Here is a 230,686-nt window from a genome sequence, read left to right as displayed (position 1 = left end):
CGGGGACACCTTCATCGGCATGCACCTGAAGCACGTAGCCGTCCCGATCCGCGTATCACAAAAAAGTCTCGGCGAAGCCCACGTCACCCTAGCCAAAACCAGACCAAAACTCATCGGCGGCACCAGAGCCGTATACGAATAAACCATTTGAATTGGGTCTGTGCCTTTTGTGAGGGACGGACCTTCATTTTGGTGTTGTCTCTAAACCGGTTGTCAAACCCGAACGATGAACGGGAACAAAGGGAAAGGTAATTCCCTTGACGGTGCGTCGGGTACGGGAAATAGAGAAAAGGGTTTGCCGGCTTCTTCTGGAGTCGATAAAAGCAGGGTGTAATGCTACTTCGTTGTGATTGGCGTAGGGTGGAAACTGTTTGTGAGGAGTGTCACATGAGGTCCGTCCCTCTCGACAGGTCAAAAACACGAACGTTACGATTTGACTATAGGTTTTTATTTCGCCTTTTGGTGAATCGTGTTAGAATGGGATTGAATGAATCAAAGAGGCTCTAAGAGCAGTATGGGCCTATGAATTAAAGGGGGATATGTATGAGTAAGATTGCCAAGCAAGATCCGGAAATTTATGCAGCGATTCAAGATGAATTAGAGCGTCAACGAACGAAAATCGAGTTAATTGCATCTGAAAACTTTGTCAGCGAAGCGGTCATGGAAGCACAAGGTTCCGTCCTGACAAACAAGTATGCAGAGGGGTACCCAGGTCGTCGCTATTATGGTGGCTGTGAGCATGTGGACGTAGCCGAGAATCTGGCCCGCGACCGTGCGAAAGAACTTTTTGGAGCAGAGCATGCAAACGTTCAGCCTCATTCAGGAGCACAAGCCAATATGGCAGTCTACTTCACCATCCTTGAACAGGGCGACACGGTTCTTGGAATGAACTTATCTCATGGGGGACATCTGACTCACGGAAGTGCGGTCAACTTCAGTGGAATACAATATAACTTCGTAGAGTACGGTGTGGATGAAGAAAAGCACCTCATCAACTACGAAGATGTTAGACAAAAAGCATTGGAGCACAAACCGAAGCTGATCGTAGCGGGAGCAAGTGCGTATCCAAGAGCGATCGATTTCGCGAAATTCCGTGAAATCGCAGACGAAGTGGGAGCCTACCTGATGGTGGATATGGCTCATATCGCCGGTCTCGTGGCGGCTGGTCTTCACCAGAATCCGGTTCCGTATGCAGATTTCGTAACGACAACGACGCACAAAACACTACGCGGACCTCGCGGAGGAATGATCCTTTGTAAAGAAGAGTTTGCGAAGAAGATAGACAAGTCTATTTTCCCTGGTCTTCAAGGTGGACCACTCATGCACGTTATTTCAGCGAAAGCTGTGTCATTCGGTGAAGCCCTGCAGGATTCCTTCAAGGAATATGCACAGAACATCATCGACAATGCGAAGCGTTTGGGAGAAGGTCTTGTGAAGGAAGGAATCGATCTTGTATCAGGCGGTTCTGATAACCACCTATTACTGATCGACACTCGTTCACTTGGCTTGACTGGTAAAGTGGCTGAGAAGGTCCTTGACGAAATCGGGATCACCGTTAATAAAAATACGATTCCATTCGATCCGGAAAGCCCATTCGTTACAAGCGGTGTCCGTATCGGAACAGCAGCAGTGACGTCCAGAGGATTCGGACTCGGGGACATGGATGAGATTGCTTCGATCATGGCCTTGACTCTTAAAAACCATGAAGATGAGGCAAAACTTGAAGAGGCACGAAAGCGCGTGTTAGATTTAACAAGCAACTTTGAGTTATATCCTGAAAGATAATAGATGAGGACCTCTTCATTAGGGACGGACGTTCCTGGTGGGGAGGTTTTTTTGATGGGTTTTTACCATAATATGTTAATCGACGCGATTATCTAGTAAAATGACGCAATAAATGGAAAAACGACGCAAATAAAATAATAATGACGCAATTCACACCTGAAATGACGCAATCACTGCCGCACCTCCTATTCCAAACTCAACAGACTAGTCATACATGCACTAATTACCCATCGTAGAAATCTATTCCATCTCCAATCTTCTCAATTCTAACGATTCCATTACACTTCCCATCTCATGTTGCTCTTAAATTGTCTTTTATGTACAATAGTCTGAGGTGTAAATGAAGTGGACAAACCATTTTTACATAAAACTGAATTTAAAGGAGAGAGTCGAATGGGCAAAGTATATGTATTTGATCACCCGTTGATCCAACACAAATTGACGTTTATCCGTGATAAAGAAACAGGAACAAAGGAATTTCGTGAGCTGGTAGACGAGGTTGCAACGCTAATGGCCTTTGAAATCACACGTGACCTGCCACTGGAGGATATCGACGTTGAAACGCCGGTAAGCAACGCGAAAGCGAAAACCCTTGCAGGGAAAAAATTAGGGATCGTCCCTATTTTACGTGCCGGTCTTGGAATGGTCGACGGAATCCTTAAATTGATCCCGGCTGCAAAAGTGGGACATGTCGGGTTATACCGTGACCCTGAGACTCTTAAACCGATCGAATATTACGTGAAACTTCCAAATGATGTGGAAGAGCGTGACTTCATCCTGGTCGACCCGATGCTTGCAACGGGCGGATCTGCCGTTGAAGCCATCAACTCATTGAAAAAGCGCGGTGCCGTAAGCATCAAGTTCATGTGCTTAGTGGCATGTCCTGAAGGCGTCGACGCCATCAAGGAAGCACACCCTGATGTTGATATCTTCATCGCCGCTCTTGATGAGAAGCTGAATGAAAAAGGCTACATCGTTCCTGGACTTGGGGACGCTGGAGATCGTTTGTACGGAACGAAATAATCAATGAATCCCAAAAGCCGGATTATCGTAAGCGATAATCCGGCTTTTTCTATATGGTTGGAAGTATTTACATTAAATTCAAGGGTTACTGAGTAAGGGAATATTCTATATAATGGAGGGGCATGTGAAGAGGGGGAACTATCATTTTATAAACCTCACTTTTTAGTAATTGTGTTGAAAATGTGAACAATCTGGAAACGCGTGGATAGGTTGTGAACTTTTTAACTTGAACGCATTGACATAGATTAAGCCCTATTGTATGCTTACAAAGGATGTAAAATGATAAGGTTTTCACAATGCAGAAACCCTTATGCAATCGGTTTTGCATCATGTCTGAAATGCTTGCCTCATGTTCAAATTTGGTTTGAATGGGAGAGGTTGAAATGGGTCAAAAAAACGAAAGCCCATATAAAGCGATGGCGATTTATTCTGCCATTTTAGCACAGCTTGTCGGGTCTATCTTAGTCGGGATTTTCCTGGGGAGATGGATTGATCAGCAGGCTGATTCAGCACCACTCTTTTTAATCATCGGATTACTCCTCGGTCTTGCCGCAGGGATTTATGCGATGCTTCGAACAGTACGACATTTCTTCTTAGGAGAATAATAAGATATGCCGGAACTCCATCAAATGTTTAATAGACAGCGGAAATACATAATTTACGTGCTTTCTATTTACGTCCTGGGTTGGGGATTCACCACCCACAAATCAGAATTCTTAGGGTTAATTTTAGGGACAGTTCTAAGTCTTTATATGCACTGGGGCATGACCAAGCGGGTCTCGAAGTTCGGGGACGCCGTGGTAGAGGGGAAAAAAGTGAGATCACTAGGAACCACTTCCCGTATGGCCGCAGCCGCCCTTGGAGTCATCATTGCCACACGATTTCCAGAAACATTTCATCTCCTAAGTCTTATTATTGGATTAATGACGACCTATATTGTCATTATGATAGATTATTTTTTCAGCAGCTTCAAAACTAATAAATAGCGGGGAAGAGAGGTGAAGTATTTTGAATCATGGAGCACCTACAACCGATTTTCTGGGTTTGACTTTTAACCTTGCGAACGTTTTGATGATCACGGTCGCAACGGCCATAGTGTTTATTATAGCCCTCTTATCTACACGTCGCTTAGCCCTGAAACCGACCGGAATGCAGAATTTTTTCGAGTGGATCATGGACTTTGTGAAAGGGATCATAAAGAGCAACATGGACTGGAAGACGGGTGGCCGTTTTCATATCTTAGGTCTCACGATTATCATGTATATTTTTGTATCAAATATGCTGGGTCTGCCATTCTCTGTCGTATATGACGGCGTATTATGGTGGAAATCACCTACAGCCGATCCTGCCATCACGATGACCCTGGCGGTTATGGTCGTGGTACTATCCCATTTCTATGGAATCAGGTTAAAGGGGTTTGGCGAATATGGGAAAGACTTTTTCAAACCTATGTGGTGGTTATTCCCGCTAAAAATCATTGAAGAGTTTGCAAACACTCTTACATTGGGTCTTCGACTTTACGGTAACATCTATGCCGGTGAAATCCTGCTTGCACTACTTGCGGGTCTTGCCGTTAACGGTGGGTTCGGCGGAACGATCGGAGCAATCGCACCAATGCTTGCTTGGCAAGGATTCTCGGTATTTGTCGGATCAATCCAAGCATTTATTTTCTGTATGTTAACAATGGTTTATATGGCTCACAAAGTTAGCCACGACCATTAATATATACCTGTTCATTACGGTGGACAAACATATATGTAAAAAATATTTTTCTTATACATTAAAGGAGGAACTTTAGAATGAGTCTTATCGCAGCAGCAATTGCAGTTGGTTTAGCAGCACTAGGAGCAGGTATTGGTAACGGTCTTATCGTAGGTCGTACAGTAGAAGGAATTGCACGTCAACCCGAATTACGTGGTACTTTACAAACAACAATGTTCATCGGTATCGCACTAGTTGAGGCACTTCCTATCATCGGCGTAGTTATCGCTTTCATCGCACTAGGAAGCTAATAAAACGGACAGGTTGAATGGCGAAGTTCGTCTTGACGATTATCTTCGCCATTCCTATGTACTAGAGAATAGATTCTTTGCAAGAACGGTTCATTTATAAAAAATACGATCCAATCGATTCTTGAAGGGAGTGAATCGAGTATGTTAACTAACGCATTCGTTATAGGTGAGGCAGCAGGTCACGGCGGCCTTAACACAGGGGATATTGTCTTTCAGCTGATCATGTTCCTGGTCCTTATGGCGCTACTTAAGAAATTCGCCTGGGGTCCATTAATGGGAATCATGCAGCAGCGTGAAGACCACATCGCCGGGGAAATCACGGCAGCCGAAAAGAGCCGCACTGAGGCAAACAATATTTTAGAAGAGCAAAAGAAACTTCTGAAAGAAGCTCGTCTTGAAGCTCAAACGATGATTGAAAACTCTAAGAAACAAGGTTCTGAACAACGTGAAGAGATTATCGCAACTGCTCGTCAAGAGGCAGAGAGATTGAAAGAATCTGCAAAGCGCGAAATCGAAACACAAAAAGAACAAGCTGTTGCGGCACTTCAGAAACAGGTTGCATCTTTATCAGTACTTATTGCTTCTAAGGTCATTGAGAAAGAACTTTCTGCTGATGATCAACAGAAGTTAATTAACGATTATATTCAAGAGGTAGGGGAAGAGCGATGAGCTACTCTACAGTTGCAAAACGCTATGCGTTAGCTCTTTTCGAGATTGCCCAGGATCATAATCAGCTTGAAGGAATCGAAGAAGAGCTGCGTACAGTGAGAGCGGTTTTCCTTGAGAACACCGAATTAACGGTTCTCTTTGAAAATCCTAAGCTTACGTTAGATAAGAAGAAGTCATTGATTCAGGAAGCATTCTCTACGGCTTCCCCGTATGTCCTGAACACATTGATGCTGATGACCGACCGTCACCGTACGGGCGAGATCACAGGGATGGTTGAGGCATTCGTCGAATTGACAAACGAAGCACGCGGGATTGCAGATGCGACAGTGTACTCTGTGCGTCCTTTAACAGAAGATGAGCAAACAGCATTGTCGTCTTCTTTTGCAAAAAAAGTCGGAAAACAATCATTAAGAATTACCAATGTGACAGACGAAAATTTACTGGGTGGCATCAAGGTCCAAATCGGGACCCGCATCTATGATGGAAGCCTGCAAGGTAAGTTGACTCGTCTTGAGCGTGAACTAATTCGTTAACTTTCGTATAAATGAGGGGTGAAATTCATGAGCATCAAGGCGGAAGAAATCAGCGCGCTGATAAAAAAGCAAATTGAAAACTATCAGTCTGAGATGAAAGTAAGCGATGTAGGTACAGTTATCCAAATCGGTGACGGTATCGCTCGTGCTCATGGCCTCGACAATGTCATGGCTGGAGAGCTTGTTGAATTTTCTAACGGTGTCATGGGTATGGCACAGAACTTAGAAGAAAACAACGTTGGTATCATCATTCTCGGACCATATACTGACATTCGTGAAGGCGATGAGGTTCGTCGTACTGGACGTATCATGGAAGTACCAGTAGGACAAGAACTAGTTGGTCGTGTAGTAAACTCACTTGGACAACCAGTCGATGGATTAGGTCCAATCGCAACAACAAAAACGCGTCCGATTGAAAGCGGGGCACCTGGTGTTATGGATCGTAAATCCGTACACGAGCCGCTTCAAACGGGTATCAAAGCGATCGATGCACTCGTTCCGATCGGTCGTGGACAACGTGAATTGATCATCGGTGACCGTCAAACAGGTAAAACATCTGTAGCGATCGATGCAATCCTGAACCAAAAAGACCAGGACATGGTATGTATCTACGTTGCCATCGGTCAAAAAGAATCAACAGTACGTAACGCGGTAGAAACATTGCGTAAGCACGGTGCATTGGATTACACAATCGTTGTAACGGCATCCGCTGCTTCACCTGCTCCGATGCTATTCTTAGCACCATACGCAGGTATCACAATGGCTGAAGAATTCATGCACAGCGGCAAGCACGTTCTTGTCGTGTACGATGATCTTTCCAAGCAGGCTTCTGCTTACCGTGAGCTTTCCCTATTATTACGTCGTCCTCCAGGCCGTGAAGCATTCCCTGGTGACGTATTCTACTTGCATTCTCGTCTACTCGAGCGTGCGGCGAAATTGAGTGATGCTAAAGGTGGCGGTTCAATCACGGCATTGCCATTCGTTGAAACACAAGCAGGAGATATCTCCGCTTATATCCCGACAAACGTTATCTCCATCACAGACGGACAGATTTTCTTACAATCTGACCTATTCTTCTCCGGTGTACGTCCGGCGATCAATGCGGGTCTTTCCGTATCACGTGTTGGTGGATCTGCACAAATTAAAGCGATGAAGAAGGTATCCGGTACGCTTCGTCTTGACTTAGCGGCTTACCGTGAGCTTGAAGCATTCGCCCAGTTCGGATCAGATCTTGATAAAGCGACTCAGGCGAAACTGAATCGTGGAGCTCGTACTGTAGAAGTACTGAAGCAGGATCTTAACAAACCACTTAAAGTTGAAAAACAAGTCATGATCTTCTATGCACTGATTAAAGGTCATTTAGATGATATTCCAGTTGTAGATATCCGTCGTTTCGAGTCTGAACTTCTAAGCTGGTTAGATCACAACCATACTGAACTGTTAGACCATATTCGTACGACGAAAGGTCTTCCTGAAGATGATGCAATGAAAACCGCGATCAATGAATTCAAGAAGACGTTCATCAAGTCTGAATAAGGGAATGTAGGGGGAAGGGCAACAAGCCCGGCTCCCTACGTCTGACAATATGTAAAGGGTGGTGAGAACCAGTGGCATCGTTACGCGATATACAAACTCGTATTACTTCTACCAAAAAGACAAGTCAAATCACCAAAGCAATGGAAATGGTATCGGCTTCTAAATTGAATCGTGCGGAGACGAATGCTAAGTCATTCGTGCCTTACATGAATAAAATTTCTGAAGTGGTGACATCCGTTGCAGCGGGCAGTCAAGGTGTGAGGAATCCGATGCTAGTCTCCCGCCCCGTTAAAAGAACCGGGTATCTGGTCATTACATCAGACCGTGGTTTGGCGGGGGCATATAACAGCAGTGTAATCCGTGCTGTTAGCAATCGAATTAAAGAGAGTCACAGCTCAAATGATGAATTTGCCATTATTGCTCTGGGCCGTGTCGGTGCTGATTTCTTCCGTAAAAAAGGCTTTAATGTCCTTGAGTCGGTAACGGGTCTTCCGGATCAACCGAATTTCGCAGACATTAAAGATATCGCAAACAAAGCGGTGGGTATGTTCTCTGCCGAGGCATACGATGAACTGTATATGTTCTACAACCACTACGTAAGTGCGATCCAGCAGGATGTTACGGAGAAAAAAGTGTTACCGTTAACGGATCTGACTCCTTCAGGAAAGCTTGCTTCATATGAATTCGAGCCTTCTGCAGAGGAAATCCTTGAGGTATTGCTTCCTCAATACGCTGAAAGCCTGATTTTCGGGGCTCTCCTTGACGGTAAAGCAAGTGAGCACGCCGCCCGTATGACAGCGATGAGAAATGCAACCGATAATGCAAAAGAAATCATCAGTGACCTTACACTGAAATTTAACCGTGCGCGTCAAGCAGCGATCACTCAGGAAATCACGGAGATCGTCGGCGGGGCTGCGGCACTCGAATAGAACTCTGACGGTTTATAGAACCGTTTATACTTTATAAAGTTTTTGTCAAAAGCTAGTTAGGAGGGAAAGAGATGAACAAAGGACACGTTCTTCAAGTAATGGGTCCAGTTGTTGATGTCAAGTTCGCCAGCGGCCAACTTCCTGATATCTACAACTCTTTAAAGATCCAAATTGCAGATAGAGCTGAACTTACATTAGAGGTTGCCCTTCACCTAGGTGATGATTCTGTACGTACGATCGCAATGGCTTCTACGGACGGTTTACAACGTGGAGCTGACGTACTTGATACAGGAGCACCAATCTCTGTACCAGTAGGCGATGTAACATTAGGTCGTGTATTCAACGTTCTTGGTGAATCAATCGATTTAGACGAGCCTCTTGAAGCAGGTATCCGTCGTGATCCGATTCACAGACAGGCACCTACATTCGATCAACTTTCTACAGAAGTTGAGATTCTTGAAACAGGTATCAAAGTAGTAGACTTACTTGCTCCATATATCAAAGGTGGTAAGATCGGTCTATTCGGTGGTGCCGGTGTAGGTAAAACCGTACTAATCCAGGAGCTTATCAACAACATCGCTCAAGAGCACGGCGGTATCTCTGTATTCGCCGGTGTTGGAGAGCGTACTCGTGAAGGGAATGACCTTTACCACGAGATGAGCGATTCTGGCGTTATCAAGAAAACAGCGATGGTATTCGGACAAATGAACGAGCCGCCTGGTGCACGTATGCGTGTTGCCTTGACGGGTCTTACAATGGCTGAATACTTCCGTGATGAGCAAGGTCAAGACGTACTTCTGTTCATCGATAATATCTTCCGTTTCACACAAGCAGGTTCAGAGGTTTCTGCCTTACTGGGTCGTATGCCATCTGCCGTTGGTTACCAGCCGACACTTGCGACTGAAATGGGTCAACTGCAAGAGCGTATCACGTCAACTAACGTAGGTTCTGTAACATCGATCCAAGCGATCTATGTACCTGCCGATGACTACACGGATCCGGCTCCTGCAACAACTTTCGCTCACCTTGATGCAACAACGAACCTTGAGCGTAAGCTTTCTGAAATGGGTATCTACCCTGCGGTGGATCCATTGGCATCGACTTCCCGTGCTCTTTCTCCTGAGATCGTTGGAGAAGAACACTACAATGTTGCTCGTAACGTTCAACAAACGCTACAGCGCTATAAAGAACTTCAAGATATCATCGCGATCCTTGGTATGGACGAGCTTTCTGATGATGATAAGTTGACGGTACAACGCGCACGTCGTGTACAATTCTTCTTATCTCAAAACTTCCACGTTGCAGAACAGTTCACAGGCCAAAAAGGTTCTTACGTTGAAGTGAAGGACACAGTTAAAGGCTTCGTTGATATTCTTGCCGGTAAATACGACCACATTCCAGAAGATGCATTCCGTCTAGTAGGTCCGATCGAGGACGTACTGGCTGCAGCTAAAGAAATGGGCGTAGAGGTATAATTAGGGACCAGGAGGGAAGAAAATGAAGACATTAAAAGTCAATATTGTCACTCCCGATGGCCCAGTGTACGATTCAGAAGTGGAAATGGTGAGCACGAAAGCTCAAAGCGGTGAGCTTGGAATCTTACCTGGACACATTCCGATGGTTGCTCCACTACAAATCGGTGCGGTTCGCCTGAAAAAAGGTGGCAACACTGAGCTTGTAGCTGTCAGTGGCGGATTCTTAGAAGTACGTCCTGAACAGGTGACAATTCTAGCACAGTCTGCTGAAACAGCAGAAGCTATCGATGTACAACGCGCGAAAGAAGCAAAAGGCCGTGCTGAAGACCGCATGCAGGCACAACAGGACGACGTAGACTTCCGTCGTGCCGAACTCGCTCTGAAGCGTGCCATGAACAGAATTAACGTTTCCGAACGTAACTTCTAATAATGAAGAAACCACCTTTCCTTTTGAAAGGTGGTTTTTTTATGGTAAATGAACAGTCTGGATATGCTGCATATTCAAGTAGATGGAGTCTCCCTTGGCCGTGATCAATTCCATGATGTTATCTGAAACTCTCTCGATCTTGCCTATTAATTCTTCCTGAACACCCAGGTTCAATACGACAAGGTGCCCGCTCAATTTTTCAATTTGAACCTCGATGCTTCTGGCCAGGGTGATGGAGTTTGACGGATTGACCGGAAGATTTTCCTTACTCAAACGGTAGGGTGACAGATTTGTAGAATAAGGGATTAGCCATTTTAAGTGCTGAAGGGAAATGTACATCGTCTTATACACGGGGGAATAGAAGGCGAAGTAGTTGTTCATGATCCCTGTTATATAACCGTGTATCGGCTGATTGCCCGTTGTGTAAATTTCAAGGAAGACCCCCTTGGCCGTGGTCAGGATCTTTCGCAGGGACAATTGATTTTCCTGTTCGAGCTGTGGACTCACCGACGGTTCATCGATCCCGATCGATTCTTTCGTCACAACGGACATGTTTTTAATATGTGAAGTAGAAATATAGATATAATCGTTTCCGTTAAAAACGATGATGATCTCGCTCCCCACCTCGATTAAATATCCATTGATGGTTTTTTTTCCGGTCAGTTCAATGACAACTGCTTCTCCGGTGAATCTAGAATAAACATTTTTCATTCGCTTGTGACTCCTTTCTGATTAGAATAGCCATTCAATCCATAGGTACAAACTGTATAATCCGACCATTAGACCGATCGGGACCACGATGATGGTCACCCGAAGATAGCGGCTCCAGGAAATGTGGATGCCGTGTGTCTTTAAGATGAACATCCAGATCAGGGTGGCGAGTGTTCCTACAGGGGTCAATAAGGCACCGATGTCACTGCCGAGTACATTGGCTAAATAGGCAACTTGCAGTACATGGGGGTCCAGTCCCATTTCCGTGATGGATAAAGTCCCGATCATCACGGCGGGCAGATTGTTAAAGAGATTGGAAATGACGGTAAGGAAGATCCCCATGATCAAACTGGCGTTCAGGGGTTGGCCCACAATGTGATCCCTGAATTGATCTACAATGAAATCACTCAGCCCGACATTCCTGAGTCCGTAAACCAGTACATACATATTAAAGGCGAAAAGCAGGACGTGCCACGGTGTTTTTTTGATAATGTCCACGACGCCTGTTTTCGTTCGGCTATAGCGGAGGAGGATCAAGACAGCAGCCCCGGCGAGTCCGATGATTTCAAGTGATATCCCAAACGGTGTAAGGGCAAAGAAGGCAGCCCTGGTCAGTACGACAATGAACAAACAGGATTTGATCAAAGGCCAGTCGATTTCTCTTTCTTGTTCCTTCGATGATAGGGGGTGGGAGTAGGAATAGGCTTGGGCACCCTTTTCCCATTTGATTGAGACATCCAGGATTTTTTTCGGGATTGATTTGCGGAAGTAGAGGTAGAGCATATAGGCGATGACGAGGATGGCGACCATGGAAGGCACAAACATCATTTGAACGTAGTCCTGGAGACTGAGCCCGACAATTTTCAGGGCAATAAGGTTAGAAATATTACTCACGGCGATCGGGGCACTGGCTGCCGTTGCAATAAGGGCACCTGATAGAAGGTAGGGGATCTTCTGGTGATTCTTGAGTTTGAGCAGGGCAGTCATATGAATGATGATCGGAGTGGTGATGAGGATGCTGCCGTCATTATTAAAAAACATCGTCATCATAAAACATAATGTAATCACATACACATACAGCCGGACACCCGACCCCCTGGATCTGTTGACGATATTCATGGCCACAATGCGAAAGAACCCGATGCTTTCAAGAACAATGGACATCATGATCGTCGATAGAATCGTAAGGGCCGCTCCGCTTACGATGTCGACGATTTTAAACACATCACTGAAGGGAACGATCCCAAGTAAAAGGACAAGGGCCGCCCCGATGGATGTGGGGATGGTTTCGTTGATCCCGAATGGCCGCCATAACATGACAATGATGGTGAGGGAGAAGGTGACCGTCATCAGCCAAAACATACTATCGGGCATGGGATTTCGCCTCATTTAGTACGGAGGAAGGCGGTGCATCCAACTGGTGAAAGAATGGTTGTTTGTCCACCTTTTTAGTGGTGGCGGGTCTCACAAACTGGAAATGAAAAACACTTCCCAATAGTGCAAAATAGATAATCATTAACAAGAAAATTCCTCCTTTCAAATCGCTACAGCATCATATATGAAATAATCCCAGCACCTTCTGTCAGTGAACAATGTCGATCATGGAGGATGCTGAGATTTTTTACGATTAATAAAAGCTCGTTCATTCATATTGACCAACTTCTACTCAAATTCTGCCGTTTTACTTAGCGGAAGAGGATTTTGCCCCTTCAAGTTCATCGTAATAGAAAGCAGGCTGCCGTTTTTTCTTCGTATTTTTTGTGGAGGATTTTGTAGAAGATTGGTTTTTAGAACTTTGCTGGGATGATTTTTGGCTCGAATCGCTCTTGTTGGATGATTCCTGGTTCTTTGAAGAGTCTTGTTTCTGTGAGGAATCGTCTTTACTGGATGAGCTGTCTTGATTATCCGAAGTCGTTTTCTTCGTCCCGTCATAAATGTTCAGAACGGAAGCATGCTTCAGGTACACACGATCTTTCCCCTGGGTCAACACGAGGTGGTCTTCTTCCACTGCTGAAAGGATCCCTGAGTAGGAAGCTTTTCCGGAACCATTGATCGTCACCCAGCTGAGTATGCTTTGGGACAGTACATCGGATATTTTTTCACCTTTCAAGTGATCGTCGATAATAGGCAACGTTTCTACATCCTTGGAATTCTTTGTTACTGCCTGAATTTGTGTAATCGGGTAATACAACGTCTCGTTTTCACTGGAGTAGACGGTCAGATAATCCGTACTGACCTCCGCTAATAGACCTGAGAGCTTCGTTCCGTCATTTAGAATAATATTGATCTGGTAACCTGTTAACCCTTTTAATGAATCGTTGAAATTACTCATTCATACTTTCTCCTTTCGTTATATAGAAGATTATTTCTCTTCTTCCGTTTTCTCTGCTTTTTTCGCCTTTACGCCGTAGCTGATGCTCTTGACATGGAATGCAGCCAGGCGGACAACCTCTTCATTCAATACAAGCGTGACGAATTCATCATTCGAATTCTCAAGAATTCCCTCAAGTTTCTCGGGACCTCCGCGATTGATGCTCACCCACTGATACTTCAAGCTCGTGAGTAAAGCGCTAAATGTGTCTTCCTTCATAAACTCCAAACCTTCTTCTGAAAGCTCCTCCACATTAAACGGTAAACCTGATTTGATGTTTTGGGAGATGCTCTTAACATGAGAAGTGTTGTAGTAAATCACACCATCCTTTTCCGTTAACAGGGCAAAGTGATCGTCCCCACCGTATAGAAGCTTTCCAGTACGAGATTCAGGGCCACCCCGGTTCACCTTGACAATCTTTCCGACTAATGAAGACATTAATTCTTTGTTCATACCTGTTCCCTCCTGTTGTATATAAACATTTTCACTATATGTATATGTGACATGCCATGACATCGTACTACTACAGACGCCCTTTTTGGTGGACTAGTTGGTGATAGGAGGGAAATGGGCAGGGGGGCTGAAATTTAGGCGGGGACAACCCAAACGCGAGAGGGAGCGGGAGCGTAGACTGTAGGAAAGGATAAAAGGAGGATGGGAAAGTGAGTTCAAATAAAGGACAGGGTAAAGGGCAGAAACAGTGCAAAAACTACGGCGAATATCAGTGGATGATGGGTAAAATGGGTCAGCAGGATGCAAAAGGCGGCAAAGAAAAACAAAAGGACAAGGGCAAACAAGCAGAGTGCGGCTGCCAGGGATACTACTACGAATGCATGGAACAAGGCCAAAAAGGTAAAAAGAAGAAGAAAAAGAAAAAATAAATCAATAACCCCCAATCAACACCTCCCCAGTACACATCACACCCAGTGATCAACACCTCAAAAAAACAAAACCACCCATTATAATCCTCTGTAATGGGTGGTTTTGTTGAGGGACGGACCTCTTAAAATAAGCGGAGAATCATGTAGAATGACAGTATTCATCACGTTCAGGGACAAAATCCATCCAGAATTGGGGTGATTTTGAGGGACGGACCTCAGAGGGCAATCCGCAATCAGGTCAGGCCCTCTCCAAATCTGCATGACACTAACAAAAAATCGTCGGGAACAAGGATGGAATTTTACATAGAAGAACTACCATTACGCCCGGAAAAAAGGTCTTGAAACCCCTGAAATCTCACAACGGAACCTAACTTAAATAATTTGTAAAATGCATATGTTATTACTGAATTATGTGGTAAAATGGTCTACGTGTGTCAAATTGATTATTTAAAGGAGTGAGGAGAGTGGTGGAAAGCTTTGGTCAACAAGCCCTTGTCAGCATGCTTGTGCATCTATTTGTATTCGGGATCACGTTTTGGGCATTGCAAGCCATTCAGCTGGACAAACTCCTGAAGAAGAATCGCGTCGCACAAGGGAGACTATTGTATATCCTACTAACGGTCGCAATCGGGTCAGCCGTCAGCCGTTTTTTACTGGATTATTACCTATGGTCTCAGAGCTTACCGGTTTTCTTTGAATAAGTAGAGGTTCTGACAAAAAATAGGTCTTCCTGCATGTTTTCAAGGGACATTGTTTTGAGTAAGATTAATTTTGTGTTCGTCCCTTTGTGAAAAAGTTTCAAAGTGAAACCCTTTTCACAGGACTCGCTTGAAAGCCTCAATAATTGTAAAAAGATGACGACAATTTTCAAGTATGTTCTCCCCCTATTCGGACAGACTTTTAAATAAGGGGAGGAATGAAAAATGGGTCGGTATTTTTACATTATTTTAATCTTTTTGGTTGGATTAGGTTTTCTTCCGGTCATTAATGGGAACAACACTATCGTAGCCAAACATTTATTAGACATTGAAAAGCTTGATCAAGCCATTGTTCATTCTCAAGGTCAGATAACTGAATGGTCTCTATATGCAAGAGAAAACAAAAAAAGCTTCACGAATAAAGGGTTTGCCAAATATAGTACTACTATGCAGGAAAGATTTTCTGATTTTGACTGGGAAACAGAAAAGTCTGCTGAAGGAGTAGTGGTTGTGGGACAACGTCAGACGTCTCACGGGGAAGAAACCATTAAACTGCAGCATACCCCCACAAACGGGCATTCGGTTTCGTACATTATGTATGAAATGCGCGGAAATCAGAAAGCGTTGGGAGAAAAGACGAAGCAGTATATCAAGTCTGAATTTATCCCAAATATGGAAATCATTTTTACTTCTAAACCTATGATTTTCTCTTGTATAAAAGGCGAATTCAATGATAAGCTTGAGAAAGTTTTGTCGAATCAGGCTGTCGAACTAATGTCGAAATTAGACGCAAAAGAACTGGAATCACTTAAAGAAGAAGACTTTTATTCCATTTCAGCTTACTCGGAACAAATGTCACGGACTATACCAACTAAAAATGATGATATGAATATACAACTAGGTCTACGGAAAAGCGGAATGGGCGCTAAGACAACCTTTGTGATTGGCACACCCATCCTAATTATTGAATATTAATATAGAGAAATTGGACGCGGAGGGGAATACTCTTGGAAAAAATTATCGTCCGCGGCGGTCAGCGTTTAAGCGGTACAGTGCAAGTTGAAGGAGCAAAGAATGCCGTTTTACCAGTCATCGCTGCTACATTATTAGCAAGTGAAGGAAAAAGTAAAATTACAAATGTACCACCACTCTCCGATGTATATACGATCAATGAAGTATTACGTCATTTAAATACAGATGTAGAGTTCAACAATGGTGAAGTCATCGTGAATGCATCAAGAGAGTTGTTTATTGAAGCACCATTTGAATATGTGCGTAAAATGCGTGCATCCGTTCTTGTCATGGGATCACTCTTAGGCCGTACGGGTAAAGCGCGTGTCGCTCTTCCTGGTGGCTGTGCGATTGGATCAAGACCAATCGACCAACACTTAAAAGGCTTTGAAGCAATGGGAGCTAAAGTGAAGGTAGGAAATGGTTTCATCGAAGCTGAAGTAGATGGAAGACTGAAAGGTGCCAAGGTGTATCTGGACTTCCCAAGCGTTGGGGCAACAGAAAACATCATGATGGCAGCCGTTCTTGCAGAAGGAACGACTATTCTTGAGAACGTAGCAAAAGAGCCTGAAATCGTCGACTTAGCCAACTTCCTGAACAAAATGGGAGGAAGCGTGGTAGGTGCAGGAACCGGCACGATCCGTATCGAGGGTGTAGACCGTCTTTACGGTGTAGAGCACAGCATCATCCCTGACCGTATCGAAGCAGGAACATTCATGGTGGCTGCTGCGATCACTCAAGGTGATGTCCTTGTAAAGGGTGCAATTCCTGAACATTTATCTTCATTAGTGGCGAAGATGGAAGAGATGGGCGTTACGATCATCGATGAAGAAGAAGGTCTTCGTGTCATCGGACCGGAGAAACTGAAATCCGTCGATATCAAAACGATGCCTCATCCAGGTTTCCCGACAGACATGCAATCTCAAATGATGGCATTGCTTCTGGCTGCTGACGGTACCAGCGTCATCACGGAAACCGTATTTGAAAATCGTTTCATGCATGCGGAAGAATTCCGTCGCATGGGAGCAGACATCAAGATCGAAGGACGCTCTGTCATCATGAACGGACCAACACCTCTTCAAGGAGCAGAAGTCGCTGCAACGGATCTTCGTGCTGCAGCAGCACTTTCCATCGCTGGTCTAGTGGCAGACGGTTATACTCGCGTAACAGAATTAAAGCATTTAGATCGTGGATATGTGAACTTCCATCAGAAGCTTGCAGGCCTTGGAGCCGATATCGAGCGTGTGAAAGAAGAGGAAGAAACTCCTGTTTCTGAGCAGCAAGACATGATTAAGGATGCGTAAATAGATAGTGAAAAAGGTGAGCTCTTTTAGGAGGGCTTGCCTTTTTTGTTTTCAAAAAACCCATCCCCCTGCACGCTCTCAATCCCTACCCTCAAACTCTCCCAATTCACAATCATAATTGCTTGTCCACTACCATACATATGAAAGAGAGTGGAGAAGTGTGCTAGGACATTCTCCTATTTAATCTTTCATTGGAGGCCGCGAACATGAAGCAGTTGAAACCCGTAGTGATCATCTTCTCAATCTTTATCAGCATCATCTTTATTGTACCCACTCTGCTGGTACTCCCATTTTCATCAGATAAGGAAACGGCAAACCTGGACGAAAAGCTGAAAAACACCCCATCCGTGGAAGAACTGGCAGACTCCGTCGAAGTGGCAGTGTATCGATCCAGTCAGGATCTCATCGAGAAGCTCCCCCTTGAGCAGTATGTAGTAGGAGTGGTGGCGGGTGAAATGCCGGCGGATTTTGAAAAAGAAGCGTTGAAAGCGCAGGCCCTTGCGGCAAGGACCTACATGGTGAATCAGCTTATGTCTGAGGATCCTTCTGTGCCGAAGGGGGCCGATGTGACAGATACGGTTTCCCATCAGGTGTATAAAAATCAAAAGGAACTGGCCACCCTATGGGGCTCCGACTATGACTGGAAAATCAAGAAGATTTCAGAAGCGGTTCTTGAAACAAAGGGGAAAGTGCTCACATATGATGATAAGCCGATTACGGCCGCCTTTTTCTCGACAAGCAATGGCTATACAGAAAACTCAGAGGCATATTGGACAGATGATATCCCGTATTTACGGAGTGTAGAGAGTCCTTGGGACAAAGCGTCACCAAAATTTGAAGATCAAAAGATCATCCCGATCAATGAATTCAAACAGAAGCTCGGTGTCACCCTGCCAAAGGACGGGTCGGTGGGAACCATCACATCAAGGACTGAAGGCAAGAGGGTGGCGAAAGTAGAAATCAATGGGAAAGAATTCACCGGACGGGAGATCAGGGATAAATTAGGCCTGAGATCGTCGGACTTCACCTGGTACCTGAAGGATGACCACATCGTCATTGCCACAAAAGGATTCGGCCATGGAGTCGGGATGAGCCAGTACGGGGCAAACGGGATGGCGAAGGAAGGCAAGAATTATAAAGATATCGTGACCCATTATTATAAAGATGTCAAAATAACGGAGTCCAGCAAACTCCTGCAAAAGGTGACAGCACAAAGATAAGAAAAAGGATTGAGTATGGTCATGGCGACCGGACTCAATCCTTTTTTACATAGTTTTCGAACTTCTGCATCGCCTTCGTCAACCTGTGATCGGGGTTTCGGAAATACGTGCGGTTCACGATCCAAAACAGGACAGTGACCCCGATCAAATCCTTGGCGGCATCAATCATCGTAGAAGACCGATACGGAACGAAGGACTGATGGATCTCATCAATAAATCCATAAAAAATGGCTATCAGTGCAACCATGAAATTCAGTGTGAACCGCAGCCTTCCGTGTGCGAGGAGCGCCACGACAAACAATCCATATAATATCCCGAACTCGACCAAGTGAAGGGACTCCTTGATGAACCGGTCCACCCCATCATCAGGGAACCGTATCACAGCATCATCCGGATTGCTCGACATGATCCAGATCAGAATCATATATAGGAAAGGTGCAGCCGTGAGTAAATACTTAAGTAACTTTTTCATGTCGGAACCGTCCTTTCAGTTTACAATATTGTACCACGGGGGACCGGGATTTCGTTATTATCACTCTATCTTTTCGAAGTTTGACACATTTTTTTTTGAGGGAATTCCACAAACTATGCATATTCCTCCCCACTTTGTCGAAACATAAGAAATTAAAATTTTTTTGCCAATGTGTATATATTTTCAGAATTCTGTTCAGAATGATTGCAGAGGTGATGAAAATGAGAGAGGAAGAAAAGAAACACCCTTCTCAAAACTTTTTGAAAAGACGTTGGGCATACCCAGCAATCTATTTAGCAAGTGCAGCAATCATTATCACGGGGATTCTGTGGTACCAGGCAGGAAATGATGTAAACGAGAAAGCCAAGGATTACAGCTATGATGGAGTTCCTACTGACAATGAGTTCAACCAGCCTGCAGAAGAAGTCAATCGTTTATTGGAAAACTTTGTAATGCCTGTTTCAAGCCCTGAAGATACAGTGATCGAAAAACAATTCTACGACACTGAAGCTTCAGCTGAAGAACAGGAAGCTGCCCTAGTCGTGTATGGAAACATGTATTATCCGAACCAAGGAGTCGACATCTCGAAAGATGGGAAAGAATTCGATGTTCTGGCTGCCATGAGCGGTACAGTCACAAAGGTTCAGGAAGATTCCTTACTTGGTAACACGATTGAAATCGAGCACAGCAAAGGCATCGTGACTCGTTATCAATCAGTGAAAGATTTTGAAGTCGCGGTTGGAGATGTAGTCGATCAAGGACAAGCCATTGCGAAAGCAGGAAAGAGCTTATTCAACGAAGAAGCCGGTGTTCACGTACACTTTGAAATCCGTAAAGCAGATGTAGCCGTGAATCCAATGGAATACTTCAATAAGTCTCTTGCCACTCTTCAAGAAGCACAGCTTGAAGACAAGAAAGTTTCAGGTGAAGAGCCGGATGCAGAAGCTGCTGAAGAAAATGCCGTAGAAGACCAAGCCAGCGAAAACAAAGCTACTGAGGACAAAGCTACGGAAGAAAAAGACGCAGCTGAAGAAAACAAGTCAACTGAAGAAAAGCAGGACCAGGCCAAGCCGAAACAAGAAAGCAAAGACAACGCTGACGTAAAAGACGAAGAGTAACACCTATAAATGAGGGCTGACCGGATTACCGGTCAGTCTTTTTGCTTGTCCAAAAAAATTTCCTTGGAAATTCGACAGCTGGGAAGTTTTACTGGAAAAGTATTTCCATAATTATTCTGTGACCGACCCAATGCATAATCTTTAATATTCTTATTTCAGTAAAATGAAGACTACCAGCGTGTCGCAGGGTTGTCGTTTTTTGTTTATTGACCAGGCTTTTTCCAGTAAAGATAATGATGTCATGAATAAAAATTTCAGAAAATTAAGAATTAAACGGAGGTGAAACGTTGACCTACTTCATGCTATTTTTACTCTTCACAGGAGGGTGCATCATCCTTGCCCTGAGGAAAAAGCGGGCATTTTTTCTGACCATACCATTCGTGTCTTTATTCATTTATTTTATCGTTCAGATCGCCATTGTCCCGGTGCCGTTTTTTGAAACAGTGAAATTTATTTTCAGTTTAAAATAATGAGCTTGAAAAGGGGTTACGTACATGAAGAAGATTGATAGAGCGAAAGCAGATCAGTATTTTAAAGAAAAAAATCGATACATGGCCTTGTACTTAGTCATCTGGCTTCTTTCCTCCTTTGGTGTGGTGCTGTTTGCCGAAAGCTTTTCCACCTTCACCATTAACGGATTTCCATTCCATTATTTCATGGGTGCTCAAGGGTCGATCGTCATTTTCATCGTTCTACTTTACGTGAATGCGAAGGTGAGTGACGGAATCGACAAGAAATATGGGCTGGATGAAAAGCGGAATGAGCAGATCAGCTACGGGAAAACGCTGGATCATTAAATCAAATAGAGAAGAACTAGGGGGAAAGAATGAATGGATACTCAGTTTATCGTATCGACGTCTATTATTCTGTTGACGTTTGCGCTTTATATCGGAATTGCTGTTTATAACAAAGCGAAGGCGACATCGGACTTCTATGTAGCCGGACGCGGGGTGCCGCCGATCTTCAACGGGATGGCGATCGGAGCAGACTGGATGAGTGCAGCATCATTCATTGGACTGGCCGGTACTGTCATGATTCTCGGTTATGACGGTCTTGCCTACATCATGGGCTGGACAGGGGGATATTTATTATTGACCTTCCTGCTCGCACCACAGCTCAGGAAGTACGGAAGGTATACGGTGCCGGAATTCATCGGGGACCGGTATAACAGTCATACTGCCCGGGTCATTGCCGCCCTCTGTACGATTATCATCAGTTTCACGTACTCGATCGGTCAGCTGTCGGGATCGGGGGTTGTCATCGGGCGTCTATTTGAAATCGATGCCAAGGTCGGTACGATGATAGGAGTCGTCCTCATTGCCTTTTATGCTGCATTCGGCGGCATGAAGGGGATTACATGGACCCAGGTGGCTCAGTATATCGTATTGATCATTGCCTATTTGATTCCGGTGATTTTCATGTCCCTGCAGATTACAGGGAACCCTGCCCCATGGATTTCCTATGGGGAGCTGGTCGGGAAAATCGGGGAGCTCGACCGGGAGCTCGGGGTGTCGGAATACTTCGCTCCTTTTACAAACGGGACGAAGTGGCAGTTCATGGCCCTCATGTTCACACTGATGGCCGGTACCGCCGGCCTTCCCCACGTCATCGTCCGGTTCTATACCGTTTCCACGATGAAGGCGGCACGCTGGTCAGGTGCGTGGGCCCTCCTTTTTATCGGACTTCTTTATCTATCAGCGCCAGCTTATGCGGCATTCTCCCGTTTTATTTTGATGACAAAAGTGGCGGGAAGCAAAATCAGCGATCTACCTGCCTGGACCACTTCATGGGTCGATACCGGGAAACTGCAGGTTGCCGATGCAAATAGAGACGGGATCCTTCAGTGGAAGGAAATCATCATTTCGAATGATATCGTCGTCATGGCGACACCGGAGATCGCGAACCTTGGCGTATTCGTCATCGGGCTCGTCGCGGCAGGAGCCATGGCAGCCGCGTTATCGACGGCCGGTGGATTGATGATCGCCATTTCGTCTTCTTTTGCACATGATATTTACTACCGGGTATTCAAACCACATGCGACAGAGCGGAACCGCCTGGCGGTAGCTCGCTTGTCGATCGTGGTGGCTACTATCCTCGCGGGTGTGGTGGCATTGAATCCTCCAGGGGTCATCACCCAGATCGTCGCCTGGGCCTTCGCGTTGGCGTCAGGCACGTTCTTCCCGGCTCTCTTACTCGGAGTCTGGTGGAAGCGCTCCAACGCCCAGGGGGTGATCGCAGGGATGCTTGTGGGGCTGGGTGTGACCCTGACTTACATCTTCTTGGCGCGATCAGGTGTGACCCTGTTCGGAATCATTGATACAGGAGCGGGTGTGTTCGGGGCGGTATCAGCGGCCATTGCCAATATCGTCGTGTCTCTCATGACGAAAGCACCTTCACAGAAGATCCAGGAAGAAGTAATGGATCTCCGATATCCGGAACAGATGACCTTCAAGGACGGGGAAGTCTGGGTGGATGATGAGGTTGATTTTAAAGCATGACGAATCTAAGCCGTAATCAGGGTATGCCCTGTGCGGCTTCTTATTTTGTGCAGAGAAAAAAAGACATTTTCGCAGATTCATCGACTCATTTCTCAGGAAATAGTGGAGGGAAGGGGGAATGATACAGATGATGTCGAAAGTTATCGATGGTTCGTCATTTCACGTAATTCCGTTCGTTTTTCCTGAGTGAAGGTCCGTCCCTCACACTTATTTTTCAGAAAATTCAAGCGAAACCTTGTCCTTATTGTGTTTTTTGTGCATATATGTGGGCACAAGCTAATAAAATGAAACAAACCTATCAAAACAGAGAGTGTTTGAGGTGAGGAATCGTCGTTATACCATTGTTCATTAGCTGAATAAGTTGTTTATTCGTTGTAACATCAGGAAGCTGCCGTCCTAAATAAGGCTTTCTGCCGCTTGCCCATGTGCAAGGGGTCTGTACTATTTCATTGATGCGAAAGCGAGTCTCATTTCACACTTCTCACATCCAATTTAGGGAGGTCGAGTGGTGTGCACGATTACATCAAAGAGAGAACAATCAAGATTGGTAAGTATATCGTGGAGACGAAAAAAACTGTTCGTGTAATTGCGAAGGAGTTTGGCGTGTCCAAAAGTACTGTCCATAAAGATTTAACAGAACGACTGCCAGAAATCAATCCGGATCTCGCAAATGAAGTCAAAACCATACTTGATTACCATAAATCAATCCGGCATCTACGAGGTGGAGAGGCAACCAAGCAAAAGTACAAAAAAGAAGAGCTCCACAGCTAACACAAATACGCCAAGCCCCAGAATGATGGGTTGTGCTTGGTGTGTTTTTGTGTTCTGGGATTCCTTCATTATTCAGCAGTTGAACCCTAAAATATCCCCCATCATCAACGCAACTTAACACTCCTGTAACATCCCCCTTCAAAACACCTATCTTTTTCCAAAATAATAACAATATCAATACATTTTTTTGACAAAGAATATCGCCATTCGACATATTTATGGTAAAATAGTTAATTAGGTGAAAGTTTCACCTTAACGTTTTTGCGTAATGACATAAAGATGAAACCATAGATGAAATGCAATGTTGAAATTGTAAAAGTAGAAGGGAGAAACACATGATGTTCGCGAAAGATATTGGGATTGACCTTGGTACGGCTAATGTATTGATTCACGTTAAAGGAAAAGGGATAGTCTTGAATGAGCCATCGGTCGTGGCGCTGGATAAAAATACAGGTAGGGTCCTTGCTGTTGGTGAGGAAGCTCGCCGCATGGTCGGACGTACTCCGGGGAATATTGTGGCAACTCGCCCGCTGAAAGACGGAGTCATCGCTGACTTTGATGTAACAGAAGCGATGTTGAAGCACTTCATTAATAAATTGAATGTAAAAGGATTCCTATCAAAGCCTCGTATCTTGATCTGCTGCCCTACAAACATCACGAGCGTCGAGCAGAAGGCGATCAGGGAAGCGGCTGAGAAGAGCGGCGGCAAGAAGATTTACCTGGAGGAAGAGCCTAAAGTGGCGGCAATCGGTGCTGGCATGGATATTTTCAATCCGACAGGGAATATGGTTGTGGACATCGGTGGAGGAACGACGGATGTAGCCGTACTTTCCATGGGTGACATCGTGACAAGTCAGTCGATCAAGATGGCCGGGGATAAATTTGACCACGAAATTCTGAATTATATTAAAAAAGAGTACAAGCTTCTGATCGGAGAGCGTACGGCTGAAGACATCAAGGTGAATATCGGGACGGTATTCTCTGAAACACTTGATGAAGATAGAAAAGAAATGAGCATCCGCGGACGCGACATGGTATCAGGCCTTCCACGTACGATCACTGTGACGTCCAAGGAAATCGAAGGGGCCCTTCGTGAGTCAGTGGCTGTCATCGTACAGGCTGCGAAGAATGTCCTTGAGAAGACGCCTCCTGAATTATCAGCGGACATCATTGATCGCGGAGTTATTTTAACAGGTGGTGGAGCCCTTCTTCACGGAATGGATACCCTTCTTTCAGAAGAATTGAAAGTACCGGTATTGATTGCGGAGAACCCGATGGATTGCGTAGCCATCGGAACGGGATTGATGCTTGAGAACATCGACAAGATTTCCAGAAGAAGAATTGGGTAAACCCTAGCTCCATTGATCCGATATAACCGTTAAGAGGTGAAAAGTACATGTTTCGAGGATTTTATACAGTAGCGTCCGGCATGCTCTCTCAACAACGGAAGACCGAGATGCTGACAAACAATATGTCGAATGCTAATACACCCGGCTATAAAGCGGACCAGGCTTCGATGCGGGCATTTCCGGAAATGCTCATGGACCGGATGGATTCCACATCGATTCCGACTGAAAAAAAGTTGTCCCTTCCTTTTAATGAAAGAGTGGGGAAACTGAATACAGGTGTGTATATGCAGGAGACGATCCCTTCCTTTGTTCAGGGTGACCTCCAGGAAACGGGACGTGGCTTGGATGTAGCGCTATTGGATGGTTCCATGCCTGTCGATGCAGAAACGGGGATCCGTGGATCGGTGTTTCTGACGGTGGAAGGACAGGGTGGAAACCAGCGCTATACGCGTAACGGGAATCTGACGGTGAACGGCAACGGTTTCGTTACCACGAACAGCGGTTTTTATGTGCTGGATGACAAGGGTGACCGGATTCAACTGGAAAGCGATCAGTTCACGGTCGGTGAAAACGGGCAGATTGTGGTGGATGGAAATGCCGTCGCAACACTCGGAGTGGGATACTCGGATAATCCGAACCTGTTAGTGAAGCAGGGAGATGGGCTGTTTGCTACAGAAGGAAATGCAGCTCTTCCGGACGCTTATGAAGAAGAAAATGTTTCTTTTGCCACCAAGCAGGGCTTTCTGGAAGGATCCAATGTCGACGCTTCCCGTACGATGACCGACATGATGTCTGCGTACCGGGCATTCGAAGCCAATCAGAAAGTACTTCAGGCGTATGACCGGAGTATGGAAAAGGCAGCCAATGAAATCGGCAGGGTCAACGGATAGCAAGTATTGTAAATGAATTTCGCCACTGAATACCTTATAATAGGGGAGACGTGTCATGAATCGGACGATGATTACAGCAACCAACACATTAGGCCAATTGCAGAAACAAATGGATATGATTGGACACAATCTTTCGAACGCAGATACAAATGGATACAAGCGCCGGGATGCAACGTTTTCCGAAATGCTTGTGCAGCAGGTGAAAAACCAGGGCGTGGACAAGTTCGAAACAGGCAGGCTCACCCCCCTTGGAGTCCGGGAAGGAAATGGTGCCAAGCTTTCGCAGGCGCAGCTGATCTTGAATCAGGGGTCGCTGAAAGCTACAGGCCGCTCTTTGGATTTTGCTTTGACCAATGATCGTCAGTTCTTCAAGGTACTTAGTCAAGATACGGACACGAGTGCCGTGCGCTATACGAGGGACGGAGCATTCTTTGCGAGTCCTACAGGGAACGGGGAAATGATGCTCGTGAACGGAAGCGGGCTGCCGGTACTGGATGAGAATGATAACTATATTACGTTTTCAGAGGACGCATCTTCCTTTCAGCTTGGCGATAACGGGGTTCTGACCGTTACTGGTGCCGGCGGTGGAGAAGAACGATTCAACCTTGGCGTTGTGACGGTTGAAAAATCTCAATTTCTTCAGCAGTATGGCGGGAACCTGTTAGGTTTTGCAGACAACCTCGATGAACTTGGCGTCACAGAAGATGAAGTGGTGACCAACGTCACAGGCGGAGCACGATCTGATATTTCCATGGTCCAGAATTCATTAGAAGGATCCAACGTGGATATCAGCAAAGAAATGACGGACATGCTGAGTGTCCAACGATCATATCAATTTCAGGCGCGATCGATCTCCCTTGCAGATCAGATGATGGGCCTTGTAAATGGGATACGCTAAAAGGAGTTAAGTGCTATGAGTGAAAAAGAGCTACTGCAAGAAAAAGTGACAAGAGAATCAGTAAAAGCAGAAAAAAAAGCAAAGCAAAAGGACGAAACCAAGCCATCACGCTGGGTGCGTGTTCGCATGCTTCCAATCTGGCTCAGAATCCTTCTGTTCATCCTTCTTCTTGCAGGAAGCCTCATCCTCGGTGCCATCATCGGCTTCGCAGGCATCGGAAACGGTGACGCAGCCGACGTCTTCAAAGCAGAAACCTGGCAGCATATTATCGATATCGTAGTGAAGAAATAATTTATTTAGAGGGACGGACCTCGAAATCGTTAGCTTTTGCGACAGTGAACCTTAATATAACAGGGTTTTGTTGCGGATGGAGCTTGTGATTCGAGGTCCGTCCCTCTTTTCGATCGTGGCCTGGGTGGAGATGAGGTTGTAGGGAGGGACGGACCTCGGATTTGCTCCCTTTTTGGATGGGAAACGTTGATATAAAAGGATTTCCTTGGAGAAAAGAGCCTGTTTTCGAGGTCCGTCCCTCCCGTCCTGTTGCTATTACAGCCCCGGTTTCTGTACAATAAGGTGTACATACATATTGGTAGGAGGAATCATATATGCTTGATATTAATGAGATTAAAGAGATTATTCCCCATCGTTATCCGTTTTTGCTGGTGGATCGGATTTTAGAGGTGGAGGAAGGCAAGAAGGCAATCGGAATTAAGAATGTGACGGCGAATGAGGAGTTCTTCAATGGTCACTTTCCTGATTATCCTGTGATGCCTGGTGTGCTGATCGTTGAGGCGCTCGCTCAGGTAGGGGCTGTGGCGATGCTGAAGGTGGAGGATAACCGAGGACGTCTGGCGTTCTTCACAGGCATCGACAAATGCCGTTTCAAGCGTCAGGTGAAGCCTGGTGATCAGCTCCGCCTTGAAGTCGAGATGATCCGTTTCAAAGGACCGATCGGTAAAGGAAAAGGTGTTGCGACCGTTGATGGTGAAGTTGCGTGTGAGTTAGAGATGATGTTCGCTCTAGGGGATAAGCAGGAGTAGTCCTTTTGGGAAAGCCGGATTTGATGTGATTCATTTCACATCAAATCCGGCTTTTTTATGCAAGTTAATTCATTTTCCGGGAAAGCTAACGAAAGACCAACATAACGGTCTTACATTAACCAACTTAGAAAGGAGTCATACATCATGAGCAAAAAATTACTATCGGTCCTTGGTGGATCTGCACTTGCCGCTTTCCTTCTTGTAGGATGTAACGCCAACCAGGAGCCTCCTCCGGAAGACGAAGCACCAGTGGAAGAAAACGACAATATGGATGAGAATAATGATATGAACGACAACGGGGACATGAATGAAGAGAACTACCCTGAGTCAGAAGACAAAAATGTAGATGGCGACAAAGATGCAGCGAAGGATAACAACACACCTGAAGAAGACGCTGTAGAAGATGATATTGATATGAAGGATAAAGATAATAAGGACGAGTAAGGTGGTAAGACAGAGGCGACTATGAGTTGTCTCTGTTTTTTTTTTGAAAAAATAATACATCAAGGGTTTCATTTTTTTGGAAATAGGATTATAGTAATCTTATGAAGTTCTTTATATAGAACAAATTTAAAATATTAATAAGAACAAATCTATCATAACTAAGAGAGGTGGATAAATGTATAAAAAAGTTTGCAATCGATGCACTCGCTCTTCATTCAGTAGCACTGAAATAGGTAATTGGATTTGTCCTTCATGTGGCCATGACTTAACTGAAGCACCTTTTTTTACCCCTACCTTAAGGCATGGTGATTTCATCCCATTGCGAAAAAAGTTAGAAGCTTATGAAAAGAATTTGAGCAAGAAATAACTTTAAAATCCGACAAATATTTCATTATTTTCTAATGATACAACAATTTATTTAGTAATAAACATGCTTATTGTCGAATAAAGTATTCACTTGTAGGAAAAAAGTGTAAAAATTTTCTTGGAAAAGACAAAAAATTTCGAAAAAAGATGGTACTATTGTTATAACGAAAAGCGAAGAAGAGTGAGGGCAGAAAAAGGCAAACTCATTGAAAAATGGGGACGCAAAGTCACAGGTCTAAAGTATTAATAGAAAATCACTTTCCTTTAAGACTACATAATGAAAGACTTCTAACGTGAAATGGAATGAATATTAATACGATGGCGGCTGGATTGCCTGGAATACGTTTAATGTATTTTAGGAGGGAAACAATTTGGGGAATAGAGAATTGGACCAAGAATGGGTTGAGCTAGTCAAAGAAGCCTTGGAAGCGGGAATTTCTAAGCAGCAAATCAGGGAGTATTTACAAAAGCAATCCCAAGAAGTAAAGGCCGGGTACAAAGTGATCTAATATAAATAAAGTCTTGCGAACTCTTCGCAAGACTTTATTTATTGTCTAATTTCCATTTATTAAACTCAATGAACTCACGGAACTGTTCTTTGGTGATCCCTGAATCCATGGCTTCCTCTGCAATCTTCATCCATTCGTGATCAATGTTTTGATCCTCAGGCTGGTCATATAAAAGAGCATCCATAGGAATTCCTAAAGCCGCTGACACTTTCTCCAGAAACTGAATGGAAGGGTTTTGTTGAAGATTACGCTCTATTGAACTCAAATATGACTTGGCTACGCCTGCTTTCTCAGCGAGCTCTGTCATGGACATTCTTTTTTCTTGTCTGTATTTCTTAACTCTTTCTCCAATCATCGGGGACACCTACCTCAAGACTTCGAGTTTGAAGTCACAATATTAATTCCAATTATATCATAAATATTTCGACAGGAAATTACATATTTTCGTATTATTAAACGCTCGGCTTCGCATTAGCAGGAATCCTCGGTTTCGATACCATCTTTTGACGGAACTCACGAACCAATTCTTCCCCTGAATATCCTCTTTGGACTAAATCATCAAGCAGGATTTCCGCATATTCATTCCGCTGTTTCTTCAATTTCCCCTCAAACATGATGCTGATATGTTCATCCATTTCTTTGATGCAACGGATGGATGTCATGAAGGCAGCGGGGTCATTGGCGGCATGGGAAATGACGACCTGGATTTCCAAGTCACCCTTACTCTGCTGCGCCCTTTGGAAAAATTCGATGTATTCATTCGACATATACGTTTCGACAAGCCATGTTTTCTGACCGTCTTCTTTATTGATGATCAGACCGTCCACTAGCTCAAAGTCATGCAGTTCCTCGTCCTCCACTACTTGAAGGGAAATCACTTTAAAGGTTTTCATGAACGAACAACTCCCATTTAAAGGTTTTATCAAATTATATCACAGGGGGAATTGTTTCCCTAATACATTTGCCGATGAAAAAAATGACGAAAGATGCAATTTTGTGTTTTTGACCGGGTTTTTGATGAAAAAGAGGAAAATCTCCCTAGGCGAATTTGCCAAATTCAAGCCGTTTTTGTCTCGAATTTCGGAAATTCACGATTTTACAAGAGTTGCAGATGGGAGGTAAGATGATTACACCTTAACAGAAAGGAGGAAATGAACCCAAGTGATCAACCAAGTGACCCTGGTGGGAAGGCTCACGAAAGATCCCGAAGCCAGAAAAACGATGGAAGGAAAATCAGTACTCAGCGTGACGATTGCCGTGAACCGGCCCTATAAGAATCAGCAAGGCCAAGTTGATGCCGACTTTGTACTCTGTACGATATGGAACCGTGCAGCGGATAATACGGAGAAATACTGCAGGAAGGGATCCGTCGTTGGGGTGACGGGGCGCATTCAAACCCGTTACTTTGAAAATGATCAAGGAAAGAGGACGTATATCACCGAAGTCGTCGCTGAAAACGTCCGGTTCCTGGACAGTAAGCAGGCGTCCCCGACTGCACCTGAACCGAGCAGGAAAGAACCAATCGAATTGCCGTTTTAATATTTTCAGGAGGGAGATGAAGTTGTGGCCACACTGCAAGAACTTGAACAAAGAGTCGATCGACTGGAAAAAATGACGGAAGACCTCATTAAAAAAGTAGCAAGAATCAATGTCGAACACTTCTACTTATCTCAACGGGTAACCGCCCTTGAACAAGGATATGAATATCCGAACCCGGTTTTGAAAACCTCATCTTGATTTTTTTATAACCCTCAACAAGATTTCTTTCCATAAGCGTCAATCCAACCAACCTATAAGCAATGTCTCAAAGTCCAATGGTCACCCGCAAGATGCCCCTGCTTTGCCTCATCAGATATAGACATGTGTAGCGGTAAGTGAAAGTGAAGTATTCCCCCTTTTATCTTCATATTGAGCCGGTTTCCTTGAGGGGAGGCTGGTGTTTTTTTTATGATGAAACATTTTACAATTATATTTGTAAAAAGGGAAATTGAAAGATGTGATATCGTTTTAGATTAATAGAGGATGTGGGTATGTACAACTTTTGGCGTGAATTGAGACAATTTTGAGAGAAACTAGGAAGCTGGGAGAGGGGATCCCTTGTTTGAACCGGTTTAAGGCATTTATTTTATGAGAAAATTGGGCTGTATGAGCGTTGAGTGGTTCGCTATGGAATTAATTGCGTCATTTTATTGAGTGATTGCGTCATTTTCAAAATAATTGCGTCATTTCCATTTTAATTGCGTCATTATTTCATTTATTGCGTATTTTTCCAAATTAAACCATTTATAAGTAGGGTGTAGATCCTCTAACCAACAAAAAACCCCTTTCCCACAAAAGGAAAGAGGCTCATCAACTTTACTCCAACACCAGCAATGATTCCAAATCCTGATCCGACAATTCTGTCACCCACTGGTCACTGCGGATGATTTCGTCGTTCAGTGCCTGCTTTTTCATGAGCATTGCATCGATTTTTTCTTCGAGGGTGCCTGATGAAACGAGTTTGTGCACGTGGACGAAACGTTTCTGTCCGATTCGGTAGGCACGGTCGGTGGCCTGGTTTTCGACGGCCGGGTTCCACCAGCGGTCGTAGTGGACGACGTGGTTGGCAGCGGTCAGATTCAGACCGGTACCGCCGGCTTTCAGTGACAGAAGGAAGACAGGGAAGTCGCCGTTCTGGAATTTCTCGACGAGTTCATCCCGTTTTCCTTTGGCTGTGCTTCCGTTCAGGAAAGGGACATCCACATCGAATTCTTCCTTCATCACTTCCTGGATCATTTCGCCCATGGAGATATACTGAGTGAAGATCAGGCAGGCTTCGCCGGATTCGAGGGCGGTTTCCACGATGTCCTTCAGCTTCTGCATTTTTTCAGAGCGGGACAGGATTGACTTGGGATCTGGTTCCTTTAAATAGAGAGCGGGATGGTTACAGAGCTGCTTCAGCTGATTCAGCATTTGCAGGATCAACCCTTTGCGCTCAAATCCGCTCAGTGTTTCAATTTTAGTAAGAGTGTCTTTCACGAGTTGCTCATATAGGGCCGCCTGTTCGGCAGTGAGATGACAATATTCTTTCTGCTCGAGTTTTTCAGGCAGGTTCAATTCGACTTCAGGGTCTTTTTTCGTCCGACGCAGTAAGAACGGCTTGATTTTCGCCTGAAGCTCTTTGACTTTTTCTTCGTTCTCATCTTTTTCGATAGGGGCGATATAACTTTTCTGATACTGGGTGAACCCACCGAGATAGCCGTGGTTCAGGAAATCAAAGATCGACCACAGTTCCGACAGACGATTCTCCATCGGGGTTCCCGTCAGTGCAATATGATGCTTCCCGCTCAGCTTACGGATCGCCCGCGATTGCTTCGTATTGGCGTTCTTGATATTCTGTGCTTCGTCAAGGGAGATCGATGTCCATTCGACGAGTGACAGCTCGTCAAAATCGATATGGGACAAGCCGTAAGAGGTGAGCACCACATCGACACCCTTGATCGCAGCAGCAAAACTCTCACCCTTCGCACGGGTCGGACCGTAATGAAGGTGAACCTTCAAGTCCGGGGCGAACTTCTCCAACTCACGCTGCCAGTTTCCGAGAACGGAGGTAGGGGCAACGATCAGGGAAGGGGTTTCCGGTTTTTCGGTTTCCTTCACATGCTGCAGGTACGTAATCAGCTGAACCGTTTTCCCGAGTCCCATGTCATCGGCAAGGCAGGCGCCAAAGCCAAACTTCCGTAAAAAGAGCATCCAGCTCATTCCCAGCTGCTGGTAGGGACGAAGCTCGCCTATAAATGATTGGGGCGTTTCTGTAAGCGGAATCGATGAGACATTCGTCAGCTGATGCACCATTTTTTTCATAGAGCGGTTGAGCTCGAGCTGAATCCGGGCGTATTGATAAGGATCATGCTCATCTTCATTGGGATCCATTTCCACCTCTTCCTCATCACGGGGGACAAGTTCCTGTTCGAGCATATCCTGGATCGAGATCCCTTCCTGCTTCGCTTTTGTCATCATCTGCTGAATCCGTCGAATCATGGCTGGGTCGAGCTTCATCCATTGACCGCGGATTTTGACCAAGCGGCGCTGGTCATCGACAAGCTGATTGAAGTCGTCCTCGGAAAGATTGACTCCGTTCATGGAGAGGCGCCAGTCGAAATCGAGCATGGCGTTGAGTCCCACGAAGGATTTACGGTAGCTCGTATCCGTGTTTTTCAGCTTGGCTTTTACGAGAACCTGTGCATCTTTCATTGCTTCCCACCAGGATGGGAGGAGGATCTCAATGTCGAGATCGATGAGTTTCTCGCTCAGTACGGATAGAAAATCCCATGCGTCATGCTCACCGAGTGACGTCCTGAGAGAGCCGTCCGTGTCACGGAGGATCGGCAGCATCTTCATCCAGCGTTCCTGTTCAGCGGATACGTCATTCAGATGTTTTTTCCAGGAAGGGGGAACCGTGTCTTCAGCAAGGGATATGATCCGGTTCTGTTTCTTTCGATCTCGTAAAATCGTTTCAAGCTCCCAGGACTCATCTTCATCAAGGGGCTCGGTGATCCGGAGTCCGATTGAAAACGGCAGTTCTTCATCAGCCCCCGCTATCCACTCACTCCAGCGTCTCTCATCGAAGTATGCATCCAACTCTTCAGACGTCAGCGTACTCTCCTTCAGCTTCTGGATCCGCTTCATCGCACTCGATCCACCAGACGCCATTGCCTCATTCAATGCACCCTGAAACCAAGTTTCCGTTAGATTTTTGAGGGACGGACCTCCACCGGGAAGCTCTTCCTCCCAGAATTCTTCGTTGAAGTTCGACCATACTTCATCGGGGATGTGAAACTGCAGTCCTTTTTCCTGCCATTCCTCAAAACGCGGCAGCCAGCGTCCGGCTTCAACGGCTTCATAGATCACCGGGGCAATCGCAATGCATGCCTGCCCGGTTTCATCCCAGTCCCACTGGATCATGCTGCTGAAATGCTCACCGGAAAGCAGGGTCAGGAACTGCCATTTGGTGACGGGAACGCCATCGTTCGACTCCTCGATAAGAGTTCCGTAATAGCTTTCTTCATGCCAAAGAAACAGCTGCCCCTTCCATTCTTTCGGGGGGAGGAGTTCACCTTCGACGTTTTCCGCAGTCATGAAGAAACGGTCTTCATATTCAGTTGTATGGACATTGATTTTCACGGAAGACAGTTTAAGCATCGATTAACTTACCCTTTCTGCACTCTTCTTGGAACGCGCGTAAACGCTTGTATTTCTCCAGAATATAGGTGAGATAGACATCCCACTTATCGGTTTTCTTCGTTTTTTTATAAATCGTCCGGATCTTCTTCATATAACGGACCGCGAGCTTGTAGCTGTCGCGGTTCTTCTGATCGATAGCTGTGATGACGCCGGCGTAATAAATCGGCAGGGCGAGCTCGGGTGCTTCCTTCGTCACGTCTCGGAGGCCCATGCCTTCCATTTCCGCAATGCTGTAGCTCATATATTTTTGCAGCTCGACCCATTCACGGTAAGCCTTCGCCGTGATGAGATACTCATTATAGGAGAAAAAGCTGTACGGAAGCATGGAAAGGAGAAGTTCGTTCACAAGGGCGCTGTCCTTTTCCATCAGCCAATCCATCGGCAAAATCCGCACGAACCAGCGGACGAACCGGGTTGCTTCATAATAATCAAGGGTTTCGAGATGATCCGGCATCCTCGATAAGACATTGCGGACGAGGAAGAATCCCACTTCGTACCGCTTCCCGACAAAAAATTTCCTCAGCCAGAATTCACTATAAGCGACAAGTTCTGTACCAAGCTCATCGACGACTTCACTTGCTTTATTCAAATCCTCAAGAAGGAGGTATTGATGGAGGAGGGCCACATTGTGAAAAGTGGGATCCTCGATTTCTTCCTCTTCCAGTCGCGTCACTTCATCCCGGCGCCACGATTTCTGTTTGAACAAGTAGTACCATAAGAAGCGGTACACCTCAGCCTTCATCATCGTACTGTTCTCCGTTGAATTGCTCATTGTGATCGTCTGTTTTTTCAAGAAAGCAATATACGGATCGAAGCTGAACGGCATGGCATGGATCGACAGCTTCTCCACGGCGTCTTCCATTTCGCCCAGGAGGAAATCGTACATGCTGTACTGCTCACGGCTCAGTTCGACATTCCGTTTTTGTAGAAAAAGGTCGATTTCAACTGAGAGATAAAAAGTCGCAAACAGTTGATAAAGGGGCTTCCATTCCCGTTCGAAGGGAGCTTCCTTCATGAACCGCTTCGTGATATTTTGCACGAGAACGTCCATTAAATAGGGCTGTCTTCCAAGTAACTCCAAGTCCTCTTTCTTAAGTAAGGAATCAAAGAACTGCCACCATTCCTCTGGGCTGTTGCCCCGTGTTTTCCGTTCGTTCAATAGATCGCTTGCTTTCTTTAAAGCACCGTGCTTTTTCATTAAATCATCCAGTGATTGTGCTTCCGGAGTGGCTGGCTTTGACTGACTCCGCCAATTCTGGATCCACTCACTGACCCGTCCAACTTTGTTATAGAGCATAAAGAAGGTCGCCATCTGATGCCGGCACCATTTATCCTGCGGACATGAGCACTTGCTTAAAAGAGGAAACAATAAGTTCAGCTCCAAGGTGACAGGCGTCACATCCTGCACCTCCGCCGACACTTCCTCATCCCGGACCTTTACGTTCGAAACCAGATTCTGACGGAACAAAAGAAGGCCCTTCGACACGACATTCTTGCTCTCGTCCTGATTCGGGTCCAGCTCACCCTGTATCGACTGACTCATGGGAAGCAACTTATCCTTCAACTCCTGAATACGAATCGACATCAACCAACCTCTCCAATCTATAAAATCGCATTCTTTTATTATAACGCAAAAGGAGGGGGAAAAGGAACATGGGGGCTGGGAAGTGGTGAGGAGGGGGTGTGGAGTTTGTCGAAATGTGGGTTTGGTGCGTGGCAAGATTGATAAATTAATCGGCGGCTGTGAAATAGATTCCCCGTGAGGTACCGGGGATTAGCCGCTGGAAGGGGTTTTGAAAATAAATCTCTGGATTTGAAAATAAAACCCAAGGATTTGATAATAAAACGTCAAGATTGAAAATAAACCCAACGTTCCCCCTTCAAAACCTGCCCAATCCCCACACTACTCTGCCACGTGCACATAAAACGTCTCCCCATCATACACATTCACGCTCTTCAACCTTACTTTTTCATCGTTTCTCCAATAAAAATCCTTGTTTTCCTGAAAACGAAGAACCAGATCCCCACGCTTCGCCACCATCACAGGGTTTATAGAGGTCCGTCCCTCAACCGACACCTCATAGCCCCTATCCCGATAATATTTAACCCCATCCGTATACCATGAGGCGAACGGACCGGTCCATAGTGAGAATCCCATATATGTAGAAATCACCCTTGGTATGTCGGTGTTTTCGATCAATCCAACCGGCTTATCTGGACCATAGGAGTATAAAAAGACGTCTTCGCCGGTATGACCGTGGGTGGTGAAGCCGAGATGTGCGCGCTTCGCCATCAGATTCACCATCTTACTTTCAAGCTCCTCAACACTGTCAGCGGATTCCATCGCATGATATTCCTTCCCGCTCAGATCCCCCAACCCATAGTTTGAAAGAACCTCTTTTAAGTTCGATCGATCCTTCTTCAGCTGGGAGGTGGCGCCCTTGACGGTAAGCTTGGCTTTCTTCAGTGGGTCAATGAACCTCTCGGCAGGTAGGGTTTTATAATTACCATTTGTATCTCTGTTACCAATTGTCAATCCGCTATTCCCATGATCCGTCACGGCAACCACCATGGTATTCCTGTCCTTCCTGGCAAAATCAAGAGCTTCACGGACAGCATCGTCAAAGCTCAATACCTCACTGATCATGCCGACCGGATCGTTCTTATGAGCGGCCCAGTCCACCTTGCTGCCTTCGACCATAAGGAAGAAGCCTTTTTCACCTTGAGAAAGCCGACCAATGGCCGTACGGGTCATCTCCGCAAGGGAAGGCTCATCGGGATGTAGCAGAGGTCGGTCCAACTCATAGGAGATATCTTCATCAGCGAACACTCCCCATAGTTTTGGGGATGCCGTCGCCCATAGAAGTCCGTCCCTCTTTAGAACTAAGTCATATCCTGAAGAATGGATCTCTTTAAAAAGGTTTTCTCCGTCTTCACGGCTGACCTGATTTGTTTTCAGCATGCCGTCGTCGTCTATGGATGGTTCCTTGGCTTGTGGCTTTAACCACGAAGCACCACCGCCCAACACGACATCGAGCCCTTGGTAGACCTGCTGTTCACCGATATCGCCAAACTCATCCCGGTTCAAGGCATGGGACGTGAACGCAGCAGGGGTGGCGTGCTGAACGGGGGAGGTGGAGACAATGCCGGTTTTGTAACCGGACAGCTTGGCGCCTTCGAGGACGGTCAAAACGGGACTTCCACTGTGGTTCATACCTATGTAATCCGCTTTCGTCTTCAAGCCTGTCGCCATGGCAGAACCTGCTGCAGCGGAATCGGTGATCGCAGACTGGGCGGAATAGGTTCGGACACCGCCTCTGAGAATCGTATCGAGCTTGAGGTCCGTCCCTCGATACCAGCGGGAGAGGGTGAGGATGTCGGAGTTGGTGCCGTCCATGATCATGAGGATGACGTTTTTGTGGGGTGGTTGGGCTGCGGTTGCGGAGGAGGGCAGGGTGAGGGTTAGGAGTGATAGGAGGATGGTGAGGCGTTTGAGTGTTTTCATGGTGGGTCAGGGCTCCTTTTCTTTTAGTGTAGGCATAGTATTTGTTGGTGGGGGAGGAGTATGTATATAGACACAAAAAAACCGGCTCCCTGATAAGAGCCGGTCTAACCTTTATTTCCGTTCCAAAATCCCCAACAATAAATTCTCCAATATCGTCGGTCGATCAAATTTCTTCAGGTCTCTTAGTTTCACTTTGTCCCAATCAAGTGCTGTGATGAATGCAGCGCCTTTTTGTAATGCCGGAATCTCGTCAGGGTAGACTATGTAGTATTCGCCAGCTTTTACTCCCGACCTGATTTGCTGCTGTCCGTCGACTGTAAGGCCGGTTTCAACTTTGCGTTTTTCGACACTGCCTTTTGAAGTTAAAATCCAAATATATTTTGATTCGCCATCTTTTTCAATGGCCGTGACAGGGACAACGAATGCTCCTTTGACTTCTTCCGTGATGATGGATAAGAAGACATGATGTCCTGGAAGCAGTTCGTTTTTTGTGTCCTGCAGTTTGATTTCTACAGGGTACATGCTGTCGGTTTGGATGTGTGGATCATTTTTAGGAAGGGTGGCCACCCGGGTAACGATCCCTTTTTGAATTTTTTCCTCAACATCCGATTGGACGGTTGCACTCATGATTTCATCGACTTTGACGATTTCTTTTTCCGTTAGATCGGTCGTGACGATGGTGGACTGTGATGCAATCGTGATCAACGGATTGTCGATCGCATGGGACAGGTCCTTGATGGTTCCGTCCACACTGCTTTGGACGGTCAGGGTCGTTTCGTATGATTCGATATCTGAAATTTGGCGCTCGAGATTGTCGACTTGACTTTCCAGGCGATCGATTTCAAGTTCCTTGGCGGCAATTTCTTTTTTTAGATCATATTCCGATTGAAGGGCGCTGGCCTCGATGGGGATTTCTTTGTCATCGGTTGCCCCTGATGGAAGGGATGATTCCAGTCGCTTCAGGTCGGAGATGTTCTCTTCGATGCTGTCAATTTCGTCTTCGAGTTGATCAGCTTCTGATTCCAAGACGCTCTTTTGCTGAGATTGATCGGTTACTTCATATTCATAGAGGGGGGTTCCGGATTTAATCTGATCCCCTTCTTTGACGAGGAATTTTTTAAAAGAACCGAATTCATCGTTAAAATAGATGTAATTTTCTTCTTCAGAAGCAACGACTCCCGCTTTCGGCAGTTCTTTTGCCAGGGCACCTTTGTTGACGGGTTCCCATTCGGCGACACGGAGTTCCCTGTCGACTTTACTGTCCGCTTTTTCAATGAGATATGTATTGGCACCTATAAAAAGGAGCGACAGAGTGAGGGTGGTGTAGAGAATGGTTCGTTTATGCATGATTGTTCACAGCCTTTAGATAGTTAGATTAGAGTGGATAGATCAAGGAATGCCAGGAATGCAGTAATAACCCAAAATAGTAGGTTTATTAACAAAATCATAAGCCAGATAACCCAATTTTTCTGCTGAGTGAGTCTCTTGACGCCTTTGTATTGAATATAGAAAACCCATATCTTAAATAGGGAGAAACAGCCCAGGAAATAGATGACCCATGGTTTAGCGGTTATGTATTGAGCAATGACTCCAAGTGATAGAGGCGATGAGAACCAATCAAGTGAAAGAAAAAGGGATAAAGGAATATAGGTCAGTCTTTCGATTAATAGAATGAGCAAGACCAGGCTTTGGATGATGACGAGCTTACGATACTCCCCTTCATCTGAAATGGTCCAGAAAATCAGGGCCGGTACGAACAGAATCACAGCCGCATATAATATACCTGAAATGATTCTTCCTAATAGAAATAAGAACTTTTCCATCTCGAATGTGAATGGTGAAAGTTTCGTCAATTCCTTGGATAGAGGATCCATTCCAATTCCGAATGAAGAGACGAGGCCAAAGACAAGGGCCGACGATAGAAAAACCAGGAAGACTTTTTGTTTGTATCCTATTAATACTTCCGTATCTTTCAATTGATAAAAGAAGTAGGATGGTTGTCTTAAACCCCGAATGAGTTTAACTTCTTTATGCATAAATGGTTGCCTCCAACTAGTTTAGATTACTTCTCTTATTCTATCGAAAAACCCCGAAACTTTCCATAAATTGTAGAATGAAAATTTATAAAATTAAAAAAGCGCCTCAAGACGCTTTTACATGTTGTACGTTAAAAATGTAGTGCCCGCAATAAGCGCGACAGTAAAGACAAATAAACCTATGTACATCCACATTTTACGAGCTTTCTTTTTTACTACTATTTCTTCGGGTGTCAAAAACGACAAAATAATCCCTCCTTGGTTTGGCAGCTGGCTGGCATGTAATAGCCCTGTAGCTTTGCGTCGTCACCTTTCGATGATATTGCCCTTAATCAGTCCATACCATTATTATATCGACACCCCAGAATCGGAATAAAATAGGTATAAAGTACCTTATTAAGTTAATTTTTTTAAAAAATTATCTTCCAACTAGTGGTTTTTTCTGGTAATATAGCATAAAATTGATGTTTGAAATGCCGTCTAATAGTGTAATAAAGTGATATAAACTGTTTTAACATGTAGGAGGTTGTCGTTTTGAAAGGGAAAGTGAACAACGATCAGCATATTTTGAACGTCATCCATAAAGCGTTCGACAAAGGTCAACAAGGAAACATGGACACCAATACAATGATCCACTGGCTCAAACAAGAACTCCAATCGGGATACACCATAGATACAAACCAAAAAGCGCTCTAGACCCAGTAATCCGGGAACCTAGGCGTTTTTTTTGAGGAGCTTTTATGAGGGACGGACCTCACTTTTATTAAAAGATGGGAGCGTAAATCCCGGTATAACAGTGTTTATACTGCAGATAGTGAGGTCCGTCCCTCTAAGAGTGTACTACCAACCCTTCATCGTCTGGTAGAAGTGGTTGACGTGGGCGAAGAATTTTTCTTTGCGCTTTTCTGTGAAGTAGGAGAGGGAGGACAGGGTTCGTTTGAATTTCGGGTGCTCCTGGAGGGTTTTCAGAATTTCTTTTGTTTCTTCGTCTTCGAAGGTTTCTCTCAAGATCATGGGGTCGTGGCTTTGCCCAAGGCTGTCGCTTTCCTCCCCGTACATGATCCGGTTCATTTCATGGGTCGGGATTTTATAGACTTCCTTAAAGGTAAGCAGCATTTTGTAAGGGATGTCCCTTGCACCAGTTTCATAGTTTGATAATGCGCCCTGGCTGATATTCAAGCGAAGGGCTGCTTCTCTCTGGGTAAGCTCTAATACATCATTGCGGTAATGCTGTAACTCTACATGCAGATCCATTGTTTTCACCGACTATCCCTTTTTTCTTCAAGATAAAGCTTTTGGGTTCATGGATTAGGAATTTACACGATTTGAAATCGTTATTTTGATTACGATTAAAGATAATTTGGAAAAGGTATACAAAATTACAGACAAACGTATTAAAATGTAAATATAATTGTAATTTTGTCGAATTGGGGGTAAAGGTGGAGATGGAATGGGTGAACAAAAGAATGGGAGAGGGGAAAACCTTTCAGCAGGTGTAGAAAAGAAAACCATCACATGGGTATGGCTGAAACCAGAATCAAAACTAGTATTCAGCACGAAGCAACACAGCAAACAGCGAGTCATCTACTACTCGCAAAAAAACATCACCAACCTTGACTACCACAGAAGAGATAGATAATAGGAGGGACGGACCTCTCTACCCTTTCATTTTCACGGTTTCGTGAAAGAATAGAGGTCCGTCCCTCAAGAAAAAAGAGGATTTTACGCATTTATGTCGAATAGGTTTAGTGTAAGATTATGAGTTTGTGAGAAGGAGTGATGTTATGGTTCGAACGCCTCGGAATTGGAGTCCGGGAACGACGTATCATGTGACAGCGAGGGGAAACCGTAAGCAGGATCTGTTTCATGATGATGAAGACCGCAAGAAGTATTTGATGTATTTACAGGAAACGAAAGACAAGTACCCTTTTACCATCCACGCCTACTGTTTGATGTCCAACCACATTCACCTGTTGATCGAAACCCACGATGTTCCACTGGAGAAAATCATCCGAACACTTCACACCCGCTACGCCGTCTATTTCAATAAAAAATATGATTATGTAGGACATGTGTTCCAAGGACGGTATGGTTCCACCAAGATCGATACGCCATCCTATTTTATTAAAGTCAGCAGGTATATCCACCACAACCCCGTTGAAGCGAAACTCACCCTACATCCCGAGACATACCCCTGGAGCAGTTATCCTTTCTACATCCATTCCATCGATAACCCCTTACTTTCCAAGGAACGTACGCTTAATTATTTTCCAACTCCACAAATCAGCCGGTATAAGGAATATGTAGAAAAAGAACCCCAAACCGAAGGACTGAACACCACTACAATTAAAAAGTGAAAAATATAAAATATTCTTGGAAAAATATAGAGGAATTTAGATATTAGTGTCGAAATTCATAATCAGTAGGACCAAATTCCTATCACAAGGAGGAGGAAAGTATGAGAAAAGAGTTTCTTTTAGTATTCGAGGATTTCCATGTATCCAAAAGAATCGTCAAGAAATCAAAAAAACATTTAGTCGTTTTTCAAGGGCAGCTTTATTACAATAAGTTAGTCGTGGTGAATCGTCCGCCGGGATTTTCCCATGCCCTCGAGAGCATCATGTACTCGGACAAGATTCTCGAAACGGTCGGGTTCACGACATTGTTTGCCGTGCCGGTCGACCGGAATCACTCGATCCCATTTAAGTTTGTCCGAATAGGAGACAACACACCAAAGGATTGCAAGATTGTACTCGATAAGCGTGAGGGAATGGAGCAATTGAATATCCTGCCCCTATACCCTGTAGACGGTCCACTGTCCCCTGAAGACAAACAGGACATTCTATCCTACTTAAGCCTGAAGTCCGATGACGGAACCGTCACCTACCTTATGAACAATCCCCAGATATTCAAAGGAAAAGGCAAAAAACAAGAAGAATAAAGGAGGAATGAGGCGAACCTGAACAGGTACGTCTTTTTTTGAGGGACGGACCTCCACATCCCGTACCACCGCAAAATCCCTTTACCACGCTACCAAACTACCTCTCTAAGTTTCTAAAATCACCACTTTTTTCGTTGACCTCTCCTGAATCAGACCATACAATAATAGTAGTTATTAGTATTTTTAGAATTTTCACGTAAGGTGCGAATGCCACTTGAATAAGACAGATCATACTCGTATCGGAAAGAATGCCATGCTTCTTCTCCTTGTTGACAGGGAAGAGGAAGAGTGGAATCGTCATTTCAATGAGCTGAATTGGAGTTACTGCACCGGGAAGATCGGGTCCATGGACAGCCAGAAAATCGTGGCCGCAATTGAAACAGCGGCGAAGCGGAGTGACCTGGTCCGGGAAGATCTGTACCGGGAGATGCATGCCTTGTATCACGCGATCATGGAAGCACTGACGGGGGTCACCCGCGGTCAGACCCAATTGGGTGAAATCCTGCGGACTGTGGGCTTGCGATTCTCCGTTGTGAGAGGGACTCCTTATGAAAGTGAAGAGGAAGGCGAATGGATCGCAGTCGCGTTATACGGAACGATTGGTGCGCCCATTAAGGGGTTGGAGCACGAAACGATCGGACTCGGAATCAATCATATTTAAATAAGAGAGCCTAGAGATATTAGTTGAAAGGAGGCTCGACCAAGGGCAGAAGTCTGTCTTTGGTCGAGCCTCCTTTTTGTGTGGTCAGGGGTCCGTCCCGCAGCAGGTTAAAGCGTTAAAGAGAAAAAACCAGCAATAACGGCACATAACAATGGGAGGGAACCGAATGCAGGTGGTTTTCGGAGGTCCGTCCCTAAATAGAAGGAGTGAACCGAAATGGTGGAGTTGACGGGTTGTAGTTTGAGTTTGGATGAGGCGAAGCGGGTGATTTATGGGAAGGAGCATGTGGAGCTTTCGCCGCTTAGTATGGAGCGGGTGCGGAAGAGTCGCGAGGCGGTTGAGAAGATTGTGAAGGAGAAGCGTGTGGTGTATGGGATCAACACGGGCTTCGGGAAGTTCAGTGATGTGCTGATCGATGCGGATGATGTGGAGGAGCTTCAGCTAAATTTGATCCACTCTCATGCTTGCGGAGTGGGTGATCCGTTCCCGGAGAACGTTTCGCGTGCCATGCTCTTACTCCGCTGTAACGCTTTGTTAAAAGGATATTCAGGTGTCAGACCGGTGATCGTTGAGCGCCTTGCTGAGTTTCTGAACAAAGGGATTCATCCGGTGATTCCGCAGCAGGGGTCCCTTGGAGCAAGCGGGGACTTAGCGCCGCTTTCCCATCTGGCCCTTGCTTTGATGGGGGAAGGAGAGGTCCAGTATCAGGGAGAAATTCATCAAACCCTTCCTATTCTTTCAAAAGAAAACATCTTCCCAATCCAGCTTCAGGCAAAAGAAGGATTGGCCCTCATCAATGGAACCCAGGCGATGACAGCAATGGGCGTGATCGGGTACCTGGAAGCGGAGGAACTTGCCTTCCAAAGTGAGATGATTGCCAGTCTGACCATGGAAGGGCTTAGAGGAATCGTGGACGCCTTCGACGAAGATATTCATGTAGTAAGGGGATATCCTCAACAGGTCGCAACGGCAAAAAGAATCCGGGATTACCTCGAAGACAGTAAACTCACAACGAAGCAAGGGGAGCTCCGAGTGCAGGATGCCTACTCACTAAGATGCATCCCACAAGTTCACGGAGCATCCTGGCAGACACTGGACTACGTGAAAGAAAAGCTCGAAATTGAAATGAACGCGGCAACGGATAACCCGCTCATTTTTGACGACGGGGAAAAGGTCATCTCAGGAGGGAACTTCCACGGGCAGCCGATCGCGTTTGCTATGGATTTCATGAAGATCGCCGTCGCAGAACTTGCCAACATCTCAGAACGACGGATCGAACGCCTTGTAAATCCGCAGCTGAATGACCTGCCACCATTCCTGAGCCCGCAGCCTGGACTGCAGTCAGGCGCTATGATCATGCAATACTGCGCCGCGTCACTCGTATCCGAAAACAAAACACTGGCCCATCCGGCGAGCGTCGATTCTATCCCGTCATCTGCCAACCAGGAAGACCACGTCAGCATGGGTACGATCGGATCCCGTCACGCCTACCAGATCCTGCAGAACACAAGAAGAGTCCTCGCAGTCGAGCTCATCTGCAACCTGCAGGCAGCAGAACATCGAGGGACGGACCTCATGGCAAGTAAGACCCGCCAATTTTACGAAGCAGCGAGAAAGGTCATTCCTTCCATCACGAAGGACCGGATCTTCTCGAAAGACATAGAAAAAGCCAACGAGTGGCTGCAGCAAACCACACTTAGCACACTAATCAAACCAACCAAAACAAAGGAGGAAACGACAAATGGTTAAAGCAGACAAACGAATCGTACAAGTAAAAAGAGGGACGGACCTCGAATGTAAAGGATGGGAGCAGGAAGCGGTCCTTCGCATGCTCTACAATAACCTCGATCCCGAAGTAGCGGAAATTCCCGAGGAGCTCGTCGTATACGGAGGAATCGGGAAAGCGGCCCGTAACTGGGAGTCCTTCGATGCCATCGTCCACACGCTCAGAAACTTGGAAAACGATGAAACCATGCTCGTTCAATCCGGTAAGCCGGTTGGTGTGTTCAAAACCCATAAAGCGGCGCCGAGGGTCCTGCTATCCAACTCAGTCCTCGTGCCGAAATGGGCCAACTGGGAGCACTTCCACGAGCTCGATCAAAAGGGCCTCATGATGTACGGCCAAATGACGGCGGGAAGCTGGATCTATATCGGGACTCAAGGGATCCTGCAAGGGACGTATGAAACGTTCGCGGCACTGGCGAAGAAACACTTCAACAATTCCCTTAAAGGGACGATCACCCTGACAGCCGGCTTAGGCGGAATGGGTGGGGCTCAGCCACTCGCCGTCACGATGAACGGAGGGGTCGTGATCGCAGTCGACGTGGACGCAGAGCGGATCCAGAAGCGCATTGACACAAAATACTGTGATGTGAAAACCGATTCCATCGAAGAAGCGCTGATGATGATGTATGAAGCACGTGACCAGGGCAGACCTCTTTCAATAGCCTTATTAGGGAACGCAGCAGAAGTTCATCATGAACTTCTCAAGCGGGACGTCAAAATTGATATCGTTACCGACCAAACATCGGCTCACGATCCGTTAAACGGCTACGTACCAGAAGGATATACACTCGAAGCGGCAACAGAATTGCGCAAACAGGACCCGAAAGCCTACACGGCCCTGTCACAAAAAAGCATGGCGAAACACGTGGAAGCGATGCTCGAATTCCAGCACAGGGGATCCATTGTATTCGATTACGGCAACAACATCCGTCAGGTCGCGAAAGACGAAGGGGTCAAAAATGCCTTCGATTTCCCTGGCTTCGTTCCGGCATACATCCGTCCACTATTCTGTGAAGGGAAGGGACCATTCCGCTGGGCAGCACTATCTGGAGATCCAGAGGACATCTACAGAACAGACCGCCTGATCAAAGAACTTTTCCCAGAAAACGAAGCCCTGAATCGCTGGATCGATATGGCCCAGGAACAGGTGGCATTCCAAGGGCTGCCTTCACGTATTTGCTGGCTTGGATACGGTGAGCGTGTGAAGATGGGTCTTGCCATCAATGAACTGGTCAAAAACGGCGAGCTGAAAGCACCGATCGTCATCGGTCGTGACCACCTGGACTGCGGATCCGTCGCTTCACCGAACCGTGAAACGGAAAGCATGAAGGATGGCAGTGACGCAGTGGGAGACTGGGCAATCCTGAATGCCCTCATCAACACAGCGGCAGGCGGCTCCTGGATTTCCTTCCATCATGGTGGCGGAGTAGGCATGGGTTACTCACTGCACGCCGGAATGGTCGTTGTGGCAGACGGGACGGACCTTGCGCAGGAACGCCTCGAGCGAGTCCTGACAACAGACCCTGGAATGGGCGTCATCCGCCACGTCGACGCAGGATACGACATCGCAGAAAAAACAGCCGAAAAACACAACATCCACATCCCAATGAACAAAGGAGGAGAATAAGATGACCACCACACAATTCGACACCATCATCGACAACATCGGCCAGCTCCTGACAATGGATCACGGGGACGGACCTCTGAAAGGGGAGGCGATGAGCAAGCTTCCTGTCCTAGAAAAAGCGGCCATTGCCATCAAAGACGGACTTGTCGCCTGGATTGGCACCCATGAAGAAGCACAATCCCTAAAAGCGACGGAAAGAATCGATGCAGAAGGAAAGCTCGTATCTCCAGGTCTCGTCGACCCGCACACGCACCTGGTCTTCGGCGGCTCACGTGAACACGAAATGGCCCTCAAGCAGCAGGGAGTCCCATATTTAGAGATCCTGAAGCGGGGAGGAGGCATCCTATCCACAGTAGGGGCCACCCGCGAAGCATCGGAAGAAGAGCTCCTTACAAAAGCACGCTTCCACTTAAACAGGATGATTTCGTACGGAGTAACCACAGTCGAAGCAAAAAGCGGCTACGGTCTCGATCGCGCAACTGAACTAAAACAGCTGAAAGTGGCAAAAAAGCTAAACGAAACGCATCCGGCAGAAATCGTCTCCACATTCCTGGGGGCTCACGCCATCCCACCGGAGTTCAAAGACCGCTCCGATGAATTCCTACAGGAAATGCTGGACCTATTAAACGACATCGAAAAAGACCAGCTCGCCGAATTCGTCGACATCTTCTGCGAAACAGGCGTATTCACCGTTGAACAGTCACGAAAATTTTTAACCAAAGCCAAAGAAAAAGGCTTCTCCGTCAAAATCCACGCCGACGAAATCGACCCTCTCGGCGGAACGGAAATGGCAACGGAAATCGGAGCCACCAGCGGAGACCACTTAGTAGGAGCATCCGACAAAGGTATCCAGGCACTGGGCGAAACCGACACGATCGCCGTCCTTCTGCCAGGCACATCCTTCTACCTGAACAAAGGCAAGTTCGCCAACGCAAGAGGCATGATGGAAGCGGGAGCGGCAGTCGCCCTTTCCACTGACTTCAACCCGGGCAGCTCGCCGACGGAGAATCTGCAGTTCATCATGAGCCTGGCATCACTTCAGCTGAAGATGACACCTGAAGAAATCTGGAACGCAGTCACCGTCAACTCGGCATACGCCATCAACAGGGGAGACTCGGCAGGAAAACTGATCACCGGGCGTAAAGCAGACATCGTCCTATGGGATGTCCCGAACTATCACTACGTTCCGTATCATTACGGAGTCAACCATACCAATACCGTCATAAAAGACGGCTGTATCATCTACCGCAAGGAGAAGCTTCATGAGCACATTTCAGCACATTAAGCCGGCAGGGAAGGCCCAGTTCAAAGACCGGTACACAACGAAAGCAGCCGAACTCCTGACACCTTGGGAAGAAGGGAAGAAAGGTGACATCGCCATCATCGGCGCCCCCCTCTCCAAACCCTCCATCTCCCACTCAGGAGCAAGCTTCGCACCCGACGCCATCAGACGGTGCCTGAACTCATTCACAACCTATAACATCGAAAGAGGGACGGACCTCGCCGACGACCAGAAAACAATCATCGACTTCGGCGACATCTCCATGCACCCGACGTCCATTGAAGAGTCGCATCAACGAATCTATGAATCAACGAAAGCGGCTACCGAAACGAACGCAGCCCCCTTTACCATTATCCTGGGCGGCGACCATTCCATCACCACGTCAACGGTCAAAGCCATCAAGGAAACGAAGGGGACGGTCGGCATCATTCAGTTTGACGCCCATCACGACCTCAGGAACACGGAAGACGGAGGGCCGACCAACGGCACGCCGTTTAGAAGGTTACTAGAGGAGGGGCACCTTAAGGGAGAGCATCTCATCCAGATCGGCATCAGAAACTATGCCAACGCCAAAGCCTATCATGACTATGCCATCGAGCAGGGGGTGACGGTGTATACGATGAAGGACGTCAGACAGCAACAGATGACAAAGCTTATCCAAAAATCTCTAACCCAACTGGACCCCCAAGTTGACACCATCTACCTCTCCGTCGACATGGACGTCCTAGACCAGGCATTCGCTCCAGGCTGCCCTGCGATCGGTCCCGGGGGGATGCACCCGGATACGCTCACCGAGGCGGTCCAGACTGCCCTGCAGCATCAGAAGGTCCACACCATGGACATCGTCGAGATCGATCCGACCCTCGACATCAGGGACATGACGAGCAGGGTGGCAAGTTTACTAATCTTAAATGCCTTAACCAAATAGTATTAGAAAGGTGCATTCCTATAAGCGGAATGCACCTTTTTTGAAATTTTTGAATATATCTGAGACATTCTACCGCTGACAATCGTCTAACATGAAATGGAAAAAGGAAATACGAAGGGGAGTTAAAGTCACAATAAACATGAAAGATTCAAGAACGGAACAAAAAGCAGATACCACTATGACAAAGTAATATGAAGCGTCCCAACTCGACAAACGTTTCAGTTAAGTTCAAAAAAACTGAATCGAACTAAACGCTGAAAAAAGAGGCTCGATTCTAAGCAAGTAAGTACTAGATAAAGATTTACAACAATTATTATGTGTAGTAAGCATTAGGAGGGAGGTTTTATGACAGAGGTATTACACCAGGTGAGAGGGGAGCTTAGGCGTTTGGAAGATATGAAGATTAATAGTGATCAATTGATTGAAACATTAATTGACCAGTACGAAAATCAGATTACAAAGCTTGCTTATATGTATGTTCAGGATTGGTCGACGGCACAGGACATATGCCAGGAGGTTTTCATTAAAACGTATCATTCATTGGGCAGCTTCAACCATAATTCCTCCTACAAAACATGGTTATATCGGATTGCTGTGAACCAATGCAAAGACTATAAAAAGTCTGCATATTTTCGAAAGAACACAGTGGTGGATAAATTTCACCGAATGTTCAATAAGGAAATGGCGGGAACACCAGAACAAGAGCTCCTTCAAAAAGAAGATAAGAACTGTGTTTCAGCACAAATCTTTGCATTATCCATGAAGTACAGAGAAATTATCCTATTATATTATTATGAAGAACTAACGACCGATGAAATTAGCGAACTATTAAACATTAAAGCTTCCACTGTACGAACCAGGCTGGACAGGGGAAGGAAAAAATTAAAAGCTCTGCTGCAAGGGGGGGACACAAATGAATGAGGATCCTTTACACAATCTAAAAGATGAATTGGAAAAAGAACTATTTCAACATAAAGAAATACCAAGTCAGAAGAAAACGATTATAACGAAAATCCAGCAACAAAAGTATAAGAAACGACGAAGCTGGCGTATGATTCTCAACCCAGCAATAGTAGCAGCAATCATTTTCATCGGTTCTGTCCTTGGAAGCAGTTATTTATCGAAAGATGAATTGGCTAAGAATGATCATCAAATTGAAAGCAAAGAGCGTAAGGATGAGAAGAGCCATTCGGCCTTTATACCCGAGGACGACCTTAAAGAAAAAATAGAAAAAGAAAAAAGAACCTTGCAAGATAAAAAACGCGAATCCTCTGTGAAGGAAGAATTACCTGATTCAGAAGATGTGGATACTCAGGTTCAAGAAATGGAAGAAGAGAAGAAGCCGGTGGGTGAATTTATTATAGATCCGCCAACATTTGATTTTTCAGTTATTATTCAAAATCCGGAAGAATTCAAAGAGCAAGCTTCCAAAGGAGTACTATATGGAACAGAAACTAAATTAGGAGACACATACGACAGTATTATAGAAAGATATGGTAAGTTGCCGGCAACCGGGGGATATGAAGGGGGCTACAGGTACTTCCTTGGGAGTGACTACGTTCTAAGTTTTACGGAACAACAAGGGGGAGCATTGGATAGGGCAGAAGTCAGAAATAAAGGGAATACACTTACTGTTAATCAAATCATTAATGCTTTAGGAGAACCATACTTTTTATATGATATGATGAATGACCGTGTTAACCTGGTATATTATGTTGGTGAAAACCAGCTGCTTATGAGAGTGGAAGGGCTGGTAGATATAGATGATGAATCTGAAAACAGTGATTTTAAAGTGGTAGGAGTGGATCCGGAAGCGGAAGTGACAGCGGTTACGCTTAGTGAAAAATGGATAGATGAAAAAACCCTCACGAAAAATGTGAAATTCATCACTTCGGCTGACTAAGAAAACCCTTTCCGTTTCAACCAAGATTGGATCACCGAAGCACAGGAGGAAATTCTGACCAAACCAAAAGACTAAAAATACTCTAGGGATAAAACACATCAAACCACAGGCCCTTACCCACCCGAAGGAGAATGAGTTCAATACTAAACCAAAGGTCCGACCCTTAAAACGAGGGACGGACCTTCTTGATCTAATTTATAACGATCACAATACTTGAATATTTTATTCGCCAAATCTACTCCTGAGTGTATATCCTGAATGGACATTTGAAATTCCAATGACTCCAAGGAAATGTTTTAGCTTCTTCATACAGTTCTTTTCTACTCCCCCAACCACTTCGAATTGGTCTATAACGGCGGTTTTGTCTGTTTTGGTAAAAGATCCGTGCTTACCTTTTCTAATCTGTACAGGGTGCCCGGCGGTAGAGTAGGTGGAGACGAACGCTTCTCCGATTTTATTTCCAAATTGTTCGAATTCGAACTGGAATACAATCGACAAATCTACATCGGAATATAGAGGATTTACTTTCATGTTTATACTTTTCATCATGAAGCCCCTTTCTTTTATTGTACTTTTATCCTATCATGTTCAAGGGAATTGTGTATTTTGGCTCATAAATGCGTAGGAGCTGAAAAACTTTAATTTAATGGGTAAAACGTTTTCTTTTCTTTTCTTTCATAATTCTAAGCATATTCCTATAAGAATATTATTTTTAAAGAAAAAAGCTTCCTGAATGAAGGAAGCTTTAACATGATGATTAATGTTGAGTTGGAAGTTCAACTGTTTGAATTTGTACATTTGCAGTTTCAGTATCGTTATTAGCAAGTCCTGCAATACCAAAAAGAAGAACCGATGCTGTTAACATTGTAAGAAAACGTCTTTTCATAGGACTTTCCTCCCTTTCTTGTTCGAATTAATGTTCGGTAAAATAAAAGAAATATCTGTTATAATAATTAAAACATATATTAACATTTTGTACATTCTGAATATGGTGTCAAATTACCTAATTTAAAAGCCGATTAATAGGCTTTTCATTTGATTTCTTCAAAAATATAACTCTAGGCATATTTAGGGGTGGGTTTTTATGGATTTTAAAGCAGTGGGAAACAAAATAAAAGAGTTGAGAAAAACCAGTGGCCTTTCACAAGAAGAGCTTTCACAAGGGATATGTACACAAGCACAGATCAGTAAGATCGAAAAAGGAGATGTCTATCCTTATGCTTCTACATTGTATCAAATTTCTCAGAAGTTGGGAGTAGATGTGAACTACTTTTTTGATATCGGGACAACTCCACGGCTAGATTACTTTCAGGAAGTATTCCAACAGCTCCAGATACTCCGCAGAAATGGGAAATATGAAGAAATGATGGATATTGTAAAAGCTGAATTAGATAATCCGTTATTTTCACAAAACAACAAAAACTTACAGTTGTTGCTATGGCATAAAGGAATCTATTTATATGAAGTTAAGAAAGATTTGAGTAAATCAGTTGATACTCTTAAAGAAGCCATCCATCTCACCCATACCAAAGGGAAGATTTTGCTTGAGCGAGAATTAGAAATTTTCCTGACATTGGGGGCAATTTACTTTAAAGAAGACATTAATAAGGCGTTAGAGGTTTTTGAGGAAGTCAAGGATCATCTTCAGCTTCTTCCCCACTTGAATGATTATACAATTAAAACACGACATTATTATCATATTACGAGGGTGTTAACGCGTCTTAACAGACAGGAAGAATCAAATAAATATTGTGAAGATGGAATAAAATGGTGCCTGCAGAAAGATAGTTTATTCCTATTAGGTGAGTTACATTATCAAATAGGATATAACATGGAGCTGATGAATAAACCTGAGGAAGCCGTCAGGTATATGAAGAAAGCAATCGTCGTCTTTGATCTTCAACAGGATTGCAAGCACATTCAATTCATCGAAAACAGAATAAAGGAACTAAGTGCGTTGATTTAATAAAAAGGCATCCAAAGGTCAGTAGGAATTGATTATTGGATGCTTTTTTGTGTGAACTTCAGAAAAATTACAGTATTATTCTGGATCTTATTCGTACCTGGTAATGGGTTGTTGAGGATTAAGGCCCGTTATGGGAAACTACTGTTGGACGTTACTTTTTACAAAGGAAACTTGAAAAAACCAGGGAATAGAAATTCCCTGGTGTACTTACACTGCCAAGTAGTACATTTCCATATAGCCGTTGGGAACATAGTACCAGGTAGTGGTTAATCATGTTTTTTTACAAATCATAAAACCTTTTAAAACCATCAAACTTGGATTTCCAATATGAATTATCTAAACTAGTAATTTCCACGCCATTGTCACCAGCATGGATAAACTTGTTGTCTCCAACGTAAATGCCTAAATGGGAAATTCCTTTTTTATACGTGTTTTCGAAAAAGACGAGGTCCCCTATAGCTGGTTTATTAACATAGTAAGAACGATTGTAATACCCCTCACTGGAAGTTCGACTTACATTAACACCGCTCTTATTAAAAGCATAATAAATGAAACCGCTGCAGTCGAAACCTGACGGGTTAGAACCGCCCCATGAGTATGGGATGCCCAGTTGTGCTTTTGCGTGAGAAATGAGTGTATTTGAATTGAAAGAAGTACCGCTTCCTTCGTTTGATTGAACAGTTTCAGTTGTGGCAGGTGATTGTGATACTTGAGATTTTCCTATTTTTAAAGTTTGGTTGATATAAATCAAATCACTGGATAAATTGTTCAAACGTTTAATGTCTTGAATTGAAACATCGTACATTCTACTGATGTACGATAATGTATCTCCAGCCTTGACTGAATATGTATTAGAGTTTTCCTGATTAGTTGGTGCAGCAGGAGGTTTGGGAGAAGTCACATTCCCATTGCTTTGATTACTGGATGAGGAGCCGCTGGCTATGTTAAGTACCTGTCCGGGAAAGATGAGATGTCCATTGATACTATTCCATTTTTGTAATTCTGATACAGTGATGGAATACTTGTAAGCAATGGCGCTGAGGGTGTCCCCTGACTTAACCGTATACTTTTGGGCTGTAGCTGACGTACTTGACGTCTGGTTTGAAGGTGGCTTAACGGCTTGATCAAGACTTACCGTATCTACTTTAAGCACTTGATTTGGGAAAATTAATTCTGATTGTAATTTGTTCAATTCTTTTATGGCACTAACTGATGTGTCGTACTTAACAGCGATTGACCAGAGAGAATCACCAGATTCAACTTTATGTGTGTTTGCGGAAGCGGATGCAGCAAACGCAGTCGACAGAACGGCGGTGGCAGCGACAGAAACTAGTGTTTTTTTCACTTATTTTTTCTCCTTTTTTGTCAGATGTTAGTTATATCGGTATATAATATTGACATTTTATCACATAAAGACAAAATAGAGACATTTTTATTGATAATATTACATATTTTTTAGTATTTACCATGGGTTTTGGAACGTTGGTATATAAACTGGAGTTGGTGTAAAATGATATATATTATTGAACATGATTTAAATATGGAGTAGTAACGTATTAAATGTTTTGAGGAGTCGCCTACAATGTAATTTTCCTTTAATTGCTGTGGGGGCTGGGTTTGTTTCAAATCAGGCAAATTAAACAATGTTAAAGGAGTTTTTTGGATGAGCTACTATCTCGTTACAGGTGGAGCCGGGTTCATCGGGTCACATCTTGTTGAAGAGTTATTAAAATTAAATAAAAAAGTGATCATTATCGATGATCTTTCGATGGGAAAAAAAGAAAATATACCTGAACATGAAAATGTAACGTTTATCAAGGGAGATATTTCAGATTCGGAATTCGTGACCGACATTTTTATGAGGTACCAATTTGAGAAGATATATCATTTAGGGGCAATTGCAAGTGTAGCGGCATCAGTTGAAACGCCTTTGGTCACTCATAAAACGAACTTGGATGCAACCTTGTATTTATTAGAGGGAGCCAAGAAGCAAGGCATCTTAAAAAGGTTTATTTTTGCCTCTTCTGCTGCAGTGTTTGGGGATGAGCCAACCTTACCTAAAACGGAGACTTCAGATATTAAGCCATTATCTCCATATGCAATTGACAAATATGCTTCTGAACAATATGTTTTGACCTATAATAGACTATACAATCTCCCAACGACAGCAGTGAGATTTTTTAATGTATTCGGATCCAGGCAGAATCCCTCTTCTCCATATTCTGGTGTAGTTTCTATTTTAACTGATAAATTTTTGGAATTGGAAAAGAATCATCAAGTCGAGTTCACTTTATACGGGGATGGGGAGCAAACCCGGGATTTTATCTATGTTAAAGACGTAGTGAGTGCGCTGGTGCTAGTTGGTGAGAGTGAAAAAGCAATCGGGGAAGTATTTAACGTCGGAACAGGTAACTCAATAAGTTTGAATGAATTAATTTCATTATATGAAAAGTTGACTGGTTTGAAGCTCCATATTAAAAGAGAGGACGAAAGGGCTGGAGATATAAAATATTCTTACTCTGATATAACTAAAATTAAGGGGATTGGCTTTCAATCACTCTATAATATGGAAAAAGGGTTAACTGAATATTGGAATGAAGAGACCAAACGAAAAGAATAAGATTCTATTTCCTTGATGCTCTGTTTTCACGGAATTGCTGGTTACTTGAACGTATAGCAGTTTCTTCCAGAAGAGAAAAATTCATAATATACCAAAGCTTCAGATCCAGGTGAATGCCTGCTGTCTGGGGCTTTTTGTGTACCCTTTTTCTACTTCTATGTCCATTATCTCAGTGTTTAACTTCAGTCGAATGTTTAAACTTGGATTAAAAGCACTCTTTTTCTATTAATTTCTATTTTCTATTTACAATATTTATGGGCTTATATAGTATTTAAACTGAAAAGCGTGTAACTAGAATGTAATGGAGTGGTAATGAATGAAAAAAAGTTTAGGGATTGCATTGTTGTCTGGTGCTCTATTGTTGAGCGGTTGTGGAACGAAAGAGGAAAACGTGGGAAAAAATAACACTTCAGAAAATGTTGAATCGGCCGATACAAATAATGTAAAAACAGAAACAGTCGTTTTCAATGGACTGGCCGACACTCATTCAATGGAAGTGAAAAGTGGCAATGAAGTTATGTCAATTCAATTTAATCCAGAGATGCTAGACGAAATTCAAGAGCTGGAGGAGGGCGGAGAAGTTCAATTGAAGTATAAAGAAAATGAAAAAGGTCAGCTTGAATTAGTGGAAATCACAGAAAAATAATTAATAATAGGAGGTCAAGTTGTTGGGTTATTTTAAAAAAACAATCGTATCTGTCGTAAGTGCCGGAATGATTCTTGCATATACACCTGTGGAAGCAGGTGCAGCTTCAATATCTGTAAAACTTAAAAACTATATCGGAAATAAAACAAGCCTGACCATTAATAGTGAAGGTGTTTATAAGTTAGAGAACAATAATAATAGATTCAGTGGAACGGACCGCTATCAGGTTGCTGAGAATGTTGCCAGTAATGGATGGAACACTGCCGGGACGGTCTTTGTAGTGAATTCAATGGCCTTTGCAGACGCATTATCCGCATCTCCTCTGGCTTATAAATACGATGCTCCTATCCTCTTAACAAGAAAAGATAGTATTCCCGACTCAACCCTGAATAAAATTAAATCGTTGAATCCGGATAAGATTGTCATCATAGGTGGAGCAGGAAGCGTAAATCAATCTGTAGAAACTAAATTAAAATCAATTACTACTGACGTTTCACGTATTGACGGGAAAGACCGTTTTGAAGTCGCAAAGAAAGTAGCACAGAACCTCGGTACTACAAATAAAGCGGTTGTCACAAATGGGTTAATCTTCTCAGATGCTCTTGCCATTGCTCCTTATGCTGCCAAAAATGGAATCCCTATTATTCTATCCAAGAAAGATGACCTTCCAACTGCCTCTCTGGAAGCAGTTCAAGGTAAGTCTGATGTGCTGGTAGTCGGAGGAACAGGAAGTGTAAGTAACGCCGTTTACAACCAAGCCAAGGCGACAGACAGGATTGCAGGTAGTGACCGATATGAAGTCTCATCCAATATCATCAAAGAACTTAACATTGAGTCAAGTATGGCATACATATCAAATGGGTTAACATTTGCAGATGCGTTGACAGGCTCGGTATTAGCAGCTAAGAACGGAGCTCCACTTCTCTTAACGAGAGCAGATAAGCTCCCTGACAGCATTCAATCTACTATTAATGAAGAAAGCTTCAATGTGTTTAATATATTAGGAGGTCCGGCATCGGTTAAAGAAAGTGTCGTGGAGCAGCTTCCTAATGAATTCAAGCTTAACGAAGGCACCGACTATGTAGTGAAAAATGAATCTGGAAGATTGGCTATCTACCAAGGGTCTTCTAAGATTGCGGATTTTGGAACGTCCAGTTTTGTCTTGAAGCCGGAAGTTTACTCTCAATCAAATATATTAACGATCATGGGAGATTCTGAAAGAGAATATTTAGGGAGAATGCAATTCAGCTCAGAATCTAATTCTTATGTTAGACCTACAAATTTAAATATTCCCTTTGAAGACTATTTGAAGAGCGTAGTGCCTAAAGAGTCCCCTGCCTATTACCATATGGAAGCATTGAAGGCTCAGGCAGTGGCTGCCCGTACTTATGCATATAATGAAGCGGGAAAAACAGTACTGGATGATCAGAGTTATCAGGTTTATGGCGGTTTTGATTGGAATGTAAAGACGTCTCAAGCCGTAACCGAAACGAGTGGAGAAGTATTACGTTATAACGGTAAATTAATCACCGCGTTATTTTCGTCAAGCAACGGTGGTTATACAGCGACTAATACAGATGAATGGGGTACGCCAAAGTTGGGCTACTTAACAAATAAGGCTGACCCGTATGACAATTACACATGGGAACTAAAAGTACCAAAAACGGTAATCAGTGACGAAACAATCACGAATACCTCAAATGAAGAAACACCATACAGTAATGTCACTCTGGAAGCGGCATTGAAAAACCCAGGCTGGTGGTGGGACGCTGTAAGTGAAGATAAAACGGTCTTCTTAGACGGCAACCAAAAAACATCCCCGTTGATTGATAACATTAAGAAACAACTGAATGAAAGCTATGTAAACAAAGAAATAAAAATCAAATCCATTTCAAGTTTTATCCTGGATCCTGAAAAAAATGCTGCGCAAAGAAGTCTTGAAGGATCTCTAAGAGTTAAGTTTTACCTGAAAGAAAAGGGAACAAAAAGTTATTCCATGGACTCTGACGGCAAGCTGAAAGAATTTGAGGAAACAATCGAAAAGTCTGCAACAGACTTAAGGTATATGTTCGGCACTCTTTACTATAGAAGCACGTTCACTCCTACTGTGGATAATGAAAACGACAGCTTCACGATACACGGTAAAGGCTTTGGACACGGAGTTGGCATGAGTCAGCAAGCTGCTAATAAAAGAGCGAATGATGGACAAACGTATAAACAGATTTTAGATTTCTACTATCCTAATACCACATTAGGAAAATAACAAACTAGAATATTGTACCAATAGGAGGAAATAATGAAGAAAGTATTAGTTTCGCTGGTTGTTTTTTTCGTCTTCTTAGGATTGGCACAGGTGGCCAGTGCGTCAGGTGAATATGAGAGGTTATCGGGTAAGGATCGATTTGAAGTTGCTGCAAATGTCGCGGAAGATGGATGGCCAAGTGGAGCCAATGTGGTTTTTCTATCTAACTATGATGCTTTCGCCGATGCGCTGGCTGCAACACCTCTGGCTTATAGAATGAACGCACCGATTTTATTGACACGTTCTACAAATTTAGGGGATACAACAAAGAACAAACTTCGTGAACTTTCGCCATCCAAAGTTGTTATTATAGGTGGAACGGCAAGTGTTTCGAATAACGTCGTAAATGAAGTGAAAAGTCTCGGGATTTCAACTGTTGAACGAATAAGCGGACAAAACCGTTTTGAAGTATCAGCTGCAATAGCCAAGAAGATGCCGAGTTCTTCTAAGGCTGTAGTGGCAAATGGATTGACCTTCGCGGATGCATTGGCAATAGCGCCATATGCTTCAAGGAATGGTATGCCAATCCTGTTGACTCGCGATGATGCACTCTCTGCCCCGACTATTTCAACTTTACAATCAAGAAATCCCAGTCAAGTAATTGTAATGGGTGGGACAGCCAGTGTGAGTAATGGGGTCTATGCAGATTTATTAATCTATAACCCCCTTAGAATTGGTGGAGATGACCGTTATGAGGTCGCTGCTAATATCATTGAGAAACTAAACTTACCGACCTCGACTGGATTCTTAGCGACTGGACAGACGTTTGCCGACGCGTTAACTGGTTCAGTATTAGCAGCTAAGAAAAATGCCCCGGTTTTATTAACAAGAAACTCTTCTTTGCCTGAAGCGACAAAGGAAATTTCAGGTCAAAAGGGAATGACAAACTTCATCGTATTGGGTGGTAAAGCATCAGTTTCAGATAGTGTAGTCAAGGCCGTAGCGGGACCTTTAGCTGGTAAATTAATCGTCGTTGATCCGGGTCATGGAGATGATGATCCAGGTGCATCAGATAATAGTGTGATTGAAAAAGAAGTGAATCTAGGTGTTTCTACAAAATTGAAAAGAAACCTTGATGCAAATGGTGCTTATACAATCATGACCCGTGAAGCTGATACGTATCCTACTTTGTCAGAGAGAGCGGCGCTTGCTAATAAGCAGGGGGCAGATGCATTTATCAGTGTCCATACAAATGCATTTCCATCGAATCCTGATGTAGACGGAACCGAAACCTATTGGGACGATACCTATGCAGCTGCCAAAAGCCAGGAACTGGCCACTTATATTAACAGAGAATTAGTCGACAAGTTGGATACAAATAATAGGGGAGTAAAGAATGTTAACTTTAAAGTGATCAGGGAATCCACTATGCCAAGTGTGTTAGTGGAACTGGCGTTTTTAACGAATGAAGAAGATGCAGCGAAGTTGAAAAGCGATTATTATAGAGAACAAGCTGCCATTGGAATCACAAATGGAGTTCTTACTTTTTTCAGATAATAAGGTAAGGAATGATATCGGAAAGGCACCTGGAATTTTTGCTTATTCCAGGTGCCTTTTATATTACGTTTGAGGAGATAGACATTAATGAAAAAGTTCATATTACTCTTTTTAGGCCTCTTTTTATGGTTGGGCTTAATTACGGGAACAGCTGAAGCTGAAACAGTACAGGAAAGAATTGACGGCCAAAACCGGTTCGAAGTAGCGGTGAATATCTCAAAAAAGTACTGGGGAAATGGTGCTGAGACTGTTATAGTAACAAATCACCTAGCTTTTGCAGATGCACTCTCGGCTTCACCATTGGCCTACTATAAAGACGCACCTATTTTACTAACAAGGAAAGATAAGTTAACCAGTGAGACACTTAAGGAATTAAATAGGTTAAATCCAAAGGAAGTAATAATCATTGGAGGAGAAGGCAGTATCGCCCCTAATGTTGTCACCCAAATCAAAGAATCTAAAATCTCGAACCTGCACACTATTTCTAGAATTTCGGGTAAAGATCGATTCGCTGTATCGGAAAACATAGCCATGAAACTTCCTCCTTCCTCTAGTATTATTTTGGCTAATGGTCTGATTTTTGCCGATGCATTATCAATTGCTCCCTACGCTTCAATCCATAATATTCCCATTTTATTGACAAGGTCAAATGACATTCCCTCTTCTACATTAAAGTTGATAAAGGAAAAAAAGGTAGCTGGAGTCACAATAGTTGGCGGTAATGCAAGTGTTAGCAAAGAAATCGAACAATTATTGCCTGTAAAAGAGAGGATTGGAGGAAAAGACCGGTATGAAGTATCAGCTAATATCGCTGAAAAACTTTTTCCCGAATCAAGACAATCCTTTATTGCAACCGGAATTACGTTCGCCGATGCTTTAAGTGGATCGGTAATAGCAGCCAAATCAAAAGGACCGGTATTACTAACAAGACCCAATCATGCACCGGATCTTATACATTCATATTTGGTTAGCAGACAGCCTGAGAAAATTACAATTTTTGGCGGTCAAGCGTCTGTTAATGAGAGTGTGGTCTATAAACCTGGAAAATGGGAAATTGATAAGAAATCTTCTTCAATCCAGGGTTATGCTGATAAGCCATCCTATCAGACTGGTGACGATGTATCTTTATATATATCCAGCGAATTTGGATATGGCGCAGAAATTTATAGAATGGGCTACTACAAGGGGGAAGGAGCAGCATTAAAGAAATCAGTGGGTTACTTTTCAGCGCTTAATCAATCTACGAAAAAGCCGAATCCTGAAAATTTGGATGCCAACTGGGTGAAAACCGGTCAATTCTCCATACCAGAAGATTGGGAAAGTGGAATGTATTTAATCAAACTAGTAGACAGTAGATTAAACGCATCGTATATTCCGATTGTTATAAATTCCAATACTCAAAATGAAATTGGAATTGTAATAGCAACAAATACGTACCAAGCCTATAATAATTGGGGGGGCAAAAGTTTTTACGGTTACAATAGTACAAATAAAGAACCTTCAATCAATCTATCATATCATCGCCCTTATCTGGAGGGAAATGGGGCAGGGCAATTCTTTAAATATGAATACAATTTCATCAGGTGGATGGAAAAAAAAGGATATAGACTTAATTATTATTCGAATGTTGATATAGCCAAAGGTAAATTAGAAGTGGACAATCCAAAACTACTTATCATACCAGGGCATGATGAATACTGGACGAAAGAAACCAGGGACAGCATCGAGGAATTAACCAAACAAAATCTGAACCTTGCAAACTTAAATGCGAATGTGGGGTACTGGCAAGTTCGTTTAGAAAAGGATGGTGCCAATATTGTCAGCTATAAAGCAAAAGCTGATCAGGATCCCTATCAGAAATTATCCCCAGCCAATGTAACCACTCAATTTAGAAACTCACCGGTTAACAGGCCTGAAAATCAATTATTTGGAAGCATGTATAGAGGGATTCCAGATAAAACATATCCGATGGTAATCACGAATTCATCTCATTGGATTTATGAAGGAACAGGACTTAAAGATGGTGATGAAATAACAGGCGTAATAGGTGGTGAAGTTGACCGGTATGATGGGGAGATTGCCGGAGTGGAGTTAATTTCCAGGTCCCCGGTGAACTTATACGGAAAAAAGAGTGTGTCGGATGTTGTCTGGTGGGAGAAGCCCTATGGTACTAAGGTCTTCTCTGTGGGGACGTTTAACTGGAACTGGTTCTTGGACCCGTATGGTCATACAGATGTTGCTGCCTATAACCGCAATATTGAATTAATGACAGAAAATGCTTTAGAAGAACTGTTAAAGTAAAAAGGGTAGACTCTTCTAACCAAATATTTTAGTCATTATTACCACTAATAAACTTATGGATAGGTTAGAAAATAATCTAAGCAGGGTAAAGGGTAATGAAATCTAATTGTAAAAAAAAATTCATTTCTTTGGATCGCTTTTATGTTAAACTGAGTGAGGACTAAATTTTAGAAATAAAAGACTTAATTTCAGGTATAAAAGGAGTAAATATAATGGACATCAAGTTGGTAATGTCGGTAATTTTATCTTTTGTCTCCGTCCTTATTGTCACTCCATGGGTTATTAAATTTGCAAAACTCATTGGCGTAGTTGACCAACCGAATCAACGCAAGGTTCATACAAAGGAGATGCCCCGCATGGGTGGCTTGGCCATTTTCATCGGCGTTCTTGTAGGCTACTTTGCATCAGGTTTATATAAAGAACCGATCGCTTCAATCACGGTGGGAGCTCTAATTATCATAGCAATCGGATTGTTAGATGATAAATTTGCTTTATCCGCCAAGGTCAAGCTACTAGGCCAAATTATTGCTGCTGTCGTAGTGGTATATTCTGGACTGACGATAGAATTTTTATACATTCCTTTCTTCGATAAAATTGATATTGGCATTTTGGCTATACCGGTAACCTTGTTATGGGTAATTGGGATAACCAATGCAATCAATTTAATTGATGGATTAGACGGCTTGGCGGCTGGGATTTCTTCAATTAGTTTGGCAACCATCGCGTTTATGGCATTTATTAATGGAAAAGCATTAATTTTGACATTGGCGTTAATTGTGCTGGCAAGTGCAATTGGTTTCCTGTTCTACAATTTTCATCCAGCCAAGATATTCATGGGGGACACAGGCTCTTTATTCCTGGGTTACATGATAGCCGTATTGTCATTATTAGGATTATATAAGAGTGTGACGCTATTTAGTTTTGTTGTACCTATCTTGATACTGGGGGTACCTCTATTCGATACAACCTTCGCAATTATCCGAAGGGTAGTGAATAAGAAACCAATATCTGCTCCAGACAAATCCCATTTACATCATCGGTTAATCAGTTTAGGGTTTTCACATAGGGAAACAGTTCTAATTATATATGCACTTGGATTGTGTTTCAGTATAAGTGCTATCATTTTTACAAAAGCTACCCTATGGGGATCTGTATTGTTACTGGCTACATTACTGATAGCCATTCAAACCATTGCAGAGGTAATCGGTCTCGTGAATGAAAAACACAAACCTTTCTTAAGGTTTTATAAGAAAATCTTAGGCCGTCTATAAGCTGTGGGAGCATTCCTGCAGCTTTATCTTATTTCTAAGGAGATTTAACAATGAAACAAGATCAAACACTTATTCTTCTCACAAGTAGATTCCCGTATTCGCCTGGAGAAGAGTTTGTTTATAACGAATTAATGATTCTCTCTCAGAAGTTTAAAGATATTCTCATTGTGCCAACCAATCAAGAGTGCTGGAACAGAGTTACACCGCACGGCAGGGAACTTCCTGAAAATGTAAGAGTTCATACCATTAAGAGTAATGAGAAACATCCTAAAACAAGGAAGATGAAAAGTCTTCTATTGGGTATTACGAATCCCACCATTAGGAAATGGTATAAAAGAGATATTCACAATGCGAAAACGTTTGGACCCAAGGGGAGATTAAAACTTTATAAATGGATTGTTGATGCATACCAAATAAGAAAGAATCTAGAAGTGATTGAAAACAGTCTTTCCAGACCATCTGTTTATTATTCCTATTGGTTGACACCTGCAGCTGCGGCATTAGCGATATTGAAAGAAGATAAACCAATGATCAAAGCTGTTTCAAGAGTGCACGGCGGTGATTTGTACTGGGAGCGCCATGCTATGCCTTATTTACCTGTTCAGAAACAAGTGATTCAATCCTTGGATAAAATTTACAGCATTTCAGATAATGGAAAAAAATACCTTGACGATAAATTTTCAGGATTGAGTGGCAAAGTTGAGGTCAGTCGCTTGGGGACAAAGAGAATAGATTTCACGCACATTCCACAAGACTCTTCCTCACAAATCCCATTAAAGTTAGTATCCGTTTCCTACCTCAAAGATGTTAAAAGAGTTCATCTTATAGCGGAAGCAATAAAAGGGACTCAGGTACCGGTTCACTGGATACACATAGGGGATGGACCAGAGAGGGAGAAAGTTCAGGGTATCATCGAACAATTTCCTGACATGAGCAAAGGAGAGTTAGTCGGCAGCCTTTCAAATGAAGAGGTTATTGGTGTGCTAAGCAATCAAAAATTTGACCTTTTCCTAAATGTAAGTGAAAGTGAAGGTATCCCGGTAACTATTATGGAAGCATTTAGTGCAAGAATTCCTGTTCTTGCCACCAATGTGGGAGGGACATCGGAGTTGGTGAATTCCTCTAACGGCTGGTTGCTGAATAAGGACTTTGAACCTGAAGAAATATCCCGGGTGTTAAACAAGATAGCCGCTTCACCCGAGCTGATTTCACAAAAAAGAGAGCATGCTTACCAAATGTGGGAAGAACACTACTCTTGCGAAAAAAATTATTCCGAGTTTGCAGAAAAAATGTTATCAATAGGAGATTTAACACAACATGGAAACTAATAACTCATTTTTTTCAAACAGTCTAATCACCCTTACCCGACAATTGGCCAGTATTGTCATTGGGATCACCCTCATTTCTGTCCTTGGGAGAACCCTTGGTAAAGACGGGTATGGAGAGTATACCTTGATTACGTATGTTCCATTGATGATCATGACATTCCTTAACTTAGGTTTGAATTCTTCAACCATTTATTTTGTCAGCAGGAGAAAATATTCACTTAAAGAAATATTCAACACCAATGTTCTGATGGCCCTCTTATTATCGCTTATAGGAATTATCATCGGAACAGTTGTCTTGTTTCTGTTCAAGGAATCTAAGTTTGATGAGTTGAATTTATCCCTTCTTTTTGCGAGTTTTTTTGCGTTGCCGTTTATGTTGGGGATGATTTTTTTACAGACCATTTTTCAAGGTCAACAAAAATTCAAGACATTTAACACTGCCCTCTTGATTCAACAATTGGGGACAGTGATTTCAGTTCTTATTTTTGTGCTATTGCTTGATTTAGGGCTGCAAGCGGCTGTTTTCTCTTTTGGTATTGGATATTTTTGCAGTGTGACCTATTGTTTAATCATCTTGTTTACAGTCGAGAAATTGCAGCTCAACTTTCGTTCCTTCTCCAAAACATATTTAAAGGAGTCGGTAACGTATGGAATTAAGGCTCATATTAGTAATGTCATGACATTTTTAAATTACAGGTTGGACATCTTCTTCTTAGGTTTTTTCCTGGGGAAAGGTTCGGTCGGTATTTATTCTGCGGCGGTGAATATCGGGGAAAGACTATCGATTTTTTCCCAATCAATTTCAAGTGTACTTCTTCCGAGAATATCATCCTCTAAGGAAACGGTGGATCGAAATAGAATAACGGCGCTTGTGACAAGAATTATGACCTTGTTTATGATCTTATTAGGCTTAGTTGTGTTTATATTGTCCGATTTTATTTTTGATGTAATCTTAAACAGTGAATATGAGAGCAGTTCGCTTATGTTACAACTTTTAATTCCAGGTATAGTCGTTCTAGCAGTAGAGAAACTATTATCAAATGATCTCGCTGGAAGAGGAAAGCCGGAATTGAACATGTATGTATCAATATTCAATGTTGTATTGAACGTCATCCTGAATCTTATTCTCATTCCTTCCATTGGGATCAAGGGAGCGGCGATTGCTTCATCTATTACTTATATTTTAAGTTTTATGATAAAAGTGATAATATATTCTCGAGAAACGAAAGTGAAGCCTTTTGAATTATTGATCCTCAAGAAGTCAGATGTTTTATTACTCAGCAGTACAGCTAAGAAGTTAGCTAAATCATTTATGTAACGAAATTGAAAAATATTTATAACCCAAATACCTATCATTTTGTGTATGATAGAGAGTGCGAACAAGAATGAGTATAAGTAGACAGGTGGTTAGTTATTAATGATTAAGTTTGGAATTGTTGGTTGTGGGCATATCGCTAAAAAACATATCAATGCCATTCAAGAAGCAGACGGTGCAAATCTTGAAGCGATTTGTGATACTCAACCCGAACGAGTGGATATGTTTTCTAATGAATATAAGGTAAAAGGATATACAAGTCTTGAGGAAATGTTAAAAACAGATGTGGACGTAGTAAATATCTGTACTCCAAGTGGTTTCCATGCTGATATTGCCGTGCAAATTGCCAATGCAAAGAAACACGTTATTGTAGAAAAACCGATCGCACTGACATTGGAAGATACTGATAAAATCATCCAAGCCTGTGAAGAGAATAATGTGAAACTGGCAGTAGTTCATCCAAACCGATTCAGACCGGCATTTGTTGAGCTGAAAGAACTAGTCAAAAGTGGAGTGTTCGGAAAAATAAGTCATTCTAATGCAACAGTGCGCTGGAATCGAAACCAGGAATATTATGACCAGGCACCGTGGAGAGGTACAAAGGCTCTGGATGGCGGGGTTCTAATGAATCAGGCTGTGCACAATCTTGATCTTCTTATATGGTTAATGGGGGATGTTAAAGAAGTGTATAGTATGGCAGCAACAAGAGTCCGGAATATTGAAGCTGAAGATGTTTCAACCGGACTAGCACGTTTTAAAGATGGTTCATTGGGTGTGATCGAAGCAGCCACTACCATCTACCCGAAAAACTATGAAGAGTCCATTAGCATTTTCGGGGAAAAAGGAACCGTTAAAATAAGCGGGGCGAACGCCATTCATATAGAGCATCTAACGATTGAAGGAATGGATGAAGCAGAAACGGAACACCTCATAGAAAAAATTAAAAATGATCCTTGGGGTAAGCCGGGGCATCAATGCATCATTGAAGATATGGTGCAGGCAATTAAAGAAGACCGCGAGCCCATTGTAACGGGAATGGACGGTAGGAAAGCATTGGAATTGGTCTTATCTCTTTATGATTCAGCAGAACAAAATAAACCAATCATTCTTAGCTAAGGAAGGGATTTAATGATGGATACAACTTTATCAGTACAAGCTCAGACCCTATTTAATAAAATTGCCAATAAAGAAGCGACAATCGGTGTAGTCGGATTAGGTTATGTCGGATTACCGCTTGCGGTAGAAAAAGCAAAAGCAGGATATAAAGTCATTGGATTTGATGTTCAGCAAAAACGTGTCGACATGGTTAACGATGGTATCAATTACATTGGAGATGTAGTGGATGAAGAACTGGCTGAAATCATTCAAGATAAGAAGTTATTGGCCACTACCGACTACTCATTGATCAAAGAAGTAGATGCTGTAGCGATTTGTGTTCCTACTCCACTTGATATGTATCAACAGCCTGATACATCTTATGTTGAGAGTTCGGGTAAAGAAATAGCTAGGTTTATGGAAGCGGGCATGCTGATTGTCCTGGAAAGTACAACGTATCCAGGAACAACAGAAGAAATCCTCAAACCTATCCTTGAAGAAACCGGTTTAAAAACAGGTGAAGATTTCTTCCTGGCTTATTCACCAGAACGTGTAGATCCTGGTAACAAAGATTTCAACACCAAAAACACGCCTAAAGTTGTAGGTGGGATCACTGCTAACTGTACAAAAGTAGCTGCAGAACTTTATAAAAATGTGCTTGAAGGGGATGTCCATGAAGTGTCATCACCAGCTGTAGCTGAAATGGAAAAGATCCTCGAAAACACTTTCCGTCACATTAATATCGCTCTTGCGAATGAAATGGCTGTATTGTGTAATCGTATGGGAATCGATGTATGGGAAGTCATTGATGCAGCAGCAACAAAGCCATATGGCTTCATGCCGTTTTATCCGGGTCCAGGGTTAGGTGGTCACTGTATCCCAATCGATCCATTCTACCTGACATGGAAAGCAAGAGAATATAAATACCATACAAAGCTGATTGAATTAGCTGGTGAAATTAACAATGCCATGCCGGAATATGTAGTCAGCCGCAGTATGCAAATTTTAAATAAAAGCCAAAAGTCCTTAAATGGAGCAAAGGTACTTGTATTAGGTGTCGCTTATAAGAAAGATATCGAGGATGTTCGTGAATCCCCGGCTCTTGATATCCTAAGTGAAATGAGCAAAGAGGGTGCTGACTTTACGGTGGTTGATCCTCACGTCAAACAATTCAGACTGAACAACCAAATCGTTGAGCCGGTCAACTTAACAGAAGAAGCCCTTGAAAATGCAGATCTTGTTCTTATTACAACCGACCACAGCAGTTTTGATTATAAGATGATTGCTGAAAAGGCTCCTGTCATTTTCGATACACGTAATGCTATGAAAAACTATCGTGACGAAATTAAAAACTATTATCGCCTATAAATTTACAGTAAAAAGAGTCCATTTTTCTTTTGGGCTCTTTTTACCAGTATTATGAAAGAGTGATTCACTTGAAAGTTTGTCATTTAACTTCTGTCCATCCAACCGAAGATATTAGAATCTTTGTGAAAGAATGCTCGTATTTAAGTGAGGCGGGTTTCGATGTTAGTCTGATTGTGGGTAACAGCGAATCATATGTGAAAAATGGGGTCAATATAGTCGGGGCGCCTGTGGAATCAACCAACCGTTATGTAAGGATGATCAACGGTCCAAGGAGTGTATATAAAAAGGCTCTTGAGCTGGACGCTGACGTATACCATTTTCATGATCCGGAGCTTCTGCCAATCGGGTTGCTCCTGAAGTCTAAAGGAAAGAAAGTAATCTATGATGTACATGAAGATGTTCCTCAACAGGTTTTATCCAAACAGTGGATACCTAAACCGTTAAGAAAGCTTGTTTCAAGAATGGTAGAAGGACTGGAACGTTTTGCTTCAAACAGATTTGATGCAGTAGTCACAGCGACTCCAACCATCAATGAAAGGTTTCTTACATATCAGCAGAACTCTGTCATCATTCATAATTTCCCCATTATGAATGAACTGATAGGGGAAGATTCCGCTGATGCAACAAAAGAAATGAACAGGAATAAAATTGTATATATTGGCGGAATTACGAGGCTTCGAGGTATTGAACAAATGGTTCGTTCCATGGATGAAATGAATCAGGAATCGGATCATCCCATTACTCTTCATTTAGCCGGAGCATTTGCACCAGCTTCCTTACAGGATGAAATGGAAAAGCTCGATGGGTGGAAGCACGTAAACTTCGAGGGGTATCTGAATAGGCAAGAGGTTGCATCATTACTTAATACATCTTATGCCGGTTTAGTGATCCTGCATCCGGAACCAAGATATATTGTGTCATATCCCATCAAACTGTTTGAATATATGTCTGCAGGGATGCCGGTCATTGCAAGCGACTTTCCGTTATGGAGAGGTATTGTAGAAGACGCGCAATGTGGAATTTGTGTCGATCCCCTTAATCCGACCGCCATTGCCGATGCTGTAAAATATCTAGTTGATCATCCTGTTGAAGCAAGGGCAATGGGTGAAAGCGGCCGCCGAGCCGTTATGAATAAATATAACTGGGAACAGGAAAGTATTCGTTTAGTTGAGCTTTATAACAACTTATAACGGCTTTAAAGGGTGAGTTTTTTTGAAAATATGGATGCTGAATGCCGTCGCATTAAAACCAAATGAAACAGGGATTACACGTCACTATGACTTATCAAAACACATGGTGGATAAAGGTCACGAGGTTACCATCTTCGCAAGCAGTTTTATCGTTTACCTCTTTAAATGGCGTGATCCCAAGAAAAAGAATTATTCTGAGAACGTTAATGGTGTCGATTTCGAGTGGGTTTGGACACTTCCCTACAAAGGAAATGGTCCTAAGCGATTACTCAATATGATGAGTTATATGCTTACAGCCGTTGCAAGAGGTTTAAAGAAAAAGGAGAAGCCGGATGTCATTGTGGGATCCTCTGTTCATCTCTTTGCCTGTTTAGCGGGATATGTATTAAGTAAGGTGAAAGGTGCTACCTTTATTGTTGAAATCCGGGATTTGTGGCCTAAAACGTTAATCGATTTCGGAGCTATTTCAAAGAATCATCCTTTAGCGTTATTATTCGGATGGATTGAAAAGTTCGTATATAAGAAATCCAAGAAGATCATTGTCACATTGCCCGGAGCTTATAAATATATAACGACTCTTGGTATTCCGGAAGATAAGATCGTTTACATCCCGAATGGAATCGACATGGAAAAAATCCACGAGTTAGAAAACCAAGCCTCTCTTGAACCTGTTTTGCAAACGATTCGGGAAGATTATCCTAAAATCGCGATGTATTTAGGGTCACATGGTGTAGCCAATTCCCTTGATACAATTGTTGATGCGGCAGGCAGATTATCCAGGGAGGATACAGCATTTGTATTTGTAGGTGAGGGACCTGAGAAAAAGAACTTGAAAGCCAAAACAGAAGAACTTGGTTTGAAAAACGTCTTTTTCCTGGATGGCATCCCCAAAAGGGAAGTGCTTTCTACATTGAATCTTGCGGATGTCTTAATGGTATCCATGCTGGATACAAACTTATATCAATATGGTATCAGTTTAAATAAGCTAAATGATTATCTGCTTTCTGGTAAGCCCATCATTTTCTCAGGAAGAGTATTCAACGACATAGTAGGCAATGCTCAGGCAGGGCTGACGGTCACTCCCGAATCCCCTGAAGAATTTGCAAATGGGTTGGAAAATTTATTAAACTTAACAAGTGAAGAGAAGGAAAAGATAAAACTCAATGGATATCGCTATTTGGACGAGCACCATAATATCGAGAAATTGTCGGATCAATTCCTCTCAGTCTGCATGAACAACCATTATGAAAACAAGGAGAATGCCCAATGAAGGTACCTATGTTAGATTTAACAGAACAATATCAAAATTTAAAAGAAGAAATCCATACAGCTATGGAAGATGTCATGTCTAAAGCCCATTTTATTCTGGGACAAAATGTGAAAGATCTAGAAGCTTCTGTGGCAGAATACAGCAATGCTGCACACGGTATTGGGGTAGCGAATGGATCAGATGCTTTAAATATTTCCATCTTAGGTCTGAATATCGGACCTGGCGATGAAGTGATTTGCCCTTCCTTTACGTTCTTTGCAACGGCAGGGGCAGTGGCAAGAGCAGGTGCAACACCGGTATTTGTGGATATCGATCCTAAAACATTCAATATCGATCCTGAGAAAATTGAAGCCGCCATTACATCAAAGACAAAAGCGATCATTCCTGTCCACCTTTATGGACAAATGGCCGATATGGATAAAATTAAGGAAATTGCGGATAAACATAACCTTGCCATCATTGAGGATGCGGCCCAATCAATCGGTTCCCTATATAAAGGGAAAAAAGTAGGAGAACTTGGAACGACAGCTTGTTACAGCTTCTTCCCTACTAAAAACCTCGGTGCATACGGAGATGCAGGTATGATTATTACAAGTGATGATGAAGTCGGTGAGCGTATGCGTGTCATTCGTGTACATGGAAGCAAACCTAAATACTATCATCATGTTTTAGGGTATAACAGCCGACTGGATGAATTACAGGCTGCCATCCTAAATGTGAAATTCAAGCATCTGGATGACTGGAGTAATCAACGTCGTGAAAACGCCTATTACTACAATGAATTACTTCATAAAGAACTAGGCGATATGATCGTAACCCCTTATGAAGAAGAATTTAATCACCATGTATACCATCAATATACAATCAGGGTACCTAAACGTGATGAACTTCAAGCATATCTTAAAGAGCAAGGTGTGGCGACGATGATTTACTATCCACAACCTTTACACCTACAGCCTGTATTTAAAGAACTTGGCTTTAATGAAGGGGATCTACCTGAAACAGAAAAGGCAGCTAAAGAAGCCATTTCCTTACCGATGTTCCCGGAATTGAAAAGAGAACAGCAGGAGTATGTTGTTTCTAAAATAAAAGAGTTCTACAACAAAGCTTAAAGGGGAATAATGATGAAACCTGTTAAAGTTGGACAAAATGTAGTTATTGAAGATGGTGTGGAATTTGGAGAGAATGTAACCATTGGACACAATGTCATCATTTACGCTGGTACCAAAATAGGGAAGAATGTCATGATCCAGGATAATGCCGTAATCGGGAAACAGCCGACCAGGGCAAAGAATTCTATTCTTCCTGAAGTGAAAAAACTCCCACCTGCAGTCATTGGGGATGGAACCACGCTGGGGACATCATCAATCATTTATGCCAACGCCGAGTTAGGGGAAGAGGTATTTGTGGCAGACTTAGCGACTATCAGAGAAAGAGTGACAATCGGTAATCAGACGATTGTCGGTCGTGGAGTTTCTGTCGAAAATGATTGTACTGTAGGCGAAAAATGCAAATTGGAAACGAACTGCTATATAACAGCGTACTCCAATTTAGCCAATTATGTATTCGTTGCTCCTTATGTTGTAACGACCAATGATAATTATATGGCTCGATCGAAAGAGAGATATGATAAATTCAAGGGTGTAACGGTCAAAGAAGGTGGAAGAATTGGTGCCAATGCGCTCATTCTTCCAGGTAAAGTCATACATGAAGATGGTACAGTAGCGGCAGGCAGTATTGTATCAAGAGATGTAGAACAAGAAACACTTGTTGTCGGGTCTCCTGCCAAGCCGCTTCGCAAGGTACCTGAGGATCAACTATTAAGAAATCAATAAACTTATTAGAGGCTGTTTCTGACAGCCTCTAATTATTAGGTGATGATCTTATGAATACATATGCCAAAACGAAATACCATGCTTCTTTTATAGGGCTCTCCATCATACTCCTACTGGCTTATCTAGTGGTCATGCTTAAGGGAGTTGATTTACAAAAGCTCATTCTGGTCTCATTTGTTGGAGTGACAGCACTGGGTGGATTGACATTTATCTGGCATAGGTGGTGGAAAAAAGCCCATCGTTTCCATATTGCAGTCAGTTTACTAGTCCTCTCGTCCTTTATAGGGGCGGCAGTACCTCTCTATAAGGTGGCAGGTTTTACTATTTATCCGTTCAGGATCTTATTAGCATGGTGCATTTTCATGTTAATAGGCTTTATTTATTATCAAAATAAGTATATCGTTACAGGTCTTAGCAGGATGAAGGAGAGTATTTTTACAAGCTTTGGCGGACTATGGCTCTTCTTTGGCTTTTTCGCCCTTTCCTGGTCGATCAATCCGATGAATACCATTCAGGATATCATATTCCTGGCAAGTGGAATTTTCCTTATCTACCTCATTTTATTAGTCTACCGAAATGAAGAAGACTATAAAGAGTTATATTTCTATTGGATCATCATGTCCCTCCTCCTTGTAGGAATAGGACTGATCAACCATTTCTTTCACATCCATCTTCCAATATCCAGGATCAACCATGTCGCTCAGTATCAAAAAGGGATCCCGACAGCCGTCTTTACAAACGAAAATGATTTTGCGAGCTTCTTGGCCATAGCGATTTTCTTCTTCCTTTCCTTATTGAAAAATGGAAAGTCTTTAGCATACAAGCTAATCGGTTTATCCGGTATGGTCTGTTCCATTTACTTAATAGTCCTCGCTTCATCCAGAGCAAACTACATTGCGATCCTTCTGGGCTTGATTGTATGGTTTCTATTCGTATTGAAGCCGTCTCAAAGGTTGAGGCTATCTCTGGCCGGTTTATTATTCTTTCTTCCGGTTGTCATCTTCTTATGGGACAAAGTATCAGGAGTATTGGGTTCTGTAGGTAAAGAGCTCGCCACACTCCTTCCAACCGAGGGTGGGGGAGATTCGGTCAGTATCAGAGAGAACCTTCTAAAGAATGTCATGGTATTCTTGGAGAATTCATTCGGATTCGGGGTGGCACCTGGAAATATCGAATTATACATGAAAAAGTTCCAAGTATATGACACTTCAGGTGATTATAATGTGCATAATTGGTGGGCTGAAGTATTGATACATTATGGTGTCATTATCTTTGTGGGCTACATTCTGTTATTGATTTACTTATTTATCCAATTGGTGAAGATAGTAAGGACAAACCACGATCAAGCCAGTCGGTACATGGGAGAAGCGTTAATTTGCGGCCTGGGTGCCTTCACAATGGCCAGCATCAGTCCCAATTCCTTTATGGCGCTTCACTACAACTGGTTGTTCATTGGAGTATGTATAGGCTTTGTTTATATGAAAAAGAAAGGTGAAGATCACATTGTTAAAACAAATGGCAGCATCAATCATCCGTAGATTCAAGAAACTCTTTATTCTTCTTTGTATCATTCCGATCGTTACGGCGGGAATTGCTTACTTTATGGAGATGGGGAAGGAGACCTCTTATACGGCGTCGACTAAGATTGTATTGGGTAATTTTGAGAATGAAGGTTTATCAGGGGCAAGCTCTGTAAAAGACTTCTTTACAACTACAGAACTGAAAAATGTTAATTCATTAAAGTACCCACCAGAAGAAGTAAATAAAGGCTTAAGAGTTGAAGAGGTAGGCAGGAATCTGGTTGAGTTTAAATTTACTTCAGAAAATAAAAAGAAATCTGAAGATATTGTTCAATCAATAACCAAATACTTCCTCCAAAAGTCTGATACTCTTTTTGGAAAAAAATATGATCATGTAAAAACAAGTATAGATAGAATGGAAGCTCTACTAAAAGTTTATGAAGATGAAGATAAACTCTCTACTGAATTTGTAAACGGAAAAGAAGATGCGATAGAATTTTTATATGAACAAAATCAAACATTAGTAAATTTAAGAAAGAATGAATTAGCAGAACCATTGTCCATATCGACTGAATACGACAACCCACTGAAAAAAGCCATCTTCGGCTTCCTAGTAGGTATCATGTTAAGCCTATTCATCCTCCTAATCCCAGAGCTATTCAAGGAATATAGAGACGATGAAAGGATATAAAGAGAAAAACAAGAGAAGGCATTCACCGTTAACGGTGAATGCCTTCTCTTGTTAATAAGTTAATAAGATGATTCCTCATCAGTTTCCTCCGTTTCTGGAGGTGTATATTGTAGGTGATGCTGTAATTCCTTGATGATTTCATCTGTTTTTTCTTCATCAGGGATAAAGTAGTATACCCCGCTATAATATTCATCAGTACCTGAAAACTCTATTTGCTCTAATGAAGATGATGAGAAATCTTTATACTTCTGAATGAACGCAAGTCCTTCTTTAATCTTCATATTTGTTTCTACATTACTTCCGACTTCTTCTGCAAGATCGTCAACTTTTAAGAATGTTTTAGGGGACAGTGCCTTATCAATAAGGCTAGTGACAATCTGTCTCTGTCTTTCATTCCGTCCGAAGTCTCCACGTGGATCTTTTTTACGCATTCTTGCATAAACCAGTGCTTCTTCACCGTTCAGCTTTTGCTTGCCCTCTTTGAAGTAAAATTTGTCCCAATCTTTATTGATATCATAGAAATCGAATGGCACATCTACTGTGACACCGCCAACTTCATCAATGATATTTTTAAATCCATTAAAATTAACCGTTACGTAATAATCTATAGGTATATTAAGAAAATTCTCTACGGTATCTATCACTAATTCTTTACCACCATAGGCAAAGGAGTGATTGATTTTATTTTCACCGTTATCGGGAATATCTACTAAAGTGTCTCTAGGGATACTTACCAATTTCATTGTTTGATCTTTTGGATTAAACGTAGCAACCATGATAGTATCGGATCTTCCTTTGTCATGTTCACTTGAGTAATCTTCTACACCCAGCAACAGCACTGAGAAAGGATCATTGGAAACATACACTTGTTCATCCCGGAGTTTCGATTTAGCTCCCCGTTCTATTTCTGAATAAGTATTGTCTAATGCTGAATAGGACTTATAAGCCATAAAGCTTAATCCTCCTATGGATATTAACAAAAAGATGCTTATGATTGTCAGTATAACTCTTTTTCTTCTTTTCTTTCTGATCTTTCTGGCGTGGCGAAGTCTATCTTCATTGAAATCCTTCATATTTATATCATCCTTTAAATTTGATCCATTAGACAATTATAAACGATTACAAGTCCGTTTGAAATGAAAACTAGTATTAAGATTCATTTACGGTTATGTTTTAGATTGATTAAAGGCGGGTATTAATATCATGTTCTAAATAGACTACATTACTCTCGTGAATTTCACCCTGCCCATTCGTGAGCTCCGTCATCCAATCAACAAACTGTTCCTTAGACGCTTCCTCCACATACACTTCAACCTCAACAGCATCCAGATAGTGAATGTCTTTCAATTGATAGTGAGATGACCGCACTTCATTTTCCACCTTGCCCAACCACGTATAATCGATTTTCGTCTTCATGACCCGCATCAGACGTCTTTCGACAATCCCAGTGGCGTTCAGTCCTTCCGAGGTAGCCCGTCCATATGCACGGATCAGACCGCCTGCCCCAAGCTTGATGCCCCCGAAATAACGTGTGACGACAACAACCGTATCTTTCAAATCCCGCTTCTTTAACACCTCAAGTATGGGAACACCGGCTGTCCCACTCGGTTCCCCGTCATCGTTCGCTTTCTGGATTAGATTCTGTTCGCCGATCATATACGCAGAGCAGTTATGATTGGCATCATGATGCTTCTTCTTGATCGATGCAATGAATTCCTGTGCTTCTTCCTCGGTCTCCACCCGGTTCACATAGGTGAGAAATCGTGAACGTTCGATATTGATTTCATTTTCTCCGTAACCCTTGACGGTATTATACTGATGTAGCAAACTCATTTCTCCTTTCACGATTGCCGCAGCTTGCGACAAAGTATGCGCTTTTATCCTAATTCTACTATATAGAAAAATGGTGAAGAATGCACAATTCCGGCGTCTTTTCGAGGTAAAAACTGGTTCTACATGAAATAATGGTAATACAATGTAATCAAACTTTAATCTCCGACAATATGTGACATGGTATAATGGACGCTGATAGTAATACTTCAGTTGTTCCAACGCTTCTTTAGGGAAGCCGAATGGTCTAGATAATTGCCATAGTTTCTCTATTATTCCTGGAGCGAATAATCCCTTGGTAGAAGTATTACATAGGAATATGCCTAGATGAATAAAGGAGTTTCATGACTTTCCATTGAATTGATAATAGGTACGATCTAGTATAGATGAACAGTAGGTCTATGGGCATGTTGCCCTGAACGAATAAAACCGATTATTACTATGCAAGGATAGTTTTCTTGAAGCTAGGCGGACGACTATTGTGGAACAAAAGAGGGGTGTACCGTGTCACTTAAAAAAATAGACACCAAAGTGTTGGATAGCATCCTGAAAAAGATGGTCGATACGGTTGACGAAAGTAAGGATGAGATCTTCCAGATTGGCGAGCAATGTCGAACTGATTATGAAGAGTTGATGAGAGAATTACTGGAAGTGAAAGAAATGGTCCTGAAGGTGATTGATGAAGGAGACGATCTCCAACAGAAATCGAAGTTTGCACGGCTCAGACTTTCTGAAGTCAGCAAGCATTTCCAAACCTATTCAGAAGACCAGGTAAGAGAAGCGTATGAGAAGGCTCATGATCTGCAGATGAAGCTATCCATGAACAGACAGCAGGAAAAGCAGCTTCGGAACCGCAGGGATGAACTGGAAAGACGCTTGCAGGCACTCGGGGACACGATTGAAAAGGCAGAGAATCTCTGCTCACAAATATCCGTCGTTCTCAATTATTTGAATAGTGACTTAAGGCAAGTGGGTGAGGCGTTAGAAGACGCAAAGCAGCGGCAGGATTTCGGTCTCAGGATCATCGAGGCCCAGGAGGACGAGCGGAAACGCTTATCCCGTGAAATTCATGACGGCCCTGCACAAATGATGGCAAATGTGATGATTCGCTCGGATCTGATTGAACGAGTGTTCCGGGAGAAGACGACTGATGATGCCATCACGGAAATCCGCGATCTTAAACGAATGGTCCGATCCGCACTGTATGAGGTCCGCCGCATCATCTATGACCTCAGACCGATGGCGCTTGATGACCTCGGATTGATACCGACCCTCAAAAAATACTTGAGTACAATCGAAGAGTATAACCAGGAGACCTCCATTCAGTTTGTGAATATGGGGCTCGATATCAGACTTCCTTCCAAATTCGAAGTCGCTCTGTTCAGGTTAGTACAAGAAAGTGTCCAGAACGCCCTTAAGCACGCAGAAGCCACGCATATCCAAGTTAAAGTAGAAGTAAAGAAAGACCAAATAACAGTTGTCATCAAAGACAACGGCAAAGGATTCGATAAAGACATACAGAAGACAGGATCCTTTGGAATCATGGGGATGAAAGAACGTGTCGACCTTCTCGAAGGAGACATCACGATTGACTCTAAAGTAGGGGCAGGGACGGTCATACTGATCCAGGTTCCGCTTAATACGTAAATTTTCGAAGGTTTAGGGAGGCGAAAGACATGGCAACAAATATTGTTATCATTGACGATCATCAGCTTTTCAGGGAAGGGGTTAAACGAATCCTCGAATTCGAACCTTCTTTCAACGTAGTAGCAGAAGGTGATGACGGTTCAGATGCAATGAACCTCGTCGAAACACATGAACCCGACGTAGTCCTCATGGATATCAACATGCCTGAGACAAACGGCGTGGAAGCAACTCGTGAATTAATGGCCAAGTATCCGGATACGAAAGTCATCATCCTGTCCATCCACGATGATGAGAACTATGTGAACCATGCGCTGAAGACAGGGGCTCTTGGCTACCTTCTAAAAGAGATGGACTCAGACGCGCTCGTTGACGCTGTGAAAATCGTCGCTGAAGGCGGTTCATACGTCCATCCGAAAGTGACGCATAATCTGGTTGCAGAATACAAGCGCCTGGCAAACGCCCAGAACTCAGGCGGGTTCCAGCAATCCGAAGTTCGCCGCCCGCTTCACCTGTTAACGCGCCGCGAATGTGAAGTCCTGCAGATGCTTGCAGACGGAAAGAGTAACCGTGGCATCGGTGAAGGATTATACATCAGTGAAAAAACTGTTAAAAATCATGTAAGTAATATACTACAAAAAATGAACGTGAACGACCGTACCCAGGCAGTGGTGACTGCGATTAAAAACGGCTGGGTGGAAGTGCGATAAGCACCGGTTGCTAAATAGAGGATTGTGAATTTGTTGTTGAGAGAGCGGCCCTTCATGGTGAAGGGCCGTTTTTCTTGTGGGTTATTGTGAAAGGAAGGAAGGATGAAAAGGGGAGTCGAGTGAGATAAAAAAACTCCCGAGCAAGGGGTTGAGAACCAACCCTTATTCAGGAGCTAATCTTTCATTCTATTATTCTACTTCGACAAAATGATCGAACCGACCGATTTGTCTTTTGCCTGATCGTTGACCAGTACCTTCAGTCCGTAATGGCTGATATTACGGCCGGCATCCGGCAGGTAGGAGTTGTTATAATCCTTCATATCGTTAAATAAAGGAACTCCGCGCTGACTTGGGAAAGTAAGAGTTTGATCTGGGTAAATCAAGTTTAATCCTGACGTCGGCATGAAGTTAAATGCTGCATCTGCTACATGGTAGCGACTTGAAGCCTTAACACCAGTATTCCAGACTAAATTCGTATCATCATGGGCATCGACGACTCCAAGGAACCCGTCACCAGGATGGATGCCTGTCCAGTTATCAGTATACGTGTCATCCACATACCAGACAACGAGACCTCCGTCGTAACTCATCAATGAGTTGCCGCGTTTGATGTGGGCAAGACCTTTGTCCACACCTTGATGGTTACGCCATTCCATTAAGTAGTAGTGGTCGACATATTTATTTCCGTCAGAGCGTTCGAATCCATTAAGTGTGAATGGTGTGTTTGTCGATTCTCCACCATCACTGAATACAGTAGCTCCATCTGCTACAACCTTAATGTTGTCAGCAAAGAATCCAGTCAGACTTGTACCCCAGTCAGTTGCATATCGCAATCTTAATTTGATTTTTTGCCCTGCATATTGATTTAAGTCGAACGTTTGGGATTTCCAGCCATTGGAATTACCTGTGAAGCCAGGCATTGAGTTCAAAATGGTTGGATATCCTTCTGCCACCACGTCGCTTCTCGTGTTTTCATTCCCTAAAGACTTCCATGTTGAACCATTATCCGTTGAAACTTGGACAAATCCAAAATCCCATTGTTCTTCAATATCATACCAAGCGTCGAACGTCAGCTTTGCAGAGGATTTTCCTGTTAAGTCAACATCCGTCACCATGTTACTATCTATTTCATCTTTCTGGCCGCCCCAATATTCGTAGCTTCCGGAAGCAGGGGTATTGATGGCTGTCTTCTTCTGAGGTAAATTCACTTGAATCGCCTGATGGTTTTGTCCATTAGGAGAATTCGCCTGATCCAGAAGGAAGGTCGTTCCTTTTTTCTTTAAATCTTCAAAGTCGACAACAGTCGGCTTTGTCCAATTTCCGCCAAGTGTCGATTGTAAGTAAGATTTAGCCCATGGGGAGAAACCAGTCGGTTCCGCACCTGGCACTTTACCTGCCCATGATCCCGCAGACATGATCGACCAATATTCGACCGCATCTCCTGCACCCGAATAGATTGTGTCATATTCATCCGGCAATCCCAGGTCATGACCATATTCATGAGCGAATACACCTGTTGCGCCATCTTCAGGCATCATTGTGTAATCATAGAATCCCGGTTTTCCTTTTCCAAGTCCGTCAAGGTCATAGAATACGGCAGATCTGTGAGACCAGATGGCGTTATCGAATAATGAGCCGCCTCCAGCTTCCTGTCCCATACCGGAGTGGATGATTTGAAGGTGATCGACTAATCCATCCGGCTCCCAGTAGTTTCCGTCACCGTCTAAATCATGCGGATCTTCTAAGTCATAGTCTTCAAGTGGAATTCCTGCCGCAAGTGCTGCAGCATAAGTATCTTTCACTAATTGTTTCGATCCACCAGGTGTCACATTATCATGACCTCCTGATGCTTTGTCAGCTCCATAATATTTCGCTGTACCAGGAACTTTGAGCCAACCATAGGCGTTCCCTTCGACTGTATACGTCCCACCTGATTGCTCTTCATAGTACTGCTTTTGCGACACGAAATTTTCTCCATTTGGACCCGTTACGCCATCTTCGCCAAAGATCATTTCTTCGAAGTGCTCCGTATTATAATCAGCATAGTAGTTATCCGTTTCGTTTGGTTTGATATTGTTATGGGCGAAATCCGAGTATTCTACCATTATGGTAAGAAGCTTCCCTTTTTTAGCTATTCCCGGTGAAGGTGATTCCTTTACGGGATCAGGATGTTTTGTATTTCCTTGTAGTTTGCCGCTGCCTTTTTTACTGGCATTTTTGAATTTCTGATGCTTTTCGGATTCAGCTGCCTTCGCCTGTGGTGCGATGGGATCCTTACCACTGGCATCTTCAACTTTCTTTCCTTTGAGTTCAATATACTTCTCCAACGCTTTTTGCTTGGAGGCATCAGAAGCCTTGGATGAAATCTTTCCTTGTTTGATCAATGAGGCGAGTAATCTTTCATCATTGATCAAGGAAGCATCCAGTGTTCCGATGAAATGTGAATCCTGTTTTTTTACATTGTTGTCCGTCACTACACTTGCCGACACAGACGAACTGACTGGAATCCCAGCCAACAATGTTCCTGCCATCACAACTGAAGTGATCCCTGTTTTGAATAGCTTGTTCATACGTAACCCCCTAAATGTTTTTTGGAACCCTTACTGCAGCTTATTTTTTCAAAAAAAAAAAGAAAATGTTACTATGAATTATTTGTCGCTTTTTAACGAACATTTTTGTTCGTTATAACGTTGACACTTTTATCTAAGTCTAGTAAATTTGTGAATACAGGCGATAACTACAATAGGAGGATGTGATGAATTGGGAAGAAAATTGTTGAAAATGTTCACTTATCTCCTGTCGATATCTGTTCTATGTTGTATCGTGTTTCTCTTATTTGTAACGTATCAGGCACAACAGAACCCTGGTAAGATTCCATCCTTATTTGGGTACAAGCCGTTAACAGTCCTGACAAACAGCATGGAACCCAAAATCAGCGCGGGGGACATGATATTCGTAAAGGAAAAGGATGCAGCGGATGTAAAGGAAAAGGATATCATCACGTTTCGAACTGCCGATCAAAAGGTGATCACTCACCGTGTGGTGGAGATTACCCCTGAAGGCATGATAACAAAAGGCGACAATAACAATGTAGAAGATAGCTGGAAGGTGACATCTGATAGTCTGCTAGGGAAAGTGGCCTTCATTCTGCCAAATGCGGGGTATGTGGCGAAGTTCATTTCCAGCAAACTTGGGTTTTCCCTGTTTGTTCTGCTGCCATTTCTACTCTTTATCCTAATTGAAGTATTTGAGCGCACGAACAGGCATTATAACCGTAAGGAAGGTACTGCATCATCAAAGGTTTAAACATATCCGGGTTCAATGAAAGAAAAATAGAGTATTCAAAATTCGAGGAGGAATTCATTTTATGAAATCAGTAAAAAAAGCATTATTGGCAACATCATTGGCAGGAGCTTTAGTAGTAAGTGCAGGATATGGTACATATTCTTGGTTCACGTCCAGTACATCGGCATCGGGAACCATCGATACGGGAACTTTATCAGTCAATAACGGGGAAGCCATCACTACACCGTTATTCAACGGTGCAAAACTTGCACCATCACAATATATATCTGGTGATTTCATTACCCTTGAAAATACCGGGAATTTAATTCAAAACTTAAAACTGACGTACACCGGCTCCGTGGATAAAGTTTCGGCCGATCCATTCAAAATTTACTATATGGCTTTTAAATATAAAGCAAAGCCTGATATGGACGAGTTAAATGATTGGAGAATGGCATGGGAAAAAGGGTTCTTCAATGGAAATCACAATCCACAAATGAGTATGGCAAAGTCGGCTGTAGCGGCATTGCCTAAAGGGGTAGAGGTAGTGACAGGAGAAGCGACTGTGGAAGAAGTGCAGGCGATGTCGGCTCTGGCAAAATCTTCTTCCGAGGGAGATAAGACCTTTAAATTCGGTAATGATGAGTTCTTTACCCTGGAAGAGGATCAATACATCACCATGGCGTTCGATGTGAAACTTGATCAAAGTGCAGGGAATGAATACCAAGGGGTGAAATATAGCGGGAACCTAATGGTACAGGCGAAGCAGACAGACCAAGGTGCGAAATTCGAAAACAAGAAATAATAGATGGAATGATGGGGCAGTCGCTATCAGGCTGCCTATCTTTATTGAAAGGAGAACCGAATGAATCCACTACATAATGGACTAAAAGGGAATCGTCCCCTTATTACGTTTTGTGCCTTCCTTATCCTTTCCTTCATTTATTTCATTTCAATTATCTTTACGAGTTTACCTGGAACATACGCGTGGTTTACCTCGGAAACGAGTGCATCGGGCACCATTCAAAATGCTACAACTGAAGACTTGCTGCAAATCGGTTCCTCGGAAATCACATACGGAGACGATTGCTACATAGAACATTCACTGTCTGTCAAAAATATATCGGATATGAGTACGAACGTAACGATTTTTCATCAAACCGGCAGCGGCGAGGAACAGATGATCAGTCAAAAACTGAAGCCTGGTGAATCCTTAAAAACCGCACCGGATGCCATCTCAGACCCAAGCGGTGGGTGTGAGGCAACGTCTGTGGACTACCACATCAAGGGATTTGTCAATTATGTGGATGAAACCTTTAGCGTAGCGGTGGATCCGGAGAAAATGATTCAACCGATCGTACCCCAACCAGAAGAAGCGAAAGTGGAAGAAAAGCCAGAGGAACAAGATGAAACAAAAGTAGAAGAAACGGAAAAGGCGGAACCTAAGGAGAAAGCGACTGATACCGAAGGAAAATCTCCTGTAATGGATGAAGAGGAAGAAGAAGCGAAGACGCCTGTTGTCAAAGAGCCCGAACAGGAGGAAAAGCCGGTATATACTCCTCAAGTAGAAGAAGATGCAAGCAGTAAGGCGCAGCCAGAAGAAAAGGTAATAGAAGAAGCCAATGAAGATAAGCAAGTTGAAGATGTGAAAGAAGAACAGTCGGAGCAAGCCAAAGCAATAGCTGGTGAATGAATGAAGATTAGTCCGGTCATATACTGACGGACTGATTTTTTGTTATATGGGTGAAAGTGTCACGTCTAAAGAAAAATCCACTCCCAAAACCAGGAAGTGGACCCATCTCAATGCTTTCTCCGTGCAAAGTCCACAAACCGGAACATGTCCAGCCGGTGGCGCGATTCTGTGTATTCAAACAGCGTTGCATCTTTTAAATGGACATAGTTCTTCACAACCACCACATGATCATATTCATTCAGGTCCAGGTACTCCCGGTCCTCATCCGTACACTCTTCCACAACGATTTCTTTTTTGGCAAAATCGATGGGTAATCGAAGTTCTCCTTCGAGATATTCATAGATGGAGTTCTCACATATTTCTTTTGTCAGCAGAGGGACTTGTTCTTTCAGGAAATAGGACTTGTCCAAGATGATCCTATCGCCGCCGATTTTGCGGGAGCGGACTACTTTCCAGATTTCAGCGTTCAGGGACGTCTCGAGTTGAGTAGCGATCCCATCATCGGCAGAGATCAATCCGAAGTCGTGGACGAATGTCTCAATCTGATCGCGTCCCATGGAGGTCTGCAGCTCCTTGAAGCTTACAAGGCCCGAAATCGGAAAGCTCATACGTGATACGTCTAGCACAAGAGAGCCTTTTCCACGCAGTTTTTGTATAAGTCCTTTTTGAGCCAGTAATGTAAGCGCTTTACGAATAGTCTCACGTGAAGTGGCATAGATCACCGTGAGCTCGTTTTCCGATGGCAGGATGGAATTGGCTGTATACGTGCCATTTTGTATTTTGTCAGAGAGATCCTCGAAGATTTGTTGGTATTTATTGCTTTTCGTCATAATATCACCTGCTATTATTTTACCATAATTAATAGGAAGAATGAGATTCAACTTGAGTGTTGCGAATATTTTCAATAGAATGGAGATAGTGCAAATTTTAGAAAAAGGGTGAAGAGCATTGTCGAAACAGCATTGGAAGAAAATCATGTTGGGAATTGGCATGAGCACATTATTATTGGGTGCTTGTGGGGCAGACGAAGAGAAGAAGGAAGACAAAGAAACGGCAAAGAAGACAGAAGAGGTCAGCCCGAAAGATGATCCTGCGACAGATGAGGCGGCATCCCTGACCCAAATGACGCAGATCGTGGAGGATGCAAGTGAACTGAAAGAAGCGGAAGGGATCCCGGAAGAAGAAAAAACGGCGATCGACGCTGCCTTTAATCAATATATCAATGCCTTTAACGAAGAAGATTTCGATTCATACATGAGTGTCATCTCGAAGACACCGGTGAACTTCAAGTACGAAGATGAAGAGCGCTATGTGAAGCAGATCTTTGATAGTGTCGATTCGAAGCGTACAGTGGATAATGTGAAGATCATCAACTATGCGGGCAAGAAAGCGGATGTCTATGCTGAGATCGAAGCAACAACGAAAGACCCGAACAGCGATAAGGAAGTGACCCGTTCAGGGAAGCAGGTAACCGTCTTCCATAAGAAAGAAGATGGATGGAAGGTTGCAGCGATTTTCTTCTTGGCCAGTGAGGGAGAAGAGGAAGCTTCGGAATAATGAAGAAAGGCTGTGCCCGGGCACAGCCTTTTATTTTTGATTCAATTGGTGGTAGAGGTTGAATAGTTCATCGAGTTCCTGGCTGAGTTTCACTGTTTTGGGATGTGAAAAGCCGTGGTATTGGGCAAGATATTTAAGTTCCAGTCGTTTTGATTCCATTTCATGAAGAAGATGTTGATCTTTTTCCGTGGCGTTCATTACAGGAACTCCTTTTTTCTTTATTATCCCATAAAAGTGTTTATATGTTAATCTGATTTTTTTTAGTTTACTTTTTGAAAAATCTAGAACGGACAACAAGTAAAAGGATGGCAAAACCATAGTTGACAACGGCAACGATAGTAAATGCAGGAAGCTGTTCTGGCATGGAAGTGCCGGTAAAGATGGCAGGGCTGATGATGGCCAATGGCATGGTTCCGCTGATGATTCCCATGATCGCAAATACAAGGAGTCCGGTCCGGATGATTTTTCTAAGGGATGAATTGTCTGAGAACATCGGTACACCTCCTAATAGGTATGTTCCTCACGGTCGGCTTCTTCACGGATTTTTTTATCTTCACCCGTCACATAACCGTTATGTAAAACTTCTTCGATCAGGTTCCTGTTAAAAAGGACATTGTAATCCGGCGAGATATTGCCTTCCGGGTAAGGAACCCCTATATAGTCGTATTGTTTATTCGTGCTTATTTGGATTTGATTGTAGCCATAGATCATGACCAATTTATCCACTTTAGACAGTTTGACCACCGTTCCAATAGGAAGAAGCTTAGTAGGATCCAGGCTTTCTACTTTTACTTTCTCTTCCTTTTTAGGTTCATCTGCAGTGGTCTGGCTACAGCCCAGTAAAGTGAGTGTGATACATGTTAGCATTAATAGAAATTTAATTTTCATCTTGGTTCCTTTCATTCTTCCTATTCTTCTTTATATCAGCTTCTTGGGGGGCTAGGGGAATCTTAAATCCCTTCTTTCTTAAAAAATTTAGAACGGACCACTAATGATGCTACACACGTTCCGTAAAAAAATAGTGCCATCATGGTCAAAGGAAGGCTTACATATGCCAGTTGATCTGTTGGAATTACCCATATGAGTAAAACGGAGAACATGACGGTTCCGCCTAGACCTATTAATATAGCATACAGTAATAATGCAAAGCGCACTGCTTTCTTAATGTTAAGTTTAGTTGTGTCCATGAAGTAAATATCACCTTTATACTATTTTTTACTTGCTCGTCCCCTGGCAGCCAGGATGTCTTCAAGATTCATTGATTTCTCCCATGCGCAGGATAATGTTTTGGTTCAAGGTCACCCTTCCTTTCTTTGTTCCTGCTCGATACGGGCACGTTCATAGGCGATACTCGTTTCGAGGGACTGGATCTCTGTCCGGAGTGAGGCGATTTTGTCTTCAATGGTACTGATGGCCGTATCCATTTGGTTATGAGATAGATCTTTATAGGAAAGCAACATATCTTCCCGGATTTCCGTGAAAGCGTTGGCTAATGTACCCTGCCAAGTAGTCGGGGTGAGGTCCGGTGCTGTAACGGATGATTGATGCTGAAGAAATTCACCTTGAAGGGCATTGAGGGTGGAGTGGGAATTCCTCAAGCGTACAATCTGCTCTCTTTTTTCATGGAGTTGGGAGGTTAAATATGATAAATAGGACAAGACTTTCATCCTCCTTTTAATAGTTAACGCACTCATTTATGGTATCAAATGGAAAAAGTGAGTGGGTATGGGCTATTTGTACTGAAATTGACTTCGTGACTTACATACCATATACCCATATTATGGGGATATAATCGTCTATACGAAAAAAGGCATTGCTCAAATGAACAATGCCTTATCTTCATTATTTTATTTCGTCAATCGGAACACAACAGATTCATATGGACGAAGAGAGATTTGAGAATACACATTCTTCGCATCCTCATAATTCGAAATCAGAACCTCACTCGACCAGCCTTTTACATCCACCTCATCAGGAAGTGTGAACTCCGTCTCGCGAGCATAGAAGTTATTCACTACAAGCAGCTTTTCACCGTCACCATTCCGCACATAGGCAAAAATATCAGGGTGATCTTCCAGGATCAGCTGGTAGTCACCGTCCACGATGATGTCGTATTCCTTGCGGAGTCGGTTCAACTTCTGGTAGTGATAGAAGACTGAGTTTTCGTCTTCCAGCGCCTGTTCCGCATTGATTTCCTGATAGTTCTTCGCCACAGGGATCCAAGGGGTGCCGCTCGTGAACCCGGCATTCTTGTCGCCGTTCCACTGCACCGGTGTCCGTGAATTGTCACGGGATTTATGTCGCAGGATCTCGAGGATCTCTTCTTCCGATTTTCCTTGTTCCTTCAATATATTGTACGTATTGAGGGACTCCACATCACGATACTCATCGATGCTTGTGAACTTCGGATTCGTCATTCCGAACTCTTCCCCCTGATAGATATAAGGGGTACCCTGCATCATATGGATCGTCGTCGCGAGCATCTTAGCCGATTCGTTACGGTACTCACTGTCATCACCGTAGCGGGACACAATCCGCGGCTGATCATGGTTGCACCAGAAGAGGGCGTTCCAACCGCCGCCTTTATGCATTTCACGCTGCCAGGTAGACAAGATTTCCTTCAACTTCAGGAAATCGAAGTCCGCGACCGACCATTTCTCCCCGTTCGGGTAATCCACTTTCAAGTGATGGAAATTGAACGTCATGCTGAGCTCATTGCGGTCCGGGTTTGAATACTTGATACAGTTGTCAATCGTAGTGGAAGACATTTCCCCGACGGTCATGATGTCGTATTGAGAGAAGACTTCCTTGTTCATTTCCTGCATATACTCATGGACCTTGGGACCGTCTGTGTAAAACTTCCGTCCGTCCCCGGGAGCGACCGAACCGTCATCATCAGGGAAGTCCTGATCTTTGGAGATGAGGTTGATGACGTCCAGACGGAAGCCGTCGACCTCTTTCTTCAGCCAGAAGTGCATCATGTCATACAATTTCTTTCGCACCTCATCGTTCTCCCAGTTCAAGTCTGCCTGAGTGACGTCAAAGAGGTGGAGGTAGTACTGACCCGTTTCCTCGTCATACTGCCACGCGTTACCGCCGAACTTCGACTGCCAGTTGGTCGGCTCGGATCCATCCTCCTTGCCGTCCTTCCAAATATAGAAATCACGGTACTCATTATCCTTCGACTTCCGGGACTCGATGAACCACTGATTCTCCGTCGACGTATGGTTGATCACGATGTCCATGATGATCTTGATTCCACGGGAGTGGGCTTCCTCAAGGAGCTCGTCGAAATCCTCCATCGTACCGTACTCTTCATGAATATTGAAATAGTCGCTAATATCATAGCCGTTGTCATTTTGAGGAGACTTATAAATCGGCGTGATCCACACCACATCAATCCCAAGCTCCTTCAAATAATCCAGCTTCGCCGTAATCCCCTTAATATCCCCAACGCCATTCCCAGACGTATCATAAAAACTCTTCGGATAAATCTGATACACAACCGACCTCTTCCACCAAGCCTGCTTCATACCACATGCACCATCCTTCTTATATTTTTGAGGGACGGACCTCAACTTTCTAGCTCATCCGCCTCATTTATTTGATGTCATCATTGTTCTAATGCGATTTGTTCTTTAAAGGTCTGCCTGTTTAGAGGGACGGACCTTCCATTCTTCGTCAGAAACCCTTATCTAATAGGAAAAGACGCTCCAAAACAAGCAGATTTGAAGGTCCGTCCCTCCCATGAAAAAGGGGACAAACATCCCCATCACTATCCCTTACAGGTAAGTGCTAAGAATTCATTTGTCCCCCTTAGTTTAACTTGTATATACAAGTTGTTGCAACTGTTTTCTCTCTATTGTTTATGCTGGTTCGTTTTTGCTGAATTTGGACCAGACGATTGTCAGTACGAACGGTACGACGATACAGATGGCCATTCCGATGAAGAATGGAATCCAGTATTCAGGAATGATCGATAGAAATCCAGGCAATCCACCTACACCGATGGAGAATGCTTTCGTTCCTGTCATCGCTAAGAGCACACCACCGATGGCAGAGCCGATCAAGGCACTGATGAACGGGTAGCGGTAGCGCAGGTTAACCCCGAACATCGCCGGTTCCGTAATTCCAAGATAAGCGGAGATGGCTGACGTACCAGCAAGGCCGCGAAGCTTTTCGTTTTCTTTTTTCGCTACCACCATCATGGCAAGCGCTGCTGAACCTTGTGCAATATTCGATAGTGCAAGAATTGGCCATAGGAATGTTCCACCTTCACTACCGACCAGCTGTAAGTCCACTGCAAGGAAAGTATGGTGCATCCCCGTGATAACCATGACGGCGTATAAACCACCATACAGGAGACCACCTAACCATGATACGTGATCGAACACCCACACGACGCTATCTGTCAGCATGTTACCAATAAAGAAGGTTACAGGGCCGATCAGGATGAAGGCGGCAAATCCGGTAATCAGAAGGGCCACCGGTGCCACGACTAAGAGCTTGATGGAGTCATGAACTCTCTTATCCAGGAACATTTCAATTTTCGCCAATAGATAGGAAGCGAATAGAATCGGGAGAACTTGTCCTTGATACCCGATCTTGTCGACTTCAAATCCGAACAAGTTCCATGTAGGAATCTTCTCTGCACTTGCATACGACCAAGCGTTCAGTAAGTCCGGATGAACGAGCATAAGACCTAATACGATACCGAGTAATGGACTTCCGCCGAAACGCTTGACCGCTGACCAACCAATCAACCCTGGCAGGAACACAAAGGCCGTGTTGGCAATCAAGTTAATGATTGAGGCAAAATCTGCCCACTGCTTATGAACATCGATGACCGATTTCTCATCATAGAAAATCCCCGGTCCGGTCAGAATATTATTCAGACCCATCAGCAAACCGGCCGTTACGATCGCCGGCAGGATAGGAATGAAGATATCCGCCAGTACCTTGATCGCGCGCTGCAGGGGATTCAGGTTCTGAGTCGCCGCATCCTTTACATCCTGCTTCGATGCATGCTCGATCCCTGTTTCCTCAGCCAAAATTTGATACGCTTTATTCACAAGACCTTGTCCAATGACAACCTGGAACTGACCGTTTGAAGAGAAGGAACCCTTCACCAGATCAATTGCCTCTAATCTTTCTTTATCAACCTTCTTCTCATCATTCAGCACCAGCCGTAGACGAGTCACACAGTGAGTGGCCGTACGGATATTATCCTTGCCGCCAATCGCTTCAATGATTTCGAGAACGTCTTCACGTTTCACGCTCATGAAATTCCCTCCCTTGGAATGGTGAAAGGTGGCAGGCACCCTTCATAAAAGCGTTGTACCCGCTTTCATTTCTATTAATGGATTCCCCTAAATAGTATGTGGAAAACGCTCTGAAAGATGCTTTTTGTCAAAACGCTTTCATTTTATTCGGGGTGTTGTATATACAAGATATACTCTTATTGTATTCATGTATATACAAGTTGTCAACGAAAAATTGTAGCCGTTTACATTTAAGTTGGTGATGATCATAAAAAAACCTTGAGGCAACTGAATGCCTCAAGGTTTAGTAGAGTCCTTAGAATGTTCTCCCGTTTGTAAGTATCCCAGTCCTCACACCAACAAAGAACTTGACCATTTCATTATTGTCCCACTTCACAACAAATTTGATCGCCTGTTCAGGGATATCATTTGGGATGTTTATTTTGTTGCCTGCTTCTTCTATTTCTTTGAAATCCTTCCCATCATGATAGTAAGCATAAATAGTGGGCTCACCCTCACTATTCTCAAATGAAAAATCGAGTGTAGCAGGTGAAGTCATCGTTATTTCCTTCACATTATTCACTTTTTCCTCAGGCAGGGGAAAGTGTTCTGTGCCATAGACACAACCTTCACCGTCTGAAGTCCAGCAATAGCTGCTCTTGATCGGAATCTCTTCTCCATCGAATGTCAGCGAAACCTCAGGTGAGCCTTTCTCATTGATCTGAGTTGAAGTTTGCCGGGTCAAGAAGCCTGTATAAAGAGAAGGGCCAATGTACAGTAAATAGACTGCTGCAGGGAGCAGGAAAATTCCTTTTATAAATCTGCCCCTTAGGTTTATTTTTTGATAAATAATTTCATCTACCACATAGAAAATAGTAGAAGCGAAGATCGGTACACCTGCATAGGGCATAGAAAAAAGAGGTGAGGCAAGACCAAACATATAGATGCTGACAAGCAGGGAAGGAAGAATGTGAATAATGAAGTTTACTATATGAGCATACTGCTTCATTTTCCTTGTGACCACTCCCGCAAGGAACGTCACGGGAATTCCGACCACAATCATTAATATCCCGCCTACTAAAGTATACGTTCCTACCGTCTGAAGATAAGATTCGAGAGGGAAAAGAATAGGTGTGAGCAATAGTACCAGAACAATTGAGAGAAAGATTACTTTTAATTTACTTTTTATCATGGAATCACCTTTAAGTTTGATACTAAAAGTATATCAACAGATAGAAGTAGATTCACTACTTCATTCAATATTTTTCCTATTTGTTCCTTGAGCAGTTTTCGACAGGTGTATCTACCAATTTCTAATATGACCAGGGATAAGTGTAAATTCAAGAATTGTCATTTGTTTAGTGGCAATTGGAATTAAACCCATAAAGTACCAAGTGCTATTATACTGGGGTTTCTTCCTGATATTTCTTCATATAAGAAAATAAGCCTATTAAAATATCAGTCTATTTCATAGATAATGGACAAGCACTAAAATTCGACACTATCTATGAAGAGGAGACATTTTTTTGAAGAAATCAATTATTGCCTTTACTGCTGCTGCACTAGTCTCGACAATGGCTGCCAATTCAACGGAAGCGGCTTCTTACCGCGTACAATCTGGTGATTCCCTTTCCGTGATTGCATATAAATATGATACATCCGTTTCAAACCTGAAAAACTGGAATAACCTGAACTCTGACTTGATCTATGTGAATCAAGTACTGGAAGTATCAGCTCCAAGCAGTTCTTCTGCCAAAACCTATACCGTCCAATCAGGTGACTATCTATCAAAAATCGGTGCCAAATACGATGTGTATGTTGCTGAACTGAAATCATGGAACAACCTGAGTAGTGATGTGATCTATCCCGGTCAAACGTTGATCGTTTCTTCTGGCGGAACAACAACGCCACCACCGTCTACGGGATCAAGTACCTATACAGTACAATCAGGGGACACCCTTTCCCATATCGCCATCCGTTATGACGTGAGCGTGTCATCCATCAAGTCATGGAACGGCTTAAGCTCAGATACTATTTACGTCGGCCAAAAGCTTTCCATTAATGGTTCATCTGACGGTGGAACTCAAACACCATCATCAAACGTCGTAGACATCGCGAAGAAATACGTAGGAACACCGTACGCATGGGGAGGCACATCACCATCCGGCTTCGACTGCAGCGGATTCATCTACTACGTCTTCAACCAGGCGGGACAATCAATTGCACGTACGAACACAGAAGGCTACTACAGCAAGTCATCCTTCGTATCCAGCCCGAAAGCAGGCGACCTTGTATTCTTCGAGAATACGTACAAAGCCGGCATCAGCCACATGGGAATCTACGTTGGAAACGGAGAATTCATCCACGCATCTGACAGCGGAGTGGTGGTTTCCAAGTTGAGCAATACGTATTGGAATCCTAAGTTTGTTGGGTATAAGAGATTTTAAGTTTGATTGGAGCGTCCTGCCTGTTTAGGGTAGGGCGTTTTTTATTAGATTGTGAAGATTATTCGACAGGGTGGCATGATTATTGGGAATACCGCATGAAAAATTCGTATCCCGCACGAAAGGCTCTTAGGCGGCACGATTATCTGCAATCCGGCATGATTCCCTTTAAAACTCGCATGATTCCTTCGCGACGAGGATCCAAATCGAGAGATCAGCCTCTCAAACGGCCCACAATCTCCATCCCGAACCCCAATCCCAGCTAAAACAGACAATCTAAAGAAGAAATTCGTTCAAAAAGAAGATCAAAAACCCAAAAATACACTGTTTTAAGAACCGGGCCTCTGCCTGTTCACGGAGAAGGGACTCTTGAGCCGGAAGGGCATAGGAGGAAGGACGCATAAAGAATATTCGACACGGCGGCATGATTATTTGAAATGTCGCATGAATAATCAGCATCGAGCATGAAAAACCCATAACCCGCACGGTTATCTCTAATCCGGCACGATCCCCCTCCAAACCCGCATGATTCTTCCACGACAAGGATCTACATAAAGAAACCAGCCTCCTAAACGGCCCACAATCTCCATCCCGAACCCCAATCCCAGCTAAAACAGACAATCTAAAGAAGAAATTCGTTCAAAAAGAAGATCAAAAACCCAAAAATACACTGTTTTAAGAACCGAGCCCCTGCCTGTTCACGGAGATGGGACTTGGTGCCGGAAGAGCTTAGTAGTAGGGACGGGTAAAGGAAATTCGACACCGCGACACGAATATTCCAAATCTCGCATAAATAATCAGCACCCCGCATGAAAAACCCTAATGCCGCACGATTATTCTAAATCCGGCATGATCCCTCTCAAATCCCGCATGATTCCTCTGCGACAAGGATCCACATAAAGAAACCAGCCTCTCAAACGGCCCACAAACCCCATCCCAAACCCCACTCCCAACTAAAACCAGACAATCCAAAACCAATTCCCCTCAAAAAGCAGGATTTTCCCAATAAAAGTAGAACTATTCTATAAACCAATCCCCAAAGGAGTGATCCCCCCTATGAATGTCAAAAAACGTACCCCGCCTCTCAAACTTCTTCAAACAGAAGCCTTACTGGATAGGCTGAAACCTCCAAACCATCCGAAGAGATCCCTCATTGAGAAGGATGTAAGGAAACGAAAAGCGGGTTACATAGGAGAGAAGTCGGTCGATTATCATTTGAGTTTTCTGACTGACAAAAAGTACATGATCTTCAATGATCTCAGGCTGCCCCTCGCACCAGACTATTTCCAGATTGATAGTCTCCTGGTCACGCCCTGTTACTCCCTGGCGATTGAAATCAAAAATATAGCCGGAACCGTGACCATTGATCCGGAATTCAATCAGCTTTCGCAAAACTTCAAGGGAATCGAAACAGGTTATCCCGACCCCATCGCACAGGCCAACCGCCAGAAACTATTCCTGCAGAAATGGTTCTTCAATAATAAACTCCCTTGTCCGCCGATTGAATTCCTCGTCGCTTTCAGTAACCCAGCTACGATCCTTAAAATGTCTCCAGGTCACAAAAGGATCCCTCCACACGACAAAATGATCCATGCCCAAAATCTCGTAAGTGAAATCAGTAAGATGAATACCCGGTTCACCCGTGAAATCATCGATGTTAAAAAAGTAAAAAGACTCCTCCTCAATCAGCACCAACCATCCTATTCGCCCATCCTGTTAACCTATCAACTGACAGAAGCCGATCTCATCAAAGGAGTCCAGTGTGAAAGGTGCTCCCACATCATGATAAGAAAAATGGGAACATGGCTTTGCCCAAACTGCGATTACGTATCCAGAACCGCGCATCTCAAAGCCATAGAAGACTACTTCCTCCTCATCAAACCTTTCATCACCAACCAAGAACTGAGAGATTTCCTTCAACTTTCATCTGCGAAAACCGCAGCAGAAATCCTGAAATCCCTTAACCTAAAACGGACCGGTTCTACCAAAGGAACTGTCTACACCAAAACCTTCGCATAAAAAAACCGCCCGGAATCCCATCCCGAACGGCCCATCATCATTTATAACTAAACACACCCTCAACCCCACGGTCATACTTCCAATACATCCATCCACCAAGCACCACACAAGGTGCCACAACCACGGCCATCCCCATGAAAGCCGTCCCGGGTGAGATGTCATACAAGAAGCCGCCGATAAACGTCAGAACAGCCGTGCTCAATCCCATTCCAAGGGAAGTGTACACACCCTGGGCTGCAGGAATATCCTTGCTCTCCAATTCTTCATAAATCAACCGCATAAATGCATAATGGGTCAGTCCGAAGGTTAGAGAATGAAAAAGTTGGGTAAAGATGAAGACAGGGGTGCTGGGGAAGAGGAACAACAAAGTCCAACGCGTCACAGCAGCCCCTGCTGCTATCATGAACATGACGGAAATGCTCTTTCCCTTCAGCAGCCGGTCTGAAAACGCAAAGAACAGGATTTCCGATAACACGGCAACATTTAAGATCACGCCGATATAAACAGCACTCACATCTAATTCCTTCAAATAAAGAACGCCATAATTATAATAAGAAGCATGTGCTCCCTGAATCAAGACGACGATCACCATCGCCCAGACAAACTTACGGGATTTCAGAAGTCTCCTATAAGAAAGCTTCTCCTGACCACGTGTCCCGCTCATGGACTGTGGCAATTTCGCGAGGGAAGAAAGCAAGATTACGACGATCCCGCCAAACAGAAGATAAATCACGGCCCCTTCGGTAAAGATCGATGTCAGAAATCCAACCGCAAGCAGTGCCGTCGTATACCCGATCGATCCCCAGGAACGGCTCCGGCCATAATCAATCCCATCTTCCTTCATCATCACAGCCGCCATGCTCTCCACCATCGGAAGCAGCATCGGATACACAAGGCTGAACAACACCATACACCCGATCACCATCCCGAATGAATCCATAGGCAGGAACAATAAGAGGGCAGCACCGGAAATCAATACTAACCATCTGGATAAACGTCCCAATGAAACTGTCTGGCTCAACTTCGGAAATACGAAGAAGCTCGAAAACGACCGTGCTATCATCCCCACAGCAATCACCGTACTCGCCGCCGAAATGGAGAAGTCCTTACTTTCCACCAACCACGCTGTCCAATAAGGAATGAAAATCCCCCATGTAAAAAATATCGCAAAGAACTGAAGTGACAACCACGACTGTTTCTTCAAATGTATCAGATCTCCCTTTATGTAATAATCGATAAACAATGGAATATTATACGGAATTCGGTTTCAAATGACAACCAACTTAGCGACCGTTTTTTCACCCTGGTAATAAAAGGATGGCTATTTTTGCGTTCTTGAAGGACTACGCAAGTGTAATCTAGAAGAAGTGTACATATAGAAATGGGTTCGAATACGAGGGGGAGATTGAATCGTGAGCAAGAAGACAGTCGGAATCATCATCGGAAGTGTATTATTGTTAACTGCTTTAGGCGTTTACATAGCTTTGGGTACTTTAAATATGGGGGGAGTGATTGGCGGATCAGACGAAGATGCAGATGTTGGTACCGTGGAACAAACGGCGGGGGTAGAAATGAGTGGCGATGGAGAGGATGGACAGAAAGTAAGTGAAGGTCGAAACCCTTTCGGTGAAGAAGTCAAAACCCCCTTAAGCGAAAAACTGATGCAGCAGTACATACATGCCATGAGCCACCAAAAGGTTGCGGCAAAAGAAAAGTGGTCATTCTTCCAAATTACGGATGAGCGGATTGAGTACCTGCTCAATCAATTAGAAATCAATCAGTATAAGCATGAAAGTACATACGAAGATATATTGAAGAGCTGGAAAGAGGGAGATTTCTCTGATGCCGTGAGTGATCATAACACGATTTGGCGGATTCAGGACGGGACCGTCGGAAAAGCGACCAGCCTGCTGTCACCTAAGGAAGAAGAAGCTTATATCAATAAGCAAAAGACGGAAAAAAGGTAAAAGAAGAGGCTAAGGATCAGCAGATCCCTAGCCTTTCTTTTTATAATTCAAGATGCTTTTTAAGAGTATCCTGAATCTCATTCAGTTCTTCATCAGGAATCACATAGTAATAGATTCCATCGATTTTTGTACCTGTACCGGTCTTGATTTGAATCTGTTCTATATCCTTTGATGCTGATTTGTAGTGCTTTTGGATTTCGACCATTTCTTCGAACGTAAGATTGGTTTTGACGTTACTTCCCAGAGCATCGAAGATATTATCGAAGTTCCAAAGACTTGATACGCTTGCCCCTTCACGAATGACGGCCTGGATGACCTCCCGTTGACGGAGCTGTCTTCCGAAGTCTCCTCGTGGATCTTCATATCTCATACGTGAGAAAGCCAGAGCTTCTTTTCCATTCAGGTCAAGCTTTCCTTCTCGGAATGTATATCCATCATAATTGAAGTCCAGATCATTATTGACCGTCACACCACCGACAGCATTCACGATATCCTTGAAACCGTCCATATTGATCTGTACATAGTAATCGATAGGGATATCAAGTAACTCTTCCACAGTATTCATAGACATTTCAACACCGCCGAATGCGTATGCGTGATTAATCTTATCCCTCGTCCCACGACCTACAATATCGGTCAGAGTATCACGGGGGATACTGATCATCTTCACGGATTTAGTTTCCGGATTGACGGTCAGGACGATCATGGAATCCGAGCGACCTTTATCATTCTTTCGTTCATCTACACCTAATAGAAGAACAGAGAATGGTTCTTTGTCTTTGAATTCAATTTCTTTCGTACGTTTCGACGATTTGTCACGGTCGATTGGGGAGTGCATGGTGTCCACTGCTTTATTCAATGAAGCATAGATACTATATCCATATACACCGCCGGCAACAATTAGTAACAGCACAATCATACCAAGGATCTTTGGCCATCTTCGTTTCTTTCGATTTGTATGTTTATCACTTCTCATTAACGTTACCTCACCTTTAGTTAGCCTACTCCATAAGATAGCAGATTCGGGACCAATTGCATAGATAGAATTTTTGAATTATTTATGAAGATTCTGATGATTCATTGATAAAATATTCTATTAAATAATCCGCCCAGATTTCATGCCCCTTTTCGTTAGGCGTGTCCTGAGAGTCGATTAAGTAATCGCTGAGGGTCTCATCATCCGGCCAAGAATCCCAATGGTCAAGGTATGAAATGGATTCTTCTCCGGCAAATTCCTTCAATGCCTCAATTTGCTGAGGGTAGTAAGTAGCCCCTTCTAATGGATGAGGAGGTTGAAGAAGTAAAACACTATCTTCGTTTGTTTCTTTCATTTCCCTTAAGAACATAAGAATGCTTTCATGGTTCTGAACGGTCCCTACCTGATTAGAGTTATCCTTAAGGGAGAAGGGTTCTAGTAGAACGAGATCGGGTTCGAAGGCGAGAACATTGTCTGATTCTTCACCATTGATAAATTCAATGGACGTGACGTCCGATTGAAAGATCTCCACTTCCACTTGAGAACCGAGTTCCGATAAGAGCTTTTCTTTTAATTGAGGAGCCCAACCATTTTCATCTTCCCCCATAGCCGGGGAACCGACTATAGCCAGCTTAAAGGATTCACCATTCTTCACAAGCTCTATAAAATGAGTGCGGGCTTCTTCCGGCCAGTTGGAAGTAAGGGAATCAAGATCTTTCTTTCCTTCTTCCTCGGTTGCTTCCTTTTGAGGAGCTGGTGTTTCCTCTGACGGAGAAGTTTCAATCGTCTTGGTGGTCTTTTCTTCAGAAGCGACCAGTGTCGTTTTTTCTTTCCAATACATGTTTCCAAGGTACAAGAACGCAACGCAGCCGATAGCCAATAGCGTGAGCAATAATTTTTTCATGGAAATCTCCTTTCCTACAGGTAAATTGTGACAAGAAATAAATACCAATTATGATAATTCCCTTTTCAAATAGAAAAATTTGTAGTTTAATAGATAAGTATGGAAATATTACAATTCAATTAAAATTATGACAATAAACGAGAAAAAAAACAACAAGATATGATATTATTTTACATATTTTTCTTTAGGAGGAAGTTATGGAAGAAACAATTAGTGTGAAGGAATTGATCGAGACCATAAAGAAGAGAATGCAGCTCATCCTGCTAATCACCCTTACAGCCATTTTTGTAAGCGGAGGGGTAAGCTTCTTTCTATTGACACCGGTGTATCAATCCTCAACCCAATTACTCGTCAATCAGTCCAAATCGGATCAACCGGCTTATAATATTGGAGAAATTCAAACGAATCTTCAATTGATTAATACGTACAATGTCATTATGAAAAGCCCGGCCATTCTTGAAAAGGTCATTGCAGATTTAAATCTGAACCTAACAGTTGAAGAATTAAATGAAAAACTTTCGGTTGCCAGCGAAAAGGACTCCCAAGTCATCAACCTATCTGTTGAAGACACCGATCCAAAACAGGCTGCTGCCATTGCCAATAAAATAGCAGGTGTCTTTCAAGGAGAAATCGGTAAGATCATGAATGTGGATAACGTAAGTATCCTGGCAAAAGCGGAAGTGGGGAAAGACCAATCTCCCATTAAACCGAAACCTTTACTGAATATCGCCATTGCTACAGTCGTAGGATTGATGGCGGGTGTCGGTTTAGCCTTCCTATTAGAATTCCTTGATAATACAATCAAGACGGAACAGGAAGTAGAAAAAATCCTAGGCCTTCCGGTACTTGGATCGATCACACGAATCCAGGACCAGGCAGAACAAGCCAAAAGCCGTTCCCAACGAAAATCAAGAGTGAGAGGTGAGACAGTTGGCTCTTAACAAGAATCTCAAGAAACAAATGATGAATACCAAGCGTAAATTGATTACGAAAACGGATCCGATGTCTCCGATCTCTGAACAATATAAAACGATTCGAACCAATATCAACTTTTCATTCATCGATCAGGAATTACGTTCCCTTATGGTCACGTCATCAGGACCCGGTGAAGGAAAGTCAACTACCTCTGCCAATCTTGGTGTCGTCTTTGCACAGGAAGGAAAGAGAGTTCTTCTGGTTGACGCTGATATGCGTAAACCAACGGCTCATTATACATTCGGATTGAATAATACGTTCGGGTTGACGAGTGTACTGACACGTCAGAAGAGTTTAACAGAAGTAACCCATTCATCCGATGTGAAAAACCTGGACCTGCTCACATGCGGTCCCATCCCGCCAAATCCGGCAGAACTTCTTAACTCAAAGCGTATGGAGCACTTCTTTAAAGAAGTGCATGAAGAATATGACATGGTGATCTTTGATACGCCTCCGGTACTTGCCGTGACAGATGGACAAATATTAGCGAATCAATGCCAAGGTACCATCCTTGTCATCAGCTCAGGAACAACAGAAGTGGACAGAGCAGTAAAATCCAAGGAATTATTAGAAGCAGCCAAGGCGAAACTAGTTGGCGTCGTATTGAATAATAGAGAAATGAAAGATAGTAATTACTACTATTATTATGGTGGAAATAAATAACATAAATAACAATTATATATTTACTTTACATTTTTAAACATTATAGTAAAATATGAATGGGTATGCTAATGGGTATAATTAACCATTTAACAAGGAGGGGTCGGCATGATAGACATTCACAGTCACATTTTGCCTGGGATAGATGACGGAGCCAAGACGATTGAGGACAGCATAGATATGGCGAAACAAGCGGTTTCTGAAGGCATTCACACAATCATCGCGACTCCTCACCACCGTAATGGAAAGTATGACAACCAGAAGTCTGATATCCTGCCTCTAGTCGACACTGTCAACGAAGCATTTAAAAGAGGAAACGTGAACCTGACAGTCCTGCCTGGGCAGGAATGCCGTATCTATGGTGAGATTCTAGAAGATTATAAGAGGGATGAGATTCTTCCCCTCAATCAATCATCACAGTACCTATTCATCGAATTTCCATCAAGTTCTGTACCAAGATACGCAGAACGACTGCTCTACGATATCCAAGTTGAAGGTCTTACACCGGTCATCGTTCATCCGGAGCGAAATGCCGAATTGATCGAACGACCAGATAAATTATACAAATTGGTCAAGAATGGTGCCATCACTCAACTGACAGCTTCCAGCCTGGTAGGTTACTTCGGAAAGAACATCCAAAAGTTTTCAGACCAGATGATCCAAGCCAACCTGACGCACTTCCTAGCATCGGACGCCCATAACATCCATAATCGCACCTTCAAAATGGAAGAGGCGATGGACTATATAGAGAAAAAATACGGAATCGACATGGTCTATTACTTTACCGAAAATGCAGAAATGCTCGTGGACGGAAAAACAATCTATAAAGAAATACCTGAATTGATCAAAAAGAAAAAATTCCTCGGAATCTTCTAACGCAGGTCAAGATACAGGTAATCCTAAGGTACTATTGTCGTTGGTAAATAAGAAACAAAAGCTCTACACAGACAACAGTAGAATTTTGGGAATGTCTCCTTGCCATTATCCATGGAGGCACTCGGTCACGCCGTGGGTGAAGAGAAACTTTGCCTTAGACGCACGTCGTCAATGGTTGGATGTGAGGAAGGGTTAGATGCCCACATTTACTATTTTAATAAACACATGTAAAGAAAAACAATGAAAACGCTTTATGTAATAGTTGGTACAGGTTTCAATTGGATACCTAATGAAAAAACATTTGGAAATGGTGTTTTTTCATTAGGTATTTATTATGTCGTAAATAGAATTCAAGAGAAAAAGGAGAAGGTCATGAATATAGCAGTAGTTGGTACAGGATATGTTGGGTTAGTAACTGGTACGTGTTTATCAGAGATTGGACATCACGTAACGTGCATAGATATAGATGTAGCAAAGGTCAATAGAATGAGAGAAGGAATTTCCCCAATCTATGAACCGGGTCTGGACGAATTGATGAAGAAGAATATCGAAAACAAACGTTTAGCCTTCACGACCAAGCATTCTGAAGCGTTTCAATCAGCTGATGTTATTTACATAGCCGTAGGAACTCCTGAGAAAGAGGATGGATCCGCGAATCTTGCATTCGTTGAGCAGGTAGCGATCGATATTGCTACTGGAGTCACACATGATGTGGTTGTCGTAACGAAGAGTACCGTACCTGTTGGAACGAATCATTGGATCAAGGAAACAATCCAAAAGCACTTAGTTCATCCAGTGAAAGTAGAAATCGTCTCCAATCCAGAATTTCTACGTGAAGGGGCAGCGATTTATGATTCCTTCCATGGTGACAGAATCGTTGTAGGTGCAGATAACCCGACAGTAGCAGACGTCATTGAAGAAATCAACAAACCTTATGGTATCCCAGTGTTCAAGACAGATATCCGAAGTGCCGAAATGATCAAATACGCTGCCAATGCCTTCCTAGCAACAAAGATCAGCTTCATTAATGAAATCTCAAACATCTGTGAAAGAGTAGAAGCAAACGTAGAAGATGTTGCAGTAGGAATGGGTATGGATAACCGTATCGGATCACAATTCCTGAACGCTGGGATTGGATACGGAGGTTCATGCTTCCCGAAAGATACAAAAGCCCTTGTTCAAATTGCCGGGAATGTGGAATACGAATTCGAACTATTAAAAGGGGTTATCGAAGTCAATAAAAAGCAGCAAAGCATTCTGTTATCTAAGCTTCAAGATCGTTTCGATAGTCTAAATGGCAAGAAAATTGCTGTACTGGGCTTAGCGTTCAAACCAAACACGGACGATATGCGAGAAGCAGCTTCCATTCCAATGACGAATCATCTTATCGAACAGGGAGCGAGCGTCATCGCTTATGATCCAGTGGCAATGGAACAAGCCAAGAAAATCATCAATCCAAACGTATCCTTTGCTGCATCAACGGAAGAGGCATTAAAGGATGCCGACGCCACACTTATCCTAACAGAATGGTCCGAATTCAAAGACCTAGATATAGACACTTTCAAATCAACCATGAAACAACCAATCATCTTCGACGGTCGTAACTGCTATGACATTGAAGTAATGAATAACAAAAGAATCGAGTATTACTCAATGGGGAGACCAGCTGTAAATACAAAAGAAAAGGCTGGCGTATAAACTTATAGGGGGACTAGAATATGAAAAAAGTAAGAAAAGCTATTATTCCAGCTGCAGGGTTAGGAACGCGTTTTCTACCAGCTACAAAAGCGATGCCGAAAGAAATGCTTCCAATTGTAGACAAACCAACGATTCAATACATAGTAGAAGAAGCCGTGGCATCCGGTATTGAAGATATCATTATCGTAACGGGAAAAGGCAAGCGTGCCATTGAAGATCACTTCGATCTTGCGCCAGAACTTGAAAGAAACTTAGCGGAAAAAGGCAAACATGAATTACTAGCAAAAGTTCAACACTCCAGCAACCTAGTAAACATCCATTATATCCGTCAAAAAGAACCAAAAGGATTAGGACATGCGGTATGGTGTGCTCGTAACTTCATTGGCGACGAGCCTTTCGCAGTATTACTTGGGGATGACATCGTAGTAAGTGAAACACCTTGTGTAAAACAACTCATTAATCAATATGAAGAAACTGGTTCATCAGTCATTGGAGTTCAAACAGTTGAACACAACCAAACAAACCGTTATGGAATTATTGATCCAGCCACACAAGAAGATAGAAGATATCAAGTTAATAACTTTGTCGAAAAACCGGCATTAGGCAAGGCTCCATCGAATTTGGCGATAATGGGACGTTACTTACTTACTCCAGAAATCTTCGGATTATTAGAAAACCAAGAAACTGGAGCAGGCGGGGAAATTCAACTAACAGATGCAATCCAAAAATTAAATAAAACACAAAGAGTATACGCATATGAATTTGAAGGCAATAGATATGATGTGGGAGAAAAGCTTGGATTTATTAAGACAACATTGGAGTTTTCCATGAGTCATGATGACTTAAGAGAACCTCTTATTGATTATTTATCAAAATTACTTGAGGAAAATAAAAAAGTTATAAGGTAACTCATCACTTTTATGGAATATTGTGTGAATATTAATATTGAAGTGGAGGAATAATGTGTGAAGGTTAACCTTAAGCAACAGGATTTTTTTATAGAATACAGTGATTTTTTGGAGTCTAAAAAAGGCTTTAATTTACAAAATCAAATAAGGTATTACAATTTAACAAAGCGTATGTTTGATATTATTATAGCTTTAATGGGACTTACATTAACATTTCCAATAATTTTATTTACAGCCTTGTTAATAAAAATTGAGACTCCAGGGAATGCTTTTTTCTTCCAGGAAAGAGTAGGCCTTAACGGTAAATATTTCAAGATAATAAAACTCAGGTCTATGGGAGTGGATGCTGAAATAAATGGTGCTAAGTGGGCGGAAAAAAATGATCCTAGAGTAACGAGGATAGGAGCATTTATTCGAAAGACTAGAATTGATGAACTTCCTCAATTATTTAATGTACTAATAGGAGAAATGAGTTTAATAGGGCCTAGACCGGAAAGGCCATTATTTACAGCGAAATTCAATGAAGAAGTCCCAGGTTTTATTAAACGTTTATCTGTAAAACCTGGACTTACTGGGTGGGCACAAGTTAACGGGGGTTATGATTTAACAATTAATGAAAAGTTAGATAAAGATCTTTTTTATATTGAAAATTGTAATCTCACTTTAGATATAATTATAATTTTAAAAACAATTAATGTTTGTATTACTGGTAGCGGTGCTAGATAATACGAACATTTTTCAAGAAACTGGTGTTGAAGTATGAAATTAATATTTAAAAACGCAACTTACCTATTTTTAAGTAATTTTATTGTAAGGCTTTTTACAGCAATTTCTTCAATATTAATAGCAAGATCACTAGGGGCAAGTGATTTTGGTATACTGAGCATCGGTTTAGCAATAGCCTCTATTGCTGGTTACTTTAGTGACATGGGATTATCCCATACATTTATCAGAGAAGTAAGTAAAAATAATAACAGTAAAAATTTAAGTGTTTTAGTAAGTAGCCATATAAGAATTAAACTTGTGTTTAGTTTAATTGTCGGTATTGTTGTCTACTTTCTGATTCATAACTTATATTCGGATGTCTATGTTAGAAATATATTATACCTAATGGTCTTTCCAACAATTGTTGGAGGTAGTCTTCAAGGAATTGGTGCTGTGTATTTTCAGGCAATTGAACAAATGCATTTCACTGCAATAATAAGGTCAGTGTCTGGAATAATTACAGCTGTATCATTGATCATTGGATTATTATTTGAGTGGGAGCTTAGCCTTGTTGCTCCAATATATGGATTCTCGAGCATCCTAGGGGGTATTTATAGCATTTATTTACTTTCAAAGCGCACAAGTTTGTTTGGTGGCTGGGATAGACGTTTACTAAAGGGATTAGCCGGGTTTACTATTAATGGTCTATTATTCATGCTACTTCCTCAAATACCTCCGATTGTGTTAGAGAAAGTATCTAGTTTAGAAGAGGTTGGTTATTTTTCAGCTGCATATAAAATTCCATCAGTACTATATCAAGTTCCAGGAGTAATTGCAGCTGCATTTTATCCAATTCTATTTAGTTTAGGAACAAAAAATCTATCTAAACATAGAGAGATGACTCTCCTACAATTAAAAGTTATGAGTTTTCTAGGTATTATTATGTTTCTTCCTTTATTTTTGTATTCTGAGTGGTGGAGCAATATTATTTTTGGAGAAGAATGGAAAAACGTTGGCTCCATTTTAAGAATTCTATCATTTGTTGTTCTATTTCAATCTATAAGCTTCCCATTAGCAGATTCATTAACTACGACAGATAAGCAATCTAAAAGAATTATAGTCATGACGATAGCGGTATGCACAGCAATAATATTATATTTTATATTAGGTTATTATTATGGTTCTGTTGGTGGAGCAATCTCAATGGTTTCAATAGAGGCATTTATCTTTATTGGGTATTCCATCTACATTAAGAAAAGTTCTGCATTATTATTGCAATCCTTAAGGTACAACATATTATCGGTATTAATTGTTATATTTACATTTAACATACTCTCAGAATTAATACATCCTTTTATAGGAAGTATAGGTAGTATTGTATTTTTTATAACAATAATAATCATTTTTGATAAAGAAGTAATTAGAGCAATGAGAAGGACTCTAAGAAAAAAAATTGAGGGCTGATTTTAATGGAAAACGTAAAAGCTATAGTATATTTATATGGGGCTTCTTCTACGCATGTAATAGGAAGATCTCAACAAATGGCATTACGATTGGCAAAATATTATAAGGTGTTCTATATAACTCTTAACTCATATAGGGAGAAAAAAAATCAAAATACCAATTTCTCCTGGAAGGATATGGAAGAAGAAGATAACTTGTATATGAAAACTTCTCCTTTTTTAATTCCATTTTCTATAAGATTAAAAATTATAAGGACGATCAATGGTTATAGAGTAGCTAGGCAAATCAGAAAAATTTTAAGTGAAAATAATATTAAGGAAGCAGAGTTACTTATATTTGCATATACACCTATCTCTGCTGAAGTAATTAAACATTTCCCTAATGTAAAGGTTCATTATGACTGTGCAGATGATTTTACAACTTGGCATGGTATAAATAGAAGCCACGCAGCAATTTATAAAGAATATGAAAAATTCATTTTAGAAAGAGCTTTATCTGTTAGTACAGCTTCTAATCATATGTATGAAAAGTTTGTCAACAGAAATAAGAATGTTTTTTATATACCAAATGGTGCAGATACAGAGTTATTCTCGCATACTAATATTAAAAATGAAAAGTTAAAGCAAATACAGAAACCCATAATTGGATTTGTTGGAGCAACCTCTGGTTTTTTAGATGTTGATTTAATTAAGAATATCGCTCTTAAAAGACCTAAGTATTCTTTTGTCTTTGTTGGTCCATTAGAAGGTTTAGAAGAAAGTTTAAGAAATATTAAAAACATTTATTTATTGGGTAGACGACCATATGAAGAGTTGGGGGAATACGTCAATAATTTTGATGTTTGCATGATCCCAGCTAATAAAAAACCGGCATCAGTAGCTGCAGACGCAGCAAAATTATATCAATTCTTGTCAAGCGGCAACCCTGTTGTATCAATAAACTTACCTGAAGTTTCGAAACACTCAGATTATGTTTACTTAGCTTCAAATATAGAGGAATTCGTATCGAAAATAGATGTATCTCTAAGTGAAGATTATTTTAATAGAGATAAGAGAATTGCATATAGTAGCAATTTTAATTGGGATAATACGACTGATAATTTATTGAAACACCTTAGAGGAGTTCATGGGGTTGAAGATGGAATTCATTAATAAATATAAGAATATAATTTTATTATCATTAGTTCTCTACTCATCATTGTTAGGGCTAAGTATTGCTGTAAATAATATAATATTAATTGGGATAACTTTATTACCATTAATTCTAATCCTTTCATTACAAATAAATTACAAATACATTTTAAGTTTGTATGTAATTTCCTTACCTTTAGACTTTATATTGTTACTACCTGGGATAGGCTCTATAAGTAAAATATTTTCTATACTATGTATTTTAAGTTTGTTATCTCATGGTTTATTAAAGAAAAAGCTTACTTTTCCTAGGTTCCAAATTATTCCTGTTATTATGTTGGTGATCATAGCAATATTTTCAATAGTGTGGTCTGTTGATGAACAGGAGACTAATACAAGACTTATAACATTAGTACCATTATTATTATTTTACATTGTTACAAGCATTTTTAAGTTCAATATTAAAGATTTGAAAGTAATTAATAATAGTATGATTTTTAGTTTAACTTGGGTAGTTCTTTTGTCCTTGGTTCAATTTTTGTTCGGAATTGGGTTTATGGACACAGGTAGACTAACTATTACACTATTTTCTGAACAAGCTGACCCCAATCACCTTCTGGTAAGTTTAATATTACCTTTTTCAATTCTATGGACATCTATTAATAGGAGTCAGAATTATAAGTTTTTAAATACTAGAATAATATTGATCATACTTTTCTTTTTAATTTTACTTTTATCAGGTTCAAGAGGTGCGCTGTTAGCTGTTGTTTGTTCATTAACATACTGGTTCTTAAAAGATGGATTAAACTTTAAAAAAATTATAACAATAATTATTAGTTTAAGTACATTGTTAACCTTGTTTTTTATAATACCTTCTTTCTTAATTGAGAGATATAATATCCAATTAATATTGGAACAGGGCGGTACAGGAAGAGTCGATATTTGGAGAGTAGGACTAAATGCATTTAAGGAGTCAATATCTAATGGGTACGGCTTTGGTACTTTTCCACAAGTATATGATTTATTTGTGAATAAGACGCGCATTGATGCTTTTTGGGGTTACTCTAAGGCTGCTCATAATACTTATTTAAGAATGGCTGTTGAATTAGGGCTGGTTGGCGTCTCATTGTTAATGTTTTCTATGCTAATTAGCTTAGCTTTTCTTAAGAAGAAAAAAAAGCTAAATAGTATGGTATTGAATAGTGGTTATGCATTAAATATGAGTTTGATTGGCATAATGATTGGGGGACTATCTTTAGATATTTTCTTATTTAAATATTTTTGGGTTGTACTTCAATATGGAGTTATATATAAGGGAGTTTTAGCGGAAAGTAGGAAAGAAATAAATGGTTAAAAATTATTTTATGTTGACATGCGACAATGTTAATAATATAGGTGGCAAATCCTCGCAAACAAAACACTTATTAGATGAAATGGGAAAATTAGGAGAAAAAATTAATCTTATACAAATTCCGAAGTATTTAGATTATATTTTAGTATTGGTTCCACTTTATTTTCTTAACAAATTTCACAAGGGCTTAGGTCATGTTTATGCATTGTATGTAAGAATGTTTATTATACTTATATTAGGAATAGGAAGAGTCCTATTTTCTAGAGGAGAAATAGTTTTAATATCCCAAGATGCTTATGCATTTCAATATCTTAATAAATTTTGCTTATTATTTAAAAGACGAACAAAAAGTTTAGTCATTATACATAGTTTAGGCTCACTAACTAATGAAGCAGTAAAAGATAAAAGGTTATTAGATAAGGACTGGACAACGTCAAGAAGTTTAAATATTGAAATTAAGGGATACAATTTAGCTTCAAAAATTGTTTTAGTTTCAAATGCAGCAAAAAAAGAGCTTCTTACTCATTTAAAGTCTACACATTACAGAATTGAAGAAAAGAAACTTTTAGTGATACATAACGGTATCCCTGATCAAGAACAAGAGGTCTTTTCTAATTCATTTTATTATGATTTTTGTAGTGTAGCAAACCTGAAACCAATAAAAGGACATGAAATTCTTGTAAAAGCGGTATCAATTATTAAGGATACTGTTCCAAATATTAGATTAGCCATTGTGGGTTCAGGTAAACAAGAAAGTCATTTAAAAAAGTTAGCAGAAGAGCTCGAAGTTAAAGATAACATTTCTTTCATAGGATCATTAGAAAATTATGAGGTGAAAAACATCCTAAGAAAAAGCAAGTATTTTGTTCTAGCGTCACATCAAGAAAATTTTAGTATTTCTTTACTAGAAGCCGCCTTTAATGGAATTCCAATTGTTGCGACTGATGTAGGTGGTAACTCAGAAATAATTTCTGATGAAATTGATAGTAAATTAGTTAAACCTAATAGTGCAAAAGACTTAGCCGAAGGTATGCTTTGGATAATGAACTTTAACTCTAGGGAAAAATTAAGTAATAGATTAGTAGAAAAATCTAGAAAACTATGGACGTCTAATAAGATGGCATTGAATTACTTAGAGATTATAAAAAAAATTTAATTGGAGTGACTAAAATGAAAATATGTTTTTTAGCACCTGCCTCAGTAATTCATACAGTAAGATGGGTTAATTCAATGGATCAAAGAGGAAATGAAGTTTACTTAATAACTATGCATCCGCCAAAATTAGATATGATAAATAAAGGTGTAAAAATAATAAACCTAAAACATTCAGCACCTCTTGGGTATTATTCGAATTTCATGGAAGTTAGAAAAATATTGAAGAGAATAAACCCTGATATTATTAATACTCATTATGCAAGCGGATATGGTACATTATCTAGATTAGTAAGGTTTTCTCCAACTCTCTTATCTGTTTGGGGGAGTGATGTCTATGACTTTCCAAATGAGAGTATATGGAAAAGAAAGATTCTACAAAAAAACTTAGCGGCATCTACACAAATCGCATCAACTAGTAACGTGATGAAGGATCAAACATTAAAATATATAAAACCAGAAAAATCCATTGCTGTTACACCATTTGGAGTTGACATTAATAAATTTGCTCCCAGAAATAACAAGGATGAAACCTTTATCACTATAGGATTAGTAAAAAAATTAGAAGAGAAATATGGTGTGAAATACCTAATAATGGCAGTGTCTAAACTAATCGAAATGCTTGAAAGAAATGATTTACTAGAAATATCTAATAGAATTAGATTACTAATTGTTGGTGAAGGCAGTCAATATAAAGAGCTAGTTGCACTTACTGAGTCATTAAACTTATATAGTATTTCAACCTTTACTGGTGCTGTTTCTCATGAAGAAGTGCCTGTGTATCTAAATAAACTAGACATATACTGTGCCCCTAGCACATTAGATAGCGAAAGCTTTGGAGTAGCAATAATAGAAGCAAGTTCATGTGAGCTTCCTGTTATAGTTACCGATGTTGGCGGATTACCTGAAGTGGTAGAGGTTAACGAAACGGGTTTTGTTGTGGAGAATAAAAATGTCGAGCAAATAGCAGAGAAACTTTATGAGCTTGTACTAAATGAAGAAAAAAGAAACTCGTTGGGTAAAAAAGGAAGAAGAAGAGTAGAGAGCTTATATAACTGGGATAAAAATGTTGAATTAATGGAAAATGTCTATTACACCCTAGTAGAGGATAAAAAACAATTGGAAAATTGAGGTAGAGATTAGAATGAGTGGGAATTTAAATCATGAACAAGATCTAATAAGTATAGTTACTCCTACATATAATGCTGAAGCATTTATTCTAGACACAGTGAAGTCGGTTCAAGCCCAGACTTTTAATAACTGGGAAATGATTATAGTAGATGATTGTTCAAAAGATAATACTGTAGGCGTTATTAAAGATTCATTAAAATCGGACTCTAGAATAAAATTAATAGAATTAAAGGTCAATAGTGGTGCAGCGGTGGCTAGAAATACTGCATTATTAAAAGCGAGAGGTCGGTATGTTGCATTTTTAGATAGTGATGATAAATGGTTTCCTGAAAAGTTAGAAAAACAAATTAACTTTATGAAACGTAGGAATATAGCATTTTCTTTTACCTCATATGAGTTTATGGATCAATATGGTAATAACACCGGTAAAATTGTTAGAGTACCTAGTCAAATAGATTATGCCGGTCTATTAAAGAACACTATTATAGGATGCCTAACAGTTATGTTAGATATAAATAAATTAGGTAAAGTCGAGATGCCTAATATCAGGACTAGACAAGATACAGCCTTGTGGCTTTCGATACTCAAGAAAGGAAATGTAGCATATGGAATTCAAGAACCACTAGCTATGTACAGAAAGGTCACTGGTTCTATTTCTAGTAATAAGTTTAAAATGGCAAAGAATAATTGGAATATGTATAGGAGGGTAGAAAAATTAAGTGTACTGCATTCAATTTGGTGTTTTGTAAATTATGCATTTAATGCATTTAAGAAAAATATCTAGTTTCTCAGCGCACTTATATAAAAAAAAGAATGAAAAATCTACTCTTGACTGGTTTTGCCTAACAATTAATTACTTATCCATTAGGATGAGAAAACAGACCGTTTTATGGTTATGCACAATTTATTAATAAATTAAAGCCTAACTGTTAAACAATCTTATATTTAGTAGTTAACTATAGGACAAATTATTTTAACTTATCCTATGAAGGGGTGTATATAGATGACTATATTAGTTACCGGAGGAGCAGGGTTTATCGGTAGCCATACATGTGTTGAATTACTTAATTCAAACCACGAGATAATTGTATTGGACAACTACTCCAACAGTAATGTTGAATCATTAAATCGAGTGAATAGATTAACGGGAAAAGACTTTAAGGTATATGAAGTTGACTTACTTAATAGAGAGAATGTAGAAGAAGTATTTAAAGAAAATTCGATTGAAGCAGTGATCCATTTTGCAGGCTTAAAAGCAGTTGGAGAATCAGTCGAAAAACCTATCTATTATTATCAAAATAATATTATGGGAACATTAATACTAACTGAATTGATGCAAAAATATAGTGTACACAATTTGGTCTTTAGCTCTTCTGCCACAGTCTATGGTGATCCTAAAGAAGTGCCAATTTCTGAAGAATCCCCTTTGTATGCAACCAATCCTTATGGCCGTACAAAGTTGATGATTGAAGAGATTCTGAGAGATTTATATGTTTCAAACAACAATTGGAGCATTGCTTCCCTACGCTATTTTAATCCTATTGGGGCACATGAAAGTGGTTTAATAGGGGAGGACCCAAAGGGTATTCCAAACAATCTAATGCCATATATTACACATGTAGCTACAGGTAAGTTAACTGAATTAAATGTTTTTGGTAATGATTACTCTACTCTGGATGGTACTGGGATTAGAGACTATATTCACGTAGTGGACCTGGCAAAAGGGCACCTTAAAGCATTGGAAAAAGTGTTATCGACAAGAGGAATAGAGGCTTATAATCTTGGTACTGGACAAGGGTACAGTGTGCTTGAGCTGATAGATGCATTTGAAAAAGCTTCCGGACAAAAAATTCCTTATAAGATAGCCCCTCGTCGTTCCGGTGATATTGCGGAATGTTATGCTGATCCAGCCAAGGCAGAGAGAGAATTGGGTTGGACGACAGTGAAGAGCTTAGAAGAGATGTGTTTAGACTCATGGAGATGGCAAAAGAACAATCCAGATGGCTATCTTACGAAGGATGGTTACATAAGTAGGCATTAGAAATAAACCCCTGACATTTGACGGTGTCAGGGGTTTTTATATTTTCAAATTCATTAAAGAGATATGTGTGCGGCTTCATGTGAGGTAAAAGATACAAGATTTAAAAAATGATACCTTGGTGTAACCGTCAAGTAAAATTGAACAGTTTTTGCTAATTAATTTTGAACACTTTTTGCTTGTTTATGATACATCTGCCTATCATATTGGCAGGCAGTATTGTGTTAAAAAGGCAAAGCCTCTGAATCATTTTTAAGTTAGAGGAAGTCTTCAATCTTTTCTTTAGTGATTCCTTGCTCTGCTTCTTTTATCTTGCCTGTAATAATCCACATCTGAACTTTATTCAGATCGCATTTAATACCATGTGAATGGAGGAGAGATGTCGCCTCTTCGAGCGTTAAACTTTTCATTTTTATGCTCCTTCTCCAAAAATGGTAGTCCTATTCTTCATGCGGTAGCTATCTTCATCTATGTTGATGACTTCCACTCTATGAAGAAGGCGATCTAATATAGCTGTTGTAATGCCCTGGTCCCCTAGAAGTTCACCCCATTGATCTGGTCCCTTGTTGGAAGTAAGCACTATAGAACTCTTATCATATAGTTCATTTATCAAATGAAAAAACAGGTTAGCTTCTTTTGTATCCATTGCCATGTACATCATGTCATCGATGATCAATAGGTCCGAATCTTTAATTCTTTTATACGTTGTCTGTGATTTGCGAGAGAACTCTTTTGTTTTCAAAATATGTACAAGTTCTCCCATTGGTAGGAAAGACACTTGATGGCCTTTTGAAATAGCCTCCATCCCTAAACCTATCGCTAGATGGGTCTTTCCAACACCAGGCGGACCTAAAAGAATGATGTTGTATAGCTGCTCCATCCATAAAAGTTCTCTCAACTGTTTGAGTTGCTTTGTACTAACTGATCTTTGCTCATTTAAGTTGAACTCATCCAACGTCTTGAGGTAAGGGAACCTAGCCCATTTCAACAGCTTGTTTATGAGCTTTTCTTCTCTACACTTTTGCTCGTAGGTAAATAATTCATGAAGGAGTTCATGGTGAGTCCACTGATGTGCTTCTGCTTTTCTAATGATGCTTGGCAATTCTTTGGCACTCTCAGCTAATCGCAATGAACGACATAAATCCTGAAGTTGGTCCATAAGGATAGTCATGCGGAATGACCCCCTTTCAAGATCTCAATATAGGATTCTATCTTCCTGGTAGAAGCATTTATATGTGAATAGGGAGACTCTTGTTGTTGAATTGGAGCTGGATTATTTCTATCCTCTATTTTAAGAGAGTATACGATGTCTCTAAAATCATTGGCACTGGTTAACTTATAGTCCAAGACCACATTTAAGGCTTGGTTTACTAAATCTCCTTCTTGCTGAATTAGGTTCCAAAGAATTGTCAGTTGATCCCCCATATGGCGAGGATAACGCTCTCTAAGGGCGCTTAAAAATTCATTAATTTGATCTTGGTTATTGAAGTTTTTCCTGATTTCCACTTCCCACTCAGCTAACTTTGTTGATCGCTTTCGCTTATGATTCTTATCCAGAAGCAGCTGTCCTTTGCCTTCTGCCAGGGTGTGGGTTGCGATGATTTCCCCGTCAGGGGTTAATCTAATATTCAATTTATTTTCGTCTGTAATGTCGAGATAGGCTATATTGCTTCTCTTCGAACGATAAGTCCCGGCAGGAACACTATAACGATTGGACAGATAGGATATGACATTGTCCTTCCGTATATTTCTTGTTATACTGAATTTATAGTTATTCTCGAAAGAGAACTCTGTAGAGACTTTTTGTAAGTGTTGCTTTTCCAGGGCGTGCACTTCAAAGGGTCTCTTTTTTGTTGTGTTATGTACATTGTAATTCCCCGTTCTAGAAAGCCATTTGAGGCTTTGTTCATTCCATATCTCCAGTGAGCTATAGACGCGGTTTTTACTAAAGTTATATTTTACATATTTCACTACGTTTTCAATCTTTCCTTTTGTTTCTGGATCGCTCTTTCTGCATAGGTAAATGCTGAACTTCCTCATTTGCTGATAAGCTTGAAATTCCTTGGTGAGAATAATATCTCCTGCGTTCTCACTTACAGAAATTAAGTGGTCTTGATCATATACAAGTTCTTCTGGTCTTCCGCCATAATAGTGGAAGGCTGCCTCATGGCACCGGATAACGTCTCTTGTGGTAAAAGGTCTGTCTAACCATTCAGTGTATTTGTATCGAGAGTGAGATAACACAAATGCAATAAACCAGAGCTTTTGTCTTCCTCCATCTTTCCTCTGAACGATAACTTCCCCAAAATCCACCTGAGCTTGTTTTCCCATAGGCATTTCTTCAACTACTTGGTACTCTCTAACGTTCAATGCTTTTGGTATCGAGTATCGTTCTCGTAACTCAGCTACATAGTTTCTAACGGTACTTTCTCCAATAGTAAAACCCTCGTAGTTCTCTTTTAACCAATCATGAACCTGAGCGCCAGTTAAATCTGGATGTTCTTTTAACCATTCGAGAATCAGATCATGGTATTGATCTAGTTTCTTTGCTCTATTAGATAGATTTAGTAACCACTCACTGAACTCTTTAGGACTTTTACTCAAATGTTGGTAAACCGTATTTCTACTTAATCCTACTTTTCTAGCTATAGCTGCAATAGTAAACCCTTTTTGTCTTAGTTCATGTATTTTTGAATATGCCATCCACTTTTTCACTCCGTTGGCCTCCCTAGATGCTCCAATAATAGTAGTATACCGAAGGTCTAGTGAAGGTGATATAATGTGTTCATTTCTAATGAGCAAAAAGTGTTAACTTTAGTTTAGCGTTCACACTTGGTACTTAATCAGCGGTGCAGTTGAAAAATGACACTAATAATATCAGAACCGGAGGTTTCAATTTTTGGGGGAATTGAAGCAGCTTTTATGAAAAAAAATGTGGTAAATGGTATATTCCAAGTTCATCAACAATGATCAAAGCAAATTGCCGGTTTAACAATCTTTGAAATGAAAGGATGAAAATAATCAGTAAAAGGGCGGTGCAAGGGATTTAGGGGATATTGCCCCTCGGGGCAATATCCCCTAAATCAATGTTGACACATATACTTAGAATGGTTACTGAAGTAATCGAATATTATTTTTCTCGATCCTTTCATAAATATCTTGCTCAGACCAACTATATGGAATATTTCCTTCGGAGTATTTATTTTGGGTAAATCATTACCGTATATGGGAGAGTTTATCCAGTATTTCTGGTAACAGAATATATTTATCGTTGAAAAACTGTCTCCAAGAAAATACTTTGAAGGCAGTAGCCATTATAAGAATAGAAAGAACGTCAATCTTACCTTAATCCTATTTTAGTACCCAATAGTATTCCTGAATTGACCCCTTATATTACATAGGCTGCTAAAAAGGGAACTTAAGAATTTTAATTTTTGGGAATGATTATCTAACTGTTGATAGTACAGGTGTATAGGATTATGTTCATTTATCAGATTTTATCTGAGGGTTCATATCTAAAATCTAGTAAATGGGAAATGTACAAGTGTTTTAGAACTTCTAAAGGCATTTGAGGAAGCCACTGGTAATGAAGGACCCTATGAAAATATTAGATTGTAGACCTAGGGATATAGCTTGTTGTTTTGCAGATGTATTAAAAGCTTAAGTGAAATTTTGAATGAAAATCTAAATGTGAATTTTTAATGTTATAATTATTGAAATAAAATTATACAAGCGGAGGATTAACTGTTGCGAAAGAGAATTAGTGAACTTGATTCATTAAGAGGTTTAGCTGCTTTAACCGTTTTATTCGGTCATATCTTAAATACTTTTCCACCCTTACCTAAAGTACTACTGTATTCACCTTTCAGGATTTTTTGGGCAGGTCATGAGGCGGTCATCTTATTTTTTATGTTGAGTGGGTTTGTGCTGACATTGCCTTTTCTGAAAACCGAAAAGGTTAACTACGGGTTATATTTAGTTAAAAGAATACTGCGGATTTATATTCCTTATGTGATAGCTATTTTTGTTTCATTGTCCATAATGAAAGTGTTTAAACGAGGAACACAGGCAGATATACGGTGGATACAAAATTTTTGGCAAAAAGAATTTAGTTTTTCAGATTTAATAAATCATCTATTACTAATTAGTGATTTTAATACTGATGCTGTCGACCCTGTTATTTGGTCATTAGTTCATGAGATGAGGATTTCAATTATCTTTCCTTTTGTAGTCTTGCTAGTTCTCAAATCGAGGTGGTATCAATCCCTTCTGCTGGCTATTCTCTTGTCTACAACTGGAGCCCTTATTTCTTTTTCGGGGCTTGATGTCTCACAAGGATATCTAACCTCGTATGCACACACAATCCATTACACAGCTTTCTTTATAGTTGGTTCCCTGTTAGCAATAAACAAAGAATTTATAGTAGAGATATTCAATAAATTCAGTTTAAAAATCCAATTACTAATCTTAGTATCGGGAATTTGTATTTATTCCTTACAAACTGGGTTAGGTTATTTTCTGAGAATAGAAACAGGGCTATTTTTCCGGGAGTGGTTTATTGTTGTTGGTGCAGGGTTACTTATAGTTGTTTCAATCTCAGCAAAGTGGGCTTCTGTATTTCTGTCAAAAAAACCGATAAAGTTCTTAGGTGAAATTTCTTATAGTTTATATCTTTATCATCTACCAATACTGATAGCAACTCTCTATGCTCTGCATGATTTCATACCTCAACCAATTATCTATATTATTTCGTTACCAGTGATATTTGGGGTTTCTACCTTATCTTTTAAAATTGTGGAAAAGAGTTCAATTCGATATGGACAGGCTTTATCAAAAAAGTGGAATAAGAAAAAAGCTAATACAACAAAAGGCATCAAAGGAACAGTAAATCATTGATTACAAAGTTAATTGGGGACGGTTTCGATTTGACTATCTGCATCAATATGGTAAAAAGGGTGTAGGTGGCTATACTGTTAGCGACCTTTGCCTTGCTTTGGTTTTCGGACATTTTCATGATAAGCCCTGAAGAACTGACGATAACTATATGGAATTTCCTCTTTTAATCGACAACTGAAAGATTACTCCTCGCTTAACAGCGTGAGATCAACCCCTGATTACGCTAATTCTTAATTCTTTTAATGTGGAGGAGAGGGACGAATTCACTTATGAGGAGGCTACTTTGAATCAACCACTATTTCTAAAGTAAAAGGTTTTGGGAGAGCACTTCTCCCAAAACCTTTTTCAGTTCGCAGATATGTTTTCTTTCAGCAGTTCTGTCACTTTGTTCTGATCACTTTCAAGAACGGTTATATTGATAATCTTACTACTTTATTTTAGATTTCTTATAAAGCAGAGTTTCAATCCCCAGTCCCTTTAAGTACCCCATACAACTCACTATAATCATCAAAGGAGTCAAACTAACCAAATACCTGGACCGTGTTTCCCATATAATAAAGAAAAGAAAGAAACCAATGACCGAAAGCATGGAAAAGGTAGTAAAGGAGTCCTTATTCTTTAATCTTAAGAATAAAAGCAATCCTATCAGCAGCATGAGATGCTGAACCCTTGCATGCCCTTGGATCAAATGACCTGGCGTGTCTGTAGTCAGATGAGTGAAATGCTCTGGGTGGTCTGGTATCCTTCTCAGTTTATTTAATGAGTAATAGGTTCCGTCTGTCCATGTATGACCGATCTTTTCAATGTTAAATGCGATGTTCCCCTTTATCCCCTTTTCTGAGATCCGGTTTTTAAGCTCTTGATAGTGGATTTGAGAAACGGTTTCTCTTGGATACTTCGTTAATAACTCCTTCGTCCATACGACATCATCCTCAGCGTACTTACCCAGCTTATTTTTGTTTTGTCCCATCACGATCCAGTGTGTGACTGGCATACTTTTTTCCTCGACCATGGCCTTATCAAGGATCCCGTAATGATAAATCGCACTGTTAAATAACGATTTGACAATCAATAGGACGAGGAGCGGAATAATAAAATAGAGCTTCCTCCATTTCTTTTGATAAAGAAAAAGTACGATGGCAATAGCAATGACAAAGATCACAAGTGACCCTTTTAGTAGCATCCCGAATGAGAATAGGATAGATGCCATTGAAACAATAAAAATATTTCCTCTAAAATCCCCGTTCTTATCTACTAAAATATGCAGTGGAAGAAGTAAAAAGATGAGTGAAATCGTATCTGTATAGACGATAGGTGCAAAAAAGATATAAGGAAAGAAAAGGACACTGACTAGTAAACTGACAATCCCAACGGGTGCTCCTGCCACCTTAGTAGCAATTCGATAGATTAAGTATTGGCTTAAGGTAATGACAATGACATTAAATACCTGAAACGTGAGGAGTTCAGGGGTGAAGATATTCCCGATCAGCGCCAATATGCAGGCAAGTAAAATATTATTTGGGTAAAGGGAGAAATACTCACTCATCTCACCGCTCTCCACAAACAACTTAGCACTGTTTACAACCGCCCCGAAGTCCCAGGATGGGGTAACAGATAATTCACGTATAACAACGGTTTGCAGTACCACACTTACTCCCAATAAGGTGAAAACAGTTGCGAATGTTGGCAGTTTCTCAATAAACCTGGTTATATGATTTCTGCATAGGAATAGAATTAACGAAATGATGATCGCTAGGAATAATGTGATGATATTAAAGTAATGGGGTGTTTCCTGACTTATAGTGCTGTACCCTCTGCTCATAAAGACGTTCAGGCCGACTAGAAATAGTATCAGTGAAAAGAATAGAATGTAAATGAATCTATGTAAAAATTGAACGAATTGCGCTCCCATGGTGTACCTCCTTGTAAATCATAGAAATCGAGTAGCTTTTGAAAAAAACTTCAGCATATAGTAGGTTACCATCTTATGTTAATTTGGTAAATATATCTCCCTGTAAAAGATGAATATATTTCTATTTTGCCTCTTGTTTTGTTTAGATAGAATACTTTTTTACTATTAAGAGCATTGAAATATATTGGAAATTTTGATACCTTTAATCAAGTGCTTTCTATAAATTCCATGACTGTACTAAAATGGATAAGTATTGTATTAGGGTGGAATTTTATTACCATGAGTGAGTTTACTAGTTTGCAGCAAGATGCGTAAAGAAAGGAAAAAACAACTATGAAAATGTTCCTCAAATTTGGGACAGTGGGGTTCTTTAACACCTTAATCACTTTAGGGAGTTACACCCTCTTTGTTTATATAGGAATAAACTACTTGGTGGCAAATGTACTGGGATACCTCTTAGGGGTCTTAAATAGCTACTATTGGAATAAGAATTGGGTTTTTCAGGATCGAACGGGAAAGGCTGGGGTATTCGTTAAGTTCTTCGCAGTGAATCTGCTGACTCTTGGATTTAACACGCTTGCTTTGTTCATTCTGGTACATCAACTGGGGGTACACCCCGTACTGGCTAATGTATTTGCCGTCGGTTGCGGCTTGGGATTGAATTATATCCTTAATTATAAATGGACATTCAACCAGGCGTCTTAAAAGGAACGAGAAATATTTTTATTGGAGGAAAAAATGAAAGAGTTAATATCGGTTGTCATCCCAATGTATTATGAAGAAGAAGTCGCGCAGGAGTGTTATGACAGGCTGAAACGTGTCATGCAGGAGAATAAAATACGATATGAATTCATTTTCGTGAATGACGGCAGTACGGACAGGACGTTAGATATTCTCACTGATATCGCGAATCGTGACAGCCAGGCAAAAATAGTGAATTTCGCCCGGAATTTCGGTCATCAAACCGCCGTTACAGCGGGTGTGGATTTTGCTGAAGGAGATGCCATCGTCATTATTGATGCAGATCTTCAGGACCCTCCTGAGGTGATTCCAGATTTGATCGCCAAGTGGAAGGAAGGGTATGAAATTGTATATGCGAAGCGGAAGAAGCGATCGGGCGAAACGAAATTTAAACTTCTCACCGCAAAGTATTTCTATAAATTCCTTAACTATATGTCAGATATAGATATCCCGAAAGATACAGGGGATTTCAGGATCATTGACCGTAAAGCAGCGGATGTGTTCAAAAGCATGACAGAGCGCAATCGGTTCGTCCGGGGGATGTTTTCCTGGGTGGGGTTCAATCAAACCTTCATAGAATATGAACGGGATGAACGGTTTGCTGGAGAGACGAAATACCCGCTGAAGAAAATGATTAAATTTGCTTCAGATGGGATCATTGCATTTTCAACCAAACCATTAAAAATCGTTATGACTCTGGGCTTCTTTTCGGTGTTAGTCTCCTTTTTAGTCCTAGTTTATGCCATTTCAATCAAGCTGTTCGGGCGGGAAGTGGAAACAGGATGGGCATCCATCATGGTGGCCATTACGTTCTTCAGTGGGGTTCAACTTCTCGGGATGGGGATCGTCGGTGAGTATATAGCGAGGATCTATGATGAAAGTAAAAATCGGCCGATTTATATAGTGAAAGAGACGGTTAATATGAAAGAGCGTTCTCACAATCAGAGAAGAGAGGTCATCTGATACGTACGACAGATGAGAGGATCCTTATCTAAATACAATTCTGTTATTAAGATGAAAGAGAGTGCAAGAACTGCACTCTCTTTCATCTTTTTACTTACTGAAGTGATTCAAAATATTTTTAACCATTTGAGAAATATCCTTATCTGATTCCAGGGTCCCGGTGAATGTCAGGGAGCCTACCGAGAAGACTCCTCCACCAGACGGCGTATCATAATAAATCATATCGGATCCGCCTAGATTTGGATTTAAGCCTTTAGCAAGTCGAACGAAGTTCTTTGGTGTGTAGGGGGTGATTTTATCTGTTTCCCCACCGGCTGCCCCCCGGCCGTTTACTCCAGATTCCCCAATCAGATCTCCGGTTTTCAAGCCCGTGTTTTTAAAAATCCAGTGATTGGGTTTTTCCACTTTGTAGGGTTTATAGGTTCCATAACCCAAGTAATTATAAGCTACACCTAAGTACTTTGATTCGGGTCTTCCCAGGTCTCTCCAGAGTCCGCCTTTTTCTTTCGTTAATGTGTGGTATCCTTTATCCTTTCTCACTTCAATTTGATTTCCCTCGACCGCCACTTTCCAGTAAATACTGTTAGCAGAAAGATTAAGTACATTTCCACCCTTTTTCACGAAAGATTCGAATCCATTATACATAGGGGTAGTCCAGTATTCACTGTGCGAGTTTAGGGCGAGAGTTTCATAGTCCTGAAGAATTCCAGGGTTATGATGCAGGTCATACTCAGAGATTACATCATATGTATAGGCGTTTTTCTCCAGCCAGGATAGCAGGAATTTTTCTGCGTATGGGAGATGGATGCTGTCTTCATAAGGATTAATCCTTGGGTTTGGTCGTTGGAAATTCAGGATTGGCGCATTGGTACGATCAGTCCCATCATTTACTTTATATCCATAAAAAGATGCCCCGCCCCACATATTGTATGCTTCCCACGTAAAGGTATTGGCAAGTACGGCAAGTTTGGGTTTTGTGCTGCTTGCATTCTTGATGGTGAACATAATGTAAAACTCTTTGCCGCTAGCATCATACACTCTTGCTGCATACATACCGCTCGTCCAGTTCCCAGGAACTTTAAGTGAATAACTGGTCGTCCAATCTGCTCCATTTTTGAAGGAGTATTTTCGATAGTTCTGTTTTGTTCCTTTGATTTCAGCATCTGTAAAGACGGCTGTATCTTTTGCTCCGAGTCTTTTGACATCTATGGAAAAGGTGGGTTGAAGAGTATGAACTTTAAACTCGATGGTCTCACCTGGAGAATAGCTTGGTTTAGTCGTATAACCTTCAATGGAATGCTGATTATCAATTACCAAAGCATCAGAATAGGGATTCAGAACTTCTTCCGAAACAGATGCTGGGCCACCTAAGATGAGGTAATTCCGTATGTTCTTTTCTTCTATTATATCCTTCGTATCTTCAGGTAGTCGGTCGGGTCTGGTCAAGAGGATGGGTGTGTTTTCTTTCGCTGCCAGAACGGAACCGGTAAGAGCGTCTGCAAAGGACAGGCCGGTTGCTATATATGCTTTTTCTGATGGGAGACTTTTTTCCCTGATTAAATTGGCTGCTACAGCATAACGGTCGGATCCTCCGAGACGTTCCGGATTTGGCAGCTTCGAAGCCACTTCTTTTCCTACACTTCCTTCACCTCCCATGATGATGGTGGAGCTGAAGTTTTTCTTGTTTAAATAACCTGTAACGGGTGCTGGGATGTCACTTTTTCTCGTAAGAAGAATGGGGTAACCATTTCTTGCAGCGAAGGGTGCCACGGACAGGGCATCGGCGAATGTCATTCCCGTTGCGATAACGGCTTTATCTGTGGAATGGACATAGTTTGCGACATTGGCGGATACATCATATCTGTCTTTTCCCCCGATTCTATGAATATCTCTAATACCCATATTTTGTAATTCTGTTACGATATTTTGAGAGATACTTCCGGTTCCCCCGATAATGACCACCTTAGTGGCATGCAGGCGGATGAGTTCGTCTTTTGTCACTCCAGTTAAAGAATTGGCATGCGTAAGTAATATCGGTGCATCTGACTGGTAAGCTAACGGAGTGGCAGACAAGGCATCGGCAAAGGCGAGGAAGTTCACTATGTATACCGTTTGAGAGTCTTTCCATCCTTTCTGTGAAACGTTTACCGCAACTTCGAATCTGTCCTTTCCTCCGAGACGCTCTACTTCATTCTCACCGGCGTGTACTTCTGCACTAAACCCGAACACAAATAGTAGTAGTGATACGATTATAATCTTTCTCATTTTTACCCCCTAATATATGTAAAACTGGTAATCTAGTATCTAATAATAGCATACTAATTACTTTATATTCCATATAAAGTAATAAATAGGAGTAATATTACTTGAGTTTTTTGAACTATTGGTGTTTGGAGAGATATAAAAAAACACGCTTAAGAAGGTGCATAATGCACCTTCTTAAGCGTGAGGTAACTCTTAGGCGTCTATTCTTTATTTAGATTGTTGAAGTGTTTTGATTTTCGGTACGGTCAAAATATATTGATTCCATGGTAATAGCTGTATGATTTTTACCATTAAGATGGTCCCCAGAAGAATGATTAAATAAATTGCAGGAAAATGAATTGTTTTCCAAATAGATGGAGGTGCGATTTCCTGAACACAGTAAAGTACAAAGGGGTGGGACAAATAAATAGCCATGGATAATGTACCGATTTTTGTCATGAACAGGTTTGTCCACTTTAATCTTGTTATGTTGGATCCTACTCCAATGATAAACAATGTAATAATGGGAATATTAATCATATTGGTCACCCGGTTAGAGGCAATCGAACCCATGACGGTATATTCCCATACAGCAACTAAAGTGATGAGTATGACGGATACTCCTAATAATACTTTAGATCTTTTTGCGAATGAAGATAACGGTTCCCAGTAATAGGCTAAGAATCCGCCGAATATAAAGAAATAGATCCAATTTGGCAGAAATGCTCGTTGACCCAGGATATTACCCCATATTCCTTCCATTTCACCCAGTGAAAATATCTCAAGAAAATACACATTTACCGCTATTGCAATGCCCAATAAGATGGCCCAACTCTTCTTTGAGCGAACAAGCTGTAAGAGCGGAAATACTAAATAAAACTGAAAGACAATGGACATAAAGTAAAGGTGGTAAAAAGAATTTCCGAAAGAAAAGTTCACAAGAAATTGTTTCTCTCCTACATCAAACGGGTTTACACCTTCTGCTACATACATGAATAGGAGATAAAAGATACTCCAAAACAAAAAAGGTATTCCGATTTTAGTAAAACGACTAGAGACAAATCGACTTAGATTAAATCCTTTAAAACGCGTTTGATAAAATAGAAGGAATCCACTGATAAGAGCAAATATGGGAGTTCCAAACCGGCTGATTTGATTGATGAAATAAGTCAGATCATTAAACTGCTGACCTTGCTGGTAATAGAAAGTCGCTGAAACATGAACAAAAAGTACGAGCAAACATGCAATGGCCCTTAATACATGAATTTCGGATATATGTCCGCGAGAATTACTCATGATGTCACACCCTCAAGATATATAGATTTAATCTTCTACATCGTAAAGGATGATAGTGGGAAAATCACACCTGTCATCTTTCTTTAAATAAAATGTATCACCAGAATAATAATTCATCCATTTGTTAGAAGAGTTGGTATGATTCTTCACCTGTCCTGCTGGTTTTGTTTTATAAAGAAAAGGGAAATGATTATATATCATAATGCAGTTCCTCAATTTGTTCCTCTAATGGATAAAAAATCTTAAAATTTTCACCTTTTTTCCGACAACGTTCGCTTAAGACTCGTGTTTATAATAGAAGGACAACATTCGAATCTTACTGCCACTAAATAAGAACAGGGGTGCTTTTTCCATGAAAACCGAAGGAAATTTCATCAAAGGTATGTATTGGGGCACTTTATTAAGTATTCCACTTTGGGTTTCTTTTTTTGGATGGGTAAAGATTGTGAGAGGATTGTTTATTTAGTATTCTGGATGGCGTCAACAATGATTTAAAGAATACGTGAAAGGTAAATGTTTCGTTGCTCCTTCATTTACGTTGTAAGTGTAGAAAAAACTTCATTGATAGGTTAGTTTAGGATTACTTTATACAATATTTGGGTATTTGTTGTAATAGTAATTTTAAAGGGAACCTTCCAGGTGACTTATTCAGGATGCATTTGTTCAGTAGAATGTTTTATTCTTGTGCTGAAGTATCTGAATATTCGTTCTTTTCATTTGGGTTAGGCTAACCAGTTATACCAATTAATCTGGAAAGGGGAGTTTCATTTGCCAATCTATTATATGAAAGAAATTTGGACCCCGTTAAAATTCATAGGGATAAAGTTATACAGGTGTGAAGAAAATCAGCTATATATCAAATTTCTAAATAATCCTCGCAGACGATTGTTCAATTGAGGGAATGTTCTAGTTTGAAATATAAGAACGACATAGGATGATTCTGATCCTGAGTTGTTCCAGTTGTTGGTCTATGAAACTCTTTTAGCAGTTAAAAAGGTTCTGGAAGAAGACTCTCCCAGAACCCATTATTAACTGGCAGCTAAATTCTCTTTCAGCATCTCAGTCACTTTATCCTGCTCATTCTCTGGAACCGTCAGATAGTAGGTTCCTCCAATCAATCCGCCCTGACCTTTGATTTCATATTGTTCAATCGTATTCTTGGCACTTCTGTAATTTTTTTGGATACTCATTATATCATCTAAGGTCATATCTGTTTTAACATTATTGCCAAGGACATCTAGAATATCATCGAATTTGCCAACCGAAGAAACGTTAGATGCTTTCCCTATGATTGCAGCAATGACCTGACGCTGACGTTCATTACGACCAAAGTCTCCTCGGGGGTCCAGATGCCTCATCCTTACATATCCAAGTGCTTTGGCTCCGTTCAATTCAATGTCCCCTTCGCGGTAATGATAGCCTTTCTTATAATACCCTTCATCATACCAATCCAGATCATTATGAACCGTAACTCCATCCATGGCATCCACTAAGGAGCTAAGAGCCTCCATGTTTACTTTAATATAGTAATCTATCGGGATGTTGGTGAAATTTTCCACCGTCTCAATGGCCATCTTCGTACCTCCGAAGGCATAGGCATGATTGATTTTATCCGTCGTACCATGACCGATGATTTCTGTTCTGGTATCACGGGGAATACTGATCATCTGCATCTTTTCTTTCTCGGGATTCAAGGTCATGACAATCAGGGCATCCGATCGTCCCTGATCATTTTGACGTTCGTCGACCCCCATCATTAAAATGGAAATAGGCTCGGCCGGCTCATCTTTTTCTTTGGTGATATTCGGTGTATCCTTTGGTTTATCCCTCTTCACTTCTTCATGCATACTCTCCGCTGTTCCTTTAACGGAGTCATACATGTAATAGGCATAACCGCCGATTCCCAGGAATAACAGCACGCCTAAACTTAAAACACTCAATATGATTTTTTTCTTCAATTGGATATCCTCACTTTTCAACGTAGATATCACTATTCTACCTAAACTGCTTTATATAGTAAATATTAGGTAGTATTTTTCTTATTATGAATAAGGAAATATCATTCTTAAAAGTTGTAATAATTTGATAGATTTGATTGATAAGATTTGTATATATGTTCATATATGCTCGTCGATTCCGTTAATACTCGATTTTGAGAAAGAATGGGAATATAGGCATGTGGGATGGAACGTGGGGGACAGTTACGCTCTCCTGTGTTAATAGCGGAGATTAATGATCCACCGTCTCTTCTTGATTGTCTGGGACAAGGGGCCAGTCCCTCTGTCCCGAAATCCCCTTAATCTTCGTCGCAAGAAACGCCACATAAGGCTCATCATTCCGAAACTCAAACATCTGCAGGGCACGCTTGAAAAAAGGAAGGGCTTCTTCGTATTGATTCTTTAGCTCATAATTGAAGCCAATTTGATAATGAAGCTCACCCAATCCCCACAGCAGCTCCTCATCAAAGCACCATCGGATGGCTTTACGGCAGTAGTCCGATGATTCTTCCAGTTCTCCTAAGCGTGCCAAGACTCTCCCTATATTATAAAATAGTTTGGTCTTAATACTTTTATCCTGGAGTTGCCCTGTTGTATTCATGGCCGCTTCGACTTCTTTAAAATAACGAAGGGCTTCTTCATATTGCTGTTGATTATAATAAATGGCCCCGTTGCTCGCCAGGATCTCCATTTCCCTCTCAGACATCGCCTTTTTCTGATGGGCGGTGAGGTGAAAGGCTTTATGAAAAAGGGAAAAGGCCGTTTCCGCATCCCGTTTCAATTCGAATTGATAGATTCCCTTGTGCCAGCAAAGAAGTTGAAGGAGTTCATTGTCCTTATAGAATAGTGGATTCTTTTCCTCATTCATGACCAGTTCCATCATTTCTTCGTATTTCCGATAAACCCTTAGGTATCTCAATTGTTTTTCCACTTCTATGATGTAATCGAGACGGGGAGTGGTCCCTATTTCAAAGAAATAGTTTACGTCAACGCCAAGCTTTACCGAAATTTGGTATAACGCGGTGGCGCTGGGGTAAACATCTCCATATTCAATCCGGCTGATCAGCCCCTGAGTGCAGATATCTTCTGCCAGCTCTCCTTGAGTGATCCCGACAGCCTTACGTAATTCCCTGATCTTTTTTCCGATGACTGAGTAGTCCATTGGGACACCTCCAAGAAGGATTAGTTATCTATATATTAACAGAATAGTATAAGAACGGTTCAAATCCTTTTATCAAATCAATGTTGTGATCCACAAACCAAGGTTAAGTATCAGAGCAAATGAATGAAAGAATTCTTTAGGAAGTTCACGTTTTCATTGTACATCCAATTTACGGGTCGTGAGAGGTCTTCTATGTAGCCTTGGGATCTAAGGCTACATAGAAGACCTTTATTCCCCCTAAGTAAATACAAAAACTAATATATTTTTTGAAAATTCGTTGACTTTGATTGATATCAGGTTTATATTTGTGTTAAGTAAAATTTAGCTAAAATTTTTACTAACTATCTATTATTTTTTTAGTTATGTTTGTAAGCGTATTCAATTTGGGTGTAAATGGCTCTTGGGAGGTGAGTGTTTGAGGGGGAAGCGCCGATTGATACCGATTAGTGCCATTATGGTAGTTGTGGCTGCTTCGCTGGTGTTTTACTTCTTCATGAATCGTGAGAGTGAGACAGTAACCTACAAGAACCCCGTTGGCGGGATGACCAATATTGGGGATCCTTTCATCTTAGAGTCGAATGATACGTATTATATGTATGCAACTTCGGAAGCATCTTACGGTTTCAAAGTTTGGCAATCTGATAATCTTGTGGACTGGGAAGAAAAGGGTATTGCCTATGATCACTATGAGCAGGAAAACAGGTGGGCAACAGGGGATTTCTGGGCACCTGAGGTCATTTCTTATAAGGGAAAGTACTACATGACGTATAGTGCGCGAAATGATGCAGGGTCTCTGCAGATTTCTGTAGCTGTAAGTGATGACCCTTTGGGGCCGTTCGAAGATGAGAGCACTGAAATCATCGGGCAAAGTGGTTCCTATATTGACGGCCATATCTTTATAGAAGATGACGGGACTCCTTATCTTTACTACGTCAAAGATTGCTCGGAAAACATCCTGGACGGAAAACATGTCAGTCAGATCTATGTTCAGCCAATGGATAAAGAGTTGACCAAAGTGACAGGAACGCCGACTCTTTTGCTCGAGCCCGATCAGGATTGGGAAGGCCTTCAGGGGGATTACCAGTGGAATGAAGGACCGTTTGTGGTGAAGAATGATGGGAAGTACTATCTGATGTACTCCGCCAATTACTATGCTAGTGAAGATTATAGTGTGGGATATGCTGTCTCGGATAAACCGACGGGACCGTTTAGGAAAGCAAGTGAAAATCCTGTTCTGTCTAAGGATCTTGATAAAGGTGTCTCGGGGCCGGGGCATAACAGCGTCACGACAGGGCTTGACGGAGAAACACTCTACGCTGTTTACCATATTCATACTCACCCGGAGGTACCGAGTGGGGACAGGCAAATGGGCATAGATAAGATGGAATTCATCGATGGAAAGCTGAAGATTCACGGCCCTTCCATGGACGAGCGGGAGATGGCCGTAGAATAAATAACATTTCAAGCCTATATAGGCAATGAATACTTAGGGGGCTTAATCAATGAAAAAGAAGAAATTACTTGGTGTTGCTTTATCGGCGGCGCTGGCAATCAGTTCATTAGCAGCATGTTCCGGTGGGGATTCCGCTTCAGGCGATGAAGCAAATGGCGATTCAAAGAAAATAACGTTCTGGACCCCATTCTCAGGAGCGGATGGTCCGCGGATGAAAAATATCGTGAAAAGCTACAATGAATCTCAAGATGAATATCAAGTAGACATGCAGATCGTTCCGCAATCCGACTACTATAAAACAGTGGACGTTTCCTTCTCAGGTCAAAAGAATGCTCCGGACTTAATGATCATGCATACTGACCAATTAACGAACTATGTGGATAAGAACCTTTTGAAAGATCTTGGTGAGACTGTTTCTGAAGCAGGCATCAAACCTGATGAATACTCTGAGACCGCCTGGAAGGCCGGGTCGATTGATGGGAAGCAGTACTCCATTCCTTTGGATATCCACCCGTTGATCATGTATTACAATAAAGACCTTTTCAAGGAAGCGGGATTGGACCCTGAAAAAGCGCCAACCAACCGAGAAGAGTTCCTTGATTATACGAAAAAGTTAACAGATGAGTCGAAAGGTCAATACGGCTATGTAGTACCGACTCTTTGGCCGAACCAGTTCATTTACCCGACAATCTTCTTCCAAAATGGAGGGGAACTGATCGCTGATGGCAAGCCGAACTATAATAGTCCTGAAGGCGTGGAAGCGCTGCAATTCATGACAGACCTGATCCACAAGTACAAGGTATCTCCTCAGAATGTTCAGCAGGACGGGGAAGTCACCCTTTTCCTTCAAGGGAAAAATGCGATTCAGTTCAATGGTCCCTGGATGATGGAACAGTGGGATAAAGCTGGCATTAACTATGGAGTGGCTGAGGTTCCTCAACTTGGAACAGAACAGCAGGCCGTGTATGCGAATGGACATAATTTTGTCATCCCTGCATCTGTAGATAATAAAGAAACGCTGGCGGGCATCAACGACTTCTTAAAGTTCACCGCTGAAAATGCAATGGAGTGGGCGAAGTCAGGCCAAGCTCCGGCATCGAAAGCGATATATGAAGAAAATGAAGAGTTTCAAAAAATGGTACAACAGCCGATCGTTGCGAAATCTTTCGAATATGCTAAGTTTGCTCCTAGAGTGGCAAACTGGGGTCAGGTTTCTGAGCCGCTTTGGGCAGAAGTCAACCTCGCTCTGCTAGGCAAAAAGGATCCTAAGCAAGCATTGGACGATGCAACGAAAAAAGCCGAACAAATCATGAAGTAATCATTCGTTTAGGGGGGAGGCAGGTGGAAAGCACTTGCTTCCTCCCATTCTCATTTAACGAACACGGGTTCATAGATTTAAATAAAAGGAGAGAATCTCATGCAGAAAAACTCGTGGAAATCAAAGCTGACATCGAGTCTGTTTGTTTTACCATATCTCATACTGTTTTCGATCTTTCTCGTAGCCCCTATAGTATATGGAGTATGGATTAGTCTACATAATTGGGACCTTCTCAATCCTGTGAAAGAATTTGTTGGGCTGAAGAATTATATGAATATCTTTGATTCTGAATCTTATTTACACACCCTATTCTTTGAAGGGTTAAAGAACACGTTTATCTTCGTCATTTTCAGTGTTCCTCTATTGGTCATCATCGGCCTTGCTTTGGCTTTGCTGCTCAACAGCCTGCCCCAAAAAGTCAAAGGCCTGTTCAGGACCATGTACTTTATCCCTTATTCTGTTTCCGTATCCATTGTCGCGATCATCTGGTTGTGGATTTTCGATACAAATAGCGGTCTTATCAATCAGTATCTACAGAAGCTTGGGGGGAGTCCCATTCCCTGGCTGACGGATTTGCCATGGGCCTGGGTCTCGATTATCATTGCCACGTTGTGGTGGACGATCGGCTTCAATATGGTCATCTTCACAAATGCCCTGAATGATGTTCCGGAAGAACTTTATGAAGCAGGTTCCCTGGATGGCACGAACAGTTGGCAGCGTCTCATCCATATCACTCTTCCGACGATTAAGCCGACCATGATCTTTGTGATCCTGACTTCAACCATCGCTTCGTTCAATGTGTATGGACAACCTTATCTTATGACACGTGGTGGCCCGGGTACTTCTACACAAGTCTTGCTGATGAATATCGTGGAAGAAGGATTCAATCAAAGGCAACTTGGGAACGCTGCTGCCATGTCGATCATGATGGCTTTGATTATGATCGTCATCTCTATCATTCAATTCCGGATAACCAGAGAAAAGAAAGAAGGTGCCAGATAAATGAAAAACAAAGGGTTGAATGTTCTATTAATTGCTGTCGCAGTGGTCATTGCCATTTTCTTTATCGCACCTTTATTCTGGATGCTCGCTACATCATTTAAAACGGACCAGGAGGCGTTCACGGCTGGAATCAAGTGGCTCCCGGAAGTGTTTACCCTAGAGAATTATACTTATAGTTTAAGCGGCGGTTCAGATACACCCGTATTCGCTTGGATGACCAATTCCTTGTTGGTCGGAATAATCGGTACGCTGATTGTATTGTTTGTTGATACTCTTGCTGCATATGGATTGGCGAGACTTGATATTCCATTTAAAAAGCTGTTATTTGGCCTGTTTATCGGTTCCTTGACCATTCCATGGGTCATCACGTTCCTTCCCCTTTATATGGGATTCAATAAGGCTGGCCTACTGGATACGTATGCGGTTTTGATCCTGCCGTACTCTTCGAATGCATTTGGGGTCTTCCTGTTGTATCAATTCTTCAAAATGTTTCCGAAAGAACTTGAGGAAGCGGCATACCTCGATGGGGCCAATAAGTGGCAGGTCTTTACCAAGGTGGCGCTTCCTTCAGCGCGCCCGGTCATCTGGACATTGGCAATCTTCACTTTCATGATGATCTATAATGACTTCCTGTGGCCGTTGCTGACGACAAGCTCACCTGAAATGAGGACGATTACGACTGGTATTGCCATCATGCAACAAGGAAGCTTCGTTTCCTCTCCGGGAAGATTGATGGCATTGACTGCCATTGCCACCATCCCTGTTGTCGTCATCTTTATCATCGGACAACGTTCCTTTATCAAAGGTGTCACCCAGACAGGGATCAAGTAATATTGGGAAAAGATATCCTTCCTTTTTAAAGGCGGATATGAAAAAATTAATATAAGCAGAATAAAGGAAGAATGGGTTGGTATAAATGGCAACTATTAAAGATATTGCGGAGAAAGCAAATGTTTCCATCGCTACAGTTTCCCGGGTGTTGAATTATGACAGCACCCTTTCTGTCGCGGATGACACGCGGAAAAGAATTTTCGAAGTGGCAGAATTGCTCTCATATAAACGTCGTGCCGATCGTAAAGCTGCGCCGTCAAAGTTTGCGATCGTCCATTGGTATACTGAAAAAGAAGAGCTGGAGGACCTGTATTATATGTCCATACGCTTTGGGATCGAAACCCGCTGTCAGCAGCTAGAGACACAATGGGTCAAGTATCTCTATGATGATCTGGAAGAAGTGAAGCAGGAGAAGATACAGGGTATCATTGCAGTGGGGAAGTTCAGTGAGACGCAGGTACGGACCATGGCTGGCATTACAGACAATATTGTCATTGTCGACCACAGTTCAGAAGACGAATCCTTCGACTCGGTGACGATCGATTTTGAAAAAGCGATTAAGAAGGTATTGAATTACTTTGTGGAAAAAGGCCATACCTCAATCGGATATATAGGCGGACGGGAATCTTATAAAGATCAATCAGGTGAAATCGAAGATCTCCGGGAGAAATACTTTCTCGCATTTGGTTTGAGTAGAAACATTGTGGATGAACGCTTCATCTACAGGGGAACATTCACGGTGAATGATGGGTATCGACTCATGAAAAAGGCGATCGCAGAGCATGGTGATCAGCTTCCTACAGCATTTTTTATGGGGAATGATCTCATTGCCATCGGTGCGATACGCGCCCTGCATGAAGAAAATATTGCCGTGCCCGAGCGGGTGAATGTGATTGGATTAAATGATATCAGTGTGTCCAAGTATATATACCCGACATTAACGACTCTTAAGGTCCATACGGAGATGATGGGAGAGGTTGCCGTCGATTTATTGATGGAGAGAGTGGTAGGCCGGAAAGTAGGAAAGAAAGTATTTATCAGTACGGAACTCATTAAAAGGGAAAGCAGCTTCTAAAACATAAGGAAACCATAGACGAGGATCTATGGTTTTTTTATTTAGTAAAAATACTTCGTTTAATTTTACTAAAACAATTGACGATTTTTTACTAGTTATATAAAATGGGGTTGTACACGCTTTCATATATAACGAGGAAAATACCATATATAGATAAAAGGAGAGAACGTGATGACGACGTATCGCCAAGAGTACCCACGGCCGCAGTTCGTTCGTGAAAACTGGATTAACTTAAATGGGACCTGGTCATTTGCTTTCGATGACAAAGGAGTTGGATCTCAGGAAAGATGGTATGCACGCGAAGGAGACTCATTTGATAAAGAAATCCAGGTGCCGTTTGCTTACCAAACGAAGTTAAGCGGCATAGGGGACCCTGGCTTTCACGACACGGTTTGGTATAAAAGAGAATTCGAAGTCCCAAGAGAGTGGGCTGACCAAAACATCGTATTGCACTTCGGTGCGGTTGATTACCGGGCCTGGGTATATGTGAACGGACAGCTCGTTGGCTCCCATGAAGGAGGACATATTAACTTCTCCTTTGATATTACGGATTCTCTGAAGGGCGGAATGGAAACGATTGTGGTAAAGGTGGAAGACCCTTCGGAAGACGAAACGATCCCACGGGGTAAACAGTTCTGGTTGGAAGAGTCGGCATCTATCTGGTATACAAGGACGACCGGAATCTGGCAGACGGTCTGGATTGAACCGGTCACCCGTACTCGGATCGACAAGCTTAAGTGGACCCCTGACGTGGATAATGGCCGTGTGAAATTGGATACTGAACTCGCAGGGAACTATGAAGGAAAGAAACTGGAGGTCGAGATCAGTTATAAAGGTCAGAGGATAGTAGAAGATTCGATCCTCATTCACGAGTCGTTCATCAGCAGGATCTTTGACTTGTATAATCTAAAGATCTTCCGTACCGGATTTCACCACGACGGCTGGAACTGGACACCGGAGAACCCTAACTTGTTTGATGTGCTGATGACTGTCAAAGATGGCAGCCAAGTTCTGGATCAGGTAAGGACCTATTTCGGGATGAGAAAGGTCCATACAGAAAACGGGATGGTGTATTTGAACAATAAGCCGTACTACCAGAAACTTGTCCTCGATCAAGGGTACTGGGCAGACGGGCTATTGACGGCACCGTCGGATGAGGATTTGAAGAAGGATATTGAACTGGCAAAGGAAATGGGCTTCAACGGTTGCAGAAAGCACCAGAAAACGGAGGATCCCCGTTTCCTTTACTGGGCCGATCAGCTTGGATTCCTGGTATGGGGAGAGTGTGCTGCAGCGGCTTCATTTAATGATCAGGCCGTTGCCCGATTAACGAAGGAATGGATTGAAATCATTGAACGGGATTATAATCATCCTTCCATCATCGCATGGGTTCCATTGAACGAAAGTTGGGGAATCCCTGGAGTCAGGGCCGATCATCATCAACAGCATCATTCCCTGGCAATGTACCATCTCCTTCATTCCCTTGACGGGACAAGGCTTGTCATTTCAAACGACGGATGGGAACTGACCAGGACGGATATCTGTGCGATTCATAATTATAACCATGGTTCTGAACAGGAACGGGAAAAGTACGAAAACTATAAAGAAGAGTTGAGAACGAAAGAGTCGATACTTGCATCGATGCCTGCAAAGCGCAACATTTATGCCAATGGATTTTCCCATCAAGGTGAACCCATCCTGCTTACTGAATATGGAGGGATCGGCTTTAGAATAGGGGAGGATGAAGGCTGGGGATATACCTCTGTTGCGAATGAGGAAGAATTCATAAACGATTATCAAAGAATCATGGAAGCCGTTTATCAATCAAATGTTCTTCATGGCTATTGCTATACACAGCTGACGGATGTTGAACAGGAAATCAACGGAATCCTCACCTATGACCGAAAGCCTAAATGTGACCTGAGAAAGATCCGGGCAATAAACGATATGTGGCATTCAGAAACGATTTAAGAAAAACGGGGACCAGTGAAGTTGAACAGGTCCCTTTTTCTTAACAGCGAGAGAGGAAGTATACGATGGAGAAAAAGGAATTAATCGATCATTTTTATCAAATATATCGGAAGAAGGACAAGTTGAGGATGTTTTTTTCACCAGGACGGATCAACTTGATTGGGGAACATACTGATTACAATGGAGGCTTCGTATTCCCGGGTGCCATTACATTTGGAACCTACGGGGTGGTCCGTGAAAGGGCGGACCGGAACGTGTGTCTGTATTCGACGAACTTTCCTGAAGGGGAAATCATAAAGTTTTCGTTGGACTCACTGGAATATGAGGACGAACATGGCTGGGCGAATTATCCCAAAGGTATGATCAACTATATCCAGGATGCGTACGGAACGATTCCGAGCGGGTTCGACATGTTGGTATGTGGAAATATCCCGAACGGAGCAGGCCTATCCTCTTCGGCATCCCTTGAGTTACTAATGGGTGTGGTACTGGATGAGTTATTCCGATTAAATATAGAACGGATAGAAATGGTGAAGCTTGGTCAAAAGACGGAAAATCAATTTATCGGTGTGAACAGTGGGATCATGGATCAGTTTGCTGTGGGGATGGGCAAGAGGGACTGCGGCATCTTGCTGGACTGCGACACGCTTCAATATGAATACGCCCCCTTAAACCTTACTGATCACAAAATCCTGATCATGAATACAAACAAAAGGCGTGAATTGGCCGATTCCAAATATAATGAGCGCAGGGCTGAATGCGAGGAAGCGCTTCATCGTCTTAAACGTAAATTGGATATACGGACGTTAGGCGATTTAACGGAAAAGCAATTCGATGACCACCGGGAGTTGATTGCTGACCCCATTTTGAAAAAGAGGGCTAAGCATGCTGTTTATGAGAATGCGAGGACGATAAAGGCCCTGCATTCTTTACGAAAAGGGGAATTAGACGAGTTTGGCCGATTGATGAATGAATCCCATATATCACTCCGGGATGATTATGAGGTAACGGGAATGGAACTGGATACTTTAGTGGGAGCAGCCTGGGATCAAGCGGGTACGCTAGGGGCCAGGATGACAGGTGCTGGCTTTGGTGGATGTGCCATTGCCCTTGTTGAAAATGATCATGTTGAATCCTTCAAGAACGAAGTCGGACATCAGTACAAATCAAAAATCGGTTATGAAGCAACGTTCTATGCAGCGAGTATCGGTGATGGAGCGAAAGAATTGTAAAGGGAGATGGAGCAGATGAGCATATTAGTATTGGGAGGAGCCGGTTATATCGGTTCGCATGCTGTTTATCAACTGATTGATGAAGGATATGACGTGGTTGTCATGGATAATCTGCAAACCGGACATGAAAACGCCGTTCGCCCAGAGGCCAGATTCTATCAAGGTGATATAAAAGATAAAGAGTTTGTAAGAAATGTTTTCGAAATGGAAAAGGTAGAAGGTGTCCTTCACTTTGCAGCCAATTCATTGGTTGGTGAATCCATGGAGAAACCACTCGAATATTTTGATAACAATGTGTTTGGGACACAGGTATTGCTTGAAGTCATGGAGGAGTATGGAGTGAAACAAATCGTTTTCTCTTCCACTGCTGCTGCTTACGGTGACCAGGATGTCGTTCCGATCACAGAAGATCTTCCTACGAATCCAACCAACGCGTATGGGGAAACCAAGCTGACCATGGAGAAAATGATGAAATGGTGCGACCGGGCTTATGGCATGAAATATGTTGCCCTTCGTTATTTCAATGTAGCGGGTGCCAGGAAATCAGGCGAGATTGGAGAAGATCATACGCCGGAAACCCACCTCATCCCCGTCATTCTCCAGGTTGCCCTTGGAAAGCGAGAGCATATCTCCGTGTTCGGGAATGATTATCCTACAGCAGATGGGACATGCATCAGGGATTATATTCACGTAGAAGACCTGATTGAAGCACATATACTGGCATTGAAATACTTGCAAAATGGCGGGGAAAGCGATGTTTTTAACCTCGGAAGCAGCCAGGGGTACTCGGTATTCGAAATCATCAAAAGTGTACGGGAGGTAACAGGTCACCCGATCCCTCAAGTGATCGATCAAAGGCGTGCGGGAGATCCGGCTACACTGGTGGCATCCTCAGAAAAAGCGAAACGTGTACTCGGGTGGAATCCATCCAGAAATGATATCCACCAAATTGTTGAAGATGCGTGGAAGTGGCACGTGGCCAATCCAAACGGGTATAAAAAGTAAGGGAGGGGTGAACAAGATGGATATTTATTCAATGATTCAAACTCTCCTGAACCGAGGGATAGATCTCGATCTAATAGAAGAGTGTGACGAAATGTATGCCCGAAATCAGCTGCTTTCCCTGTTGAATCTTGCCGAATTTCCGGAAAACGTGGAGGGATTGGTGGATGTCCGGATTCCTGATGTTCTCGAAATGATCCTGCAGTATGCTGAGGACCATCATATCGTTGGCGAACTGGATGCGGAAAAAGACATTCTCTCAAGCAAATTGATGAATGTCCTTATCCAAAGGCCGTCGGATGTGAATAGGCGTTTCTATGAGCACTACGAAGAGGATCCGAAATTGGCAACCGGTTACTTCTACCAGTTGAGTCAAAACAGCAACTATATACAAACGAAGAATATTGCTAAGAATATCAATTATAAAACGGAGACGATATATGGGGATTTGGATATTACCATAAATCTCTCAAAACCGGAGAAAGACCCTCGACAGATCGCTTTGGAAAGGGAACGAAAACAAGATGTGACTTATCCAAAATGTCTGCTTTGTCCAGAAAACGAAGGGTATGAGGGAAGAATCGGACATCCGGCACGATCCAATCACCGGGTGATCGGTCTGACGCTGGGGCACGAGCCGTGGTATCTTCAATACTCGCCTTACGTGTACTACAACGAGCATTGCATCGTCCTTTCAAAGGAACATCGGGATATGAAGGTGACACCTGAAGCATTCCGCCGTTTGCTTGATTTTGTACATATGTTTCCACACTACTTCTTGGGTTCGAATGCTGATCTTCCCATTGTCGGTGGATCGATCCTATCTCATGATCATTACCAGGGAGGAAACTATCAGTTTGCAATGGAGAAAGCACAGGAAGAGTTCGCTTTCGAATTGCGGGATCATCCGGACGTAGCTGCGGCCACTGTCAAATGGCCGATGTCGGTCATAAGACTCCGTTCCGGGAACCCTGACAGCCTGGTCGCTGCTGCAAGTCGAGTCCTGAACGAGTGGCGAAGCTATTCCGATGAAGATGTGGATATTCTGGCATTCACAGATGGGACACCACATAATACCATCACACCGATTGCCAGGCGGAACCTGGGGCAGTTCGAGCTTGATTTAGTGTTGCGAAATAATCGGACAAGTGATGAGCATCCAATGGGGATATTCCATCCTCACAGTGATGTCCATCATCTCAAGAAAGAAAACATTGGATTGATAGAAGTAATGGGGCTCGCTGTGTTACCTGCAAGACTAAAATCAGAGCTTGAAGAAATGGAAAAGTACTTAATCGGAGCAGAGAGTGAGCTAAAGGAATATCACCAAGAGTGGGCAGACGACATCAAAGCACGTCATGGAGCGGGTCTTCATGAAGAGAATGTCCGTACCGTTCTTCAACAAGAATTAGGAAGCAAGTTCCAGCGGATTCTGGAAGATGCCGGTGTATTCAAAAGGAATCAAAAGGGGCAGGAATCCTTTCAAAAATTCTGTAAGTTATTCTCATGAACGAATGAAAGTATTGAACGAAAGGAGAGATGGCAATGAATCTAGCAATCTCGGAATTTGGTAAACGGGAAGGAAAGAAGATCATCGCCCATACCATCAGTAATTCATCCGGTATGCAAATTACAAGCATCAATTATGGATGTATTATCACTAAGCTCATTGCGCCGGATCGTAATGGAAATCTAGAAAATATCGTACTGGGCTTTGATACACTTGAAGAGTATGACCGTCATTCCCCCTATTTTGGAGCGGTCATTGGCCGCCATGCCGGCCGGATAGCTGGAAGACGTTTCACTTTGGATGGCATCACCTATCGGTTGGCAAAAAATGATGAAGGGAACCATCTCCACGGAGGTCTTAAAGGATTTGATAAGACAATCTGGGATGTAGAAATAAAGGAAGGGAAGGATTCAATCAGCCTGGTGTACCATTTTCTGAGTAAGGATGGAGCGGAAGGGTACCCCGGTAGCGTCGATGTAAAGGTTATTTATACACTGACAGAGAAGAATGAACTATTTTTCTCCTATGAGGCGGTCTCTGATAAGCGGACTATCTTGAACATGACAAACCATACCTATTTCAATTTAAGTGGGAATTTAAAAACGACAATCGAGCAGCATGAACTGACACTCAAAAGCAATCAATTCCTTACTTTAAACGAAGCCTTGATCCCGACTGGAGAAGCAGTGGATGTGGAGGGGACGGTCTTTGATTTCCGCACTGGCCGGAGGATCCAGGATGGCATTGAATCCGCTCATCCTCAAACCCGGCTGGCAGGGAATGGCTATGACCATCCCTTTTTATTAGAAAAAGCAGAAGAACAAATTCTCTTGACCGACCATGAAAGCGGCAGGACTTTAATTATGGAAACGAATCAGCCTGCAGTTGTTCTTTACACAGGAAATCAACTGGAAGGAAATGTTGAAATCCGAGGGACAAAGTCGCAAAGCTATCTGGGTTTGTGCCTAGAGACACAAGGAATACCCGATGCCATCCACCATCCCCAGTTCCAAACCACCGTAATTGAGAAAGGGGAGCCTTACAAATCTATTACTAAATTGACGTTTGGTACGGTTTAAGGTAAACGGTGTGGATAGTTGAAGTAGTGGGACAGGTCCCCCACTAAACATTCAGCATAAAAAAAGAGGGACACGAAAATGCCCCTCTTTCCCTTCACCCTTTAAAAAAATCAATGACAGGATCCAGTAATCCCGTAAACCTCATAAACAAAAATATCACACAAAAAACAGTAAACCCGATACTTATCCGTTGAAAAATGGTTTTGTTTTCTTTTTCCTCTACGTTTGCCATAACCTGTTCACCTCTTGTTTTAATGTTGTTTTATTGCTTTTAACTATCATTCCAATGATGATCATAATCGTTAAAATTAGAATGATGGCGGCCTGAATGGATAGTGATTGGTTCTCTATGATTCTTCTTAAGTACTCATGCAATATGCTGAATACAATGAGCAATGGAATGTTCCATACAAACAAATAATAGAATAAGGGCTTCACTATTTCTCCATTATATTTATAGCCATGATACTTCTTCGCGTTTCTCTTCATAATTCTGGATAAAATCACCTTGGATGATAGGAAGGTTAGGATGAATAATTGCACAATGCCATAGATGATAAACTGTAATTCTACATTTTCCAACACCATAACAATAAGCAAGTAAGATCCAGACAATAAAAAGGAAATGATATGTACTATACGGCTTCTCATTTTATATAATTGCTGATAATCAAAAGGGATACTGAATAAAAGGTCCTGATGGTCTTTATCATCCGATAATAGAATATTCAGTGTAACGGTCGTCATAAAAAGGGTAAAGACATTGATTAATATGGTTAAGGTAATTCCTGAAGAAGCAAAATGATTTTTAAATTCAATGACACTCGTAAAAAGGAAAGGTGAGACATAAACCGAAAATAGTTTGGGTGTTCTCAATACATATAATAAGTCCTTTTTGATAAAGTGATTCCGGATGTATTTATGAATGAAAGTGGATGCTTTGTTCGAATAAAATGACTCATCCAGGTCTCTGAGCGAAATGGTCAACAACCCTTTTTTATAACAATGGTCCGTCAGCAAATAGATAAGTGGTATCGTACCTAACGCTTGTAGGAGTATAACCATGGAAGATAGAGCCAATGACTTTAACTCAATGGAGTTTTCCAGAAGGTACTCGGGATATTGAAGCAGTAGATAAAACATCTTATCTACCCACTCATTTTGATTCAGTAAATAACGCTTGTAATTGCTCGCATATACAATGACTCCAATGACCCCTACAGATGCCAATGTCATAATGGAAAAGGCAACTGTCTTTAATCCTTTTCCTTTCGAGATAAGGAAAGCCGTTGCATATAGTACATGTGCCAGGGCACTGAAGAAGATCGATCCGGCGATGATTTGAGGAATCGTCAACCACACGATCTCAATCGCTAAATTTCCAGCGAAGTAATTGGCCAGGGTGAAAGGAAGTAGGAAAGCTGCATTGATAAGAAGGACTTCTATAGCCACTATAAAAAAACGTGCCAAAATGATTTGTGAGTTCTTGATCGGTGCAACAAGTAAGATCTCACGTTCAGGGGAGAGAAAATACTCCTTATAAAACGCTTTAGTAGCGGACGAGATGGAGATTAGACACAGGAATGCAAATAGACCTACTATGTATGTATTCATATGGCTCTGTATATCCTCACTCAACGCATTGACAATAAAATAAAGGACTGCAGTCGCTGACAGGCATAGTATGAAAATGCCAATCCACTCTGCTATCACATCTCTTTTTGATTTGTTTGATTTATGTCTTGTGAGTTTATACTTGAACGTTAAGTACTTGATGAAGTTCATCTCGATCATTCCCGTCCTTCTACCACAGAGATTAGGTAATCTTCTATACTCGTTAAATTACTGCGAATCTGATTGACAGATATATTCTTCTTTAAGAGGGCTCCATTATTGATGATGGTTACAGTATCGGCTATTTCTTCTATGATATTTAACGAATGGGAGGATAAGAATACGGTTCCTCCATTTTGAGTGTACTCTTTCAAAAAGGATTTAAATTGTTTGATGCTCAGCGGATCCAGCCCAAGAGTAGGTTCGTCGTATATCAACAATGAAGGATTATGCACAACGGATGAGATGATGGATATTTTCTGTTTGTTCCCTCGTGAAAGGTTTTTGATTAATGTATGTCTATATTTCTCGACTTCAAAATGTTTTATTAATCTGTCAATTGTTCTTTCTATGTGGTGTGTATCCGTCTCACCATATAAAAAGGATATGAAATGCAAATGTTCCGTTACTGAAAGTTTCTCGAAAACAGCTGGATAATCAGGGCAGTAGCCTATGTATTTTTTATGATGGGGGTTTTTATAATCGATTCGTTCATTTTGGAAATATACGTCTCCTTCCTCAGGTGATAGGATTCCCATCAGGATTTTGATAGTTGTTGATTTGCCTGCTCCGTTCTTTCCTAAATATCCGCCTATCGTTCCTTTATTGATTGAAAGGGAGTCTATTGATAAGACGCACTCTCCATCATAATACTTCTTCACATCTTCCATATGTAAGATTCTCAATGTCTTCATTCCCCTTTATATGCAAAAATGTAAGATATTAGTTGTTCGAGTTTATCATAGCATTGCATATCCTCTTTCAACAAGGAAGAGAATACCAGACGAAAGGATCATTTTCGTTGGTATTCCCTTATCTATGTTTATTGGGGAGTGTTATTTACCCAAGAATGATTCGAATGATATCATAAACGGAGTACCCTTTAAGGAACCAGTCAACGATTTTTCCTGGATTCGATTTAATATAATTTAAGATTTTCGTAGCTTGCGCATATGTTTTTCCTGCTGCTGCAGATGCTAAATTGTACGCCCATTTTAAGAATGACGCAACTTTACTCCAAGGGACTTTACTTACTAGTGCTTTAAGTGCATTATAGATTGCTGAAAACATTGTTAAATTCCTCCATTGAATAAAAAGTTTTCCAAAGGCCTTTGGTTAACTCAATCATAGTTCCATTAATTGTTATATTCAATAGATTTTGACAATCGTTGCGTATTTCCGCAAAGCCTGTTTGGAAGGGATTTCACGAAGGATTCGGCGTCCTATAAGGCTTGAAGGCTTATGGTTGAATGTTTCCTATTTTGTGTTAGGGAAAATCAATTGGATGGTTGTTCCGATGTTCAGCTTACTCATTACTTCCACTTTCCCGTCATGTGCTGACACCAGCTGATGGGCAATGGCCATCCCTAACCCGGAGCCGTTATCACTGTCTTTTGTATTTCCGCCCCGATAATATCGGTTGAAAAGAGTTTGGATGCTTTCCGAATCGATGCCTGTGCCGTTATCTTCCACATTTATGATAATGGAATCCTCTGACTCTTGTACCTTTAATTTAATGATTGTCCCGATAGGGTTGTGTTTTATGGAATTGACAACTAAATTATTCATGATTCTAGTAAACCATTTTGGATCTACATTCAGGTACACTGCCTGATGGTCTGTTTCCAGAAGAATCGGTTTCTCAGAGGATTGATACTGGATCATCCATTTTTGCAAGAATGAAATGACGTCAATTCTTTCTTTATGGATGGGGAGCGCATCATTTTTTAGCCGGTACGTCAGGTTTAGATCCTCAATCAATTCACTCATATAGTGGGATTTATCTTGTATGATCTCCCCGAATTCATTCACCTCATTTTGACTCCAGGTATAAGAATCAGAAGCGAGGAGGGTGGAATAACCATAGATCGAACTGATCGGAGTCTTCAGATCATGGGAAAGACCGGTAATCCATTCTTCTCTTGTCTTATCCATCTTTTGCTGAATTTGTTCATTTTCTTTCAAAGTTGATGAGAGCTTCTCCAAAGAATGCACTACATCTTTAAAGAAAGCGTATCGTTTATGGAGCATTCCTGTTTTATTTTGTAATGGGTTTATCCCTTTTTTATTTAAAGGACTGATATATTTCCCATCAGACATATCGTTGATCCACTTCATCATATATAACAATGGAACCCCGAACTTCTTTCCATACCACAGTCCGAGTACAGTGATCAATATGCCGAGAACGGAAGAAACAATTAAGAATCCCTTGATAAACGAACGGTTGATCATTCCATCAGTTATGGCATCCGGGCTGTAGTATGTATTTTTCGTCCCAATGATATATAAAAGGGTACTGTTGTCAGGACGGTAAAACGATAGGTCATATTTTGAATTCCACGGCTCTTCCTTAATAGCCAATAGTTCGTTAATTGAATAGTGTAAAGTCTTAGGAGAGAAGTAATCGTTGATCATTTCTCCCTTAGAGTTATAGACCTTAATCCAGGCATCGTTTTGAACTAAGTAATCCTGAACTTCCTTGGTGATTTCCGGAAAGCGGTCCATGGTTGTTAATTGATTTCTTATTTCAAAGCTTTTTACTTTTTCTCCATAAATGACGATATGGTCATTTTTGATTTCCCAATAGTTCATTCTATATTTTCGGTTCTCTAAAGAAAGTATATCCACGAACGTATAGGATACGGGCAATTCAGTTGGAGTATTGTATTGACCTATAACCCTGCCATCCCGATTAACGACTTGCAGCCAACCTTTATTCTCCTTGACAGAATGTTTTACTGCTTGATTTATGTTCACCTTTTGCCCCTTGATTTCTATGGCGTGTTCCATGTACTCCTTGGAAGTTCTTGAGAAGTCTGATTTCATCTCAGATTGGGAGATAATGAAGGACAGTGTGACAAGCGCGATGATAATCAGCCCGATCAGGACAGCTAACAAGAATATAAAATGGGATAGGAAGTGCATGGTTAATTTTTTCCGTAGATTCATAGTGTTGTGTTCTTTCCGCTTACGAGCTTATATCCCAGCCCCCGGACAGTTTTTAAATATATGGGATTGCTCGGATTTTTTTCGATTTTTTCACGGATTTTTCTTATATGGACCATGACGGTATTATCGTCCATCAACAAATGATCTTTCCATACTTGATGATAGAGTTGTTCCTTAGAAAAGATTCTGTCAGTATTTTTACAGAAAAAGAGCAGGAGGTTGTAAACTTGAGCGGAACAAGGAACCAGTTCATCCTCAACCCATAATTCTGCCGATTTTGTATTCAATTTAAACTGACCGAAGTCAAGGATCTCTCCATCTTCCTTCTCTCCTTGAGAGTCCAGATACCTCTTCATTTGGACCTTTACTCTTGCAGCCACTTCAAGAGGATTAAACGGTTTGGTGATATAATCATCTCCCCCATGGGTGAATCCGGTTAATTTATCGAGATCAGAATTCCTGGCCGATATAAAGAAGATCGGAGCTTTGGAAGTCTTCCTGATCCTTGAACAAATCTCATACCCTTGCATATCAGGGAGCATCACATCTAAAAGGATCAGATCATATCGAGTGCCTTCGATTAATCTGATTGCTTCCTCACCGGTTGTACATGTTTCCACCGACTGAAATCCTTCTTTCTTTAACACCAGCTTTATCATATTCAGAATGTCCACTTCATCGTCTACAATCAGTATTTTTCCTGTTTCCATTTCTTTGCTCCTTTTTAAGGTAATGTTAAGGAAGGGTTAAACTTATCTTAATTTACCAATAGTATACTATTTTTAGAAAGGAGTGGTAATGAATGTGGGCAATATGCATGAATGAATTTAAAGGACATTTTAAAAGTGTTAAATCGATTATCGTCATTGCAATCATATTTGGAATAAGTTATTTGTTGGCTGATTTCATGACGTCGGTTGCAGATCAGTTGGATTTAGGGGGAAGCAAGGATGGATTTGCGATCGGAACTTTAATGATCGTATTTGGCTTAGGTTTTTTATTTATAGCAGGTCTTTCTCACGATTTGATGAATCGGGAAATCAGCAGCCGTACGATGAGGTTTTTAGTGACGAAGACCACCCGTACGAAAATTTTATTAGGCAAATATCTGGGGGTATGGTTTTTCTGGTTCTTTTGCATAACGGTGTCTTATCTGTTGGTAACGTTTGTTTCGAAGGAATTTCTATGGCTTGGTGTTGTGGACTGTATGCTGTTTCTTTCTGTCGCTTTGGCATTGAATCTTATCTTCTCTCTTTTGATGCCTAAGCCTTCCGTCTCGATGTTTTTCGGTATTGTTTTCGCATTGGTCTTCCCTGCGCTTAGTTTTTGGGCAATTTATGCAGATAGCATTTATACGAACTGGTTTAAGTATTTAACCCCTTATTACTATTCTACACTTGGAAGTTACTATATCTTAATCAATCTCGTTTATGCGGTATTACTATTTTTTGTTGCCAGAGAGATATTCAAGAGGAGAGATTTATAATGAATGTGATAGAGGCAAATGGGCTTACTAAACAATTTGGTTCCAAAAAGGTAGTCAGTGATGTAAATTTACATGTTGGAAAAGGGGAGGTATATGGGTTCCTGGGACGGAACGGGGCTGGGAAATCCACCTTTATCAATATGATCACCGGTGTAATAAAGCCGACGGCAGGAGAATTTAAGCTACTGGATGAAACGAATTTAGAGAACGTATACAGCCGAATTGGTGTATTACCTGATTACTCCACCTTTTATGATTCTTTAACTGCCCTTGGTCATATAAAATACTTTGCCAGCATTACAGGCAAGAAAATAACAACGGCCCAAGGAAAAGAGGCTCTGGATCGAGTAGGGATTTTAGAACATGCAAACGTAAAGGCAGGAAAATTTTCATTCGGTATGAAGAAGAAATTAGGGATCGCCCAGGCAATCATTCATGACCCCGAGTTGCTCTTCTTGGATGAGCCTACTTCAGGAGTCGATGCAGAATCAGGGCTTAGCATTCAAAAACTGATCCTGGACTTGAAAAAGGAAGGGAAAACCATTTTCATGACTTCACATAACTTAAATGAAGTAGAAAAAATTTGCACCCGCATGGCTATCATGAAAGCTGGGAAAATCATAAATGAAGGAACCTTAGAAGATTTGAGGGCGCATTATTCTTCAAACATTCAGGTGGAAATCAAGCATTCCTCACTTGGAAAAGGCAATCATCAGCTCATCAGTCAATATCTTGAAACAGTAGGGAAAGAAATCGAGACAAGGGGAAATGTAACGTCCCTTGTAATCGAGTCAGAAAATAAAATTCCACAAATAGTACGTGCATTTACGAACCAAAGTATTGATTTATACAGGATTAATGTTGATGAACCATCTTTAGAAGATATTTTCTTGCAGAATGAATCGGGGGCACGGGTTGCAAGTTTCTGAACAAAAAAGAACACACCTTCAACTGAGAGGTGTGTTCATTTTTATAGGTGAAATTATGTCAGGATTCGGTTTCTATACGCTTTTACAATAATCCCTACTCTTGTTTGTACATCCAACTTCTTTGAGATTTTATTAATATGATACTCCACCATTCTCTGCGAATAATTCAGTTCCGATGCAATTTCCTTATTAGGCATTTCATTGGCAATCATTTCGATAATCGTTGTTTCAATCGTATTTAAAAGTTTACCCTGCTGGCTTTTCACCTCATCTACCTCCCTGCATCTTTATGATTAAAATGCTACCAGAATTCGGAAAACTAAACTGTATATTTATATTAGTTGGTCCATATTATGACAAATCAGGTATGGTTTCCTTCTTATTTTGTCCTTTTTTGTGAAAAAAGAGAAAATAGTAAGTGGATTTTATGTTACTATAAATTTGAAATTATGGTAAATTTATTGAGTATAAAGGAGGGGGTGGTTTGAACTTGCTCTACACCTTATTGGGAGGGATGATTGAAACCTTCTTAATCATAATAGTGGGTTACGCCCTAATGGGTATTACTGGAGGGAAGAGGTTATATTCTTTTCTTTTTGTAAGCTTCTATGGAAGTGTTGTCTTAACTATGTTGAAAGGCAGTGTGCCGGCATACATCTATTTACTCATATTAATTATTTCAATTGGAATTCTTCTTACCTTCATTGTTCGTGTAAGTGTTAAACTCTCCTTGCTGGCTATCGTTGCAGGGTCGATCCTGTTACTTCTGTCAGAATTTGTGGGCTCTATATTACTCTACCTGTTTCAATTGGTCTTCCATTTTACCATCTCGGATTGGCCGACATTAGCAGTAGCCACCCCACACATGCTCATGATGCTCTTCATGTATTTCCTTATAAAGAAATACAACTTAGGCATCCATCCGAATGATGCCAACCTTGGGGTGAAAGTGAGCAATACCAAGTTCTACTCGATTCTGTTTTTCTTGTTTGCCATCTTGTTCCTCTATTATGCTATTATTTTCAGTCATCACTCGAGTTCGGTTACGTTACTATCAGCAGTATTTCTAGTAATCATCACCATCTTGACTTTTTATGTCATACAATACTTACTGAATAGCAATCTGGAGTCATTATCCATTCAATTAAATCATCAGTATGAAGAAGACCTAAGCCAATATATAAGCCAAGTTAAATATCAAAGGCATGACTTTATCCACCATATATTAGCTACGAAGAAAATGCTTGACGATGGTCATTATGAAGAATGTAAGGATTATCTAAACGAAGTACTGGATGAGACATCGAGTGTAAATGATGTATTGCCACTTACTTCTGATGCTGTAGCAGGCATGCTGCTTTCCTATAAGGCGATTGCTTTTAAGAAAGATGTCGACCTCCATTTCATCATTCGTGATAGCTTGAAGGATATTCCTTGCAGAGTATTTGAACTAAATAAAATTCTTGGGAACCTTATCCTTAATTCCATTGAAGCCGTAGAAATAGAAGAGAAGTCGATGAAGCAAATTACAGTAGTAATTGGAAAAACCAACAATGAGTATTTATTTGAGGTTAGTAACCCGGCATGTATTGATAAATTTGAAAAAAACATCAGCAATATTTTCAAAGAGGGATTCTCTACAAAGAAAGGTAATGGAAACCAGGGGCAAGGCCTTGCAATTGTTCAATCCCTTGTTGAGAAATATAGAGGATATTTATATCCGGAGTTGCTTGATAATTCCGTGACCTTTGTAGTGAAAATCCCGTGCGGAGGATAACATGAGAATTCTTACACCTAATTTGATTTCAACGACTATTGCCGACACGATCATTATTCATAATCCTGGTTTGACCGAGAAAAAAGATGAGATAAGGTATGGGCTGGAATGGATGGTTTCAGGATTAATCCAGGTTATTCTCACGATCATTGCGGCTATCCCCTTTGGGGTGGTTTCGGAAGCAATCGTCATTCTGATAAGCGGGGCAGCACTTAGAATGTTCTCTGGAGGAGCCCATGCGAATAGCTATTTCAAATGTTTATTTCTAAGTCTTTTTCAAATCATAGGTCTTTCTTTGATTGTTACATACACGCCTAACTTGAATGAGTACATCTATGTTTTTCTCTTCCTTATCGTCATCTCCGGCATTACCGTGTTTATCAACGCACCGGTCCTGCATAAGAAAAAAAACATGTTCAATCCAAAGGAAAAGCGAAAATTAAAGTACTTGTCACTGTTTACATTTGGGATGTTAGTTGTTTCAGGTTATTTGCCATTCCTTTCTGACTTTAAGTACTGTATCTGGCTATCCTTAATTTTGCAAAGTTTCACTTTAACATTATTATGGGAAAAAATTCTTTCCTATGGAGGGAATTTTAAATATAAATGATTCATAAAGGAGGATATTAACATGAAGATCATTACTTATCTTATTGCAACTGTAGCCTTATTTTTTAATTCTGTGACTTCAATAAGCAGTTGTTTCTGGTTTGCTTATGAGCCTGAACTTCCAGAAAGACAATCAAAGGAGTAGATTTTTATTCATCTTAATATTGCGGTTATTGATGACGAAGTCACAATCCTTGAACAAGTGAAGGACATTATAAAAAAACTTTCTGGCATAAATCTGGTTCTTGCTACAACGGAAGTAACAGACCTTTTCTCTTTAATGAATTTAAATGGGGCTGTAAATGTAGTGCTTCTGGATATCAATATGCCTGTAGCCAATGGTTTTGATATTGCCCAATATATTAAAGATAAATCACCATCGATTAAAATCATCTTTATGAGTGCAAATCCTGATTTTGCTTTGCAGGGATACAAATATTATCCTGAAGATTTTTTAATAAAACCGATCAATCTCGTTCGCTTTAAACAAACACTTGAAAGAATTCAGACTACAGGTACCAGGAGGAAAAAGATAGGCGTAAAAGAACAGGGCAGGTTGCGATTGGTGGATACATCCTTAATATTATATATAGAGAGAAAAGGAAAGAAGACCCTCATCCACCTTGACGATCAGTCCGTTATTGTGTGCAGCGAGAGCCTAAACCGGTTGGAAGACATGCTTAAGGAAGAACTATTTTATCGAACGCATCAATCTTATTTAGTTCCTATTGATAAAATAGAAACAATCGAACAAGACACCTTCATGAAATCATACAATGTCCAACTTAAAAACTGTCAAACCATCATCAGTTTAAGTAGACACAAGTACAGCCAACTTAAACTTATCATGGCATCGTATTTCTAAGTTCTAATGCAGGGAAGCACGGGTACGGTTCTCGTGCTTCCGTTTAGGTATGAGGGGGAGTGTGTTTCACTTCCCCTTTTAAGCAGTGCACATTTATGAACAATCCTAAACTATAAGTCGACTAATCATCTGCAGGATTATTTAACCTACCTCCCAAGCCAACCACCATCTACCGCCAACAAATGCCCATGAACATACTTCGAAGCATCAGAAGCTAAATAAACAACGGTCCCCTTAAAATCATCAGGTTCTCCCCATCGATCGGCAGGAATACGATCAAGGATCTGTTTACTTCTGAGCGGGTCTTCTATTAAAGCAGTATTCATGTCCGTAGCAATATAGCCAGGAACAATCGCATTCACATTGACACCCTCTTTGGCCCATTCATTCGAGAGGGCTTTAGTGAGTTGTGCCACCCCGCCTTTTGCTGCTGCATAGGCTGGAACGGTCAATCCTCCTTGGAAAGAGAGAAGCGAAGCGGTGTTGATGATTTTGCCTCCACCTTGAGCCACCATGTGACGTCCTGCCTCCTGACATAATAGCCAGACCACTTTTAAATTGATATTCAGCACGTCATCCCAATCGGTTTCAAGGAAATCAACAGAAGGTGACCGGCGCTGAATACCGGCATTGTTTACTAAAATATCAATCTTCCCAAATGTTGAAATCACACCGGGAATAGCGGATTTCACTTCTTCTTCTTTTTCATGATCGCATGGTATGATTGAGCACTTTCTGCCAAGCTGTTCAATCTCTTCTTTCACATCCGTCTGCTCCGGATTCCTTTGAAGTAAGGCAATGTCCGCCCCGGCTTCTGCAAGAGCCACTGCCATGGACCGTCCAATACCACGCGTTGCACCTGTAATGGCAGTTACTTTGCCGGTTAGGTTAAATAAGTTATTAGTCATATGTAACTCTCCCAATACATTTTTTAGCAAAAGTTGTTGTTCTAAATACGATAAAGGTGACGGGTATGATGAAGAATGAGCTGTCGTATACGCTTGAGAGACTGCTCAGAATCTGGGGAAGTAAACCGCGAACAAAGCACTAAAAAAATTTCCCCATGCAATAAAACATTTGCGAAAATCCATCATCAATATTATATATAATTTATTTAATTATATATAATCATATAGAGCAGGTCAAGACCACTACCATAAATCGATAGGGGTCTCCGTTTTGAATCTATTTTTCAACCATTTTCATAATATGCTCTTTAAAAACGACTTTCGCTTTCTCTACATCTCTTTCTTCCAGTGTTTTCACCAAGGCCTCATGGTATTGATGAACCTCCTCAGGAAGGATCCGGACCTTTGGATTCAGCATCGTGATATATCGCCGGATATGATTCGTCAGCATCCCCCAGATGCGTAAATACACATCGACATTGGACCACTCAATGATCGCACGGTGAAACTCCATATCCAGCTGCGACTGGACAGCATAATCCTTCTCGGCAACCTTCATTTTATCCACGATATCGTATAACTCACCGAAATGCCTCCTGGTCAGCTGGGGGAGAATCGCTTCAATGGCATCCGTCTCGATTTTCGCCCTTAACGAAAACATATGATACATTTCAACAGGATTGATATCCGTCACAAACGCACCCCTATACTTGATTGTATTGATGAGCCCTTCTTCTTCCAACCCCCGGAGAGCCTCCCTCACCGGTACTTGACTGATCCCAAGCTTTTTCGCCACTTCCGTTTCCACAATCCGGTCGCCGGGCTTAAGCTTAAGCATAATAATATCCTCCGTAAGCTTCTCCTTCACTTCATCCTTCAGAGAAACAAGCGTATTCACTTTTGTTGGTTTCGACATTTTACACAGTCCTTTGTGGCAATTAGATTTATGAGGTTATATATAATGAATTGTATTGTATATGAGGGTGGGTTGCAATGGGGGAGCGGGGGGACGGTTCTGTCAAGGGCTTGAGAAAAGTGGAGTGATTATGTTGGGGCAAGTAGATATCAGTTAAACAAACGTTTGATTAACTGTAAGGAACGTTGGGTTTACGGCTTTTGAGAAGCTAAACGGTTGTTTAGTAAGTTTTAGGAAACATCGTGAGTCAACAGGGAATCCACCAGTCTGTACAAACCTTTTTACACCTCTATAAGAAAGACCCCTTTCAAAAAGAAAGAGGCCCGTTCCTATAGATTATTAGAATTTCTACTGTCATGTTTTAAAATCGGATGAATTAAAGTAATAAAATAGTTCAGCACACTTCCGTCTCTTTTCTTAATCAGTTCGATGTCTTGAAGGACCCGTTGAATTTGAGAACCATTCAATTTTTTCGAAAGTATTCTGGTAATCTGAATAGAGGTTTCTTTGATCAACAATCTTTTTCTAATTTCGGAATGAAATTCAGCACAAAAACAATATAACGTATATTCTTCCGCACTCATTTAGTTACACCTTTTTCTACATAAATTAAACATGGAATTTGCTGCTGATCTCAGCTAATGAGATACTTGCCTCATTTAAACTGGCAGCAGATTGAGCGATGGAGTTCAATGCCATCAATTGCTGTTCCGTCGATGCACTTACCTCTTCGCTGGATGCAGCCGATTGCTGCGCAGTTGCCGAAATACTTTGGATGGCCCCCACCACATCATCTTTATGGCTTGTCATGAATTCCACCTTTTGTGAAATTCCTTGTATCGATGAAACCATGTCATCAATCATGGTTGAAATGGTATGGAATGCTTGTTCCGTTTCGCTAACGACCAGATTTTGCTCATCTGCAATCTGTCTAGTGGTTTTCATTTCATTGGTAGCCTGCCTAGACTCATTCTGGATATCTTCTATGGTCGTTCTTACCTGATTTGTTGCGTTGGCTGATTGTTCGGCCAATTTCCTCACCTCTTCGGCCACTACCGCAAATCCTTTCCCGTGTTCCCCGGCTCTTGCCGCTTCAATACTCGCATTGAGAGCCAACAGGTTCGTCTGATCAGAAATCGCATTTATGGAATGGAGGACTGTATCAATTTCATTTATTTTTTGGGTCAAGTTTTGGATAACAGATTCAACCGTACGAAGAACCTCGTTTGATCGGTCAGCCTTCTCTTTCAATGTTGTCATCTGCTTCAAACCATTTTGACTTGTGAGTGATGCGCTATTGGAGTGCGAGAGTAATTCATTAGACGCTTCATCCACTTCTTCAATTTGAGTCGATAAGTCCATCGTGCGTTGATTCGCCACTTCTGAGTCTGTTGCTGCCTGCGTCGCACCATGCGCCACTTCGTCCATGGCCCGGGCGATTTCTTCACTTGAGGCAGTCGTTTCCTCTGAAATGGCACTTAAACTTTCTGTTGATTCTTTTACCTGAGTAACGGAGCTTTGTACAGATTGTATGATCTCTCTCATACTCATAACCATTGAATTGAAGTTCCTGGTCAGTTGCCCCACTTCGTCACCTGTTGTTGATTGCACGGACACGGTCAGATCCCCTTGAGCTACTTTACTTACTTGATTATTTAAATGGATTAAAGGCTTTGTAATATTTCTCGCAACGAGAGTCGTAATAGTAGAAATCAGCACGATGATAACAAGAGTGAGGAGCAAGAGTGTATTTCGTAAATCCGTTGCTTCCGCCAGCATATTTTTCTTTATGTAAACCGTTCCTACCTTCCAGTTTGTTTCCTTGATGGTATTGTAAAATAGTACCCGATTTTGCTTGTCAAACACGTAATCTAATCTTCCGCTTTTACCGCTTGCGTCATACATCTCTTTAATAAATCCAAGGTTCATGAGGTTTTTCCCTTTTTCTGTTGGATGAACCATCGCTACCGCATTCTGGTCGAAGAGAAAAGAATACCCCTGGTAATCGACATCAATGGATTTTACCAACTCATTTAGCTGTTCGATTTTAATATCGAAGGCAATGACCCCTAACACTTTGCTTGAGTTTTGTTCTGTCACAACTTTAGATAATGTAACAATAAATTCACCCGAAGACTTATCTTCATATGGCTCACTCCAAAATGCTTCTTCCCCGTCAGAAGTGGCTCCTTTGAACCAGGGAGCTTCTAAAGGATTGAAATCTGAGGGAAGAGTGGCAGATGGCTCTATTAAAATCTTTTTATTCATCGCAGTCACATAGACATTCGTTACTGCTGGATTATGCCTGATGAAAGAAGCAAATTCATTGGAAACCCTTGTTTGGAGTACTTTCGCTTCCAGAGAATCCTCCCCTTTTTTATCTTCTGTACTCTTTAAATAATCTACGATCAAAGATTGATTACTCAAAATGTTAATCGTAGAATCATATTTCTCCAGAAACATATTAATCCCGAAATCAATCTGTTTCACAATTGATTCTGAGTTAGTCTGTGCCTCTTCTTTGATTTTCTCGCTTTGTTGCACATATAAAAACACGGCTAACCCAATGAGAATGATGGTAAAGACGGATGAAAAGATCAAAATCATTTTCATCCGTAAGGTATTAAATGAAAAACGTTTCAACATGATGGTTCCTCCTGAAGTGTATATTCTAAGTATTTTTCATGTCTCTAAAAAGCCTTTAGACCCTGTGCGATTCCAGTTAAATGCTTTTATGTGAGACTTTTGATTCATTCATTAAAAACTGATTATAACACCATAAATGAAAGTTTTTGTAAAAAGTTGTCGAAAAATAAGAAGTGATTTTATTCAGAAAAATATAATTAATTTTGATAAACATTACAGTTTTTTTATATCTCGCTTGTATAAATAGGGCATCACTCATCACTATAAAAATTATATTTCTATCATAGGGAGAACAATGGAGAATTTTATATCCGGGGGAGATCAAAAGATTGAAGAGATTAAGAAGTTCATCGACCTGCAAATCCAAGAGGGAAAATAAATAGTTCTTTTAGCCAAGGGGACAGGCACCTTGGCTTTTTTTGAGGAGACAGGCCAGGGGGCCAGTCCTTTGGAATTGGTGGATGTTCTTTATAGTGAATTTTAAAATGGTAATAATTTGTAAAAAAGTAAGATATATAGAGTTATTTCGAGCGTTTAGGTGTAAATCGTTCTTTTTAACGAATTTTTCGCTATTTTTCGCATTTTTAAAACTGTGTCTTTTGTCATATACTTCAATTGTAAGTTCGTTATATAGAACAAAAGATATCTATGGAACGAACTAAATAAATTGGATGAAAACACAGGAGGAATGGAAAAGATGGCATTTGGAGTATTGAGTACAAAAGTAGTAGCAGGAGTATTAGCAGGTACAGTAACATTAGGGGCGGTTGGCCTTACATTTAATGGAGCAGGAACAATCGACAGCGTTAAAAGTCAACTGGATTCGATGAAGGAAAAGATCGTGCAGTATGAAGCTTCCGAAACCTCTCTATTCGAAAAATTCGGCATGCTGAAAGAGGATGCTAAAAATAAATTGACCTTTGCAAATGGAAAGATTGTAGAGGCTAAAAATAAGATTAATGACCTCGAAGCGGAGAAAAGTCTCAAAATCAAGGAACTTGCAAAGATGACCGCAGAAAGAGATGCTTTGATTGCTGAAAGAGACCAGTTGACTACAGACCTGGAAGAAGCGAACAAAACAATTGCAGAAAGAGATGCTGAGATTACCAGTTTAAAACAAGCTATTTCTGACTTGGAAGGAAAACTTGCTGCTCTTCAATCGGAGTACGATACTCTACTCGAAAATTACAATGCTCTTGTAGCTGAGAATGATGAATTGAAAGCAGAAGCGAACCGCGCAAATGAAGAGGTGGATAAAGCCAATAGTAAAGTTGCTGAACTGGAAGCAAAATCTACTGAGGTTGAGGAAGCCACTGTTGATGCACAACCAATGACCCAAGATGAGTTGGATGCTGTTGTACCTGTAGCGGAACCAGAAGTGTTCGATGCTGAATTAGTAGTTAAGAATCTTAACTTGACCTACATTCAAGATGGACAATCTCCAGATTTTAAAGCTGCTCACTCTGACCTTGATATTAAAGAAGGAGATAGAGTATGGAGAATAACGAACAACAACGACTTCAAAGTGTATGTTGAGTACCGAATGGCTGGTGGAGGGACTTCAGGTGAAATACTTGCAAACCCGAGTCAAACATTTTATATGAGTGGTCAAGGTGGGACGATGATTATCAAGTGGCAAGATGAGAATGGAACATGGAAAGAAACAGTAAAAGCAGGGGCATAAGGAAACAATTTTAAAGGATAGTGTGGTATTTCTCAAGAGCATTCTTTCTACTTTAGTAGAAAGAATGCTCTTTTTTTTTTGCGTCTTTAAGGGGAAATTGTTTTAACCTGTAAAACTTATATATTATCAAAAATAGGTATAATGAACCACTTTATATAGTAAATAATACCCAAAAAAGGAAGCGTATAGTGGTATAATAAAATCTGCTTCAAGGTGAAGGAAGTTTTTAAGAAGGGGGACGAAATTTGAGCTATTGTACAGAATGTGGAAAAGCACTAAAGAATAATCCGGATTTTTGTGAAAGTTGTGGAGCAAGGAGGGAGGTGACAAAAGAGGAGTCGATCAAGAGGGTTCCTAAGACTCCAATGTCTAAGAAGAAGAAGGTATCTCTGTCCATTGCGGGTATTTTAGTCGTAGGTCTGATTAGCACTCATATGATACTATCCTCAATTTATGATCCTATGAAAAATATTCAATCGATGGACAGTGCCATAACGGGTAATAGTGAGGAAGGTTTCCTTGAATACATAACGTTTGACAAAGATTCATTATTAAATAGGAAACAGTATTTCACTTATATAAAGACCTTGGATTGGGAAGATATGAGGGAACAATTGGTTTCCATTACAGAGAGTGATCTGAAATTTGATGCTTTTGTTAAGGATCAACGCGGTCATGATGTGTTCAAAGTAGAGAGAGATTCCATCTTGGGTCTTTATGAAACGTATGACATTGAAGCGGTTCCCAATCAAGTCTTCATTACGACTAATATGGAGCCCGCCACGTTTAAGATTGGTGATAAAACGGTGAGTGTGAAAGACAGCAGTGAACCTGTTGAGGTGGGTAAAGCCTATCCTGGCACGTATACGGTAAAAGCCGATGCGGCTAATCTCTACGGAGAATTTTCTATAGAAGATGATATTGAAGTGAAACCGACGAAATCCGGTGACTCTAAGCATAGTCTTGAATTTAACGGGGATACATTTGCGATTGATACTAATTTTCCTGAAGCAGTCTTGTTTATAAATGGAAAAAGTACGAAGAAGTCGCTGCAAGAGCTGGAACACCTTGGACCCTTTCCGGAAGATAAGGAAGTGACCATGTTCGCTGAGTTGTCGCAAGCGGATGGGAAGTCTTTAAAGAGTGAAGAGATCACACAACATCAAGGATCATGGGGAAGTCTTTCTTTCGTATTTGCAGAGGACGACGAGAACCTATCTGCAGCCTCATCAACTACTATGGAAGAAGCCAATCAGTTTGTCCTCGATTTCAGGGATTCATATGAACAGGCTTTGAATACACGGGATTATTCGCTGATTTCACCCTACTTGCTTTCTGGAAGTTTAGCAGAAGAGGAATTGGTTGAGTATATAGGAGATTTGCAGGATAAGGATTACTCCTATGATTTCAGAGACAATACGATTTTGAATTCTCAAGAGGCCGAAGAGGGCACATTTGAAATTACCACAAACGAGAATTTCATTTTCACCAATCATCTCGGAGAACAGACTACATATGATCGTGAGAAAATATATACCATCATAAAAGAAGATTCATCGTTTAAAATTAAGAAAATCGATATTCATGATACAGAACGAAATGAGATTTAATGGAGGGAACGACATGATGAAATGCACGAAATGTTTGAATGAACAGGACTTTGGTAAGTTCTGCGGGAAATGTGGAGCCGGTTTAATGGAGACTGAAAATAACCATCAGCCAAGTGCTTACGAAGAAGTTGCTGCCGCCTCGGAGACAGTTACAAGAGAGCCGGTTCAAGTAAATGAAAGTGTGACGAAGGCTAAGGAAAATGTTTCTAAATACTGGAATTACGCATTGCAAGTACTAAAAAAACCATCTGTCGCATTAGAGGGTGGAGATCACCAGTTTATTAATGGACTTATTACGATTGGCATTTTTGTGATTGCTTTTTCACTGAGCATTTATTTTCTGGTGAACAAATTATTTAAAGCGATGTTCGGTGGACTTGGAAGTATGTTCTCGGAAGATGGGATGGGAACACAATCTTTGCCATTTTTCCATCTTACATCATCCCTCTTTATGTTTTCCCTGATCTTTATTGTCGGATCGCTGATTAGTGTGTTTCTGGCAGGGAAATTGATGTCTCAAGGGTTTTCTTTAAAAGAGTTACTGGCTCACTTCGGTGGTGTTCTCGTTCCATTTGCTTCATTGAATGTAGTGGCGATTCTTACTGGCTTAATGGGTTCAGTTCAATTGACACTTATTCTGACAGGGGTCTCACTTCTTTATTCCATTGTCATCATGCCGGCAATAGTTGTGTACGACAGAGCAATGAAATATCAATCGTCAGTTAACAAGGTATACTTGGCTGCAGGAGCATCTGCGTTATCCATGTTCATTACCTATCTTGTGATTCGCACAAGTGTGATGGAGTTTATGGATGAGGTTGAATCTTTGTTGAATATGGGGTTCTAGTAGACTGATTCAGATTGATAACCAATAAGTTTGAATTTATTCATTATCCTAAAAAGAAGCACGGGGACGGTTCGCGTGCTTCTTTTTATTATGAGGAAACTTCAGAGCCGTCCCGATGCCCTCCATGCTTGCTTACAGATCCCTACTATCTACTTCTTCAGTGGATACCAGATCATACATCTTCAAGCCATCATCTGTAGAAGTTATTTTGTACTTGCCTTCAAATGCTTTGTATTTCCCTGTGTTGTCATTGTAATAAATATTGTATTCTTCCGTTGTGTAAACGTAGTAAGAGCCATCTTCCAATGGTTCGACTTTCTCGATGTCAACGTTGACGAGATCCTCGGTTATTCCTTTTTTCTCAAGGTGGTCGATATAATCTTTAACCGTTTTTGAATAGGCGGAAGAGGAGTCTATATCATCTGATAGAATTGAAAAGTCACGATTGTTATATGCTTGAACGCCATTGGATATAAAGGATTCAACAAAGGACTCCACATCATCGCTGACTTGTTTTTGAGAAATGTTACTATAGGCAGGCGCAGTCTCCATTTGCTTCTTCAGTGCGACTTTATCAATATCAATCTTTTGAGCGTTGCTTTCATCAAAATTCCAGACGGATGACCAGGAGGCGACACTCCATTTTTTACTTTTTGCTGAATAGCTTAAAGAGTAGTTACTCACATCACTCTCTTTTGACAGTGATAGGGGATCTCCTGAATACACATAGTCCTGCATCCATTCTGCGTGAATCGGCAGAGTGGCCATCCATTCACCGTCCTCTTCTTCCAGATATAGGGATTTTGAATCAACTTCCAGGTCTGTAATGTATCCAAATGTTTTCCAGTCATCCCCCGTTAACTCTTGAAAGGAAGAAGAAACAAAGGATGATACTTCGTTGGATTCCTCTTTAAGATACTTTTCATCTTGATAGGCAAGGGCTTTGGAAAGGTTAAGGAAGTATTGTTTCAGTCCTTCCGTGACCTGATCCTTTTGTTTGTCGCTTAACGTCAAAGGCGCATCAAGCACATCGTCGTCAATGGTCATGACGTCGGATTGAATCGTCCCGAAAGGCATGTCTTTCTTTACTTGCACCTCCATGGAACCATCTGTAAGAACCGGGCCGATTTCGGCGGTGTTGTCTTCTGTGGTCTTCATCCCTGTGTCCTTTCCGTTCACCCAAACGGAGGCACCTTCGCTATTCGTATGGACCGTTGTATAGTCGATGTCGAAGAAAAGATCTGTGTCCGTTTGTCCGACATGTTGAATATCAACTTCCTTTTCCAACTCCACGAAATCAGAAGCAAGGACTGCATTGACTTTATATGTTCCAGGTATGAATGTCCCGAAATTGACACTATCGCCTTCTCTGGATTCGGGTTTGATTTCTTTTCCGTTGACGTAATAACGAAGGTCATCGTAATTGGTATTAACCGTCATGGGGGTCGACTCCATGATGAAATCATAATTATCATAAATCAGGAACTTCTTCCCTCTTTTTTCAAAGGTGATAAGCTGGTTGGGAGACTCAAGATCGTCACTGGCTTTAACTGTACGGGCATCAGCCGTTTTTACAGTGTTATGTAATTGGGTTATCATGCTTTCTTTTTGATCCGGGTTTTCTTCTAAATAGGTAAGAAGGGCCTGAACGTTTTTCTTTGTAACCTTTTCAGAATCTTTTCTTGAATCAAGAATACTGACTAATTCTTCAACATTGCCTGACTCTAAGTATTCCTCGAAATCAGTCAGCAGGTTTGCTTTATTCGTTAGAGAGTCGCCCACTTTATATAGCGAAATACAGGCAACGAAGAAAAGAAGAGCTGCTCCGATGATGATTTTTGTTTTTAAGGTTAGTGTTGAAAGGGAAGAAATGCTGGTTTCTTTTTTAGTAAGTGTTTCTTTCCCGCTTATATTTGACCCACAGCTGGTACAGTGGGGGGTGTTTCCTTCTATTTTTTGTCCGCATGAAGTGCAAAATTCCAAAGTGACTTCTCCTCTTTATACATATTTAGTGGGTTCTTTTACAGTAAATGTTGTAATGTTATACATGATTAAAAAATGAGCCATAAAAATACCACTCCAGAAAAAATCGGAGCGGCAATAGGAACGAAAGATCATGACGATCTCTATTAAACTGCTTTTGATAAACCGGAAATGATTCCTCTGGATTGTAGTTCACTTCTAGTGGTTTCATCAGCAGGTCGGTATCCTTTTTCAAGTAGATCTTTTATAAAGATTTTATTATATACAAATGAGAATATGATTCCTGGAATCCACGCACCAAATCCAAATGTAAAGGCACCAACAATTGCAGCTGTAATGAACATAATGACAGCCCACTTTAAATCTCCTCTAATAAGGGCCGGGAAAAATCCAAAAAAGAAAGTCGTCCAGCTGAATCCGATCTTCACTTCTTTTGTAACTCCCGCTTCGTTTTGTAATCGTGCTTTCACTCTACATTTCTCCTCCTTTAGTTATAGTACTTTAGTATTGTATCATAATTTATTCAAAAAATAACTATATTTTCCTGTTCAATTTCTTTCTTTTGACCATCTCATGATACAATCACCAGAATCCATTGAAGGCAGGCTGCCAGAATTAAGGTGTAGAGAAAAGGACGCAAAAAAGAAGCAGGAGACCTCCCCTGCTTCTACATCGCTTCCTTCAACCCCTTCTTAATCAACCACTGATTCGCCGGATAACTCGTCAGAAACCCTAATATCATCGCAATCTGCATCATGAACCAATAGGAGGGTTCAGTCGGCTTCGGCGGCTCAGTGAATAAGAGATAATGCACAACGGCCATCCATCCAAACATCCCTACTTCAAAGGCGATCAGGGAAAGAGAATCGGCTTTGATTGCCTGTTTGAAGGCGTTGAGCTTTCCATCTTCCTTGTTCATGGGATAAATGGAGTAGAATTGAAAGATGACGCCGAATAAATAGGCTAGTATGAATTCCACAGTATAATGAGCAAATAAGGTAGAACCGGCAATCATGAGTCCGGTCATGGCGACGATTGGAACACCGACCGCGTCTCCGAACGAACAACCTGCCGAGCAGTGGCTGGTGGAGACGAATACTTTGGCCCCATGGCCGCGATTGTCTTCCTTCTCTAAATTTTTCGCTTTTACCCGGCCCCACTTAAAGTATGTCCACAGAGCAATCGGCCCGAAGAACCACCCGTTGATCGGCCAGACCACATTCATGATCTTCATCTTCTGCGGATGTTTGAACACATCCATTAATATGATCAGGGAAGACAATAATCCTATCCCTAAAAAAATCCACGAAATCGTTGTTAGCACAGAACCATCCTTTCTAAAATTCTTCTATAAGCAAATATACCCGTTAGAGGATATCGATAATCTTTTTGAGATTGAGATATTCAAACGGAAACCCACACTTTGTTGCAATTACCTTACTTGTGGATATTGTGTATTGGTACCGGCTCTCAGTATCGGATTGGGGAAGGGCCACCGGGGAGTTAAACGAACGTTTGGTTGGAAGGTCAGTCAAGATAGGGTTCTAGTGCTTTTTCTATTTTTTAAAAGAAGCGCTAGTCTCGTTACTTGCCAACACGTTTCAGCAAGTGTTGTCATTACTTTTCTTAATGTCATAATTAAATAGATGTCGAGAATGGGGAATGCAACTCTTGCCATAGTAGGACTCCACTCAAGCGTGGGGACAAGCTCCTATCGTATACTCTAAATCTATGGGGGAGCCGGTCAAAAAGCAAAGCACACCTTCTCTGGAATGAAAGAAACGAGGGGAGAGCCACGTTTTCTCTCTCATCAACTACTACTCATTAGGAGGGAATCCAAATTGAAATCCTACATTGTCAAAATCGAACTAGAAGAGTCCAATCCATTGATATGGAGAAAGAGTCATCATGCCAGCGGGAGCGACATTTAGAAGGCTTCATGATGTCATCCAGAACGTTACGAATTTTCGAGGTGGTTATCCTCGGGAAGGTTATCACCTCTATGAATTCGACTTGAGGAAAGATCAAAGAATTGTCACGGATCATGAAGAAGCTTACCTTGAGCATCAGCATTATAAGAAAAACAAGGCCGCCTATGAAGTCGGTTCCGCCTGAAATGTTGGAATTTGAAAAGAATCTCCTGGAAAGACTGAAGATCGAAGTGCGGAAACCCACTGGATTAAAGATCGATGATTATCTGGAGAAGTATGGAAAGATCCGGTATGCCTATGATTTCGGTAATAGTTGGCAGTTTACCATTAAACTTGAGCAGATTGTCGACGATTACTATTTCGGCTATCCAACCCTCCTTGACGGAGCAGAAACCTCTCCACCTGAAGATGTAGGAGGGATCCCTGGTTTCTATGAATTTCTTAAAGCTTATCGTGATGAGAAGCATCCGGAGCATAAGGAAATGAAGGCATGGGCCAAATCAGTATATTTCAGGTAATATGATCCTGATTGGACCAATTATATACTCAAAGGACTTAACTATAAGAAGACTGAGTGGGGTAAGATTAATCATGAAAATTATATGATTATTGAGGATAAGTATCGGAAGAGTTAACGGGGGACGGTTCCAATTTTACCCTTCGCTTTAAGTATAGAATTAGTGTTGGATTCATCCCAACACTAACTATTATCATTCTATTAATTAGGGATATATACGATTCATGTTAAGAGTACGACTGAGGAGAGAATCGGTTGAATGTGGAGGGGTAAATCAATTTCATTAAAAAGGTTTTGGGAGGTATTCTCTCAAAGCTTTTTTGCGTTTTATCCTGAACCCTGACCGGTAAATAGGAATATATAGCTTGATAGTTTGCCTTTGTCCTGTAGTAAAGTAGATTGTAAATTAAAATTAATGTATTTTTCGGTTTCAGTTTAAGTAGATATATCTGCAATCTAACTAGTATCTTCTTCATGTGAGTTGAAAGATAGACATAGTTTTAGAAACTTATATGCAAAAGATGTTGAAGATAACAGAATTATCTTTTATTTTTTGTAATTTTAGGATATTAATAGGAAATTTGTATTATAATAGGTGACGATAACACTTATAATGAGACATTAAAAAAGGCTTCCGATCTTTTTTATTATTTATCACAACGGTCCCTACATATGCCACAATGTATTAGCATATTAATTCCAAATAATGCTTCAGCATCAAAGAAATTTGTCGATATAAATCAGGAAAAAAACCGGGTAATAGGGAGTGTGTATCTGAAATATTTAAACAAAAATATAAAGTCGTCATTAAAAAGAATCTGGCTATTTAAAAATGTTAATGACTGACTCTGATAAGGAGAAAAGTATGAGTGTAGCAATTGGTATTGATCTAGGGACAAGTAACTCCTCGGTAGCGGTTTATCGTAAAGGAAAGGTTGAAACGATTCCAATAGATGGACGGAAAACAATGCCGTCGGTCATTTCCTGTAAGAGCGATGGGCAACTATTGGTTGGGAATTCAGCAAAGGCAAGACTTTATATTGATCCGAATAATAGTATTGCATCTTCCAAACGATTCATTGGAAGCAAAGACAAGGTGTATAACGTTCAAAATACGAATGTAACCCCTGTTGATGTAGCAAGGAATATCCTTGAGAAGATCAGGGTTGAAGCAAGTAAGTACATAGGGGAAGAAGTGAAAGATGCGGTTATTACCATTCCTGCTTATTTCACGGATGAACAACGGGAGGCAACAAGAAAAGCTGGTCAATTAGCTGGATTAAATGTATTGCGTCTCTTGTCAGAACCAACTGCAGCAGCCATTGCTTATGGCTTGGATAAAGAACGCAATCAAACGATTATGGTCTATGATCTTGGAGGCGGAACTTTTGACGTTTCCATCCTTAGAGTTGAAAACAATCATTTCCGGGTTGTAGCTGTTGATGGTGACAGCATGCTCGGTGGAGATGACTTTGACGATGCTATTGCAGAGTATTTAATGAGTAAGATGAAGGTATCTGGAAAGGTGAGAAAAAGCAGCGTCGGTTCGACATCGGTTCAACAGTTGAAAGAGGCTGTAGAAGAACTGAAAAAGGAGTTGTCTGAAAGCGACTATGCCGACATTATCATTCCTGATATTTTTGGGTCCCATTTAGATGAAGAAATAGATATTCAAACCTTTAACAGTCTTACAGAACCATTGCTGAAACGTACCATTGATAAAATGCAGGAAGTGCTGAAAGAAGCCGGCTTAACGAAGAATGATATTAGCCGTGTGATTCTTGTCGGCGGTTCTACCAGAATGAGGGCGGTACAGGAAATGGTTGCGAAGCAAATCAAGCAGCCTTTTATAGCGGACAACATTGATGAGATTGTTGCACAGGGTGCAGCGATCATGGCGGCTAACCTTTCTGCGCCAGACCTTGATTCAACGCCGGTACCGATTGAAGTGGAGGAAGTAACCTCACATTCCATCGGGATTGGAATGGTGGATATGCAGACCGATGTGTTCAGGGTCTATCATTTAATCAAGAAAAATACAAAGCTTCCTTGTACCGGGGGAGAAATTGGCTATACCATCCATCCATTCCAAAGGGAGATTCGTTTTCAAGTATTTCGTACTGAATCAACCGTTCCGTCGGATGAGTCGAAGATTGGTGAATTAAGACTGAAAGTCAAGAGACCGCAGGCAAGCCCTTCTTGTGCTGTAGCGCTATTTGAACTGGACCAAAGTGGAATTTTAACCTTCTCTAGTGCAGAAGTTAAAAGGGAGTCCCAAATCGTCCGTTCTTTCGAGGATGAGGGTGAAATGAATATTCCATTAATAGAATCTATGATTCGGAGCGGTGAATTAAAGACTGAAAAAGTTGTTATTGATACGAATAAGTAGGAGGAATCAGTTATGGCAATCACAGAAAAAAATAGTCCCTATATTCTTGGAATAGACCTTGGTACATCGAACTCGGCTGTATCTATTTACCGTAAAGGCAAGCCTTTTATGATCAAGCTGGGAAAGGAGCATACCCTTCCCTCTGTTGTTAGTTTCCGTTCAGAAGATAATATCCAAGTGGGAGAAACGGCAAAAAGCAGGATTTTAATCGATCCTGAGAACACTGTATCCTTTATTAAGCGTGAAATGGGGACAGAATGGAGTCGTGAATTCTTCGGTGAGGTATATCGTCCTCAGGATATTTCAGCTGAGATTTTATCTAAGCTCCGAGAATATGTGATCAATCAGGAAGAAATCGACTTAAAAGGAACGCCTGTTTACTCTGTCATATGTGTTCCGGCAAACTTTGATGATAACAAGAAGCGTGCCACTAGAGAAGCTGCTGAATTGGCTGGTTTAAATGTTACATATTTACTTGAAGAGCCTGTGGCGGCCGCGATTGCCTATGGAATGGAAGTCGGCCGAAACCAGACGATTATGGTCTATGATCTTGGAGGCGGAACGTTCGACGTCTCTATTTTAAAGGTTGATAGTGTTTCCGAAGATTCTCAGGCGGAATTTTCCATACTGGCAAAAGAAGGGGATCCCCAGCTTGGAGGATATGACATTGACCAGGCCATTATGAAACTTGTAAATGATGACTTTAAGGAAAAAAGTAAGATTGATATTTTTGATCTTGTGGCAGATCAAGGGGTGTCAGCAACCGATTTGCTGACTGCTCAGCAGCAACTTCAAGAGGCATGTGAGCAAGCTAAAAAAGAATTATCCGAAGTAGACTTTGCTGCTATTGAGATATCCAATCTCATTAAAGATGAGTTCGGAAATATTCACAACGTCGAATATGAATTGACGCGTGATGATTTCGAAGCAGTGATTGAACCTCTTATCGATCAAACAATGCATACGATGAAAAAAGCCCTTGAAAACGCAAAGCTGACAACCAATGATATTTCGCGTGTCATTTTAGTAGGAGGATCATCACGGATTCCTCTAGTTAGTTCGAAAATCAAGGAGATTTTAAATAAAGAGCCATATTCCAATATCGATCCGGACACCGTTGTATCACAGGGAGCGGCTGTATTCGGAGCAAGCCTCGGTGTGCCAACGGACAAATTGGAAGAAACCAATGAGTCGGATAGTGAAGACCAATTGAATACTGAGATTGAGATGAACAATATTGTGACGCATCATCTAGGGATTGAAATTCGCGGTGGACGATTCAACCAGATAATTGAAAAAGGAATAGAATTGACGAAAGATCAGCCTGTCGTTTCAAGTGAAAAGATCTATAGCACTCCTGAAGACAATATGACAGAGATGCGTATTACAGTCTTCCAAACACCAGAGCTTGTTGAGAGTGTTTGTGATGAAAAAAGCGTTTGTATCGGCGAATTTTTCTTAACAGGAATTCCGCCTGCTCCTAAAGGCAAGCATCGTATTCATGTAAATTTTACAGTCAACCAGCAAAATGAAGTCATAGTTTCGGCAAGGCTGGATGGTGACGAAAGCATTTCAAGTGAAATCACGATTAAAAGAGATTAGGAGTTTGAAATCATGACAGTTTCTAATGAAGAGTACAGGAAGACCTTAAAACGATTTGGGGATACTCAGGTTCAATTTCGAAAAAAAACAGATCAAATGAATCATTGGAAGACATGTTTCAAAGAGCTTGAAGGTGATGTGACCAATCTGATGTCCTTTTTTGAACAGAAATATGAGGAGTCAGTCGTTGGAGAAGAGTTCGGGGAAGATATGAAAGAAAAGTTGGAGAATCGTAGAGATGGCATCCGCCTATCAGTCAAAAGCTCCAGTAGGCTATTGCGTAGGCTTAATCCTGATAAGCCTTTGGAAACGGAAACGGCGGAGTTCATAACTGATGAGGCGATAAAGGAAAGGTTGTCTTCCACTAGCGTCATTAGTGAAGAAACGCAGATTGAATCAATAGATGAATTCAAGCAGCCCCAACTAAGTGAATCAGACATGACTTCTGAAGAACCGGTGGATGTAGAAGTGGGAGAAGCTTCACCATCTGAAACAGAAGCTTCTTTGGTAAAAGGAGAAAGTGAAGGTTCATCCGATTCTAATGATAATCAGGACTTCTCCATTGTTCAGGAGGGAGGGGAGTACCAAGCCAATGTTTTTCTTCTGAACGAAGCCATCGATAATAATATACAAATACTGGATCAGCTTGAAGAAGATATCCAGTCAGCGGAGAAACGATTTCTGTCTTTCATTGAAAAGGGTGTCGCTCCTGTGCTGGATGGTCTTTACAGTGGTGATAAGTATGGAAAAGAATTACTTGAACATTTAAATGCTGAGGACTCTGTGGATACGAGTAAAGTAGCTGAATGGCTTGAAATCTATCCAACCTTAATGAAAGAAATCAAGAGACTATTCGATGCATTCTCAATAGAGTACTTCCAACCTGATATTGGTGATCCCTTCAATGAGGAAAAGCATGAACCTATCGGTGTAGTGGAAGATCAAGAATTCAAGGACGAACAAATTAAGGAAGTTGTAAGGTACGGTCTAACATTTGAAAAGTCGGCCTTTGATATTAGACCGGCCCAAGTCATTGTAGTCAGAAACAAACAAGCTGCTGAGCAAAGAGGGATAGAAGATGAGGTTTGATAACGAAAAGAAGCCCACATTGGGAATTGATTTAGGGACTACCTATTCCGCGATTGCAAGATGGACGGAAAAAGGGCCAAAGGTTTACCAAACAAAGGGTGGGGATTATACCCTTCCTTCTGTTGTTTATTTTGATGAACGACAAGAAAAGCCCTTGGTTGGAAACCAGGCATTAAAGCGTGCTCTTATTGACCCGGAAAATGCGATTCTCGGAGTAAAGCGCATGATGGATGAGGGGACACAGAAGATTCTCTTGGGTGATAAAGAGTATACGCCTATTGAAATCTCTTCCATGATCTTAAGAGATATCTATGAATATGCTGAAAAAACCACACCAGGGTTTGACCCCACTGGTGTGGTCGTAACGGTTCCTTACTATTTCACAGCACTTCAATGTACAAACACATCGGAGGCTGCATCGATGGCAGGGCTCAATGTTCTGGGAATTATACAAGAACCTGTTGCAGCAGCCCTTGCCTACGGTATCCATGAAGAGGAAACATTAAATGATGAAATCATTATGGTGTTTGACTTAGGTGGAGGGACATTCGATTTGACCATTTTTCGATTCACAAACAGTAATGAAAAATTGACTTTCGAAGTCATTGCAACTGGTGGTGACGACCGTTTAGGTGGTCTTGATTTTGATAAGGCTCTTGCAGAGTTAATCAAAGAAAAGTCCGGATTGAACTTTTCAGGCATTTCGCGTGAAGACGAAATCAAAGCAAACGCTTTATTAATGGAAGCAGCAAAGGAAACGAAGGAAATTCTGTCATATGAAGAATTTACAGATATCATCAAACCCAATATCCTTCCTGGTCAGCATATCGAACTTGAGGTTGAACGTTCCGAATTCGAGGACTGCATTGAGAGTTATTTTGCCAAGATGGATATGATCATTGATACAGTTATCGAAAAATCCACACTTTCCAAAAAGGATATTGACCGGGTTGTAAAAGTAGGGGGATCAAGCAGGATTCCAAAAATTGATGAACTTCTTTCGCAGAAAATCGGGAATGCAAAAACATATGGCAATATTGATCCTGACCTATGTGTCGCTCAAGGAGCAAGCGTCTATGCAGCCTTCTTAGATGAAAGAATCGGCTGGTCGAAGGAAATAGAGATCAAAACAGCGACAGCTCACGCCTTAGGGGTCGGCCTGAGTGATGGCCGGTTCAGTGCTTTAATTCCAAGCAATCGAAGAACACCATGTGAGGCAACAAGTGTGTTTACTACCAATGCGGACAACTGTGAAGAACTTGATATTGATTTATATCAAGGCTCGTCTAAGTTTATTAAAAATAACAAACGAATCGGACGGATCCATATAGCCGGTCTAAGAAAATGTCCAGCTGGAGAGTTGGATATTCATATTACCTTCAGAATAAACCAACAACAATCCGTTTCAGTCACCATCGTTCAAAAGGAAAGCAATATTCGCAAAGTGGAAAATGTGAAATTAACATAAATATGTGTTTCAGAACGATTGATATACACAAAACTGCCACGGGGAAGAAAGTTGATCTGCTCCGTGGTTAATTCATGTGTTTTACTGCGATAAAAAATTGAAAGGGTGGTTGCAGTGAAAATAGAAGGTTTTGACATAGTAAAGAAACTTTCCTCGACTGATAATGCCATATCTGTCTATGTAGTTAAACAAAATAATGAGCACTTTCTCCTGAGGCTTGCTGATTACTCTCACAATAAAAATGGGCTGACCCATAGTACATGGTACGAAACCTATGAAGAGTATCAACTTACGATTACCAATTACAAAAATCTTCCGCGCGTTACGAGTATCTCCATGATAAGTGAGTCTCAAGTTTATTCCCTGGGCGACTTTAAAGAAGGAAAGCTGTTAACGGAAGCAGGCAGTCTGGCCCTTGATGAAACTCGGCAATTAATAGATGCTGTAAGGCATCTTCATAGCAAGAAGATTGTTCATGGAGCGATTGCTCCTGAGAATATCTGGATAACACAGAAAGGCAAAGTTTTGTTGTATGGGGCAGGGGAATTAAAAGCACTGGGACTTGCCCAGGATAATAGGCAATCATCAGATATTAAACAACTTGTGGACGTTATCTCTGAGTATGCAAGAATTGATGAAGGCGACATTGAAATCCTTTCAATTAAAAACCCTACGTCAATCAATGAACTTGAGTCGGTCTTGGCGAATGCGAAACCCACAGACCAAAGAAAAGAAAATGAAGAGCATGGAAAACAAAAACATGGATTGGTAGAAAAAGAGAAGCCAAAGCCAACTGAAAAGGTTATGGCACCAGTAGATATTAAAGAAAAAAAAGAAAAACGAACATTGAAGGTTGAAGAAACAGAAAAGGCTGACAACGGGAAGGAAGAAAGAACAAGATATGCAGAACCGAACAGAAAGTTTGGTTCAATCGTCAAGAAGCTTGGCATGGGTGTTGTAACAGTACTGGCATTATTATTTATAATTGGGCAGTTCACAGATTCTGAAAAGGAAAGAGCAGCGGAACCCACGAAAGCGGAAGTGTCGAGTGAAGCGGGAGTTTCGAGTCAAGTGGAAGAAGTTAAAGAACCAGAAAATACAAGTACTGCTGAAGAGGCGGATGAACAAACTGAAACGGAAGAACCGGTTCAGCAGGAAAAGCCGGCCCCGAATTTTACAAAAGAACAAGTGGATGGCTTCATGAATCAATATAATAATAAGTCGATACAGGCAGTTAATGACCGTAACTTTGCCATTGTCGAGAATTTACTTGATCCGAATGGAGAGGCCTATAAAACACAAAGAGAGTATATTGATTATCTTGAGAGTAAAGGGATTACAGAGGAAAATGTAGATTTTCAATTGGACGATTATATAAAGGTAGATCATTCAACTTACAAAATTTCAACATCCGAACAATACTATATTTATTACGATGACGGGTCAGTGACCGAAAAGTGGTTTGACAGTTCTTATATTTTAAAAGTACTAGGCAACAACAATTTAGCAGTAAATAAGATGTTATACACTGAAGAAACGTATTCTGAAACTGTTCGGGAAGCAACAGACTACTCTTATGAAGAGGATAGCTCCTCTGGAGACTCATTTTACTCAGATGACTCATCCGTCTATCGTACAGGGACAGATTCTAATCCAGGAGGTACATTGGATGATGGAGGTGCTATAGAAAGTGCTGTCCGTCTGCACTATGGGAGTATAAGCAGCGATGATTTCACTACTGGGTATAATCAATTTTCTTCAGGAATGAAAAAAAAGGTAACTCAAAAGGGCTGGGAAAAAGGACTTCAAGCAAATATGTATGATGAAATAACGTATATTGAAGTACAGCAAATAGATGACAATAAAGGCAGGGCATATATTGAAATGACTTCTTATGATGATAATCAAGATGGAACCACGTTAGTTCAAGAATGGGCAGGCTCATGGGACCTCTTGAAGGAAAATAATCGGTGGACCCTTGATAACACCGATCTTTCCAAAGTAAACTCCTGGGTGGAAGAGCAATGAGACTAAGCAGAAAAAAAAGACAGCTTTTTATGGTTCAAATTATTGTAGCGTTGTCTACTTTTATCCTAATCTTATTAGGATATCTCTTGTATACGGGAGTAGGGCAAGAAAACACCAATAATGTGGAAAGTGACACCTTCCAGATCTCTCAGGAGAACGCAACCGCTGCTAGTAAAGAAACAACAAGACAGAAAGTAGACGAAATTGTTCAAGACCAAGAGTCTAAGGAATACATCAATGATACACTGAAGGGCGAGGAAAACGTTGAACAACAAGCGAATGAAATATTATCGAAAATGACCCTTCGGGAAAAGGTTGGTCAAACGATGATAGTAGGATTTAACAGTCCGACGATTGATGACCATATCACAAAAATGATCGAGGAGTATCACGTCGGCGGTGTAATTCTATTTGACCGAAATATGAAAACGAAAGATCAAGTTGCAAAATTGAATAAAGACTTACAGCAATTATCCACGGATTCCAGTGGGCTTCCTCTACTTATGGGTGTTGACCAAGAGGGTGGACAAATTGTGCGGATGAGAGATCAAGTGTCACCCATTCCGTCTCAACAGCAGTTGGGGCAAACCAGTCTTGCTGGAGGGGTCTATGACACCGCAAAACGAACAGGTGAAGAATTGTTATCTATGGGCTTCAATCTGAATTTCGCACCGGTAGTAGACTTATCATCAACGGATAGCCGGTCATTCGGGGAAGATCCCCAAAAAGTTCATTCCTTTGGTCGTCAGGTTGTAAGAGGAATGGTGGATTCAGGTATTACAGCAACATTAAAGCACTTTCCGGGAAACGGTCGGAGCAATGTTGATCCACACGTTGAAACCTCATCTGTGCAAGCAGACAAGTTGGACTTGGAAAACAGTGATATTTATCCATTTAAACAAATGATTAAAGAAGTGGATAATGATCAGTTCTTTGTGATGGTTACTCATATTAAATACCCGGCATATGACAAAGATAATCCGGCCAGTATTTCTAAAGTGATCATTCAAGATTTACTAAAAGAGCAGCTTGGATTTAAGGGACTGGTTGTTACGGATGACCTTGAAATGGGTGCGGTGAATAAATACTTCACGTATGAAGATTTAGGCAGTAAAGCAGTGCAATCGGGAGCAGATCTGCTTTTAGTCTGCCATACACTGGCAAACCAAGAGGCAGTCTTCAATGGTATTTTAGAAGCGGTTGAATCGAAGGAATTATCGGAGGCGAGGATTGATGATGCCGTAAGGGGGATTTTGATTCATAAACTATTATCGAATGATTGAGAAGGTGTTTACTAGCCATATCAAGAGGCATGCTCGTTTCTTCGTATCGCATTTCCTTTAAAGGCTACAGATTTATACTTATCTTTACGCACTCTATTTTTTATTTATTCAAGAATCCTATAGAAAGGTCACGTTTTTCAGTGTCCATTCTATAGGATGTTTTTAAAAGGTTCGAAACTCAAGTCATTGAACTATCTCCCAAGCCACCCACCATCAACTGCCACTAATTGTCCATGTACATAATTCGGAGCTCCAGAAGCTAAGTAGATCACGGTACCCTTGTAATTATCCGGTTCACCCCAGCGATCTGCTGGAATTCTATCAAGAATCTGTTTACTTCTGATTATGTCTTTAATTAGAGCAGTATTCATGTCTGTAGCTATATAACCCGGAACAATCGCGTTAACATTGACACCTATCAATGTGATTAATCGATATATCTAAGGATAACTAAGGTGATTATATTGTTATTAAACCGTCCAAAGTACCTCTTCTGAGGTCTTTGGACAGTTATTTTGCTTATATTAATACAACGTGCTTACTTATTTAAACGAAGCATACCCTTCATCCGCCATTACAACACTACCATTAATCGCATCTGCTTCTTCCAATGAGAGAAGATAGACCGCATTGGCCAGCTGCTCAGGTTGGGTGAGTTTATTCCCCATTACTTTCGCTTTCATGGAATCAATGATGCCGTGGTCTTTATAGCCTTGGATAATCGGGGTGTCCACGACTCCAGGTGCAATGCCGACGACACGGATTCCGTATGGAGCCAGTTCCAGTGCCGCTGATTTGGTCATCATGTTGACGGCTCCTTTTGTAGCATGGTAGGCAAATGTGTTCGGTGATGCAAGGACCCCGAATACGGAAGTTGTGTTGATGATGACCCCTTTGATGTTCAGTTCCTTCATCTTCTTAGCCGCTGCGATAATGCCGTATGCGACGCCGTGCTGGTTGATATTGATGATCCTGTGGTAGGCATCCATGTTCATATCGAGTACAGGTGTAGGTGACCCGATTCCGGCATTGTTGAACATGATATCGATTCTTCCGTATTCTTCAACGGTTTTCTCTACTAAGCTGGTTACGTCTTCGTGGTTGGACACGTCCGTTTTGATGAAGATGGCTTCTCCGTTATTCGACCGGATCATTTCCACCGTTTCATTCCCCAAATCCTCATTGAAATCCGCGACAACAACCCTGTCCCCTTTACGGGCAAACTTCAGACAGGTTTCCCGTCCAATCCCGCTTGCTCCCCCTGTAATGACCGCTACTCTTTTTGTCATGTGTATTTCCTCCTTCTTTTTATCTAAATTTATTTTAACATTCACATAAATTTATTATAATTTAATAAAACTAACATTTAGTTAAGCGTTACTTAAGGAGGGACGGACCTTGAACATTGAACAGTTGGAACATGTGGCAGAAGTGGCGAGGGCAGGGGCGCTTACGAAGGCAGCGGAACATTTACATATGAGCGCGTCAGCCGTGAGTCAGTCCATCAGCAAGCTGGAACAGGAGCTGGGAGTACAGATTTTCACGAGGAATCGACAAGGTACTTCGTTGACGGCAGAGGGTAAGAATATCATTGAGAAAGCGGAAAAAGTACTTGCGGCAATCGGCGAATTGAAGGAAGAAGCGAACCGGTGCTGTGATACCCTGACGGGGGAACTGAAAATCGGTATGATCCCAGGTCCCATCAACCTTCTGATCGATATGGTATCGGCGTATAAAACCGATTACCCGAACGTGAAGGTGGAAATACATGAAATGGGTCCGGTGAAGATAGTGGAGGGCGTCGAGAATAACGAGCTGGATATCGGGCTTATTTTAACTTCGAAAACGTTCGCTGTTCAACATCACGAACTGATGGCAGAGGAGCTCCTGGAGGGGAAGATGGTGGCGGGCGTCCACGAACATTCACCGTTGGCAGCGTTTGACCAACTCTCACCACAGCAACTCGTTGGGGAGACTTTCGTTCTGTATAACGATGACTATATTAAACGGTTTGCCCACGATACCTTATCGCCATTTGGACCCATCGATATTCTTTTTACCACGAATAATACTGAGGCGATTAAGAGGGCAGTTCAAAGCGGGGTGGCGGTGACCCTTGGGATGGATTATTCATTCCGAACCCGTGCTCCTTATTCGAATCAACCGATTATCCCGGTGGAGATTGAAGGGGTGGGGAGTGAACCACTTCATCTGGCGTGGATCAGGAGGAAGGATAAGGTTCCTTCGCGGAGGGTGAAGGAGTTTGTGAAGAGGGTGAGGAGGGAGTTGTAGGGGAAGCGTCCCGATGCTTCTTTTAAAGACATTTTAACGACGGCTGGTTAACGATATGTTTAAAGATAGATCCATGTAAAGGATTGAACGGAATCTTTATAAGGAGTTGATTCTACTGAAAACCATCGCATACGATAGCCACCACACGACCATTCGTTTTGCCGCTCTGGAATTACGGAGATTGTACAGGAATAGTGGAATAGAGTTAGAGGTTCAGAGAATGGAAGCAGACGGTGATAAGCACCCGGGAACCATTTATTTGATGCTTGAGGAGCAATATCAATCATCCCCTTATTCTCAAACCCCATTGTCTTTAAGGGAAGATGGGTTTGCGGTTCATGAAAAAGATGAGGAAATTTGGGTCATAGGCAAAGAAGAACGATCGGTTTTATACGGCGTGTATTATGTATGTGAGAAGAAGTTAGGGTATTCGTGGGTTCACTTTGATGAGAAAAAAGAAAACCGTCAATTAGAAGAGGCCACTTGCATTCAACAACCCCTGTTCTCCCGACGCGGCAACATCATCGAGACCATCGATGACCCGATTTACATAAACCGCCTGATCGATTGGGGAGCGAAGAATGGATTGAATGAATACTTCTTCACCTTCTTTCTATGGGATAAGGTGAAGAAGTATATTGAAGAGGAGCTCGTGAAGCGGAGTATGAATGTGACTCTTGGGGGACACAGCTTATCTTTCCTATTAAACGAAAATAAAAATCAGGCGAATCACTTTTTAAAGGATCCCGTCAGTCAGGAGACCGTCACGAAGCGGATTTTTGAGATATGTTCAGAATCACCGGTCGTGACAAGGGTATCGCTCTGGCCGGAAGATGTCGGGATTCATCAGGACGATTATGCTGCATTCATGCCGGGGTACATCGCATTTACGGAAAAGTTGAAGTCCGCATTAAAAGACCTGAATGTCGAGGTTGAACATATCGTCTATAACGCCGGACTTGAGTGGAATATGCTTGAACGCAGTGAAGGGACGGAGATCTCACAGGATGTGGATGTCCTATATGCCTATTGGGGGAGGGATTACTCGCATTCCATCCATTCAGGAAGGGAAGAACAGAGCAGGGCGGCGGACAGCTTGCTGGATTGGAAAGCGGAAACAGCGAAAAAGGGTAGATCCTTTACCGTGCTTGAGTATTACAGCGATCATTTCATGCTAAGTGAATTATTCCCGCCACTTTTCAACAGGATAAGACAGGACGTGGAAGATTACAAGAAGCAGGGCGTGGATGGGATCCTGAACTTGATCGTACCGTGTCATATCAAACGTTATGATTCAGACATCACGGCAGGCTATCCCTGGAAGTGGATTCAGCAACTCAATAATTATATGTACGCTGGATTGAGCTGGGGGAAGGCTTATGATGATCTGTTAAACTCTTATTTTTCAACCTTTGGAAATGAGAAGGAGCTATATCGCTCCATCATGATCGATCTAGAACGAATCCTTTCCGCTCACACGTTCTGGAATGTCCCTTTATTCCCGGCCCGTGTTGTAGATCCTGAAAAGGTCAATGGAGTAGAGGAAAGGGAGAAGGTCATCACCTACCTGGATGAAGTGCTGGATTTTCTGGAAAAACGGACACCGACGGTTAAGAAGGAGTTGCTTGCCCTTCAAACCAAACACAACTTTGCTTCCTTTTCGCCTGAGGAGATGCTTCAGTTTTACTTCCATTATGTAAAGGAATCCGTCAGCAAGTGTAAGCTTGAGTGGCAGGGGCAGGGGGGCGACGTGCATGGACTACAGTAATCTCTATTATTTCAAGCCTGCGAAGAGTGAAAAAAGGGATGAAAGAACTAAAAGTGATCTCATTGTGTACGGCGCGACTCCAGCAGGCATCACCTGTGCGATTCAGGCGAAAAAGATGGGCCTGACAGTGGCGATTGCTGAATTCGGCCGTCATATAGGCGGGATGACGGCAAGTGGTCTGGGTGCAACGGACTTCGGGGCCAAGGAGGCAATTGGAGGTCTGTCCAGAGAGTTTTATAAGAGGATTGGAGAGTACTATGGAAAAGAAGAACAGTGGATGTTCGAGCCTAAAGCAGCGAGTTCGGTGTTTACTGACTGGCTGAAAGAATACGAGATTCCTGTCTATCTGAACCAGCACCCGGAAAAAGTCGTGATGCAGGATAGGAAGATTAAGAGAATCATCATGGAAGACGGGATGGTGTTTGAAGGCCGTTATTTCGTCGATGCCGGCTATGAAGGGGATATCATGGCAAGGGCGGATGTGTCCTATGCTGTCGGCCGGGAAGGCAATGGCGCATACAATGAAACTTATAATGGTGTACGGTTTGGCGAACCCCATCATAAGTTTGAAGTCCGTGTGGATCCGTATGTCCTAGAGGGTGATCCGGAAAGCGGACTGCTTCACGGGGTGACGGAACCGGAAGAACGGACGTTGGATAATGGACAGGGGGATCACCGGATTCAAGCGTACAACTTTCGTATCTGTTTAACGAACGACCCAGACCGTCGGACTCCCTTTCCAAAACCTCCATCGTATGATCCAGAGAAATATTCCCTGTTGCTGAGGTATATTCAAGCAGGGGTGTGGGATGCGATGAATCTGCACATTATGCTGCCGAACGGCAAGTCTGATCTGAATAATCATGGAGCGGTTTCCACCGATTATATCGGAATGAACCATGAGTGGCCGGATGCCGGTTATGAAACACGGGAAAGGATTTTTCAAGAGCATGTCAACTATGACCTCGGCATGCTCTATTTCTTGAGTCATGATGAGCGGGTCCCTGAATCCATCCGGAAGGAAGTGGGTGAATGGGGTTTGCCTGAGGATGAATTCCCGGAAACAGGTCATTGGCCGCCGCAGTTGTATATTCGTGAGGCGAGAAGGATGGTATCGGACTATGTCATGACAGATCGTAACTGCCTTGGGCAAATTAAGGTGGAAGATTCGATCGGCTTGGCTTCGTATCAAATGGATTCCCATCACTGCAGACGTGTCGTGATCGATGGAAAGTGTGTGAACGAAGGGGATGTGGAAATTCCGATTTCACCGTATCCCGTCTCGTATCGTTCTGTCCGTCCCAAAGCGGATGAATGTACGAATTTACTTGTACCGGTTTGTTTGTCCAGTTCCCATATCGCCTATGGCTCCATCCGGATGGAACCGGTGTTCATGATCATCGGGCAATCGGTGGGGGCTGCTGTGTCCCTTGCCTTTCACGGGGCTGGGCCTGTTCAGGATGTCGATTATGATAAGTTGAAGGAAGAACTGCTGAACGCGGGACAAGTCTTGGAATGGGGTTCTACCATGGAAGATGATCCTGTGAAACGGATGAAGGAGACGTTCGGAAAAAAATAACCCGGAATCGGTGCACAAACGCACCATCCGGGTTGTTTTTTGTAGCCTTACAGCTCAATCGTTTTTAAAGCCAATTTGACCTTCAAGTCATTTGTCACATCTGGATCTTTGGCTTTTTCAAACTGATCCAGTGCTTTCTGAAGATGCTTCTTTGCTTGATCGGTATGCCCTTTGTCACGGTGATGAATCGCTTGTGTAAGGGAATTGATAAGCTGCTTTTCCACTGAATGCTTGATTTGTCCATCTGCTGCTTCCTCTAGAATCAGGTCTCTAGCAGATTCCAACGTATACGCGAGCACGTCTATTTTCATCAATTGACTTCCGGAAGAATAATAGATGTCGCCGTCATCCCCAATTGTGGCCAGTTCCGTTACGGCAAGGGTTTCATAATCGAAGGACTCTGGATCGATCGCTGTCAGCTTACCGGCTAACGTGGTATACATCACCCCGTTGTCATCCCAGCGGATATGGATCGGACGCCATCTGCCGTAGTCTTTTACCCCTTCATAAATGGTTTTGCTCTTCACGATTTCAAGAGATTCAGGGTCCATGGCAAAAATCGTTCCGTCCGCTGCAGACCATAATAAGCCATCCGGTCCGACACTCATCCCGCTGATCATATTCGGGTGGTAATCAAGCCCTGGAATATCCGGAACAAATTCCGTTATCTTCTCATTCTTTTCTAAATCCCAGACAAATAGTTTGGCTGCTTCTTCTGTCGGATCGATGCCGAGGCCCCCGGCAACTGTGGTGGATCCGTATAGTTTTCCACTTTTCTCCGCAAGTCCGACAATCGACTGATTATGAATGACGTTTTCAAACACTTTCGTTTCTTCAATAGCGGCAGGATCCAGGATGGTGAGTGATCCGCCTAATTTTCCATAGTCAGGTATCGTGCCGATGTAGAGTTTACCATTCACTGCTTCCATCTTGAACGGTCTGTCCTGATGGGGGATATCATAGATTTGCTTCGGTGCGATTGTATCCTTGGTTGTATCCAGTTCATATACGGTTGCCCCGGTATAGACACCGAAATACATATGATCTCCCATGGCGACCATCCCTTCAGCCTGTCCGAGGGTGAACATTTCAGATGATTCTTCACTCGTGTTGTATACGGCTCCTTTTCCACCTGGATATCCACTCATATACATATTGCCGTCCGGTCCTTTTTCAAGGGTTTGGATCGGAATTGGATTGCCCTCCACCGGGTACTGGATCGTTTTCACTTTCTTTGTTTCCAGGTTCATGAATGTGACTTGTCCGGCGAATTGGACGGTCACCAATGAATAGCCGGGGAAATCAGGGTCCCCTTCAAGCTCAACCCACGAGGTATTGCGGATGAAGGTTCCGAACCGGACACCGGTATCCGTTGCCTGAAGTGTTTCGTAATCAATTTCCATGATCCGGCCGCCTTGCTGGAAGTAGGCTTTGTTACTGCCCGGGAGACCTTGGATGAGGCGCAGACCTTTATTGTTTTCGTAGTAGGTGTCTTCCCATGAGTTTGTCGTCGTGTCATAGAATAACAGGGAGTTATCTCCGCCGCCGACCCCGGCCACAATATAGTCACCGAACGCGTCCAGCTGCCAGACGCTTGTTCCCTGGATGACGTGATCCGGAAGGGAAATCTTCTCATGCTCCCCTGTTTCCACATTCAATTTGACGAGATAGTTATCCACGCCGACACCGAGATACAGATACCCGTCATGATAGGCCGTCGACCGGGTATAACTTTCGTTCGGAGCCACATTCCCGAAATCCGTCATTTCACCAGTGGCAGGATCATACATGCCTGCTTTCGCGTTCGGATAAGATCCGAAGTAGACGCGTCCTTCTTCATCGTACGACAATCCATAAACGACGCTTTCGCCTATGCCGCCGAGGTTCTTCACATCCTGTGTTTCGGGGGAATACTCATACAAATACCCGTTCCCACCAATGTAGACATTCCCATTCGGTACCGTGATATGAGTCCAAACGGCACCCGTGCCTTCAAGAGGATACGTTCTCAGCACTTCCTCGGTTTCCAGATCCACTACCTGGAAAATGGCAGGGTGTCCGGAAGACGTCGTATACATGACATCGTGCCCATTTTCCTTTCCGTAGGCAGAGTCATATACGGCAACGCTTTGAATCGGATCCCCGAGCTTTACCGGCTCACCAAATGAAGGAGTGGTATCGGCTGTTGCCGCTCCTGCCGGCGTAAACATCGCTCCCATCATCATGACAAAAATCAATGAAACAAAACCTGGCACTTTCACGTTCCTTTTCATTCACCCATCTCCTCTATTTATTCAATTCAAGTCCTTGACGTTTTTCCCGCCTCCTTCATCCAAAATCCTATTAAACACGTAAAGTAAGCGCTTTCTATTTTGCTGATAAGAAAGCTTCGACTGTTGTTATTCCTATTTTTATCGATTTAGAACCATGGAAACAAGTCTTTAAATCGTCGTAATGTTAGATGGGGCAGAAGACCTACAGAGTGATTTTCCCTCAGAAAAAAACCGCCATAGAGGCGGAAGGGGGGCTTCATAATGATTCTCGATGCTGTTCAAACACGTTTCTTTTCTTTTTTTCGATTTTTTCAAATGCCTTCAAACTGATCCACATCACCACTATGGAAAGCACGCTCCCGGTAAAGAAAGGAGTGATACCGGGCAGAAGATTCACAGCCCCATATACCAGACCGCAGGCAAGAAGGATTTGAACGGCTTCCAAAGGAGAAGACAAGGCAATCAATAACGTTTGCTTTATAGTCCTGAAAAATGACAAATCAAAATGAACATACACCGGAAAGAAAAACAGCAGGGTGATGACATAAGCGATCAGGATCAGCACCAATACCGGCACGAGGAAGGTAAGCTTTCCGCTATTCAGTCCGATAAAGGTGAAATCATAATACAGCACATATCCGATCACGATGAAAATAAGGCCAAATCCATTACTCTTTAAAAATTCCTTTCTATATGTATGCCAAAATGTATGGAAAATGGGGAGTGGCTCCTCACGCTTCAACCATTTCCGTACAATCGTGAACATAGACACCGTCGCAGGAAAGAAACCAAACACGACAAGCCCCAATACAGTGAAAAAAATCCAAAGAATATTCATATAAGCAAGCTTCAACATCACAAACACAATCGTATTAAATCTTTCCCAGCCGCCCATCATTTTCACTCCTTTCAAAGATTTCATCCGTCATATAAACCAAACGATACTATTTTCCCCATTTCCTATTAAAGACAATTAAGAGACTTGTCTCTTAATCAAAAACGTTTTAGACTTGTGTAAAGGTTATGAATATTTTAACGATTATTCAGCGGTAATCAAATGATTTTTTATTCTGCAGCATGCAATAGAGAATATGAAAGCGCTTTACGGATTGGTAATGCAGAATTTCAAGGAGGTGGAAAACGGATCGCGTTTGGGGTTTGCCTATTTACAAAAAATAAAAAAAGAAGAGGGGATCATTCATGAAGAAGAAATTATCGTTTCTCTTAATACTGGTCATGGGGCTCATCTTATTAGCCGCTTGTAGTTCGAAAGATGAAAAAGCAGGCGGGAAAGCAGGGGATGGGGAAGTTTCAGGTGAAATCACGGTTTGGGTCCATCCATTCACAGGGGATGCGGATAAAGAGAAAAAGATGTGGGATGAGATCGTTGCCTCCTACGAAGATAAGTTTGATGTAAAAGTAAAAATTGAAACCATCCCTTGGGCAAATCGAGATCAAAAAGTGTTGACGGCTTTAGCCGCCAATAACGGTCCGGATGTCTTCTACGCGATCCCGGATCAAATGCCTCAATATGCAAACGAAGGAATGCTACTCGAGCTTGATCCATATTTAAAGGATAACGATATGGATGATTTCGTTGATACGGCACTTCTTTCGACAAAATGGAAGGACAAAACATACGGCCTTCCGATCCTTCAGGAAGCCTACACTCTTTTCTACAATAAAGAAGTCATCAAAGCAATCGGGGGAGATCCTGAAAAGCTGCCAGCGACTTGGGATGAGTTCTCTGACTGGGCTAAAAAAGCCAAGGATAAAGGCTTCTACGCACTGAGCTATCAGGGTGGAGGTTCCATGAACGGGACGCTGTATCCATTCCTATGGCAGGCAGGCGGAGAGGTCATCACACAGGATGATGAAGTGAAAATCAATAATGAAGCCGGTGTCGAAGCATTCACTTTCATCAATGATATGTACAAAAAAGGCTGGATTCCGGAAGATTCCGTAACGGCCATGGAACATGATGCCCTTTGGAACGGTGGAAAGATGTTAGCCGTTCAGGGATCGGGGATTTCTTTAACCAATCTTCAAAAGAGCGGCATGGATTTCGTCATTGCCCCGCCGCTTAAGAATAAAGAACAGGCAACTTACGGTACGACTGGAATGTTCGTGGTTCCGTCTAACAGTGACAATCCGGATGCTGCGGCAGAATTCATTAAAGTTGTGACCAATGCAGAAAACCAACGCAAGTTCAACACCGTGACACAGTATATCCCGACACGTGAATCGGCAAAGGATATCTTTGATGATCAGAAATATTTAAGTCAGCTTGCTGAGTACACACAATATGCTCAACCAGGGGTCATCCATCCGATCGGACGTGCGATCATGCCGGGAATTCAGGCTGAAGTGCAAACGATGATGGCCGGGAAGAAATCGCCGAAAGAAGCGGCCGATGCTGCAGCGGAAGCGATCAAAGCGGAACTGGCTAAACAATAGGTGTACGGGACAGGGAGTATTGATCTCTTTAGAGATTGGTGCTCTCTGTTTCCTAACTTACATAAGAAGAAGGTGATGAAGCTGATAAGTACAGAAACGGTTAAACGTGAGCTGAGCGTAAAAAACAAAAAAATGCCTTTGAAATCACGGATGAAGCGTGAGTGGGACCGGAACGCCATCGTCTATATTTTTCTCATACCGACGTTGATTCATTTCTTGATTTTTCAAATATTCCCGTTTGCCTTCAGTTTTGTTCTGACATTTTTGGATTGGAAGATCATCGGGGACCCTGAATTTGTAGGAATGAAGAATTGGATGCGATTTTTAGAAGATAAACTTGCGTGGAAAGCGATTTGGAATACGGTTCTATTCTCTGTGTACTATATCGTTCCAACGATGGCCCTTGGATTGATTCTCGCCTTGATCATCAATTCGGGTGTATGGATGAAGGGAATCTTTAAAGGGATTTTCTTTTTGCCTGTGGTGACCTCATTTGTCATCATTGCAGGGATATGGGGATGGTTGTTCAGGGGAACGGAATCAGGTATGGTGAACTATCTCTTAAGCCTAATCGGAATCGATACACAGCTGTTCTTGTCGGATTCCAGTCAGGCACTGATTGTCCTGGCAGGATTAAGTATCTTCAAAGTGGCCGGGAGCACGATGATTTATTACTTCGCCGGTTTGCAATCGATCGATAAGCAGCTGTATGAATCGGCGAAAATCGACGGGGCGACACCGTTCCGGATGTTCTGGTCGGTCACGTTTCCTTTACTTAAGCCGATTCATTTTTACGTCGCCATCATCACGACGATCGGTTCGTTCCAGATCTTTGACTCCACCTTCCTGCTTACAGGAGGAGGCCCGAATTACGCGACCACCACGATCGTGTTTTATTTGTATCAGCAAGGTTTCGGAGGGTTGAATTTAAGCTACGCAGCGGTTCTTTCCTACGTATTGTTTTTTATCATCCTTGTCATTTCGCTCATCCAGCGAAAATATATGGGGCAGGATACGAAGTATTATTGATCGTAGGAGGAAAGGAGTGTGGAAAATGGGAAAACTCATTAAATATATCGCTTTAGCCATCTTGGCTTTCTGTTTCCTTTTGCCATTTGTCATCATGGCATTGGGTTCTTTCAAAGATATGCAGTATGCCCTGTTGGATCCGTTGTTCTGGATACCCGATGAGCCGACTTTGAGTAATTATACGTACTTGATCGGAAACGGCCTTTTCCTAAGATGGATCTTCAACTCGGTCGTGATTACAATTGTACCGGTGTTCAGCCAAATGTTCTTTTGTGCGATCCTCGGGTACATTTTTGCCAAGAAGAAGTTCCCGGGTCGGGAAATCATTTTCTGGGTGTTCATGGCCGTCATCATGATTCCCCAACAGTTGCTCATTATTCCGAAATATATTATGTTTGCGGACTTCTGGTGGATCAATACGTATTGGGCCCTGATCGTTCCTGAACTGTGGGGGATCATGGGTGTGTTCCTGGTGAGACAGTTCCTGCAAAGCATTCCGAGTGACCTGGAGGAAGCGGCGCGGATTGACGGGGCCAACGATATTAAGGTGTTTTTCAAAGTGATCCTGCCTTTATCGATTCCGGTTGTCGCGACCGTCGGTACGTTTTCGTTCATCTCTAACTGGAATGACTTGTTTCAGCCATTGATTTACATGACACGGGAAGAAATGTTCCCGGTGACGGTCGGTTTGGCTTCGATCCTTGGGAAGGAAGGGAACTTTGGAATCGAAATGGCTGGTTCGACCCTGTCCTTCATTCCGACATTCCTCATCTTCTTGTTCTTCCAACGTTATTTCACCGAAGGCATTCAAATGTCCGGGATTAAATAGGGGATGGAGTGCAGAGAATGGAAGATTTGAAAATTGGAATGGTTGGGCTCGACACGTCTCATGCGGTCGCTTTCACCAGATTATTAAATGACCCTCTCGATCCCCACCATGTACGGGGCGGGAAAGTGGTGAAGGCGTTTCCCGGGGGCTCTTCTCACCTTGAACTTAGTGCTTCAAGGATTGAGAAGTTCACGGAAGCTGTCAGGGGATATGGCGTGGAAATCGTCGATTCATTGGAGAAGGCAGTCGAAGGGACGGATGCCATCTTGCTGGAATCCGTTGATGGGGGCATTCATCTTGAGCAATTAAGGAAACTGGTAGTCTATCAGGAACCGATTTTCATTGATAAACCATTCAGTTTGAAGACGAATGACGCTGTGGAGATGGTTCGATTAGGGGAGCGTCACCACACACCGATCATGAGCACATCGGCTCTCCGGTTTGCAGAAGCCTTAAGAAAAGTGGCGGGAAGGAGAGATCTGGGAGAAATCATCGGTGCCGATTGTTTTGGCCCCATGGAGCTTCAAGAATCACAGCCGGGATTTTTCTGGTATGGCATTCATTCCGTTGAAATGCTTTTTACCCTGCTCGGAGAAGGGGCAGAACGTGTCGCGGTCTTCTCGAATGATACACATGACAGCATTGTGGCCAGCTGGAAAGGTGGAAGGTTTGGGACGGTGAGGGGGAATCGTGCAGGGAATCATCAGTTCGGAGCCCTTGTTCATTTTGAAAAGGGTACGGAGTATGTTGGGATACAGGCTGACAGCAAGCCCTTTTATGCGAGTTTAGTAGAAGAGATCATGGATTTTTTTCAGGACGGTGTCACGAGGGTGCCCTTGCGTGAGACGCTTGAAATCATCCGTTTCATCGAAGCGGCGAATGAAAGCAGGGAGACAGCGAGACCGGTTTCCGTACAGTCTGGTCAATAAAAATAGAATTCAGGAACCCTGAATTCTATTGTACCTTTTCATCCATCGTAAAGCTCAACCGGTAGATGCGCCGCGGTCGGCCTTTATGCGTCAATTTCTCCTCACCGACGATGTCGACGAGCTCGGCATCCATCCATTTCAGAAGGATCCGGTGGGCGCTCCTCACTGTGATGTTCAGGGTGGATGCCAGTTCCTGGGCCGTATAATCCACGATTCCGTACCGTTCCACCCGTGCCATCAGCTTGGTCATATAGGAAGCGGACATCCCGGCCTTTTCTGCCCGGTCCAATAAATCGGCATCGGTTATGGCAAGGTCATACCGCTCGTACTGTGTGTTGGTCGTAATATCAACGGGGCCGAGGACGCTCCTGTTTTCCCTCACGATATAACAGACATCTCCCCCGGAATCTTTCGCCTGTCTTAATGCGAGCCGTGCGTGGCTTCCTGCTTCGGCTGCCGTCATACCGAAACCGACCCCGATGCTTAAGGTGATCCCCATTGCGTTATTCGTCTCCTGAAGGAGGGGAATGAACTTATAGCCCCGGGTTTCCCTTTCGAAGATACCGCGGGTGGTGATGAAGGAGTATTCTTCCCCGCCAAGATTGATAAGATGGCCATCCAGTTGTTTTATGTAATCAAGGAGCATTTGTTGGATGTTCAGTTTCAATAATTGGACATCGTGCTCAGAATGATACTTTTCCGTCACTTTTTTGAAATCATCGACATTGATCAACCCGAATACGATCTGGGATTCCTTGTTCCTTCGGGTTTCCGTTGCAAGAAGGGCACGTTCGAGGGACACGATCATATCCTGCTGGGTGGGTGTGACCCATTCGCACGGGATCTTCATGCTTGTTAGAAGTGTATAGACTTCCTGGATTCCTGTAAGGGCGATGGCGCCTTTCATTTCATGGTTTTCAACATGGAAAGAGACGATGTCACTAATCAAAGGTGTTTTGGAATGATGCCTGAATACCATTAATTCATAATCTTCTTCCACAAGTTCCACCAGTGTCTTTTCCACGTATTTCTTTTCGATCGTATCAATGGAAAGACATTTCAGCCCGTGGTTGTTTTTGATCAGGAACAGGGATCTGTATAAGCCGGTTCCCATTAGAGGTATGGGATGGGCGGGGATGGAAAAGTCCAGAAACTGCTTCGCGAGATTGTATACGTGATATTCCGTAAACATGAGAACATCCACATCATACATTAATTCTTTGACCACTTCGGCAATGACACTACCGGGTTTGATGATTCCAAAAAACGGCTTGAAGTTCGGAAATGACTTTAAGGTCAATTTGATTTGATCGACAAGGGCTTCAGGGCCAATGATCCCGATGTTGATTTCAGAGTTGTCATGAATCGGTTTCGTACTTCTCAATAAACTCATCCCCTAAAAGATACTTTTAAATAGACATGTCTTTTTATCATTATCATACTGACAATTATCTGAATTGTCAAAAATCAATGGTGTGCATTGTTTTGAAGCTCAATCTTTAAAGACTCATTAAAGACTTGTCTTTTAATAATGAGATTCATAAGATGTTGATAAGTAATTTTCTGAAAGTTCAATCTAACGATTTAGGAGAGTGGTTTGATGAAAACGATCAACGAATTAGAGGACTTTTTGACAGAACCATCCCAGGCACTGGTGAATGATCTGACAAAAGTCGATGGCGATATCATGATCCTCGGTGTGGGTGGCAAGATGGGGCCTACATTGGCGAAGCTTGCGAAACGGGCCATTGATCAGGCAGGTTTGAATAAAAAGGTGTACGGTGTTTCAAGGTTTTCCACTCCCGATTTACGAAATGAACTAAATGCAAGCGGGATTCATACGATCTCTGTGGATTTATTGAAGGATGAAGATTTACAGACGCTTCCGGATGTGAAAAACATCATCTATATGGCAGGGAATAAATTCGGTACCACAGGCAATGAGCATTTTACGTGGGCGATGAACGCTTATCTCCCTGGGAGGCTCGCGGAGAAGTTTCCGGATTCGAGGATTGTCGCTTTCTCTACAGGAAATGTCTATCCTTTGACCGAAGTCGTGAGCAGCCATTGCTCTGAAACGAATCCCGTCAATCCGATCGGGGAATATGCTCAGTCGTGTCTGGGAAGGGAGCGCGTCCTGACGTACTTTTCCCATAAGAATCATACACCTATGCTGATATTCAGATTGAACTACGCAATTGATCTTCGTTACGGTGTCCTCCTGGAAGTGGCGAGGCAGGTTTACTATGATCAACCCGTCGATCTCACGATGGGGAATGTGAACGTGATCTGGCAGGGGGATGCGAATGAATATGCGATTCGATCCTTGCTTCTCACCGATTCCCCGCCGAAAATCCTGAATGTGACGGGGCCGGAAACCATTTCCGTCCGCTGGCTCGCGAAAGAATTTGCGAAGCGGTTCAATAAGCCCGTGTCTTTCGTGAATGTGGAGCAATCCACGGCATTATTGAATGATGCGTCCCAGGCTCATAAGCTGTTCGGATATCCGAAGGTCACCATGCAGCAGATGATCGATTGGACGGCTGATTGGGTGGAGCGGGACGGAGTGACCTACAATAAACCGACGCATTTTCAACAGCGTGAAGGAGCGTTTTAAATGTTACCATCATCGGTCAAAAAAGCATTGCACAAAGGGGCGTTCATCCCTGCCCATCCACTGGCCTTGTCAAGGGATAAAAAGTTGGATGAAAAGAGTCAGCGTGCGCTTACCAGGTATTATATCGATTCAGGTGTAGGTGGCCTTGCAGTCGGTGTACATACGACCCAGTTTGAAATCCGGGATCCCCGCTTTGGTTTATATGAAAGAGTATTGAAGCTTGCCATGGAAGAGATGAGGCGTGAAGGTGTACCAGATTCTTTTATCAAAGTGGCGGGGATATGCGGTCCCGTAGAACAAGCGGTTAAAGAAGCACAGTTCAGTAAGGACGTTGGCTATGATTTAGGTCTCTTGAGCATGGGAGGGCTAGGCTCCCTTTCAGAGGAAGAGTTATTGGAGAGAACGAGGAAGGTGGCGGAGATCATTCCCGTGTTCGGGTTCTATCTGCAGCCTGCCGTGGGAGGAAGGGTGCTCTCCTTCGATTTCTGGAGAGCCTTTGCAGAGCTTCCCAATGTGTATGCGGTCAAGCTCGCCCCCTTCGACCGGTACCTGACATCCGAAGTTGTCCGGGCCGTCTGCCATTCAAAGAGAAGGGATGAAATCGCCCTTTACACAGGGAATGACGATAATATCGTCAATGACCTCCTGACGACCTATCAGTTCAAGGTAGGTGATGAGGAAAGGCAGAAGAAAATTGTAGGTGGCCTGTTGGGTCACTGGTCTGTCTGGACGAAACGGGCAGTGGAATTATTTAAAGAAATCAAGCAATGGCAGCTTCACGATGCCATTCCCCAAAGGATGTTGACTCTGGCTCAGGAGGTCACGGATGCTAATGGTGCCTTCTTTGATGCCAGAAATCAGTTTAGGGGAAGCATCGCAGGCATTAATCAGGTTCTGGCAAGGCAGGGTCTGATGAAAGGCCGCTGGTGCTTACTGGATAAGGAGGAGCTGAGCCCGCATCAAATGCAAGAAATCGACCGGGTGTATGCAGCGTATCCTCATTTGCATGACGATGACTTTGTGAAAGAGAATCTTACCAAATGGCTGGCGCAGTAGATAAATGAGACAGAGGGAGTAGGCATACGATGAGAAAAATTATCGCACATAACAAACGGGTGGAAGTGGTGAAGGACGAAACGCCGGCAGTGAAGCCTCATTTCCTGCTGGTTAAAACGCTGTACTCCACTATTTCACCAGGGACGGAATTAACGATTATTGAAAACAGTACAGACCAACCCATCACATTGGGCTACAGCGCCATGGGAGTGGTGGAGGAAGTGGGAAGCGGCGTGACGGGGGTGCAAAAAGGGGACCCGGTTGCGGTTTACGGCGCCCCTTATGTACAGCACGCTGAGTATTTGCTTGTTCCGAAGACATTATTCGCAAAGGTCCCTCATAACGTTGAGGCGAAGGAAGCGGCACTTGCCGGGATCGGCGCGATTGCCATTCATGCCCTTCGGATAGCCGATCTGCAGTTTGGTGAAACAGCTGTGATCGTCGGACTGGGCCTCCTCGGTCAGATGATTGCCCAGATCGCCAATGCCGCCTCCTATCGTGTCATTGCGTACGATCTCCACGAAGAGCGGTCGGCTATGGTGAAGGAGCAAGCGAATATACGATCATTTTCTTCTATGGAAGAGATGGAGCAGGCCATTGCGGAAAGTACAAACGGGAATGGAGCGGATGCGGTCCTGTTATGCGCAGGCGGGAAACGATCACCCTTGACCGGGCAGAGTCTAAACTGGATCCGCAACAAAGGGAAGGTCGTCATTGTCGGCGACATCGAACCGGACTTTCCCCGCAACTTGATGTTCAGTAAAGAGGCGCAATTGCTGATTTCCAGGGCGGGGGGTCCCGGCAGATATGACAAAGTGTATGAAGCCGAAGCAGTCGATTATCCTTATGGATTTGTTCGTTGGACAGAGGGGCGAAATATAGAGGAGTATATTCGCCTGGTCAGTGAGAAACGGATCGATATCAGTTCCTTCATCAAAGAAGAAGTGAATTTCAGTGAAGTAACAGAGGCATTTGAGGCCTTAATGAATAAAAGGTCCACTACTTTAACGAAAGTGATTGATTTCTCAAAGTAAGGAGGTTGGTTGAATGCAAGATCCTATAAAGATCGGGTTGGTTGGGCTGGGGTCGATTGCAGAATCCACTCATGTTGTTAATCTGAAATCTTCTCTTCATGCGGAATTGACCGCTGTAGTAGATGTGGATGGTAACCGTGCGAAAGCCATTTCAGAGAAATATAAGGTGAAGCACTATTTTCAAAAAGTAGAAGACATGCTTGAGAAGGTCGAGCTTGATGCGGTCATGATCTGTACCCCCAATTCCACCCATATTCCGATCGCTATGAAATGTGCAGAAAAAGGGATCTCTGTGTTCATGGAGAAGCCCATAGGGATGGGCACCGAAGAAGTGAAGGCATATTTACAGCTTGCCGAAGAACGAAACGTCATGACTATGGTCGGAATGACCCACCGCTTTCGCCGGGATGTCCAAATATTGAAAGCGTATGCAGATAAGGGTGTTTTCGGAAATCTCTATTATGTGAAAGCCAAGCTGTTCAGACGAAGGGGAACACCAAAGGGATGGTTTACGGATAAGGCATTATCAGGCGGCGGAGCCATGATGGATATCGGTGTCCATGTACTGGACCTGGCATGGTGGCTGACGGGAAGCCCTCAGGTGCAAAGCATATCCGGAAAGACGGTGGCGGGTTTAGGAAACTATGAAACGAAATATACATCGAGCTGGGAATCGAGCAACAGGCAATTGAATAAACAGAATGTATTTGATGTGGAGGACTTCGGAGCCGCCTGGATCCGGTTTAAGAACGGTGTCGTCCTGTCATTGGAGATCGCTTGGGCGATGAACGGTGAAGAAGACGAGGGCATGGAGATTGAACTATTTGGTGACAAAGGTGGTGCCGCTTTGTCACCTTTAACTATTTTCACTGAAGAAGAAGGAGTATTGGCCAGGCATCACCCCATATACGAAGAAAATATACCATTCAAGGATGAAATCGACCATTTCATTGAGTGTGTAAGAACGGGTTCTGCGCCGTTGATTAATGGGGAAGACGGCTATGAAGTGTTGAAACTATTAAAGGGAATCTATCATTCTTCAGAGCAGGATCAGGAAATCCGTTTTTAATGAGTTCGAGAGGGGAGAGAGTGCGATGTTAAAAGTAGGCGTAGTGGGAACGGGATCGATTTCAGAGTTTCATATCAAACCGTACCTGGCAAACGATGAGGCGGAGCTCGTTGCGTTATGTGACCTCAATGGGGAACGATTGGCCGAAAAAGGTCGTATTTATGGGGTCAGCCATTTGTACACTGACTACCGGGAATTACTTGGAAACGATGAAATCGATGCGATAAGCATCTGTACATGGAACAATTCCCATGCGGAGATTGCCATCGCGGCACTGGAAAGCGGCAAGCATGTCCTTGTTGAAAAACCATTATGTATGACAGTGGACGAAGCGTTAGCGGTAGAAAACGCAGTGAAGAAATCAGGAAAGATCCTTCAGGTCGGCTTCGTACGGAGGCATGGAGATAATGCAGCGTTACTCAAACGGTTCATTGATGATGGTGACTTTGGTGAGATCTATTATGCGAAAGCGTCCTGCTTACGGAGACTCGGTAATCCAGGGGGATGGTTCAGTGACCATACCAAATCAGGAGGCGGACCCCTGATCGATTTAGGTGTTCATATGATCGATATTTGTTGGTACTTCATGGGCAAGCCGCGTCCTGTGTCTGTAAGTGGCAATTCCTATTCTAAGCTTGGGAACCGGAGTCATATTAAAAACCTATCATTCTATCAAGCTGCGGATTATGACCCCTCCCTTAATGACGTGGAGGACTTGACCAATGCCCTCATCCGATTTGAAAACGGGGCTTCATTAATGGTGGATGTGAGCTTCACCCTTCAGGCAAAAGAAGATGAGCTGTACGTGAAGCTGTTTGGGGACAAAGGGGGCGCAGAAATCGAACCGGAGTTATCCATCGTAGGAGAGAAACATGACACGATCCTTAATATGACGCCGCAGATCGATAACCTGACATTTGATTTTGAAAAGGCATTTTATAACGAAATCAACCATTTTGTCTCCTGCTGTATCGAAGGGAAGGAATCCATCGCACCTGTTTCGGACGGGGTCCAGGTCATGAAGATGCTCAATGGGGTGTATGAATCGGCCAGAACCGGTAAGGAAGTGGTTTTATAAATGAAAGCAGATCTGTTGATATCAGGAGGCGGTCTCGGGGGCTGTGCAGCGGCCCTTTCTGCCTGTTCAAAAGGAATAAAGGTCATTATGACAGAAGAGACGGATTGGATCGGGGGCCAGGTTACGTCTCAAGGCGTTCCCCCGGATGAACACAGATGGATCGAGGAGTTTGGCTGTACGAAGAGGTACCGGGATTACCGTGAGAAAGTAAGGGAGACCTATCTGAACACGATGCAGGTAAAAGAGTACGGGAAAGTATTGAATCCGGGGAATGGTCTAGTCAGTAACATCTGCCATGATCCCCGCGTCACCCTCCATGTTTTAAATGAATTGCTTTTACCATATGTTCTAACTGGACAGTTGAAAATTCTGCGGCATACGAGGGTCAACGGCGTTCACAAAAAGGGCAGGCGGATTCATAAAATGACTCTGGTGAATGAACAGACAGGGGTAGAAGAAGAGATTGAAGCTCAATACTATATCGACGCGACGGAAGCTGGAGATCTGCTGCCCCTTGCAGGCATGGAATACGTGACAGGTGCAGAAGCCAAATCAGAAACCGGTGAACCCCATGCACTGGAGACAGAGGATCCAACTGATATTCAGGCTTTCACTTATGTACTCGGGATGGAGTACCGGGAAGGGGAGGACCATACGATACCCGAGCCTGACATGTATTCCTTTTGGCGGGACTTTCACCCCGATATCTGGCCGGATAAATTGTTGAGCTTTCATGCTCCTCACCCAATCACAAAGGAAAAACGGACGTATACACTTTTCAGGGAAGAAGAGGGGTTCCCATTATGGGAGTACCGTAGGATTTTTGACAGGAATCAATTTGATACCCGTTATGAAGCCGGCGATGTCACGCTGATGAACTGGCCCCAGAATGATTACTTCTTAGGGAATGTCTATGATGTATCTGAAGAAGAGAAAGAAAAGAATCTGTATCAGGGGAAGCAGCTCAGCCTTTCTCTCCTCTACTGGCTCCAAACGGAAGCGCCGCGGCCTGATGGCGGAAGGGGTTATCCTGGATTGATGTTGAGAAAGGACCTTTTCGAGACAGACGATGGACTGGCGAAAGCCGCTTATATCAGGGAATCACGGCGGATCAAAGCCGAGTATACGATTGTGGAACAGGATGTATCCCCGGATTTCAATGAAGGGAAGACTGGTAAGCGATATGAGGATAGGGTAGGAGTCGGATCGTACAGCATAGATCTCCACCCGAGCATGGCAGGAAAGACGTATCTCGATATTAAAGCACTGCCGTTTTATATCCCGCTGGGTGCCCTCTTGCCTAAGGATGCAGATAACCTGCTTGCAGGCTGTAAAAATATCGGCACCACTCATATTACGAATGGTTGCTATCGGTTGCACCCCGTAGAATGGAATATCGGTGAGGCGTGTGGAGCACTGGTTGCTTATTGTATGGAACATCATACTCAGCCAAAAACAGTCCGTGAAGATAAGCGATTATTGAAGCACTTTCAGCAGGTCTTGCAGGAGGATGGATTTGAACTGGAGTGGCCATTTTAGTTGGAGGTGATGAGGAATGGGGAGGAAGGTTGGAGATTTCCCACTGGAAGAGTTGCGTGAATACAAGCCTGAGTTAAAGAGCAGGCCGAAGGATTTTGATGAGTTCTGGTTCCGGCAAAAAGAAAGAATGAACGGTGTAAATCCTATCATCCATTCTTCACTACGGGCCTACCCGGTTCCTTCTGTGGAGGTGAACGATCTCGTCCTTGAAAGCTGGGATGGGACCCCCTTGAATGGCTTATTGGTGAAGCCTGTGGGAGTGAAGGAATGTCCGGTGATCGTCTGCTTTCATGGATATACGGGAAGCCGCGGCCTGCCGTCTGACTATCTGAAATGGACGGCACTAGGGGTGGCTGTCTATTCCTTTGACGTGCGAGGGCAGGGGAGTTCGCCCGACTATGGGAGATACGGAAATGGAAGCAGGATTCCGGGGTGGATGCTGCATGGAATTCTTGATCATGGAACCTATTATTATACGAATGTGTACCGGGATATCCTCATCCAACTCCAATGGGTGAAATCTGCTGAAGCCATTATAATCCCCACAACATTGGGTGTGATGGGGTCTTCTCAGGGAGGGGGTCTTGCCCTGGTTGCGGCAGGTCTCGAGGGAGATCTGGACTATGTGGTATCAGACTGGCCATTCCTCACCCATTTTGACCGTGCACTTGATATTGCCTTACAAGGACCCTATATGGAAATCGTGGATTATTTTAAATGGAACGACCCTCAATACGAATCAGAGAATAAAGTGAAGAACACTCTCGGCATGATCGACAGTCTTCATTTTTGTGAGAGCATCACGTGCCCTGTCCTGATGGGGGTGGGGATGGAAGATGCCGTTACGCCACCCTCCACTGTGTTCGCGGCCTTTAATCATTTGAGTTCAATCGAGAAAGAGATAGAAGTATACCCTCAGTTCACCCACGAAATGAACTCATTTCATGATGAAAAAAAGCTTGCGTTCATTTCGAAGCAATTATCAAAAGGAGGAGGAAGTTGATGAACATAAGTGTAAGCATGTACAGTCTGGCCTCTACCATTAAAAAGAAAAACTGGTCCTTCCTTGATTTTATTGAATACGCGAAACGCATTTCCCTTGATGGAGTGGAACTCCTCGATTTTTACTGGAGTAGCGGTGAGGATAAACGGGAGGAGATCGATCAGGTCCTCAAAGCCGTTAAGAAGAATGGATTAGTGGTATCCGCCTATGATGTGACGAATAATTTTGTGAAAGAAACAGAAGAAGAGCGTGCTGAGGAAGTGGCTAAGATCCTGGGAGGGATTGAAGTGGCGAAAGCACTGGAGACAAAGATTGTACGGGTCTTCTGCGGAGATCTCCACGGCAACCTGACATATGAAGACGGTCAGAAGTGGATTGTGGAAGGGCTGAAGAAATGCGCCAAAAGGGCGGAAGAAGAGAAGGTTTTCCTTGCGATTGAAAACCACGGACTCTTGGCCGGGAAAAGCGAACAGGTAAAGGACATCATTGAAAAAGTAAATAGTCCCTATGTAGGTTCAACCTTTGATACAGGGAATTTCCTGCTCGTTCATGAAGAACCCCAGGAAGCGTTCGACAGGTTGAAGGGGGACATCGTTCACGTTCATTTCAAGGATTTTAGGGAAAAGAATTCCGGTGAAGGGCTGAAGGGGTTCCGTTCTACGAAAGGTGTGGAGCTGATCGGCACTGTACCAGGGGATGGGAAGGTCGATTTATCTTATATCGTACAGGGATTGAAAGCAGAGAATTATCAAGGCTGGCTATCCATTGAATATGAGGGTTTCGATGATGCGGAATCAGCGAATGAAGAAGCCGTCAATCGCTTGAAAACGTTATTGAAATAGGAGGTTCTTATGGGGAATGTAGTGATCGGACGAATCGATAAAATAGATGAACAAAGGGCAGAAACCCCTTTTATGAAATCATCGATGAAAGAGCCCGAAGGAAATGAGACGCTGTTCCTCTCTTCACAGGAATTCGATGAGGGGCGATTTGCTGGAAAGGAGGTCCGCCTGTTCATCCCATCCGGATTGGTGGATGATTGTAAAGACTTAAGCAATGTGTCTGTTTACTTTGAACTGGAACTCTATCCTTTTTATCAAAAAATAAAAGAAGAAATGGTATCGGATGAAAAGCCGAGGGGTGTTCTCCGGATGAGAAGGACCGTAAGTGAAAAGGAAAGCGAGGCGGTCATGCTTGGTGATTTATATGTGCTTTCTTCATTAGTAGGTGAACCCTCCGAGGCGATGGTGAAAAGGACCAAACGTGAGGTCCGTCCCTCCCATGTCATATTGACGGTGGATTTCGGCAGGGGGACGATGGGGCATTTGGAATATACGTTTGCAAATGAAGCGGAGCGAATAGAGTTTGAGTGGAGCGGGATTAAAAGGATCATCGAGTTTGACAGTGATGAAATGACTCCGCTTACACCTGAGGGGCTCACCCCCCTGCTTCTTTCCTACAGCGTGGATGCCATTCTTTCGGGTGCCCATCCTGCTGATGAAGACTTGCTTCAGTCTTTGAATAAGTACCGGAGTCTTCTGAACGGAGGTGGCTTGAGATGAAAATAGGGATGATGAGTTTTGCCCATATGCATGCCTACAGCTATGCGGATAGTGTCATGAAACTGCCTAATGTGGAGCTGGTCGGAATTTATGATGACAATGAAGAACGTGGTAAGAAAGCTGCCGAAACGTATAAGACCGATTATTTCGGCAATCAAGATACATTTTTGGATGCTGAAATGGACGCGGTCATCATTTGCAGTGAAAACAACCGTCATAAAGAAATGGTCGTGAAGGCGGCCCGGGCTAAGAAGCATATTCTGTGTGAAAAACCGATCGCGACCACTGTCGAGGATGCGGAGGAAATGATATCGGTTTGTGAAGAGGAAGCGGTGCTGTTGCAGACGGCTTTTCCCGTTCGGTTCAGCGCGCCGATCCTTCAGCTGAAGAACATGATCGATGATGGGGAGCTGGGTGACATCGTCGCTTTCCGTACCACCAACCGAGGGCAGAATCCCGGGGGCTGGTTTATCGATGAAGACCAATCGGGAGGCGGGGCGGTCCTTGACCATACCGTCCATATGGTGGACATCATGCGCTGGTACCTCGGAGAAGAAGTGAAAAAGGTACATGCGATCGTTGATTCTTATTTTCATAGCATCAACATTGACGATGCCGGGATCCTTACGATGGAGTTTGAGAACGGTGTCATCGCTTCCCATGATGCAAGCTGGTCGAGGTTCTCTGAATACCCCATGTGGGGGGATGTCACCATCGAAGTGATCGGCACCAAAAAGACAGTGAAGGCCGATGCCTTCAAAGAGCATTTCAGACTGTTCACAAGTGAACGTCGCTCATTGAGTCACGTCTTTTACGGAAACGATATGGATTATGGACTGATAAAAGACTTTGTCGACTGTGTGGAGAAGAAAAGCAAACCTTCCATCTCAGGACGCGACGGTTTAAAAGCGTTGGAAGTGGCACTTGCTGCCTATGAATCCAGTCGGTTAAAAAAGAGCGTAAACCTGTAGAGGGGTTGCCAGGGGGACAGTCCCTTGGCACCCTTTTTCTCATTAGGAGGGAGATGTATGAATTATGTAAGAGGGGACATCATTACAGGGGGCAAGCGGTTGGAGGATAAAGTAATCGGGATATCAAATGGAAAGATTGTGTCAGTCGGAGAAGGGGAGTCAGTTCCTGATGCACCCGTACATCGCGTAAAAGGTGTCATCTGTCCAGGGTTTGTGGACGTCCATATCCATGGCTTATGCGGATATGACTTTATGGATGGGGCCGGCGCGTTTGATGAAATAGCGGGAAGATTGCCATGTTACGGGATCACCTCTTTTCTTGCCACCTCCAGGACCTCTGAACCTTCTGATCTGATGGATTTCCTTCATCATGCTCAAGGATTTAGAAGGAAGACTCCAACCGGTGCCGGACTGCTTGGTGTTCACATCGAAGGCCCCTGGATCAGTCCGCTATATCCCGGGGCACAGAATAAATCTCTTATTAAGAAATTCTCAAAAGAAGATATAAGAGGCATTATAAGGCCATTTTCAGACTTGATCTCGATTGTCACGTTAGCACCTGAAGAAGTCGGGGATGTCTCTCTATTCAAGGAGTTGGTTGAAAAAGGGATACGGATTTCGGCTGGCCACACACAAGCTTCCATGGAAGAAATCGGTGTCGCGATCAAGCATGGGTTGACTCAGGTCACCCATACCTTCAATGCCATGAGTCCTGTCCATCACCGGAAACCGGGCACGGCTGCAGCAGCGCTATTCTACGAAGAATTAGCGTGTGAAATCATAACCGATGGACTCCATGTGCATCCGGACATGATCGAGCTTTTATATAAAATAAAAGGAAAGGAGAATATGTTGCTCGTATCTGACTGTACCGGCTATAACGATTTGAAAGATGGGGAATATTCGTTTCGGGGGAAGGAATTGGTGAAAACCGGGGATAAAGTGACCCTGAAAAATGGGGCTTTAGCTGGAAGTGCGATAACGCTGGATAAGGGAATCAAATATGTCGTGGAGAACTGCGGGATACCGCTCGAGGACGCGGTTTACATGGCTTCGGAAGGCCCGTTACATGCGATAGGAAAAGAGATCAATAAGGGGAGGGTCGAAGTCGGATATGATGCAGATCTGGTTGTTTTAGGGAAGGATTTGTCCGTCGTGGCCACGTACCTGAGTGGAGAAGTGGTGTATGAGGAAGAGTAAGCGATCATTCTGCCGCTTGCTCTTTTTTGTGGGCATTATTAACTATTTGCTGTCTTTTAATAGAGTAGAAATGAGGGGATACAGGATAACCAGTCGGTGAAAGGGAAGTCAGTATGGATGATCATTCCATACGAGGAGGGAGAGACACACGGGGATTTCATTCAAATATGAAGGGAGAAACGTAATGAGTAAATCATACTTGCGTGTTTTTTCAGTATTGCTTACGTTGATTTTGTTTATTTCTTTATTACCCTCATCTGTTTATCAAAACACTGTATCCGCTGAAGCAGGCTGGACAGAGCTTCCGGTTCAAAATGGAGATTTTGAAGCTGTAACGGAAACGGAAACAGGGATACCACATTGGAGTTATTGGAGCGGCGGTTTGAAATCCGGACTGAAGATCACTGGTGATAAAACGTATGAAGGGGATCAAAGTCTACGGATCGATAATTCGGGAGTGACAGGACTTTTTAGTCAAGGAGTCGATGTGACAGAAGGCAATCAATATAAACTGACCGCCCAGTTGTATGTTGAAGAACTGACGAAAGGAAAGCCGGGGATCTGGCTTCGCTGGTATAACGCGGAAGGGAAGAACATAGGGAACAGTCCCAAGTATTTCGATGGCCTTACGCTTAATGAATGGCAGAAGGTAACGGTTGAAGCAAACGCCCCAGCTGGTGCCGTCAGTGTGAAGGTCTTTCTTTATCAAGCAAGCACTGCCGTAACGAAAGGGTACTACGATGATATAAAAATATATGAAAAGTCCAATGAGCAGTTAGACCTGCCATTTGATTATGGCGACCCCATTAATCTGGGTCCGGCAGCTTTAGCGGCCAAAACGCAAGGAGCAGCCATAGGTGACGGTGAGGTGTACTATGCAACGAACGGCTCGCCTGCCACCTTCTATGCTAATGATGGCGTCACCGGTGAAAAAATCTTTTCACAATCACTACCAGGCAGTGATGTCGTATGGGGCATGACGATCGGTTCGGACGGGAATGTGTATTTCGCTGGTACATACAATGGAATATTGTACAGGTACGTAGTGGATGAACAGCGCTTAGAAGAAGTGGGGAAAAGTCCGTCTGACAATTGGATTTGGCAGCTTGATGCTACAGAAGACGGGAAGATCTATGGTGCAACGTATCCAAATGCAAAAGTGTTTGAGTATGATATCGAGTCGGATTCATTGACGGACCTTGGACGGTTTCACGAAGAACAGAACTATGCGAGGGGACTGGGCGTAACCGATGAGAATCTCTATGTAGGAATCGGTACAACGGCCTACTTGATGAAAATGAATCGGGAAACGGGTGAAAGAGAAGAAATTCAACTACCGATATCCGGCACGAGCACGTCGGTTTCAAATGTATGGGAATATGGAGACCGATTATTTGTAGCGTATGGGACGTCCATGCTGGTACTGGATGTGGAAACGGAAGAAGTCGTCCATGAAATGAACTGGGAAGATGAACACGCATATGACGGCTTGATTTCACCTCCTTCCCCAGATGACCCAAGCTTGATTTATTTCAAGGATAAGAGAACGAACGAATTATGGACGTATGATATGGATACGGATGAAACGCAGGCTGTAGAGCCAAAAGTTACCTTGCCGGCTTCTCCGGTGAAGGCGTACGAATGGACGACGAATGAAGACGGGCAACAGGTTCTGTCGATTCTGCACCATCAGATCGAATACTCCACCTATAACCCGGAGACGAAGGAAGTAAAGGTCCTGTATCCGGAGGTTGAGAAGCAGGGGCTTTCCATCCAAAGTCTTGAAATCGGACCGGATGAGAAGGTGTATATGGGCGGATACCAAGGATCCTTCGGCGTGTATGATACGTCGACTGAATCTTATCTCTTGCGTGAACGGAACCCCCATCAAATCGAAGGTATCGGGTTCATGAACGGAGATGTCTATATGGGCATATACGGTGGTGCCCAAATTTACAAATATGATCCTGAACTTCCTTTTATGTATAAAGACGGAGGCAACGGAGATAACCCGGAGATGGTCTATGACATCGGGGATGATCAAAGCAGGCCGTTCACCTTTGCATCAGGAGAGGATAAGTTATTCACGGGGACGATCTCCGACTACGGGAAGCTCGGCGGTGCCCTGACGATTTTCGATGAAAAAACAGGTGAGTGGAATACCATCCGAAATATCATCGAAAATCAGAGCATCATCGGGCTCGCCTACAAGGATGGAATCTTATACGGAGGTTCTACCACTGCAGGTGGACTCGGCATCGATCCGGTTGAAAAAGAAGCAAAAATGTTTGAGTATGAGGCAAGTACAGGGGATTATGAAGTATTCAATTTAAAGTTAGAAGGCATCAAGACACCTGAAATGATCGGGGAACTATCCATCGGACCTGACGGGAATCTATGGGGCGCGGCTTATGGTGTCAATGAAGATGGAGTTGCAAATAGTGTCGTCTTTGCCATGGATCCTGTTTCAAAAGAAATAGTAAAGCAGAAGGAGTTCTATACAGGTGTCCTGAGGGGCAGCCAATGGCGTCCATTCTACTTGAGATGGGATGATCAAGGTATGCTTTATACCACGGTAGCAAGAAAGCTGACTGTCATCGACCCTGAAACGATGATGAGCAAACAGCTTATCGGTGACACCGTGAATTTAATGGATATTGATAATGAAGGAAATATTTATTATGCAGCAGGTGCGGATTTGATGAAGCTGCCGGTTCCAGTGAAAAAGGCGGAACTATCGGCTGAGAATAATACTCTTCTTCAAGGGGATACGATGAATCTGGATTTGGCCGTTACGCTAGTGAACGGGAAGGAAGTAGACTTGGCAGGTGCTGAAGTGAAATGGGAGAATACGGCACCTGACGTATTAGAGGTGAAAAATGGGGAAGTCACGGCCCTTAATGCAGGTACGGCAGAAGTGAAGGCGACGGTCACATACAATGGGGAAACGGTCACATCCAATCCTCTGGAGATAACCGTCGATGTATCAACCGGGACGCTGATAACACAAATAGAAGAAATGGAGGACAGTGGTCAGCTTGATCATGCCACAGTGAAGCAGCTTGTGAACCGGTTGAAGCAGGCTCAGCATCAGTATGAAAAGGGCCATACACGACAAGCCCTTAAGCATTTGGAAGACTTCTCCAAGCACCTGGAGAAGAGTGATGCAAAGGAAGAGATCAAAACTCTCCTGAACCAAAACGTCCAAACCATAAAAGATACGTTTGCATCAGAAGAATAAGAAAGAGCATAATACAATCAAAGGTCCGTCCCTCAGCGCTTTAAAGCACTGAGGGACGGACCTTTACATCTTATAATTTGATTTTTTCTTACATAACCATGCATCATTCTATGACTTTCACCAAAATCTCTCAATGTTTTTTCCGCGTTTCCCAAAGGTGAATCTAGAACGTTTAAAGAATTAGTAGGGTAACTATTCATAAAGGATGCTAAGGATACGGAGTTTAACTTCTTTCAACGAAAATCTATAGATTTGAGTGATGAATGTATGACGATTAATAAGAAGAAACGGATGTTGTATGCGAGTTATTTCCTTTTTATCACAGGATTTGTTGCCATGACCCTGGTAGCCTATTTCCTCATCCAATCTATAAGAGAATCATTCTATCAGAATCGTTTTGAAAATCAGTATGAATACATGTCATTAGAGGAAGATGGTGATGTATATCCTATCCAGGTATTTCATGGAGTGAAAATGAATACGTTTCTGGAAGAAAAGGAATCAGGTAAGAAAAGCGAGACCATCCTCTTTGAAGTGAAGGATGAACCGGAAGCAGAGCTGAAAGGGTTTAAGGTCCAATCCGATCCTCGAGGGATGAGTGCATATGAGGAGGCAATCCAATACAAAGTGGTGAAAGAGAAGGAAACGAATAAAGAGTCATTCATCATCGCCATGCGCATGACGCCTGAGTCGGGAAATTTGAATGGGAAGCCCGTCAAATACCGGACCTATAGCGTGAACGAAAATGGCGTGATTAAGAAAAGTACGTTCACGATCGATAAAAAGTCCAAGCTAGAGACGCAATGGATCAGAGGGCTTTCTGGAGCAAAGTATGGATATTATACGGATCTGCCGTATCAAAAGGGTGGAACACTTTCTTTAATCGCCCTCACCTTTATGGGATGCTTATTTATCATTGGTGGCGTGTTGCTCAGACGAAAAGTGCTTCCGGTGGAAAGGAATCAAGCAGCCTTAGGGTAGAGAGGATGTGCACTCATTTTATAAAGACCCAAAATGATTCTCAAATATGGAGGATGCTAAAGCGACAGTCTGTTTACGGGGGAAACGAGTAACCAAGAGTATACGTTTACTTTGGTGTTTGTGCCCATTCCGGAAACTGGTTCCCTGCACTGGAGGGACTATCCCAAAAGGTTTTTGTCAAAACCGCAGCTGCCCGCCTGTCGTGGGGAATGTATTTGTGTATCTGGATTATCATCCATATCTTGACACTGTATTCGAGGATGATGGCAAAAGCGGTGGAGAAGGAATTGAGAAGACTCGGTTTGTTCAAAGCCAGTAATGAATAGTGAGATTTGGCAGAAACGTCCTGTTAAGCGGAACAGGGCGTTTTATTGTTGTTCTTTTATTGGAAAAGCAGTGAAATGAAATAATGACAGTACAATAGTTTCAGCCTTCATAAATGAAAAATGGGTAACGATAATTCCAGTAGTTGGGAATGTGAGGGGACGGTTCTCTTCCTTCCTTTTTTGTTCATATTTCAGTAGTTTGGGCACAGAAGAACCGTCCCCCTGCTTACAACCGAAATTTTTGGGGTAATTATACAATTATGGAATTACATGAAAGATAATGAAAGAATGGCTATGCTCATTAGCGTCAAAAGAATGAATTTGATAAAGGAATGATCATAAGTGAGAGTAAAAACGATATTCATGTTAGCTTGTATCCTTCTATTGGGTGGCTGCATGGAGAAAGAAGAGTCTCCTCAAATCAGCCCAAACACCCAATACGAACGGGTACAGGATTATAAAGGAGAAGGCTACTTCCTGAAACAGGGGTCTGAAAACGACGAGATAGCAGAAGCCAATAGGGAGAAGATTGAAAAGGAAGTCAAGGAGTTCTTTCGTAAGGAATATAAGACAAAAGTAAAGGTACATAATTTGGTTGGGAATGAAGAGGGAGCCACGGTATTTGTTGAATCTATAGGACAACTTCACTTCTATACGTATGCAGTGATTCCGTTCAATGGAAAGAAAGTGAGCACGGGGCAGGTTTTTTCACAGGAAGGACAGGTGGAAAGCGGAATTACGGATGGATTATACAAGATCATCTTTGCTGAAGAGTTTGATCATCTTGACGCGTATCTTGATAAAATCGCTACAGAAGAGGAAGTTACTGGCCGAACAGTTGAATCGCTTGGAAACGTTGGCGGGGAAGGTTATATGACACCGTACTATTTCATCGGCAGCTCCCCTATTAACGATGAAGCAATCCTGCCTGTTTATGAGTTGTATATGAGGAATCAGAATCCAACGTCAGAGGAATTGAGAGAAGCTTTCAATGAAGAAGAATTTACCCCCGACAATCTAAGGATTTCGATCATGTTATTTATGAAAGAGGAAGAAGCTGTTCCTAGTGAGGAAATATTTAATAGGATTACGGGAGATCTCGAGACCATGGCCGGCATTCCGAAGGGGACCTACAGTGTATACATCAATGACAACCTGGTACATAAAGAATCTTCTGATGGTGTGAAAGATAATTCCTTGGAACGGGCATATCCAGATGGGATTGTCAGGGATTAGAAGGGGTGGAAAGAGCGACGACTGTTGAAGGGGGGGTTATCCCTATTTTGTAAATGACAGTGAATTAAATTATTGCACACAGTAGGAGGGACAAAAGATGAATCGGAAGTGGATAGGGATGAACTATATGGTCGTTCTTTCAATCATACTTGGCGGATGCATAGGAACTAAAGAAAATGAAATCGATCATAGTGAAATAAAAGATCAATTTGTAAGTATCCAGGAATATAAAGGTGATGAATTTGCTTTGATTAATGGAGTGAAGACGGATAAAATTGCCGAGTCCCATCGTGAAGAAGTGGTGAAAGCGGTAAAGAGGTTTTTTCTGGATGAATATAACACTCAGGTGAAAGTCCATAATCTCGTGGGGAACGAAGACGGGGTGACGGTCTATGTCGAGTCAGTGGGTACTCCTGCCTTCCATGCTTATGCTGTCGTTCCTATTGATGTTGAAAACAACACTGTTCTTGGGAATCAGGTATTTTCACTGGAAGGGGAAGTGGAGAACGCGATTACTTCAGGTGTTTATGGACTTGTTTTTGAAGAGGAATTTGCCCGCTTGAATGATTTATTGAAAGAGATTACGAAAAAAAAAGCCTTAAGAGGAAAAACTTCAGAAGCAATAAACAATACCCAATCATTTGGATATGGGAACGAATATTATTTTGTTTCAGTATTTGATATGGAACTGTCGAACCGAATTGTAGAAATGTACCTCCAGAATACCGAATACAGTAAAGAAGATTGGGAGAGAGCATTGCAAATAGAAGAAACAAATCCCGAATCCATCAATATCACGATCCAACTTTACAAAAAAGAGAAAGATATCCTTCCCACTAAAGAAGAGCTCGGGTCAGTGGTGAAAACGATCGAGAAAGCTGATGGCTTACCCTACGGTGCCTACAATATCCTTCTACATGACAATTCCGTCGATCGCTATAGAGGAATGAGTAATGAAGAACATTCAGTTGAAAAAGTGGATCCAGACTATCTTATTAAAGATACATATTAAAGAGAGATGAATGGGGATGAAAGAAGTTGATTCATACAATAAAAGGTTTGATAATTGGCGCCGGGCTTTCATTTCTTCTTGTCGGGTGCATGAATTCTGAGGAAAAGATAGATTCAGAGAGGGAATCAGTTAATCAATTTGAGAGCGTTCAGGAATACACTGGAGAAGGATATACTCTGAAAGATGGGGAAGAAACAGACAAGGTTGCTGTAGAGAATCGGAAAGAAGTAGAGAGAGCGGTGAAGGGTTTTTCTTAAATGAATATAAGACAGATGTCAAGGTACATAATTTGGTGAGTAATGAGTCCGGTGCTACTGTATTTGTGGAATCAACGGATCCTCTCCACTTTTACACATACGCAGTTGTTCCCATCGATCAATCAGAAGAACGGGTTCTGTCTGATCGTGTGTTTTCTCAAGAAGGTCAGGTGGAAAGCGCCATAACGGAAGGTTTATATAGGAGGATATTTCATGAAGAATTTGAGCGTCTTGACGAGTACGTGAAGAAGATCGAAAAGGAAGAACATGTTACCGGAAGAACGGTTGAGTCTCTTCAGAATGTTGGGGGTTCAGGGTATATGACACCCTATTATTTCTTGTCATCCTCTGCTGTAAATAATGAAGCGATTAAGCCGGTTTATGATCTTTTTATGAAAGACCCTCAGGTCAGCACGGAAAAATTAAGGGCTGCCTACAATGAAGAACAGTTTAATCCATCCGATTTTGAAGTGGTCATTAATCTGTTTATGAGTAATCCAGGTGCAGAGCCGGATGAGAAGGTATTTAATAGAGTAGTAAACGACATTGAGACGATGGATGATATACCAAAGGGCACTTACAGTGTTTTCGTCAATGACAATACCGTCCTCAAACAATCGTTTGAAGGGATAAAAGAAAATTCCCTCGAAAGGTCGACTCCTGATGAGATTGTAAAGGAATAGGTCAAGCAGGTAAGCAATGGATCCATGATATAAGGAAGGAATGAGCAACGCATGAAGATTAAATACAAGAAGAGTATGTGTGGAATGGTTGGTCTATCCCTATTACTGGGAGGTTGTATAAATAAAAAGGATGAAACAAACGGCCCTTATAAAGACACTTTCGTAAGAGTGCAAGAGTACGAGGGGGATGGATATGTACTCAGAGGGGGAGAAGAAGCGGATAAAATCGCTGAAGAAAAAAGCGAAGAAGTAAAAGAAGCGGTAAGAGAATTTTTTATAGAAACCTATAAAACGGATGTCAACGTCCATAACATAGTGGGAAATGTGCATGGTGCGACAGTATTTGTAGAATCGACAGGACCCGTCCATTTTTACAGTAGTGCCATTGTGTCGATGGATTTAAGTGAAAAAAGGGTCCTGGACGTAACATCTTTGGACGGAGACATAGAAGGGAACATTCAGGGGGGACTGTATCGACTATTATTTAAGAAAGAGTTTCAGGAGTTGGATCAATATCTGAGTAAAATCGTTTCAGCGAATGCAGTGGTTGGGAAAACGAAAGAGTCCCTTCAAAATGTCGGGGGCTCCGACTATATGACTCCATACTATTATCTATCCGTCCCGCCTGATGATGAAGCGGTCCTGCCAGTATATGAAGCATATCTAGAAGACCCGGACACACCGGTGAGTGAACTGAAATCGCTATTCTCGATGAAGGACTTCTCAGCAGAGGATTATACTATTACGATTCAATTATATATGGAAAAGGAACAGGCAGAACCCGATAAAACATTATTTAATCAAATACAAAAGGATATAAAGGCGATGGACTCGATACCGAAAGGAAACTACAGCATCATCATCAATGATAATTTAATCAATGAAAAGGTGGATGATGGGATCAAAGATAACTCCCTGGAATTATCGTTTCCGGATTCCATTGTGAAGGAATAGATGTAGTGGATAGGAGGATGAAACTTCATGGTTCGGCAAAATAAGTCGATCAAGTATGTAATGGGAATTTCCTTGTTACTGGGAGGCTGTATGAACGATAGCAGCACACCTAAAGAAGTGAAGGATCAATATGCGCGGGTACAGGACTATACAGGGGAAGGGTATAGACTGATGAATGGAGAGAAAAACGATAAGATTGCAGAAGGAAACCGTGAAGAAGTAGAGAAAGCCGTCAAAGCATTTTTCATGAAGAACTATGAAACTGGGGTGAAGATTCATAATCTCGTAGGAAATAAGGAGGGAGTGACGGTGTTTGTAGAAGCGACAGGACCCGTTCATTTTTACACCTATGCTATAGTCCCCTTCCATCAGGGAACGGAAGATAGGGCGATTGGAGATGTGCAAACCCAAGAAGGGGAAGTGGAAAGAGGCATTCGGGAAGGGTTATATAGGTTGATATTCGAGGAAGAATTTAAGAATCTGGATTCGTATCTTGAGAGTGTCGTTTCGGAGGAAAAGGTTGTTGGCAGAACCGTCGAATCCCTTCAAAATGTGGGCGGCTCTGGATATATGACACCTTTTTATTTTATGTCATCACTAAACAGCGATGAAGCCATCAAGCCTGTATATGAATTGTATATGAAGGATCATCAAACGAGTATCGAAACATTGAAGCAAGCTTATAACGGACCTGCTTTCAAAGCGGATAATCTGAGGATTAACATCATGCTCTTTATGGAAGAAGAGGGTGTCCAGCCCAGTGAAGAGGTCATGGAACGGATTGCAACCGATATAAAGGAAAGAAGCGATTTTCCTAAAGGGACATACAGGGTAGCGGTAAACGATAACGGCGTACATAAAGAATCGTTTGAAGGCTTCAAAGATAATTCAATTGAACAGGAAGTGATTAGGGGAGAATAGGGATTCTTACCCCGTTCATACATTACAAAAATTTCTAGATTAACAGGTTATCTTTTGAATGATTGGGGTAATTATACAAATGTATAAGTCTGAAGACTCACGATAACTCCAGCGAAATGAATAGGTTAAAAGAAATGTAGAAGGAAATCGTCACCACTACTTTTTTCCTGTTTTTCCTGATTGATCTAAGGAATTCCCGATTGAACTGTTAATACTTTACAGACTTTTATACAATATAAAGGTAATTCTTTAAAATGAACCCATCCAATTAGGAGGATCAGACATTCATGAACAGAAAAAATAAGTGGATCATATATGGAATCGGACTTTCAATATTACTTGGAGGATGTATGAATATGGATAATGAAATAAAGAATGTGGATTCAAAAGAGGCAACAGGACCCTATAAAGACACTTTTGTGAGAGTGCAGGATTACACGGGTGAAGGATATGTACTCAGAAACGGAGAAGACGCAGATAAAATTGCTGAAGAAAAAAGTGACGAAGTTCAAAAAGCCGTTAAAGATTTCTTTATGGAAAAATATAAGATAGACGTCATAGTCCACAACATCGTAGGGAATGTGGATGGTGCAACTGTATTTGTTGAATCGACAGGACCGGTTCACTTTTATACGACCGCTATAGTCCCTATTTCTTTGAGTGAAGAAAAAGTGAAGGCGGATGAAGTCGTGTCTCTCGAAGGTGAAGTGGAAAGTGCCATCCGTGGAGGGCTTTATCATTTAATTTTTGAGAAAGAGTTTGCGGAACTTGATCAGTACCTTGATACCTTTGTAAAGGAGCATAAGGTAGTGGGGAGAACCATAGAAGCAGTAGAAAATGTTGGAGGAACCGGGTATATGACCCCTTATTATTTTATAACTTCCTCTTCATCCGACAAAGCCATAAAGCCAGTATACGATTCATTTCTGGAAAATCCAGATACCCCTGTAAGTGAACTTAAAGCTCAATTTGCAGAAGATGAATTCTCTGTTGAAGATTTGAAAATTAATATTGAACTATTTATGGAGGAAAAGGACTCAGAGCCTAATGAAGAATTGTTAAATCAAATACCTAGTGATTTGAAGGGAATGACCGGTATTCCTAAAGGAAGTTATAGTCTAACCCTTAATGACAACTTAATTAATGAGAAAGTGGATGATGGGTTGAAAGATAATTCCTTAGAAATAGGGTTTCCTGATTATATCGAAATCAATTAAGGTTGGTGGAAAGGTTTATGGACAAAGTTTATATAGAACCACCCAATAACGATGTAAACAAAATAAATATCGATAAAAATTTGGTTGAAATTGCTGGATTACACTCATACAAATATTTAAAATCAAAATCAACATTTGAGGTTAATGGAACCGAATATTTAGTATTACACACTCATTATAATGATCCGACTGGACTTGATGCGCTTACTGTCAGAAATGAAATTACCAAAGAAATATCAATAGCATATGTTGGTACCGACGCGACTGCTGAGAACGGTATACAAGACTTATTGACGGATGTTCAACTTTTAAGTGATTTAACATTGCCACAATTGGAAGCTGCTGAGGAGTATTTGAATAAGATTAATGGAAGATTTAAAGATCAAGGTGGAGTCAGCTCCGTTACCGGAAACTCCCTTGGAGGTCCACTAGCAAACTACGCTGTAAGAAATCGACCAGATATAAAATCAGTTACTCTCAATCCAGCACCTCTACCCAAGGGGGTAATTGCTCCCGATAAGAGCTACGACAACATCACCAACTACTTCACCAACTATGATGTCCTGACAGGCACCCTTATTGCCCTTCATCTCGATTCACGAATTCCGGGTAAAAGATACAATATTTCAACAGGCATACCGCAGATCGGTGAAAAGTTTAGCATTTTGAAAAAAAATCACACAGGATATACCAAAGGGGGGAAATATGTCATTGGCATAGATGGAGAACCGGGTTATGGTGAAATCTATGATGCCGAAGCCGATGCTCACATCATGACAAGCATCTGGACCGGTGAGCCCCTTTATAGCGGGCATTCGGACAGAATCGAAATCAATCGTGACAACCTCAACCTGTTGGCAGGAGCCATGGAAGGGGATGTATCGACAAGGTTGGGTCATGCTCAGGAGTACCTGATCCATTCAGAAGAGATCGCCCAGCATGAAGGAGACCGTCATTCAGAGCGATTGAGCCGCCTGCAGATGATCTTTGAGGATTCCTTTGAAAATCTTATTGGTAACCCCTTATTCATCGGCATCACGACAACCAGTTACCGGTTGACCTCAGAAATTGATCATCTAATTGCCCTTGTCGATATGGCTGAAAGTGCAAGCCGATCCCTCAATGGAGTGTTGAATTCCCCGCCTGCTGAATTGGTTGAGCACTTATTCAACAGGAGTATCAGTGTGGAGAGTATTTTCGGGCAGGCACGGAGTCAGTTATTGGAGTTCGAAGGTGGAATCACAAATCTGACAGGCTTCCTTCAGAACATCCTTCATAAAGAAATCCCGCAGCTTTTCAGTGGAGGGAAAGAGACCTTGGAGGATGTTCTTGTTAACGATATTCTCGCACACTATAAAATTATCAACCATAATACGGCGAAGCTGAATAGTCACATTGCAGAGTTCACAAAACAGGTTTCCGATTTGGGAACGAACTTCGGTGAACGGGATGCCTCCTTAAGCGCCAGCATTTCATCTGGGGCTTCCGTTCAACATTCGATAACAATGCCGAAGAAAAACGATTATATCCTGCAAACCTCTGACCATATGCTTATCGGAATGAAGGTGAAAGATGTATTATTGGAAGGATCCTTTGAAAGTTTTAAAGGAGTTTCACACGGTCTGCTTCTTCCGCTGTTAGGAACCTTGACCGGAATTGCGTTCGCCATTGAGAATACGTTGGAGATAATATCGGCGCAAATCAAAGGCGCCATGAACATAGCGTTAAGTGGCACGGTACCTGGAAAAATCATCAGCATCTTCTCAGACTTCGATGACAAAATCCGCTCATATGTATCTTCCGCATTGGAGCCGATCGACGAACTGGCTGGAACCATTGAAGGTCTCAGGGATGGATTAACCAGATTGACCATCGGGTTCCCTGCTTTACTGGAGAGCTTCAAGCCCTATATTGACTCAGCCATCTTTGATTCAACGGACTACGCCAATATCCACCTTTACAATGTATCGGCCATGGCCATCCATGAAGAAATGGAACTGCTCTTTGACGATATCGTCTACCAGCTGAGTCATCATAAAGGAAAATCCATTCAGGCATTATGCGAAATCTCAAAAAGATTGAAAGATAACATGATTCAGCTGCGTGAACAAGTGGATCGTGTCACATTATAGGGACAGGTGCTACTTGTTCCTATTTTTTTATTTTTAGAAAAATAAGGTTAAGAACCATTTTGAATATATTGACAACATTAAACGAATACAGTAATATAAAATTAGAACATATGTTCTAATCTGTTTCCTCTCCTTCGAAGAAATCCACTTTATGTATCCTTTTTTTAGTCGGGTGAGCCATTCACTCTCAATTTTCCACTTCTATAAATAATCCACCCCATTTCTTATTTTAAAAGCCCAATTCCATCAGTTATCAATCCTATAAAGGGAAATAGGAGGAACATCCATGATCAGTAAAGTGACAAGCATTGGTTTAAAAGGCTTAGAAGGCTACAAGGTATCTGTAGAAGTAAGGTCCATGCAAGGGACAAAGGCATTTGTTACTGCCGGATTGCCTGATGCTTCTGTGTACTTGCCTAGGTGATAAAAGAAAAAAAGAGGGATGAACTCATGCCAAAGATCAGCGAATTTGGAGGTATATCCATTTACTTATACTACAATGACCATGATCCTCCTCACTTTCATGTAATTTATTCTGAATTAAGGACAAGAATAGAAATAATGACAGGTGAATATTTAAGAGAGGATAAACCCTTACCCCGAACCAAAGAGAAGGATGTTATTATGTGGCTTGATATTCATAAGGGTGATATGATTAAAGCGTGGTATGAGTGCAGGTGTAAAGAAGCACCGCGCAAGATACCACCCCTATACTAGGAGGTGTCCCAATGATTCTTATAAATAAAGTTGATCCGATCCCGGGAATGGATGGATGGCTTCTAATTGATTTTACAGATGGTTCAAAAAAGTTCGTTGACATCAAGCCTCACATGGAAGGGGTTCTTGAACAATTAAAAGATCGGGAATTCTTCGGTAAAGTGTTCGTTGACAATGAGTTGAAAACAGTCACTTGGCCAGGAGAATTAGATTTGGATCCCGATCAGTTATACAGGGAAGGCATTGATTTAATAGAAATTAAAAAAATGATTGAAGTAGCGAAAGATAATAATTTTTTAGAAAGAGCTTAAATATATGGAGGTTGGCTTATAGTATTATTCCTTTAAGCCAACCTCTTTCACTCTCATTGTAATAAGGAACTAACACTTAGTCCTTCAACCGCACCAAGATCCCATCCCCCTTATCACTCACCTTCACCACCGCAGTCTTCACCTTCCCCTCTACATCAAGACCGGTTCCTTCGGGTATGAAGAAATGTTCAATTCCATAAGTGACCTGGGCACTGTTGCCCCACGAGCTTGTCACTTTTCCATTTAAGAGCACGTCCCCGGGTTTCTTTTCATAAGAAGCGTTCCATTTACCATTAAATTTATAAACTCCTGTATATTCATGGAGACCCTGTGAGTTTTCCCGTAATACAATCGTGACGGGCCCGTTGTCATCGATGGAGGTATCCTCCAGCTGTGAAATACTGTAGTTCAATTCCACATAATCTCCTTGTAGGAGTGACCTCGGATCGACTGGTTGAAGTTCCAGGATGACTGTTTCCCCGTTTGTGAGTAAGGTTTCGTTCGAATACACCTGATACCCGATCCATAGGGCTTGAAGACAGATGATAAAGAGGATACCGATCTTTTTTCCTGCAAGGATCGAATGGGATTTCTGTTCAAAGCCGCCTTTTCTGTCCAGGTAGCCAGCGACCAGCAAGAAGACGATGCCCAACCCGGCAAAGAGCAGCGATTTATGAACGAGCTTCCAGGCAAGATCGTAATACAGCTGGACAATAAGCATGAACCAGAATATAAGGGATGAAACCCAATAAAGCTTGAGACCCTGCTTTTTGAAAACATACACGCATAAGGTTGCTATCAGGAAAAAGAGGGTGAAATAGACTATATGAAAACTCAACGATAGATCGATCGTGATTAACGAGAAAAGGGCTATGAATCCACTGAGAAACGCTCCATACTGAATCCCCTGTTTATTTTTCAGCAGAAGGTAGGCGATTCCGATTAAGAGCACCATCACCAGCAGAAGGGCATGTGCACCGAGTTCCATCGTTTGCCCCAAGAAGATCGCTGTATTCAATTGAAACAGCAGGTAAAAGGTAAATCTCACAGCAATCCGTTTTTCAAGATAGAACACAAAGGCTAAAACAAAGAACATCACAAACGAAAATTCTTCGAACCCACTTGCTGTCATCCCGATCACGATGCCGGTCATCATAAGCGAATATTTTACAGGAGACGGCCAGCTCGTTAATGTGCTTGGAATGACGAGAAATACCGTCGCCAAGACAAATAGAGTGATCATGGAGACATCTACCATGAACAATGAAAGCAGTCCGAAAACAGACGCTACAATGAAAACTGAAGCGATGGTCGTGACACTTGCCACGAAAATCGTCTTTGACCAATGACGGGAAGCGGAATGCTTTCGTAAGTAGTTCACAAGGAACACACTTCCGACTAATAATAAAGTGGCGGCCAGTAAGAGACCGACGAAGAACAGACTGGACACGTATCTCGCCATCAACTCGAACATTTTAATGATGATAAAGCCCGTTCCAAACAACGATAGAATGATGAAAATGGATGTTTCCTTATGAAAATACCGGTACACACCGATCCCTAGGAGACATACATAAAACAGGGTGAAGAAAGCGGAATACTCGTTATCGAAAGCCGTGACAATAAGGAGGAGATTGGCTGAGACGAGACTCAAATAAAGCAAAGGCATTGAACGGATGAATCCCTTTTTGATGGTGAAAAACAAGAGCAGGTTCGCGATACCGATTCCGAACGCAATCCACGTATGGGCGAGGGTCCAGTGTCCGAATGGTGTGGAGGGGAACAGGTAAAAGTAAATCGTCAAATGGATGAGGATGTGGGTTAATGCGTAAAATCCGCCGTATCTTGTGTACAAGCTGAACAGCAGGGCGGGAATGGACCAGACAAGAAACAATAAGTAACTGTCCGCATGGGAATTATACAGCTGTCCGAGCAAGGCAACGGAAAGACCAAAGGATATCACCCCGCTGACCAACAACCAATTGGAAAGGAAATGGGCTCCCTTCAATACACGATCCAACAGAAAACTGGCTCCATAGAACAATACAATCAAAGCCCCCGCTAAAGCCACTTTTTCAAGCCGCGAAAACATCTGCCAGTTAGAAGCGAAGAAATAAAGAGCGCTGGTTAAAATGAAAACAACACCGAATAAGTAGGTTAGTGACACCGTTTTCTTCATAAAGCTCACCCCTATCATGAAATCCCTCTCTTTATTATATTATAGCGCGAGTGAATATAGGCTTATATAAAGAGAAGCGATGGTGGAGATTTCTTTTTGTAATCTAAAGCCCTTTCAAAAAATGGGTTATTTTACAATTTAAATAGTATAATAGGTTCAGAAGGAGGTGGATGATCATGCGCAAAACAAGAAGCGATTGTACAGTCGGAACTTTCGAAAAGAAACATGGTTTACCTGCTGGTTCGATTCGTAATGTAAATGGAAGAGATACTAGAAGCGATAAAAAGATCGGAACGATTAGAAAAGAAGCACAAAAAAGAAAATAATAGAATATATCTCTTTATTTGAAAGGATGATTATGTGCCCAAGGCTTATATTATGAGCACAAATAAATCAAATAACCCTAATAACGAAAGAGAGATGCTCTCAGAGGGAAAGGTAGCAGCTTATTATTCACCATGGAAATATTTTATTGATGAGATGGGATCTAATGATATTGTCTTTCTATATAGTAATGGACGTGGAATAATTGCAAGAGGTTTGGCAACGGGAATAGTAGAGATAACCGGAAATGATGGAACAGAAGATAATGAGCATTATATGCATCTCAATCGCTTTCAAGTGCTTGAAACACCGCTTAAGTCATCAGATATCACTGAATTAGTAAAGGAAATAACAGACGAAAATTATAAGATCTTCTGGAACCAGACAATGATCCATATACCAGGTTTTGTTGGAGAACATATCTGGCGTCATACATCCAGGAACTGTCTGGGATAATTAACAGGAATATATTCTCCTGAAAAATAAATAAAGATTGAGGGTCTGTAGCTCAGATCCTTTTCCGAATATATTTTATTTTTTAGATGTGTAAGGGGATGATGTAAATGCAGATTAGAAAAATGAATAGAGATGAAATCGAACCAGTTCGTACTATGCGTGCGCCGTATTATGAAGAATACAAAGATTTAGTATCTGAAGATCATTGGAATGCTCTAAAAAGGACCCTTTCTTCTGAAAATGATGTAAAGCCGGGAGTAGATATCTTTGTTGCGGAAATAAGCGGGAAGATTGTAGGGAGTGTCGTTCTGTTTCCAGGGAAGACTGAAGCGTATGAATGGACGACACAGAGGCCTGATTATCCAGAGATTCGAATGCTTGCGGTGGATCAAGGGGATAGGAGAAGGACTCATGCACCATTGCATTGATTTGTCAGCCAAACAGGGATATCGTGCCGTAGGACTGCATACAGCTGAATTTATGAAAAATACTTTATCTCTTTATAGGAAGATGAACTTTCATCCAGTTCCAGAGTTAGACTTTGAACCAGCCAATGATGGGATCATTGTGAAAGGGTTACGATACTTCATACCTCAACCCCATATGGAATAGGAATCTGTCTGTCGGCTGTAGAGTAGAAACAGTGTTCCCACAGCCTTCGAATTTCTTAAGTCAGCCAGAAGAACAATTCCTGAAAAATCCCCCAATAGTCATATAGCCACTCTCAACCCTCTATTGTAAAATAAAAAAGACAGACAATTGCAAGCGTTTGCATTAGTTCGAAATAACTACCCCGGGAGTCACCTCACATTTTTTTAACCAATTGTGCAAACGTTTCCACGATATCATCACGAGCACTTCTATTATTCTATTTATCACATTAATAAGGGGGAAACATGAATGAGAAATAGGACAAAGCGTCACGTCTCGATGATTATGACATTGATGATGCTGATCAGTCTGTGGTCACCATTCGCTCCGGCGGCTTCTGCCGTTGCAGACGGAAATGAAGCGGCAACAGCAGCGGATTCCGGTGATCGCACGGTGCGCTTCACGTATGATCGTGAAGACGAAACGTATGAGGGCTGGAACATATGGGCATGGAACACAGGGGTTAAGGACAATCAAATCAATTTTGACTCATACGAAAACGGAGTCGCGGTAGCGAATATCGCCGTGGCACCTGAAACGGAGCAGTTCGGATTCGTCCTGCGCAGTACCGAGGAATGGGGTACCGCTCAAAAAGAATTCGGCGACCGCTTCATTAAAGTGAACAAGAACGACACCCTCACCAAAGCCTACATAACAAGTGGTGTCGAGGGGATCCGCATCGTACCGGATGGGTCTGCACCGGTCATCGATCAAGGGGATGCGACATTCTACTATCGAGACAAGGACCTTTTCAAAAACGATCAAATGGATTCGATTGAGAAAGTAGAGTTAAAGTACAATGGAGAAACGAAGGAAATGACGTATGAGCCGGAGAATGAGCGTTTCGTCCTGCCATACGACGGCATTCCTAACGGGAAAAATGAGTACTCTTTTTTAGTCACAAAAGATGGTGTGACGACGGAAGTGAGCGATCCCTACAATACGGTGGACGGCAAATCGGTTCTTGATTTCCAGAAAGCCGATCTGACAGTGACGGGTTCTGTGGCTCCTTCAGCTGTGGATTACAATGAAAACGCTGTCTTGAATGTTGACATCGAAGGATTAACTGATGGTTTAACGATTCAAAAAATCACAGCCGATGTTTCTACATTAGGAGGATCGAAGAAGCTTGAAATCGATCCGTCCCTGAATGAAGTGACGCTTTCCGTAGATGACGACATTACGGCAGGAACGAAAACGATTCCTTTAACCGCAGTGGATTCTTACGGAAACGTCTATAAAGGAAGCGCTGAAATCGAAGTGAAAGCAAGGCAGTCTGTCGGCGATTCCGACCTTGATTGGGATGAATCGATCATCTATTTCATGCTGACAGACCGATTTTTCAACGGGGATACGTCAAACGATGATCCTTACGATTTGAATTATGATCAAAGCAAACGCGGAACGTATCAAGGCGGAGATTTTAATGGAATCACGGAAAAACTTGATTACCTTGATAAGCTCGGCGTGAACACAATTTGGATCAGTCCGGTTGTGGAGAATGTGAAGTATGATGTGCGAAAAGGGGAAGAGGGGGAGCCTTATTTCGGATACCATGGCTATTGGGCGAGCAACTTCGGCGAGCTTAACCCTCACTTCGGAAGCATGGACGACTTCCATAACCTGATCGATGAAGCTCATGACCGCGGGATCAAGATCATGGTGGATGTCGTGTTGAATCACACCGGTTATGGATTGAAGGAAATCGACGGCGAGCTGCCTGAAGATCAGCGTCCTGCCGGGTATCCGACTGACGCCGAACGTGAAAAGTACAGTGACATCCTGCGTCAGGGCAATGTTGGTACGGACGAAGTGGTCGGTGAACTGGCCGGACTTCCTGACGTGAGGACAGAAGACCCTGAAGTTCGTCAAGAAATCATCGACTGGCAGACCGACTGGATCGAGAAAGCAAAAACTGATAAAGGCAATACGATCGACTATTTCCGTGTCGATACCGTGAAGCATGTGGAAGACGCCACATGGATGGCTTTCAAAAATGCGATCACGGAAAAAATGCCGAAGCACAAAATGATCGGCGAAGCGTGGGGAGCAAGTGCTGACAATGACTATGGCTACCTTGATACGGGGATAATGGATTCTCTCCTCGACTTCGGATTCAAGGATATCGCCCGTGAGTTTGTGGACGGCAATCTGAAAGCGGCCAATGATAAACTGACGGCCCGAAACGGAAAGATCGATAACACGGCAACGCTTGGACAATTCCTGGGAAGTCATGATGAAGACGGATTCCTGTATTCACTAGGCGGGGACAAGGGCAAGCTGAAGCTCGCAGCCTCCCTTCAGGCGACGTCGAAAGGACAGCCGGTCATTTATTACGGTGAGGAGCTTGGGCAGAGCGGTGCGAATAATTATCCTCAGTATGACAACCGCTATGACCTGAACTGGGATGATGTAGAGAATAATGATGTGCTGGCTCACTATACAAAGATCCTGAACTTCAGGGGAGCCCATTCGGATGTATTCGCTAAAGGGGAAAGAAACACGGTTGGCGGTTCCAATAGCGACCAATTCCTATTGTTCTCCCGTGACTACGAAGACGACTCCGTATACGTCGGGTTGAACGTGGCGGATGAAACGAAAGAGATCACGTTGACGGTTGATTCTCCTGATGCGATCGTAACCAACGCTTATTCCGGAGAAATCTATACTACTTCTGAATCCGGTGAAGTCACGCTGACCCTTCCTTCAAAAACAGACGGAGGTACGGCACTTCTCACCGTTGAAGGAGGGAAGATCACGGGTGCTGCGGCAGGTGGAGGAGAAGACCCTGAAGCGGAACCTGTTCCAGAAAACAACATCCGCATCCACTATAACCGCACGGACGGCAACTACGAAAACTTCGGTGCATGGCTGTGGAATGATGTCGCCTCACCATCCGCTAACTGGCCGACAGGAGCGACGATGTTCGAGAAAACCGACAGCTACGGGGCCTATATTGATGTGCCGCTTGCTGAAGGGGCAAAAAACATCGGATTCCTCGTCATGGATATTACGAAAGGTGACGCGGGTAAGGACGGCGGAGACAAATCCTTCTCCATCACAAATCCTGACGTGAATGAAATCTGGATCGAACAGGGATCGGATAAGGTGTATACGTATGAACCGGTTGATCTGCCGGAGAACACGGTCCGCATCCACTATGACCGTGAAGACGGGAATTATGAAAACTTCGGTCTCTGGACGTGGGGCGATGTGAAATCCCCGACAACAGACTGGCCGACGGGCGCACTGGATTTTTCCAAAAAGGATCGATACGGTGCGTATGTAGACGTTGAGTTGAATGCCGATGCCAAACAGATCGGCTTCCTTGTTCTGAATGAAGCAACAGGGGAGAAAGACGGAGGAGACAAAACCTTCAACCTCCTTGATAAGTATGATCAGCTTTGGGTAAAAGAAGGCGATGATAACGTCTACATTTCCCCTCATGGTGATGTGGCGACGGGACTCGTTTCATCTGAAGTCATTTCGGATGATACAATTCGCCTGAATTTTACGATGACAGATGGTTTGACGGAACACGCATTGCTTTCAGGCTTAGCCCTCAAAGACAGTGATGGCTCCGATGTGAAAGTAAACAGCGCGAAGATCACGGGAGACAAAACGGTGGAAGTGAAAGCTGATTTTGATCTGAAAAAACTCCCTCTTTCCATCACCTACTCGGGCAGGACCGTTTCAGCAGAAGCGGGCTGGCGACTGCTTGATAACAAGTATGCTTACGATGGGGATGACCTTGGTGCCACATACAAAAAAGGAAATGCAACCTTAAAACTATGGGCACCGAAAGCAAGCAAAGTGGTGGCCAACTTCTATGATAAAAAAGATGCTGCAACCAAAATCGGCAGCGTGGAATTGTCTCTTGGTGAAAAAGGCGTCTGGTCGACAGACGTGAAAGCGAAAGAGTTAAGTGTGAAGGATCTGAAGGGGTACTACTATCAATACGAAGTAACCAATGACGGCGTAACGAAAAAAGTACTCGATCCATACGCCAAATCGATGGCAGCCTTCACTGTCAATACAGAGGGTGAAACGGGCCCTGACGGTGACAACGTCGGAAAGGCGGCGATCGTCGACTTGAAAGGGACGGACCCTAAGAAATTCACTCATGCCTCCATCGACGGCTATGAAAAACGGGAGGATGCGGTCATCTATGAAATCCATGTCCGTGATTTCACGTCCGACCCGTCCATCGAGAAGGATTTGAAAAAGGAAAGATGGGGCACATATGATGCCTTCATCAAAAAGCTTGATTACATCAAATCAATGGGTGTGACCCACGTCCAGCTGCTTCCGATCATGGCCTGGTATTACGGCGATGAAACGAAAATGGGTGAGCGGGAGCTTGAGTATTCTGCGGGAGGCAACGAGTACAACTGGGGCTATGATCCCCACAGCTACTTCTCCCCGGACGGTGCGTATTCAGAGGATCCTGCCAATCCACAACTGCGCATCGAAGAAACGAAGCGATTGATTGATGCGATTCATGATAAAGGGATGGGAGTCGTCCTCGACGTCGTCTACACCCATATGGCCAAAACAAGCACACTGAACGACATCGTGCCGAACTATTATGCGTTCCAGGATGACCAAGGAAACTTCCTCGGAGGCTTCGGGAATAACCTCGCCACCAACCATGTGATGGCTGAGAAGCTAATGGTGGATTCCGTGAAATACTGGTTCGACGAATACAAAATCGACGGTATGCGCTTCGATATGATGGGGGACGCAAGCTATCCTGCGATCCAGAAAGCCTACGACGCAGCAGCTGAAATCAATCCGGACGCCCTGTTCATCGGGGAAGGCTGGAGAACATTCGCCGGTCACCTTTCGGATCCATCATTAGAAGGAATGGGAGCCGACCAGGACTGGATGGACAAAACCGACGACGTCGGAGTCTTCTCCGATGAGATCCGGAATGAACTGAAATCCGGTTTCGGTTCAGAAGGTGAGCCGCGCTTCCTGACAGGTGGCGCACGTGACATCAATACGATTTTTAACAATATTAAAGGACAGCCGGGCAACACAGCGGACGACGACCCGGGCGATATGGTCCAGTACATTGCGGCCCATGATAATCTGCCGCTGTACGACGTCATTGCCCAATCAATCAAAAAGGACCCGGCCATTCCTGAAAACAACCTGGAAATCCATAAACGGATCAGACTTGGAAACTCGATGATCCTGACATCCCAGGGAACAGCCTTTATCCACGCTGGCCAGGAATACGGCCGGACCAAGCAGTGGCTCGGCGAAGGCGTTCCAGAACAGAAATATCATGAGTTAGAGGACGAAAACGGAGACCCATTCGGATACTTCATCCACGACTCCTACGATTCATCCGACGCCATCAACATGTTTGACTGGGAAAAAGCAACGAACAAGAAGAAATACGAAATCAACACGACCACACGGGAATACACTGAAGGATTGATCAAACTGAGAAGATCCACCAATGCGTTCCGACTCGGCGACAAAGACCTGGTCGATCAGAATGTATCCCTGATGGATATCCCTGAAATCGCCGATACGGATTTGCTGCTTGCTTATAAGAACGTATCGACGGATGGTACGGGTGAGTATTATGTGTTTGTGAATGCGGATGACAAAGCTCGGGCGCTGTCCATTGGAGACTATGATATTTCTAAAGGAAAAGTGGTCGTGGATAACGATGAAGCGGGGACACATCCTGTTTCAAAGAAATCTGGCTTCAGCATTAGCAACGACACCTTGACCCTGGATCCATTGACTGCTGTTGTCATCAAGGTGGATGAGAAGGGGAAGAAAGGGAAGAAGAAAAAGCAGCATTGATAGATTCATGGAATCTCAACCTTATTCATAGGGTTGGGATTTTTTTGTGGAAAGTATTAAACAAACGTTTGAATAATGCTTCCATCCGTGTAAATACCAGTATAAAGAGAGCTAAATAAACGTTTGTTTAAATTTCTTTATTGAGAACGAAACGACGTGTTATAATGAAAAATATGATATGATAAAACCACCATAAACGACGAATAGGAGCATCGATATGATGAAGTACCTGCTGGTTTATATCTTACTTCTCAACCTCGTAGACGCATTCCTCACAATGTATGGTTTGCACTTTCATTATATATCAGAATCCAATCCCCTCATGCATACCCTTTATCTCACGGACCCTTGGTTGTTTCTACTATTGAAGGTCGGTCTTTCGTTCGTTTTGTTGTTCCTCCTTTTTCAACTTAAAGCGGATAAACGGTCGTCAAGGGTTTTGCTTCTCGTGTCCGTCTTTGCGGCAGTGTCCTACAGTTGTGTTTTTCTCATGCATGGGTATTGGCTGTTGGAGGTCGCCGGTGGTTTTGCTTGAGCATAGCTCAAATAAAAGAGGCTGTTTCAGCCCCTTTTCCTTTTACTTCAATTTAATCTGCACCGGCTTGCTTTCCTGGGAGTGAATCGTCTTCGGTGTGCGATTTTGCGAAGCAGCCCTCTTCACTGAGCTTGTCACACTCTGGATCATGTCCCCGACATCATGTGCGGACTCCACCAGCGGATCCACGGCTTTCATCTTCCCTTTTACATCAACGGAGATTTGATTGGCGGTATGAATCAGTTCTTCTGCTTCCTCTGTAATGCCATTCACGGCGCTCCTCGTGTCAGCGAGCGTTTTCTTCGTTTCGTCCAGCGTGTTCATGACCCTCCTTAATGTCAATATCAAATAAACGACGAGAATCGTAAACGCTACGGCTGCAATGGCAGCACTCCACTCAAGCATTGAGACCAGCTCCCTTCCTTTACATTAAGTCTATGATATGGGGAATTCAGACATTCCTTTTCCAGAATGGGGGAGAGGTGAGGTATGATGGAATGGTAAATATATATAAAGAGGGAGCGATGGCGGTGCTTTCATCCTTACGTGCAATCGAAGAGTTGAAATCAGGGAACACCCTTATATTGCGGGAACATAAATGGTTAAAATTCCTTTCATTAACAAAAGAGAAAAATGTGAATCTTGAACAAGTCGAATCCCTTGAGGGAATGGCACAAAATCCTGTGCTTGAATACGTGGAAAGAACACTCCATATACTGGACGGATTGACTTTGCCCCAAGAAGAGAAAGCATTGGTGGAAGAAGTTCTGCTGTGGAGCGAAACGGCCAAGTGCGGTCTACCTCATCAACGGAGAGAGTGGCTCGATCAGGGATTTCAGCTCGGCATCCATAATATTGGGTCTGCCCAAATTTACGCCTCAGAAATGAAAAAACGCCCTGAAACAATGCGGAATCGTGAGAGGGAAAAGCTACTGTACGTGCTGATCCTGACACACGGTCTTCCCGGTCAATACATACGGGGTGAAGGCAGGTACTCATCCATGAAGCCTCTGATCGATGTAGCCACACAAGAGATGTTTCCTCTTCTGTATGCACTGAATCAATGCATTGTAGCAGGGGTATCCCCTGAAATCTGGGATTCGGTACAAAAGGAAATGGAAGAGGTGAACCGTTGGATCTGTGATGGGGAGATGTCCAAAGGGCAAACGTTTCAAGAAAGACTTCGAAGACTGCGGAATCTTGCTTCTTTGCGAGGGGAAAACTTTGACGCTGTTTACAATGAATGCCTGGGTTCCAACCCCGATGCAGAAAAGCTTCTGGAACGTTTTTTTCGGAAAACGGATATGTGGTATGTAGAAGCGTCCCTTACGGATTTCAGCTTTGAAGAATGTATCAAGATCTTTCTGCTCATTGAACGAAAGACAAGGGGGGCTGTCCTGGAACAGCTCTCCTTTGAACCGATGATGAAGGAGCTGTACTACGACTATAAAGGAAGAAAGATCGTTAATGTCTATAAAAAAAGAATCATAGAATCGTATCTTGCCGAGTGCACAATCGAAGAAATCGCTCATTGGAAACATCCGGCAAACGAGCATGTCCAGTTGATGGCAGTTCCCCTTCATGCACAGGAAGAAATGGCGGGGATCGGGTTTTTTTTTCAAGGGCAGGGGAGAAGTTGATTGAATTCTGCCAGGAAGCTGAAAAATCACCTCTTTATGACCGGCTGAGCAATGAGCAAACCTACCTCAGTGATATGAACAGCTCACAGGACTTCAAGAAGAAGATTGCAGACTACGCAGTTGGAAAGACGATGGTCGATATCGGTCCGGGGGGCGGGGTCATGCTTGAATTATTGACACGTCACCACCCAGGGGCCACCGTTATCGGAATCGACATTGCGGTGAATGTGGTGGAGGAACTGAAACGGAAGAAACAAAGAGAAAACGCCGAATGGGAAGTCATGCAGGGAGATGCTCTCAAGCTTGAAGAGCAAATCGGAAAGGAAGGGGCCGACACAATCGTGTTCTCGTCGATCCTTCATGAAATGTTCTCCTACATCCCGTACGAAGGTGAGAAGTTCAATCATGAGGTCATCGCACAAACCTTAAAGAGTTCCCTTAAAGCTCTCAGGCCAAAAGGCAGGATCATCATCCGGGACGGCATCATGACAGAGCCAGAGGAAGAGAAACGGATCATCCGCTTTAAAGACCCACAAGGCCGTCCCTTCTTCAAGAGATACGTCGGGGACTTCAAAGGGAGGACAATTACTTATCATTCAGCTGGAGACGACGCCGTTCTTCTCAATGTGAACGATGCGATGGAATTCCTCTATACGTACACGTGGGGAGAGGAAGCATACCCCCACGAAGTGCAGGAACAATTCGGCTACTTCACCCCATCTGCCTTTCGGGAATTTATTGAGGCGACCTTAGGGGACCAAGCTGAAATCCTGTTATTTGAACATTACCTGCAAGATGGGTACGAAGAACATTTAGCCCACAAAATCGAGCTTACTGATGAAACAGGAAAGCCGGTGCGTCTGCCGGATAGTACGTGTTTTATTGTGATTGAGAAGAAATATTGAAATGCTAAAAGATCTCACTTCTGATAATAAAGGGTGAGATCTTTTTATTCGAGAATAGAGGTGGACATAGCACAGGGAATGATTAAACAAACGTTTGTTTAAAATAATGCAATCTGTCTCCCTCAGGAAAGTAAAGTACATAACAGATGTACTCTTGCAAATTAGCATTAGGTTTAGAAAAAAATTTATTAAGGTTAAAAATATCTATTGATAAATACTTTTAAGATATGGTATATTCTTTTTCGGCTTACAAAATGCTATAATGAGTAGGTTGAAAAAAGTTTCTTTAACTATTAATTAGAAGTTGACTTCTGCGAAATTAATTGATATAGTAATACATGTCCTGAACGGGATATTTCAAATGTATGGCCCATTGGTCAAGCGGTTAAGACACCGCCCTTTCACGGCGGTAACACGGGTTCGAATCCCGTATGGGTCACCATTTTTTTGAAGATTAAACTTAATATGGAGGATTAGCTCAGCTGGGAGAGCATCTGCCTTACAAGCAGAGGGTCGGCGGTTCGATCCCGTCATCCTCCACCAAAGATTTTTGCGCAAGCAAAATATCTTTCCTTAAACTGCTTCGGTGAATCACTTTCGTTAAGCAGTATCTATTAAAAGATTATACACGCCGGTGTAGCTCAACTGGTAGAGCAACTGACTTGTAATCAGTAGGTTGGGGGTTCAAGTCCTCTTGCCGGCACCATTTGGTTTTCTCATTATATAATGAGCCATTAGCTCAGTTGGTAGAGCATCTGACTTTTAATCAGAGGGTCGAAGGTTCGAATCCTTCATGGCTCACCATAGATTTTTGCGTAAGCAAAATATCTTACTCTTTGCGGGTGTGGCGGAATTGGCAGACGCACCAGACTTAGGATCTGGCGCCGCAAGGCGTGGGGGTTCAAGTCCCTTCACCCGCACCATTTATTTTGCGGAAGTAGTTCAGTGGTAGAACACCACCTTGCCAAGGTGGGGGTCGCGGGTTCGAATCCCGTCTTCCGCTCCAAACTAGCCGGGGTGGCGGAACTGGCAGACGCACAGGACTTAAAATCCTGCGGTAGGTGACTACCGTACCGGTTCGATTCCGGTCCTCGGCACCAAAGTTTTTTGCGCAAGCAAAATATCTTTTCTTGCGTTACTATTATAGACTATAAATTGCGCCCGTAGCTCAATTGGATAGAGCGTTTGACTACGGATCAAAAGGTTAGGGGTTCGACTCCTCTCGGGCGCGCCATATTTCGGGAAGTAGCTCAGCTTGGTAGAGCACTTGGTTTGGGACCAAGGGGTCGCAGGTTCGAATCCTGTCTTCCCGACCACTTCTTTTTTTGGGGCCTTAGCTCAGCTGGGAGAGCGCCTGCTTTGCACGCAGGAGGTCAGCGGTTCGATCCCGCTAGGCTCCACCAAGTTTATTTACGGAAGTGAAATAAACTTCATTGGTTTTTCAGAAAACCAAACATATAGTAGATTCGTGGCGGTGTAGCTCAGCTGGCTAGAGCGTACGGTTCATACCCGTGAGGTCGGGGGTTCGATCCCCTCCGCCGCTATTACTTAATACATAACGCACGATTTATAAGGACCCTTAGCTCAGTTGGTTAGAGCAGACGGCTCATAACCGTCCGGTCGTAGGTTCGAGTCCTACAGGGTCCATTATACGGAGGAATACCCAAGTCCGGCTGAAGGGATCGGTCTTGAAAACCGACAGGGGTGTAACAGCCCGCGGGGGTTCGAATCCCCCTTCCTCCTCCATTTTCTCTTTTAAAAAATATTATCGTCGCGGGGTGGAGCACGACCGAATAATCTTCGGAGCGTTCACATCAGCGCACCGACTGAGCAGCAGCTTGAATAAGCTTACTGAAGTCGGGGTGGATCCACGTGATGCACAATGGGATAGTGGAAACTTAATATTATATTATCGTCGCGGGGTGGAGCAGTTCGGTAGCTCGTCGGGCTCATAACCCGAAGGTCGCAGGTTCAAATCCTGTCCCCGCAATACCATTTTTGCTTGTTACTAGTAAGAGATTATCTTTGATCTTTTAAGAGTCACGCAAGGATAGTTATTTTCGCTAGCGCGAAAAAACTTTGGTCCGGTAGTTCAGTTGGTTAGAATGCCTGCCTGTCACGCAGGAGGTCGCGGGTTCGAGTCCCGTCCGGACCGCCATTTATTCTTTATATGGTCATTCGAAAATTTAATCTTCTATATAATATGGCTCAGTAGCTCAGTTGGTAGAGCAATGGACTGAAAATCCATGTGTCGGCGGTTCGATTCCGTCCTGAGCCACCATTCATACTTAAGATCCTTTAAGTATTTATTTTATTTGGAGGGGTAGCGAAGTGGCTAAACGCGGCGGACTGTAAATCCGCTCCTTCGGGTTCGGCAGTTCGAATCTGCCCCCCTCCACCAAGATTTTTTACGAAGCGACTGCGGAGTAAAATAATCTTCCTTAAACCACTCGCGGCGAAGTAGAGCGTTATAATCCAAGCAGCATGGTGGTTTTCAAAAAAACTAATATATATCATAGGGGCATAGTTTAACGGTAGAACGAAGGTCTCCAAAACCTTTGGTGTGGGTTCGATTCCTACTGCCCCTGCCAAAGAAATTTTAATCATGGCGATTGTGGCGAAGTGGTTAACGCACCTGATTGTGGTTCAGGCATTCGTGGGTTCGATTCCCATCAGTCGCCCTTTATATTGGGCTATAGCCAAGCGGTAAGGCATCGCACTTTGACTGCGACAGGCGTTGGTTCGAATCCAGCTAGCCCAGCCAACGGCGGCATAGCCAAGTGGTAAGGCAGAGGTCTGCAAAACCTTTATCACCGGTTCAAATCCGGTTGCCGCCTCCAAATATTCATGCGGGTGTAGTTTAGTGGTAAAACCTCAGCCTTCCAAGCTGATGATGAGGGTTCGATTCCCTTCACCCGCTCCAATTCATTTTTGGGCCTATAGCTCAGCTGGTTAGAGCGCACGCCTGATAAGCGTGAGGTCGGTGGTTCGAGTCCACTTAGGCCCACCATTTTCATTATTCCGCAGTAGCTCAGTGGTAGAGCTATCGGCTGTTAACCGATCGGTCGCAAGTTCGAATCTTGCCTGCGGAGCCATTATCTTCTATTGAATATAAAGGAACAACGATCTCTTTTTTTTTGAGAAAGTTATAAAAAGAAGTTGACTTCTACGAAGTTAACTGGTAAAGTATTATTTGTTGCCGCAAACAAGCAACACAACATGAAAGACTTGAGAAAAACTTCTTTTAAAAAGTTGTTGACAACAAGTTAACAATCATGTAACATAGTAAGGGTCGCTTCAAGAGAAGCACTTACACATTGAACCTTGAAAACTGAACAAAACAAGACAATACGTCAACGTTAATTCTAGATTTATTTTTAAAGAGCTATTCAAACTTTTATCGGAGAGTTTGATCCTGGCTCAGGACGAACGCTGGC

The 230,686-nt window shown here is 42.5% G+C and carries 210 protein-coding genes, 24 tRNA genes and 2 riboswitches (1 of these 236 cut by a window edge); of the genes, 175 read left to right on the top strand and 59 right to left on the bottom strand.

The window, feature by feature from the left end:
* The 13 genes from AM506_RS12755 to AM506_RS12695 all read left to right on the top strand — a co-directional run.
* Positions 1 to 142: the 3' portion of a TIGR01440 family protein gene (locus tag AM506_RS12755; protein WP_060672869.1), read on the top strand. Its footprint begins 401 nt before the window's first position; 142 of the gene's 543 nt are visible here — the last part of the coding sequence; its start codon lies off the left edge, out of view; its stop codon occupies positions 140 to 142.
* A gap of 401 nt (positions 143 to 543) precedes the next feature.
* Positions 544 to 1,785, top strand: a complete 1,242-nt coding sequence (gene glyA, locus AM506_RS12750) for a serine hydroxymethyltransferase (protein WP_060672868.1) — start codon at positions 544 to 546, stop codon at positions 1,783 to 1,785.
* A 393-nt stretch (positions 1,786 to 2,178) separates the two neighbouring features.
* The gene (gene upp, locus AM506_RS12745) at positions 2,179 to 2,808 is read left to right on the top strand and encodes a uracil phosphoribosyltransferase (protein WP_060672867.1); all 630 of its coding nucleotides are present in this window, start codon (positions 2,179 to 2,181) and stop codon (positions 2,806 to 2,808) included.
* Positions 2,809 to 3,191: 383 nt separating this feature from the next.
* Positions 3,192 to 3,413 (top strand): AtpZ/AtpI family protein, encoded by a 222-nt coding sequence (locus AM506_RS12740; protein ID WP_060672866.1) that lies wholly within the window; start codon positions 3,192 to 3,194, stop codon positions 3,411 to 3,413.
* A 6-nt stretch (positions 3,414 to 3,419) separates the two neighbouring features.
* Positions 3,420 to 3,794, top strand: coding sequence for an ATP synthase subunit I (locus AM506_RS12735; RefSeq protein WP_060672865.1), 375 nt, complete (start codon positions 3,420 to 3,422; stop codon positions 3,792 to 3,794).
* A 22-nt stretch (positions 3,795 to 3,816) separates the two neighbouring features.
* Positions 3,817 to 4,530, top strand: a complete 714-nt coding sequence (gene atpB, locus AM506_RS12730; RefSeq protein WP_060672864.1) for a F0F1 ATP synthase subunit A — start codon at positions 3,817 to 3,819, stop codon at positions 4,528 to 4,530.
* 77 nt (positions 4,531 to 4,607) lie between these two features.
* Positions 4,608 to 4,820, top strand: a complete 213-nt coding sequence (atpE, locus tag AM506_RS12725) for a F0F1 ATP synthase subunit C (RefSeq protein ID WP_032086923.1) — start codon at positions 4,608 to 4,610, stop codon at positions 4,818 to 4,820.
* 141 nt (positions 4,821 to 4,961) lie between these two features.
* Positions 4,962 to 5,489, top strand: a complete 528-nt coding sequence (gene atpF / locus AM506_RS12720) for a F0F1 ATP synthase subunit B (protein ID WP_034765158.1) — start codon at positions 4,962 to 4,964, stop codon at positions 5,487 to 5,489.
* Positions 5,486 to 6,022: a F0F1 ATP synthase subunit delta gene (locus AM506_RS12715; protein WP_060672863.1), complete on the top strand. Its 537-nt coding sequence runs from the start codon at positions 5,486 to 5,488 to the stop codon at positions 6,020 to 6,022. The genes atpF and AM506_RS12715 overlap by 4 nt, the downstream gene beginning before the upstream one ends.
* Positions 6,023 to 6,049: 27 nt before the next feature.
* Positions 6,050 to 7,558: a F0F1 ATP synthase subunit alpha gene (gene atpA, locus AM506_RS12710; RefSeq protein WP_034765162.1), complete on the top strand. Its 1,509-nt coding sequence runs from the start codon at positions 6,050 to 6,052 to the stop codon at positions 7,556 to 7,558.
* A gap of 71 nt (positions 7,559 to 7,629) precedes the next feature.
* The gene (locus tag AM506_RS12705) at positions 7,630 to 8,487 is read left to right on the top strand and encodes a F0F1 ATP synthase subunit gamma (protein WP_060672862.1); all 858 of its coding nucleotides are present in this window, start codon (positions 7,630 to 7,632) and stop codon (positions 8,485 to 8,487) included.
* Positions 8,488 to 8,558: 71 nt separating this feature from the next.
* The gene (gene atpD / locus AM506_RS12700) at positions 8,559 to 9,962 is read left to right on the top strand and encodes a F0F1 ATP synthase subunit beta (protein WP_060672861.1); all 1,404 of its coding nucleotides are present in this window, start codon (positions 8,559 to 8,561) and stop codon (positions 9,960 to 9,962) included.
* Positions 9,963 to 9,984: 22 nt separating this feature from the next.
* Positions 9,985 to 10,389, top strand: coding sequence for a F0F1 ATP synthase subunit epsilon (locus AM506_RS12695; RefSeq protein ID WP_034765168.1), 405 nt, complete (start codon positions 9,985 to 9,987; stop codon positions 10,387 to 10,389).
* 39 nt (positions 10,390 to 10,428) lie between these two features.
* Here the strand turns inward: AM506_RS12695 and AM506_RS12690 are convergent, their stop codons facing one another.
* From AM506_RS12690 to AM506_RS12675, 5 genes are all read right to left on the bottom strand, one after another.
* Positions 10,429 to 11,100, bottom strand: coding sequence for a hypothetical protein (locus AM506_RS12690; protein ID WP_060672860.1), 672 nt, complete (start codon positions 11,098 to 11,100; stop codon positions 10,429 to 10,431).
* Positions 11,101 to 11,121: 21 nt separating this feature from the next.
* Positions 11,122 to 12,474 (bottom strand): arsenic transporter, encoded by a 1,353-nt coding sequence (locus AM506_RS12685; protein ID WP_060672859.1) that lies wholly within the window; start codon positions 12,472 to 12,474, stop codon positions 11,122 to 11,124.
* Positions 12,464 to 12,622: a hypothetical protein gene (locus AM506_RS22795; RefSeq protein WP_160316878.1), complete on the bottom strand. Its 159-nt coding sequence runs from the start codon at positions 12,620 to 12,622 to the stop codon at positions 12,464 to 12,466. Before AM506_RS22795 ends, AM506_RS12685 begins: the two co-directional genes overlap by 11 nt.
* 159 nt (positions 12,623 to 12,781) lie before the next feature.
* Positions 12,782 to 13,432 (bottom strand): hypothetical protein, encoded by a 651-nt coding sequence (locus AM506_RS12680; RefSeq protein ID WP_060672858.1) that lies wholly within the window; start codon positions 13,430 to 13,432, stop codon positions 12,782 to 12,784.
* Positions 13,433 to 13,462: 30 nt separating this feature from the next.
* On the bottom strand, positions 13,463 to 13,924 hold the full coding sequence (locus tag AM506_RS12675; protein WP_060672857.1) for a hypothetical protein: 462 nt from the start codon (positions 13,922 to 13,924) through the stop codon (positions 13,463 to 13,465).
* A gap of 209 nt (positions 13,925 to 14,133) precedes the next feature.
* Between AM506_RS12675 and AM506_RS12670 the strand changes: the two genes are divergently transcribed.
* The 5 genes from AM506_RS12670 to spoIID all read left to right on the top strand — a co-directional run bounded on the left by AM506_RS12670 (position 14,134) and on the right by spoIID (position 18,585).
* Positions 14,134 to 14,352 carry a hypothetical protein gene (locus AM506_RS12670; protein WP_060672856.1) on the top strand — a complete coding sequence of 73 codons (219 nt, stop codon included), beginning with the start codon at positions 14,134 to 14,136 and terminating at the stop codon, positions 14,350 to 14,352.
* Positions 14,353 to 14,816: 464 nt separating this feature from the next.
* Complete coding sequence (locus AM506_RS12665; RefSeq protein ID WP_060672855.1) at positions 14,817 to 15,053, top strand: DUF1146 family protein; 237 nt, start codon at positions 14,817 to 14,819, stop codon at positions 15,051 to 15,053.
* Between the two features lie 222 nt (positions 15,054 to 15,275).
* Positions 15,276 to 16,025, top strand: coding sequence for a YwmB family TATA-box binding protein (locus AM506_RS12655; RefSeq protein WP_060672853.1), 750 nt, complete (start codon positions 15,276 to 15,278; stop codon positions 16,023 to 16,025).
* A 32-nt stretch (positions 16,026 to 16,057) separates the two neighbouring features.
* Complete coding sequence (gene murA / locus AM506_RS12650) at positions 16,058 to 17,365, top strand: UDP-N-acetylglucosamine 1-carboxyvinyltransferase (RefSeq protein WP_060672852.1); 1,308 nt, start codon at positions 16,058 to 16,060, stop codon at positions 17,363 to 17,365.
* Between the two features lie 206 nt (positions 17,366 to 17,571).
* A complete protein-coding gene (spoIID, locus tag AM506_RS12645; protein WP_060672851.1) occupies positions 17,572 to 18,585 on the top strand; it encodes a stage II sporulation protein D in 1,014 nt (337 codons plus the stop codon).
* 34 nt (positions 18,586 to 18,619) lie between these two features.
* On the opposite strand, the gene AM506_RS12640 is transcribed toward spoIID, so the two are convergent.
* On the bottom strand, positions 18,620 to 19,057 hold the full coding sequence (locus AM506_RS12640) for a VanZ family protein (protein WP_060672850.1): 438 nt from the start codon (positions 19,055 to 19,057) through the stop codon (positions 18,620 to 18,622).
* Between the two features lie 221 nt (positions 19,058 to 19,278).
* Between AM506_RS12640 and AM506_RS12635 the strand changes: the two genes are divergently transcribed.
* From AM506_RS12635 to AM506_RS22135, 12 genes are all read left to right on the top strand, one after another.
* The gene (locus AM506_RS12635) at positions 19,279 to 20,175 is read left to right on the top strand and encodes a M23 family metallopeptidase (RefSeq protein WP_060672849.1); all 897 of its coding nucleotides are present in this window, start codon (positions 19,279 to 19,281) and stop codon (positions 20,173 to 20,175) included.
* A 287-nt stretch (positions 20,176 to 20,462) separates the two neighbouring features.
* Positions 20,463 to 20,645 (top strand): hypothetical protein, encoded by a 183-nt coding sequence (locus AM506_RS12630; protein WP_060672848.1) that lies wholly within the window; start codon positions 20,463 to 20,465, stop codon positions 20,643 to 20,645.
* Positions 20,646 to 20,669: 24 nt separating this feature from the next.
* Entirely contained in the window at positions 20,670 to 20,972 is a 303-nt protein-coding gene (locus tag AM506_RS12625) for a DUF4212 domain-containing protein (protein ID WP_060672847.1), read from the top strand.
* A gap of 33 nt (positions 20,973 to 21,005) precedes the next feature.
* Positions 21,006 to 22,673: a sodium:solute symporter family protein gene (locus tag AM506_RS12620; RefSeq protein WP_060672846.1), complete on the top strand. Its 1,668-nt coding sequence runs from the start codon at positions 21,006 to 21,008 to the stop codon at positions 22,671 to 22,673.
* A 510-nt stretch (positions 22,674 to 23,183) separates the two neighbouring features.
* Positions 23,184 to 23,444: a sporulation transcriptional regulator SpoIIID gene (spoIIID, locus tag AM506_RS12615; protein ID WP_034765200.1), complete on the top strand. Its 261-nt coding sequence runs from the start codon at positions 23,184 to 23,186 to the stop codon at positions 23,442 to 23,444.
* 338 nt (positions 23,445 to 23,782) lie between these two features.
* Positions 23,783 to 24,793 (top strand): rod shape-determining protein, encoded by a 1,011-nt coding sequence (locus AM506_RS12610; RefSeq protein ID WP_060672845.1) that lies wholly within the window; start codon positions 23,783 to 23,785, stop codon positions 24,791 to 24,793.
* Positions 24,794 to 24,840: 47 nt separating this feature from the next.
* The gene (locus tag AM506_RS12605; RefSeq protein ID WP_060672844.1) at positions 24,841 to 25,683 is read left to right on the top strand and encodes a flagellar hook-basal body protein; all 843 of its coding nucleotides are present in this window, start codon (positions 24,841 to 24,843) and stop codon (positions 25,681 to 25,683) included.
* A gap of 55 nt (positions 25,684 to 25,738) precedes the next feature.
* Positions 25,739 to 26,581 (top strand): flagellar hook-basal body protein, encoded by an 843-nt coding sequence (locus AM506_RS12600; RefSeq protein WP_060672843.1) that lies wholly within the window; start codon positions 25,739 to 25,741, stop codon positions 26,579 to 26,581.
* A 15-nt stretch (positions 26,582 to 26,596) separates the two neighbouring features.
* Positions 26,597 to 26,872, top strand: coding sequence for a DNA-directed RNA polymerase subunit beta (locus AM506_RS12595; protein ID WP_060672842.1), 276 nt, complete (start codon positions 26,597 to 26,599; stop codon positions 26,870 to 26,872).
* A 314-nt stretch (positions 26,873 to 27,186) separates the two neighbouring features.
* Positions 27,187 to 27,621 (top strand): 3-hydroxyacyl-ACP dehydratase FabZ, encoded by a 435-nt coding sequence (gene fabZ, locus AM506_RS12590; RefSeq protein ID WP_060672841.1) that lies wholly within the window; start codon positions 27,187 to 27,189, stop codon positions 27,619 to 27,621.
* Between the two features lie 144 nt (positions 27,622 to 27,765).
* Entirely contained in the window at positions 27,766 to 28,065 is a 300-nt protein-coding gene (locus AM506_RS12585) for a hypothetical protein (RefSeq protein WP_060672840.1), read from the top strand.
* Positions 28,066 to 28,617: 552 nt separating this feature from the next.
* Positions 28,618 to 28,769, top strand: a riboswitch (cyclic di-GMP riboswitch).
* Between the two features lie 33 nt (positions 28,770 to 28,802).
* Positions 28,803 to 28,940: an anti-repressor SinI family protein gene (locus AM506_RS22135; protein ID WP_082386355.1), complete on the top strand. Its 138-nt coding sequence runs from the start codon at positions 28,803 to 28,805 to the stop codon at positions 28,938 to 28,940.
* Positions 28,941 to 28,974: 34 nt separating this feature from the next.
* On the opposite strand, the gene AM506_RS12580 is transcribed toward AM506_RS22135, so the two are convergent.
* Complete coding sequence (locus tag AM506_RS12580; protein WP_060672839.1) at positions 28,975 to 29,295, bottom strand: helix-turn-helix domain-containing protein; 321 nt, start codon at positions 29,293 to 29,295, stop codon at positions 28,975 to 28,977.
* Positions 29,296 to 29,392: 97 nt separating this feature from the next.
* The gene (locus AM506_RS12575) at positions 29,393 to 29,833 is read right to left on the bottom strand and encodes a YwpF-like family protein (RefSeq protein WP_060672838.1); all 441 of its coding nucleotides are present in this window, start codon (positions 29,831 to 29,833) and stop codon (positions 29,393 to 29,395) included.
* 268 nt (positions 29,834 to 30,101) lie between these two features.
* Between AM506_RS12575 and AM506_RS12565 the strand changes: the two genes are divergently transcribed.
* Together AM506_RS12565 and AM506_RS22790 are read left to right on the top strand one after the other, a co-directional pair.
* Positions 30,102 to 30,479, top strand: coding sequence for a single-stranded DNA-binding protein (locus tag AM506_RS12565; RefSeq protein WP_060672836.1), 378 nt, complete (start codon positions 30,102 to 30,104; stop codon positions 30,477 to 30,479).
* A 24-nt stretch (positions 30,480 to 30,503) separates the two neighbouring features.
* Positions 30,504 to 30,677 (top strand): hypothetical protein, encoded by a 174-nt coding sequence (locus tag AM506_RS22790; protein WP_160316877.1) that lies wholly within the window; start codon positions 30,504 to 30,506, stop codon positions 30,675 to 30,677.
* A 618-nt stretch (positions 30,678 to 31,295) separates the two neighbouring features.
* Here AM506_RS22790 and AM506_RS12560 read toward each other — a convergent pair.
* From AM506_RS12560 to AM506_RS12540, 5 genes are all read right to left on the bottom strand, one after another.
* Positions 31,296 to 34,121, bottom strand: a complete 2,826-nt coding sequence (locus AM506_RS12560; protein ID WP_060672835.1) for a DEAD/DEAH box helicase — start codon at positions 34,119 to 34,121, stop codon at positions 31,296 to 31,298.
* Positions 34,114 to 35,748, bottom strand: a complete 1,635-nt coding sequence (locus tag AM506_RS12555; RefSeq protein WP_060672834.1) for a hypothetical protein — start codon at positions 35,746 to 35,748, stop codon at positions 34,114 to 34,116. The genes AM506_RS12560 and AM506_RS12555 overlap by 8 nt, the downstream gene beginning before the upstream one ends.
* A 318-nt stretch (positions 35,749 to 36,066) precedes the next feature.
* A complete protein-coding gene (locus AM506_RS12550; protein WP_060672833.1) occupies positions 36,067 to 37,668 on the bottom strand; it encodes an alkaline phosphatase in 1,602 nt (533 codons plus the stop codon).
* Positions 37,669 to 37,779: 111 nt separating this feature from the next.
* Positions 37,780 to 39,015: an efflux RND transporter periplasmic adaptor subunit gene (locus AM506_RS12545; protein WP_060672832.1), complete on the bottom strand. Its 1,236-nt coding sequence runs from the start codon at positions 39,013 to 39,015 to the stop codon at positions 37,780 to 37,782.
* Positions 39,016 to 39,038: 23 nt separating this feature from the next.
* On the bottom strand, positions 39,039 to 39,704 hold the full coding sequence (locus AM506_RS12540) for a hypothetical protein (protein WP_060672831.1): 666 nt from the start codon (positions 39,702 to 39,704) through the stop codon (positions 39,039 to 39,041).
* A gap of 262 nt (positions 39,705 to 39,966) precedes the next feature.
* Positions 39,967 to 40,041: riboswitch (cyclic di-GMP riboswitch) on the bottom strand.
* Positions 40,042 to 40,238: 197 nt separating this feature from the next.
* Between AM506_RS12540 and AM506_RS22785 the strand changes: the two genes are divergently transcribed.
* Positions 40,239 to 40,400, top strand: a complete 162-nt coding sequence (locus AM506_RS22785; protein ID WP_160316876.1) for a hypothetical protein — start codon at positions 40,239 to 40,241, stop codon at positions 40,398 to 40,400.
* A 144-nt stretch (positions 40,401 to 40,544) separates the two neighbouring features.
* On the opposite strand, the gene AM506_RS12535 is transcribed toward AM506_RS22785, so the two are convergent.
* The gene (locus AM506_RS12535; protein ID WP_235576109.1) at positions 40,545 to 40,958 is read right to left on the bottom strand and encodes a helix-turn-helix domain-containing protein; all 414 of its coding nucleotides are present in this window, start codon (positions 40,956 to 40,958) and stop codon (positions 40,545 to 40,547) included.
* 196 nt (positions 40,959 to 41,154) lie between these two features.
* On the opposite strand from AM506_RS12535, the gene AM506_RS12530 reads away from it, so the two are divergent.
* The 10 genes from AM506_RS12530 (at position 41,155) to AM506_RS12485 (ending at position 50,831) form a co-directional block, all read left to right on the top strand.
* Positions 41,155 to 41,343: a hypothetical protein gene (locus AM506_RS12530; protein WP_060672829.1), complete on the top strand. Its 189-nt coding sequence runs from the start codon at positions 41,155 to 41,157 to the stop codon at positions 41,341 to 41,343.
* 145 nt (positions 41,344 to 41,488) lie between these two features.
* Positions 41,489 to 42,061, top strand: a complete 573-nt coding sequence (locus AM506_RS12525) for an REP-associated tyrosine transposase (RefSeq protein WP_060672828.1) — start codon at positions 41,489 to 41,491, stop codon at positions 42,059 to 42,061.
* A 101-nt stretch (positions 42,062 to 42,162) separates the two neighbouring features.
* On the top strand, positions 42,163 to 42,645 hold the full coding sequence (locus tag AM506_RS12520) for a hypothetical protein (protein WP_060672827.1): 483 nt from the start codon (positions 42,163 to 42,165) through the stop codon (positions 42,643 to 42,645).
* A gap of 214 nt (positions 42,646 to 42,859) precedes the next feature.
* Entirely contained in the window at positions 42,860 to 43,306 is a 447-nt protein-coding gene (hutP, locus tag AM506_RS12515; protein WP_082386354.1) for a hut operon transcriptional regulator HutP, read from the top strand.
* Positions 43,307 to 43,522: 216 nt separating this feature from the next.
* Positions 43,523 to 45,055 carry a histidine ammonia-lyase gene (gene hutH / locus AM506_RS12510; protein WP_060672826.1) on the top strand — a complete coding sequence of 511 codons (1,533 nt, stop codon included), beginning with the start codon at positions 43,523 to 43,525 and terminating at the stop codon, positions 45,053 to 45,055.
* Complete coding sequence (hutU, locus tag AM506_RS12505) at positions 45,048 to 46,718, top strand: urocanate hydratase (RefSeq protein WP_060672825.1); 1,671 nt, start codon at positions 45,048 to 45,050, stop codon at positions 46,716 to 46,718. Before hutH ends, hutU begins: the two co-directional genes overlap by 8 nt.
* A 1-nt stretch (position 46,719) precedes the next feature.
* Positions 46,720 to 48,003, top strand: a complete 1,284-nt coding sequence (gene hutI / locus AM506_RS12500; RefSeq protein WP_082386353.1) for an imidazolonepropionase — start codon at positions 46,720 to 46,722, stop codon at positions 48,001 to 48,003.
* Positions 47,981 to 48,928 carry a formimidoylglutamase gene (hutG, locus tag AM506_RS12495; protein WP_060672824.1) on the top strand — a complete coding sequence of 316 codons (948 nt, stop codon included), beginning with the start codon at positions 47,981 to 47,983 and terminating at the stop codon, positions 48,926 to 48,928. The genes hutI and hutG overlap by 23 nt, the downstream gene beginning before the upstream one ends.
* Before the next feature lie 345 nt (positions 48,929 to 49,273).
* Complete coding sequence (locus AM506_RS12490; protein ID WP_060672823.1) at positions 49,274 to 49,849, top strand: sigma-70 family RNA polymerase sigma factor; 576 nt, start codon at positions 49,274 to 49,276, stop codon at positions 49,847 to 49,849.
* Positions 49,842 to 50,831 carry a hypothetical protein gene (locus AM506_RS12485; RefSeq protein WP_060672822.1) on the top strand — a complete coding sequence of 330 codons (990 nt, stop codon included), beginning with the start codon at positions 49,842 to 49,844 and terminating at the stop codon, positions 50,829 to 50,831. Before AM506_RS12490 ends, AM506_RS12485 begins: the two co-directional genes overlap by 8 nt.
* 222 nt (positions 50,832 to 51,053) lie before the next feature.
* Here the strand turns inward: AM506_RS12485 and AM506_RS12480 are convergent, their stop codons facing one another.
* Positions 51,054 to 51,377, bottom strand: coding sequence for a hypothetical protein (locus tag AM506_RS12480; protein WP_060672821.1), 324 nt, complete (start codon positions 51,375 to 51,377; stop codon positions 51,054 to 51,056).
* Positions 51,378 to 51,588: 211 nt separating this feature from the next.
* Positions 51,589 to 51,717: a hypothetical protein gene (locus AM506_RS23330; RefSeq protein WP_268788393.1), complete on the bottom strand. Its 129-nt coding sequence runs from the start codon at positions 51,715 to 51,717 to the stop codon at positions 51,589 to 51,591.
* 198 nt (positions 51,718 to 51,915) lie between these two features.
* Between AM506_RS23330 and AM506_RS12475 the strand changes: the two genes are divergently transcribed.
* Positions 51,916 to 52,797: a helix-turn-helix domain-containing protein gene (locus AM506_RS12475; protein WP_060672820.1), complete on the top strand. Its 882-nt coding sequence runs from the start codon at positions 51,916 to 51,918 to the stop codon at positions 52,795 to 52,797.
* 280 nt (positions 52,798 to 53,077) lie between these two features.
* Here AM506_RS12475 and AM506_RS12470 read toward each other — a convergent pair whose 3' ends face one another.
* Complete coding sequence (locus tag AM506_RS12470; protein WP_060672819.1) at positions 53,078 to 54,142, bottom strand: C40 family peptidase; 1,065 nt, start codon at positions 54,140 to 54,142, stop codon at positions 53,078 to 53,080.
* A gap of 318 nt (positions 54,143 to 54,460) precedes the next feature.
* Between AM506_RS12470 and AM506_RS12465 the strand changes: the two genes are divergently transcribed.
* The 16 genes from AM506_RS12465 (at position 54,461) to AM506_RS12390 (ending at position 75,046) form a co-directional block, all read left to right on the top strand.
* Positions 54,461 to 55,417 (top strand): NAD-dependent epimerase/dehydratase family protein, encoded by a 957-nt coding sequence (locus tag AM506_RS12465; RefSeq protein WP_060672818.1) that lies wholly within the window; start codon positions 54,461 to 54,463, stop codon positions 55,415 to 55,417.
* 316 nt (positions 55,418 to 55,733) lie between these two features.
* On the top strand, positions 55,734 to 56,063 hold the full coding sequence (locus AM506_RS12460) for a hypothetical protein (protein WP_060672817.1): 330 nt from the start codon (positions 55,734 to 55,736) through the stop codon (positions 56,061 to 56,063).
* A gap of 22 nt (positions 56,064 to 56,085) precedes the next feature.
* Positions 56,086 to 58,326: a SpoIID/LytB domain-containing protein gene (locus tag AM506_RS12455; RefSeq protein ID WP_060672816.1), complete on the top strand. Its 2,241-nt coding sequence runs from the start codon at positions 56,086 to 56,088 to the stop codon at positions 58,324 to 58,326.
* Positions 58,327 to 58,359: 33 nt separating this feature from the next.
* Positions 58,360 to 59,862, top strand: coding sequence for a cell wall-binding repeat-containing protein (locus tag AM506_RS12450; RefSeq protein ID WP_060672815.1), 1,503 nt, complete (start codon positions 58,360 to 58,362; stop codon positions 59,860 to 59,862).
* An 87-nt stretch (positions 59,863 to 59,949) separates the two neighbouring features.
* Entirely contained in the window at positions 59,950 to 62,163 is a 2,214-nt protein-coding gene (locus AM506_RS12445) for a cell wall-binding repeat-containing protein (protein ID WP_060672814.1), read from the top strand.
* A gap of 212 nt (positions 62,164 to 62,375) precedes the next feature.
* On the top strand, positions 62,376 to 63,434 hold the full coding sequence (locus tag AM506_RS12440) for a glycosyltransferase family 4 protein (protein WP_060672813.1): 1,059 nt from the start codon (positions 62,376 to 62,378) through the stop codon (positions 63,432 to 63,434).
* Between the two features lie 50 nt (positions 63,435 to 63,484).
* A complete protein-coding gene (locus tag AM506_RS12435; protein ID WP_060672812.1) occupies positions 63,485 to 64,762 on the top strand; it encodes a glycosyltransferase in 1,278 nt (425 codons plus the stop codon).
* Positions 64,752 to 66,080, top strand: coding sequence for a flippase (locus tag AM506_RS12430; RefSeq protein ID WP_060672811.1), 1,329 nt, complete (start codon positions 64,752 to 64,754; stop codon positions 66,078 to 66,080). The genes AM506_RS12435 and AM506_RS12430 overlap by 11 nt, the downstream gene beginning before the upstream one ends.
* A 99-nt stretch (positions 66,081 to 66,179) precedes the next feature.
* Entirely contained in the window at positions 66,180 to 67,193 is a 1,014-nt protein-coding gene (locus AM506_RS12425; RefSeq protein ID WP_060672810.1) for a Gfo/Idh/MocA family protein, read from the top strand.
* A gap of 12 nt (positions 67,194 to 67,205) precedes the next feature.
* Complete coding sequence (locus tag AM506_RS12420) at positions 67,206 to 68,540, top strand: nucleotide sugar dehydrogenase (protein WP_235576103.1); 1,335 nt, start codon at positions 67,206 to 67,208, stop codon at positions 68,538 to 68,540.
* 59 nt (positions 68,541 to 68,599) lie between these two features.
* Positions 68,600 to 69,730 carry a glycosyltransferase family 4 protein gene (locus AM506_RS12415; RefSeq protein WP_235576108.1) on the top strand — a complete coding sequence of 377 codons (1,131 nt, stop codon included), beginning with the start codon at positions 68,600 to 68,602 and terminating at the stop codon, positions 69,728 to 69,730.
* Positions 69,731 to 69,752: 22 nt separating this feature from the next.
* Positions 69,753 to 71,000 carry a glycosyltransferase family 4 protein gene (locus AM506_RS12410; RefSeq protein ID WP_235576102.1) on the top strand — a complete coding sequence of 416 codons (1,248 nt, stop codon included), beginning with the start codon at positions 69,753 to 69,755 and terminating at the stop codon, positions 70,998 to 71,000.
* Complete coding sequence (locus AM506_RS12405) at positions 70,997 to 72,112, top strand: DegT/DnrJ/EryC1/StrS family aminotransferase (protein WP_060672808.1); 1,116 nt, start codon at positions 70,997 to 70,999, stop codon at positions 72,110 to 72,112. Before AM506_RS12410 ends, AM506_RS12405 begins: the two co-directional genes overlap by 4 nt.
* Positions 72,113 to 72,124: 12 nt before the next feature.
* A complete protein-coding gene (locus AM506_RS12400; protein ID WP_440480351.1) occupies positions 72,125 to 72,835 on the top strand; it encodes a DapH/DapD/GlmU-related protein in 711 nt (236 codons plus the stop codon).
* 50 nt (positions 72,836 to 72,885) lie between these two features.
* A complete protein-coding gene (locus AM506_RS12395; protein ID WP_060672806.1) occupies positions 72,886 to 74,373 on the top strand; it encodes an O-antigen ligase family protein in 1,488 nt (495 codons plus the stop codon).
* A complete protein-coding gene (locus AM506_RS12390; RefSeq protein WP_060672805.1) occupies positions 74,339 to 75,046 on the top strand; it encodes a hypothetical protein in 708 nt (235 codons plus the stop codon). Before AM506_RS12395 ends, AM506_RS12390 begins: the two co-directional genes overlap by 35 nt.
* A 59-nt stretch (positions 75,047 to 75,105) precedes the next feature.
* Here the strand turns inward: AM506_RS12390 and AM506_RS12385 are convergent, their stop codons facing one another.
* Together AM506_RS12385 and AM506_RS12380 are read right to left on the bottom strand one after the other, a co-directional pair.
* Positions 75,106 to 76,119: an LCP family protein gene (locus tag AM506_RS12385; RefSeq protein WP_060672804.1), complete on the bottom strand. Its 1,014-nt coding sequence runs from the start codon at positions 76,117 to 76,119 to the stop codon at positions 75,106 to 75,108.
* Between the two features lie 109 nt (positions 76,120 to 76,228).
* Positions 76,229 to 76,873 carry a YigZ family protein gene (locus tag AM506_RS12380; protein WP_060672803.1) on the bottom strand — a complete coding sequence of 215 codons (645 nt, stop codon included), beginning with the start codon at positions 76,871 to 76,873 and terminating at the stop codon, positions 76,229 to 76,231.
* A 507-nt stretch (positions 76,874 to 77,380) separates the two neighbouring features.
* On the opposite strand from AM506_RS12380, the gene AM506_RS12375 reads away from it, so the two are divergent.
* Together AM506_RS12375 and AM506_RS12370 are read left to right on the top strand one after the other, a co-directional pair.
* A complete protein-coding gene (locus AM506_RS12375; RefSeq protein WP_060672802.1) occupies positions 77,381 to 78,523 on the top strand; it encodes a sensor histidine kinase in 1,143 nt (380 codons plus the stop codon).
* A gap of 29 nt (positions 78,524 to 78,552) precedes the next feature.
* Positions 78,553 to 79,230, top strand: coding sequence for a response regulator (locus AM506_RS12370; protein WP_060672801.1), 678 nt, complete (start codon positions 78,553 to 78,555; stop codon positions 79,228 to 79,230).
* Between the two features lie 194 nt (positions 79,231 to 79,424).
* Here the strand turns inward: AM506_RS12370 and AM506_RS12365 are convergent, their stop codons facing one another.
* A complete protein-coding gene (locus AM506_RS12365; protein WP_060672800.1) occupies positions 79,425 to 81,800 on the bottom strand; it encodes an immune inhibitor A domain-containing protein in 2,376 nt (791 codons plus the stop codon).
* 190 nt (positions 81,801 to 81,990) lie between these two features.
* Between AM506_RS12365 and AM506_RS12360 the strand changes: the two genes are divergently transcribed.
* From AM506_RS12360 to AM506_RS12350, 3 genes are all read left to right on the top strand, one after another.
* Entirely contained in the window at positions 81,991 to 82,536 is a 546-nt protein-coding gene (locus AM506_RS12360; RefSeq protein ID WP_060672799.1) for a signal peptidase I, read from the top strand.
* A 61-nt stretch (positions 82,537 to 82,597) separates the two neighbouring features.
* On the top strand, positions 82,598 to 83,320 hold the full coding sequence (locus AM506_RS12355; RefSeq protein ID WP_060672798.1) for a TasA family protein: 723 nt from the start codon (positions 82,598 to 82,600) through the stop codon (positions 83,318 to 83,320).
* Between the two features lie 60 nt (positions 83,321 to 83,380).
* Positions 83,381 to 84,208 (top strand): cell envelope integrity protein TolA, encoded by an 828-nt coding sequence (locus AM506_RS12350; protein ID WP_060672797.1) that lies wholly within the window; start codon positions 83,381 to 83,383, stop codon positions 84,206 to 84,208.
* A 107-nt stretch (positions 84,209 to 84,315) separates the two neighbouring features.
* On the opposite strand, the gene treR is transcribed toward AM506_RS12350, so the two are convergent.
* The gene (gene treR, locus AM506_RS12345) at positions 84,316 to 85,038 is read right to left on the bottom strand and encodes a trehalose operon repressor (RefSeq protein WP_060672796.1); all 723 of its coding nucleotides are present in this window, start codon (positions 85,036 to 85,038) and stop codon (positions 84,316 to 84,318) included.
* Between the two features lie 118 nt (positions 85,039 to 85,156).
* Here treR and AM506_RS12340 point away from each other — a divergent pair, with 118 nt between their 5' ends.
* Complete coding sequence (locus AM506_RS12340; protein ID WP_060672795.1) at positions 85,157 to 85,765, top strand: hypothetical protein; 609 nt, start codon at positions 85,157 to 85,159, stop codon at positions 85,763 to 85,765.
* A gap of 30 nt (positions 85,766 to 85,795) precedes the next feature.
* Here AM506_RS12340 and AM506_RS22515 read toward each other — a convergent pair whose 3' ends face one another.
* The 8 genes from AM506_RS22515 to AM506_RS12305 all read right to left on the bottom strand — a co-directional run bounded on the left by AM506_RS22515 (position 85,796) and on the right by AM506_RS12305 (position 92,218).
* Positions 85,796 to 85,963, bottom strand: coding sequence for an aspartyl-phosphate phosphatase Spo0E family protein (locus tag AM506_RS22515; protein ID WP_152968596.1), 168 nt, complete (start codon positions 85,961 to 85,963; stop codon positions 85,796 to 85,798).
* A gap of 67 nt (positions 85,964 to 86,030) precedes the next feature.
* Positions 86,031 to 86,258, bottom strand: coding sequence for a hypothetical protein (locus AM506_RS12335; RefSeq protein WP_060672794.1), 228 nt, complete (start codon positions 86,256 to 86,258; stop codon positions 86,031 to 86,033).
* A gap of 11 nt (positions 86,259 to 86,269) precedes the next feature.
* A complete protein-coding gene (locus AM506_RS12330; protein ID WP_235576101.1) occupies positions 86,270 to 86,668 on the bottom strand; it encodes a DUF4176 domain-containing protein in 399 nt (132 codons plus the stop codon).
* A gap of 47 nt (positions 86,669 to 86,715) precedes the next feature.
* Positions 86,716 to 86,952 (bottom strand): hypothetical protein, encoded by a 237-nt coding sequence (locus tag AM506_RS12325; RefSeq protein ID WP_060672793.1) that lies wholly within the window; start codon positions 86,950 to 86,952, stop codon positions 86,716 to 86,718.
* Positions 86,953 to 87,063: 111 nt separating this feature from the next.
* Complete coding sequence (locus AM506_RS12320; protein ID WP_268788392.1) at positions 87,064 to 87,432, bottom strand: YwqH-like family protein; 369 nt, start codon at positions 87,430 to 87,432, stop codon at positions 87,064 to 87,066.
* Positions 87,433 to 87,612: 180 nt separating this feature from the next.
* A complete protein-coding gene (treC, locus tag AM506_RS12315; RefSeq protein ID WP_060672791.1) occupies positions 87,613 to 89,298 on the bottom strand; it encodes an alpha,alpha-phosphotrehalase in 1,686 nt (561 codons plus the stop codon).
* Positions 89,299 to 89,631: 333 nt separating this feature from the next.
* Positions 89,632 to 91,047, bottom strand: coding sequence for a PTS system trehalose-specific EIIBC component (treP, locus tag AM506_RS12310; RefSeq protein WP_060672790.1), 1,416 nt, complete (start codon positions 91,045 to 91,047; stop codon positions 89,632 to 89,634).
* 295 nt (positions 91,048 to 91,342) lie between these two features.
* Positions 91,343 to 92,218 (bottom strand): hypothetical protein, encoded by an 876-nt coding sequence (locus AM506_RS12305; RefSeq protein WP_060672789.1) that lies wholly within the window; start codon positions 92,216 to 92,218, stop codon positions 91,343 to 91,345.
* Between the two features lie 334 nt (positions 92,219 to 92,552).
* On the opposite strand from AM506_RS12305, the gene AM506_RS12300 reads away from it, so the two are divergent.
* Entirely contained in the window at positions 92,553 to 93,473 is a 921-nt protein-coding gene (locus AM506_RS12300) for a peptidoglycan endopeptidase (RefSeq protein ID WP_060672788.1), read from the top strand.
* Between the two features lie 1,053 nt (positions 93,474 to 94,526).
* Positions 94,527 to 95,489: a nuclease-related domain-containing protein gene (locus AM506_RS12290; RefSeq protein WP_060672786.1), complete on the top strand. Its 963-nt coding sequence runs from the start codon at positions 94,527 to 94,529 to the stop codon at positions 95,487 to 95,489.
* A 37-nt stretch (positions 95,490 to 95,526) separates the two neighbouring features.
* Here AM506_RS12290 and AM506_RS12285 read toward each other — a convergent pair whose 3' ends face one another.
* Positions 95,527 to 96,693, bottom strand: a complete 1,167-nt coding sequence (locus tag AM506_RS12285) for a 3-phenylpropionate MFS transporter (protein ID WP_060672785.1) — start codon at positions 96,691 to 96,693, stop codon at positions 95,527 to 95,529.
* A 208-nt stretch (positions 96,694 to 96,901) separates the two neighbouring features.
* Here AM506_RS12285 and AM506_RS12280 point away from each other — a divergent pair, with 208 nt between their 5' ends.
* The gene (locus AM506_RS12280; protein ID WP_060672784.1) at positions 96,902 to 97,456 is read left to right on the top strand and encodes a DUF6241 domain-containing protein; all 555 of its coding nucleotides are present in this window, start codon (positions 96,902 to 96,904) and stop codon (positions 97,454 to 97,456) included.
* A 40-nt stretch (positions 97,457 to 97,496) separates the two neighbouring features.
* On the opposite strand, the gene tagU is transcribed toward AM506_RS12280, so the two are convergent.
* Both tagU and AM506_RS12270 read right to left on the bottom strand, forming a co-directional pair.
* Entirely contained in the window at positions 97,497 to 98,432 is a 936-nt protein-coding gene (gene tagU / locus AM506_RS12275; RefSeq protein WP_060672783.1) for a polyisoprenyl-teichoic acid--peptidoglycan teichoic acid transferase TagU, read from the bottom strand.
* A gap of 82 nt (positions 98,433 to 98,514) precedes the next feature.
* A complete protein-coding gene (locus AM506_RS12270) occupies positions 98,515 to 99,336 on the bottom strand; it encodes an SGNH/GDSL hydrolase family protein (protein WP_060672782.1) in 822 nt (273 codons plus the stop codon).
* A 197-nt stretch (positions 99,337 to 99,533) separates the two neighbouring features.
* Between AM506_RS12270 and AM506_RS12265 the strand changes: the two genes are divergently transcribed.
* The 13 genes from AM506_RS12265 (at position 99,534) to galE (AM506_RS12205) (ending at position 113,427) form a co-directional block, all read left to right on the top strand.
* Entirely contained in the window at positions 99,534 to 100,277 is a 744-nt protein-coding gene (locus tag AM506_RS12265) for a YveK family protein (protein WP_060672781.1), read from the top strand.
* A 22-nt stretch (positions 100,278 to 100,299) separates the two neighbouring features.
* On the top strand, positions 100,300 to 100,974 hold the full coding sequence (locus AM506_RS12260) for a CpsD/CapB family tyrosine-protein kinase (RefSeq protein ID WP_060672885.1): 675 nt from the start codon (positions 100,300 to 100,302) through the stop codon (positions 100,972 to 100,974).
* A gap of 105 nt (positions 100,975 to 101,079) precedes the next feature.
* Positions 101,080 to 101,847 carry a tyrosine-protein phosphatase gene (locus AM506_RS12255; protein ID WP_060672780.1) on the top strand — a complete coding sequence of 256 codons (768 nt, stop codon included), beginning with the start codon at positions 101,080 to 101,082 and terminating at the stop codon, positions 101,845 to 101,847.
* A gap of 372 nt (positions 101,848 to 102,219) precedes the next feature.
* Positions 102,220 to 103,545, top strand: coding sequence for a UDP-glucose dehydrogenase family protein (locus AM506_RS12250; protein ID WP_060672779.1), 1,326 nt, complete (start codon positions 102,220 to 102,222; stop codon positions 103,543 to 103,545).
* Between the two features lie 20 nt (positions 103,546 to 103,565).
* Entirely contained in the window at positions 103,566 to 104,453 is an 888-nt protein-coding gene (gene galU / locus AM506_RS12245) for a UTP--glucose-1-phosphate uridylyltransferase GalU (RefSeq protein WP_060672778.1), read from the top strand.
* A gap of 57 nt (positions 104,454 to 104,510) precedes the next feature.
* Positions 104,511 to 105,179: an exopolysaccharide biosynthesis polyprenyl glycosylphosphotransferase gene (locus AM506_RS12240; RefSeq protein ID WP_060672777.1), complete on the top strand. Its 669-nt coding sequence runs from the start codon at positions 104,511 to 104,513 to the stop codon at positions 105,177 to 105,179.
* Between the two features lie 33 nt (positions 105,180 to 105,212).
* The gene (locus AM506_RS12235) at positions 105,213 to 106,622 is read left to right on the top strand and encodes a flippase (RefSeq protein ID WP_060672776.1); all 1,410 of its coding nucleotides are present in this window, start codon (positions 105,213 to 105,215) and stop codon (positions 106,620 to 106,622) included.
* Positions 106,623 to 106,627: 5 nt separating this feature from the next.
* On the top strand, positions 106,628 to 107,773 hold the full coding sequence (locus tag AM506_RS12230) for a hypothetical protein (protein WP_152968595.1): 1,146 nt from the start codon (positions 106,628 to 106,630) through the stop codon (positions 107,771 to 107,773).
* Positions 107,760 to 109,106: an O-antigen ligase family protein gene (locus AM506_RS12225; protein WP_235576106.1), complete on the top strand. Its 1,347-nt coding sequence runs from the start codon at positions 107,760 to 107,762 to the stop codon at positions 109,104 to 109,106. The genes AM506_RS12230 and AM506_RS12225 overlap by 14 nt, the downstream gene beginning before the upstream one ends.
* The gene (locus tag AM506_RS12220; RefSeq protein ID WP_060672773.1) at positions 109,099 to 110,259 is read left to right on the top strand and encodes a glycosyltransferase family 4 protein; all 1,161 of its coding nucleotides are present in this window, start codon (positions 109,099 to 109,101) and stop codon (positions 110,257 to 110,259) included. The genes AM506_RS12225 and AM506_RS12220 overlap by 8 nt, the downstream gene beginning before the upstream one ends.
* 14 nt (positions 110,260 to 110,273) lie before the next feature.
* The gene (locus AM506_RS12215) at positions 110,274 to 111,386 is read left to right on the top strand and encodes a glycosyltransferase (protein WP_060672772.1); all 1,113 of its coding nucleotides are present in this window, start codon (positions 110,274 to 110,276) and stop codon (positions 111,384 to 111,386) included.
* A gap of 13 nt (positions 111,387 to 111,399) precedes the next feature.
* Positions 111,400 to 112,170 carry a glycosyltransferase family 2 protein gene (locus AM506_RS12210; RefSeq protein ID WP_060672771.1) on the top strand — a complete coding sequence of 257 codons (771 nt, stop codon included), beginning with the start codon at positions 111,400 to 111,402 and terminating at the stop codon, positions 112,168 to 112,170.
* A 219-nt stretch (positions 112,171 to 112,389) separates the two neighbouring features.
* Positions 112,390 to 113,427 carry a UDP-glucose 4-epimerase GalE gene (galE, locus tag AM506_RS12205; protein ID WP_060672770.1) on the top strand — a complete coding sequence of 346 codons (1,038 nt, stop codon included), beginning with the start codon at positions 112,390 to 112,392 and terminating at the stop codon, positions 113,425 to 113,427.
* A 254-nt stretch (positions 113,428 to 113,681) separates the two neighbouring features.
* Here the strand turns inward: galE (AM506_RS12205) and AM506_RS22780 are convergent, their stop codons facing one another.
* Genes AM506_RS22780 through istA form a run of 3 tightly spaced genes read right to left on the bottom strand, consistent with a single transcriptional unit; the run spans position 113,682 to position 116,139 of the window.
* Complete coding sequence (locus tag AM506_RS22780) at positions 113,682 to 113,834, bottom strand: hypothetical protein (protein ID WP_160316874.1); 153 nt, start codon at positions 113,832 to 113,834, stop codon at positions 113,682 to 113,684.
* A gap of 2 nt (positions 113,835 to 113,836) precedes the next feature.
* Positions 113,837 to 114,595 carry an IS21-like element helper ATPase IstB gene (gene istB, locus AM506_RS12200; protein WP_060672769.1) on the bottom strand — a complete coding sequence of 253 codons (759 nt, stop codon included), beginning with the start codon at positions 114,593 to 114,595 and terminating at the stop codon, positions 113,837 to 113,839.
* A complete protein-coding gene (gene istA, locus AM506_RS12195; RefSeq protein ID WP_082386349.1) occupies positions 114,592 to 116,139 on the bottom strand; it encodes an IS21 family transposase in 1,548 nt (515 codons plus the stop codon). The genes istB and istA overlap by 4 nt, the downstream gene beginning before the upstream one ends.
* A 1,032-nt stretch (positions 116,140 to 117,171) precedes the next feature.
* On the opposite strand from istA, the gene AM506_RS12190 reads away from it, so the two are divergent.
* Complete coding sequence (locus AM506_RS12190; RefSeq protein ID WP_060672768.1) at positions 117,172 to 118,320, top strand: acyltransferase family protein; 1,149 nt, start codon at positions 117,172 to 117,174, stop codon at positions 118,318 to 118,320.
* Positions 118,321 to 118,747: 427 nt separating this feature from the next.
* Here the strand turns inward: AM506_RS12190 and AM506_RS12185 are convergent, their stop codons facing one another.
* Complete coding sequence (locus AM506_RS12185) at positions 118,748 to 120,232, bottom strand: glycosyltransferase family 39 protein (protein WP_060672767.1); 1,485 nt, start codon at positions 120,230 to 120,232, stop codon at positions 118,748 to 118,750.
* 333 nt (positions 120,233 to 120,565) lie between these two features.
* Here AM506_RS12185 and AM506_RS12180 point away from each other — a divergent pair, with 333 nt between their 5' ends.
* Positions 120,566 to 120,937 carry a GtrA family protein gene (locus tag AM506_RS12180; RefSeq protein WP_060672766.1) on the top strand — a complete coding sequence of 124 codons (372 nt, stop codon included), beginning with the start codon at positions 120,566 to 120,568 and terminating at the stop codon, positions 120,935 to 120,937.
* Positions 120,938 to 120,970: 33 nt separating this feature from the next.
* Entirely contained in the window at positions 120,971 to 121,936 is a 966-nt protein-coding gene (locus AM506_RS12175; RefSeq protein ID WP_060672765.1) for a glycosyltransferase family 2 protein, read from the top strand.
* Positions 121,937 to 122,026: 90 nt separating this feature from the next.
* Here AM506_RS12175 and AM506_RS12170 read toward each other — a convergent pair whose 3' ends face one another.
* The 4 genes from AM506_RS12170 to AM506_RS12155 all read right to left on the bottom strand — a co-directional run bounded on the left by AM506_RS12170 (position 122,027) and on the right by AM506_RS12155 (position 128,635).
* Positions 122,027 to 124,201, bottom strand: a complete 2,175-nt coding sequence (locus AM506_RS12170; protein WP_060672764.1) for a N,N-dimethylformamidase beta subunit family domain-containing protein — start codon at positions 124,199 to 124,201, stop codon at positions 122,027 to 122,029.
* A 207-nt stretch (positions 124,202 to 124,408) separates the two neighbouring features.
* On the bottom strand, positions 124,409 to 125,476 hold the full coding sequence (locus tag AM506_RS12165; RefSeq protein WP_060672763.1) for an acyltransferase: 1,068 nt from the start codon (positions 125,474 to 125,476) through the stop codon (positions 124,409 to 124,411).
* Positions 125,477 to 126,504: 1,028 nt separating this feature from the next.
* Positions 126,505 to 127,434: an LCP family glycopolymer transferase gene (locus AM506_RS12160; RefSeq protein WP_060672883.1), complete on the bottom strand. Its 930-nt coding sequence runs from the start codon at positions 127,432 to 127,434 to the stop codon at positions 126,505 to 126,507.
* Positions 127,435 to 127,705: 271 nt separating this feature from the next.
* The gene (locus AM506_RS12155; protein WP_060672762.1) at positions 127,706 to 128,635 is read right to left on the bottom strand and encodes a helix-turn-helix domain-containing protein; all 930 of its coding nucleotides are present in this window, start codon (positions 128,633 to 128,635) and stop codon (positions 127,706 to 127,708) included.
* Positions 128,636 to 129,050: 415 nt separating this feature from the next.
* On the opposite strand from AM506_RS12155, the gene AM506_RS12150 reads away from it, so the two are divergent.
* From AM506_RS12150 to AM506_RS12105, 10 genes are all read left to right on the top strand, one after another.
* Positions 129,051 to 130,088, top strand: coding sequence for a glycoside hydrolase family 43 protein (locus AM506_RS12150; protein WP_200908444.1), 1,038 nt, complete (start codon positions 129,051 to 129,053; stop codon positions 130,086 to 130,088).
* 49 nt (positions 130,089 to 130,137) lie between these two features.
* The gene (locus tag AM506_RS12145) at positions 130,138 to 131,406 is read left to right on the top strand and encodes an ABC transporter substrate-binding protein (RefSeq protein ID WP_060672761.1); all 1,269 of its coding nucleotides are present in this window, start codon (positions 130,138 to 130,140) and stop codon (positions 131,404 to 131,406) included.
* Between the two features lie 99 nt (positions 131,407 to 131,505).
* Positions 131,506 to 132,408 (top strand): carbohydrate ABC transporter permease, encoded by a 903-nt coding sequence (locus AM506_RS12140; RefSeq protein ID WP_060672760.1) that lies wholly within the window; start codon positions 131,506 to 131,508, stop codon positions 132,406 to 132,408.
* The gene (locus AM506_RS12135; protein WP_060672759.1) at positions 132,409 to 133,239 is read left to right on the top strand and encodes a carbohydrate ABC transporter permease; all 831 of its coding nucleotides are present in this window, start codon (positions 132,409 to 132,411) and stop codon (positions 133,237 to 133,239) included.
* 85 nt (positions 133,240 to 133,324) lie between these two features.
* Positions 133,325 to 134,314 (top strand): LacI family DNA-binding transcriptional regulator, encoded by a 990-nt coding sequence (locus AM506_RS12130; RefSeq protein WP_060672758.1) that lies wholly within the window; start codon positions 133,325 to 133,327, stop codon positions 134,312 to 134,314.
* Between the two features lie 171 nt (positions 134,315 to 134,485).
* Positions 134,486 to 136,285, top strand: coding sequence for a glycoside hydrolase family 2 protein (locus AM506_RS12125; protein ID WP_060672757.1), 1,800 nt, complete (start codon positions 134,486 to 134,488; stop codon positions 136,283 to 136,285).
* A gap of 65 nt (positions 136,286 to 136,350) precedes the next feature.
* Positions 136,351 to 137,517, top strand: a complete 1,167-nt coding sequence (locus tag AM506_RS12120; RefSeq protein WP_060672756.1) for a galactokinase — start codon at positions 136,351 to 136,353, stop codon at positions 137,515 to 137,517.
* A gap of 15 nt (positions 137,518 to 137,532) precedes the next feature.
* A complete protein-coding gene (gene galE / locus AM506_RS12115) occupies positions 137,533 to 138,522 on the top strand; it encodes a UDP-glucose 4-epimerase GalE (protein WP_060672755.1) in 990 nt (329 codons plus the stop codon).
* Positions 138,523 to 138,538: 16 nt separating this feature from the next.
* Positions 138,539 to 140,029: a UDP-glucose--hexose-1-phosphate uridylyltransferase gene (galT, locus tag AM506_RS12110; protein ID WP_152968594.1), complete on the top strand. Its 1,491-nt coding sequence runs from the start codon at positions 138,539 to 138,541 to the stop codon at positions 140,027 to 140,029.
* A gap of 35 nt (positions 140,030 to 140,064) precedes the next feature.
* Positions 140,065 to 141,108, top strand: a complete 1,044-nt coding sequence (locus tag AM506_RS12105) for an aldose epimerase family protein (protein ID WP_060672754.1) — start codon at positions 140,065 to 140,067, stop codon at positions 141,106 to 141,108.
* A gap of 219 nt (positions 141,109 to 141,327) precedes the next feature.
* On the opposite strand, the gene AM506_RS12100 is transcribed toward AM506_RS12105, so the two are convergent.
* From AM506_RS12100 to AM506_RS12080, 5 genes are all read right to left on the bottom strand, one after another.
* A complete protein-coding gene (locus tag AM506_RS12100; RefSeq protein ID WP_060672753.1) occupies positions 141,328 to 142,902 on the bottom strand; it encodes an elicitor-associated permease-like protein in 1,575 nt (524 codons plus the stop codon).
* On the bottom strand, positions 142,899 to 143,627 hold the full coding sequence (locus tag AM506_RS12095; RefSeq protein ID WP_060672752.1) for an ABC transporter ATP-binding protein: 729 nt from the start codon (positions 143,625 to 143,627) through the stop codon (positions 142,899 to 142,901). Before AM506_RS12095 ends, AM506_RS12100 begins: the two co-directional genes overlap by 4 nt.
* Before the next feature lie 154 nt (positions 143,628 to 143,781).
* A complete protein-coding gene (locus AM506_RS12090; RefSeq protein ID WP_060672751.1) occupies positions 143,782 to 144,012 on the bottom strand; it encodes an AMEP412 family response elicitor in 231 nt (76 codons plus the stop codon).
* A 186-nt stretch (positions 144,013 to 144,198) separates the two neighbouring features.
* Positions 144,199 to 145,893 carry a sensor histidine kinase gene (locus AM506_RS12085; RefSeq protein WP_060672750.1) on the bottom strand — a complete coding sequence of 565 codons (1,695 nt, stop codon included), beginning with the start codon at positions 145,891 to 145,893 and terminating at the stop codon, positions 144,199 to 144,201.
* Positions 145,890 to 146,603, bottom strand: coding sequence for a response regulator transcription factor (locus AM506_RS12080; RefSeq protein ID WP_060672749.1), 714 nt, complete (start codon positions 146,601 to 146,603; stop codon positions 145,890 to 145,892). Before AM506_RS12080 ends, AM506_RS12085 begins: the two co-directional genes overlap by 4 nt.
* Before the next feature lie 92 nt (positions 146,604 to 146,695).
* Between AM506_RS12080 and AM506_RS12075 the strand changes: the two genes are divergently transcribed.
* Both AM506_RS12075 and AM506_RS12070 read left to right on the top strand, forming a co-directional pair.
* On the top strand, positions 146,696 to 147,379 hold the full coding sequence (locus tag AM506_RS12075; protein WP_060672748.1) for an ABC transporter permease: 684 nt from the start codon (positions 146,696 to 146,698) through the stop codon (positions 147,377 to 147,379).
* Positions 147,379 to 148,308, top strand: coding sequence for an ABC transporter ATP-binding protein (locus AM506_RS12070; RefSeq protein ID WP_060672747.1), 930 nt, complete (start codon positions 147,379 to 147,381; stop codon positions 148,306 to 148,308). Before AM506_RS12075 ends, AM506_RS12070 begins: the two co-directional genes overlap by 1 nt.
* A 53-nt stretch (positions 148,309 to 148,361) precedes the next feature.
* On the opposite strand, the gene AM506_RS12065 is transcribed toward AM506_RS12070, so the two are convergent.
* Positions 148,362 to 148,574 (bottom strand): response regulator transcription factor, encoded by a 213-nt coding sequence (locus AM506_RS12065; RefSeq protein ID WP_060672746.1) that lies wholly within the window; start codon positions 148,572 to 148,574, stop codon positions 148,362 to 148,364.
* A gap of 218 nt (positions 148,575 to 148,792) precedes the next feature.
* Here AM506_RS12065 and AM506_RS12060 point away from each other — a divergent pair, with 218 nt between their 5' ends.
* Genes AM506_RS12060 through AM506_RS12050 form a run of 4 tightly spaced genes read left to right on the top strand, consistent with a single transcriptional unit; the run spans position 148,793 to position 151,559 of the window.
* Positions 148,793 to 150,085, top strand: a complete 1,293-nt coding sequence (locus AM506_RS12060) for a sensor histidine kinase (protein ID WP_060672745.1) — start codon at positions 148,793 to 148,795, stop codon at positions 150,083 to 150,085.
* Between the two features lies 1 nt (position 150,086).
* Positions 150,087 to 150,695: an accessory gene regulator ArgB-like protein gene (locus AM506_RS12055; RefSeq protein ID WP_060672744.1), complete on the top strand. Its 609-nt coding sequence runs from the start codon at positions 150,087 to 150,089 to the stop codon at positions 150,693 to 150,695.
* 21 nt (positions 150,696 to 150,716) lie between these two features.
* A complete protein-coding gene (locus AM506_RS22125) occupies positions 150,717 to 150,839 on the top strand; it encodes a cyclic lactone autoinducer peptide (protein WP_082386346.1) in 123 nt (40 codons plus the stop codon).
* Positions 150,840 to 151,559, top strand: a complete 720-nt coding sequence (locus AM506_RS12050; protein WP_327205535.1) for a LytR/AlgR family response regulator transcription factor — start codon at positions 150,840 to 150,842, stop codon at positions 151,557 to 151,559.
* Positions 151,560 to 151,705: 146 nt separating this feature from the next.
* On the opposite strand, the gene AM506_RS12045 is transcribed toward AM506_RS12050, so the two are convergent.
* The 3 genes from AM506_RS12045 to AM506_RS12030 form a co-directional block, all read right to left on the bottom strand.
* Entirely contained in the window at positions 151,706 to 152,467 is a 762-nt protein-coding gene (locus AM506_RS12045) for an SDR family oxidoreductase (RefSeq protein WP_060672742.1), read from the bottom strand.
* 277 nt (positions 152,468 to 152,744) lie between these two features.
* A complete protein-coding gene (locus AM506_RS12040) occupies positions 152,745 to 153,383 on the bottom strand; it encodes a GntR family transcriptional regulator (RefSeq protein WP_060672741.1) in 639 nt (212 codons plus the stop codon).
* A gap of 609 nt (positions 153,384 to 153,992) precedes the next feature.
* The gene (locus AM506_RS12030) at positions 153,993 to 156,029 is read right to left on the bottom strand and encodes a methyl-accepting chemotaxis protein (RefSeq protein WP_060672739.1); all 2,037 of its coding nucleotides are present in this window, start codon (positions 156,027 to 156,029) and stop codon (positions 153,993 to 153,995) included.
* Between the two features lie 697 nt (positions 156,030 to 156,726).
* Between AM506_RS12030 and AM506_RS12025 the strand changes: the two genes are divergently transcribed.
* From AM506_RS12025 to AM506_RS12015, 3 genes are all read left to right on the top strand, one after another.
* Entirely contained in the window at positions 156,727 to 157,713 is a 987-nt protein-coding gene (locus tag AM506_RS12025) for a hypothetical protein (protein ID WP_060672738.1), read from the top strand.
* Between the two features lie 245 nt (positions 157,714 to 157,958).
* Positions 157,959 to 159,323, top strand: a complete 1,365-nt coding sequence (locus AM506_RS12020) for a TcaA NTF2-like domain-containing protein (protein ID WP_060672737.1) — start codon at positions 157,959 to 157,961, stop codon at positions 159,321 to 159,323.
* A 13-nt stretch (positions 159,324 to 159,336) separates the two neighbouring features.
* The gene (locus AM506_RS12015) at positions 159,337 to 160,170 is read left to right on the top strand and encodes a DUF6574 domain-containing protein (RefSeq protein ID WP_060672736.1); all 834 of its coding nucleotides are present in this window, start codon (positions 159,337 to 159,339) and stop codon (positions 160,168 to 160,170) included.
* Between the two features lie 132 nt (positions 160,171 to 160,302).
* Here the strand turns inward: AM506_RS12015 and AM506_RS12010 are convergent, their stop codons facing one another.
* The 3 genes from AM506_RS12010 to AM506_RS12000 all read right to left on the bottom strand — a co-directional run bounded on the left by AM506_RS12010 (position 160,303) and on the right by AM506_RS12000 (position 163,477).
* Positions 160,303 to 162,153, bottom strand: a complete 1,851-nt coding sequence (locus AM506_RS12010) for a zinc ribbon domain-containing protein (RefSeq protein WP_060672735.1) — start codon at positions 162,151 to 162,153, stop codon at positions 160,303 to 160,305.
* Between the two features lie 146 nt (positions 162,154 to 162,299).
* On the bottom strand, positions 162,300 to 162,623 hold the full coding sequence (locus AM506_RS12005) for a hypothetical protein (protein WP_060672734.1): 324 nt from the start codon (positions 162,621 to 162,623) through the stop codon (positions 162,300 to 162,302).
* A gap of 197 nt (positions 162,624 to 162,820) precedes the next feature.
* Positions 162,821 to 163,477 (bottom strand): DUF4396 domain-containing protein, encoded by a 657-nt coding sequence (locus AM506_RS12000; protein ID WP_060672733.1) that lies wholly within the window; start codon positions 163,475 to 163,477, stop codon positions 162,821 to 162,823.
* Positions 163,478 to 164,061: 584 nt separating this feature from the next.
* Between AM506_RS12000 and AM506_RS23170 the strand changes: the two genes are divergently transcribed.
* The 8 genes from AM506_RS23170 (at position 164,062) to AM506_RS11965 (ending at position 174,460) form a co-directional block, all read left to right on the top strand.
* Positions 164,062 to 164,268 (top strand): plasmid pRiA4b ORF-3 family protein, encoded by a 207-nt coding sequence (locus AM506_RS23170; RefSeq protein WP_235576100.1) that lies wholly within the window; start codon positions 164,062 to 164,064, stop codon positions 164,266 to 164,268.
* The gene (locus AM506_RS23165) at positions 164,249 to 164,602 is read left to right on the top strand and encodes a plasmid pRiA4b ORF-3 family protein (protein WP_235576099.1); all 354 of its coding nucleotides are present in this window, start codon (positions 164,249 to 164,251) and stop codon (positions 164,600 to 164,602) included. The genes AM506_RS23170 and AM506_RS23165 overlap by 20 nt, the downstream gene beginning before the upstream one ends.
* Before the next feature lie 864 nt (positions 164,603 to 165,466).
* A complete protein-coding gene (locus AM506_RS11990) occupies positions 165,467 to 166,990 on the top strand; it encodes an Hsp70 family protein (RefSeq protein WP_060672732.1) in 1,524 nt (507 codons plus the stop codon).
* 12 nt (positions 166,991 to 167,002) lie between these two features.
* Positions 167,003 to 168,592 carry an Hsp70 family protein gene (locus AM506_RS11985; RefSeq protein WP_060672731.1) on the top strand — a complete coding sequence of 530 codons (1,590 nt, stop codon included), beginning with the start codon at positions 167,003 to 167,005 and terminating at the stop codon, positions 168,590 to 168,592.
* A 12-nt stretch (positions 168,593 to 168,604) separates the two neighbouring features.
* Positions 168,605 to 169,681 carry a nucleotide exchange factor GrpE gene (gene grpE / locus AM506_RS11980; RefSeq protein WP_060672730.1) on the top strand — a complete coding sequence of 359 codons (1,077 nt, stop codon included), beginning with the start codon at positions 168,605 to 168,607 and terminating at the stop codon, positions 169,679 to 169,681.
* Entirely contained in the window at positions 169,671 to 171,149 is a 1,479-nt protein-coding gene (locus tag AM506_RS11975) for an Hsp70 family protein (RefSeq protein WP_060672729.1), read from the top strand. Before grpE ends, AM506_RS11975 begins: the two co-directional genes overlap by 11 nt.
* A 114-nt stretch (positions 171,150 to 171,263) precedes the next feature.
* On the top strand, positions 171,264 to 173,177 hold the full coding sequence (locus AM506_RS11970; RefSeq protein WP_060672728.1) for a TcaA NTF2-like domain-containing protein: 1,914 nt from the start codon (positions 171,264 to 171,266) through the stop codon (positions 173,175 to 173,177).
* Positions 173,174 to 174,460, top strand: coding sequence for a glycoside hydrolase family 3 N-terminal domain-containing protein (locus AM506_RS11965; RefSeq protein ID WP_060672727.1), 1,287 nt, complete (start codon positions 173,174 to 173,176; stop codon positions 174,458 to 174,460). Before AM506_RS11970 ends, AM506_RS11965 begins: the two co-directional genes overlap by 4 nt.
* A gap of 191 nt (positions 174,461 to 174,651) precedes the next feature.
* Here the strand turns inward: AM506_RS11965 and AM506_RS22120 are convergent, their stop codons facing one another.
* Together AM506_RS22120 and AM506_RS11960 are read right to left on the bottom strand one after the other, a co-directional pair.
* Entirely contained in the window at positions 174,652 to 174,882 is a 231-nt protein-coding gene (locus tag AM506_RS22120) for an SDR family oxidoreductase (RefSeq protein ID WP_440480350.1), read from the bottom strand.
* Positions 174,883 to 175,002: 120 nt separating this feature from the next.
* Positions 175,003 to 175,749 (bottom strand): SDR family NAD(P)-dependent oxidoreductase, encoded by a 747-nt coding sequence (locus AM506_RS11960; RefSeq protein ID WP_060672726.1) that lies wholly within the window; start codon positions 175,747 to 175,749, stop codon positions 175,003 to 175,005.
* 109 nt (positions 175,750 to 175,858) lie between these two features.
* Here AM506_RS11960 and AM506_RS11955 point away from each other — a divergent pair, with 109 nt between their 5' ends.
* The 3 genes from AM506_RS11955 (at position 175,859) to AM506_RS11945 (ending at position 180,099) form a co-directional block, all read left to right on the top strand.
* Positions 175,859 to 176,752: a LysR family transcriptional regulator gene (locus tag AM506_RS11955; RefSeq protein ID WP_060672725.1), complete on the top strand. Its 894-nt coding sequence runs from the start codon at positions 175,859 to 175,861 to the stop codon at positions 176,750 to 176,752.
* 106 nt (positions 176,753 to 176,858) lie between these two features.
* Positions 176,859 to 178,520 carry an alpha-glucuronidase family glycosyl hydrolase gene (locus AM506_RS11950; protein WP_160316873.1) on the top strand — a complete coding sequence of 554 codons (1,662 nt, stop codon included), beginning with the start codon at positions 176,859 to 176,861 and terminating at the stop codon, positions 178,518 to 178,520.
* Positions 178,507 to 180,099, top strand: coding sequence for an FAD-dependent oxidoreductase (locus AM506_RS11945; protein ID WP_060672723.1), 1,593 nt, complete (start codon positions 178,507 to 178,509; stop codon positions 180,097 to 180,099). Before AM506_RS11950 ends, AM506_RS11945 begins: the two co-directional genes overlap by 14 nt.
* Before the next feature lie 47 nt (positions 180,100 to 180,146).
* Here AM506_RS11945 and AM506_RS11940 read toward each other — a convergent pair whose 3' ends face one another.
* Both AM506_RS11940 and AM506_RS11935 read right to left on the bottom strand, forming a co-directional pair.
* Positions 180,147 to 182,372 (bottom strand): FIMAH domain-containing protein, encoded by a 2,226-nt coding sequence (locus AM506_RS11940; RefSeq protein ID WP_200908443.1) that lies wholly within the window; start codon positions 182,370 to 182,372, stop codon positions 180,147 to 180,149.
* Between the two features lie 256 nt (positions 182,373 to 182,628).
* On the bottom strand, positions 182,629 to 183,276 hold the full coding sequence (locus tag AM506_RS11935) for a YesL family protein (RefSeq protein WP_235576105.1): 648 nt from the start codon (positions 183,274 to 183,276) through the stop codon (positions 182,629 to 182,631).
* A 296-nt stretch (positions 183,277 to 183,572) separates the two neighbouring features.
* Between AM506_RS11935 and AM506_RS11930 the strand changes: the two genes are divergently transcribed.
* The 4 genes from AM506_RS11930 to AM506_RS11915 all read left to right on the top strand — a co-directional run bounded on the left by AM506_RS11930 (position 183,573) and on the right by AM506_RS11915 (position 187,616).
* A complete protein-coding gene (locus tag AM506_RS11930) occupies positions 183,573 to 184,829 on the top strand; it encodes a sugar ABC transporter substrate-binding protein (RefSeq protein WP_060672721.1) in 1,257 nt (418 codons plus the stop codon).
* Positions 184,830 to 184,961: 132 nt separating this feature from the next.
* Positions 184,962 to 185,858: a carbohydrate ABC transporter permease gene (locus AM506_RS11925; RefSeq protein ID WP_060672879.1), complete on the top strand. Its 897-nt coding sequence runs from the start codon at positions 184,962 to 184,964 to the stop codon at positions 185,856 to 185,858.
* A 25-nt stretch (positions 185,859 to 185,883) separates the two neighbouring features.
* The gene (locus tag AM506_RS11920; RefSeq protein ID WP_060672878.1) at positions 185,884 to 186,687 is read left to right on the top strand and encodes a carbohydrate ABC transporter permease; all 804 of its coding nucleotides are present in this window, start codon (positions 185,884 to 185,886) and stop codon (positions 186,685 to 186,687) included.
* Between the two features lie 17 nt (positions 186,688 to 186,704).
* Entirely contained in the window at positions 186,705 to 187,616 is a 912-nt protein-coding gene (locus AM506_RS11915; protein ID WP_060672720.1) for a hypothetical protein, read from the top strand.
* A 25-nt stretch (positions 187,617 to 187,641) separates the two neighbouring features.
* On the opposite strand, the gene AM506_RS11910 is transcribed toward AM506_RS11915, so the two are convergent.
* On the bottom strand, positions 187,642 to 189,000 hold the full coding sequence (locus AM506_RS11910; RefSeq protein WP_060672719.1) for a hypothetical protein: 1,359 nt from the start codon (positions 188,998 to 189,000) through the stop codon (positions 187,642 to 187,644).
* A 216-nt stretch (positions 189,001 to 189,216) separates the two neighbouring features.
* Here AM506_RS11910 and AM506_RS11905 point away from each other — a divergent pair, with 216 nt between their 5' ends.
* From AM506_RS11905 to AM506_RS11795, 24 genes are all read left to right on the top strand, one after another.
* Complete coding sequence (locus AM506_RS11905) at positions 189,217 to 190,233, top strand: NAD-dependent epimerase/dehydratase family protein (protein WP_060672718.1); 1,017 nt, start codon at positions 189,217 to 189,219, stop codon at positions 190,231 to 190,233.
* The gene (locus AM506_RS11900) at positions 190,234 to 191,289 is read left to right on the top strand and encodes a dihydrodipicolinate synthase family protein (RefSeq protein WP_060672717.1); all 1,056 of its coding nucleotides are present in this window, start codon (positions 190,234 to 190,236) and stop codon (positions 191,287 to 191,289) included.
* A gap of 29 nt (positions 191,290 to 191,318) precedes the next feature.
* Complete coding sequence (locus tag AM506_RS11895; RefSeq protein ID WP_060672716.1) at positions 191,319 to 192,323, top strand: zinc-dependent alcohol dehydrogenase; 1,005 nt, start codon at positions 191,319 to 191,321, stop codon at positions 192,321 to 192,323.
* Between the two features lie 13 nt (positions 192,324 to 192,336).
* On the top strand, positions 192,337 to 193,392 hold the full coding sequence (locus tag AM506_RS11890; protein ID WP_060672715.1) for a Gfo/Idh/MocA family protein: 1,056 nt from the start codon (positions 192,337 to 192,339) through the stop codon (positions 193,390 to 193,392).
* Positions 193,393 to 193,417: 25 nt separating this feature from the next.
* The gene (locus AM506_RS11885) at positions 193,418 to 194,470 is read left to right on the top strand and encodes a Gfo/Idh/MocA family protein (protein ID WP_060672714.1); all 1,053 of its coding nucleotides are present in this window, start codon (positions 193,418 to 193,420) and stop codon (positions 194,468 to 194,470) included.
* A complete protein-coding gene (locus AM506_RS11880; protein ID WP_060672713.1) occupies positions 194,471 to 196,009 on the top strand; it encodes an FAD-dependent oxidoreductase in 1,539 nt (512 codons plus the stop codon).
* 16 nt (positions 196,010 to 196,025) lie between these two features.
* Entirely contained in the window at positions 196,026 to 197,012 is a 987-nt protein-coding gene (locus AM506_RS11875) for an acetylxylan esterase (RefSeq protein WP_060672712.1), read from the top strand.
* The gene (locus AM506_RS11870; protein WP_060672711.1) at positions 197,012 to 197,854 is read left to right on the top strand and encodes a sugar phosphate isomerase/epimerase family protein; all 843 of its coding nucleotides are present in this window, start codon (positions 197,012 to 197,014) and stop codon (positions 197,852 to 197,854) included. Before AM506_RS11875 ends, AM506_RS11870 begins: the two co-directional genes overlap by 1 nt.
* Positions 197,855 to 197,863: 9 nt before the next feature.
* Positions 197,864 to 198,574, top strand: coding sequence for a hypothetical protein (locus AM506_RS11865; protein WP_060672710.1), 711 nt, complete (start codon positions 197,864 to 197,866; stop codon positions 198,572 to 198,574).
* Positions 198,571 to 199,545, top strand: coding sequence for a Gfo/Idh/MocA family protein (locus tag AM506_RS11860; protein ID WP_060672709.1), 975 nt, complete (start codon positions 198,571 to 198,573; stop codon positions 199,543 to 199,545). The genes AM506_RS11865 and AM506_RS11860 overlap by 4 nt, the downstream gene beginning before the upstream one ends.
* 57 nt (positions 199,546 to 199,602) lie before the next feature.
* Positions 199,603 to 200,745 carry an N-acetylglucosamine-6-phosphate deacetylase gene (gene nagA, locus AM506_RS11855; protein ID WP_060672708.1) on the top strand — a complete coding sequence of 381 codons (1,143 nt, stop codon included), beginning with the start codon at positions 199,603 to 199,605 and terminating at the stop codon, positions 200,743 to 200,745.
* A gap of 184 nt (positions 200,746 to 200,929) precedes the next feature.
* A complete protein-coding gene (locus AM506_RS11850) occupies positions 200,930 to 203,986 on the top strand; it encodes an FIMAH domain-containing protein (RefSeq protein WP_060672707.1) in 3,057 nt (1,018 codons plus the stop codon).
* A gap of 267 nt (positions 203,987 to 204,253) precedes the next feature.
* Entirely contained in the window at positions 204,254 to 204,967 is a 714-nt protein-coding gene (locus AM506_RS11845) for a hypothetical protein (protein ID WP_060672706.1), read from the top strand.
* A gap of 668 nt (positions 204,968 to 205,635) precedes the next feature.
* The gene (locus AM506_RS11840) at positions 205,636 to 206,529 is read left to right on the top strand and encodes a DUF1672 family protein (protein ID WP_152968592.1); all 894 of its coding nucleotides are present in this window, start codon (positions 205,636 to 205,638) and stop codon (positions 206,527 to 206,529) included.
* A 97-nt stretch (positions 206,530 to 206,626) separates the two neighbouring features.
* Positions 206,627 to 207,541, top strand: coding sequence for a DUF1672 family protein (locus tag AM506_RS11835; RefSeq protein WP_060672704.1), 915 nt, complete (start codon positions 206,627 to 206,629; stop codon positions 207,539 to 207,541).
* A 26-nt stretch (positions 207,542 to 207,567) separates the two neighbouring features.
* Entirely contained in the window at positions 207,568 to 207,798 is a 231-nt protein-coding gene (locus AM506_RS11830) for a hypothetical protein (protein WP_060672703.1), read from the top strand.
* Complete coding sequence (locus AM506_RS11825) at positions 207,696 to 208,481, top strand: DUF1672 family protein (RefSeq protein ID WP_082386341.1); 786 nt, start codon at positions 207,696 to 207,698, stop codon at positions 208,479 to 208,481. The genes AM506_RS11830 and AM506_RS11825 overlap by 103 nt, the downstream gene beginning before the upstream one ends.
* 51 nt (positions 208,482 to 208,532) lie before the next feature.
* The gene (locus AM506_RS11820) at positions 208,533 to 209,435 is read left to right on the top strand and encodes a DUF1672 family protein (RefSeq protein ID WP_082386340.1); all 903 of its coding nucleotides are present in this window, start codon (positions 208,533 to 208,535) and stop codon (positions 209,433 to 209,435) included.
* Positions 209,436 to 209,462: 27 nt separating this feature from the next.
* The gene (locus AM506_RS11815) at positions 209,463 to 210,356 is read left to right on the top strand and encodes a DUF1672 family protein (RefSeq protein ID WP_060672698.1); all 894 of its coding nucleotides are present in this window, start codon (positions 209,463 to 209,465) and stop codon (positions 210,354 to 210,356) included.
* Between the two features lie 287 nt (positions 210,357 to 210,643).
* Entirely contained in the window at positions 210,644 to 211,573 is a 930-nt protein-coding gene (locus AM506_RS11810) for a DUF1672 family protein (RefSeq protein ID WP_060672696.1), read from the top strand.
* 17 nt (positions 211,574 to 211,590) lie between these two features.
* Positions 211,591 to 213,705 (top strand): SA1320 family protein, encoded by a 2,115-nt coding sequence (locus AM506_RS11805; protein WP_060672695.1) that lies wholly within the window; start codon positions 211,591 to 211,593, stop codon positions 213,703 to 213,705.
* 286 nt (positions 213,706 to 213,991) lie between these two features.
* Positions 213,992 to 214,129, top strand: a complete 138-nt coding sequence (locus AM506_RS22775) for a hypothetical protein (RefSeq protein WP_160316872.1) — start codon at positions 213,992 to 213,994, stop codon at positions 214,127 to 214,129.
* Positions 214,130 to 214,155: 26 nt separating this feature from the next.
* Positions 214,156 to 214,422 carry a DUF4160 domain-containing protein gene (locus AM506_RS11800; RefSeq protein ID WP_060672693.1) on the top strand — a complete coding sequence of 89 codons (267 nt, stop codon included), beginning with the start codon at positions 214,156 to 214,158 and terminating at the stop codon, positions 214,420 to 214,422.
* Positions 214,423 to 214,433: 11 nt separating this feature from the next.
* Positions 214,434 to 214,733: a DUF2442 domain-containing protein gene (locus tag AM506_RS11795; protein ID WP_060672691.1), complete on the top strand. Its 300-nt coding sequence runs from the start codon at positions 214,434 to 214,436 to the stop codon at positions 214,731 to 214,733.
* A gap of 76 nt (positions 214,734 to 214,809) precedes the next feature.
* Here the strand turns inward: AM506_RS11795 and AM506_RS11790 are convergent, their stop codons facing one another.
* On the bottom strand, positions 214,810 to 216,912 hold the full coding sequence (locus AM506_RS11790) for a GDYXXLXY domain-containing protein (protein WP_060672688.1): 2,103 nt from the start codon (positions 216,910 to 216,912) through the stop codon (positions 214,810 to 214,812).
* 176 nt (positions 216,913 to 217,088) lie between these two features.
* Between AM506_RS11790 and AM506_RS22985 the strand changes: the two genes are divergently transcribed.
* From AM506_RS22985 to AM506_RS23425, 6 genes are all read left to right on the top strand, one after another.
* Positions 217,089 to 217,238 (top strand): hypothetical protein, encoded by a 150-nt coding sequence (locus AM506_RS22985; RefSeq protein WP_200908447.1) that lies wholly within the window; start codon positions 217,089 to 217,091, stop codon positions 217,236 to 217,238.
* Between the two features lie 34 nt (positions 217,239 to 217,272).
* Positions 217,273 to 217,692, top strand: a complete 420-nt coding sequence (locus AM506_RS11785) for a hypothetical protein (protein ID WP_152968591.1) — start codon at positions 217,273 to 217,275, stop codon at positions 217,690 to 217,692.
* Positions 217,693 to 217,799: 107 nt separating this feature from the next.
* Complete coding sequence (locus tag AM506_RS23160; RefSeq protein WP_060672686.1) at positions 217,800 to 218,120, top strand: GNAT family N-acetyltransferase; 321 nt, start codon at positions 217,800 to 217,802, stop codon at positions 218,118 to 218,120.
* Complete coding sequence (locus AM506_RS23155; RefSeq protein ID WP_060672684.1) at positions 218,104 to 218,304, top strand: hypothetical protein; 201 nt, start codon at positions 218,104 to 218,106, stop codon at positions 218,302 to 218,304. The genes AM506_RS23160 and AM506_RS23155 overlap by 17 nt, the downstream gene beginning before the upstream one ends.
* A gap of 288 nt (positions 218,305 to 218,592) precedes the next feature.
* Positions 218,593 to 224,169, top strand: coding sequence for a pullulanase (locus tag AM506_RS11770; protein ID WP_060672682.1), 5,577 nt, complete (start codon positions 218,593 to 218,595; stop codon positions 224,167 to 224,169).
* A gap of 217 nt (positions 224,170 to 224,386) precedes the next feature.
* Positions 224,387 to 224,704: a DUF5658 family protein gene (locus AM506_RS23425; RefSeq protein WP_060672680.1), complete on the top strand. Its 318-nt coding sequence runs from the start codon at positions 224,387 to 224,389 to the stop codon at positions 224,702 to 224,704.
* 42 nt (positions 224,705 to 224,746) lie between these two features.
* Here the strand turns inward: AM506_RS23425 and AM506_RS11760 are convergent, their stop codons facing one another.
* Entirely contained in the window at positions 224,747 to 225,109 is a 363-nt protein-coding gene (locus AM506_RS11760) for a DUF948 domain-containing protein (protein ID WP_060672678.1), read from the bottom strand.
* A gap of 92 nt (positions 225,110 to 225,201) precedes the next feature.
* On the opposite strand from AM506_RS11760, the gene AM506_RS23150 reads away from it, so the two are divergent.
* From AM506_RS23150 to AM506_RS11635, 26 genes are all read left to right on the top strand, one after another.
* Positions 225,202 to 226,344, top strand: a complete 1,143-nt coding sequence (locus AM506_RS23150; RefSeq protein WP_235576098.1) for a hypothetical protein — start codon at positions 225,202 to 225,204, stop codon at positions 226,342 to 226,344.
* Positions 226,341 to 227,249 carry a methyltransferase domain-containing protein gene (locus AM506_RS23145; protein WP_235576097.1) on the top strand — a complete coding sequence of 303 codons (909 nt, stop codon included), beginning with the start codon at positions 226,341 to 226,343 and terminating at the stop codon, positions 227,247 to 227,249. Before AM506_RS23150 ends, AM506_RS23145 begins: the two co-directional genes overlap by 4 nt.
* Positions 227,250 to 227,616: 367 nt before the next feature.
* Positions 227,617 to 227,691 (top strand) — tRNA-Glu (locus tag AM506_RS11750).
* A gap of 25 nt (positions 227,692 to 227,716) precedes the next feature.
* Positions 227,717 to 227,792: transfer RNA gene (locus AM506_RS11745), tRNA-Val, on the top strand.
* A gap of 87 nt (positions 227,793 to 227,879) precedes the next feature.
* Positions 227,880 to 227,955 (top strand) — tRNA-Thr (locus AM506_RS11740).
* A 22-nt stretch (positions 227,956 to 227,977) separates the two neighbouring features.
* Positions 227,978 to 228,053 (top strand) — tRNA-Lys (locus AM506_RS11735).
* A 34-nt stretch (positions 228,054 to 228,087) separates the two neighbouring features.
* Positions 228,088 to 228,172, top strand: a tRNA-Leu gene (locus AM506_RS11730).
* 8 nt (positions 228,173 to 228,180) lie between these two features.
* Positions 228,181 to 228,255: transfer RNA gene (locus AM506_RS11725), tRNA-Gly, on the top strand.
* A gap of 5 nt (positions 228,256 to 228,260) precedes the next feature.
* Positions 228,261 to 228,349, top strand: a tRNA-Leu gene (locus AM506_RS11720).
* 57 nt (positions 228,350 to 228,406) lie between these two features.
* Positions 228,407 to 228,483 (top strand) — tRNA-Arg (locus AM506_RS11715).
* A gap of 5 nt (positions 228,484 to 228,488) precedes the next feature.
* Positions 228,489 to 228,565, top strand: a tRNA-Pro gene (locus AM506_RS11710).
* A gap of 11 nt (positions 228,566 to 228,576) precedes the next feature.
* A tRNA-Ala gene (locus AM506_RS11705) sits at positions 228,577 to 228,652 on the top strand.
* A 67-nt stretch (positions 228,653 to 228,719) separates the two neighbouring features.
* Positions 228,720 to 228,793: transfer RNA gene (locus AM506_RS11700), tRNA-Met, on the top strand.
* Between the two features lie 29 nt (positions 228,794 to 228,822).
* Positions 228,823 to 228,896 (top strand) — tRNA-Ile (locus tag AM506_RS11695).
* Positions 228,897 to 228,902: 6 nt separating this feature from the next.
* Positions 228,903 to 228,995 (top strand) — tRNA-Ser (locus tag AM506_RS11690).
* A 170-nt stretch (positions 228,996 to 229,165) separates the two neighbouring features.
* Positions 229,166 to 229,239: transfer RNA gene (locus tag AM506_RS11685), tRNA-Met, on the top strand.
* Positions 229,240 to 229,330: 91 nt separating this feature from the next.
* Positions 229,331 to 229,407, top strand: a tRNA-Asp gene (locus AM506_RS11680).
* Positions 229,408 to 229,454: 47 nt separating this feature from the next.
* Positions 229,455 to 229,530, top strand: a tRNA-Phe gene (locus AM506_RS11675).
* Positions 229,531 to 229,566: 36 nt separating this feature from the next.
* A tRNA-Tyr gene (locus tag AM506_RS11670) sits at positions 229,567 to 229,650 on the top strand.
* A 116-nt stretch (positions 229,651 to 229,766) separates the two neighbouring features.
* Positions 229,767 to 229,840: transfer RNA gene (locus AM506_RS11665), tRNA-Trp, on the top strand.
* A gap of 17 nt (positions 229,841 to 229,857) precedes the next feature.
* Positions 229,858 to 229,930 (top strand) — tRNA-His (locus AM506_RS11660).
* 8 nt (positions 229,931 to 229,938) lie between these two features.
* Positions 229,939 to 230,013 (top strand) — tRNA-Gln (locus AM506_RS11655).
* Positions 230,014 to 230,015: 2 nt separating this feature from the next.
* Positions 230,016 to 230,089 (top strand) — tRNA-Cys (locus AM506_RS11650).
* Between the two features lie 9 nt (positions 230,090 to 230,098).
* Positions 230,099 to 230,172 (top strand) — tRNA-Gly (locus AM506_RS11645).
* A 10-nt stretch (positions 230,173 to 230,182) separates the two neighbouring features.
* Positions 230,183 to 230,259, top strand: a tRNA-Ile gene (locus AM506_RS11640).
* Between the two features lie 10 nt (positions 230,260 to 230,269).
* Positions 230,270 to 230,344, top strand: a tRNA-Asn gene (locus AM506_RS11635).
* The last annotated feature ends 342 nt before the right edge of the window (positions 230,345 to 230,686 follow it).

The sequence above is a fragment of the Rossellomorea vietnamensis genome (assembly GCF_001305855.1).
Lineage (GTDB): Bacteria > Bacillota > Bacilli > Bacillales > Bacillaceae_B > Rossellomorea > Rossellomorea vietnamensis_A.
The sequence above is the reverse complement of the archived record's forward strand: the minus strand, read 5'-3'. Positions and strand labels throughout refer to the sequence as shown.

Bases quoted from the DNA above. Each gene is read 5' to 3' on its own strand.
- AM506_RS12260 (WP_060672885.1), top strand. From the start codon at position 100,300: ATGAATACCAAGCGTAAATTGATTACGAAAACGGATCCGATGTCTCCG.
- AM506_RS11760 (WP_060672678.1), bottom strand. From the start codon at position 225,109: ATGCTTGAGTGGAGTGCTGCCATTGCAGCCGTAGCGTTTACGATTCTC.
- AM506_RS12055 (WP_060672744.1), top strand. From the start codon at position 150,087: ATGAGAATTCTTACACCTAATTTGATTTCAACGACTATTGCCGACACG.
- AM506_RS12155 (WP_060672762.1), bottom strand. From the start codon at position 128,635: ATGGACTACTCAGTCATCGGAAAAAAGATCAGGGAATTACGTAAGGCT.
- AM506_RS12540 (WP_060672831.1), bottom strand. From the start codon at position 39,704: ATGCATAAAGAAGTTAAACTCATTCGGGGTTTAAGACAACCATCCTAC.
- AM506_RS12450 (WP_060672815.1), top strand. From the start codon at position 58,360: ATGAAGAAAGTATTAGTTTCGCTGGTTGTTTTTTTCGTCTTCTTAGGA.
- AM506_RS12385 (WP_060672804.1), bottom strand. From the start codon at position 76,119: ATGAAGGATTTCAATGAAGATAGACTTCGCCACGCCAGAAAGATCAGA.
- AM506_RS12370 (WP_060672801.1), top strand. From the start codon at position 78,553: ATGGCAACAAATATTGTTATCATTGACGATCATCAGCTTTTCAGGGAA.
- AM506_RS11860 (WP_060672709.1), top strand. From the start codon at position 198,571: ATGAAAATAGGGATGATGAGTTTTGCCCATATGCATGCCTACAGCTAT.
- AM506_RS23425 (WP_060672680.1), top strand. From the start codon at position 224,387: ATGATGAAGTACCTGCTGGTTTATATCTTACTTCTCAACCTCGTAGAC.
- AM506_RS12355 (WP_060672798.1), top strand. From the start codon at position 82,598: ATGAAATCAGTAAAAAAAGCATTATTGGCAACATCATTGGCAGGAGCT.
- AM506_RS12400 (WP_440480351.1), top strand. From the start codon at position 72,125: ATGAAACCTGTTAAAGTTGGACAAAATGTAGTTATTGAAGATGGTGTG.
- AM506_RS12365 (WP_060672800.1), bottom strand. From the start codon at position 81,800: ATGAACAAGCTATTCAAAACAGGGATCACTTCAGTTGTGATGGCAGGA.
- AM506_RS12170 (WP_060672764.1), bottom strand. From the start codon at position 124,201: ATGAGAAAGATTATAATCGTATCACTACTACTATTTGTGTTCGGGTTT.
- AM506_RS12580 (WP_060672839.1), bottom strand. From the start codon at position 29,295: ATGATTGGAGAAAGAGTTAAGAAATACAGACAAGAAAAAAGAATGTCC.
- AM506_RS11885 (WP_060672714.1), top strand. From the start codon at position 193,418: ATGTTAAAAGTAGGCGTAGTGGGAACGGGATCGATTTCAGAGTTTCAT.
- AM506_RS12045 (WP_060672742.1), bottom strand. From the start codon at position 152,467: ATGACTAATAACTTATTTAACCTAACCGGCAAAGTAACTGCCATTACA.
- AM506_RS23165 (WP_235576099.1), top strand. From the start codon at position 164,249: ATGAAGTCGGTTCCGCCTGAAATGTTGGAATTTGAAAAGAATCTCCTG.
- AM506_RS12120 (WP_060672756.1), top strand. From the start codon at position 136,351: ATGGAGAAAAAGGAATTAATCGATCATTTTTATCAAATATATCGGAAG.
- AM506_RS12620 (WP_060672846.1), top strand. From the start codon at position 21,006: ATGGATACTCAGTTTATCGTATCGACGTCTATTATTCTGTTGACGTTT.
- hutH (WP_060672826.1), top strand. From the start codon at position 43,523: ATGGTGGAGTTGACGGGTTGTAGTTTGAGTTTGGATGAGGCGAAGCGG.
- AM506_RS23160 (WP_060672686.1), top strand. From the start codon at position 217,800: ATGCAGATTAGAAAAATGAATAGAGATGAAATCGAACCAGTTCGTACT.
- AM506_RS12255 (WP_060672780.1), top strand. From the start codon at position 101,080: ATGATAGACATTCACAGTCACATTTTGCCTGGGATAGATGACGGAGCC.
- atpD (WP_060672861.1), top strand. From the start codon at position 8,559: ATGAACAAAGGACACGTTCTTCAAGTAATGGGTCCAGTTGTTGATGTC.
- AM506_RS11965 (WP_060672727.1), top strand. From the start codon at position 173,174: ATGAGACTAAGCAGAAAAAAAAGACAGCTTTTTATGGTTCAAATTATT.
- AM506_RS12025 (WP_060672738.1), top strand. From the start codon at position 156,727: ATGGCATTTGGAGTATTGAGTACAAAAGTAGTAGCAGGAGTATTAGCA.
- istB (WP_060672769.1), bottom strand. From the start codon at position 114,595: ATGACTATCCTTATGGACCAACTTCAGGATTTATGTCGTTCATTGCGA.
- AM506_RS12435 (WP_060672812.1), top strand. From the start codon at position 63,485: ATGAAACAAGATCAAACACTTATTCTTCTCACAAGTAGATTCCCGTAT.
- AM506_RS12675 (WP_060672857.1), bottom strand. From the start codon at position 13,924: ATGAACAAAGAATTAATGTCTTCATTAGTCGGAAAGATTGTCAAGGTG.
- AM506_RS11945 (WP_060672723.1), top strand. From the start codon at position 178,507: ATGGACTACAGTAATCTCTATTATTTCAAGCCTGCGAAGAGTGAAAAA.
- AM506_RS11920 (WP_060672878.1), top strand. From the start codon at position 185,884: ATGGGAAAACTCATTAAATATATCGCTTTAGCCATCTTGGCTTTCTGT.
- AM506_RS11845 (WP_060672706.1), top strand. From the start codon at position 204,254: ATGACGATTAATAAGAAGAAACGGATGTTGTATGCGAGTTATTTCCTT.
- AM506_RS11895 (WP_060672716.1), top strand. From the start codon at position 191,319: ATGAGAAAAATTATCGCACATAACAAACGGGTGGAAGTGGTGAAGGAC.
- galE (WP_060672755.1), top strand. From the start codon at position 137,533: ATGAGCATATTAGTATTGGGAGGAGCCGGTTATATCGGTTCGCATGCT.
- fabZ (WP_060672841.1), top strand. From the start codon at position 27,187: ATGCTTGATATTAATGAGATTAAAGAGATTATTCCCCATCGTTATCCG.
- AM506_RS12520 (WP_060672827.1), top strand. From the start codon at position 42,163: ATGAGAAAAGAGTTTCTTTTAGTATTCGAGGATTTCCATGTATCCAAA.
- AM506_RS12525 (WP_060672828.1), top strand. From the start codon at position 41,489: ATGGTTCGAACGCCTCGGAATTGGAGTCCGGGAACGACGTATCATGTG.
- AM506_RS11820 (WP_082386340.1), top strand. From the start codon at position 208,533: ATGAAGATTAAATACAAGAAGAGTATGTGTGGAATGGTTGGTCTATCC.
- AM506_RS12230 (WP_152968595.1), top strand. From the start codon at position 106,628: ATGGAAAACGTAAAAGCTATAGTATATTTATATGGGGCTTCTTCTACG.
- AM506_RS12485 (WP_060672822.1), top strand. From the start codon at position 49,842: ATGAATGAGGATCCTTTACACAATCTAAAAGATGAATTGGAAAAAGAA.
- AM506_RS12320 (WP_268788392.1), bottom strand. From the start codon at position 87,432: ATGAAAGTCTTGTCCTATTTATCATATTTAACCTCCCAACTCCATGAA.
- AM506_RS22775 (WP_160316872.1), top strand. From the start codon at position 213,992: ATGATCAGTAAAGTGACAAGCATTGGTTTAAAAGGCTTAGAAGGCTAC.
- AM506_RS12610 (WP_060672845.1), top strand. From the start codon at position 23,783: ATGTTCGCGAAAGATATTGGGATTGACCTTGGTACGGCTAATGTATTG.
- AM506_RS12180 (WP_060672766.1), top strand. From the start codon at position 120,566: ATGAAAATGTTCCTCAAATTTGGGACAGTGGGGTTCTTTAACACCTTA.
- glyA (WP_060672868.1), top strand. From the start codon at position 544: ATGAGTAAGATTGCCAAGCAAGATCCGGAAATTTATGCAGCGATTCAA.
- AM506_RS12305 (WP_060672789.1), bottom strand. From the start codon at position 92,218: ATGATAAAAAGTAAATTAAAAGTAATCTTTCTCTCAATTGTTCTGGTA.
- AM506_RS11800 (WP_060672693.1), top strand. From the start codon at position 214,156: ATGCCAAAGATCAGCGAATTTGGAGGTATATCCATTTACTTATACTAC.
- galE (WP_060672770.1), top strand. From the start codon at position 112,390: ATGACTATATTAGTTACCGGAGGAGCAGGGTTTATCGGTAGCCATACA.
- AM506_RS11795 (WP_060672691.1), top strand. From the start codon at position 214,434: ATGATTCTTATAAATAAAGTTGATCCGATCCCGGGAATGGATGGATGG.
- AM506_RS12430 (WP_060672811.1), top strand. From the start codon at position 64,752: ATGGAAACTAATAACTCATTTTTTTCAAACAGTCTAATCACCCTTACC.
- AM506_RS12545 (WP_060672832.1), bottom strand. From the start codon at position 39,015: ATGCATAAACGAACCATTCTCTACACCACCCTCACTCTGTCGCTCCTT.
- treR (WP_060672796.1), bottom strand. From the start codon at position 85,038: ATGACGAAAAGCAATAAATACCAACAAATCTTCGAGGATCTCTCTGAC.
- AM506_RS23330 (WP_268788393.1), bottom strand. From the start codon at position 51,717: ATGAAAAGACGTTTTCTTACAATGTTAACAGCATCGGTTCTTCTTTTT.
- AM506_RS22125 (WP_082386346.1), top strand. From the start codon at position 150,717: ATGAAGATCATTACTTATCTTATTGCAACTGTAGCCTTATTTTTTAAT.
- atpE (WP_032086923.1), top strand. From the start codon at position 4,608: ATGAGTCTTATCGCAGCAGCAATTGCAGTTGGTTTAGCAGCACTAGGA.
- AM506_RS12015 (WP_060672736.1), top strand. From the start codon at position 159,337: ATGATGAAATGCACGAAATGTTTGAATGAACAGGACTTTGGTAAGTTC.
- treC (WP_060672791.1), bottom strand. From the start codon at position 89,298: ATGAAGCAGGCTTGGTGGAAGAGGTCGGTTGTGTATCAGATTTATCCG.
- AM506_RS12420 (WP_235576103.1), top strand. From the start codon at position 67,206: ATGATGGATACAACTTTATCAGTACAAGCTCAGACCCTATTTAATAAA.
- AM506_RS12070 (WP_060672747.1), top strand. From the start codon at position 147,379: ATGAATGTGATAGAGGCAAATGGGCTTACTAAACAATTTGGTTCCAAA.
- AM506_RS12605 (WP_060672844.1), top strand. From the start codon at position 24,841: ATGTTTCGAGGATTTTATACAGTAGCGTCCGGCATGCTCTCTCAACAA.
- AM506_RS11870 (WP_060672711.1), top strand. From the start codon at position 197,012: ATGAACATAAGTGTAAGCATGTACAGTCTGGCCTCTACCATTAAAAAG.
- AM506_RS12270 (WP_060672782.1), bottom strand. From the start codon at position 99,336: ATGAAAAAATTATTGCTCACGCTATTGGCTATCGGCTGCGTTGCGTTC.
- tagU (WP_060672783.1), bottom strand. From the start codon at position 98,432: ATGAGAAGTGATAAACATACAAATCGAAAGAAACGAAGATGGCCAAAG.
- AM506_RS12530 (WP_060672829.1), top strand. From the start codon at position 41,155: ATGGGTGAACAAAAGAATGGGAGAGGGGAAAACCTTTCAGCAGGTGTA.
- AM506_RS12735 (WP_060672865.1), top strand. From the start codon at position 3,420: ATGCCGGAACTCCATCAAATGTTTAATAGACAGCGGAAATACATAATT.
- AM506_RS12140 (WP_060672760.1), top strand. From the start codon at position 131,506: ATGCAGAAAAACTCGTGGAAATCAAAGCTGACATCGAGTCTGTTTGTT.
- AM506_RS12290 (WP_060672786.1), top strand. From the start codon at position 94,527: ATGAATGTCAAAAAACGTACCCCGCCTCTCAAACTTCTTCAAACAGAA.
- AM506_RS12640 (WP_060672850.1), bottom strand. From the start codon at position 19,057: ATGAAAAAGTTACTTAAGTATTTACTCACGGCTGCACCTTTCCTATAT.
- AM506_RS12395 (WP_060672806.1), top strand. From the start codon at position 72,886: ATGAATACATATGCCAAAACGAAATACCATGCTTCTTTTATAGGGCTC.
- AM506_RS11890 (WP_060672715.1), top strand. From the start codon at position 192,337: ATGCAAGATCCTATAAAGATCGGGTTGGTTGGGCTGGGGTCGATTGCA.
- AM506_RS12265 (WP_060672781.1), top strand. From the start codon at position 99,534: ATGGAAGAAACAATTAGTGTGAAGGAATTGATCGAGACCATAAAGAAG.
- AM506_RS12220 (WP_060672773.1), top strand. From the start codon at position 109,099: ATGGTTAAAAATTATTTTATGTTGACATGCGACAATGTTAATAATATA.
- AM506_RS12135 (WP_060672759.1), top strand. From the start codon at position 132,409: ATGAAAAACAAAGGGTTGAATGTTCTATTAATTGCTGTCGCAGTGGTC.
- AM506_RS12350 (WP_060672797.1), top strand. From the start codon at position 83,381: ATGAATCCACTACATAATGGACTAAAAGGGAATCGTCCCCTTATTACG.
- AM506_RS12440 (WP_060672813.1), top strand. From the start codon at position 62,376: ATGGACATCAAGTTGGTAATGTCGGTAATTTTATCTTTTGTCTCCGTC.
- AM506_RS11925 (WP_060672879.1), top strand. From the start codon at position 184,962: ATGCCTTTGAAATCACGGATGAAGCGTGAGTGGGACCGGAACGCCATC.
- galT (WP_152968594.1), top strand. From the start codon at position 138,539: ATGGATATTTATTCAATGATTCAAACTCTCCTGAACCGAGGGATAGAT.
- AM506_RS12215 (WP_060672772.1), top strand. From the start codon at position 110,274: ATGAAAATATGTTTTTTAGCACCTGCCTCAGTAATTCATACAGTAAGA.
- AM506_RS12235 (WP_060672776.1), top strand. From the start codon at position 105,213: ATGAAATTAATATTTAAAAACGCAACTTACCTATTTTTAAGTAATTTT.
- AM506_RS12335 (WP_060672794.1), bottom strand. From the start codon at position 86,258: ATGTTCTCAGACAATTCATCCCTTAGAAAAATCATCCGGACCGGACTC.
- AM506_RS12490 (WP_060672823.1), top strand. From the start codon at position 49,274: ATGACAGAGGTATTACACCAGGTGAGAGGGGAGCTTAGGCGTTTGGAA.
- AM506_RS12560 (WP_060672835.1), bottom strand. From the start codon at position 34,121: ATGCTTAAACTGTCTTCCGTGAAAATCAATGTCCATACAACTGAATAT.
- AM506_RS22780 (WP_160316874.1), bottom strand. From the start codon at position 113,834: ATGAAAAGTTTAACGCTCGAAGAGGCGACATCTCTCCTCCATTCACAT.
- hutU (WP_060672825.1), top strand. From the start codon at position 45,048: ATGGTTAAAGCAGACAAACGAATCGTACAAGTAAAAAGAGGGACGGAC.
- AM506_RS12595 (WP_060672842.1), top strand. From the start codon at position 26,597: ATGAGTGAAAAAGAGCTACTGCAAGAAAAAGTGACAAGAGAATCAGTA.
- AM506_RS11990 (WP_060672732.1), top strand. From the start codon at position 165,467: ATGAGTGTAGCAATTGGTATTGATCTAGGGACAAGTAACTCCTCGGTA.
- AM506_RS12405 (WP_060672808.1), top strand. From the start codon at position 70,997: ATGAAGGTACCTATGTTAGATTTAACAGAACAATATCAAAATTTAAAA.
- grpE (WP_060672730.1), top strand. From the start codon at position 168,605: ATGACAGTTTCTAATGAAGAGTACAGGAAGACCTTAAAACGATTTGGG.
- AM506_RS11975 (WP_060672729.1), top strand. From the start codon at position 169,671: ATGAGGTTTGATAACGAAAAGAAGCCCACATTGGGAATTGATTTAGGG.
- AM506_RS12130 (WP_060672758.1), top strand. From the start codon at position 133,325: ATGGCAACTATTAAAGATATTGCGGAGAAAGCAAATGTTTCCATCGCT.
- AM506_RS11880 (WP_060672713.1), top strand. From the start codon at position 194,471: ATGAAAGCAGATCTGTTGATATCAGGAGGCGGTCTCGGGGGCTGTGCA.
- AM506_RS12165 (WP_060672763.1), bottom strand. From the start codon at position 125,476: ATGAGTAATTCTCGCGGACATATATCCGAAATTCATGTATTAAGGGCC.
- AM506_RS12445 (WP_060672814.1), top strand. From the start codon at position 59,950: ATGAAAAAGTTCATATTACTCTTTTTAGGCCTCTTTTTATGGTTGGGC.
- AM506_RS11985 (WP_060672731.1), top strand. From the start codon at position 167,003: ATGGCAATCACAGAAAAAAATAGTCCCTATATTCTTGGAATAGACCTT.
- AM506_RS11930 (WP_060672721.1), top strand. From the start codon at position 183,573: ATGAAGAAGAAATTATCGTTTCTCTTAATACTGGTCATGGGGCTCATC.
- AM506_RS12075 (WP_060672748.1), top strand. From the start codon at position 146,696: ATGTGGGCAATATGCATGAATGAATTTAAAGGACATTTTAAAAGTGTT.
- AM506_RS11770 (WP_060672682.1), top strand. From the start codon at position 218,593: ATGAGAAATAGGACAAAGCGTCACGTCTCGATGATTATGACATTGATG.
- AM506_RS12090 (WP_060672751.1), bottom strand. From the start codon at position 144,012: ATGTTTTCAGCAATCTATAATGCACTTAAAGCACTAGTAAGTAAAGTC.
- AM506_RS12740 (WP_060672866.1), top strand. From the start codon at position 3,192: ATGGGTCAAAAAAACGAAAGCCCATATAAAGCGATGGCGATTTATTCT.
- AM506_RS12125 (WP_060672757.1), top strand. From the start codon at position 134,486: ATGACGACGTATCGCCAAGAGTACCCACGGCCGCAGTTCGTTCGTGAA.
- AM506_RS12325 (WP_060672793.1), bottom strand. From the start codon at position 86,952: ATGGACACAACTAAACTTAACATTAAGAAAGCAGTGCGCTTTGCATTA.
- AM506_RS12250 (WP_060672779.1), top strand. From the start codon at position 102,220: ATGAATATAGCAGTAGTTGGTACAGGATATGTTGGGTTAGTAACTGGT.
- AM506_RS11810 (WP_060672696.1), top strand. From the start codon at position 210,644: ATGAACAGAAAAAATAAGTGGATCATATATGGAATCGGACTTTCAATA.
- AM506_RS12185 (WP_060672767.1), bottom strand. From the start codon at position 120,232: ATGGGAGCGCAATTCGTTCAATTTTTACATAGATTCATTTACATTCTA.
- AM506_RS12625 (WP_060672847.1), top strand. From the start codon at position 20,670: ATGAAGAAGATTGATAGAGCGAAAGCAGATCAGTATTTTAAAGAAAAA.
- treP (WP_060672790.1), bottom strand. From the start codon at position 91,047: ATGAGCGTGAAACGTGAAGACGTTCTCGAAATCATTGAAGCGATTGGC.
- AM506_RS11875 (WP_060672712.1), top strand. From the start codon at position 196,026: ATGGGGAGGAAGGTTGGAGATTTCCCACTGGAAGAGTTGCGTGAATAC.
- AM506_RS12080 (WP_060672749.1), bottom strand. From the start codon at position 146,603: ATGGAAACAGGAAAAATACTGATTGTAGACGATGAAGTGGACATTCTG.
- AM506_RS12465 (WP_060672818.1), top strand. From the start codon at position 54,461: ATGAGCTACTATCTCGTTACAGGTGGAGCCGGGTTCATCGGGTCACAT.
- AM506_RS12175 (WP_060672765.1), top strand. From the start codon at position 120,971: ATGAAAGAGTTAATATCGGTTGTCATCCCAATGTATTATGAAGAAGAA.
- AM506_RS11835 (WP_060672704.1), top strand. From the start codon at position 206,627: ATGAATCGGAAGTGGATAGGGATGAACTATATGGTCGTTCTTTCAATC.
- AM506_RS12695 (WP_034765168.1), top strand. From the start codon at position 9,985: ATGAAGACATTAAAAGTCAATATTGTCACTCCCGATGGCCCAGTGTAC.
- AM506_RS11865 (WP_060672710.1), top strand. From the start codon at position 197,864: ATGGGGAATGTAGTGATCGGACGAATCGATAAAATAGATGAACAAAGG.
- AM506_RS12085 (WP_060672750.1), bottom strand. From the start codon at position 145,893: ATGAATCTACGGAAAAAATTAACCATGCACTTCCTATCCCATTTTATA.
- AM506_RS12685 (WP_060672859.1), bottom strand. From the start codon at position 12,474: ATGCCCGATAGTATGTTTTGGCTGATGACGGTCACCTTCTCCCTCACC.
- AM506_RS12655 (WP_060672853.1), top strand. From the start codon at position 15,276: ATGGGTCGGTATTTTTACATTATTTTAATCTTTTTGGTTGGATTAGGT.
- AM506_RS12225 (WP_235576106.1), top strand. From the start codon at position 107,760: ATGGAATTCATTAATAAATATAAGAATATAATTTTATTATCATTAGTT.
- AM506_RS11805 (WP_060672695.1), top strand. From the start codon at position 211,591: ATGGACAAAGTTTATATAGAACCACCCAATAACGATGTAAACAAAATA.
- AM506_RS12575 (WP_060672838.1), bottom strand. From the start codon at position 29,833: ATGAAAACCTTTAAAGTGATTTCCCTTCAAGTAGTGGAGGACGAGGAA.
- AM506_RS22515 (WP_152968596.1), bottom strand. From the start codon at position 85,963: ATGAACGCCACGGAAAAAGATCAACATCTTCTTCATGAAATGGAATCA.
- AM506_RS12105 (WP_060672754.1), top strand. From the start codon at position 140,065: ATGAATCTAGCAATCTCGGAATTTGGTAAACGGGAAGGAAAGAAGATC.
- AM506_RS12690 (WP_060672860.1), bottom strand. From the start codon at position 11,100: ATGAAAAATGTTTATTCTAGATTCACCGGAGAAGCAGTTGTCATTGAA.
- AM506_RS11815 (WP_060672698.1), top strand. From the start codon at position 209,463: ATGGTTCGGCAAAATAAGTCGATCAAGTATGTAATGGGAATTTCCTTG.
- AM506_RS12425 (WP_060672810.1), top strand. From the start codon at position 66,180: ATGATTAAGTTTGGAATTGTTGGTTGTGGGCATATCGCTAAAAAACAT.
- hutG (WP_060672824.1), top strand. From the start codon at position 47,981: ATGAGCACATTTCAGCACATTAAGCCGGCAGGGAAGGCCCAGTTCAAA.
- AM506_RS12460 (WP_060672817.1), top strand. From the start codon at position 55,734: ATGAAAAAAAGTTTAGGGATTGCATTGTTGTCTGGTGCTCTATTGTTG.
- AM506_RS12535 (WP_235576109.1), bottom strand. From the start codon at position 40,958: ATGGATCTGCATGTAGAGTTACAGCATTACCGCAATGATGTATTAGAG.
- AM506_RS11960 (WP_060672726.1), bottom strand. From the start codon at position 175,749: ATGACAAAAAGAGTAGCGGTCATTACAGGGGGAGCAAGCGGGATTGGA.
- AM506_RS12600 (WP_060672843.1), top strand. From the start codon at position 25,739: ATGAATCGGACGATGATTACAGCAACCAACACATTAGGCCAATTGCAG.
- AM506_RS11915 (WP_060672720.1), top strand. From the start codon at position 186,705: ATGGAAGATTTGAAAATTGGAATGGTTGGGCTCGACACGTCTCATGCG.
- hutI (WP_082386353.1), top strand. From the start codon at position 46,720: ATGACCACCACACAATTCGACACCATCATCGACAACATCGGCCAGCTC.
- AM506_RS11900 (WP_060672717.1), top strand. From the start codon at position 190,234: ATGTTACCATCATCGGTCAAAAAAGCATTGCACAAAGGGGCGTTCATC.
- AM506_RS22985 (WP_200908447.1), top strand. From the start codon at position 217,089: ATGCGCAAAACAAGAAGCGATTGTACAGTCGGAACTTTCGAAAAGAAA.
- AM506_RS12145 (WP_060672761.1), top strand. From the start codon at position 130,138: ATGAAAAAGAAGAAATTACTTGGTGTTGCTTTATCGGCGGCGCTGGCA.
- AM506_RS12210 (WP_060672771.1), top strand. From the start codon at position 111,400: ATGAGTGGGAATTTAAATCATGAACAAGATCTAATAAGTATAGTTACT.
- AM506_RS12330 (WP_235576101.1), bottom strand. From the start codon at position 86,668: ATGAAAGGAACCAAGATGAAAATTAAATTTCTATTAATGCTAACATGT.
- AM506_RS12480 (WP_060672821.1), bottom strand. From the start codon at position 51,377: ATGAAAAGTATAAACATGAAAGTAAATCCTCTATATTCCGATGTAGAT.
- AM506_RS12030 (WP_060672739.1), bottom strand. From the start codon at position 156,029: ATGTTGAAACGTTTTTCATTTAATACCTTACGGATGAAAATGATTTTG.
- AM506_RS12040 (WP_060672741.1), bottom strand. From the start codon at position 153,383: ATGTCGAAACCAACAAAAGTGAATACGCTTGTTTCTCTGAAGGATGAA.
- spoIID (WP_060672851.1), top strand. From the start codon at position 17,572: ATGAAGCAGTTGAAACCCGTAGTGATCATCTTCTCAATCTTTATCAGC.
- AM506_RS12635 (WP_060672849.1), top strand. From the start codon at position 19,279: ATGAGAGAGGAAGAAAAGAAACACCCTTCTCAAAACTTTTTGAAAAGA.
- AM506_RS23170 (WP_235576100.1), top strand. From the start codon at position 164,062: ATGCCAGCGGGAGCGACATTTAGAAGGCTTCATGATGTCATCCAGAAC.
- AM506_RS23155 (WP_060672684.1), top strand. From the start codon at position 218,104: ATGCACCATTGCATTGATTTGTCAGCCAAACAGGGATATCGTGCCGTA.
- AM506_RS23150 (WP_235576098.1), top strand. From the start codon at position 225,202: ATGGTAAATATATATAAAGAGGGAGCGATGGCGGTGCTTTCATCCTTA.
- nagA (WP_060672708.1), top strand. From the start codon at position 199,603: ATGAATTATGTAAGAGGGGACATCATTACAGGGGGCAAGCGGTTGGAG.
- AM506_RS12585 (WP_060672840.1), top strand. From the start codon at position 27,766: ATGAGCAAAAAATTACTATCGGTCCTTGGTGGATCTGCACTTGCCGCT.
- AM506_RS12680 (WP_060672858.1), bottom strand. From the start codon at position 13,432: ATGAGTAATTTCAACGATTCATTAAAAGGGTTAACAGGTTACCAGATC.
- galU (WP_060672778.1), top strand. From the start codon at position 103,566: ATGAAAAAAGTAAGAAAAGCTATTATTCCAGCTGCAGGGTTAGGAACG.
- AM506_RS12100 (WP_060672753.1), bottom strand. From the start codon at position 142,902: ATGATCGAGATGAACTTCATCAAGTACTTAACGTTCAAGTATAAACTC.
- AM506_RS12550 (WP_060672833.1), bottom strand. From the start codon at position 37,668: ATGAAAACACTCAAACGCCTCACCATCCTCCTATCACTCCTAACCCTC.
- AM506_RS11940 (WP_200908443.1), bottom strand. From the start codon at position 182,372: ATGAAAAGGAACGTGAAAGTGCCAGGTTTTGTTTCATTGATTTTTGTC.
- AM506_RS11850 (WP_060672707.1), top strand. From the start codon at position 200,930: ATGAGTAAATCATACTTGCGTGTTTTTTCAGTATTGCTTACGTTGATT.
- AM506_RS11905 (WP_060672718.1), top strand. From the start codon at position 189,217: ATGAAAACGATCAACGAATTAGAGGACTTTTTGACAGAACCATCCCAG.
- AM506_RS11790 (WP_060672688.1), bottom strand. From the start codon at position 216,912: ATGAAGAAAACGGTGTCACTAACCTACTTATTCGGTGTTGTTTTCATT.
- AM506_RS12475 (WP_060672820.1), top strand. From the start codon at position 51,916: ATGGATTTTAAAGCAGTGGGAAACAAAATAAAAGAGTTGAGAAAAACC.
- atpA (WP_034765162.1), top strand. From the start codon at position 6,050: ATGAGCATCAAGGCGGAAGAAATCAGCGCGCTGATAAAAAAGCAAATT.
- atpF (WP_034765158.1), top strand. From the start codon at position 4,962: ATGTTAACTAACGCATTCGTTATAGGTGAGGCAGCAGGTCACGGCGGC.
- AM506_RS12555 (WP_060672834.1), bottom strand. From the start codon at position 35,748: ATGTCGATTCGTATTCAGGAGTTGAAGGATAAGTTGCTTCCCATGAGT.
- AM506_RS12715 (WP_060672863.1), top strand. From the start codon at position 5,486: ATGAGCTACTCTACAGTTGCAAAACGCTATGCGTTAGCTCTTTTCGAG.
- upp (WP_060672867.1), top strand. From the start codon at position 2,179: ATGGGCAAAGTATATGTATTTGATCACCCGTTGATCCAACACAAATTG.